Raw genomic sequence first — 207919 nt, 5'->3', positions numbered from 1 at the left:
GCGTGGGTCAAGACGTTGGAAGATGCTTCGGCTTTCTACCGAACAGTGTAATCCCACGAAATAACGAGCTATGGTGCGAGATTGGTATCATTGTGGGGCATGACTCCAATTTTAGGGGGCCTAGCCGTCTGTGCCGCGAAGCGCCGGATTCGGGCGGGATACACGGTAGAATCGTGTATCCTCGCCGCGCGGCACCGAATTCGGACGAGATGCACGGTAGAATCGTGTATCTGCGCCGCGCGAGGCCGGATTCGAACGAGATACACGGTAGAATCGTGTATCTGCGCTGCGCGGGGCCGGATTCGAGCGAGTTACACGGTAGAATCGAGTAACTGTGTTGCTCGGAGGCGGAGTCGAGCGAGATGCACGGTAGAATCGTGTATCTGCGACTCTCGGAGCCCGGAATCGCCCGAGTTACACGGTAGAATCGTGTATCTGCGCCGCGCGGGGCCGGATTCGGGCGAGATACACGGTAGAATCGTGTATCTGCGCGATGTAGGGCCGGATTCGGGCGAGTTACACGGTAGAATCGTGGATCTGGCCGCGCGGGGCCGGATTCGAGCGAGATGCACGGTAGTATCGTGAATCTGTGTTACTCGGAGGCGGAGTCTAGCGAGATGCACGGTAGAATCGTGGATCTGCGCGATGTGGGGCCGGATTCGAGCGAGATACACGGTAGAATCGTGTATCTGCACGATGTTGGGCCGGATTCGGGCGGGATACACGGTAGAATCGTGTATCTCCGCGATGTTGGGCCGGATTCGGGCGAGATACACGGTAGAATCGTGTATCTCCGCGATGTGGGGCCCGATTCGAGCGAGTTACACGGTAGAATCGTGTATCTGCGCCGCGCGAGGCTGGATTCGAACGAGATGCACGGTAGAATCGTGTATCTGCGCTGCGCGGGGCCGGATTCGGGAGAAATGCACGGCGGAATCGTGTATCTGCGCGATGTGGAGCCGGATTCGAGCGAGTTACTCGGTAGTATTGTGTACCTGCGACTCACGGGGCCGGATTCGGACGAGATGCACGGCGGAATCGTGTATCTGCGCGATGTGGAGCCGGATTCGAGCGAGTTACTCGGTAGTATTGTGTACCTGCGACTCACGGGGCCGGATTCGGGAGAAATGCACGGTAGAATTGTGCATCTGCGCAGCGCGGCGTCGCGTGGCCGAGTTATGCGGCAGTATCGCACAACTCGATCCCGCGCGGCCAAATCCGACCGCGTTACGCGGCAGTATCGCACAACTCGGCCCCACGCGGCCGAATCTGCCCGCGTTACGCGGCACCGCCGCACAACTCGGCCCCACGCGGCCGAATCTGCCCGCGTTACGCGGCAGTATCGCACAACTCGGCCCCACGCGGCCAAAACTGCCCGCGTTACGCGGCACCACCGCACAACTCGGCCCCACGCGGCCGAAACTGCCCGCGTTATGCGGCACCACCGCACAACTCGGCCCCACGCGGCCGAAACTGCCCGCGTTACGCGGCACCACCGCACAACTCGGCCCCACGCGGCCCGATCTGCCCGCGTTACGCGGCACCGCCGCACAACTCGGCCCCACGCGGCCACGCCGCCGCCAACCCATTCTGAGAAAGGAGGCATCGCCATGCCCGCCCCCTATCGCTCCGCCGCAGCAGGTCTGATCGCCGCGGCCGCGCTGGCGCTGACGCTCGCCGCGTGCTCCGAGCACGAGCCGCAGCCGACGTCGCAGGCGGAGCCGAAGCAGTCGCTGATCCGCTTCGTCGCGGCGGAGTACAGCACGGAGACGAAGGCGAATCTCGAGAAGCTCGTGCATGAGTTCGAGCTCAAAAACCCGGACATCATCGTCGAGCTGCAGGTCGCCAACTGGAACGTGCTCGACGGCATCTATACCGCGATGATCAGCCGCAATCAGCCGCCGGATCTGCTCAATACGAACGTATACGCCCACTTCGCCAAAGCCGGCATTCTGAACGACTTCAGCGAGATCGCCTCGCCCGAACTGCTGGCCAAGTTTTATCCGAATCTGTCCGGGATGGACAGCATCGAAGGCAAGCAGTACGCGATCCCGTACGTCGCCTCGATACGCAGCCTGTACTACAACAAAAAGCTGTTCGAGACCGCCGGCATCGCCAAGCCGCCCGCCACCTGGTCAGAGCTCGAGGCGAGCGCCCGCAAGATCGCCGCATCGGGCCGGGCGCGCGGATTCGGCGTCGACCTGACGGACGACGAGGTTCAGGCGTATCTGTCTTATTTTTTTTACGGCTCGGGCGGAGAATGGATCAAGGACGGCAAATGGAACATCAATTCGCCGGCCAACGTCGAGGCGCTGTCCTACCTCAAGCGGCTGTTCGACGAGGGCTTGACCGACGAGGAGCCGACCGTGACGACGCGGGATGAGAAGCAGCGAATCATGGGCGACGGCAAGCTCGGCATGATGATCTCCGGCAACTACTTCTCCTCCGTCGTGCCGCGCGAGTTCCCCGGGTTCGAATGGGGCAAGGGACCGATCCCGGTGAGGGACGGACAGCAGCCGATCTCGTTCGGCGTGCAGGACGTGCTCGTCTCGTTCAAGACGGCCCATACCGATCCGGTCGCGATCGGCAAGTTCCTGGACTTCCTGTACGACGACGCCAACTACGAGGATATGGTCAAGCGCGAAGGCTTCATCCCCGTCACCGAACCTGTCGGCCGCTCGCTGTCGGCCGCCGATCCGCAGATGACGGGCGCGATCGCCGCACTGTCGACGGCCAAGTTCTATCCGGTGCAGGAGCCCGCCTGGCAGGCGGTGCTGGACAAGACCCGCAAGATGGGCGATGCCGTTCTGTACGATCATCTCTCCCCGAAGGCGGCGCTGGACCAGCTGCAAGCGTTCGCGGTCACCCGCAGCGAAGCTTATGCATCCGAGCCATAACGATCATAAAATCCTCTAGATTTCCCGGAAGATATTCGATAGAGGCAAACGGCCCTCCCCGCTATGATGATGACAGGCGCTAAGCAAGCGACCGTATCATCTACATTCGGGGAGGGTTTTGCTTCATGGCTCTGAACAAAAAGATCGCCGCCGCCGGCCTGGCCGCCGCGATGGCCGTCCTGCCGCTGGCAGGCTGCGGCTCGAACGACAAAAACGCGAACGCGGGCAAATCGTCCGACGCATCTCCAAGCGCGAGCGCATCCGCCTCCGCAGCTCCCAGCGCATCTGCAAGCGCAAGCGGCGACGCCACCGGGGCAAAGCTTACCGGCGACTTCGAGATCCAATACTTCGTCGGCGGCTACGGCGACAAGTGGTGGAAAAAGGTGATCGCCGACTTCAAGGCGGCCAACCCGGACCTGAACGTCATCGAAGACGGCGGTCCCAAGATCAACGACCAGAACAAGCCCCGCTGGATCGGCGGCAATCCGCCCGACTTCGTCTACATCGACGGCGCGGGTCTCAACGACCGCCAGATGGTCGAGGACGGACAGCTCGAAGACCTGACCGAATGGTTCAAGACGGCCAAAAACGTCGACGGCACCCTCATCAGCGACATTCTGACGCAGCCGCCGCAGCAGTACGACGGCAAAGTTTACAACATCCCGCTCGTCCTGAACTCCTGGGGCATCTTCTGGGACAAGGCGCTGTTCAAGGAAAAAGGCTGGACCGAGCCGACCGACTACGCTTCGTTCATCGACACCGCCGACAAGATCAAGGCCGCCGGCGTCACGCCGTTCATCCACACCGGCAAATACGCCTATTACATCCAGGATGCCTTCCTCTACCCGGCGATCGTATCCGCGAACAACGACGACTACTCGATCCTCCAGGATATGGCGAACTCGAAGGTTGACGCATTCAAGAGCCCGGCCGTCATGGAAGCCTTGAACAAGATCGTCGAGATGCGCGACAAAGGCTTCATCGACAAAGCCTCCATCCAGATCAACCATACCGATTCGCAAATGCTGTTCCTGCAGCACAAGGACGCGTTCATCCCGAACGGCTTGTGGCTGCCCAACGAGATGGGCAAGGACGTACCGTCCGGCTTCGACTTCGGCTTCATCCCATCCGTCACGCAAAAGGCTGGCGGCAAAGTCGTCGCCAATACGTCCACCGCTACGGTCGCCATCGCCAAAAAGGCGAAGAACAAGGAAGCTGCGCAAGCGTTCATGTCCTTCATCTTCTCCGAAGCGCAGGCTTCCCAGTGGGCCGAGCTGAGCGGCGCTCCGTCCAACATCAAGGGCGATATCTCCAGCTCCAGCGCACCGAACTTCGTCAAGGACGCCGCCAAGTTCCTGAACGATCCGAATACGGTCGTCGTGCCGACGATCACGTTCAACGCCGACGTCGAGAAGGTGATGTGGGATTCGACCGACGCGCTCTCGATCGGCAAGATCACACCGGACGAGTGGGTCAAGCGGGTCACCGACGCCGCCGCCAAGGTCGGCAAATAAAAAATACTCCTCAGACTTGGGAGCCCCGGTTCGCCGGGGTCTCCCTCAGTCCATGGAGACGAAAGGACGGGGGCCATCTTGAAAACATCCGGAACGGCCAAATGGCAGCGCAGCATGTTCATCGCCAGCTTCACGCTACCCACGCTCATATTTTTCTGTACGTTCACCATCTATCCGGTTATCAAGGCATTGTATTATTCGTTCTTCGACTGGTCCGGCATGTCGGATCATATGGACTTCATCGGACTGCAGAACTTCAAGGACATGCTGCACGACCCGATCGTCTGGCAGGCGCTCGGCAACGACTACTTCCTCGTCGCGGGCAAGATCGTCGGCATCATGCTGCTCGCCACGTTTTTCGCGGTGGCGCTGACGCGCTTCGGCTTCAAGCTGTCCGGCTTCTTCCGCTCGATCTACTTCATTCCGAACGTAATCTCCGTGGTCGTCATCGGCGTCCTCTGGAACTTCATATACAATCCGCAGATCGGCTTCCTGAACGCCTTCCTGTCGCTGTTCACCAAGGAGCCCGTCACGATCACCTGGCTCGGCTTCACCTCGCATACGATCTGGATGCTGCTGCCCCCTTCGATCTGGGCGGGAATCGGATTCTACATGATCCTGCTCGTCGCGGCCATCCAGAACGTGCCGGACTCCCTGTACGAGGCGGCCGATCTCGAAGGCGCGAACCAGTGGCATCAGTTCTGTCATATCACGCTGCCGCTCGTCTGGGAGCAGATGAAAGTATCGATCATCAACATCATGATGACGACGCTCAACGGCTCGTTCGTCATCGTCTGGATCATGACCGAGGGCGGCCCCGACAATACGACGCAGGTGATGGGCTCCTATCTGTACCAGATGGCATTCCGCCAATACCACTTCGGCTTCGGCGCCGCGATCGGCATGCTGATTATGATCAGCTCGCTGATCACGACCGTCGTCATGCAGCGCCTGCTGCACCGCGAAACCGTAGAGATGAGCTAGGGGGGAACGACTATGAACTTCGGTTTGCGCAATCCGGTCGCCAAAACGATATTTTATGCGATTCTCGTCGTGTGGGGGCTGGCCGTGCTGTATCCGCTGGCCTGGACCGCGCTGGACGCCTTGAAGGACAACGCCCAATTCATGGGCAACGCCCCTTGGTCGCTGCCAAATCTGCCGCTGCTGTGGTCCAACTTCTCGTATGTATGGGACAGGTACAACTTCGATTCCTACTTCGTCAATTCGCTCGTCATCACCGCAGGCTCGACCGTCCTCGGACTGCTGCTGTCGGCGTCGACGGCGTACGTGCTCGCGCGGTATCCGTTCCGGGGGAGCGGCGCGCTCTACCTGTTCTATATCGCTTCCATGATGGTGCCGTTCGTGCTGGCGCTCATCCCGCTTTTTTTCCTGATGAATTCGCTGCACCTGATCAATACGACGCTGGGCATGATCCTCGTCTACGCCTCCAGCGTGCTCGCCTTCGGCGTATTCGTGCTCGTCGGCTTCTTCAAGTCGCTGCCCAAGGAGCTCGAGGAATCGGCCGTCATCGACGGCGCCTCGTATTACGGCACTTTTTTCCGAATCATGCTGCCGCTGTCCCAGCCGGGCCTTGTGACGGTCGCGATCATCAACGTGCTGAACATATGGAACGAATACGTCGTCGGCACGGTCTTGATCAACGATCCGAGGCACTACACCCTGCCCGTCGAGATCGGCGTCATGCAGGCCGAGATGCAGTACCGCACCGAGTGGGGACCGCTGTTCGCCGCCCTGCTCATCACGATCGTCCCCGTGCTCGTCGTGTACATTTTGTTCCAGCGCAAGATCGCGAGCGGCATCACCGCGGGCGCTGTCAAGTAGCCAGGCGGTCCCGCGGCGCATGATGCAGTCTCAGACAAGCAATTAAAATCTGCCTGAACGAATAATGGCGAATATGAGCCAGCCGAACATGAGGGCGGCGATGACGAACCCCGTCTCGATGATGGGAAAACGCCAGATCGTCGTCTCGGCATGTCCGAGCGCAGCGCCGATGATCAGTCCGGCCATCATGATGCTGAGCGCGAGCAGGACGATGCTGAACGACAGCCGGTTGCCAATGCGGTTCAGCCTGCGGGCCATCGATTCGGCCTGGCCGAGCTCGATCTCCGCGCGCAGCCGTCCCTTGTGCGCGATGCCGGACCAGTGCTTGAGATCGTCCGGAATGTCGCGCAGCAGGTCGAGCAGCTCGGGCGCCTCCTCCAGCCAGTTCCGGGCGACCCGCCTTGGGCTCCACTGCTCCAGCAGCAGCTTTTTGCCGAACGGCTCGGCGACATCCAGCACGCTGAACGACGGATCGAGCGCCGTGACGACGCCCTCCATCGTCAGCATCGCCTTGCCGAGCAGCGTGAGCTCGGTCGGCAGCTTGATCTGATGTCTCTGGGCGATGCCGAACAGCGCTTCGATCGACTCGCCGAGATGAATCTGCGCGAGCGGCACATTGTAGTACATCTCCCGCAGCTCGTCGACATCCGCGAACAGGCGATCCTCGTCGACCGTATCGGGGATGATACCCATATGGGAGATGGCCCGCAGCACGCCCTTCGTGCTCTGGTTGCGCAGCGCGATGACGAAGGACACGAAGTTTTTGCGGGCCGTCGGCGTCAGCCGGCCTACCATGCCGAAGTCCAGCAGCACCAGCTTGCCGTCCGGCAGCGCGAGCACATTGCCCGGATGCGGGTCCGCATGGAAAAAGCCTTCGGTCAGCACCTGCTCGAAAATCGTCGAGGCCAGCGTCTCGGCCAACAGCGCGCGGTCGAGGCCCGCCGCATCGAGGGCCGCATCGTCGGACAGACGAATCCCGTCTCTGAAATCCATCGTCAGCACCCGCCGCGAGCTGAGCGCGTCGTGCACGACCGGAATCTCGATCCGCGGCCATCCCGCCGCCAGCCTCGCGAAGCGGACGGCGTTGCGGGCCTCGGTACCGTAGTCGAGCTCGGCCCGCAGCGCCCTGGCCAGCTCCTCCACCATGTCGCCCAGCCGGTAGCGGCGCGCCCATTCGAGACGATGCTCTGCCACGCGCGCGAGGTCGGCCAGTATCTCGAGATCGGTGTCCATCATCGCCTGGATGTCCGGGCGCTGCACCTTGACAGCTACATCCGTCCCGTCCTGCAGCGTCGCGCGATGCACCTGGCCGATGGAGGCGGCGGCGATCGGCTCCTCCGAGAACGCGGCGAACAGATCGCCGACCGGCGCGCCCAGCTCCTCCTCCACGATCGCGGCGACCTCCTCGTAAGGGAACGGGGGCACCTGATCCTGCAGATGCCTCAGCTCCTCCAGAATCGATTGGGGAATGAGGTCGGCCCTCGTGCTGGCCAGCTGCCCCAGCTTGACGAAGGTCGGGCCAAGCTCTTCGAGCACGAGCCGGATACGCTTGCCGATGCCGCCCGCCTGACGGACCGCGCGCTCGCTTCTTCTGAACAGCCTGACCTTGTCGGTCAGGCCGATCGCGTCGGATATGTAACCGAATCCGTTGCGCGCCAGCGCTGCTCCGATACGCCGGTAGCGCCGCAGATGCCGGATTCTTTTGCGCGGATTCATGAGCGGCCGTCCCTAGGCGAGACCACCGGTGGACAGCCGTGCCTCCAGCGATGCGATGCGCTCCTCCAGCGAGGCGACACGGTCCTGAAGCGCTTCGATCTCGGCCTTCGCCGCATAGCGGTTCTCGCCGAGAATCGCGCTTGCCTTGTCATTGGCCAGCCGTTCGATCCGCTCCCTCGCCTCGGCGCCCTTGGCGATCAGCTCGCCTACGAGTGCCTTCGACTCCTCTTTGCCGACCTCGCCCTTCTTCACCAGCTCGTCGACCGTCTTCTCGATCTGCTCCTTGCTGGCGACGACGACGCCGAGTCCCAGCGACACCGCCTTGCGAATCGTGTCCATCATTATCCTTCATCTCCCTTCGATTCGATAGATCAGCCTTCACCCATAAATATGTGGCAGGCGCCCGCCGAATTCGGCCATGCGGAGCAGGGCGGGCGGCGTGTGCGGCCGACATCCCGCCCGACGGGCGCCGCTCCTTAACAGGGTGCGGTAAAAGCTGCTATTTCATCCATTTACCCTGTCCGCCCCGCCACGTAACCGCGCTTCTCCGCTCGGCTGCGGCACAATTCGCACACATCGTTTCGACGCCCGCGAATATATTAAATGCATACCTGCGTAAATGCCGAATCAGAAGGCCGAAGAGAGGTGCGTGGACCGTGAACAAGCCGTCGTTCATCCTGTCCAGAGAAGACTGGTCGCTTCACCGCAAGGGCTATCAGGATCAATCCCGTCACCAGAAGAAGGTCCGCGAAGCGCTGAAGCAGAATCTGCCGGACCTGCTGTCCGAAGAAAATATCATCATGTCGAACGGCAAGCAGATCATCAAGATTCCGATCCGCAGCATGGACGAATACCATATCGTTTACAACCACAATAAGAAAAAACACGTCGGCCAGGGCGACGGCGACAGCCAGGTCGGCGATGTGCTCGGGACCGATCCGGCGGCCAAAGGCGGCAAAGGCGAAGGCGCGGGCAGCGAGCCCGGCGAGGACGTCGTCGAAGCCGAGATCTCGATCGCCGAGCTGGAGAACATGCTGTTCGAGGAGCTTGAGCTGCCCTATCTCAAGCGCAAGGACAAGGAAATTATTGAGTCGACCGAGATCCGGTTCACCGACGTGCGGCGCAAGGGCATCATGTCCAACATCGACAAGAAGCGGACGATCCTCGAGAATCTGCGCCGCAACGCGCGCGACGGACGCGGTCAGATCGCCGGCATCTCGCCGGACGATCTGCGGTTCAAGACATGGGAGGAGATCGTCAAGCCGCAGAACAACGCCGTCATCATCGCGATGATGGATACGTCGGGTTCTATGGGCTCCTTCGAAAAGTACTGCGCGCGCTCCTTCTTCTTCTGGATGACCCGCTTCCTGCGCCGCCAATACGAGAAGGTGGAGATCGTGTTCATCGCGCATCATACCGAGGCCAAGGAAGTGTCGGAGGAGGAGTTTTTCACGCGCGGCGAGAGCGGCGGCACGATCTGCTCGTCCGCCTACATCAAAGCGCTGGAGATTATCGACAGCAGGTATCCGACGTCGAGCTACAACATCTATCCGTTCCACTTTTCCGACGGAGACAATCTGACGAGCGACAACGAGCGCTGCGTGCGGCTGATCAAGGAGCTGCTGAGCCGGGCCAACATCTTCGGCTACGGCGAGGTCAACCAGTACAACCGCTCGAGCACGCTCATGTCCGCCTACAAGCATCTCGACCACCAGCAGTTCCTCTACTACGTCATCCGCGAGAAGTCCGAGGTGTACAACGCGCTGAAGACGTTTTTCAAGAAGCGGGAGGCCGTCGTATAAACTTGAACAGGCGATCGTCCGCTAGTCTGGGCGATCGCTTCTTCGTCGTATGCCTGATTTGATATAAAAGGAGATGAGCCTCATCATCACGTGGAGCCGCATCATTCGGAGCTTGGTGGTCGGGATGGTCATCGCTGCGCTCGCAATCGGTCTGCTGCCCTTCCTGTTCGCCGATTCGATCGGCGACCTGAACGGATTTGCGGAGCCGGAGTCGAGCTCCTTTTACGCTCTGATCGACAAGTTCATCCGATTAGGGAAGTAGCGGGACGATGTCGTACGTATAGTTGTTGTATAAATGAAAAGCGACCATCCTCGCAAGGATGCGTCGCTTTTTGGGGCTATTGCCGGCATAGCTGGAAGGCGATGCGGTGCAAGCTTCGCCTTGCACCCGAGTGTCAGGAGAGTCGCCCCTTCGCCTCGACACTGTCGCAGAACGCATCCTCTGACGCGAGCCCCGACAAATACAGCATGACCTCCTGCAGAAACCAGCTCCACTCCCGCTCCCGCAAACCGAGCTCGCTGCCGAAGCGGAAGGTCGGGATGATCTCGCGGTACATATTGAACCTGGACGGCTTGCTCGCCGCGGCTCCTTCTTCCTCGGAAGCCGCTCTCAGGGCCGGCAGGCTCAGCGTATCCCGGCGAATGATCGCCTGCGCATGCGGCCCCGTCAGGAAGTCGGCGAGCAGACGGGCCTCCGTCATCCGTGGCGAATGCCGGTTCACGGCCAGGCCGATCCCGATGACCAGCGTGGCCGGATCGGCGAGTGTCGGGATCGGCGCGATATCGTACGCAATCCCCGTCTGCGCCAGCGCGTTCAAGCCATAATATGTCGTCAGCATCATCGACAGCTTGCCCTGTGCGAACAGCTCTTCGACGCGGAACCCGGCATCCTGCTCGGACAGGAGCGGCGTCATCCGTCCGGCGACGAGCTCCTTGTAGTGACGGATGCCCGCCATCATCGGCGTGCCGCGCATCCGCAGCCTGCCGGCGGCGTCCCGCTCGGCCTTCGCCCCTCGCTGGAGCAGGTAGACGGCCAACCGGTTGCGGTGCGTGGCGGAGAAGTAAAAGCCCGCTCTACGCTCCGGTATCGTCAGCCTGTCGGCTGCCGCGAGCAGATCGTCCCAGCCCCAGCCGCTGTCGGGCTCCCACAGCCCCGCTTCACGGAAGTGCTCCGGGTTGTAGCATAAAATCGTCGGACTGAACGTGAACGGACGCGCCAGCAGCTGTCCGCCGCTCACGAACGCTTCGGTCAAAAAAGGGTAGCTGTCCGCGTCCGCCTCCAGCGGCTGCAGCTGTGCCGCCTCTCCCGACTCCGCGATAGCCCGTAGCTCGGCGTCGTTCAGCGTCATCGCGTCGATCAGCCCATGCGCCAGATACGGCGTCAGCGCTTCGGGAGCGTGGCCCGGCAGCGTCAAGTCCTGCACGGCAATATGCGGATAACGCGCCTCGAACGCCGCGATCAGCGACCGAAGCGCCGTCTCCTGGAGCGTGGAGCCGTGGTGGCCCAGCTTCAGGACGATACGCCCGGTCCCGCTCCGGTCGGCTACAATGCTGCCGATCCGCGGCTTTTTCTCGATCAGCCCCTCGGCCGCCAGCTCGGCCAGCACATCGCGCACGATTTTGTTGCTGAGGCCGAACTGATCCGCCAGATCCTTCTCGGAGGGCAAGTACGATCCCGGCTTCCTGGCGCCTTCGATGATCTCCTGCCGCAGGCGGCTTTGCATCTCGTCCTGTCGGATTCGGAACGTCTTGCGGCTATGCTTCGTTTTCATGGCATCTCCCGTAGCTTCCAAGAAATAAAACGGATTCTCGTACCCGCGCGCGAGTCGGAATCCGCTTTGTTTCTTCTAATCTTAGTGGGGTGCGGCGCAGCCTGTCAATCGGGGCATCACGCCAGTCTGAACAGCTGGCTTACGTCGACTTCCCCTTTGAGCGCCCTTCCCGCAGCATACCGTTCGACTTCGTCCGCGATATAGTCGCCGATCCGTCGCAGCCCGTTGTTCTCGGCTCCGGCGATATGCGGCAGCAGCGTGACGTTGGGCAGCGAACGGAACGGGTGATCGGCTGCCGGCGGCTCGGACTCCGTGACGTCCAGGCAAGCCCACAGCCTGCCCTTGCGCAGCTCGGCAATCAGCGCATCCTCATCGATCAGCGAGCCTCTGGCCGTATTGATCAGGATCGCGTCGTCCTTCATCAGACCTAGCGTACGCGAATTCATCATGCGGTCCGTCTCCGGCACGGAGGGCGCGTGGATCGAGACGACATCCGACGCGCGGAGCAGATCGTCCAGCTCTGCCTTCACGCCGCCCATGGCGGCGATCTCGGACTCGGAGACGAACGGATCGTTTACGAGCACGCGTACCTCGAACGCCTGCAGCAGCTTGATCAAGTGTCTGCCGGACAGGCCGGCGCCGATGACGCCGACAGTCACCTCGTACAGCTCGCGGACGCGCTCGCGCTGTTTGTGCCACTCGCCTTCACGCGTGTTGCGGGCGAGCTGCCACATATTTTTGAGCGACACGATGACAAGACCGAGCGCCGTCTCCGCCACGCCGCGCGCCAGTGCCTCGTTCGCCGTGCCGACGCGGATGCCGCGCGCGGGAATGTCTGGACTCAGGATCGGCTTGACCGTGCCGGCTGCGTGCAGCGCGATTGCAAGCTGCGGGCAGCGGTCGAGGAGCGGCGCGTCGAGCGGCGGGCAGCCCCAGGACGTAATGACGACATCGGCTCCCTCCGCCAGCTCCGCCGCCAGCGACGGCGTCGGATTGGCTGCCTGCTCGTTGACGGTCAGCTCGCCGAAGCGCCGGATGCGCGCCAGATGCTCGTCCGTGAAGATGCGATCCGTAAACTGGCGGCTTTGCAGCATCACTATTTTAAGCGGCTTCATCCTCTAATTCGCCTCCATCTTCAGCCATCGATCCAGGAACCGGTACGCCAGCAGTCTGATCTCTTCCGGAAAATCGTGGATGCCTTCTCCAAGGTAAAACCTGAACCGGTCCTCCTTGCCAAGCCAGCCGTACAGCTTCGCCAGCTCTCCCATCCCTTCCGCGACCGAACGCCAGTGCGGGAAGATCGCATCCTGCTGCCCCGCGTAGTTAAAAAACGGCACGGGCGCACACAGCGCGGCAATCTCGTGAAAATCGAACGGAATCCGGTCCGCCTGCAAATCGGCGGTCACCTTCGGAATATGCGTGTAAGGATACGGCCTGTGCCCCCAATGCTCCGGATGCGGGTCGCCTGCAAAAGGGCTGAAGCCGCAGCTCGATACGACGGCCCGGACCCGATTATCCAGTCCCGCCAGGAAGAAGGCGTTGTAGCCGCCGAAGGAGTGCCCGATTGCGCCGATGGCCAGACTGTCGACCTCCTCGAGGGAGGTCAGGACGTCGACGCCCTGCATATGGTCCGTCGCATTTTTGGCGACGGTCGACCAATTCGGATGCAGCTCATAGAACGGCGTGCTGTCGAAGGCGGAGCGGCCCGGGTAGATCCGCTCTCCCGCCGTGAGCGCGTCAGGCGCGAGCACCACATATCCGCGGAGAACCAGCTCGACCGCATAGCCGCGATTCGGTCTGCCGGGCACGATCGCGATGTCGTCCTTCCCCAGCTCATGTGTCGGGTGCAGCGCCAGCACGGCAGGATATCCGTTCGCAGGAAGCGCGCGATCTGCCGAGGACGTCGGCACGAGCAGGTACGCCGGAATCGTATCTCCGTACGCCGTATCGTATTCAATGCGATGACGCATATATCCCGGCTCCTCGCTCGTCGACAGGCGGCGCAGATGGACGGGCGGCCTCTCCGGCAGCTCCCCGATATATTCCAGCCACGTCCGGCGGATGCGCGCGCGCTTGTCCATCCAATGCGAGTCATCACTGACGCCCTCCAGCAGCGGCGGTAGACCCGTGCGATTAACCTGCGATAGCGAATAGGCCATAATTCAGCCCCCTCCTGACTCATATCTGATTTATTATATTTGAATTATAAATGTGGAAGATTAATATTTCAACATAAATGAGTCAGATGTAAATCAAAATATCGAACATGAAAAATAAGAATGCCGCACATCGCTATTCTGAGCGTGGGACCGGTTTTCGAGAAAGTAAGAATGCCGCACATCGCTATTCTGAGCGTGGGGCCGGTTTTCGAGAAAATAAGGATGCCGCACATCGCTATTCTGAGCGCGGGACCGGTTTTCGAGAAAATAAGAATGCCGCATATCGCTATTCTGAGCGCGGGACCGGTTTTCGAGAAAATAAGGATGCCGCACATCGCTATTCTGAGCGTGGGACCGGTTTTCGAGCAAATAAGGATGCCGCACATCGCTATTCTGAGCGTGGGGCTGGTTTTCGAGCAAATAAGAATGTCGCACATCGCTATTCCTAGCGCGGGACCGGTTTTCGAGAAAATAATAATGTCGCACATCGCTACTCTGAGCACGGCATGACATATCGCAAATAAGCCCGAACCGCATAACAGCTGCGATTCGGGCTTGCTGCGGACACGGGCCGCTACTCGGAAACAAACAACCTGTCTATAAATGAAAAGCGCGCTCGATATCGCGAATGCTGGCATCGTCCATATGCACGATCGCGCCCAGCCCGGCCGCTTCGATAATCGACTTGGCGCTGTACTCCGCCACCTCGAGCCGATCGAATGCATTGAGCAGGCTGCTCCCCGTCGCGATCACGCAATTGTTGTCGACGAGCGCGAGCGGCACATCCGGCGTGAAGCGGGCCGCCGTCAGCTCGACCGCCTCGTAGACGGCCTCGAACGGCAGCTTCGGCATCCCGCGCAGCAGAATGTAGGCTTCGGGAATCGTCTTCGACTCGAACTGCATGTCCGTGAGCGCGAACGCCATCGTATACGGCGAGTGGGCGACCAGCACCGATCGCACATGCGGCTGCCGGGCGTAGATCGCCTGATGGAGCAGCACGGACCGGCTCGGCTGCTTGCCGGCTTCTGCGGCGCCGTCCCGGATCAGCACCAGATGCCGGGGCTCCAGGTATTTGCGGTCCAGCCCATGCGGCGTGATGAGGAAGGACGCATCGTCGAGCTTGACGGAGAAGGTGCCCTGCGTGCTCGTGAACAGGCGCTGGTCGTAGGCGCGATGGATAAATGCGCACATCTGGCGGCGGGCCTCCAGCTCGGCGGTCGGCATGGCGCGGGGCTCCTCCCCGAGCGCAGGCAGGCTGCCGGCGCCGCCGGACGCGAGCGCCTGCTGCGCTGCGGTCAGGCTGCGCGGGCTGCCGATCCGCGCCGCCTGAATCTCCATGCGGGCGCAAAACTCGAGCGTCTCGAACGCTTGGTATGCCGCGGCGAGCGAGGCGCCGCCCACGACGACGCCATGGTTCTCGAGCATGACGCAGTGCTTGCCCTCCGCGAAGACGGAGGCGATGTTGTCGCCGAGCAGCGCGCTCCCCGGCAGCGCATAGGGAGCGATCCCGACCTCGCCGCAAATCTCGCGCTCTCCGGGCAGCATGTCCACGTTCGGCGCTCTGCGCACGATGCTGAACGATACGAGCGCCGGCGGATGCGCGTGGACGACGGCGCGCAGGTCCGGCCTGGCCCTGTAGATCGCCTGATGAAAGGGCAGCTCGCTCGATGGCCTGTGCAGCCCGGCGATGCTGCCGTCCGCCTTGACGCATACGATATCCTCGCGGCGCAGCGAGCCTTTGTCCACGCCGGCCGGCGTGATCCAGACATCGCCGTTGTCGTCCCGAAAAGATAAATTGCCCCCCGATGTAGTCGTCATGCCGAAGCGATAGATGCGGCCGATCAATTCGATGATTTGATCCGCCGGCGGCGCATAATGGAGCTGCATCATGATTCCCCCTCGCTATGTAACGTTTGCTTCCCTCTAAGGGTGCCACATTCGCACGGGAGACACAATGATTTCCCTCACACTTTTCCGTCCCGAATCAAGACTCGGCCAGACTGCCAAAATCTTTAATATCCAGATCGATGCTGACCTTGATGTCCGCCCGCGGGAATTCTTCGCTCCAATTCAGGCGCTTCCACGATTGGTAGTCCATCTTGTTGCGCACACGCTGACCGAAGCCGATCGCATCCGAATGCGCCGCTTGCATCAATCGAATCAATCGTTCGCACCGGCCGCCGACATATTTCTCCATCGCCACCTCGAGAGAACGCTGGTTGGCGGCCACATTAAGCGATTCATGACCGTAGTATTCGAGCAGGGACCCTCTGATCTTCAGCTCGAGGACAGCTTCGGCGGGCTTCCCGGATCGCCGGTCCGGCACAGACTTGATCCGGATGCTCCTCTTGCTCACGACATTCGACAGCGAGGCGGGCACGGATTCCTTGGCCGTATCGACCTCTTCCATGACCAGGGTCCCATATTTCAAATTTGCACGAAGCATGGCAAAGTACATGGCGTCGTCGGACGGTACTTTGGCCACGTACCGGTCGCCGACGAACAGGGCGACGCCGTCGACCATCAAACCGTTTGCCGTCCCTTTAATGATGTTGGCCAGCGGTTCGATCCCGTCATCGTAGTAATCTCTGAGAAACGTATGTATGCTTGTGTCGTACACGCCACGGCTCGTCGGGTCGGTGCGGACCAGGTTGTCGAGATACTCGCCCATCGTCCCGCCTTGCGTGTATTTCCGGGTAGAGAGTTTATCGATATCGCCCTCCAGCAAGATCACATGCGTACGAATGCCGACGGAAGGGTCCCTGAATATCGATTCCAGATGCGGCCATACGCCTTTGCGCGCCAAGTTTCCTCCGAACAGTATCTGCCGCAGCTGCCCCAGCACCACCCGGCGGTCATTTTGCATATCGAAGTACACCTTCGCTTGCTTGAACGTGCGCGCCACGTTCGAATAGACGATCGACTCGCTCTGATTGGTTTTGGGGATGCTGATGGTGACGTTGATCTTGTCTTTGTCCCCATCGGCGGAATCGATGAAGATCGTCCTAGTAAATCCGATTTTCTCCAGCACCTTCTGGTCGGTGCATCCCCCAAGCATCGCTGCGATCAGCAATATCCCGATACCTTTTGCCGCACGCATCCGTCTACGCTCCTTTCGCTTTTTTGCCGAGCTTCAGCATGACGATCAGAATTAGCGGCATACCGAAGGCAACTCCCGTCTCGATCGTAAACACAAGCTTCAGCCAAGTCCCGGCCTCCCTGAAAATGCTCGGTATAAAGCCCAGCAAAAAGATGGCGCCGGTCACGGGCAGCGCCAGTCGCCGATCGGACACCTTCGGCAGCATGCGGCCGATGCTCTTCAATGCCGCGTACCCGAACATGACGGTCGAGATCAGGCTATAAAACGAAAAGAAAGGATATACGAGACTGTCCACGCGGTTCAGAAAGGACAGTTCGACGAACTCGTGCATGTATATGATCGGGAACTCCAGCCGCTTGATCTCTTCGAAGCTGAAAAAACCGAAGCACATCACCATGGCCAGCAAATTGACGGCCGTGAACAGGAAATGTCCAACGAAAACGCCCGTAAACAGCTTGCTCTTGGCATCGGTATGCGGAAAAAGAAACATACACAGCTCGTAGCCGATAAATGCGGCGAATACTTCAAGAAATCCGCCGAGATGGTGGCCTTCCACGGCGCCCTGAAAAAAAGAGGTCGTAAACCGCACCGCACTCCAGCTCTTAAAAAAATACGGCAGGAGCAGCACCAGCCACGACGCCATGAAAAAAAACACGGTGGACGCCTTGGCGATCGAATAAAGGCTTTTGGTGAGCAGCGTCAGCACCAGCACGCAGTACAGCACATAAATAAGCATGGGCTGACTATTCTGAAAGGATAGCATCTGGAAAATTAAAACATATGTCTTGCCGATAAATGCGCCCAGCCCCAGCCAAAGCAGGGCCAGGGCGGCATAAAAGGGATACAGCACAGCTCTGGGCGCGGCCGCTTCGGCAATATCGAAGACGGATCTGCCCCCGCCCATCCGGTATACGATCCGGTACATAAAAATATTAAATGCGGCCACAAGCGACAATGCGATAAAACCGAGCCAGCCGTTCGTCCCGAAATTGGCGGCCGTCAATCGTGGCAAAATAAATACCGCGACGTCCGACTCGATCATAAACAATAGGAGCGCAATGTGCAGCACATTCAGCTTCTCCCGCAATCGAACACACTTCCCTCACTGCTTGGGTCTCGTCCGTACCTGATTGGGCGAACGGCTGAGCGTCGGCCTCGTCTTGAGCGCCCAGAACGGCCCGCGAATCAGCGTATCCAATAAATCGGAGGGCCTCATGGGCGCGATCGGCGACAGATAGGAAGTACCCAGATTGGTAATGCCGGCCATATGAATGACCATCAGCCCGATGCCCATGAACAGTCCCAGATTGCCGAGCAAGCCGGCCAAAACAATCAGACCGAAGCGGATCAGCCGGATCGACGCGCTCATGATGTAGCTCGGTATGACGAACGAAGCGATGGCGGACGTCGCTACCGCAATGATCAAAATATTGCTGGTGAATCCTGCCTGAACGGCAGCCTGACCGATGACGATACCGCCGACGATGCCGATCGTCTGTCCGATCTTGGTCGGCAGACGGGCGCCGGCTTCGCGAAGCAGCTCGATCGTCGTCTCCATGAGCAGCGCCTCGATCAGCGGGGGAAACGGCACTTTGCTGCGCGACTCGGCGAGATTAAGCAGCATCGTGTGCGGGATCAGCTCATAATGAAACGTCGTAACCGACACATAAAATGCCGTAAAGCAAATCGTAATAATAAAACCGATAAGCCGGAGCACACGAAGGCCCGTCCCGATCGGCCAGCGCTGGTAGTAGTCGTCCGGCGACGCGAAAAACTCCAGAAACGAGGTCGGACTGATAAAAGCGCTGGGGCTGCCGTCCATAAGCACGGCAATGCGGCCGCCCAGAAGCTTCGAGACGACGGCGTCCGGCCGTTCGGTCGTCAAATATTGCGGGAACACGGAGTTGGGATTCTCGTCGATCAATTGGACGAGCATATTGGAGTCGGACACGCCGTCGATCTCGATGCTTCGGATCCGTTCGCTAAGCAAGGTCACGAACTCCATATTAACGATGCCTTCGATATAGAGCATGACAATCTGGGTTTTGGAGATCTCCCCCGCTTCGAAGCCGACCGACTTCAGCTTGGCACTGCGCAGCCGCCTGCGGATGACGCCCAGATTTTCGTCCAGGCTTTCTACGAAGCCGTCATGCGGGCCTGTGATGAGCGTCTCCGTCTCCGTCTGCTCGATCGTCCTGCCGATTTTTTTGGATAGATCCAGCAGGTAGGCGTCTTCGCCGGCAAAAATCGCTACGGCCCCGTTCGTAATGCCCGACAGACAGCTGTTCATGTCCTTGGTCAAGCGGTATGGAGCCGCGCCCAGCTTCGTACGTAGCTCGGAAGGCTCCGCGCCTGTCAGCGGACGGATCAAATCGCGCAGCAGCAGACTCGTATCGACGAGCGTCGCGATGTAGACGATCTCCCCGCCGTTGCCCTCCAAACACTGATGAACGGCATCCAGACAGTCGGTCAGCTCCTGAAGAACCAGTGAGGCCGTCGGCTTCGCATCGGCAGGCTGGTCTCCCGCTTGATTTGCGTTTATGCTCCCGCCCAATCGACTCACCTCTTTCGCCCTACTCTGGCACACCTATCCATTTTGCCCGATCGTCTGCAAGCCAATACTACGGAGATTACAAAACGAGGGGCCGGCGGCGATAGAACCAGTCATAAAACATTCGGCAGCCGATCAGCACGACAAACTCGCTAACCCAAGTCCAGCTCAAATGCCAATGGATATATTCGACCAATTCGGTGTACCGTTCGATCGGATATTCAATCGCCGTAAGCGCAGTCGGGAAGGCCGCCGCATAGGCCCAACGACGCCATGGCGCACTGCTCGTGGGAAAATTCACATTGTAGAGCGCGCCGACGATGGGTAATGCGCAAAACTCGAAGGTGAAGCTCGCGCTGTTCGCCATGGAAAAAAAACGGACAGGATAGCTTAGAAGGTTCATCTCGACGGCGAGGAGACCCAAAATCCAGGCGATAAATTGCATGAAAACGATGCTGAGCGCGGCTTCCCTTCGCTTGTCGGCAGGAACAAATACGATGAGCAGCAGGAGGGCAACTACCCACACGCCCGCTTCAACCAGACGATCCGGAATCATGCGCGTCTCCTTCCTGCCGGCGCGGAGCGGCCATGATCCAATTCACGAGCGCTCTGACAAGGGGCAGCAGGACCAGTATAGTGGCAAAGTCGGCCCAAGCGCTCCAATGAATATAACGCTGCAGGCTAGTGAATTCTGTCATCAGCAAGTTCCATGCCGCGAACAAACCGGCGATGCCGACAACAGAAGCAAGCTGGACGGGAAGCGGGCGCGCCGGCACGAGCATGATGTACAAGACGGCGATCGACGGGCAGATCGCGAACTCGGTCAGGAAGTCCAGCCGCGTCGCATGCGGGAACAAGCGCACCGGATAAGTCTCCAGCTGCAGCTCTGCCTTGACGACTCCGATCAGCCACTTGATGCCTTGCATGGTGAACAGCGTCGCATACATCTCCCGCAGCCTGTCGCCCGGAACGCAGCGGATCAGCAGCAGGAGGAGCAGCAGGAGGCTCCCACCCATCCAGAGCCAGTCGATCAGCAAAAAAAACACCCCCGATGGCTAGAATAGCCAACTGCGGGGGCGCTATGCGCTGATGTTAATAAATATTACCCGATTCGCGCGATTACTTCTTCATGGAATTGTTCGATCGCGTCGTCGGGATCGATCGTAAAGCCGCATTCGAGGCCGATGTAGCCGTCGAAGCCGGAATCCTTGATCGCCTTCAAAATGTTGACGTAGTTGAGCTCGCCTGTGCCGGGCTGGTTGCGGCCGGGATTGTCCGCGATATGATAATGATTGATGCGGTGGCGATATTCGAGCGCATTGCGGATGACGTTGCCCTCGGTAATCTGCTGGTGGTACACGTCGAACACGAGCTTCACATGGCTGCTCCCGACCTTGTCCACAATGTCCGCCGCCTCGTCCGACCGCTGCAAGTAGTGGCCTCTGTGATCGACCAGTCCGTTCAGCGGCTCCAGCTCGAGCACGATATCCGCCGCCTCGAGCAGCGGCGCCGCCCGCCTCAGCGTCTCGACCATCGTCCGCTGCTGCGTCTCCCGAGGCACGCCATCCAGCTCGTTGCCGGTCTGGGAGATGATGGAGCGGGTGCCGAGCTTGCTGCAGGCTTCGATCGTCCTGCGGATGCCGTCCAGATAGTCGTCCCGGAGAGATTCGTCTACGAGGCTGATGAACGGCGTGCAGGTCGCGACGATGCCGACGCCCAACCGCTCCTGCGCTCTGACCGTACGCTTGATATCCTCGAGCTGCCACCATGCGTAATACTCGAGGCCGTGAAAATCAAGCGTCTTTACCTTTTCCAAATGATATACCTCGTCCTCGCCCGGATAGGCGCCGATGCACAGCGAATACTTCATCGTCTCGATCCCCGCTCCCATACGTTTATGATTGTCGTATCAGCCTATCAGCCTGCAGCCTTGCGATAGCCCGCCGCCTTGGCCTCGGCCTCGCTGCAGAACCATGCCTCGGGCTTCGTACGCTCGTAGCTCGCGCCCCCGGGCACATGATAGAGCTTGTCGCCGCGGGAGTTGATATTGCCCTTGATTCGCGGCGTCTCGCAGGCGGCCGGCGCTTCGTCCGATTCGCCGCTCTCCCCCTGGCCATCTGCGGATGCCCCGGCCGAGGACGGCGAATCGGGCTCGGCGATCGAGGCCGTCAGCGGCTCGTAGCCGTCCCGGTCCTCCCACGCGCTGTCGAAGGCGTCCGCGAACGCCGAGGCGATACCTGAATCCCGGATCACGACCAGCATCTCGTCGTTCGTCGTGCTCGCCGCCTTGGAATAATTGAAGGAACCGGTCGTCGCGACCGACCGGTCGGCTACCGTCAGCTTCAGATGCATGAGTCCGCTGTGTCGGTTGATCTTGATCGGCACGCCCGCGCTGCCCAGCAGCTTGAGCGCTTCCTTCTGCGTCTTGCCGGCGGATTGGATGCGATCCGTGAGCAGCCGCACGACGACGCCGCGCTTGGCCGCATCGCGGATCGCACCCACAATCCCCGGGTATGTAAGGCTGTATATGGCGATGTCCAGCGTCCGCTCCGCGCCCCGAATGACTGAGATGAGGCGCTCCTCCGGATGCTGATCCGCCTGTGTGAACGCCCACTCGATACGGTCTGCCGCGACCTGTGCCGACGTATCCTTCACGGTCGCCGGACTGCATCCGACAGACGCCAGCATGAGGGCGGCGGCCAGCAGGCCGCTTGCCGTTTTTTTCAATGCTGTCCTTCCCTCGCTTCCCCTCTAGCTATCCCAATTGTAGTCGAGACGGACGGCTCGGGCAATACGATTGAGGACCGATTCGCGCTGCGGTCATGACTACTTTTTCTTTTTCCACGACGGATCGGATTTGTCGTGCAGATACCGATTCATGCGATAAGCCATGTAGGGAAAGACGACACAGAGAAGCAGGCCGATTATATTCGCAGCTGTCAGATTCATCCCCGCTTCCCTCCTTCCGTGCCGCTAGATTCGCTGCGACATATCGACGATACCGATCTGCCGGATGCTGACATTGGCATGGACATTGACGACGCACCGCGACATCAGCTCGTCTCCTTCATCCCAGTTGCCCGCGATCTTCCTCCATGTCCGGTAATGGTTTCTTTTCAGAAACTCGCCCAGCCCAAGCGCGTCCTTGCGGATATCGCGCCGGACCGCAGTTACAGTGTCGTCGATCATCGCTTCGATCTCGGCCTTCGCATCGGCCTGAAGCCGCGCGATCATGGCACTGTCGGACAGATCGAGCTGAGGTCCCGTGACCTCTCCCACGGAGACGGTGACGCTGACCGCCACATCGAATACGATGCGCTGCGGATCGCGCACGTCGGCGTGCAGGCGCCTGCGTATGTCATAAAAGCTGAACGATACGACCGAAGCGCCGGACTTGATGCCCAAGGTTCCGTGCACGGGGAAGCCGAGCATCAGATTGCGGCCGATCGTCTGCCTCGCATCCAGCGCCCCGACGTGGCGGTTGGTCCGGCCGTCGAAGATCGCACAGCCGGAGAAGCGGATGGATTCGCCCTCGGACGCCAGCGACTGGACGACGAAGCTCGTCTCGTTCATGAGACGCTCGTGGATGTAGCCGATCGTGGATGCCGGCGGCTTGTCCAGACTGCTCCCGGTACCGGAGATATTCTCCAGGTCGCTCGCCGGCAGGTCCTCGTTCGGAGATTTGGCATTCAGGCTGTTCGAGGCCTGGCCGCGGGCGACCAGAATCTTGATCGATCTGCGGACATTCGCGCTGCGGAGAAAAAAGTCCAGCGCATCGGAAAAGCTGTGCCCCTGCTTCGCCACCTTATCGGAGATGACCACGACTTTCAGATGATCGTAGAAGGGAGGCCGGCTGAGCTTGTCGGTCGCGTACTGATGGAAAGCCGACAGATTGGCCGCCTCGGCGCAAAGATTCGAATAACCGATGCTTCCTTTGGACGAATCCGAGCCGCCTGTCTGACCGCCCGGCACGACCAGCTGGTAGCATAGTCGAAAAGGCGGCGACGTCCCCTGCCCTTCTCCGTCTTCCTTCTGCGGCGCCTCGTCTACGGACACGCCCACGACGAAACCCCGATTGTTGATCTCGATCCGGTCCCAGCAGCCCGTGAGGCTCAAGGCTGCGAGCACGAGCGCTGCGAGCCCGCACAGCCATCGCCGCTCAGCCATCCTTGGCCACTCCCTTCATCCGGGCCAGCAGCAGCAGGCCGATCGGGATGAGTGCGGCCGTTCCGTAACCGATGTAGCTGACGATCGTCCCCAGTTGGTCGTACTGCGGCTCGTTTTTGGGCAGCAGGCTTAACAGATAGGCGGCAGGACAGAGAATCCAGATCCAGCCCCGCTTGCCGGGCTTAGGGAATACAGCCTTCAGGCAGGATACGCTGGCTTCCATCGCCATGCTGGACGTATTGAATATCGTCATGATCCAGACGGTAAAAAAAATCGATTCCAGCCGTTCGAAAAACTGGCCGGGCAGCCGTACCTCCTTTGCGATCTCTACGGTCGGATAAATGATCTGCTCGGTCCCTTTGCTGGTAAATATGCCGATCGCATATATATAGGTCGCCAAATACATCGCCACCGAAATCGCGATGCCGATCAGCATCGCCTTCTCCGTGCGCACGGCCGGCCTCAATAGCGGCGCATAGAACAACAGCACCTCGAAGCCCAGGAGCGCGAACGTCACATCCTTCGTGCCTACGGCAAGACGAGCCGGTCCGGTGATCAGCATCGGCTTCAGATTCTCGACGTCCACCAGTTGCATGCCGAACAGCAATACAATGATCGTAATGAGCAGCACGATCGGCAGAACATCGTATTCAGCCGAATAATCGCCGCCGTCGTGCCCGACACCGCGTACACGATCACAAACAAAAAGGCAACGGAAATAAACGCAATCGGCGTATTCTCGAACAAGTACATCTTGGAGATGCGGGCGATCGACCGGACCTCGAAGGAGAGGTACAGCAAAAAATACAATCCGTAAATCGAGGACAGCAACGACGCGATCGGTCTTGCCGTCAACCGCGTCGCAAACTGGTGGAACGAATCGCCCTGAAATCGGCTGACCAGTCTGCAGATGACGAGGCCGCACATAGCTGCGATGAAGCCGGCGGCCAGGATCGATATCCAGCCGTCCGAGGACCCGGTGTCCTTCGCCAGCAGTCTGGGCAGCGTGAGAATGCCGACCCCGATCATGATCGACGATATCGTCATCGCGACCTCGCGGGAGCCGATCTTGTCGTCGCCATACTCGAATGTATCCATGCCGAGGCCGCCTTTACTTGTTTTTCATGCGGTGCTTGTCCTTCGTCTTCATCATGTCAGGCCGCGAAGTGATCAGCCGGACGGGCGCGCGCAAGATCAGATCCTTCCAATCGGACAGGAACGTCGGCGCAAACGGCGTCGAATAAGGAATTCCGAAGCTCATCAGGTTGGCGATATGTATGTTCAAAATAATGTAGGACAGCACGATGCCGTACAGCCCGAACAGCGCTGCAGACAGCATGACTGCAAACCTGACCATCCGCAGCGATATCGCGAACGCATAGGACGGCAGCGAAAAGGACGATATCGCCGTAATCGCCACGATGATAACCATGATCGGACTCACGACGCCGGCTCGAACCGCCGCTTCCCCGATGACCAGCCCGCCGACGATGCCGATCGTCTGACCGATCGGCTTGGGCAGACGAATGCCCGCTTCGCGCAGCAGCTCAAGCGTCGCCTCCATGGCGAACGCCTCGACGACCGCAGGAAAAGGCACCCCTTCCCTGGAGCCGGCTATCGAGAATGCAAGCTCCGAAGGCAGCATGCCATGATGGTACTCCAGCAGCGCGATATAAAAGGCCGGCAAAAAGGTCGCCAGAAAGGCCGCACCGAAGCGCATGATGCGAATGACCGTCGTAATGAGCCAGTTCTGGTAGTAATCCTCGGGCGAGTGAAAAAAAGAAAAAAACGTCATCGGCAAAATCAGCTGAAACGGCGTATTGTCGATCACGATGCCGACTTTGCCTTGCAGGAGCGCGGCCGTCACTTTGTCCGGCCGTTCGGTGCTCATGATCTGAGGGAAGGGCGACAGGAAATGATCCGTCAACCATTGCTCTACAAACCCCGAGCCGGTGACATCGTCCACATCGATCGTCCTGATTCTGCGGCGAACCTCCTGCAGGATCTTATCGTTGACGATGCCCTCTACATACACGATGGCGATGTCCGTGCGCGAGCGTCTGCCGAGCTGCATCGTCTCGAAGCGCAGATTCGGGTCCCGCAGCCTCCGCCGGATGAGCGCCGTATTGGTTCGGAAATCCTCGGTGAACCCGGCCCGCGGCCCGCGTATCAAAGCCTCGGTCTGCGGCTCTTCGACCGCCCTGGTGCTCCAGCCCTTCGTGCCGACGACCCACGCAGCTGCGCAGCCTTCCCTGAGCACGGCCGAATCCCCTGACAGTATCCCGATGACCGCTTCGTCAAAGCTGCTGGTCATCCGCATCTCCTGCACGGGCAGCTGCAAGTCGGGCGCTTCCGAGTCAATCAGCGCCTCCAGCATATATTCCTGGATCAGCATGCGATTGGACAAGCCGTCGATACATACGACGGCATACTGTATGCCGCCGGCTGTGCGATGCTCGCTGATCAGCAAGTCGTTTGCATTTCCGAGCATCCGGCGCAGCTGCGCGGTGTTGTCCGTCAGACGCGGTGAAAAAGCGGGCGCCCGGTTCGCGGCATCGCCGGCAGCCGAATCCGCGGATTGATCCGGGGGCTGGTTCACGGATTGATCCGCGGGCTGGTTCGCGGGCCGATCGTCGCTCATATTAATGTCACCGCCTGCTTTTCGTTGTGGCCGTCCGATCTGTCAGCGGTCCGATATACATTACGGTGCCAAGTATAACCAATTTTTTTGCGCCGTACTCCGATTGTCAGATGTGAATAATTATTGTAAGAATTTGCAAACTAAGACCATGAAAAACAATTCGCTGCAAGCCCGCTACCCTTTCTATCGTCTCAGCCTGTTCGGAGTTACGTACGCTTCCGTACCCAGACCCGCGATGGTCGCCTGGTGGTCGGCGGCTTTTCCCGGCTTCGGACACTTCATCATCAATCAGTACGCACGGGGCATATTGCTCACGTTGACGGAGATCGCCATCAACAGGCTGTGCCGGCTCAACGATGCGATCGTGTTTACTTTTTGCGGCAGATTCGACGATGCACGGTACGTGCTGCAGGAGAAATGGGTATTCGGCTACATTGTCATCTATTTGTTCGCCATCTGGGACAGCAGCCGGTCGGCGCGTCTCCAGGGGAGTCTCAGATCGTTGTCCCGATTCGAGCGGCAGCCGCTGTCCCGGATGCTGATCCATCCGCTTGAGGTGCAGTATATCGAACGGAAAAATCCGCGTACGGGCCTCTTTTATTCGTTGCTGTTCCCGGGGCTCGGCCAGCTTTACAACCAACGCTTCTGCCTGGCCTTCTACATCATGTTCTGGTGGTGGACATATATCGGCATGTCGAATGTGTTCGGAGCGACGATCGAGCTGCTGTACGGTTCTGCAGCACGCTCGACAACGATGCTGTCGGCGCATTGGCTGATGTTTATGCCCTCCGCCCTCGGCGGGGCTGCTTATCATGCATATAGAGGAACGATCGAGCAGAACAAGCTGTTCCGGGAAGAGCAGCACATGCATCTGGAGAAAAAATACGGAAGGTCAGAGATCGAGATATTCGCAGAATCGGGGTAATCATTCATGCTGCTGATCGGGTGCTTCACGAATTCGATCGATCTGGAACAAGCCTTGGCATCCATCGAGCAGGCCGGCATCGAACGCCGGCATATTATGACCGTCGGCATGAAGCTGCTCGTGGAGCAAGCCGGCAGTACGAGAGAAAGCGACGCGATCGAGGTCGGCATGGCATGGGCGACAGCGTGCGCCGTCATCGGCGCGGCGGCCGGCTTCGGCCTTGCGTGGGGGCCGATCGTCTGGGGGCTTGCCGGCACCGTTGCCGGCTTCGGCCTGGGCTACGGCCTGAAGCGCATCAGACAGGCCGGCCGGCCGAGCCCGTTCGCGGCCACCGTCGCGCCGGAGGTGACCGTCATCGTGCAGTGTCCCGCACACAAGTCGGACACGGTGCGGTCGACGATGTATCGCTACGGCGCGCTGTCCGTCGGCGCGACCGGCCGCTGAAGCGCCGGCACTACGGCGCGTCTGACAACAAAGAAGCCGTCAGGGACAATCGCCCTGACGGCTCTTTTATGCACTCGCTGATGCAGATCCGCTCATGCTCCCGCGCATGCTCAGCGCTCGCCAAACGCCCGGATCGCCTCCGCGAACGCCTCGCCGTACTTGTCGAGCTTGGCGTCGCCGACGCCCTTCACCCGGCGCATCTCCTGCTCGCTCGTCGGCCGCAGCGTGCACATCTCGCGCAGCGTGGCATCGCCGAAGATGATGAACGGCGGCACGCCTTCGCGCGTCGCGAGCTGCTTGCGGACTTCGCGCAGCCGCTCGAACAGCTCCGCGTCCTCGCCGGACAGCGCGGCCGCGCCGCCCGCAGCGCGCGAAGACGATCGGCTCCCGCCGCCGGACCGTCCGCTCTGCTGCGGCTCGACCCGCTGATGCACCAGCTCGCCCTCGCTCATCACGCCGCGAACTTTGGCCGCCAGCTGCACGACCGGATACTGGCTGTCCGTCAGCTTGAGATACCCGTCCGCAACCAGTCCGTGGATGAGCTGGACGATTTCCTTTTCCGACATGCTCCCGAGCCTGCCGTACCAGGGCAAGCTGTCGAAGCCGAACTGCCGCACCTTGGCATCGCTCGCGCCGCGCAGCACCTTCGCCGTGAGCGTGATGCCGAACCGCTGCTTCATCGCCGACACGCAGGCGAATACCAGCTTCGCCTGCTCGGTGACGTCGCGCAGCTCGCGCTCGTCGTTGCAGCTGCTGCATCTGCCGCACGGCTCGCCGCCGTCCTCGCCGAAGTACCGCACGATCGCCCGCTGCAGGCAGTCCGACGTATGCGCGTATTCCACCATATCGTTCAGCAGCCGATAATCGTTGCGTTTGCGCTCGTCGTCCGCCTCGCTCCGCTCGATGAAAAACTTCTGCGTCACGACGTCCTGCGCGGAGAACAGCATGACGCACTCTCCGGGCTCGCCGTCCCGGCCCGCGCGGCCCGCCTCCTGGTAATACGCCTCCAGATTCTTAGGCATATTGAAGTGCACGACGTAGCGCACGTTGGACTTGTCGATGCCCATGCCAAACGCGTTGGTCGCCACGATCAGCTGCAGATCGTCGCGGATGAACGCCTCCTGCGTGCGTGCGCGCTCCTCCTCCGGCAGGCCCGCATGGTACATGCCGGCAGCGAGCCCCAGCGAGGACAAATATCCCGCCAGCCCCTCGACCTCCCGCCGCGTCGCCGCATAGATGATGCCGGACTGACCCGCGCGTTCGCGGATATAGCGGACGAGATAGTCGCGCTTGTCCGCGTTTTTGACGACCGACAGCGACAGGTTCTCGCGCGCGTAGCCCGTCGTGACGCGGGCCGGAGACGCCAGCTTCAGCCGATCGACGATGTCGTCCTTCACGACGTCGGTCGCCGTCGCGGTGAAGGCCGCCATCACCGGGCGCGGCTCGATGTCCTGCAGCATGCGCGAGATGCCCATGTAGCTCGGCCGGAAGTCGTGTCCCCACTGCGAGACGCAGTGCGCCTCGTCGACGGCGACGAGCGGCACCTGGATATGGCGCAGCATGCCGCGGAACCGCTCCGACTCGAGCCGCTCCGGCGCGACGTATACGAGCTTGTAGTGTCCGTAATAAATATCGCGCAGCCGGTCGTTCGTCTCCTTGGCCGACAGCGTGCTGTTGATGAGCGTCGCCTCGATGCCGGCCGCGCTCAAGGCGTCGACCTGGTCCTTCATGAGCGAGATGAGCGGCGATACGACGATCGTGACGCCCGGCATCAGGAGCGCAGGCACCTGGTAGCAGATCGACTTGCCCGCGCCGGTCGGCATGACGCCGAGGACGTCGCGGCCGCTCATGATCGCCTCGATCAGCTCCTCCTGCCCCCGGCGGAATTCGTCGTAGCCGAAAAACCGCTTCAGCACGCTGCGCGCCTCTCCCATCGTCCGGTCGATGTCCTTGTCTATCGTTTCCCGCATGTATGCTCCTCCTCATATTCCAGACCCGGCCGTGAACAGTCTAAGCTCACCGACTGCATCCCCGGGTCTTATCGCCCTTGCCCGCGCCCCTCACCGACCGCGCGCCGGGAGTCAGGCCAAGTAGGGCGACAGCTCGCCCGTATAATAAATGTGCAGCACGTGAAGCGCCCGCGTGCTCACCGTGTACAGCAGCTTGCGGTGCCGCTCCTGCCCGTACCGCTCCGCCGAAGCGTCCCATACGAGCACCGCATCGAACTCGATGCCCTTGGACAGGTACGAGGGCAGGACGGACACGCCTCTGGGCAGATTGGCCGAGCCGCCGCTGATGAGCGTGATCGGCACGTCCTCGGACAGCCGCTCCTTGAGCAGCGACGCCGCGTCGCCCGCTTCCTGCGCGGTCTTCGCGATGACGCCGATCGTGCCATGGCCCTCCGCCAGCAGCGCGGCTACGTCCGCGGCCGCCAGCTCGGCCAGCTGCGCGCCGTCGCGGCACGGGATCAGCCGCGGCGCCTCGCCGTCGCGGTTGAACGGCCGGATGCCCTCGGCATCCGCCGCCCGCAGGATGCGCATGGACAGCTCGACGATCGGCCGGGTCGACCGGTAGCTCGTCGTGAGCCGCCAGATCGCCGTGTCGGCCGGATCGGCCAGACGCGTCCAGCCGCCGAAGCCGCCGCTGTCCTCGGCCTGCGCGTAGATCGCCTGATTGAAGTCGCCGAGCACCGTCATCCGCGCGCGCGGGAACCGTCTGCGCAGATACGCCGCCTGGAACGGCGAATAGTCCTGCGCCTCGTCGACGAACAGATGGCGCACCTCGCCCTCCACCTTGCGGAAGCCCTCGAGCGCCTCCATCAGATACAGCAGCGGCGTCGCATCCTCGTGATCGAGCTCCTTGCGCCCGAACTTGTCCTCGAGCCGCTGGGCCATCCATTCCCAGCCTTCGGGCAGCCGTCCGTCCGGCGCGCAGGCGGTGAACAGCGTGCGGCTGACGAACAGCTGGGTGTACGTAGCGGCCGCGTCCATGAAGCGGAAGCCCTTGACCGCCCGCCGAAGCGGCGCGATCGCGTGCTCCGCGGCCTGCCGGAGCAGCAGCTCCGTCATCCGGTCCTCGTCGTCGAATGCGCCGTCGTGGAAACCGCCCCGGCGCCTCACCTGCACGTATGCCCGCTGGATGTCCTCCTCCTCCAGCAGCTCCGCGGCCTCTTCGACCCAAGGCTCCTCGAGCTGGCTGTCGACCCAAGCCGTCAGCCGCTCGCCGAGCCATCTGCGCAGCTTGGCCAGCCGGTCGCCGAAGCCGTCGTCCGCATATTCGCCGTAGAAGCGCTCGCTCATCTCCTCTGCGGATACGATCGTATCGCCTTTGTAGCGGAGCACGCGGAATACGACGCCGCCTTGCTTAAGGCGCGTCAGATATGCGGCCATCGTCTCGAAAAAATGCTGCGAGCCCTTGTAGCGGACCGCGCGCGCACGCGCCTCGCCCGCCGGCGTCCCCTCGGTCGCGGCCAGATCCTCGGTCTGCGCGAACAGATCCTCCGCCTCGAACCTGCGGCCGAGCCGGGCTTCGATCAGCTCCCGGAAGGTCATCTGCCGCATATTGGCTTCGCCCAGATCCGGCAGCACGCGGGAGATATATCCCTTGAACACCGGGTTCGGCGAGAAGAGTACGATCTGCTCCGCCGTCAGGCTGTCCCGATAGCGGTACAATAAATAAGCGATCCGCTGCAGCGCGGCGCTCGTCTTGCCGCTGCCCGCCGCGCCCTGCACGACGATCAGCCGGTGACGCTCGTCGCGGATGATGCGGTTCTGCTCCTTCTGGATCGTCGCGACGATGCTCTTCATCGACGTGTCGGACTTCTCCGACAGCACCGCCTGGAGAATGTCGTCGCCGATCGTCTCGTCCGTGTCGAACATATGCCTCAGCCGTCCGCCGCGGATGACGAACTGACGCTTGAGCGTCATCTCGCCCGCGATCTCGCCGCCCGGCGTATCGTAGGCTGCGGGGCCCGGCTCGTGATCGTAGAACAGGCTCGACACCGGCGCGCGCCAGTCATAAATGTAGAACGTCTCTCCGTCTTCGCCGACGAGAGACGCTCTGCCGATATAGATGACCTCGGGCACTGCGACCGCGCCCGCCTGCTCCTGCTCCCCGCCGGGACCCGCGTCAACCGCATGCTCGACGAAGTCGATGCGCGCGAAGTACGGATTGTCGTGCTGCCGCGCCAGCCGCTCGGCGGCTTCGGACGCCACCCGGTGGCTCCGCTCGCGCTCGGCCAGCAGCTCGGCCTGCTGCACGATGCTGCTCCACGTCTCCCCAAGCTCCGTCTCGTCGGAGAAGTTGATCGCCAGATCGTCCCAGAATTCCTGGCGGATGCCGACGACGTCTCCCCTTCGCTCCCCTTGGACGGACAGCTCCTTCAGCAGCTTCCGGTCAATGATCCTGATCACCTCGGCGAGGCGCTCGGCCTCGCCGATCCGTGCTTCGGTCTGTTCAGACACGTGTCTCTCCTCCGCATCGCATTCGTTTCGTTATCCACCTGTTGTAACATGACCATTTGACCCTTGCAAGTAAGCCTATTCGCAAAAAAAATGCAAATCGCACGAACGGCATGCCGTCGTGCGATTCAGGCTCGGGACCGCTCCGCCTCCTCCAGATTGCGGCGGCACAGCCCGAGCAGATCCAGCTTCACGCCGCGCCTCGGCACGGTAATTCGCACCGGGGGCTGGCCGCGCCTGCGAAGCGCCGCGCGCAGCAGCCGGGCGTCGCCGATCTCGCTGGCGATGATCTCGTCCGGCCGCGTCAGCGACCTGTACCGCTCGATCAGGAAGCGGTCGCAGTCCGCAGATCCCGTCTCGCCGCGCGTCCACGGTACGCAGTCGATACGGTGCAGCATCCCGTCGTGCAACTGTGCGATGCAGACGGCCGACTCGCCGAAGTATACGGCCTCCTGCGTACCCTCGGCCTCCCGGTCCACGATCTGCCGCTCCGGCGTCCGCTCCAGAATGCGGATATGGCGGAGCATATGCTCCGCCTTCTCGAAGGCGAGCCGCTCCGCATATTCCTCCATCTGGCGGTACATCGCGCCGACCAGCCGCTCCCCGCCGCTCGACAGCAGCCGGGCGGCCGCGCGCGCCGTCTCCCGGTATTCCTCGTGCGAGATATGGCCGGCGCAGACGCCGCTGCACTTGCCGAGGTGATACTCAAGGCAGGCGCGCTTGGGCAGGGTCGCGCACGTGCGGAGCTTGTAGTGCTCCGTCACGAAGGCGATGACCGCCTCGCGGAACCGGCTGCTCACGAACGGCCCGAACCGCTCCGCGGGACGCGCCTCGGCGGGAAGCGCCGGCGGCTGGCCCTTGCCCGCCGCTCGACGCGCATCGGCGGCCGCCGAAGACTCCGCGATCGCGCGCGCCAGCTCGCCGCGAGCGGCCGCCCCATCGCCCGAACCGCCGGTTCGAGCCGCGCCTGCGGCATCCTCGCGCACCGCCCGCCGGTCGCGGTAATGCGCGATCAGCCGCGGCAGCGGCTCCTCCGTCAGCTGCAGGTAGGCGTAGCCGCTGTTGTCCTTTTTCAGCGCCCGGTTGTACGGCGGCTTATGTATCTTAATGAGGTTGTTCTCGAGAATGAGACTCTCGTGCTCGTTGTTCACGACGATGAAGCCGATCTCGGCGATCTCGGCGGTCAGCGCGGGAATGCGCCTGCGCTTGTCCGCTCCGTTGAAGTACGCGCGCAGCCGGTCGCGGATGCACTTGGACTTGCCGACGTACAGAATCCGGCCTTCGTTATTCTTCATGATGTATACGCCCGGCTGCTCCGGGTACCTGGCTGGCTCGAATAAGAATGCGGACAATGTCAACGTCCTCCCGAACATACATTCTATCTAGTAGTCTAGCAAGTCGCGCCGATTAACGCAATTGCTCAGTTCAACCGATTATTTCCTAGACGAAGTGAACCCGGCGGGCGTCTCGCTTGTCTATATCCCGAGGTGATCAGTATTGGACAAAGAACACCTGGCGCTCCGGGTCAACCCGGACCCGGCCATGCTCGGGGAGCTGATGGACCGGTATGGGCAGGATGTATGGAATTACGCCTACTTTCTCGTCAAAAACCGCGCCATGGCCGACGATATCGCCCAGGATACGTTTATTCGGGCGTATCGGCATTTTTCCGGATTCCGCCAAGAATCGTCCGTGAAAACCTGGCTGCTGCGGATCGCGCGCAACGTCGCCTTCAACTATCGCAACGCCGCTTTTTTCCGCAAGGCGCTGCTGATGGACATCGTGGCGCCGAGGCATCCCGGCAGATCCGCCGAGCAGGATTACCTGGAACGCGAGGCGACGAGCGAGATCTGGCGGCGCGTCATGGACCTGCCGGTAAAGCTGAGGGAGACGCTGGTGCTGCATGCCAAGTACGAGCTGTCCGTCGCGGAGATTGCGGACCTGCAGCGGATTCCGGAGGGCACCGTCAAGTCGCGGCTGTTCGCCGCCAGACGGCGCATGGAGTCTCTATTAAAGGAGGAAAGCGAACATGAAGCCTATCAACCCTGATTGGTACGCCGAGTTGAAGGGCGAACCGCTGCGCGAGCGGCATTTTACCGAATCGCTCGCGGCGAGCGTCCGGGAGCGGGCGGCCCTGCCTCCGGCGAAAAGTCAGACGGGCCGACGGCTTGCGGTCGCGGGATTGACCGTTGCGGTTGCGGCGGCGAGCGCGATCTGCTACGACGGCCTCTCCTCCCGACCCGCGCAGCCGGGCCGGGAAGCCGATTCGGTCCATGCGGCAAGCCCGGCCGACGGCCTCTCCTCCGCCCCGCTTGTGTCCGACAACGCCCAGGTTGCCATTGGACACGGTCCGGCAGTCTCGATCAAGTTCGGTCCGAACATCGAATTCCCGCACAACAAGCTGCTGGAACGGCAGGCGGGCACGCGCGCCAGGTTCGAATTCTGGACGGTCCGGCACGAAGACGGCTCCTATCTGTTCGGCGCCGATTACTACGACAAGGAAGGCGAAGCGCAGGATTGGCAGCTGCGCGGCACGGCCTCGTTCACCGAGCAGGCGGACGAACCGGGGCTGTCGAAGGGCGGCTTGGTCTCCCATTCGTTCGGCTACGACAACTATTCCGTGTTCGCCGGCCAGATGCTGGACCCGGAAGCCGAGTCCGTGCAGCTCACGGACCCACGAGGCAGTCGCGTGGACGCGACCGTCGTACGCAATTCGGACGGCAGATTCTGGGTCGCCGTCGTCGAAGGCAGCCCGCGGGACTACACGATGCAGATGCTGGACCGGGACGGCGCGCCGCTCGGCGATCCTGTTCGCTAGACTGCCGCCGCCCCTCCTTGTCACCGTCGCATCTCCCGAAGTAGCCTTTTCCGATCGGACAGCCGCCATAACGAGTCAAGACGCGCCCCCTCCCCGCATATACATGGAGTATCCATGCCATGCCAATCCCGAGGGGGTACGTGCCCATGTCCCATATCGAATATCAGCGCCAGCTGGAGACGGCGATCGCGGAGATTACCGAGATCGCTTCCGGCTTCGGCCTCGACTTTTACCCGATGCGCTACGAGATCTGTCCGGCCGACATCATCTATACGTTCGGCGCATACGGCATGCCCACCCGGTTCAGTCACTGGAGCTTCGGCAAGACGTTTAACAAGATGAAGCTGCAGTACGACCTCGGCCTCAGCAAGATCTACGAGCTCGTCATCAACTCCAACCCCTGCTACGCGTTCCTGCTCGACGGCAACTCGCTGATCCAGAACAAGCTGATCGTGGCGCATGTGCTCGCGCACTGCGATTTTTTCAAGAACAACGCCCGCTTCTCCGCCTCCAACCGCGATATGGTCGAGAGCATGTCCGCGACGGCCGAACGCATCAACCAATATGAGCTGGAATACGGGAGCGAGGAGGTGGAGAAGTTCCTCGACGCGGTGCTCGCGATTCAGGAGCATGTCGAGCCGGGCGTCGTGCGTCCGCAAGGACTCGACAAGCGGCGGTACATGGAGCTGCAGCAGCGGGAGCAGAAAGAAAGGAACGGGCGTCGGGCCGGCTCTGCCTCGCCGTACGACGATATATGGCTGCTCGACGACGAGGAGCGCGCGGAGCGGCAGCGCATTCAGGATCACAAGCCGGAGCTGCGCAAGTTCCCGCCCGAGCCGGAGAAGGACATTCTCTGGTTCGTGCAGGAATATGCCCCCTTCCTCGAAGATTGGCAGCGCGATATTCTGTCCATGCTGCGCGACGAGATGCTGTACTTCTGGCCGCAGATCGAGACCAAGATTATGAACGAGGGCTGGGCCACGTTCTGGCATCAGCGCATCATTCGCGAGCTGCCCCTCACCTCGGAGGAGACGATCGAATACGCCAAGCTCAACGCGTCCGTCGTTCAGCCGTCCCGCAGCTCGCTCAACCCGTATTACCTGGGGCTCAAAATGTTCGAGGATATCGAGAAGCGCTTCGGCCGCGAGGCGATGTTCGAGGTGCGGGAGCTGGATTCGGACCCTTCCTTCATCCGCAATTACTTGACCAAGGAGCTGACCGAGGATCTGGATCTGTACGTGTTCGAGAAAAAAGGCGCGGATTGGACGATCACCGACAAGGAATGGGAAAACGTCCGGGATCAGCTCGTTTATTCGCGGGTGAACGGGGGGTTCCCGTATCTGGTCGTCACCGACGGAGATTACCATCGCAGCGGCGAGCTCTACATCAGCCACCGCTACGAGGATGTCGAGCTGGATGCCAAGTATACGGAGCGGACGCTGCCGTCTCTGGTTAAGCTCTGGGGCAAGCCTGTACATCTGGAGACGGTCGTCGACGGCAAACCCGTGCTGTATACGTGCGACGGCGGCAAGACGACCCGCAAAAATTTGTAGTCCGCTTCGTCTCCGCGGGAAGCTTAAAATCTGCTCAAAATCGCCTGTACATGCGTAGAAGGGCGTTATTTGGTTTAACTTACTCCTAGAACCCTACAAAAGGAGTGACGCATACCATGACGCCAACAAACCAGACGGCGAGCCCGACCGAGACGCCGAGCCGTCCTTCCCATCTGCCGCCGCAGCATCAGGATCAGCAGCCCGGCATCCAGAGCGATATGTATCCGGCGCCGGAGGTCGAATCCCCGACCTACAAGGCGGCAGGCAAGCTGCTCGGCAAGGTGGCGCTCATCACGGGCGGCGACAGCGGTATCGGACGCTCCGTCGCCATCACGTTTGCCAAGGAAGGGGCGGACGTCGCGATCGTCTACCTGAGCGAATACACGGACGCCCGCGAGACGCAAAAGCAAATTGAAGCCGAAGGCCGCAAATGCGTTATTCTGGACGGCGATATCGGAGATCCCGTCTTCTGCAAGCGGGCCGTAGATGAGACGATATCCCAGCTCGGCAAGCTCGATGTGCTCGTCAACAACGCCGCCGAACAGCATCCGCAGAAGACGATCGAGGATATCACGCCGGAGCAGCTGGAGAAGACGTTCCGCACGAACGTGTTCGGCATGTTCTATCTGACGCAGGCGGCCATGCCGCATCTGAAGAAGGGTGCGACGATCATCAACACGACGTCGATCACCGCCTACCGCGGCAGCCCCGAGCTGCTCGACTACAGCTCGACCAAAGGCGCGATCGTCGCCTTCACCCGCTCCCTCTCCGGCAATGTCGTGGACAAGGGCATCCGCGTGAACGCCGTCGCGCCCGGTCCGATCTGGACGCCGCTCATCCCGTCGACATTCGACGAGCAGAAGGTCGGCAAGTTCGGCTCCGACAGCCCGATGAAGCGGCCGGGACAGCCGGACGAGCTCGCGCCGGCCTACGTCTATCTGGCATGCGAGGACTCTTCGTACGTCACCGGCCAGGTGCTGCACGTCAACGGCGGCACGGTCATCAACGGATAACGAAAAAGCACCTTCCCGGGCGACGGATTCGCCAGGAAAGGTGCTTTTTTGTTGTGGCTCCGGTCCGCACTCCATCACCTGCCGACCTCTGGTGCTCTATTCGTCAGCCATGCGCTTCCTTCAGCCGCACCGAATGCCAGTCCGTGCGGTAATAGCGGATCGCGACCGTGATGCCGAGTGCTGTCAGGAACGTATACAGCGCGAGCCAGGCGCCCATGCTGCCCCAGTCCGCGACCTGGACGAACACGTACGTGAGCGGCACGAACAGCAGGAAGTTGAGCGCCAGCGAGGCGCGCATGAGGAAGGTCGTATCCCCGATCCCCCGCAGACCGCCCGCGTAAAAGTTGTACAGTCCGTCGAATATTTGCAGATAGGCCGACACTTGGATCAGCCGTGCCGCCGTGTCGTAGACGAGCGGATCGTCGCTGAACATACGCGCGATCGGCACCGCCCAGATCAGCTCCGCCGTCCCCAGCAGCAGCAGGAACAAGCTGCCCAGCACCGCCGTGTCCGTCCCCGCCCTGCGCGCCTCGCCGGGCCGGCCGCGCCCGATGAACTGCCCGACGAGGATGGTCGCCGTCGATCCGAAGGCGAACGCCGGCATGAAGCCGAACGACATGACGTTCAGCGCCACCTCGTTCGCAGCGAGCGCCGCATCGCCGATGCGGGCGACGAACATCGTGAAGATGTACATCGACACGCTCATCGAGAATTCCATGAGCCCGAGCTTGCCGCTCTCCTGCGCCACGAGCCGCAGCTCCCGCCAGTCCGGCGCCGGCAGCGAACGCGTGCCGAACTTGCGGTGCAACGGACCGTAAAAGACGATCAGGCACAGCAGCAGCTGAAGCGCTTCGCCGATCAGAATCGCCCAGCCGGCTCCCTTGACCCCGAGCTCGGGCAGGCCCATGGCCCCGTTGACGAAGCCGTAGGTCAGTCCGATCATGACCAGATTGGCGACGATCGCCACGAGCATGGAGATGCGCGTGTTGCCGACGCCGCGGAAGAAGCCGTGGAACACAAAGCTGATGATGCCGAACGCCATTGCGTAGAAGCGCAGCTCCAAATAGTCCGCACCGGCCGAGACGATGTTGGCCGAGCCCCCGGTCAGCCTCAGCACGGCTTCGCTTGCCAGCAGGCCCGCCAGCACGATTAGGATGCCGATGCCGAGACTTGCGATCAATGCCAGATACGTCCGGCCGATCCCCTTGCGCATCTCGCCGGCCCCGTAATTTTGCGCGACCAGATAGTTGACCGTATGCCCGATGCCCGAGAACAAGGCGAACACATTGTACATTATAATGTTGGATACGCCGACGACGGCGATGATGACGAAGCCCAGATGCCCGACCATAATGAGGTTCACGGTGCCCGTGACCGTCTGCGTGGCGAACGAAAATAAAGACGGCATTGCGAGCATCAGAATCGGCGCCCAGTTGCGGAAAAATTTCATGATGAATATAACCTCGTTTGTCAGATGTCCATCTAGTCTGCCCCAGGCGCTATCGGAAGTCAATGGCGCCAGAGCAACATCTCCGCTTGCCAACTTTCCCATCTTCCAGTATTTTATTATTAATCACTTTGGCGTGAAGCACATGCCGTTCGGCTAGGGTCTTTAGATCCTGGCCGGGCGGCTTTTTCATTGTAAATTTGGAGGGATAAATATGGGGAAAACGGCAGTTTCCGAACGCACTGCGTTGAACAATATGTTAAATCAGCTTCGTTTGTTTGCGGAGCCCCATCATTTTTCCGATGCGCACAACCAGCTTGCTTTTCAAAATGCGCTCAGCGCTTGGTGGAAACAAGTATGGCGTTCGTCCTCTCCTCGTCGTGACGCAAGGCTGGCCGCAGGCTTATCGCATGCATCTCTGTATTTTCTCCGCTTCATTTGGTGGCCTGCCTTCCACTCGTTCGCCGGCCTCGTCCCCGAGCATGAGACTATCGATTATAGAGATGGTTATCGTTATATTGACTTCGTGTATGTGACGAATGGCCTGCGCATCGCCATCGAATTGGACGGACGCGGTCCTCATCGCCTGCATATTTCCGCTGCAGATTTCGAAGACGAACTTATGCGCCAGAACTATCTCGTGCTGGATCGCTGGCTCGTGATGCGTTTTCCGTTTTTGATGATCCGGGACAAGCCGAGGCAGTGCCAGCAGTTGCTTCAACAGCTGCTGGGCACTGCCAGCGCCGACTTAACGGCCGAATTCGATGCGTTGTGCGCTACCGAGAAAAGGATCATTGTTCACGCTTCCCGTTCCACGACGCCAATCGTGCCTTCTCAGCTCTCAGTGGCTCTCGGCTTGCATCGCAACACGATATTAAAGTACCTTTCCCGCTTGAAATCTGGCGGGTTTATCTCGCCGCTTGATCAAAGTCACCGAGTTGTCCGGAGATATAAGCTGAACCGCGAGAAGATTCCCTATCATTTCTTTTAGCGACCGGGAGGGAACCGCACATGATTTGTGCGGTTCTGGAAGTCGCGGGCGCGGCGGTGGCGGGACGGGCGCGAGTACTCGCGGCGCAGCGGGCGAACGACCGGGAACCGCACATAATTTGTGCGGTTCTGGAGGTCGCGGGCGCGGCGGTGGCGGGACGGGCGCGAGTACTCGCGGCGCAGCGGGCGAACGACCGGGAACCGCACATGATTTGTGCGGTTCTGGAGGGCGCGGGCGCGGCGGTGGCGGGACGGGCGCGAGTACTCGCGGCGCAGCGGGCGAACGACCGGGAACCGCACATAATTTGTGCGGTTCTGGAGGGCGCGGGCGCGGCGGTGGCGGGACGGGCGCGAGTACTCGCGGCGCAGCGGGCGGCTGCCTAGCGGTTCAGCAGGCTGCCCACGTAGCGCAGCAGCTCGTTGGCGCTGGCGGTCGTGTAGCCGTGCTCCTCGACGAGGCGGTTGATGACCTCGTTGATGCGCTTGAGCTGGTTCTCGTCCGGCGTCTTGGTGGACGTCGTGATCTTGACGATATCCTTGAGATCGGCGAACAGCTTCTTCTCGATCGCTTCGCGCAGGCGCTCGTGCGTGCTGTAGTCGAACTTGCGTCCTTTGCGCGAATAGGCGGAGATGCGGATCAGTATCTCCTCGCGGAACGCCTTCTTGGCGTTCTCGGAGATGCCGATCTGCTCCTCGATCGAACGCATGAGCCGCTCGTCGGGGTCCATCGACTCGCCGGTCAGCGGGTCCTTGATCTTCTGCCAGTTGCAGTAGGCTTCGATATTGTCGAGGTAGTTCTCGAACAAGGTGCGCGCCGACTCCTCGAACGAATAGACGAACGCCTTCTGCACCTCCTTCTTCGCCAGCGCATCGTACTCCTTGCGCGCGACGGAGATGAAGCCTAAGTACCGCTCCCGCTCCTCCTTCGTGATCGAAGGATGCTGGTCGAGCCCGTCCTTGAGCGCGCGCAGCACGTCGAGGGCGTTGATGTACTCCTGGTCCTGCTTGATGAGCGCGCTGGATATCCGATTGATGACATAACGCGGATCGATGCCCGACATGCCTTCGTCGACGAATTCGTTCTGCATCTCCTTGAGATCCGCGTCCTTGAAGCCCTCGACTTCCTCGCCATCGTACAGACGCATTTTTTTAACCAGGTCCATGCCCTGCTTTTTGGACTCCTTGAGCCGCGTCAGAATGCTGAAGATCGCGGCTGCCCGCAGCGCGTGGGGCGCGATATGGATATGGCTCATGTCGGACTGGCCGATCAGCTTGGCGTAGATTTTCTCCTCGTCGGACACCCGCAGGTTGTACGGCACCGGCATGACGATCATCCGCGACTGGAGCGCCTCGTTTTTTTTGTTGGCGATAAACGTCTTGTACTCGGATTCGTTCGTATGCGCCACGATCAGCTCGTCGGCGCTGATGAGTGCGAACCGCCCCGCCTTGAAGTTGCCCTCCTGCGTGAGCGACAGCAGGTTCCACAGGAACTTCTCGTCGCACTTGAGCATCTCCTGGAACTCCATGAGACCGCGATTGGCCTTGTTCAGCTCGCCGTCGAAGCGGTAAGCGCGCGGATCGGACTCCGAGCCGTATTCGGTAATGGTCGAAAAGTCAATGCTGCCCGTCAGATCGGCGATATCCTGCGACTTGGGGTCGGACGGGCTGAACGTGCCGATGCCGGTGCGCGTATCTTCGGACAGGAACACGCGCTCGACGGGGAAGCGCTCGATGTCGCCGCCGTAGTCATTGCGCAGCCGCAGCGCGCACGACGGGCACAGATTGCCTTCGATGCGCACGTTCAATTCCTTCTCGACGTCGGGACGCAGCTCGTTCGGTACGAGATGCAGCGGCTCCTCGTGCATCGGGCAGCCCTGCAGCGCATATACCGCCCCCCTCGCCGTCCGCGAGTATTGCTCGAGCCCCCTTTTTAACAGCGTCACGATCGTGGATTTGCCCCCGCTGACCGGCCCCATGAGCAGGAGAATCCGCTTGCGCACATCGAGTCTTCGGGCCGCGGAGTGAAAATACTCCTCGACGAGCCGCTCGAGCGTTCGGTCGAGGCCGTAAATGTCATGTTCGAAAAATTTGTATTTCTTGACGCCATTCTGCTCCTCCACGCCGTGGGAGACGATCATGTCGTATACCCTGGAATGCGCGGTCATCGCAGGTACAGGGTCTTCTCTTAGCAGTTCGATGTAATCGCGAAATGTCCCCGCCCACGTCAACCTCTCGCTAGCAGTCCGGTACTCGGCGAGCCGCTTGAAGATGTCCATGCCGCTATCCTCCCTGTCCCTGTCTCTCGTCTATCGGAGTGGTCATTCATCGTCTTCGCAACGTACTCTATACCTATGCGGAGAGGTGGACGAATTTGCCCCGAAAATCAGGATGAAAATAAATGCCCGTGCTATAATGTGTGAATCTAGCGGAGGAACGGGGGATGCGTCGTGGCGGTTAAATATGAGACGGAGCTATACCCGGCGCTCAAGGCGTTCTGGACGGCGCGGGGTTATGAGGTCAAGGCGGAGGTGCGGGGCTGCGACCTCGTCGCGATCCGTCCGGACGATTCGCAGCCCGTCATCGTGGAAATGAAAAAAACGTTCACGCTTGCACTGCTGCTGCAGGGACTCGAGCGGCAGCGGACCGGTGCGGCGGTCTGGCTGGCGGTGGAGCGCAACCGCGTCAAGAAAGGCGCGCACAACCAGCGCTACGCGGAGATCGCGGACATGTGCCGCAGACTGTCGCTCGGCTTCGTGACCGTGACCTTCTATAAAACGAAGCCGCCCGTCACCGAGGTATGGTGCGATACGGATAGTCGAGCGGCATATCCGCAAGAAGCGGTTGAAGCGCGGGTCGAATACGGCTCGGCTGCAAGCGTGGGAGAGGCGGGGGGCCTCGTTCCGGCGATGACGCCGGCTCCCGCTGCCCGGGTGCCGTCTGCCATACCGGCCCCCCGCCCCGGCGGCCGCCGCAAGGGCACGGCCAAGCTGCTCAAGGAGTTCGCCGGGCGCAGCGGCGATTATAACGTCGGCGGCAGCACGCGGCGCAAGCTCGTCACGGCTTACCGCGAGCGCGCGCTCCAATGTGCGCTGGCGCTGAGCTGCAGCGACAGCCCTGCGCTGGCGCCGCGCCAGATCGGCGCGCTCACCGGCGTGCCCGACCCGGGACAGCTGCTGCGCAGCAATTATTACGGCTGGTTCCGGCGCGCAGCGCGCGGACTGTACGCCCTGTCGCCGGCTGGACGCGCGGCGCTGGCTGAGTACGGCGAAGCCGTCGCCTATTGGCGGACCCGGTATCCTTGGGCCGCAGCGTCCGATGCGGCGTCGCCTCACGGCCCGGATCAGACGTCCGCAGCCGCGCCGGAGCAGGCGGAGCTGTATCCCGAGCCGCAGGCGGTGCGCCGATGAGCGCCCGCGAACGGATCGGTCCCGCCGATATGTTCAAGGGCGACCCGCTCTCGCTGGAGCTCGCGGGCAAGCCGTACTGGCTGGTCCGCGGAGAGGACGGCGGTCTTGTGCTGCTGCTCGCCTTTTGTCCCCATGCCGGCGGAGAGGTGCTGCTCGCGGCCGGCGAGCTCTACTGCCCGCTCCACTTCTGGACCTTCGACTGCCACAGCGGCGAGTGCACAAGCCGGGACGACGAGCGCCTGATGCGCCGGGATGTCGTCGTTGAAGACGGAATGCTGTATGCGGCGGGCGACGATTATTAGTTCAGACCGAGCGGCCCACGAAGGCCAGAATCGTCTGAACCAGCCGCCGGACGCCTTCCTTGATCTCGCGTTCGTCCGAGTGGACGGGTGTCAATCGCAGCCGCGACCGATCGGCCTCGCCTGCGAAGTACCCGCTCCCCGGCTGGAACAGCACGCCCTCGAGCCAGGAAGCCTTGAGCAGCGGCTCGGCTTCCAGTCCGTCCGGCAGCTTAAGCCACATATGACTGCCCGCCTGCGGCATGCTGCAGCTCAGGCCGGGGATTTGAACGCGGTCGACCTGCTCCGCCAGCAGCGCATGCCGGGTCCGGTAGATGAACCGCAGCGTCGACAGCAGCGGAGCAGGCGACGTATCGCTCCAGTAGCGCAGGAGCGCCTCCCGATCCTCCAACGCGGCTTGCTCCCGGTCCGGCCTGCGGATCGGCAGCGCCGGTGCGAACGTCCGATCGCCGCCGGACCATCCCGTCCATTGCAGCCAGCCGAGACGGATGCCGGAGACGAGACTCGGCGGGAGTGCGCCGATCACCGCGGCCGGTCCGGGCGCCGCGCCCGCGGCCAGATTTCCCGCGAGCTCGCAGGTCAGACTCTGCCGCTCGTCTAGCAGCAGCGCCACGCCGGCCTCCCTGCAATGGCGGAACAGCGCCTGCCGCCGCTCCTCGCTCCAGCAGCTGCCCGCCGGGTCGGAGCAGGTCAGCGAGACGTAGACGGCGCGCGGCTTCGCGGACCCAAGCGCGGCAGCCAGCGCCGCCGGGTCCATCCCTTCGCCGTCTCCCCGCACCTCGTACGCAATCGCGCCGATACGGGCGAACAACTGCAGCGCGGTCCGGCTCGTCGGCCGCTCGACCAGCACCGCATCTCCAGGGCGCAGCAGCGCCTTCGCTGCAAGCCGGAGCGCTTCGTCCGCATCGTCCGCGAGCATGAGCTGCCCGATCTCCCCGTCCGGCGCCCAATAAGGGCCAAGCTGTCCGGACCCCAGCAGCGAAGCCAGCCGTTTTGCCGTGTCCGCCTGCCGCTCCGCACCCGCGAGCGCCGCCGCCGTGCCGGACGCTTCCTGCCGCTTTTCCTGCCATTCGGCCTCCGTCAGCAGGCCTTCCGCAGGCCAGCCGCCCATCCAATTGATCATGGCCCCCACTCCGATCTCCTTCGCGCGCCTCGCGCTCCGGGCGTAATGCGATCCATACATTGTATGCTGCACTTCTGCCGTATTTTGCGTTTTCTTTTTGGCCGGGCTTGGTTATAATAGAGGAAGTTTAGTGGAGGTGTCGAACATGTTTCTGGGAATGAGCGACAAGTTCTGGATCGTTATCCTTGTATTCGCGATGTTCATCACGGCGATGCTGACTGCCGCGTACAACGAAGACAAGACCAAGGGTCTGTGATTTTTCCGGCAACATCCGCGCGGGCTTCATGAAGCGGCAAGACCCCCGAGACGATGACCGCATGCGCGGCGCCGTCCTCGGGGGTCTTTTGTCGAATCGTCTATCGTCAGATCGCGTTCATTTCCTTCAGGCATGCGCCGCATACGTGGCGTTCCTTGTACTCGGTGACGTTCTCCATGGACGAACAGAATACGCACCGCGGACGATAACGCTCCAGAATAATATGATCGCCCTGTACGAGTATTTCTACAGGATCTCCCTCATTCATCTGATAACGCTTCCGCAGCGATTTCGGCAGAACGATCCGGCCGAGTTGGTCCACTTTTCTTACGACACCAGCAGGCTTCAAAGCAGTCCTCTCCATTCTTTCGTTATTCATATTTAGTGCAGATATGGCCCAAGTCTAACATTATTTTCGCTAACTTACTCGACATTCCCTGCAAAAAATAGATTTTGCTTAAAATAATGCAAGAATTATGCCGATTTATGTCGAAAAACATGAAATATTATCCCTCAAGCCCAGGGAATCCCGTCTGCCGCAGCGCCTCGTATACGACGATCGCGGCCGAATTCGCCAGATTCAGCGAGCGGACCTTGTCCGTCATCGGCATGCGGATGCTCTGTCCGGGATTCTCGTCGAGCAGCGACTGCGGCAGCCCCTTCGTTTCTTTTCCGAATACGAACAAATCTCCGTCACGGTACGACAGCTCGCTGTACCGCCGCGAGCTGCGCGTACTGGCATAAAAAAACCTGCCTTCCGGGAACGCGCGCCTCACTTCCTCAAAAGCATCGTAATACGTAATGTTGACTGCGTACCAATAATCGAGGCCTGCGCGCTTCAGCACCTTGTCGTCGGTCGAAAAGCCGAGCGGCCTGACGAGATGCAGATGCGTGCCTGTCGCCGCGCATGTCCTGGCAATATTGCCGGTGTTGGCGGGAATCTCGGGTTCGACGAGAACGATATGAAATGGCATTTGCCGTCCCTCCACAAAATAAAGTTCAATGCGGTCTTGACCATGCAAAAACCGCGGCGCGGGCCGCGGTTGCCGGAAGACTGCCAAGCTTATGCATAGGATGCCTGTGCGCAGACGATGTTAGCCGTTTGTCCGAGCGAACTCGCGCATGAATTCCGTCAGCGCCCTGACGCTCTCTGTCGGGACGGCGTTGTAGATCGAAGCGCGCAGTCCGCCGACATCGCGATGTCCCTTCAAGCCGACGAAGCCGGCCGCTTCGGAATCCTTCGCGAACTTCTTCTCGAGCTCCTCGCTGCCGAGGCGGAACGTGACGTTCATGATCGAACGGCTGTCCTGCGCGGCGAAGCCCTTGTAGAAGCCGCCGCTCGCATCGATCGCCGAATAGATCATCCCGGCCTTCTCCTTGTTGATGCGCTCGACGCCTGCGGCGCCGCCCTGCGCCTTCACCCAGTTCAGCACCAGATTCGCCATATAGATTGCGAACGAAGGAGGCGTATTATACAGCGATCCGCTCTTCGCATGCGTGTCGTAGCGGAGCATCGTCGGCACGGTCATCGCTGGCGCGCCGATCAGGTCCTCGCGCACGATGACGATCGTGACGCCGGACGGCCCGAGATTTTTCTGTGCGCCTGCGTAGATGAGGCCGAAGCGGGATACGTCGACAGGACGGCACAAAATATCGCTGGACATGTCGGCGACGAGCGGCACGCTGCCCGTATCCGGGTATTCAGCCCACTGCGTACCTTCGATCGTCTCGTTGGAGGTCAGATGCACATAAGCGGCGTTGGCCGGAATGTTCAATTCACTCGCAGCAGGAATTCGCTTGTAGGCGTCCGATTCGGAGGAAGCGGCGATCTTCACTTCGCCGAACAGCTTCGCCTCCTTGATCGCCTTGGTCGCCCAGCTGCCGGTCGCGACATAGGCGGCAACCTGATCCGGCTTCAGCAGATTCATCGGCACCATCGCGAACTGCGTGCTGGCCCCGCCTTGGACGAGCAGCACCTTGTAGCCTTCCGGTACGCCCATCAGTTCGCGGACGAGCCGCTCCGTTTCGTTATGTACGCGCTCGTAGATGGCGCCGCGATGGGACATCTCCATCAGCGACATGCCGCTGCCTTCGAAGTCGACGAATTGCTCCTGCGCTTGCTGCAGCACTTCCAAAGGCAGAGCGGCAGGGCCCGCGTTAAAATTATAGGCACGATTGGACATTTTATTTCCCACCTTGTATTCGTTCATAATAGAAACATCATATCAAAGCTATCCGGCACGTTCAACCGCTTTAAAGGACAAAAGCATGGCAAAACAAAGAATTTCCGAACGAATTAGGAGGCATTCATGGATAATCTTCGTCTTTTTTTCGGCATTTCTTTGCCGGACTCCATTGAGGTAATGCTTGGCGCACGCGCGCGGACGATGCGGCAAAAGCTCGCCTTCCGCAAATGGACGCATCCGTCGGATTATCACATTACGATTCATTACCTGGGCAATATTGCAGCGGACAGCGTCCCCGAAGTGCTGTCTGCGGCACGAGAAGCCGGACAAAGCGCAGCACCCGTCCGGCTGTCGCCGGGCGGCCCCGGTATTTTCGGCGTACAAGCCGCTCCGCGCGTGCTCTGGTGCGGCGTTCAGGAAGACTCCGCCGCCGTCGCGACATCCGGGTCGATCGCCTCACCGCCGTCACTCTCACCGCTGCACGCGCTTCATCGATTGCTCGGCGATCGCCTGCAGGAGCGGATCGGATACCGGCCGGAGGCCAGGCCCTATCATCCGCATATCACGCTGGCCCGCAGCTGGGAAGGCGGCTCTTGCAGCCTGGAGCTCGTCCGCGAGGCATGGGGCGCGCTGCCGGACGCCGAGCCGGGCCCGACTGCCTGGACGAGCGCGAGCATCACGCTGTACCGCTCCCATCCGGGAAGCACGCCCTCCTATGAGCGGCTCGAGCAAATTCCTCTTCTGGGTGAGCGGTCGACGGCCGGCCCGGCTTAAACAACAAGAGCTCCCCGAGGGGAGCTCTTGAATCGTCGTCTGCTTCGATTAGCAATCGAAGTACAGACCGTATTCGTGCGGGTGGATGCGAATCGCGACGGCCTTCGCTTCGGCACGCTTCACATCGACGTAGTTGTCGATGAATTCCTTCGTGAAGACGCCGCCTTCGGTCAGGAATTCGAAGTCCGCTTCGAGTGCGTCCAGCGCTTCGTCCAGGGTGCCCGGTACGCTGCGGATCTCGGCCTTCTCTTCGTCGGACAGTTCGTAGATGTTCTTGTCGAACGGACCGTAGCCGAGTGCGCGCGGATCGATCTTGCGCTTGATGCCGTCCAGACCGGCCATCAGCATCGCTGCGAACGCGAGGTACGGGTTGGCCGTGGAGTCCGGCGTACGGAACTCGATGCGGCAGCCCTTCGGCGTGACGGCTGCGACCGGGATACGGACGGCAGCGGAGCGGTTACCTGCGGAGTACACCAGGTTAACCGGCGCTTCGTAGCCTGGAACCAGACGCTTGAAGGAGTTCGTGGACGGGTTCGTGATGGCGATCAGTGCAGGCGCATGGTGCAGGATACCGCCGATGTAGTTCAGCGCCAGATCGCTCAGGTTCGCGTATGCGCCCTTCTCGTAGAACAGCGGCTCGCCTTCGTTGAAGATGGAGCTGTGCACGTGCATGCCGGAACCGTTGTCGCCGAAGAGCGGCTTCGGCATGAACGTCGCGACCTTGCCGTATTGGCGAGCCACGTTGTGCACGATATATTTGTACTTCATCAGATTGTCAGCCGTTTTCTTCAGCGTGTCGAACCGGAAGTTGATCTCGGCTTGGCCGGCCGTAGCCACCTCGTGGTGGTGACGCTCGACGCGCAGGCCGGAGTCCTGCATCAGGCGGACCATCTCACTGCGGATGTCTTGCTGGGAATCGACCGGAGCGACCGGTACATAACCGCCCTTGACGCCGATCTTGAAGCCGAGGTTGCCGCCTTCTTCCTTGCGGTTCGTGTTCCAGGCCGCTTCTTCGGAGTCGACGAAGAAGGAAGAGGAGTTCATCGTGCTCTCATAACGTACATCGTCGAAAATGAAGAATTCGGATTCGGGTGCGAAATAAGCAGCCGTGCCGACGCCGGATTGCTGCAGGAATTCTTCGGCCTTGCTGGCGATCGAACGCGGATCGCGGTCATAGCGCTCGCCGTCCGGCGTATAGATGTCTGACATCACGATCAGAGTCGCGTGAGCGGTGAACGGATCCACATAGACCGATTCGGTGTCGGGCATCATGACCATGTCGGATTGTTCGATTCCGCGGAAGCCCGTGATCGAGGAACCGTCGAAAGCAACGCCGTTAACGAAAGTATCTTCGTCGACCTCAGTAGCGGGCAGCGTGATGTGGTGGGCGCGGCCATTGAGATCCACAAAGCGGAAATCAACGAATTCAATATTCTTTTCCTTGATCAGATCCAGTACGTTTTGAGCAGACATTTCGAATTTCCTCCCCATATCCGAACATTCGGTCTAGTAAGACGATACAACGTTCAACTTTTCACCTGAACTATGTCGTTATTATAATTTTTTTGCTGGAGGAGCGTCAATACTTATGTAAGGTATTTTTTGTGGAAGTGTGAGGTATGTTAACACTTTCGTCAAACGGGAAAAAACTGCCCCAAGCGGCGTCCAAAACGCAGTGCGGACGCGTTTTTCGGCTGCTGCCGCGGGGCGGCGCATACGGGCTGCAGCCGAATTCCCTTGCGCCGCCCTGCCCCTGTTTCTTATCGCAATCCGCCAATTCCCCCGTTGCCGATCACGCCTCCCCGAGGCCGCGCGTCCCCATTCAAAAACAGCCGGGCGAGCAGCTTGTAGCAGCGGTCGCGGGAATCGGGATCGGCCGTCATGCAATTGACGATCACCTCATCCGCGCCGTAGCTCTGCGCGAAGGCCGGCAGCGCGCGCGACACGCGCGCCGTCCCTCCGACGACCATGCGGCTGCGATTGGCTGCGATCCGCGCCCGGTCCTGCGCGCTGTACGGATAGCGCAGCGCCTCTTCGCGGCCGGGGACGGGCTTGCCGTAGTCTCCCTTGTCGCCCTGCAGCAGCCGCAGATCGAGCGCGGCGGCCTCCCGCTCGGCGGCCGCGTCGGTATCCATACACACGACGAATACGCATACCGCCACGCGCGGCACGCCGCCGAGCGGACCCGGCCGGTAGCGCCGCCTGTATTCGCGGACGACCTCCTGGCCGCCCCGGCCGTTGATGAAGTGCGCGAAGGCGAACCCCGCCCCCATCTCCGAAGCGACCTGCGCGCTGTGCAGACTCGACCCGAGCAGCCACACCTCGGGCACGCCGCTCACCTCGGGCATGGCGGCCAGCCCGGCCAGCGGATGCCCGGCTTCGAGCGGCGGACCGCTGCCGATGTATGCGCCGAGCTCGCGCAGCGACTGCGCGAAGCCCTCCTCCTTGTCCTTGCCGCTCTCCCTGCCCATCGCCCGCGATACGATCGGCATGCCGCCGGGCGCTCTGCCGATTCCCAGATCCAGCCTGCCGGGATACAGAGCCTGCAGCACCTTGAAGTTCTCGGCGACCTTGTACGGACTGTAGTGCGGCAGCAGCACGCCGCCCGAACCGATGCGGATGCGCGACGTATGCGCGCCGATCGCGGCCAGCAGCACCTCGGGCGAAGAACCCGCGAGTCCCGCCGCGCTGTGATGCTCCGACACCCAGAAGCGCGAATAGCCGAGCCGCTCGGCAAGCCCCGCCAGTCCGATCGTGCTGCGCAAGGAGCGGGCCGCGTCGCCGCCGGTCCAGACGGGCGATTGATCCAGAATACCCAGCTTCAACATAGACGCTCACCTCTTTCTTCTATAAATGTACGCATACACTTCGGTTCGCAGAATTTACGCATTCCCGCCCCGTTCGACCGGATTATTCGATATAATGTTGAATATTGGCGAAAAACGCATGCTGAAGCGCCGCGAACACAGCTGCAAGGCGGGATAGCGATGAAGTGCATATTGATAGACGACGAGCCGCTGGCTCTGAACGATATGGAGCGTCAGCTCGGCAAGCTGGGCGGCGTCGATATTCTCGGCAAGTTCGGCAATGCCGGCGACGCGCTGGATGCGCTTGGCGCGCTGGAGCCGAATGTCATTTTCCTCGATATCGACATGCCTGTGATGAACGGGCTCGAAGCGGCCCTATATTTTCAGGAGAGACGCCCCGGCGTCCGGATCGTATTCGTCACCGCGTATCAGGAATACGCGATCAAGGCGTTTGAGCTCAATGCGCTGGACTATCTGCTCAAGCCCGTGGTGCCTTCGCGGCTCGCGCAGACGCTGCAGCGGCTGAGGCAGGCCGTGACTCCGCCGGGAGAGACTGCCGCCGGGGAGCCGGCCGGCCGGCCGGCCACCATTCGTTGCTTCCGGTCTCTGGCGATCGAATACGGCGATCCGCCGACCCAGCTGGCTTGGCGGACGAACAAGGCGCAGGAGCTGTTCGCTTATCTGCTGCACAGACGGGGCCAGCAGACGCGCAAGGATATACTGCTGGAGCTGCTCTGGCCCGACCTGGAGCCCGAGCGCGGGTATGCGCTGCTGTATACGACCGTCTATCAGCTGCGCAAATCGCTGGAGACCGCCGGTCTGCGGATCCGCATCCTCAACAACAAGGCAGGCTACGAGCTGCATACGGAAGATTGTACGATCGACGTCGACGAATGGGAGCGCCGCGTACCGGGCAGCGACGAGCTGCGTCCCGACCGGCAGGCGGATTACGAAGCTTGGCTCGATTCGTATGCCGGCGAATATCTGGAGGAACAGGATTACGAATGGGCCGACGCGGAGCGCAGGCGGCTGAGCTTGCTGTGGTATCGGTTCGCCGTGCGGCTCTCCGCATTGCTGGACGAGCACGGCATGTCGGAGCACGGATTGGACTGGCTCTATCGGGTTCAGCGCCGCTTTCCGTTTTCCGAAGAGATTTATTGGTTTATTATGAAGCATCACGCCCAGCTCGGAGAGAACAGCCTCGTAGAACAGCAATACATGCTGCTCGCCAGGATGTGCGAGGAGCAATACGGCCATGGGCCTTCGGCGGACATCGCCTCGTGGTATGCGAGCTGGAAGACCGCTCGCCCGGCACACCTGAGCTAAGCCGTCGCGCTGGCGGCATGACATGGCGTTCCTCTTCCTGTTAGCAACTCTCTCATAAGCGTTCGCTTGACGCAGCCTCGTCCGCAATTCGCGGACGGGGCTGTTTTGCTTTTTGCCGAATTTTGGGCTTTGTTCAGTTTTTGTAGAGTTTTGTAATATACACTTTTTGCTAGCTCTTGAACATTGTCCAATGCAAAAGGGGGAGGCGAATATTGAATGATGCCGCAGCGAGACGCAGCCGCCTGCGGCTGACGCTACTGGCTGTCGCCCTGCTGGTCGCCGGCTGCGCGCTCGTGCTGTATCCGCGGCTGGCGGAGCGCCGCGAAGACGGCCGGGAGCTGCGTCTGCTCGCCGCCTGGAGCGCACAAGCCGCCGCGGCGGCGCCCGTCGCGCCCGTACAGGCCGCGGCGCCAGTCCGCGCGCTGCCCGAATGGCGGGAGATCGACGGTGCCAAGGTGCTCGGCACGGTATACATCGACCGCATCGGGCTCAGCGAGCCGATCGTATACGGCGCGGACGCCGCTGCGCTGAAGCGCGGCGCCGGCACGGTCGTCGAGGGGAGAATGCCCGGCGAACCGGGCAATTTCGTGCTGGCCGGACATCGCAGTCTGACATACGGCAGACACTTCAACCGGCTGGGCGAAGTCAAGGAAGGAGACGAAATTGACGTGGAGACGTCGGCGGGACGAATCTCGTATCGCGTCACGGGCATCTCCATCGTAGCGCCGGACGATCTGTCCGTCCTGAACAATGCCGCCGACGGCAGCGCCGGGCTGACCCTGGTCACTTGCCATCCGCGCAAGCATCCGACGCACCGTCTCATCGTTCATGCCCGTCTTTTGAACAATACCGAAGGAACAGGGGAAATGTAAGCCATGAAAGTTTTGAAATCATTTTTGGTCATCACGCTCGTCTTCGGTCTGCTGTGGAGCCGTTCCTGGCTGCCCGAGCCCGATGCGAACGCAGACGGCGACGCCAGCAACGGCATCCTGATGACGCTCTCCACCGACGTGCCGTCCGTCAAGACCGGACGTTCCTTCACCTATTCGATCAAGTTCAGCTTCTCGGATCTGGTCGACAACGGTATCGATCCCGAGCAGCTGAAGCTCGTGCTCCCGGTGCCTGCGGGCGTCGTCTACGAGAACTTCGTGCCGCTGTCCATCATCGACGGCATGACGCAGACCGGAAGCGACCTGACGTTCACGTTCAAGGGTACGGCAAACGGAGGTCCGCAGGCGGGCACGACGTACGAGCTGCAGGTCAATGCGCACTATACGGCGCATACGACGCCTGACGGCACCGAGACGACGGCGGTCGCGAAGATTCTCAAGCCGGATGCGGACGGCATTACCTTGATCACGCTTGAGGAATCGAACCCGGCGACGGTCAAGGCCGAGGCCGCCGCGGACTGGGAGCTGCTCAAGACGCGCACCTCCCCGCTCCCGCTGCCGCTCGTGGACGCCGAAGTCCAATACGAGCTTACGTTCAACAATAAAAACTCCGGCACCGACATCGGCGTCATCGACATCGAGCAGGTCGAGCTGACGGACACGCTCCCTCCTGAAGCCGAGTTCGTCTCTGCGTCCCCCGCTCCGCTATCGGCGCCTGCGGCAGGCGCGACCGGCCAGATCGTCTGGCAGCCGTCCGGCACGCTCGCGGACGATGCCAGATACTACGTAACCGTCAGATATCCCGCCGACAAGGTCACGGCAGGCACGACGAACGTAGTGAACGCCGCCTCCGTCACCTTCAAGCCGCTCGGCAACCAGGCGACGGTCACGAAAACCGCGAATGTGGGCCATGGCTTCACGGCCGTGCCTACGGACAACGGTCCCGGCGGATTCTACAAAAATACGGATGCGCGCCAGCAGGAGATCTCGCCCGGCCAGGACGTCCGCTTCTATGTGGGCGGCTTTCGCAACCGGTCCAACAGCACCATCGAGGACGCCGTCATCACGGATATGACGCCGACGCAGGACATGTCCGGCGATCCGGTCGACTTCGACCTGAAGGAGATCCGTACGGCCACGTTCCATGACGCGAGCGTGAACTATGCGGTCTACTACACGACGACATCCAGCCCCGGCGCGGGCGACTGGCAGTATTGGCAGTCCGTCGGTACGGATACGGCGGACAATCTCGTCGTCTCCGCCTTGAACCTGACGGGCGGCGCGCGTGTGATGGGACTGCAGTTCCGCTTCGCGCAGCAGCTGCCCGTATCGTTCAGCCAGACGTCCGAATTCACACTGACGTATACGCTGCGCGGCGGGTCGGCGATCGCCAACGGCCATGTCATCCGGAACACGGCCGACGTCGACTATTCGTTCGACGGCCATCCGGTGCACGGCGGAGACAGCGCCGACGTGCAGGTTCACGACAGCCGGCCGCTCGTGCGCATCGACAAGACGCGGATCGGCAGCGGGCCGTACGTGCCCTCCAACGATTCGGCGGCAAGCTATGTCGAGTTCGATATCAAAGTATCGAATACCGAATATTCGAGCGCCCCTTTCCACGACCCTATCGTATTCGACCTGCTGCCGAAGCACTTGACATACGAGGACGCGTGGGTTACAAACCCGGTTAACTTCGCCGCCGCCTCGTCTCTGGCGCTCGATCCGGCCCTCCCGGTCGCGAAGAACGCCGCAGGCGAGACGCTGCTGCGCTGGAAGTTCCCGGGCAGCGTCGCCATGCCGGTCGACAGTTCGTTCACGATACGCGTCAAGGCGAAGATTGACAAGTACGCGCCGGCGACGACGTATATCAATCAGGCGGGTCTGACGACGAATACGGATACGTATATCAACGACTATTACTTCGATCCGCTCAAGACAGACACGCCCGATTACGACGGCGACGGCATCTCAAGCGATCTCTATATCGGCGATTCGGCCGACGTGACCGTCAATCGTGTCGCCGAGCTCGGCTCGTACAAGCGGGTTCGGGGCGAGCTGGACAGCGACTGGAAAAAAGGCACCTTCCCTGCGGGCTGCGTTTTTAATCAGCCCTGCGACGAGCTGGCGAATACGGTGGCCGGCGGCCGCGTGGACTACAAGCTGACCGTCAAAAACAACTCGAACTTCGACGTCGACCATATCGTCGTCGTCGATACGCTGCCGCGCGTCGGCGACGAAGGCGCATTGCTCGGGGCGCGCGGATCGACGTGGGGCACGGTGCTCACTGCGCCGCTGGCCGCGAATCCGGACTACACGGTTTATTACAATGCCGACCCGGGCCATGTGAAGATCGGGCAGACGACAGGCTGGAGCACGACAGCTCCCGCGGACCTGACGACCGTGACGGCGCTCAAGTTCGAGTTCGCCCCTGCCAGGACGCTGGCGCCGGGCGAGGAGATCCCGATCGTCTGGTCGATGAAGGCGCCGCTCGGCACGACTGTCGATACGATCGCCTGGAATTCCTTCGCCCACCAGGCGCAGGAGAAAGGCTCCGGCGAAGCGCTGCTGCCGGCCGAGCCGCCCAAGGTCGGCGTGCATATCAATCCGCCCGTCGGGCTGGCGCTCGGCGACTACGTATGGGCCGATCTTGACAAGGACGGCATCCAGGATGCCGGAGAGCCGGGCATCAACGGCGTGCAGGTCAAGCTGCTCAAGGCCGACGGTTCGGATTATGTCAAGACGTTCAACGACGACGGCACGCCCGTACAGATTCCGGTCACGACGGTGACGGGCCCCGATGCGGCAGGCAAGCCCGGCTACTATCTGTTCCCCGAGCTGCCCGCCGGCAGCTACAAGGTCCAATTCGCTCTGCCGACCGCGCTGCCGCAAGGCTACAGCTACGGCAGCGGCGCGAATGCCTATACGAATGCGGCCAACACGTTCACGACCTGGACGCTCAAAGGCAGCGGCGGCAATGCCGCAATTGACTCCAATGTCGGCGGGACGCCCGTCTTGCCGAATACGTCGGCGGTCGTGACGACCGATACGATCGTACTTTCCGCCGACGATATGACGATCGACGCCGGCCTGGAGCCGCCGCTCGGCGCGATCGGCGACTACGTCTGGTTCGACCAGGACGGCAAAGGCACACAAAACGAACCCCCTGCCGGTCACGGCATTGCAGACGTGCAAGTCGAGCTGTTCAAGCAGATCGGCTCCGTCTGGACGAGCCAGGGTATGCAGACGACCGATGCGAACGGCAAATACTTGTTCGACGGCCTGCTGCCCGGCAAGTACAAGGTGAAGTTCCCCACGCAGGCGCAGTACGATACGAACGGCGACAGCGTGAAGGAAGACTTGCTGCTTACATTCAGAAACCAGGGCAGCAAGCGCACCGAAGATTCCGACGTTTACGATCTGAGCAGCGCGACGAGCTTCGCCGCCTCCGCTCTGCCGTCGGCCGGCAAGCCGTTCGGCTTCACGGACGTCATCGATCTGCAGCTCGGCGAGATCAATCTGACCGTCGACGCTGGCTACCTGCTCCCGGTCAAGCTCGGCGATCAGGTGTGGATCGACAAGGATGCCGACGGCATGCAGAACGACACGACGGTCCCGGGCGATACGGCGATGGCAAACGTGACCGTCAGTCTGCTCAAGGACAACGGCTCCCCGGTCAAAGGTCCGTCGGGGAGCAACCTGACGGCAACGACTGACGCGAACGGCAACTATCAGTTCGATCATCTGCAGCCCGGCAGATACAAGGTGGAGTTCGCGCTGCCGGCCGGCTACGGCTTCACGCGCAAAAACAGCGCCGGCTTGCCGAACGACACGACAAAGGACTCTGACGTCATCCGTACGGCCAACCTGGCTCCGACGATGCAGACCAAGGGACAGACGGAAACGATCACGTCGGTCGAGAACCCGGGCGCGAGCGACATGACGATCGACGCGGGTCTCGTGAAGCTCGTCTCGCTCGGCGACTATGTGTGGAGCGATCGCGACGAGGACGGCATCCAGGATGCAGGCGAGCCGGGCGTATCCGGCGTAGCAGTCAATCTGTACTACGAAGACGATTCGGCGACCGCCGTCTACCGGACGGCCACTACGCCGGCGAGCGGCTTGTACAGCTTCGGCGACCTGTATCCCGGCAAGTACAAGGTCGAGTTCGTCCGAGGCCCCGGCTACCTGTTCACGGTCAAGGGCCAAGGCGCGCCGGACAAAGATTCCGACGCGAACGTGCCTGCCGCGCCGACGGAGGCCAAGGCCAAGACGGATACAATCGCGCTGCTGAACGTCGACAATATGGATATCGACGCCGGACTGATCGAGCTGGCTTCGGTCGGCGACAAGATCTGGCTCGATACGAACGGCGACAATATACAAAATGCCGGCGAGTCCGGCGTGAGCGGCGTCAAGGTCGAGTTGCTTGAGGGCGACGGCACGACGCCGGTCACGGACGGCTATGGCGCTGCGGCTGCGGCGATCACGACCGATGCGGACGGACTTTACAAATTCGACAATCTGCCCTCCGGCGATTATGTCGTCAAATTCACGCTGCCGACGGGCTACTGGTTCGTGCAGCCGAACAAGGGAGGAGACGACGCGCTCGACTCCGACGCGATCAAGCAGGGCGGCGGCGCCGTCGGGCTGGCCGCTGTGACGCTGTCCGCGGGCGAGCACGACATGACGATCGACGCGGGCGTGCATACGCTCGCCTCGCTGGGCGACAAGGTGTGGCATGACCTGAACGGCGACGGCGTCCAGGATGCCGGGGAGCCCGGGGTAAGCGGCATCAAGGTCGAGCTGTTCGAGAGCGACGGCACGACACCGGCGAACGACGCCTACGGTACGCCGGTCTCCTCGCAGATGACCGATGCGAACGGCAACTACAAGTTCGGCAATCTGTCGGACGGGGTATACAAGGTGAAGTTCGGCAATCTCGCTCCGGGCTTCAGCTTCACGGGCAAGGGCCAAGGCGATGCGGCCACCGACTCGGACGCCGATACCTCGGGAGCGACTGCTGGCTGGACCGACGCCGTCACGCTGTCGATCGGACAGCAGCGCACCGATATCGACGCCGGTATCGTCGATCGCGTATCGCTCGGCGATTATGTATGGAACGACCGGAACTTTAACGGCATTCAGGATGTCGGCGAGCTCGGCGTAGCGGGCGTCGTCGTCAAGCTGTACGACGCAGCCGATCTGACGGCGGCCATCGGCACGAGGACGACCGATGCGGACGGCAAGTACGTATTCGACGGTCTGTGGCCCGGAGACTACGTCGTCCAGTTCGTACTGCCGAGCGACGATTACACGTTCACGCTGCCCCTGACCGGCGCGGATCGTCTGATCGACTCCAACGCGGACAACGACGCTGCCGGCACGGCATTCGGGTTCAGCGATGCCGTCACGCTTGTCTCGGGCGCGGACGACTTGACGATCGACGCAGGCATCGTCGAGCTGGCTTCCATCGGCGATACGGTGTGGCACGATGCCGACGACGACGGCATCCAGGATCTCGGCGAGTCCGGCTTCGCCGGCGTCAAGGTTCATCTGCTGGACGGCAGCGGCAATCCGGTGCTGAAGAACGGCACGCCGGTCACGGCGACGACAGATCTGAACGGTCATTATCGCTTCGCCAAGCTCGTACCTGACGATTACATCGTGCAGTTCGACTTGCCGACCGACTATATTTTTGCGAAAAAGAATAGTCCCGGCAGCGCGGCAAACAACGACTCGGACGCCGATCCGGTCACCGGACGCACGGCCGCCGTCACGCTCAGCCCCGGAGAAAACGACCTCGATGTCGATGCCGGCCTCGTGAAGCTGACGGCGCTGGGCGACTACGTATGGATGGACCGCAACCTGAACGGCATCCAGGATGCCGGAGAGACAGGCGTAGCGGGCGTCACCGTTCGCCTGCTGGACGGATCGGGCGCCCCGGTGCTGGACGGTGCCGCGCAGGTCACGACGACGACCGATGCGGACGGACGCTATCTGTTCGAGCATCTGCTGCCGGGCACGTACCGTGTCGCATTCGACTTGCCCGCCGGCTATGTATTCACAGCGCTTGACTCGGGCCTCCTCGACTCGGCGGACTCCGATGCGGACCCGGCGGCCGGGGGCCGTACGGCTCCTGTCACACTCGCTTCCGGCGACGTCAACCTGACGCTGGACGCAGGGCTCGTCAGGCTCGTCAGCCTCGGCGACAAGCTGTGGGTCGACGGCGGCGACATCGGACGCCAGGACGGCGAAGCAGACGCGCCTGCCGCGGCGGGTGTCACGGTGCATCTCCTCCAAGGAGACGGCACGCCGGTTGTGCGCGGCGGGGCGCCGGTGACGACCGTCACGGATGCCGCGGGCAACTATAAGTTCGCCGATCTGTATCCCGGAGACTACAAAGTTCGCTTCGAGCTGCCTGACGGATACATGTTCACCCGCAGCGCAGCGACAGGCGCCGGCTATACGACGGACAACGACTCGAATGCGGACGCCTCCGGCGTGACCGGCATCGTCTCCTTGACCGCAGGCCAGGACGATATGAGCGTGGACGCAGGCATCGTCCTGCCCGCCGCGATCGGCGACTTCGTCTGGGAGGACATCAATGCCAACGGCATTCAGGAGCCTGACGAGAAGGGCCGCAACGGTCTCAAGGTCGAGCTGCTGGACGCGTTCGGACATGTGCTGAAGACGACGACAACGACTGATCTGTCGGGCAAGCCGGGCTACTACAAGTTCGACGGCTTGATGCCGGATACGTACCAGGTCCGGTTCAGCTATCCGGAAGGCCACATGTTTACGGCCAAGCACGCGACCGCGGACGCGGCGCTGGACTCCGATGCAGGCCTTGAGGGACTGTCCGACCTCGTGACGCTCACGCCGGGCGAATACCGCCAGGATGTGGACGCAGGCTTCCATGCCATCCCTGCCGTCATCCCGGCGAGCATCGGCGACTATGTGTGGAAGGATGTCAACGGCGACGGCCTGCAGGACGCGACTGAGGTCGGCGTGAACGGCGTGACGGTCGAGCTGTACAACCAGTACGGCGCGCTCATCTCCACGCGGGTCACCGCCAACGATTCGAACGGCCGAGCCGGATACTATACGTTCGACGGATTGAATCCCGAGAATTATACGGTGAGGTTCATCCTGCCTGACGGCTATCAATTTGCGAAGCCGGGACAAGGCTCGGACCGCAGCCTCGACTCCAACGCCGACCTGCTCGGCAAGACTGCGGTCATCGTCCTGCTGCCCGGACAGCGGGACCGGTCGATCGACGCGGGACTTGTCCCGCTGGCCGCTCTCGGCGACTACGTGTGGGTCGACGCGAATGCCAACGGCCGCCAGGACGCCGGCGAAGCCGGCATGAACGGCGTCGTCGTCTCCCTCCTCGATGCGGAGGGCAACGAGATCGCCATGCAGACGACCGGCAACGATGCCGGCGGCAAGGCGGGCTACTATGAATTCAAGGCGCTCGCGCCGGGCGCTTATCGCGTAGCGTTCAGGCTGCCGGAGGGCTATGCCTGGACCGCCGTCCATGCAGGCGGCGCCAAGGGCGACAGCGACTCCGACGCAGGTCCGGACGGACGGACAGGAGCGATCTCGCTCCTGCCGGGCATGCGCGACCTCACGGTAGACGCAGGCCTCGTGTTGAAGAAGGACGCGCCAGAGACGCCGGGCGGCGCGGAAGGCGGCAACGAGACGCCGGGCGGCGCGGGCCAGGGTCACGGCAACGGCAGCAACGGCAGCAACGGCGGCTCCTCGGGCGGCAATACGTCCGGCGGGGATAACGGCACCGGAGACGGCGATCGCGGCGAGGTCGGCGGTAATTCCGGCTCGAACGGCTCGTCTTCGGGTACTTCCGGCTCCTCCGGCTCAGGTTCCGGCTCGGCCGGCGCCGGCCAGCTGCCGAAGACAGGCGAGACAGCGCCGATCTATCCGTATATCGGATACGGACTGATCGCAGCCTCCATCGCGTTATTCGCGCTCAGGCTGCGCAAGCGCAAGCCGAACCGCACGCTTTAAGCACACATTTAGCGTACACGGACCGTCAGAGCGATCTCTGGCGGTCTTTCTCATGCACGAAAAACCTGCAAACATGCAGGCTTTATGTTCCTCCAGCAGCTTCCGATCTAAAAACCTGCAACGGTGCAGGTTTATTAGGCTGCATCAATACAAACCCTGCTCGCATGGTCGAAAAAGCTGTACGGTTGCAGGAATTGGCTCGGAAACCGGAACTATCGGCGGAAAAGGATGTACGGATGCAGGCTTTGCAGACATACTTGGCCGATGGGGCGCAGCAAACCCGTCTGACGGACAGCATTTCGCGTATGCAAAACAAAAAACCGCCCCGAATGCTGGCGGTTCTGCGTGCTTGAGATTATCGTTTATTTCTGCCAGGTTGCGAAGGCATCGGCCGGGTCCTTGGCGGTGTCGAAGCGCTTGCCCAGCAGCGGCGCGAGCTGTTCGAGCTCCTTGAGCAGCTTGGCGAACTGGTCCGGGAACAGCGACTGCACGCCGTCGCCCGTCGCCGAGTTGTCCGGGTCCGTATGCATCTCGATGATGAGGCCGTTCGCGCCTGCTGCGACGGAAGCCTTGGTCATCGTCTCCACCAGCTCGCGGCGGCCCGTCGCATGGCTCGGATCGGCGATGACAGGCAGATGCGACAGCTGCTGGATGACCGGAATTGCGGCCAGGTCGAACGTGTTGCGCGTGTACGTCTCGAAGGTCCGGATGCCGCGCTCGCACAGCATGACATTCGGATTACCACCCGCGAGGATGTATTCCGCCGCATTGAGCCACTCGTCGTACGTGGCGCTGAATCCGCGCTTCAGCAGCACCGGATTTTTGATCGTGCCGAGCTTGCGGAGCAGATCGAAGTTTTGCATGTTGCGCGTGCCGACCTGCATAATGTCCGCATACTCCGCGCAGATGTCGACGAATTCCGGCGCCATGACCTCCGTGATGGTGAGCAGGCCGTATTTCTCCCCCGCCTCCTTCATCCACTTCAGCCCGTCCACGCCGATGCCCTGGAAGCTGTACGGGCCGGTCCGCGGCTTGAACGCGCCGCCGCGCAGCACCTGACCGCCGGCCGCCTTGACCAGACGGGCGATCTCGTCGATCTGCTCCGGCGTCTCGACCGCGCACGGGCCGCCCATGACGACCAAGTTGTCGCCGCCAATCTTGACGCCCTTGATATCGATGATCGTATCGTCCGGATGGAAGTCGCGGCTCGCCAGCTTGTAGGACTTGGAGATCTTGATGACGTTCTCGACGCCGTGCATCGAGCGGATATGCTCCGCGAGCGTCGGCTCGGCCTTGCCGATGATGCCGATGACGGTGCGGTCCGTACCGCGCGAGATATGAGGCTGGACGCCGCTCTTCTGAATATATTCGGCAATCTCCAGAATGCGTTCTTCGGAGATATGCGGAGATGTAATGACGATCATAGGACACGCTCCCGGATTCGGATTTATAATTTCAGTTCATTCGCCCATCACTTTCGCGCGTATACGCTTCGACGCTTATACGCTTTTAAGCGCTAAAGTAAATATAGACGAAAACACCCCGGGTGTCAATGCCCCGGGGCTATTGTCGTCAGACGGTCATTCGATCGCAGGCTTGCTCGCCTCGATGACGATCTTGCGCGCACGCCGCTTCTCCTTGCGCTTGCGCTTGAACACCTGCACGCTGTACCAGATCGGAAAGAAAAACAAGATGCCGAGCAGCAAGCCGTCGATCATCCCTCCTACGATCATCTTGAGATTAAACAGCAGGAAGTGATTGATCTTCTCGGGCAAAAAAGAAAAACGAATCGAAAAATGCGCCGGCAACACGAGGTCGGCCATCATCTTGTTCAACATAAACATCAGCGGGTAGATCAGCTTGCCGAATACGAACCCCACCAGTGCCGAAGGCAGATTGCCCCGCAGCAGGTAAATTAACGGAAAGATGAGTACGAACGAAGTGCCGTAGGTCGGAAGATTGAACATCTCGACGAACAGCCCGATCGCGAACCCCATCGCGATGGAGTAGGCTCCGCCCTTGGCGCGGAGCAGCTTGACGTACTGCAGCTTCAAGTATCGGACGAACTTGCGAAGACGTTGTTGCATGGCGCTCCCTTCTTGCAACCAGCGGCGCCACTCCAGCCGGATAGGCTCAAATGGTCGATTTCTCTCTAACCGTCGGAAGCAGCTTGCTCATATTGACGGTCCGGCGGATCTCCCATGTATCCGGATCGTGATGATCGTATCGTTCCAAATATTGAATAACTTCCTTCGTCAGCGGCGTCGGCGTCGAAGCGCCCGATGTGACGGCCACGCGATCGATACCCTGGAGCCACTCCCGCTTGATCTCCGTGACGTCCGACACGCGATACGCCTTCACGCCGGAGATCTCCTCGGACACCTGTGCCAGACGATTGGAGTTGTTGCTGCGCGGATCGCCCACGACGATGCACAACTGCGCGTTCTTCGCCTGCTCGGCGACCGCTTCCTGCCGCACCTGCGTCGCCAGGCAGATCTCGTTGTGAACCTCCGCCCGGGGAAAAGTCTCGAGCAGCTTCGAGATGAGATGCCGGATATCCCACTGCGACATCGTCGTCTGATTCGTAATTATAATACGGTCGTTCGTGAGCCGAAGTTCCGCAATATCCGAATCGTTTTCGATCAGATGCACGTGCTCCGGCGCAATGCCGATGGCCCCCTCCGGCTCGGGGTGCCCTTTTTTGCCGATGTAGATGATGTCGTAGCTGTCCGCCACCTTCTCCCGAATCAAATCATGCGTTTTGGTGACATCCGGACAGGTGGCGTCCACGATGGTCAGCCCCTTTTCCCTGGCCCGCCGCCGAACCTCGGGAGATACGCCGTGCGCCGTAAAAATAACGGTGCCGGATTCGACGCTCTCGAGAATCTCAAGCCTATTCGCGCCGTCGAGCGTAATGATGCCCTCGTCCTTGAACGACTCGGTCACATGGCTGTTATGCACGATCATCCCTAAAATATAAATGGGGCGCGGCAGATCCAGGTTGCGTGCCGTCTGAAGGGCAAGCACCATGGCATCCACCACGCCGTAGCAATATCCGCGAGGGGAAATTTTAACGATCTCCATTTTTTGCAACCTGCTTTCTCGCCCGTACCTGTCAGCTTCGCTCCGCTCCGGGAACGGCCGGGCGCACCGATGCTTCCATTATACCGTAATCCGGCCGTTCAGAAAAGTCGGCGGGCAGCCAAACTGTAAAGCGGCTGCCGCCCTCGGGACTCGATTGAACGTCCAGCGCGGCGCGGTGCATATCGGCGATCCACTTGGCGATCGACAAGCCCAGCCCGGTGCCCGCCGTCTGGCCTCGGGATTCGTCGGCGCGGTAGAACCGGTCGAAGATGCGCGGCATATCCGCCTTGGCGATGCCGATGCCCGTATCGGCGACGGACAGGCCGACACGATCGCCCTGCCGGAGCGCCTCCAGCCGCACTTCGCCGGCCGGCGTGTACTTGAAGCCGTTCTCGATTAGGATGAACAACAGCTGCATCAAGTAGTCGCGATTCCCTACGACGCGAATCCCGGCGAGCTTGTCCAGAGAGCCTACGATCCACTGCGCGTTGCGCGGCAGGAATGCTGCCCGGCGCGCCGCCTCCTCGACGAGCGGGAGCAGCTCGATCGGCTCCTTGTCCACGACGTAGCCCGCATCCGCGCGGGCGAGCGACAGCAGATCGTTGACGAGCCGGCTCATGCGCCGCGCTTCGTCGGAGATATCGTGCAGCGCTTCGCGCGACAGCGCCTCGCGCTCCGCCAGCGACAGCCGCGGCTTCGCAACTGCTGTGCCGCGCTCGTCCGCCGCTTCTCCCGCAGTCGTTTCCGTCCATACTTTCTCCAACAAGTCCACATTGCCCCGAATCGTCGTCAGCGGCGTCCGAAGTTCATGGGAAGCGTCGGACACGAACCTCCGCTGCGCCGTATTCGACTCCTCGAGCACATTGTAGGCCCGCTCCACCCGCTCCAGCATATGGTTGAGCGTACGCGTGAGCCGGCCGATCTCGTCCTGGCTCTCGCCGGGAATCCGCAGCTTCAGATCCGATCCGCTCTGCACCAACTCGGCTGCCTCCGTCACCTTCTCGATCGGGCGCAGCGCCTTGCGCGCGAGGAATAGGCCGATGACAAAGGCGAGGGCGAGGCTCGCGAGACCGGCGATCCAGAGGACGAATCTGATCTGGGAGAGGAACCCGCTCTCCTTGTCCGTATATGCGCCTACCTGCAGCAGCCCTACAAGCTGTCCGTTAAGAATATAGGGCTTGTTGTAGATGATAAAAGGATTGCCGCCAATCGATACTTGCCGGTACCCTTCCGCCACTTTTTCGTATGCCGGGTAGGGGAACGTTATATTGGAAGCGGCCAGATTCCCCGATTTGCTGACGCTTCCCTCTTTGGTCTGGAGAAAACTGACGACCTGAATGCCTATCGTCGCATCGAAAGCGAACATCGAACGTGCGTTCAGATCATAATCTCCGGACCAATCGACAGTAGGCGTAATTCGGATTTTTTCCGCTTCGGTTATCAGACGGCTTTTGACCCCGCCAACCGTATTCTGGTAAACGATAATGTAAATTAAAATGCAAAAAATAGCGAGCACAGCGGCCAGCAGCCCGGAATACCACAGCGTCAGACGCAGCCTGATGGACATGGCCTAGCTGTCTCCCTTCAGGACGTAGCCCGCTCCCCGCACCGTCTGGATGAGGCGCTTGTCCCCGTACTCCTCCAGCTTCTGCCGCAGCATCGCCACGTACACCTCGAGCACATTGGACTCGCCGCTGTAGTCGTAGCCCCAGATCTTGTCCATAATCTGGTCGCGGGAGAGGACGCGCTTCGGATTTTGCATGAACAGGTGCAGCAGGTCGAACTCCTTGGCGGTCAGCTCGATGCGGTGATCGCCCCGGATCGCCTCGCGGCCGTCGACGTCGAGCACCAGATCATCGAAGCGCAGCCGGTTGTTCTCTCCCGCCGGCTCGGGACGGCGGCGCATGAGCGCGCGGACGCGGGCCATCAGCTCCTCGAGCGCGAACGGCTTCACCAGATAGTCGTCGGCTCCCAGGTCCAGCCCCTTCACCCGGTCCTGCACGTCGTCCTTGGCCGTCAGCATCAGCACAGGCACGTTCACGCCCGCCGTCCGCAGCCTCCGGCATACTTCCCAGCCGTCAATGCCGGGCATCATCACGTCGAGGATGACCAGGTCGGCGGATTTGTCCGCGACGATGCCGAGCCCCGCCGGTCCGCTCGAGGCGGTGGATACTTCATAACCTTCGAATGCCAGACTGCGTCTGAGCAGGGAAGTAATCTTGTCGTCGTCGTCGATAACGAGTATATGCGGTCTCATGGGCGGCCTCCGTCTATAAAGAATGGGGCAGCCGCAAGCGACTGCCCCCGATTGCTTTTATTGTAGCAGAAAAGCTTGCTTGCGTTATTGCTGCCTCCGTTGCTGTTGCTGCGACTGATCGTCGAAATCGCTCTTGTTGCCGATCGTCAGCGTCAGATCGATCTTCTTGCCGTCGCGGTAGACGTTCAGAATCGCCTTGTCGCCGACGGCTTTTTTCTGAATGGCTGCGATCAGCTCCTCCTTGGCCTTGTACGTCTTGCCATCCATGCCCAGGATGACGTCGTACTGGCGGAGGTCCGCCTTGTAGGCAGGAGAGTTGTAAAGGATGCTGTTGACCAGCGAGCCGTCGGTGCTGTCAAGGCCGAGCTGGCGGGCAGCCGAGCTGCTGATATCCTGCAGCGTCGCGCCGATGAACGGAGACGGCTTCGCCGGAATCTTGGTGTTGTTCTTCAGATTGTCCAGCACCTCGGTAATCGTGCTCGTCGGGATCGCGAAGCCGATGCCCTGCGCCTGCGAGCTGACGGCCGTATTGATGCCGATCACCTCTCCGTTCAGGTTGATGAGCGGACCGCCGGAGTTGCCGGGGTTAATCGAAGCGTCCGTCTGCAGCAGATGCTCGTAATTGCGCGTGCCGTCCGAATCCTGGATGCTGATCTCGCGTTCGTTGGAGCTCAGTACGCCGACGGTAACCGTATGGTCGAAGCCGTACGGATTGCCGATCGCCACAACCCAGTCGCCCATGTTCATCGCGCCGGAGTCGCCGAGCTTGAGCGTCGGGAAGCCGGTGCCTTCGATCTTCAGTACGGCCAGATCCAGATCGTGGCTGGAACCGAGCAGCTTCGCGATGTAGGGCTCCTGGTGGCCCGTGACGGTCACCTTGATCTGATCGGCGTCCGCGATGACGTGCTGGTTGGTCAGAATGTAGCCCGTGGAGTCGAAAATAAAGCCCGAACCCATGCCGGCCTCCTGAAGCGAGCCGCTGCCGTCCCCGCTGCCGCCGTTGCCGTTGTTGCCGTTGTTGCCGCCGTCGCTGCCGCCGCCGTATTCATCGCCGAAAAACTGGCGGAAAAGCGGGTTGTCGTCGAACCAGCTGTTACCGGAGCCGCCGCCGCTGCTGCGGGAAGCCTGCACGAAGGTTTCGATCTTCACGACAGCCGGGCTGGCCTGCTCGAAAATTTTGGCGATGTTGTTCGGCCGAACCGTATCCGTGATGTTGGCGACCGTCTTGGCGCCGCCATTGTCGCTGGCGGACGCAATCGAGGACGAAGCCGGTACGGCCGCCTTCGAGCTGAACCAGTCGCCGCGATCCGCCGCGAACATCAGACCGCCGACGACGACGACCCCCGCCATGAACGAAGCGAATATCGAGCGCACCGACGAGCGGCGCGGCGGCTTGGAGGCTTCCCAGTTCTTGCCGCCGCCGGAGACGGTGAACGGCCTGTATTCCCGATCCGACGGCTGGACCGCCGGCGCGGCGGGACGCTGCGCATCCGCACTGTCGTAGGCCGAGCCGTATCCGGCGCCCCGCTCGCTATCCGAGCCGAAGGGGCCGTAAGTAAAGCGCGTCTCTCCTCGCGGAGACACATAGCCTGCATCCGGAGATTCCGTTTCCCCGAACGAAGCATCCTCGCGATAGTCCGAGCCTTCCGAATAGCGGAATTCCGGTCCCTTTTCGGCTTTGGCTTCCTTGCCGGATTCGTTGTCGCTGCCATATCTGAACCCGAAGAGATTGTCTTCCGGCTTTTTGTTCTGATCGTCCATGTCCGATTCCTCCCATGTGACCGCTGCGCCCGCGCGCCGTGCGGTTGTTGTTCTTGATTACATATTCGCCTACTTACCTTAAAACAATCTTAAAGCGAACTGAATCAAAACTAAAAAGTCAAAAAATGAGAAACGCCGCTATCGCGAGCGGCGTCGTCGTCGATTACTGTATGAAGCGCTGCTCCGCCTCCGCCAAGACGCGCTCCGCCTCGCGGATCCAGGCGTCCTCGATCTCGGCGTCCGGGTCCGAAGGCGCCGCGAATTGGTCGAAAAAGCCGCCCAGCGTGCGGGGCTGCGCGTCCTGGTCCAGCCCTTCCTCGTATACATGCTTCAATACATAAGGCTGGCCGAAGCGAATGACGGCATCCGTCTTTTCCGCTTCGGCATCGAGCTCGCCGCGCTCGACCTCGAAAGGCAGCCTCAGCCATACTTTATGTTCCCGGTCGAGCGCGCGGTCGAGCGAGCCCGTCCTGTAGTCCCAGTTACCGCCCAGGTTGAAGCCCAATTCGTCCAGCCCTTCCTGCGCCTGAATATAAGCGACCTGCAGCGAAGCGAGGCCGGATGACAGCTTTTGCATGAGAATTCCGCCTTTTTAGCCATAGAATGCCCGTCCGGCCCGGCGTCTAAACGTTCCGCCTCTCCTCCGATACACCTGCCGCCCGCAGCCTAAGCCCGCGCCCTAAGCGTTGACCCAGCCTTTGCGATGCGCATAAATCGCCAGCTGCGTCCGATCCTCCAGCTCGCACTTCATGAGCAGATTGCTGACATGGGTTTTTACCGTCTTGATGCTGATATGCAGCTCGTCCCCGATTTCCTTGTTCGATCGGCCTTCGGCAATGAGCAGCAGCACCTCGCGCTCGCGCTCGGTCAGCCCTTCGTCCTCGTCCTGCGCCGTACGCCGTCTGAGCCCCCTGGTGAGCGCCTGGGAGACCTCGCCGCTCATGACCGGCATGCCCCTGAGCGCACCCTGCATCGCATACACCAGCTCGTCCGCCGACACTGTCTTCAGGACGTAGCTCACGGCGCCCGCCTCGATCGCCGCCACGATCTTGTCGTCCTCCAGAAAGCTGGTCAGGATGACGATCCGCATGTTGGGATACTTGGCCAGCATCGCCCTGGTGGACTCCACGCCGTCCATGCCGGGCATCATCAGATCCATCAGCACAAGCTGCGGCACCCGGCCGCCGAAGGCGTCCGCATCGAGCTTGTCGATCGCATCCTGCCCGCCGGAAGCCTCCCCGATGACCTCGAATCTGTCGTCCAGCATCAGATAGGTCCGAATGCCCGCCCTCACCATCTCGTGATCGTCCACGATCAATACGCCCCAGGCACTCCTCGTTGCATTCATATCGCTCATTGATTAGAACTCCTTCCGTCTCCATCGATAACTTGCGCCTGCACGAACTTGGGCAATCCGACCTTGATCCGCGTCCCCGCGCCCGGCTTGCTCGCGATCTCCACATCGCCGCCGAGCTGGATCGCGCGCTCGCGCATCGTCGACAGGCCGTATGAACCGGCCTTGACCTGCTCCGCGCTGAACCCCTCGCCGTCGTCGTCGATCGACAGCAGCACCTGAGTATCGGTCTCTCCCAGCACGAGCCTCACCTCGTCGGCGCCCGAATGCTTCATCACATTGGCCATCGCTTCCTGAATGATGAGGAACAGCTGGTGCTCCATCGCGGCGGGCAGCGAGGCCGACACGCGAACATCGAGCGTCCCCTGCATGCCGTTCTGGCGGCAATAATCCGGGAACCAGCGATCCAGCGCCTCCGGCAGCGTCCGGCCCTGGAGCTCGAGCGGCCGCAGCTGCGCGATCAGGCCGCGCATCTGTCGCTGCGCGGCCTTGGACATCTCGATGAGCTGCTGCATGACGCGCCCGGCATGCTCCGGATTTTTGTCCACCAGCGCCGGGAGCGCGGATGCGCTCATATGGATTGCGAACAGCTGCTGGCTCACCGTATCGTGCAGATCCCTGGCGAGCCTGCGGCGCTCCTCCAGCACCGCTTCCTCGACGGTGGCCGCCTTGCCCAGCACTTCCTTCTCGCCGAGCTGCTGGAGCAGGCGGAGCCGTTCTGCGAGCCCTTGCTGCAGTCGGTTGAACTCCCGGTACGCGCCCGCGAAGGCGTCGGACCGCTCCTCCGGGAGTCTGGCCTCCCAGTTGCCGGCTGCAGACTGCTTGAGCGCCTCCTGCAGCGCTTCGATCCGCCCCTGGTACTTGCGCCCGCGGAAATACGCGGTGACGACCCGCACGACGATCAGCAGCGGCACGAGCTTGTAGATGATCTCTCCGGAAGGCAGCGCTTCAATATGCGGTCTCCACCAGCCGTAGATGATCGCCAGTATAATGCCGCTCGACAGCGCCGCGTAGAACACCCATTCCCACTTTGTGTTGCGAAGCAGCTTGGGCATCGGTCAACCTACCTTCGTCACGCGCACGTCGCCGATGAAGCAGCTGACGATCAGCACGACCTGTTTGTCGGCATCGTGGAATCCCGGCGTCTCGGCGGACATCTGATTGAACAGCCCGCCGCGCTTCTGCTCGAGAATCTTGACGTCGCCGATCAGGCAGCTCGATACGACCCTGATGCCTACGCTGTGATCGCCCGGCACATAAGCCTTCACATCCCCGATAAACGCCGATACGTAGATGCGCGTCTCTCCGACCGGAATCTGTGCGCGCGTCAGGTCGATCGTCGTATCGCCGATAAAATGAGAGATGCTCATCGGCTGAAGCTCCCACATCTCCTGGCCGATGTGCACGTCGCCGATAAACCGGCTATGGTCCACCCGCGGCCCGCGCATCGTATGGCCCGGCGGCCTGTGATAGCTCTTCCACATGCGCTCGGCATCGCCGCCGGAATCGCGGCCGACGTCGTATCCCCGTCTTGCATGCCGCTCCGCATGCCGTTCTGCATGCCGCGCATGATGCCGTTCTGCATGCCGCGCGTGATGCCGCTCCATACGCTCCTGCATTCTCTCCTGCATCCGCTCCCAGCGCTCCTGACGGCGCTCCATGCGCCAATCGGCATTGCCGGCGGGATCCCAGCCGCGCTCAGGACCGTTCGCCCGATCCGCATGAGTCGCCTCGCCCGGGCGGGCTTCGCCGGATTGGTCCGCGGCCGTCGAAGCGGCATCATCCGCAAACGCGGTCGGGCTGTCGTACGGCTGCGGCGGGGGTGGAGGCGGAGGCGGCGTATCGTAATGTTCGGGCGCGGGCGGAGGCGTCACCGCATTCCAGCCGCTCTCGTTGTCTCTCCATCGCTTCTTGGGTCGGCCGCAGCCGCTGCCCCTGAACACCATGTTGAGCCCCGCCACGATCAAGATCGCCGGAACCGCGAACCGGATCAGATCGCCGAGTTCCCAGCCGACCCACCCCAGATTGCGCCCCAGGAAAAAAAGCCCCAGCATCACGACGATCGCATTCCAGCCGAAGCCTTGGCGACGCTGAAGCAGCATGCCCTGTATGCCGAACAGAATCATAAAGAGCGGCCAGAAAGTCGAGAAAAGATAACCGATGTCGACCTGAATGACACCGCTCTGATTCAATAGAAAGATGATGCCGCCGCCGACCAGGATAAATCCCCAGAATATACGATGAAGCACGGACTGCTGCATAGGAGTTCCTCCGTTTTATGAACGCTGATTGTTCTGCTGATTACATTATAAAAGAAAGCGCGCTTAGTTCCATAGCGGCGCGGGAATGAACTTGCCTCAGTCCCGAGACCGAGCGTCATTTGGGACGCTCGATGGAGATGTCATTTATAATAACATCGTACGTTGACATATGTAACTTAACACTATATAATTTGGGTCGTATTTTTATATTTTAGGTTGAAAACGACAAATCCGAACCGTTCTGGGGGAAAAAGCATGACGTTGGAGGCGCTGTCCAGCGGCGTCGATACGATCTGGGTCGTATTGACGGCCGCCATGATCTTGCTCATGGAGGGCGGATTCGCTTTGCTTGAAGCGGGCTTCGTCCGGCAAAAAAACGCAGTCAGCATTATTATGAAGGTATTTGTGGACATCTCCTTCGGCGCGCTGCTTTTTTACGCCGTCGGCTTTGCGCTGATGTACGGCAAGGACACTGGCGGCCTGATCGGCTCGTCCGGCTTCTGGATGAAGGGCGATCTCTCCCATCTGAAGCTGAACATATCCACCGATACGTTCTGGCTGTTCCAATGCGCGTTCGTCATCGCCGTCATCTCGATCGTATCGGGCGCCGTAGCCGAACGCATTCATTTCCGTGCTTATATCGTCTATACAATTGTCATGACCGGGCTGATCTACCCGATATCCGGGCACTGGATCTGGTCGGCGGGCGGCTGGCTTGCCAAGCTCGGCATGATCGACTTCGCCGGGTCGGCCGCCATCCATGCACTCGGCGGCTTCGCCGCGCTCGCCGCCGCCATGTTCCTCGGACCGCGAATCGGCAGGTTCGGCGAAGACGGCCGCACTCATATCGTCCCTCCCTCCAACTTGCCGCTGGCTTCCGTAGGCGCATTCATCCTATGGTTCGGCTGGTTCGGCTTCAACTCGGGCAGCACGCTCAGCGCGACGAATCCGAACATCGGCCACATCGCCGTGACGACGATGCTCGCGTCCGCCGCCGGCTGCGCCGCCTGCATCCTGTTCACGATGCTGCGCTATCAAAAAGCGGACCCGCCTACCGTCATTAACGGCGCGCTCGCGGGCCTCGTCGGCATCACCGCAGGCTGCGCCTTCGTCACCGACGTCGCAGCAATCTTCATCGGCGCGTTCTGCGGCGTCGCCATGGTAGTGGCGACCGAATGGCTGGAGCGCCGCCGCGTAGACGATCCCGTAGGCGCCTTCGCGGTGCACGGCATATGCGGCAGCCTCGGCACGCTGGCCGTCGGCCTGTTCGCCGCGCCCCACCTGTCCGCGAGCGCAGGCTTGTTCTACGGCGGCGGCTGGCGCCTGCTCGGCGTGCAGGCGCTTGGACTCGCCGTCGTCGCGGTCTGGGGCTTCGCACTGACCTGGGGCGCTCTGAAGCTGATCAACGCCTGGCGGCCCGTGCGCGTGTCCCGCGACGAGGAGCTCGTCGGACTCGACGTGGGCATCCACGGCGTCCCCGCCTACAGCCAGGAGCACGACTTCCTCGATATCGAACGCCTGAAGAGAGAGTAGCCGCCACTCACCGCGCGATACACAGCTAGTCCACGAGGCCACTCAGCGCCGCCTGCCACTGCCGACAACTAAAAACAACCTCGCAAAAAGCGCAGGGCAGCGCCGCGCCATGAAGCTGAAGCGAGATTTCCGGGAAGAAAAACTGCCATGTCAATGCCATGTCAAAAAGAAGCTTCGCTATCCTTAAGGGACAGCGAAGCTTCTGTTGCGCTAACGATCATCAAAGTTGCTCGCCGTTCAGCTTCATCGCCTCGTAGCTTGCGATTTCCTCCCGCAGCCGTCTGGCTTTTTCGAGGGGCTTCTTGACGTAGTGGATGTATTCGACGGCAGCGTGATGATCGGGCTTCTTTCCCGTCAGCATTTTGCGCAGCGGCGACATGGCGCGGTAGGCCTGCTCTTGCATCTGGATGCGGCGCTCATAGCGCGCAACCATCTGTTCGATCTCCGCCACTTCTTCCCGGCGCTTCTCAATAAGCGTATCCAGCAACGAATGCACCTCCGCCGCTTGCTTGGTCGGCACCGCAAGCGCCGGCACCTGTACGATCGGCTTTGCCATGAAATATCACCTGTCTATTCTTGTGAATATTCATCACACATATAAGCCGATTGTACTGAATTGTCGCTAATTTGAAAACACTTATGTCAGCTATTTTGTGAATTAATCGCAATGTCGATGCCAATCACTCCAATTCGCCGTCCATCCGACGTTTGCAATGGCATAGATACCGTCACGCACGGTTTTTTCGTAATCGCCGACAAATAAACCTCGGAGACGAAAATTTCGCCCTCCATCGCTTTTTTCCACCAGTCCCGGCTTCTTGCGTTGAGCAGTCCTGCGACCGGCTCGGAAAAAATGAACGAACCGTCGGCTCGATTGGACCAGATCGCCTCCAACCCCGCAGTCTGGGCCAGCCAGCTCGTCAGTACGCGGCGATGGATGCCCTCGTCCAGACTGACCAGCGCCGGATCGGACGCCAGGGCGGATAGAAATTGCGTCCAGCGCTCCGTCTCCGCAATCCCCGTCTCCGACCAGACCTGACCTCCCGCCTGCTGAACGGCGCCGATCAATTCGTCCGCGGCGCCCTTCAGGCCAAGCGACACCCGCCCCAGCTTCGCCGTCTCCTCCCGCTGCTTCAGGCTCTGCGCAAGCGTATCGTCGATGCTGTCCATCATCAGCCGGACGGATTCGACGACCTCCCGCAGCATATCGTTCGTCGAGGCCGTTCTGTCCGCTTGTTCGGCCGCTGCGGACAATGTCGCCTCGACCTGCCCGTCCACCTGCACCATATGATTGAAGATGACATCCATCCGCTCCCGGGTTACCTTCACCTCCGCAAGCCCCCGCACGACCGATCGCTTCTCCTCGGCAACCGAAGCGACGACCTGCCGAATGCCGGCTTCAATGTCCGAGACGATGCCCGCAGACTGCTTGACCGCCGCCCCGCTCTGCTCGGCGAGCTTGCGAATCTCCCGGGCGACGACGGTAAATCCGGTGCCGAATTCCCCGGCGTGCGCAGCTTCGATCGCCGCATTCAGCGCCAGCAGCGACGTCTGCGAGACGATCTCCTGAATCAGCTCGTTCATCTGTGTGATCCTGGAGGCTTGGGCGATCAGACCGCTCACTCTGGCCTCCATCGTACCGTGGTTCACGGCCAGCTCGTTCATCACATCGTCCGTCTGCTGCAACGATCTGCACACGTCGACGACGACAGCCTTCGCCTGTTTGCTCTGTCTGCCCATCTCCGCGGAGGTCGCATGTATTTGTTCGGATGCCGCCGCCACTTCCTGCAGGGCGGAGAACGACTCGTTCAGCTTGTCCGTCGCCGCTCTGCTATGCTGCCTCAGCCGCTTCTCCTGCACGGCGGATTGGTCCGCAACCGCCTCAAGCCGGCTTGCGCTCGCGTCCACCTCATCGACCGCCGCCTGCAGACGATCCGAGATGACGACCGCTTCGCCGACCATCGTACGCAGCCGCTCCCGCTCCCGAAGGCCCGCCGCCTCCTGCTCGTGCGATGCAACATCCGCCATTTGAGCGAATTCAGTGCGGCCATTACGCTTTTTCATCCATCGCCCCAGTGCAGCCACGTTCGCATCCCCCTCGTCGACATCGACTTCTTCTCCGTTCAATCGACAAAATGTAATATTTCCTAACATTATAATCGCCGTTCGGGAAAAATAAAAGAGGAACCTGACGGTTCCTCTCGCATGTATGCATAATCGCTATAAATCCAACGCGCCGTTACCGCCCGTCTCCGCCTTCAACCTTGCCTTGCCGCGATGAATCCGGGCCTTCACGGTTCCTACGGGGACGCGCAGCGCCGCAGCGATCTCGTCGTCCTTGAAGCCGTAATAAAACTTGTAAAGGAGCAGCGTCCGGGTCGCCGGCTCCAGTCTCCCCAATATGTCCGACAGCTCTGCGACGATCTCCGGCTCGTTCAGCCTGGCAGTCCCTTGCTCGGCCACCGATGCTTCGCATAGCTCGCATACCGGCTTGACACGTCTTGCCCTGTTCGCATTCAACGCCAGGTTGGCTGCGATCGTCTTCGCCCAAGGGATGATCTTGCCGTTCTCCCGAAGCGTGTCCCGCTTCTCCAAGATTCTCACCCAGGCTTCCTGGACTACATCGATAGCGTCGCTCTTGTGATGAAGCCTGTGGCGCGCCACCCGCAGCATCTCGCGGTACAGCTCGCTCAGCAGTTCATCCTCGATTGCGGGTCGCTCCTGATATCCGTCATATGCGCGGGAGTCGGTCATGCCTGAATGTCACTCCTTGGGCCTCATGATCCACATCCTCCCTATTTTAACACACGAAATTCGATCATAATATACTAAATATACTACGAGCCGAATTTTTTGTCGGACAAGTCCTGCCCCGCAACCACGACCTCATTCATGGCGTCCAGCATCGTTTCCGTCACCTTGCCGTCGCCGCGCCGGATCACTTTTACCGCGACCTGCTTCTTGCCCCACTCCTTGTACACTTGGCGCGTGGACGGGAAGTACAGGTCGATGCGCCGGCCCTTAATTCTAGAGCCCGTGTCGGCTACGCACCCATAGCCGTAGCCCGGGATGTACAACAATGTGCCGAGCGGAAAAACGCGCGTATCCGCCGCAATGGTCGATACGTTGCTGCGCCTGACCTTGACGCCCGAGAAGGTGACGCCGTATTGCGGATGCCCCGGGCGCTTGCCGGTCGACTCGACGCCGGCCGTATAGCCGGTCGCCAACACGGTGACAGTCGTCTGAGCGGGCGGCTCGGGCTCGGCGCCGGCCCCCGCTTCTGCCGGACTTGCTGCAGCCGGCAGACAGACGCTTGCGACGAGCAGCGCTGTCGCGAATCTCATAAAAAAGCTTGCAGGCATTGGATGATACCTCCTAGAGGGAGAATGTCCAAAGCCCGCAAGCTTTATGCAGCGGCGAGGCGCTATGCCGCCAGGGCGCGACCGGCGAAGCGCCAAAGGATCGAGGCAGCCCCGGCGAACCCGGGTTTAGCCCAGGCGATCCGGGCACAGCTTGGCGGCTGCGCATGCTGCGCGCGGAATCCGCCGCGCTGTCAGTCGGTGCGCTTGCTGTCGATGTCGCCCTTGATCCGAGCGATGAATGCGTCGATCGGCTCGGCGCCGATGTCGCCCTCGCCGCGGCGGCGGACGGATACCGTGCCGGCTGCGGCTTCATTCTCGCCGACGACGAGCATGTACGGCACCTTCTCCAGCTGCGCCTCGCGGATCTTGTAGCCGAGCTTCTCATTGCGCAGGTCGGCTACGACGCGCACGCCGGCTTCGCGGATCTTGTCCTCCAGCTCGCGCGCATAGCCTTCGAACGCCTGGCTGACCGGCAGAATCTTCGCCTGCACCGGGCACAGCCACACCGGCAGCGCGCCGGCGAAGTTCTCGAGCAGGAACGCGGTCATGCGTTCCATCGTGCTGATGATGCCGCGGTGAATGACGACAGGGCGATGCTTTTTGCCGTCGTCGCCCACATACTCGAGCTCGAAGCGGTCCGGCAGCAGCACGTCGATCTGCGCGGTCGACAGCGTCTCTTCCTTGCCGAGTGCCGTCTTCACCTGCACGTCGAGCTTAGGCCCGTAGAACGCCGCTTCGCCTTCGGCCTCGAAGTACGGCAGGCCCAGCTCGTCTACGACTTCGCGCAGCATGCGCTGGGTCGTCTCCCACATGTTGTCGTCCGGCCAGTACTTCTCCTTGTCCGCCGGATCGCGGTAGGACAGACGGAAGCGATACTCCTTGAGCCCGAAGTCCTCGTACACGCGCTGGATGAGCTGCACGACGCGCTTGAACTCGTCCTTGATCTGGTCCAGACGACAGAAAATATGCGAGTCGTTCAGCGTCATCGCGCGCACGCGGTGCAGGCCCGTCAGCGCGCCGGACATCTCGTAGCGGTGCATCGTGCCGAGCTCGGCGATCCGGATCGGCAGATCGCGGTAGCTGCGCATCTCGCTCTTGTACACCATCATATGATGCGGACAGTTCATCGGACGGAGGACGAGCTCCTCGTTGTCCATCTGCATCGGCGGGAACATGTCCTCCTGGTAATGCTCCCAGTGGCCCGAGATTTTGTACAGATCGACGTTGGCGAGCACCGGCGTATAGACATGCTGGTAGCCGAGCTTCTCCTCCAGATCGACGATGTAGCGCTCGAGCATCTGGCGCACCTTCGCGCCGTTGGGCAGCCACAGCGGCAGACCTTGACCTACCTCGCGGGAAAAGGTAAACATGCCGAGCTCCTTGCCGAGCTTGCGGTGGTCGCGCTTCTTCGCTTCCTCGAGGAAGTGAAGATGCTCGTCAAGCTGCGCCTTCTTCGCGAAGGCGGTGCCGTAAATGCGCTGCAGCATCTTGTTCTTGCTGTCGCCGCGCCAGTATGCGCCGGCCACGCTCAGCAGCTTGAACGACTTGATGCGCCCGGTCGACGGCAGATGAGGACCGCGGCACAGGTCAAAAAATTCGCCCTGATCGTAAATCGTAATCTCGGCGTCCTCCGGCAAGCCGTTGATGAGGTCCAGCTTGAGCGGATCGCCCAGCTCGGTGTAGATGCGGAGCGCTTCCTCGCGGCTCACGACGCGCCGGGAGATCGGCAGATCCTCCTTGACGATCTTCTCCATCTCCGCTTCGATCTTCGCCAGATCGTCCGGCGTGATGGACTGCTCCATATCGATATCGTAATAAAATCCGTCCTCGATGACCGGGCCGATGCCCAGCTTCACGGCCGTATCGCCGTAAATGCGCTTGATCGCCTGCGCCATCAAGTGCGCCGTGCTGTGGCGCATCACTTCGAGCCCGTCGGCGGATTCGAGCGTGACGATCTCAACCTTGGCATCCGGCGTCAGCTCGGCGTTCAGGTCGACCACTTTGCCGTTCAGCTTGCCGGCTACGGCATTTTTCTTGAGCCCCGGGCTGATGGAGCCCGCGACGTCGGCGATGTTCGCGCCGTCCTCGTATTCCCGGACCGCTCCGTCGGGCAGCTTGATCTGTACAGTCATTGCGTTGGCCTCCTTAGGCAGCATGGAATTGGCGTATGGGGACCAAGCAACGCAAAAAAGCGCCCGTCCCCGGTAAGGGACGAGCGCCTGTCTATGGCGTCCGTGGTTCCACCCTCGTTCAACCGCCACCGTCCGCAATGGGCGGGCTGCTGGCGATTCTCTAGGCATGAGTAACGGTCATGACCCGGCAGGACTTAATGGCGATGCGGCGTGTCCCCGGATGTCATGTTCGCGATGCGAATATGCGATGAAGGGAAATGCGCGAATCGTGTTCGGCCCTGCGGCTCGAAAGGGGTCGACGCTTGCCGTTGCCGGAAGGAACTTGCAGCCTCATGGTTCCTCTCTCTGGACCGTCCGTTGCAGCGCCGCTGTCTTTCTCGCAGCCGATACGTTAAATTATACGCGCTTGTACGCGAAGCCGTCAAGGTCGCGAACGCCGTCGACACAGAGCTGCCGCGATGCTAGCGGAGCACCGGATCGTCGCAGATGGCGGCCCGCTCGCCGAAAATGCCCATCAATGTGCGCACCACCTGCGCGTCGGGCTCGTTCGTATGAATGTACAGCCGGCGCGGACTGGCCGCCAGCAGGCGGGTCACGAGCAGGCTCTCGCGGTCCTGCTGGTCGGTGGCAGCCTGCAGCATCGGCTCCGCGGCCTGCTCGTCGTGAAGCGGGCGCAGCTTCTCGTCCAGCAGCGTCGGGCTCTGCCCACCGCCGTGCAGCACATGAATGGCCGGCAGGCCGGTCTCCTGGCCCTTGACCATCGTTTGCAGCAGCCGCATGAACTCCTGATATTGCCGGTCCATCAGCATCTCGCAGGCTGCCGATTCGGCGGCGTCCTTGAGCTCCTCAGCATATTCCCGCATTCTGAACCGGATGAAGCCGTCGAGATGCACGGAGCTCTTCTCCCACAAATATTCGCCCAGCTTCATCCCCATCCTGCCGAGTCTAAGCTTCCTGCCCGCGCCGGTCTCTCCTTCCGAGACGATGGTCTCCCCTTCGGGAAGATCCCCATTGAGCAGGATGATCGCTTCCTTCATGCCGGTCCGGATTTCTTTGACGTCGCGCGTCCCCAGCTTGCTCTGCATGAGCTTCTCGAGCATGTGCGGCTCCTTGACGGACAGCACGAATTCGGCCAGCACCATGCCGGTTTTGTCGCAGAATTCCCTTCGTCCGGCCGTGATATCAAGCCGGCACACGATGGCATCGCCGCGCTCAGCGAGCTGCCACGGTCCTTGCCCCGCACTGTCTGCCAGCCCCTCGAAGGCATCGTTCATCATCTTTTGCAGTTGGGTCCGCATCTCCAGGTTTCCATACAATCTGACGCACCATTGCTCCCTCTCCATCGGCTCACCCCCGGCATCCTGTTCTTAAGCTATATGGTGACCGGAATCGGGATATACGATCGCTTGCGGGGAGTGGTATATTTTATTAATTTGCGATTGGAAAAAAGCGGCTGCGGCGGGAGGGCCAGGATTTGGCGATCGCGCTCACTACGAGAGGCGATCCGGCGCTCGGACGCGTGGGTCAGGCAATCGCCTTCACTACGAGAGGCGATCCGGCGCTCGGACGCGTGAGTCCGGGCGATCGCCTTCACTACGAGAGGCGATCCGGCGCTTGGACACGTGAGTCGGGCGATCGCCTTCACTACGAGAGGCGATCCGGCGCACGGGCGCGTGAGTCGAGCGATCGCCTACATTACGAGAGGCGATCCGGCACTCGGGCGCACGGGTCCGGCGATCGCCTTCACTACGAGAGGCGATCCGGCGCTCGGACGCGTGGGTCGGGCGATCGCCTTCACTACGAGAGGCGATCCGGCGCTCGGACGCGTGGGTCGGGCGATCGCCTTCACTACGAGAGGCGATCCGGTGCTCGGACGCGTGAGTCCGGCGATCGCCTTCACTACGAGAGGCGATCCGGCGCTCGGGCGCACGGGTCGGGCGATCGCCTTCACTACGAGAGGCGATCCGGCGCTTGGACACGTGAGTCGGGCGATCGCCTTCACTACGAGAGGCGATCTGGCGCTCGGACACGTGAGTCCGGCGATCGCCTTCACTACGAGAGGCGATCCGGCGCTCGGACGCGTGGGTCCGGCGATCGCCTTCACTACGAGAGGCGATCCGTCGCTCGGGCGCGTGAGTCCGGCGATCGCCTTCACTACGAGAGGCGATCCGTCGCTCGGGCGCATGAGTCGGGCGATCGCCTTCACTACGAGAGGCGATCTGGCGCACGGGCGCGTGAGTCCGGCGATCGCCTTCACTACAAAAACGCCCATCCAGCCGCCCCGCGGGGCCATCTGAATGAGCGTTCCACAAATTATTAATTCTGCATAATAAAGTCGCGCGCCACGCTCTCGTCCTCGTTGTACACCTTCAATATCTCGTACCGCGTGTTGCGCTGCGCAGGAATCTTGCCCGCCTCGCGGATCAGCTTCAGGATGAGTTCGATGTTGACCTTGTGCGTCGTCCCGGCGGCGGAGACTACGTTCTCCTCCATCATCGTGCTGCCGAAGTCGTTGCAGCCGTAGGTGAGCGACAGCTTGCCGATCTCCGGCCCCATCGTCACCCACGACGATTGGAAGTTGTCGATGTTGTCGAGCGCGATGCGGCTGATCGCCAGCGTCTTGAGATACTCCTCAGGCGTTGCCTTCTCGCGCTTCATGTTCGTGTTGTCCGGCTGGAACGTCCACGGGATGAACGCCAGGAAGCCCTTGGACGGATACCCGTTGGTCAGGCATTCGTCCTGCGCTTCGCGCACGCGCAGCAAATGCAGCGCCCGCTCCTCCATCGATTCTCCGAAGCCGATGACCATCGTCGCCGTCGTGTTCATGCCGAGCTTGTGCGCGGTCGTCATGACGTCCATCCAATCGCGCCAGGAGCCCTTGAGCCGGCTGATCTTGCGCCGCGTGCGGTCGTCCAGAATCTCCGCGCCGCCGCCCGGCAGCGAGTCGAGTCCGGCTTCATGAATCTGGCGGATGACCTCTTCGAGCGACAGTCCGTCTGACACTTCCTTCATCTTGTGAATCTCCGCAGGGGAGAAGGAATGCATCGTGATGTCCGGGAACCTCGCCTTGATCTTGCGCAGCAGATCGAGATAATAGCCGAACTTCAGGTTCGGATTCGTGCCGCCCTGCATGAGAATCTCGGTGCCGCCGACGTCGACGGTCTCCTGAATCTTCTGCAGGATCAATTCGTCCGGCAGCACGTAGCCCTCGCTGGACCCCGGCTGGCGATAGAATGCGCAGAACCGGCAGTACACGTCGCAAATATTCGTATAATTCACGTTGCGTCCGACGACGAACGTCGTGATCGGCTCGGGATGGCGCCGCATCATCAGCTCGTTCGCGGCCGCTCCCATTTTCTCAATCTCGTCCGATTCGAACAGCCTGACGACATCTTCCAATTCCAAGCGCTGGCCCTGCAGCGCGCGCGTCAATATTCCATCCACCGCACTCATCGTTCAAGCCTCCTTCACTATGCTCTATTTTAACGAAGATCGACGGCAATGTCATGCATTTCTTTGTGAAATAAATCACGATTCATGGCGATAAAAAGAAGCTTCCTGCCATCAGGAAGCAACCAGGCGGCTGTGAAGCGATCGGACAATCACGGGGCAGTCAGAAATGACGACGCAATCCATTAGTCAGGAAGCAACCAGGCCGCGCCGAATCTGTATCCGTTCCTTCATCTCATCGAAAATGCCGCGCTCATGCTCGTGCATAAGCGGCTTGGGCCTTGCAAAATAGTAGCCCTGACCCATGCCCACATTCAGCCTGAACAGCACATCGGCCTCTTCTTCGCGCTCGACGCCTTCGGCTACGACCTCGCAGCTCATCTCCCCGGCCGCGGTCACGATCGCCCGCAGCAGACTCTCCTTGACCTTGAACCGGTCCACGAATTGAATGACGGAGCGGTCGATCTTGATCAGCTCGGGCATCAGCTCGCCGATCCACTGCAGACTCGAATAGCCGGAGCCCGCGTCGTCGATCGCGAATCTGAATCCCTTTTCCCGGAAACGTCCCAATATGCCGTGCATCTCGCCGAGATCGTGAATCTCGTGGCGCTCCGTAATCTCGAGCACGATCTGCTCGGGAGACAGGACGGGATGCCGCCCCAGACACTGCTCCAGGTGGGTCAGGAACAGCGGATGCGCGAGCGTCACGGGCGTGACGTTCAGAAATATCGGCTCGCGGATGCGCCGGGCCGCAATCTCGTCCAGCGCATGGCGCACGATGATGAATTCCAGCCTGCTGAGCTGCTTGCTCTGTCCCGCGAACCGGAACAGCTCGTCGGGCATATGGAACACGCTCGCGGCCGGCCCCCGGGTCAGAATCTCCCACCCGTAGATGTCGCCGCTCCTGAGATTCATGATCGGCTGGGCCAGCACGGAGATCCGGCCTTCGGCCAAAATCTCGTCCAGCTGCCTGCGCGCTTCGATCACCTGCGGAGTGACCGCCCTCGTCGCCAGCGCCAGCGCAAAATCGAACGTCTCCTTGAGCACTTCGGACGCGTCCGTGTGCCTGTCCCAGGAATTCTGCGATACCGGGACATACGTGCCCGTGAGCTGCCAGTGACCGGCGACGTCCGGCCAGGCCGACGCGACGCCGCCCTCCAGCGCATGCCTGAGCAGCTCCAGCCGGCGGAACAGCACGGCCGGTACGAACGATTCGTCGGGATCGGACGGCGCGCCGAGCAGGACGGCGAACTCCTGCGGGCCCAGCCGATCGACGCCGATCAGCTCCTCGGCGCCGAACTGTTCGCGGGCGAGTGTGGCCAGCTGCCGCCTGCTGGCGACGGACAGCCGCTCCTCTTCCTCGCGGCTGTGTCCGCGGTGCTCTTGGGGAGCCTTGCTCTCCCAGCGGTACAATGCCAAAAAGCAGGCTTCGCCCCGGTCGAGCCGCCGCCGCAGGAGAGACACGATCGGCCGCCGGATCGTAAAATCCGGCGGGAAGACGTTCAGCCGGCTGGCCGGAAGAAAAGCCTTGGCAATCGTCTTCAATCTCTCAAGCAGCCATGAAGCGGTCAACGGTCTTCGCCTGCCTTGTCTTGTCGAATGGTCTTATTCTACCACGTATTGGATATGCAGAAAAGTCGATTTATGACGAAGCTTGTATTTTCGTGAGGAATCGTCTCAGTCCGCGAGCGCCTGCTCCAAATCCCGGATGAGATCGTCGATATCCTCGAGGCCGACCGAGTAGCGGACGAGTCCGTCGGAAATGCCGCGAGCGGTCCGCACCTCGGGCGGCATCGCGGCATGCGACATCATCGCCGGGTAGGACAGGATGCTCTCCACCGCGCCCAGACTGACCGCGACGAGCGGGATTCGCACCTTGCCGAGCAGCCGCTTGGCCCGCTCCCCGCTGCCCGCATCGAACGAGACGACGGCGCCGTAGCCCTTGGACTGACGTTCGTGAATCTCCTTGCCCGGATGGCCTTCGAGCCCAGGATAGTAGACGCGGGCGACGCCCGGATGTCCGCTCAGCCACTGCGCCAGCTTGAGCGCGCTCCGCTCGCTGGCCTCCATGCGCACCTGCAGCGTCTTCATCCCGCGCATGAGCAGCCAGCACTCCTGCGTGCCCAGCACCGTGCCGAGCCCGTTCTGCAGCGCCTTGACCCGGCGGCCGAGCTCTTCGTCCGCAGTGACGACGAGGCCTGCCAGCACGTCGCTGTGGCCGCCCAGAAACTTGGTCGCGCTGTGTATGACCAGATCGACGCCAAGCTCGATCGGACGCTGATGGTACGGCGTCATGAACGTGTTGTCGAGCATCGAGATCAGCTCTTGTTCCCTGGCCCAGGCGGCGATCCGCCCGATGTCGGTAATCTTGAGCGTCGGGTTGGACGGCGTCTCCATGAACACCGCTCTGGTGTTCGGCCTGCGCGCCGCGACGACCTGCTCGAAGTCGGTCATGTCGACGAACGTGGACTCGATCGCCAGCCGGTTCAGCACCGTCGTGAGCAGGCGATACGTGCCGCCGTACACATCCTCGGTGACGATGACGTGATCGCCCGCCGACAGCAGCAGAAACGCGGTCGAGATCGCCGACATGCCGGAGGAGAAGGCGAAGCCGCGCGCCCCGCCCTCGAGCAGGGCGATATACGACTCCAGCGCCTCGCGCGTCGGATTGCCGGAGCGGCTGTAGTCGTGCTTGGGCGGCTGCTCCAGGTCGAAGTGGTGGAACGTCGACGCCTGATAGATCGGCACGCTCGAAGCGCCGGTCGCCGCGTCGATCTCGGTGCCGAAGTGAATCAGCTTGGTGGCGAATTCGCGGTCCGCCGCATGGCGGTCGTTCGGCTGTGTCATACGCCCGCGCCTCCGATCTCGGCGACGGCCGCATCGATCGCCTGGCCAAGATCCGCGATCAAGTCGTCGATATGCTCGATGCCGACGGAGAAGCGCAGCAGACGGTCGTCCACGCCTATTTTCCTGCGGATCTCCTCGGGGATGTCGGCATGCGTCTGCACGGCCGGATACGTGAGCAGCGACTCGACGCCGCCGAGGCTCTCCGCGAACGCGATCAGGCGCAGATGGCGCAGGATCGGCTCGACCGTGCGCGCGTCCTTCATGCGGAAGGAGAAAATGCCGGTGCTGCCCGAAGCCTGGCGCTTCTGGACATCGTGTCCCGGATGGTCCGGCAGCACGGGATGATACACGGATTCGACCGCCGGATGCGCCGCCAGCCACTCCGCCAGTTGGACCGAGTTGTACTCGTGCCGCTCCATCCGCAGCGCGAGCGTCTTCATGCCCCGCATCAGCAGCCAGGAATCCTGGGGTCCGAGCACGGCGCCGATGGAATTGTGGAGGAACGCGATCTCGTCGGACAAGGCTTGTCCCTTCGTGACGATCAGCCCGGCCAGCACGTCGTTGTGTCCGCCCAGATACTTGGTGGCGCTATGGGTGACGATGTCGGCGCCGAGCTCGATCGGGCGCTGGAGGAACGGCGTCATCAGCGTATTGTCGACGATCGTCAGCAGGCCGTGAACCTTCGCCCAGGCGGCGACCGCCGCGATATCGGTGATCATCATGAGCGGATTGGTCGGCGTCTCGATCAGCACGGCGCGGGTAGCCGGGGTGCGCAGCGACTCGAGCGCGTCGAGATCGTTCGTGTCGACATAGGAGGCGGTCACGCCGAAGCGGGACATAATGCGCTCCAGCAGGCGATACGTGCCGCCGTACAGATCGAGCGAGACGATCAGGTGATCGCCTTGCTTGAACAGCGCGAAGATCGTCTGGAGCGCGGCCATGCCGGAGCTGCATGCGAAGCCGCGATCGCCGCTCTCAAGCTGCGCGAACGCCTCCTCAAGCACCGCTCTGGTCGGACTTTTGGTACGGGAATAGTCGAAGCCCGTGCTCTGTCCGAGCCTTGGATGGCGGAAGGCGGTCGACTGGTAGATCGGGTAGCTGACGGCGCCGGTCGCGGGATCTTCCTGCGAGCCGATCTGGGCAAGGCGGCTTTCGATTTTCATGAGAAGCGATTCCTCCATCTTGGATTAGATTCCCGGGATTCCAGTTCGGTTCGAGCCCGTTGCTTCATATGCCTGCCCCCAGGTCATAGGGCGTCTCCTGATACACATAGTAGTTCAGCCAGTTGGAGTACAGCAGGTTCGCATGCGCGCGCCAGGTCGACACCGGCATTTTGGACGGATCGTCCTGCGGAAAATAATTTTTCGGCACGTCGATCCGCAGCCCTTTCGCTTTGTCGCGGTCGTATTCCCATTTGAGCGAATTCGGATCGTATTCGGAATGGCCCGTCACGAAAATCTGCTTGCCGCCCCGCGAAGCGACGATGTATACGCCCGCTTCCTCCGATTCGGCCAACACTTCAAGCTGCTGCACCTTGTCGATATCCTCGCGGCGAACCTCCGTATGGCGCGACTGCGGCACGTAGAACATCTCGTCGAACCCGCGCAGCAGCGGCACGTTGCGCTTGGCGAGCGTGTGCGGGAACACGCCGAACAGCTTGCTATCCAGCTCCACCTTCGGCACCCCGAAGTGGTGGTACAGACCGGCTTGGGCCGCCCAACAGATATGGAACGTCGAGGTGACGTACTTGGCGCTCCAGTCCATAATGTCCTTGAGTTCTTCCCAGTAGTTGACCTCCTCGAACGGCAGCGTCTCGACCGGCGCTCCCGTGATGATGAGACCGTCGTACCGCTGGTGGGAGATCTCGTCGAACGTCTTGTAAAAGCTCTCCAGATGCTCGGACGAGGTGTTTTTGGAGGTATGGGTTTTCGGATGAAGCAGCACGACCTCCACCTGGAGCGGCGTGTTGCCGACGAGCCGCAGCAGCTGGGTCTCGGTCGTCTCCTTGGTCGGCATCAGGTTCAGGATCGCAATTCGCAGCGGGCGAATATCCTGATGGTAGGCGACGCTCTCATCCATGACGAATATGTTCTCTCCGGCCAGCACCTCCTTGGCGGGGAGGCTGTCGGGAACCTTGATCGGCATACTGATCACTCCTGTTCAACAGATCTATAGGCAAAACAAAAGACCCGCTCTCGTCAGAAAGGGGTCGTCGTAAACAAACGGTACGCGATCGCCTCTCTCATCTCCCAGAAACGTCCTGAATCGAACGTCTTCGCAAGAATTAGCACCGTGCGTAGCTACGCCGGTTGCCGGGCTTCATCGGGCTAGTCCCTCCGCCTGCTCTTGATAAGATGGGCAAAACTATTCGGTTGTATCGGGTTAAACTAATCCTAATGTAACCGATCGGTCCGGCCTCCGTCAAGCGTCAGGAAAAACCGCGTTAAATTGTCCTTGAAAGGGTTGATGCAGAGGATTATACTTAACACGGATTGTGCCCGGACAGGGCATACCCGATGCCGATCGAACATCGGACACAGCGGGAAGGAAAGGGGGGAGCCGGTCATGGAAGGAGATCATCCTGGGCCAAGTTGCATCGTACGCCGGAATGCCGCAGGACGTGAGTCCGCCACCGAAGCTCCGCGCTTGCCCGGCTCTGCCGAGTAATCCCCTTCGCGCGCGGATGTCCGCCCTGCATAATACGACAGCGCCGTTCCATGCGCCCTCAACCAGGCGCGCCGGACGGCGCTTAAGCCGATTATGACAAGGAGCGATATCCATGAAGATCCGCCTGGTCCGTCAAGGCGTATTCACGCCTGTTGAAAATATTACCGATACTTTGTTGCCGCCTGAAGAAGGCTTCTACTGGATCGACGCCGACGTCGAAGACCTGATGGTGCTGCAGCCGCTTTTCGGCATTCACGACCTGGCCGTCGAGGACTGCCTGACCGAGGAAGAACAACGCCCGAAGCTCGAAGTGTACGAGAGCCATTATTTTCTGGTCATCAACAGCATCCGGTTCGACGACGAAGAGATTTTCCTCCGCGCGCTGAACCTTTTTCTCGGCCGCCACTATCTCATCACGGTCACCCGCCAGAAGATCAACGAGCTCCGCAGCATCAAGCCGGTCCTGTGGGAGCAGGAGGTCAATACGGCCGACAGACTGCTGTACCACCTCGTCGATATCGTCGTCGACAACTACTTTTCCGTAGGCGACCGGATCGAAGCCCGGATCGAGCAGCTCGAAGAAGACATCCTGATGCACACCAAGAAGTCCCATCTGACCGAGATCATCGGCCTGCGAAGCGAGATTTTATGGCTCAAAAAGGTGCTCGGCCCGCAGCGCGACGTGATCGCGACGCTGAACAAGCGCGACCTGCGGCTCATCGACCACCAGCTGCAAAAGTACTTCACCGACATTCACGAAAATGCCGTCAAAATTTATGAAACGTTCGAAACGTACCGCGATCTGATGGGCAACTTGCGCGAAGCGTATCAGTCGAGCGTCGCCAACCGCGCCAACGAGATCATGCGCGTGTTCACCGCGCTGACGACGATTTTCATGCCGCTCACATTCCTGACCGGCGTGTACGGGATGAACTTCGACTACATTCCCGGCATGCACGATGAGTACGGCTCCGTCGTGCTGCTGATCATTATGATCGGACTGGGCTTCGGCATGTTCTATATCTTCCGCAAGAAGGAATGGCTATGAACGACATATGCCCGATAATGAAGACAAGGCGCTCCTGACATTCTGCAGCCGCAGAGGTCATGGAGCGCCTTGTCGCATGTCAGGGGATCGAAAGTCAAGACCATCAGACCGTCAGGCCGCTCGCCGCAGCCGCAGGACCGCCCGCAGCACATTGTCCCCGCTCGGCGAACAATCCCCGCCTCCGGTGATGCCGCCAGCGGAGATACAGCACCGCCCCGCGGATGTACTCGTCGAGGATCATGCCGGCGTATACGCCGTACAGCCCCCAGCCGAGCTGAATGCCGAGCAGATAGGTGATGCCGACCGATACCAGCCATTGGCTCGGTATCGAGATCTTCATCATGTACCGGCTGTCGCCGACCGCCACGATTGATTGGCCGAGCGCCATGTTCAGCATCTTGCCGGGCTGGAGGACCAGATTCAGCCACAGGAGCGCGATCGCCATATCGACGATCCACGGGTCCGCGGTGAAGAAGGTAATGATCTGCTTGCGGAATACGAGCATCAATCCCGTGTTGACCATCACGAACGCCATGCCGAAGCCCATCGCGCGGTATGCGCTATAGTACGCTTCCTTGAGCCGGCCCTGCCCGAACAAATACGCGATCAGAATCTGCACGGCCATCGCATACGACCAGCCGATCGTAAATGCGAACGACTCCATCGTATTCATGTACGTCCTCGCCGCCAGCTCCTGCGCGCCCATCACGCCGATCAGGCCCGTGATCGCCAGCTGGGACAGCTGCCAGGAACCGCCGTTGATGCTGAGCGGCCAGCCGATGCGCAGTATCTCCTTCGCCTTGCTCCAATCCGGGCGCAAGAGCTCGCCGAAGCCGATCTTGCCGCCGAACGCCGAGCGGAATATATAGAACAGCAATACGACCGAAGTCGCGCGGACGAACAGCGTAGACAGCGCGACGCCGAACAGCCCCCACTTCGGCAGTCCGAACAGACCAAAAATAAACACTGCGTTCAGGAAGATGTGAACGATGTTCATCATGATCGCGATGTACATCGGGGACCGCGTGTTGCCCGTGTTGCGGATTGCGGTCGACAGCGCATTGCCGATTGCCGTGAAGATCATGCCGCCGCCCACGATTGACATATAGTCGCGCGCCAGCGGCCTGATATCGCTCGGCATGCCGAGCCATCCCGCAATCTGGCTGGCCCCGACGATCATCAGCAGGCTGACGGTCAATCCGATCGCCCCGGTCAGGACGACCGATACGATGGCCAGCTTGCGCGCCTCGTAGGCCTCGCCGGCTCCCAGCCGGTTCGCGATCAATATGCCCGCGCCGCTCGCCACCAGCATGAACACGACGATGACGGCGTTAAAAAACTGATTGGAAAACCCGACGACGGCAACGGCGTCGTCCGAAATTCTGCTGACCATCAGCGTATCGGACGTGCCGATCGCAAACGCCAGGAACATCTCGATCATAATAGGCCAAGTGAGACGGCCGAGCTTCATTTTTTTGCTTAATTCCATCTGTGCAAGCGCCCCTCGCCGAACCCGCATGATGAGCCGATTCAAAATATCCATGGCATCATAACACGTCCGGTTCGGCGGCAAAAGGGCGCTTTAACCCCGTGAACGCGCTCCTACGGCGATATTTGCCCTTAAATGGCGATCTGTCGACTTCTACGGAAGCTTATGCGAAGCATGCGCAGCTTCTCGTACTGTCTCTCCGCCTCCGCATATTCGGTAGCCGCAGCGCCTCCGTAGACACGCTGCTGCAGCGGCTTGAGGAAGCGGTCGCCAAGCTCGCCCATGGCGCTGAGGGCTTCCTCCCGCTCCTCGGCCGGCACTGCGGACAGCTCCCGGTCGATCAGCGGCGAGACGTCGTAGCCTTCTTCGTCAAGCTGCTCGATGCGCGCGATCAGCTCCCTGCGCGCGCACTTCATCCGCTCCGCCAGCTCCGCCAGCGAGCCGCCCTCGCGGATGCCGGTCAGCAGCTTGCGCTTGTCGCGGATCATCTCGAGGCTCTTGCCGTAGCGGTCTTCCCGCTGGGCGAACGTCCACGCCGCGAACTGCTGCGGCGACACTGCCGCCGACACCCAGTCCAGCGGGTAGGCATGGCTGCGCTCCGTCTGCGCCAGCAGCGCGACCAGCTCCCCGCCGTAGCGGTCGGCCTTGAGCTTGCCGAAGCCCGGCACCTGCTGCAGCTCGGCAGCGGTGTGCGGCAAAAATACGGCAAGCCCCTGCAGCTCGCGGTTGGTGGCGATCATATACGCCGGCCGCTTCTCCTCGGCCGCCTTCGTCCTGCGCCACAGGCGCAGCCGCTCCAGCACCTCCTCGGAGGCCGGGAGGCCGTCCGCATAGCATTGGAGCAGCGCCTGAAGCTGAGGCTTGCGCTCCCAGAACGGCGTATCGTCCAGCATGCCGTCCAGCATCGGACGATAGCCCTCCTTCATCCGGCCGGCCACGCCATGGCGGAACGTGGACAGCAGCTCCTCCCAGCTCGTGCCCTCGTACCATACTGTCTGTTCGGTCTCGCCCCCGTCGGACGATTCACGCCAGCCGGCGGTCCAATTGCCGTTTTCCTCGCCGATGAATACTTGTCCCTGCCGTCCCGCCGGATAGCCGCCGTCCATCTCCAGCCGATTCAAAAACACGATGTTCATACCCTTCTCCTCCTCGAATGTCCGGCGCGTTGCCGGTTGTTATCCAAGTCGGCCAAGGATGGGAGAGGGCAATAAAAAAAGGAAGCACCTCCGCCAGCGCTTGGCGTGTGAGGTGCTTCCTCGTCCGTTCGACTTGTATGCACTCAGATTATCAAATCGGGGACGGTTTGGCAAGTAGGCATTGCGTATTTACCGCGATCATGCTTCACAAATTCGACTTTTGCGGCAGGATGGACGGTATGATAATGTAAATTCAACGAAACGGCACAGCCGCGAAGAGAGAGGTGCGCATCCGATGAAAAGCATCCCTGCATGCGACGCCGGTACGGAAGCGGTCCGCTCCGAAGCCGCCAGCTTCCTGACCCGATACGCTGAAGAGACGAACCTGCAGGAGGCCGCTCTCTCGGCTCGCATGCAGGAGGCATTCGCAGAGATCGACGTCACCGGAACCTATAGGCATACGTACGAAGAGCTGCGGCACGGCGCACGGATGGCCTGGCGCAACGCCAACCGCTGCATCGGCAGACTGTTCTGGAATCGTATGCACGTATTTGACGAACGCGAAGCCGAGACGGAGGAGGACGTGTATCACGCGCTGCTCCGACATCTGGCCTTCGCCACCAACGCCGGCGAGATTCGCCCCGCAATCACCCTCCTGCCGCAGGAGGGCCGCGCCGGGCGCACCTTTCGGATCTGGAACCACCAGCTGCTCCGCTACGCCGGCTACGAGCGGCCGGAGGGCGTCGTCGGAGATCCGTCCTCGGTCCGGTTCACCCGGGTTTGCGAGCGGCTCGGCTGGCAAGGAAGCGGCTCGCCGTTCGATCTGCTGCCCCTGGTCATTCAACGCGGCGACGGCCGGCCCCGGCTGTTCGAGATTCCGTCATCTCATGCGCTCGAAGTTCCGCTGTCTCATCCGGACAACGATATATTCGGCAGCTTCCCGGCCAAATGGTACGCCGTGCCGGTCATCTCCGATATGGTCCTTGAGATCGGCGGCGTCCGCTATACCGCCGCTCCGTTCAACGGCTGGTACATGGGCACGGAGATCGGCGCCCGCAATTTGGCGGACGAAGGCCGCTACAATCTGCTCCCGCTCGTGGCCGCCAATCTGGGACTCGACACCTCGTCCAATATTACGCTGTGGAAGGACCGCGCCCTCGTCGAGCTCAACGCCGCGGTGCTGCACTCGTATCGGCGGGCCGGCGTCACAATCGTCGATCACCATACCGCCGCGCAGCAGTTCAGCGTCTTCGAACGCAATGAAGAAAAGGCGGGCCGGGACGTTACCGGGAGATGGTCCTGGCTTGTCCCGCCGCTGTCGCCCGCGACGACGCCTGTCTTTCACCGCAGCTATGAGGATCGGATTGTCAGCCCGCAATTTTTGCATCAGGAGACGCCTTATTAGAATTGACTTACACAACTCTCTCTCGAAAGGAGCAGGTGCATCATGGAGCTGAAGGACTTCGATTTTCTCTCGGACAGCACGGAGCAGACGTCGACCCGATTCGTGACATTCGTCTCGCCCGGACTGAACCGCTTCGATCTGGCCATCGTCACGACCAACCGCTTTTACGGCAAAAAGCTCGTCATCGACATGCAATCCGGCCGAAGCGGCGTGCTCGCCTACGACGATCTGGAGGAGGACGGCGTGATCGCGTCCGTATTCCGTATCGAAGAAGAGCAAGCGGCGGAGCTGTCCCAGTTTCTGAGCCTTGTGCTCGGAGAGGTCCACTTTACCGACTGATTCGCGCTTGGAAAATGCCGATCGATCAGGCTGCCGGATGTGCGGCCCATGCATGATTTGACCGGGGAAGGCAAATGATAAGCCCATCTGTTATTCATAAGGAGGGCTTATTTTGTCGCGCTTCCTCTCCGAAGACCGCCGTCCCGATACGGATGTGAGCACGGTCGAATCCCATCGCAACGACTTGTTTCTCGAGGAATTTCCCGAAGGCCCGTACGGCGCCAGCCTCGTCACCAACCTGAAGCTGGGCCGCGCGAAGCCGTGGCGCATCGACCAGGATACGCACGCGGGCTACGAGAACATCGAGCTTCACGAAGACCTGCCCCGGAATTACCCGGGAGAGGACCCGCTCGGCGATACGGACGACAGATAACTATCAGCTGACCGAGAAACGGATTACGTTCCACGACGCCTTGGCCAGTCTCGCCGCAGCCTTCGCTCCGTCGACCGCCGCATCGCCGCCGGCATGCGGCTTCACCCGCTCCGGATCGCGCTCCGTATTGACCGCCTTCAAATTTTCGTTTTCCAGCACCAGATGCTCGATCACACGGCATTCGCCGAAGCTGCGCAGATCGATCTCCAGCGGCAGCGCCTCCTCCAGATGCCGGTTGACGGCAAATACCGTCACCTGCCCGGCCGCTTCATCGTGGACGGCCACCGCCTCGAGATACGGAACGTCGGTGATCTCCTTCGTGTCGTACTTCGGCGACCGGACCAGCGGCACGAGCGCGCGGCCCCGGCCGAACGTGGACGCATGCTGGAAAGGATAAAAAATCGCCTGGCGCCATGCGCCGCCGCCCGTAGCGGTCATGATCGGGGCGATCACGTTCACGAGCTGGGCGAGACAAGCCATCTTGACGCGGTCGGCCCGCTTGATCAGGCTGATGAGCATGCAGCCGACGACAAGCGCGTCCTCGTGCGTGTATACGTCCTCCAGCTGCGGAGGCGCGATGCTCCACGGGTCGCGGGCTGCGTCCGCGGCGTGGGAGTGATACCAGACATTCCATTCGTCAAAGGACAGCAGCATCGTCTTCTTGCTGCGCTGCTTGGCCTTGGCATAATCGCAGACAGCGATCAGCGTATGGATGAACTGGTCCATCTGCAGCGAGCGGGCGAGGAACGTCGGCGTGTCGTCCTCCGCGTTGCCGTAGTACTGGTGCATCGACAAATATTCCACATGCTCGTACGTATGATCCAGCACCGTCGCTTCCCAGTCGGGAAACGTAGGCATCTGCAGCGTCGAGCTGCCGCAGGCCACGAGTTCGATCGAAGAGTCGACCCACTTCATCGCCTTGGCGGACTCGACGGCGAGGCGGCCGTACTCTGCCGCCGTCTTGTGCCCGATCTGCCACGGTCCGTCCATCTCGTTGCCCAGGCACCAGGTCTTGATCCGATGCGGACGCTCGTATCCGTGGCTGCGCCGCAGATCGCTCCAGTACGTGCCGCCGGGATGATTGCTGTATTCGACGACATTCCGGGCTTCATCGATGCCGCGCGTACCGAGATTGACCGCCATCATCACTTCCGCATTCGCCTTTTTTGTCCAATCGACGAACTCGTTTAATCCGAATTCATTCGTCTCGATCGTTCTCCATGCCAGCTCGAGCCTGCGCTTGCGCTCTGCTCGCGGACCTACCGTGTCCTCCCAATTGTAGCCGGAGACGAAGTTGCCTCCCGGGTACCGGACGATCGGCACCCGCAGCTCACGCACGAGCGCGAGGACGTCCTCGCGCAGACCGTCCTCGCCTGCCGACGGATGACCAGGCTCGTACAGGCCGTTGTACACGGCCCGGCCGAGATGCTCGACAAAGGAGCCGTAAATGCGTTCGTCGATCTCTCCGACAACGAAGTCCTTGTCGACAATCAAGCTAGCTTTTAATGTCATATAGAAGCACCCTCTATTCTGTGACGGATACTTATATAGTAAGCGGTTGCACATTTGCGGACAATCGACTATCCCGCCGATTTGCTGACCTATCGTGCTTATTTGTGATTTGCGTCTGCGCGTCCGGCACCCGCTAATAAAAAACGCCGGGGTACGCACCCCGGCGATCGTTCAAAAAAATGATTATGCAAGTCTGTCCCGGAATCCCGGGAGCTCAAGCTCCGTCTGCAACACAACATCCTCGCCGAACGGGTCCTCCTCCGGCGCGAGCAGCAGCGCCTCTGCCATCGCCGGCTCGACACCGAGCAGCTTCACGAGACCGCCGAATTCAAGTTCCTCGAACTTGCGGACCGCAGACTCCTGGCGAATCGCCCAGACGCATTCGTCCAGCGTGCAGGCGATCGGCGCATCCAGCCGAATCGTCGCGAGCCGGCGGGACAGATGCAGCAGCTCGAGATTGGACTCGATCTTAGCCCGCACGCCCTTGGCCAGCTTGTCGAGATTGTCCAGCACGCCTTCGACATCGCGGTATTCGAGCAGCAGCTTGAGCGCCGTTTTCTCGCCGATGCCCGGTACGCCGGGATAGTTGTCGCTCGTATCGCCCATGAACGCCTTCAGATCGATGATCTGCGCAGGCGTGAGCTGACGCTCGGACAGGAGCGTGTCCGGATCGTACACCGCGTAGTTCAGCTTGCCTTTTTTCATAATGACGACCTTCACATTGTCCGATACGAGCTGCAGCAGATCATGATCGCCGGTGAGCACGAATACCTCGACGTCGGCGCCGAACGCCGCGGCCAGCGTCCCGATGCAGTCGTCGGCCTCGTATCCGGGCATGCCTACGTTCAGGACGCCCATCTCGGCGACGACTTCCTTGACCAGGTCGAACTGCGGGATGAGCTCCAGCGGCGGTTCCGGCCGGTTGCCCTTGTATGCGCCGAACTGCTCGGTCCGGAAGGTGGAGCTGCCCATGTCCCAGCAGCAGACGACATGCGTCGGCCGGAACGTCTTGATCGCATCGAAAAAGTACTGGACGAAGCCGTGAACCGCATTCGTCGGCAGTCCCGCCTTCGTCTTGCGAATATATCCGGTATAAGAGGTGGCGAAGTAGGCTCTGAACAAAATCGCCATGCCGTCCACGAGCAGCACTCTTTTTTGGTATTGTTCCATGCTTGGCGTTCTCTCGCTTTCGTGCGCTAGTCTATCTCTCTATTATAGCACACCCCGCAGGAACCGTCCGATCCGCCCGGCCGCCTCGCGCAGGCGATCCTCCGGCTCGACGAGCGCGAAGCGGACATAGCCCTCGCCGCGCGCGCCGAACGCGCTGCCCGGAATGACCGCGACGCCGGTCCGCTCGAGCATCGACCGGGCCAGCTCCCGCGAAGACCGGCCGTCCGGCACGGGCGCCCAGGCGAACATCGAGCCGCGGGGCGGCGGGATCACCCAGCCCGCTTCGGCCATGGCCGCGATGAAGGCGTCGCGACGCCGCTCGTACTCGGCGGCTACCGGATCTGGGGCCGTCATATCGAGATCGAGCGCTGCGATCGCGGCCTCCTGGACGGCGAGGAACACGCCGAAGTCGATGTTGTTCTTGAGCGCGCGCAGACTGTCCAGCACGTCCGGGTTGCCTACGGCATAGCCGATGCGGGCGCCGGCGAGATGGAACGACTTGGACATCGAGTGGAACTCGATCGCCACGTCCTTCGCGCCCGGCACCTCGAGCACGCTCGGCGGCTTGAAGCCGTCATACGCCATCTCGCTGTAGGCGTTGTCGTGCACGAGCAGGACGCCTCTGCGCCTGGCAACCGCGACGGCTTCCTCGAAGAAGGACAAGTCCGCCACGGCCGCCGTCGGATTGCTCGGATAGCTGAGCAGCATGAACTTGACCTTGTCCCAGACGCGGTCGGGGACGGCGCCGAAGTCCGGCAGGTAGCCGCGCTCCGCCGTCAGCGGCATGGCGACCGTCTCTACCCCCGCCACGGCGAGGCCGGCCTGGTAGACGGGGTATCCGGGATCGGGCAGCAGCGCCGCGTCGCCCGGATTCGTCATGGCCAGCGCCAGATGCGCGAGGCCGTCCTGCGTGCCCATGAGCGAGAGCACCTCGCGCTCGGGGTCCAGCGCGACGCCGAAGCGATGCTCGAACCACGCCGCGACCTTGCCCCTGAAGGGCGGGCTGCCGTCCGTGCCGGGGTAACGATACAGCTCCGGCTGCAGGCTGGCCTGCGCGAGCCGCTCGCGGATCGCCAGCGCCGGCGGCCTGTCCGGACTGCCGATATCGAGCTGGATGACATCCAGCCCGCTGGCCCGCGCCTGCGCTTTCCAGCCGCCAACCTCCGAGAATATGGCCGATCCGAGACGACTCAGCCGATCCGATGTCCAGCAATTCCGTTCCATAGCCGCTTCTTCCTTCCCTTTCGATGCCTGCCTATTGTCCGCCGTACCCTGCACGGGCTCCGTCTACACAGGCTCCGTCCAGCCTGCTTGTTGAATGACCCACATCATATAGACGAGCAAAAAAATAAGGCCGCCGTACAAAATGCCGATCCGCCATCTGTCCCGGTTCGCCACGTCATAATAGTTATCCGGCTCGTACACATTGCCTTCGACCCGCACCTTGAGCGACAGATTCTGATCCTCGTCCGGCCCCTCGATCTGGTAGGCGTATACGCGACGGATCAGAATCGCCTGATCGATCGGCAGCTCGCCCTTGAAGGAGAGCGCTTCCCATTCGAATTCGACGACATGCTGGCCGTCCATGGTGCAATAAGCCGTATAGGGCAGGTCCCGCAGATGGCTGGAGCCCCGATAGTACCAATCGGGCAGCGAAGCATCCGCCTTCGCTTGGTATACGCCCTCCGCAATATGTTCCGGTCCACTCCCGCGGCCCTTCTTGAATTGACGGTAAGTGGACACCACGAACCAGCCTAAAATCAAGGCGAACAGCACACTTTTCGTATACCAGAGCACGAACGGCGCCGCGACAACGCCGCCCACCCAGATCCAGCGGTTCACCGCCGCTGAGATTCTGCCGCCGTCAAGCGGGCGCATCGGCAGCAGATTGAACAGATTAAGGAAAAAGCCGATATAAGCGAGCATATGCCAAACGCCGCTGTCCGTGTAAACGCCGATCCCGTAGCAGACGAAGGCCGCTGCCGTGCCGAGGTACGGCCCGCCGAGCGCGATGTCGGCCTCCGTGGCGGCGTCCTTCGGATTGCGCTTCATCATGACGGCGGCGCCGAGGAAGGGGACGAACAGAAGCGCGGTCACGGGCAGCCCTTTGCGCTTGGCCACCCAGACATGGCCCAGCTCATGGACGAGCAGCAGCGCCACGATGCCCACCGCAAACGCCCATGGATAAATAAGCGCATAAGCGCCAATCGATACGGCCATGGAGATAAGCGGCTTGCCGAACTTCAAGAGCAGCAGCAGTCCAGCCTTGCCCTTGCCGAGCAGAAACGCCAGCACCGCGCCGAATGCCCAGGAGCCCCCTTTGCCGCGGCGCCTGCCGCCTTCGTCGCTTGGGGAGCTATCCTCGCGAGATGGCGTTTCCGCTTGGAATGCCCCCTTTTCCCGTTCAAATCCGGCTTCGGGGTTCGGGTTCGGTTCCTGCTCCCGCTCTGCAGCTTCCGTCCGTTGTTGCGCAGCCGGCTTGCTCTCCTGACTAGACGTTACCTCCGGTTCCCGGCCGTCAGTCGGCATAGACACGCTTGTACTCCTCCTCCCGATAGCCGACGGTCGCCGTATTGCCATCCGTGACGACCGGCCGCTTGATCAGCATGCCGTTGCCGGCCAGCAGCTCCGTTTTTTGTTCATCCGTCAGCTGCGCCATGCGGTCCTTCAGTCCGAGAGACCGGTATACGTCGCCCGCCGTATTAAACCATTTTTGAATCGGCAGGCCGCTGGCCGCGATCAGTTTGTTCAGCTCCTGCACGGAGGGCGGAGACGTCTTGATATTAATTAATTCCAGCTCGTGGCCTTGCGCTTGCAGCGACTTGACCGCTTTGCGGCAAGTATCGCAGGATGGATATTGGTACACGGTCAACTTCTTGGACATGGAATAGCTCCTTCGGTTCATTCTCAAGAAAATGGGACTTGGCAGCGGCGTCAAGCTAACTTGAGCTCGCGCAGCGCGAGCTCGAGTGCGCGCAAGTCCTCGGGCAGCGGCGCCTCCAGCGTCGTCTCGGCACCCGTCACCGGGTGGCGGAAGGAGAGCAGCGCGGCGTGCAGCGCCTGCCTGCCGATCCGCCCCGAGAGCGCGGCAGCCAGCGGCGTCCGCTCCCATGCCGGATCCGCATAATAAGCGTCCCCGATGAGCGGGCAGCCGATCGCGCCCATATGCACGCGAATCTGATGCGTGCGCCCCGTTCCCAGCCGGACGCTCAGCGCGCTGGCGCCGCAAGGGAACGCCTCCGCCAGCGAATAATAGGTCAGCGACGGCTGTCCGTCCTCGCGCACCGCCCTGCGGTGCGGATCTTCCGGGACGCGTCCGATCGGCGCGTTCACTTCCCCGTCCTCCGCCGGCGGGCGGCCGTACACATAAGCGCGGTACTGCTTGACGACGGTGCCCGCCGACATCTGCGCGGACAGCTGCTGCTGCGCATACGGATGCTTGGCGACGATCACGAGCCCGGACGTATGCTCGTCCAGCCGGTTGACCGGACGGAACCGGCAGCGCTCGCCGCGTTCCCGCCAGTAGTGCACGACGCCGTTCGCCAGCGTATTGGCATAATGCCCCGTCGTCGGGTGCACGATGATGCCCGCCGGCTTGTTCAACACAAGCAGATGCTCGTCCTCGAAGACGATATTCAGCGGGATCGGCTGCGGCAGAATATCCTCTGACGATTCCTCCGCCATGCGCAGCGCCAACACGTCCCCGGCCGTCAGAATGAAGCTGGAGTAGACGGCGTTCCCGTTCACGGTCACGCCTTCCTCCGTCGTCTTCAGCTTGTTCCACAGCCTTCTGGAGATGCCCAGGCGGCCCCGCAGCACATCGCGCAGCATGCGGCCTTCATCCCGCTCGTCCGCGACATGGACGAGCGGCTTGTAGTATCCTTCAACATGTTCTGAATTCATCGATGCTATAGCTCCCTGCCACCGCGGCGGAACACCGCGGCGCCTCTCTCGTATTCGACGTCCGGCACGCCCTCGCTCGCATTGGCTGCTCTCGCGGCGGCAAAAAAATAATCGGACAGCCGGTTCAAATACTTCGCTACCTCGGGCGGACAGGATCCGCCGGTCGCAGCCAGCGTCACGACCGTCCGCTCCGCTCTGCGGCATACGGTCCGGCATACGTGCAACGCCGCCGCGACGGCTGTGCCGCCAGGCAGAATGAACCTCGCGATCGGCGGATTGCCCGCCTCATGCCGATCGATCCAAGCCTCGAGCCTGGCCGTCATCTCCGGCTGTACCTTCAGCTGCTCGGGCGTCGGCGCCGCGTAGGAGAGATCGGACCCGCAATCGAACAGTTCGTGCTGGATGACAGCCAGCTCGTCCGACAATGCCGCCGCGAACGGCGACGCTCCGATGCCGCCAGCCGCTGCTGCAGCGGCCTGACCTACAAATGCATTCAGCTCGTCGATCGTCCCGAACGCTTCCACGCGCTCGTCGTTTTTGCTTACTTTGCCGCCGATGACCGAGGTCATCCCTTTATCGCCGGTTCTTGTGTACAGCTTCATTCCGCTTCCCTCCGTTCACAGCCGCTCGCCCCGGATCGCCGTGGCGATGCCGAAGGACATGCGATAGATTGCATGAGACGCGTCCGCCAGCCGCCGGTTGGCCTCGGCCAGCAGCCGTATGTATAATCGTTCCCATGGATCTGAGGCGAGTCCCGCGACAGCTTCCTCGGTCACGACGATGACGATCCCTTCAAATTCAAGCAAGGCTCGCAGCAATTCCTCTGCCGCTGCCTTCGGGTTCGCTGCTTGCCGGCCGTCATGGCCGCCTTGCTCTTCACGATGCTCGCACAGCGTTTGGTCGTCCCGCTTCATATCCATCGAGGCAGCCGCCACCTGCTGGCGCAGCCAGCCCGACAGGCTGTCCAGCACCAGCGCCCGGCGCTCGGCCCGGTACGGATTCGAGTCCATATTGATGCGGTTCAGCGCCAACGCGCAATCGGCATTCGCTTCAATATGCGTCCACTCGAACCTGCGGCGTGCCGCGCGGTCTGGATTTGCAGCAGGCGTCCCGCGGGTGTCGGACAACAAGCCGGCGTCGCTGTCGTGTCTGCAATCCATATCAGGGATGCTGTCCGCATTGAGCGGCGGCCAAGTCGGGCATGCCAGTCTGATGGCTTCTCGCCCAAGCGATTGTGCGAGATGCCTAGCGTATGCCGATTTGCCTGATCCCGTACAGCCGGTTACAAGCAAGAGCATCCCGTCACCCCCAGGCGCAATTTCTAGCTTTACTATAGCATAATCCGCCATGGACAAGAAAAAAGCCCGGAGCAGATCCCGGGCTTAGCGCGCAATATAGCTCATTTTCATATATTCGTTGATCTTCAGATCCAGCATCCGACTGATCTCCATGACCGGCTCCGCAGTGAAGGAATCTTCCTGGAGAAAGGTCTCCGTCATTCGCCGCCTAAGCAGATCGATCTCTTCTTGCAGGCTCCTGTCATTGTACGAGGGAGGCGCGCCGACTTCATTGCAGACATTCGTGACCGGCATCCAAACCGTGCGCTGGGCCGGATCAACTAAATGATTGTTCGCTGTCGCCATCGTTTTCCCCCTCTCCGCAGTACGGTCAAGTCTGCAAAACAAGGGTAATTATAGCAGAATTTCAGAAAAAAAACACCCTCAGCTTAAACTGCTCAGATCTGCTTGACAAACTGCCCGATCCGCTCCAACGCTTCGGTAAGCTGAGATACCGAGGACGCGTACGAGCAGCGGAGGAAGCCTTCGCCGCCTTTGCCGAACACATGGCCGGGAACTGCCGCGACCTTCGCATCCTTCACGAGACGCATCGAGAATTCCTCCGAAGACAGGCCGGTCGATTGAATCGAAGGAAACACGTAAAATGCTCCCTTGGGCTCGTGGCACGACAGCCCGATGTCGCGGAATCCCTGGACGACGAGCCTGCGGCGCTGGTTGTACGACTCGATCATTCGATACATCTCGTCCATACCGTTCCTGAGCGCCTCAAGCGCGGCGACTTGGCCCATGATCGGGGCGCACATGACCGTGTACTGATGAATCTTCAGCATTGCCCCGATGAGGTCGGGATGACCGCAGGCGTAGCCCATGCGCCAGCCGGTCATGGCGAACGCCTTGGAAAAACCGCTGACCAGAATCGTGCGGTCCTTCATGCCGGGCAGCGAAGCGATGCTCACATGCTTGGCCCCATAGGTGAGCTCGGCATAAATCTCATCCGAAATGACGATCAAATCGTGCTCCACCGCTATCTTGGCGATCGGCAGCAGGTCCTCGTAGCTCATGATCGCGCCCGTCGGATTGCTCGGATAGGACAAGATGAGCACTTTGGAACGCGGTGTGACGGCAGCGCGCAGATTATCCGCCGTCAGCTTAAAGCCGTCCTCGGCGAACGTCTCGATCCCGACCGGTACGCCCCCGCCGAGCGCCGTGATCGGGTCGTACGGCACGTAGCAAGGCTCCGGGATAAGAACCTCGTCTCCCGGCTCGACGAGCGCCCGTATGGCGAGATCGATCGCCTCGCTACCGCCGACGGTCACGAGCACTTCGTCCGAAGGCTCGTATTGCAGCTGGAACTGCCGGCTCAAGTAAGCGGCGATCTCTTCGCGCAGCTCCAGGAGGCCGGCATTGGACGTGTACTGCGTCTTACCCTTTTCAAGCGAGTAGACGGCGGCATCGCGAATATGCCACGGCGTCACGAAGTCCGGCTCGCCGACGCCGAGCGAGATGATGCTGCTATCCTTGCTGGCGCTGACCAGGTCGAAGAACCGGCGAATGCCAGACGGCGGGATTGCGCGCGCGCCGGCGGATAAATACCGCTTCATCCCTTCTTCCGGTGTCGTGCCGCGCGTCTGTTGATTCGTAATCATGATTGGACAACCGTCCTTTGCAATATACTCGCTCTTTTACGGAGAGACGAGCAGGCGGTGATCGTCTTCGATTTCCTCGAATATGATGCCGTCCTGTTTATATTTTTTAAGAATAAAAAAGGTTTTGGTCGCGATAACGGATTCGATCGTCGAGAGCTTGTTGGAGACGAACGAAGCGACTTCCTTCAGCGTCTTGCCTTCAATCTCTACCTGCAAATCGTATGCGCCCGACATCAAATATACGGACTTGACCTCAGGATACAGGTAAATGCGCTCGGCAATGCTCTCGAAGCCGCGGCCGCGCTCGGGCGTGCACTCGACTTGGATCAGCGCCGTAACCTTCTCGTCATCCACCTTGCTCCAGTTAATCACACTCGCATACTTTACGATCACATGGTCCCGCTCCATCTCCGCGATGGCGGAAGACACATCTGCTTCGTCCGCCCCAAGCATCGTAGCGATGGTCGAAGCGGACAATCTCGCGTCTTCCTTGAGCAGATCCAAAATCTTAAACTTGAACTCGTTCATTGGGATCCCTCCTGAATAACTCTCATATTACATCAAATACGGGCCCTGTGGAAAGGATAATTCATCTTCGACCGCATTTAAAAAACCTCTCTCGGACGCTTCAGGTCCGGGAGAGGTTGAGTGATGCCGCTCGGCCAAACTTGGCATGAACAGGAGCATGCACCCGGCATTTCTGCCGAGCATGGACAGCGGTCTTAATGCTGCTGCATTTGCGGCTGGTTCATTTGCTGTGCCTGCTGCTGCCACGCTTGCGGCGCGTTTTGCTTGACCTGCTGCACGAATTGCTGGGTTTTCATTTGCGTATCCTGATAGTTCTTCAGGTTTTTGTCGATATCCTGCCGAAGCGTCGGCGAAGAAGCGTTGTACATATTGTTCGACTGCATGGCCGTGTACAGCTCTCCCTGCATCTGGAGCGTCATGTTCAGCAATTGCGTGAATTGCTGGCGAACCGCCGGACAGACCGATTCCATCGCCGCCGTGGCGTACTCCCGGGTCGTTCTTTTCAGATCGCAGAGCACGGTATAAGCCAAGTCCTCATCCGGCATAAACTGTTGATTAGCTGGCGCCATATGATAAAACCTCCTTGTTCTTGTTGGTAATAAGATTAAGCTTGCGGCTGCGTAGGAGCGAGCGGCTGATGCTGCTGCAGAAGCGACAAAAGCGTCTGATAATTCTGGGTATGCACCTGCGCCTGATGATCGAGCACCTGCTTGATTTGCGGATTCGAACACTCCGCCGCGCCAGCCGTACATTGCTTGATCATCAGATCCTCGTTGGACATGGAGTCGGCGATGTACTCCAGCTCCTTGCCGGTAATCGGTTGAAGCATTACAATCCCTCCTGTAGTTGGGCAATCCACCTTATTATGCGGTTGTCGCGCCTGCCCTATTCAGATTCTGCATCCTGGGTTCTTGTCCATGCTTCAAGCAGTACTTGCTTTATTGATTTACTTTTTCTACCATTTCATTGGGGCCTAATACTGCAAATTCCCCTTTTGAACGGTATCCCCTTCGGGCAGGAACGACGTGCGTTATCGCTGATCGATATCGCTTTATCTCCACATCCCAGATTGCCGTATTTCCGCCTCCCCAACTCCCCGTCTCCCATTTCTGCATCCTCCAGATCGCCAAGCCCCTAACGCTTCACATCCTCCAGATCGCCGTATCCCCTTTATGCAGGAGCAAGCATTCTCGCCTCTGAGGCCTCACTTTGAAGGTTGCATAATGTGGAATTTTGAGGTAAAATAAGAACATAAGTTCTCATATTTGAAAGCGAGGGCATGTCCATGTATATGCATTCGGAGATTCGCGAGTCATTGCTTCAATTCAATGAGGAAGCTTGCCGGACTGCGCTTTTCTCTGCCAAATGGCCTCATGGATTCCGCTGCCCCCGCTGCGACCATTCCGCTTATTACCTTCTTTGCTCCCGCAAAAAATACGAATGCCGTTCATGCGCGCATCAGACTTCGCTGATCTCCGGCACGATTATGGAGGGTACGCGTACGCCTTTGGCCAAGTGGTTCCAAGCCCTTCATCTCATGCGAATCGGCATCTCCGCCAAGCTGCTGTCCGAGCTTATTCAGGTGACCTACAAAACCGCATGGCTTATCAATCACAAACTGCGTCATGCGATCGGTATTTGGGACGAGGCACGGTTGCTTGAGGGTGACTTGGAGCTGTTCGGCGAATTTTATGCGCGGCCCTATTATAGTTACTTCGATTCGCGCATTCCACTGGAATGTCAGGAACAGCCCTGCGTCTTAGGCGCATCCGTTCAAGCAGATACGGGCGAAGTCGTTGAAATAAAGATCAAGCGTTTCCCACTGTCGGGATTTACCCGACGTACCTTTAGCGATGCATCTTTTCAGCCTTTTCTCACGGAGTATGCCGATACCCGGCCAAGCTCCCGAAGCACCAGAATTGTAGGACGGTCCGGCGCGCACGGCCGAACAGCTTTAGGAATCATCTGGGAAGGGGCGGTCCGCTGGCTCGCAAGAACATTCGGCGGGATCGGGTCCAAGCACTTGCAAGCCTACTTGGATGAATTCTGCTTTCGTTATTCGATCCGTACCGATCTCTTCGAATCGCTCGTGCGCCAATGCGGGATGACGCCCACCGTGACATACCGAGCATTGGTTGGAAAGGATCGTAGCGCAGCCGCCCTAGGGTGGAATTACGCAAACTTCAGCACGCAAAAGGCTTCCCCTCTCGTATCGTAAAAGCTGAATGAAGCGGGGCTCATCCGAGAACAAGCCTCAACCTGATCGAAAGGGATACTCCGTGGAGCGGGTGTGCCGGGGGGGATTGTAACATGTAGCAGGAGAAGCTGAGCCTAACATGCGGCATGTATGCGATATCTGAGGATTTCTGTCTGAGGATTTCTGTCTGAGGATTTCTGTCTCAGGTTTTCCTGCCCAAAGGGGATACCGTTCAAAAGGCATAAAAGGGGATAGGTTACAGCGAGGGCCGACCGGCTGCGCCGAGCCTACGACACAGCCTGGGGCGATCTAGAACAAATCCATCGACAAGTACCGCTCTCCGGTATCGGGCGCGATGCACAGCACCCGCTTGCCTTTGCCGAGCTGCTTGGCCAGTTGCAGCGCCGCCCATACGGAAGCGCCGGAGGAAGGTCCGGCTAAAATGCCCTCGCATCGAGCCAACAGCTTCATCGTCTCGATCGCATGTTCGTCCGACACTTGTACGATCTCGTCGTAAATAGCGGTATTCAGAATCGCCGGAACAAATCCGGGGCTCGTACCGACAAGCTTGTGGGGACCAGGGATACCGCCCGACAACACCGGCGATCCCGCAGGTTCGACAACTGCGATATGAATACCCGGCAACCGGGCCTTCAGCGCCTCGCCCGTGCCGGTCATTGTGCCGCCCGTGCCGGCTGTCGCCACGAACGCATCGAGCCGTCCGTCCGTCTGTTCCAAAATCTCCAGCGCGGTCGTTCTGCGGTGAATATCGGGGTTGGCCGTGTTCTCGAACTGATTAGGCATGAAGCTGCCCGGCGACGCTGCGGCGATTGCCTGCGCTTCGCGGATTGCGCCCGGCATGCGCTGGGAGGCGGGCGTCAGCACGACTTCCGCGCCGTAGGCCCGCAGCAGGGCGACTCTTTCTTGAGACATATTGTCCGGCATAACCAAGATTAACCGATAGCCTCTGGCCGCCGCGTTCATCGCGAGACCGATGCCCGTATTACCGCTCGTCGGCTCGACGATAAGCGAGCCGGGAGAGATCAGCCCCCGCGCTTCGGCATCCTCGATCATCGAGCCGGCCGCCCGGTCCTTCACGCTGCCGCTCGGATTGAAGCGTTCCAGCTTCACCAGCACCTCAGCGTCCTCAGGACCGGTCACTCGGTTCAGTCTAACGGCAGGCGTATCGCCGATCATCTCGGTGACGCTCTGATAGACTAGCTTCTTCATGGTCATGCTCCGTCCGCGTCGTTGTCCTGGCTTAATCTGTCGCCAATCCGGCTGCGGTCGTCTTCGGAGAGCGCATATGTCATGGTGAAGCAGGACGGACACATATACAGTATCATCGAAAAAGGAGCCTGGAGAACGGAGCGTCCCTGCAAACGCGCTGCCGATTTGGGCGTGAAGTCCTTGGCAGCGACGACTTGACGGCCGGTCTCGAGCATATATTCCCTGCACTGCGGACATTCGGGCACGAATTCCTGCTCGTCCAGTATCGCTTCTACGGTCGACTCATATCGCAGCAACGCCTCGTCCTTGGTCCGCAGCTCGTCGTCGTCCAGGTCAATCTCTTCCACATCTTCGGTTTGCCCTCTCAGCAGTGCCGCGCTCAGACCGGGGCGCTCAGCTTCGTCGTCTTCAAATTCCTGCTCCTCGTCGTCTCCGAGTCCGAATCGCAAGGTTCGGTAGCCGCTCAATTCGTTGTCGCACACCGGACAAAATTTGTCCGGCTCCTGACCCGGTTCTTGAATGATCTCGGATTGACACCAAGGGCAAATAATAATATCGGCAGCCATCTTAACCCTCCTTTACCATGTAGACAATTCCCAATATGAAAAACAGGGCCGCAAGGGCGAACAGCGTTCCCCATAAATACTTCATCACATACCTCCCGCGGCCGCCGGCCTCAGCCGAGCGTCACCGCCGCTCCGATAATATAGGACAACGACACGGACAGCAGCATCGAGATGAGACCGACAGCCCGGTTGTCCTTGCCGATCTCTTCGTCGATCCGGAATACCGGCGTCACGAATTCGAACAGCAAATAGGCGGCGAGCAGCAGCAGAAATCCCCCGCCGGCCCAGAGCATGCTCTCGTAAATGCTGTCGTTCGATTGAATGGAAAAGCGAAAGATGTTGCAGATGCCGAAGATCTTGCCTCCGGTAGCCATGGCGACGGCAATGTTCCCTTTGCGAATCTCGTTCCAGCATTCGTACTTGGTAACCCGCTCAAAGCAGTATAGACAGACGATCAGCATCAGAATGCCGACGGAGAAGTAAGCAGGAATCGCGATCGCCGGATGGGACAGCAGACGATCGATCGCACTCGGCTCGTTCATGCGCACCGCTCCTTCACGCTAGATTAGCTCCGCTACGGTAACGCCGGCGCCGCCTTCGCCGTAATTGCCCAGCCTGTAGCTCTTCACATGCTTGTGGCGGCGCAGAAACTCCTGGATTCCTGTCCGAAGGGCGCCCGTACCTTTGCCGTGAATGATGTACACCTGATGCAAATTCGACAGAAACGACTCGTCGAGAAAACGATCGGTCTCGATGATCGCTTCGTCGAGCGTGGCGCCGCGCAGATCAAGCTCGGTGCGGATCTGGTCGCCGGTCGTTCGCTTGACGGTCGGACCCGCTGCCGCAGGCTGGGCTTTTTTGCCGGAAGCCTGTGCCTTCGACGCTTGGGTCGGTTCAAGATCCGCGAGCGGCACCTTCATCTTCATGATGCCAAGCTGCACGAAGGCGTCGCTGCCGGCAATCTCCACGATATGCCCCTTCTGGCCGCCGAGGCTGTAGACCTTGACCTCGTCTCCCGCTCCCAGCTTGGCGGTCTTGGCTGCGGCAGGCCGCGGCCTCGCAACCGGATCCGGCACGGCATCATCCAGCTTCCTGCGCGCTTCGATGAGCTTGTGCTCCTTGACGCTCGCGGCCTCGTCGAGCGCCAGCTTGCGCAGGTCGGCGATGATCTCCTCCGCCTCGCGTCTCGCCTTGGCCACCTGCTGACGCGCTTCCTCGCGCGCATCCTCCAGCAGCTTGACGCGCTGTTCCTGAAACTTGAGCCGTTCTTCCTCCAGCTTGCGCCTCAATTCGTCGGCTTCGCGCTTCAACCGCTCCGCGAGCTGACGCTCGGATTCGGCCGTACGCCGATCCCGCTCGAGCGAGGCGATCATCGTGTCCACCTTCAGCTCGTCGTCGCTGACTTCGCCGCGCGCGCGATCGATGATCGAACGCGGCAGCCCGAGCCGCTCGGCGATTGCGAAGGCATTGCTTCGTCCAGGCACGCCGATCAGAAGCCGATAGGTAGGGCTTAGCGTGGCCACGTCGAACTCCATGCTCGCATTCATGATCCCTTCGCGATTGTAGGCGTACGCCTTCAGCTCGCTGTAGTGCGTAGTGGCGAGCAGACGGCAGCGCATGCGGTGCAGATGCTCCAGTATCGCGATGGCCAGCGCCGAGCCTTCTGCCGGATCGGTCCCCGCGCCGAGCTCGTCGAGCAGGACGAGGCTGCGGCTCGTCACCTGCCCGAGCATGCCGATCAGATTCGTCATATGGCTGGAGAACGTACTCAGGCTCTGCTCGATGCTCTGCTCGTCTCCGATATCGGCGTAGATGCCGTCGAATACGCACAGCATCGTCCCTTCGTCGGCCGGCACGAACAGACCGGACATCGCCATGAGGCTGAGCAAGCCGACTGTCTTGAGCGATACGGTCTTGCCGCCCGTATTCGGCCCCGTAACGATAATCGCCGAATGTTCGTCGTCCAGCTCGATGTCGGTCGGCACTACTTTTCTGGCATCGATCAACGGATGTCTCGCCCGCTTCAGCCGTATGCGGCCGTCATCGTTCATCTGCGGCTTGGTCGCGAGCATGGCATCGGCCAGTTTGGCGCGGGCGAATATCGAATCGATGTATCCGAGCGCCTCGGCATCTCCGATGAGCAGCTCTGCCTTGACGCCGACGCCATCGGACAGCTGGCGCAAGATCCGCTCGATCTCGCGCGTCTCCCGCAGCTTGAGCTCGCGCAGCTTGTTGTTGATCTGCAGGACGGCTTCAGGCTCGACGAACAGCGTCGCGCCGCTGCCGGATTGATCGTGGACGATGCCGCCGAAGTGGGAACGGTATTCTGCCTTGACGGGGATGACATACCGATCGCCGCGAATTGTGATGAGCGCATCCTGAAGCATCTTCTGCACCGATGTCGAGCGGATCATGCTCTCGAGCTTCTCGCGGGCCCGGCCTTCGTTTGTGCGGATCTCTCTGCGGATCGAGCCCAGCTCCGCGCTCGCTGCGTCCATCACTTCACCTTGATCGTCGATGCAGCGGCGGATCTCGTCTTCCTGCTGCTTGGCGTCGATCAACGGCTCGCACAGATCCTCGAGCAGCGGGACATCCGCTTCTTCGGACACGGCCGCCACATATTTGCGTATTCTCCTCGAGCCCATGATGAACTGGGCGATGTCAATCAGTTCCGTCGGCAGCAGCATGGCGCCGAGCTTGGCTCTGCCGAGCGCCGGCCGAACATCACTTATGCCGCCGAAAGGCGGCGATCCCTTGACTGCCATCGCGCGTACGGCTTCGGCTGTCGTATCCAATCTCCGGCTCACGTCGCGCAGGTCGGAAGAAGGCCGGAGCTTGCCCGCCTCCTCCTTGCCAAGTGACGTCTCCCCCAATTGCGTGAGCCGATTGATGATTTTGTCGTATTCCAATGTATATAGCGCCTTGTCGTTCACGGCGTCGCGCCAACTCCTCTCGCCTCCCATTATATCCGATGGCGGGTACGCTTGCATCACGCCCAGTAATAACGAATGCAAGTACGGGATACACTACCTTTAATGCCGGCGTTATTGCCGGACGATAGTTATGATGACGGGAGGAAGGCATATGCATTTTCTCGGACATGTCGTACGCTTCATCGTGTCTGCGATCATTCTGATGATTGTCGGATACTTGGTTCCCCAGTTCTCGGTTGGCGGATTCTGGAGCGCCCTCATGCTCGCGCTCGTGATCGCGGTACTCGGTTGGATCATCGAAGCGATCTTCGGCAAAAACGTAACGCCGTTCGGACGCGGCATCGTCGGATTTCTGTGCAGCGCGCTCGTCATCTGGCTCGCACAGTTCATCGTCGGCGGTATTAGCGTCTCGATACTCGGCGCGCTCCTCGCCGCACTCGTCATCGGGATCATCGACCTGTTTATCCCGATCGGCAACCCGTACAACGCCGGCAAGCGCCACAATTGACAAAAAGGCGGCTTTCTTCATCAGTGGGAAAGACGTCCGCGTCGCAAAAAACCTCGCCGCTCCATCAATGGAGCTGGCGAGGTTTTTTGAATATCGCTTGCAAATCGCGCAGTTGTCCCTCAAGAGACACCGGGTCCTCACGCAGCCACTCTTCGCCGAGCACGAACACCCGCTCGCGGCGAACGGCTTCGAGCCCCTGCCAGATCGGGCTCTGCGTCAGCCGTCCGAACTGCCTCCTTGACGATGCGTCGGGACTGACGACGACCAGCAGCGTATCGCCGACATACGCGGGCAGCTGGTCGATGGACACGTTCGATTTGAATGGATGGCCGACACGCCCCTGAATTTCCCGAACGACGGGAGGAGGCTGGCAGCCGAGGTCGCGGTAAAGCACGGTCAAATCGTTGTAAATCTGTACCGTATGCGGCAGTCCGAGCGTCCACATAAAGCTGACGGTCCCGCAGCCGATCAACGGTCCGGATAGCCGCTCGGCAGCCTCCTCGACTTTTTTGCGATAACGGCGAATCCAGCGGGCGGCCTCTTCCTCCCGATCGACAGCGGCGGCTACGGCGGACAGGCGCTCCTCGGGCGAGAGCGACCAGGACACGTCGAGCGTCGGCGATATTGCCGCATATCTGTCGTAATGACAGCCGTTAAAGGTGAGGATCAGCTCGGGCTCCAGCAATCTGACCCGCTCCAGATCCGGCTCGACGACCGAGCCACCCGCCTGCGCCATGCCCCGCACGCGATTGCCGAAGTAGCGGCATCCCATCAGCTGGCGAGAGGCGCCGAGCGGCTTGAGACCGAGCGTGAGCAGGTCTCCCAAATATTGAAAGGCAACCAGGCGCATGCCTTGCTTCCTGGAGCTGATATAAAAGCTGGGCGCCACGCCCTCATGCCGCTTGAAGGCGCGGCTGAAATGAAACGGATCGGCGTAGCCCAGCGAGCCGGCGATCTCTGCGAGCGAGGCCTCCTCGCGCAGCAGTCTGCGCCGCGCCTCCGCCATGCGCTGCTCGGCCACGTACTGCATCGGGCTCAAGCCCGTCAACGACTTGAATAATCTGCCGTATTGGCGCGGCGAGCAGCCGGCCTCGCGGGCGAGCCGCCCGATGCTCCAGTCCGCACCGGGATCGGCCGTCAGGCGGGAGATCGTTGCGGCGACCGTACGCCGCAGCTCAACGCCGTCGTCCCGCTCGCGGTGCAGCGATTCAAGCAAGGCAAGCACGATCTGCTGGGACAGCAGGTGAGCGCGGTACATATCCGGCTGCCGCGTCGTCTCCCGCAGCGCGTACAGCGCCCGCATGGCCGTTATGGCCTCGGGCGCCAGCGGCAGCGCTACGCCGCGGCCAAGTTCGGCGCGCAGCTCGGCTTCCCCCGCAAGAGCGGCAGCGCCGTCGGCGCCGCTCTCGCCGGCAGGGGGCGCAGCGACTTGCACATAGCGGAGCGCATAAAATGCGACATCCTGCCGAAATCGGCAGACGAGCGCGTCCTGGCCGCCCGTCGGCCAGAACGCACAGGCATCGGCGGCTGTCAGGCGCTCTCCGCCGTCGATGTCCAGACTGAGCGCGCCCTCCTCGGCGGCGAGCAGGAGGAGGCGATCGTCAGTCGGCCAGGTCAACACCTCGTCCCGCTTGACGGTCAGCCGCTCGATGCTCTCCCAGCGGTAAAATACGGTCAGGCCGGCGGCGGCAGGAGAAAATTCAGTCTGCAGCTGCATGGCGGCGCCTTACTTGTTCGACAGCAGGGCAACCGCATCGTCGAGCTGCGCGCTGAACGACATGACGTCGTACGAGAACCACAAGTTGTTGTCCACCTCGTACACTTTGCCGTTTTTAACGGCAGGAAGGCTTTTCCACAGCGCGCTGTTCAGCACCTGCTGGTCAAAGTCGGGATCATTGTCAAAACGGACGAGAAACAGGCGATCGGCCGAAGCGAACTCCGGAAGCTTCTCCAGCGAAAGCTGGATGCCCAGCTCGTGGCCCCCTTTGTCCCACTCCCGCTTGACGGTATCGGTCATCGAAAAGTGCAGCGCGTCATACAGGACGTAGCCGACATTGCCAGGCCCGTATACCCGCAGCTGACCTTTCTCGTAGCCGCCGATGACGACGACGCCGAACGTCTCTTCCGGCCCGACGGAAGACTTCAATTGCTCCGCAGCGACAGCGGCCTTTTCATTGAACTTGGCCGTCCAATCCGCCGCCTCCTTCGTCTTGCCGAGCACGGCCGCCACATCGTTCAGATGCTGAAACGCATCCCTGCCCTCCCAGCCGACGAACACGGTCGGTGCGATTTTCTCCAGCTTGTCCAGATTGTCCTTGTCCCAATCCGTGGCGATGATCAGATCGGGCTGCATGTCGAGCATCTTTTCCAGATTGGGATCGTTCGCGGGACCGATGTCTTCAATCCCCCCAATCTGATCCTTCACCGATACGAAGCCGGTCAACAGATGCGATACGACGCCGATCGGCTTGACGCCTACGGCCAGCATCTCCGGCAAATACTGTGTCGTCAAAATGCGCTGCGGATGCGCGGGAATCGTCACCTCGCGGTCCAGCGCATCCCGGTAAACGACCGTCGCACCGTCGTCAGCCTGCCCGGAAGCTGTGCTGGCGGCTTGCGAAGCCGGCGCCGAAGAAGACTGCGCGGCCGGCTCCGAATTGCCGCAAGCTGAGGCGAGCAAAGCTAACAATATGACGACGGCGGCCAGCGTCCCGCTCTGTCTCTTAAAGCTGTACAACATGTTAAAACGCCCCTTATCATGCAAATGATTATCGTTATCATTGATTCATTATAAAGAAACCGCCGTTCGTTGACCATGCCTTTATTGGCCAAGCTTCATGCCCGGAACGGCCATCCGTGTGTCGCCGTCGCGAAATTGTCTATCGTTTCCATTCTATCGGTCGAATATGCTATGATAGCAACAGTCCGGCAGAGATTCGCTCGTGTCCGGGATTTTAATTCGCAAGGGGGATTCATCTGATGCGTAAAAAGATAGCCGCTGCGCTGACCGCGCTGGCGCTGATGGGCACGCTCGCCGCGTGCGGGGGCAAAAACGATAACGCCGCTGGCGAGGATACGGCCACGGCTTCGAAAGAACTGGTCATTCACGCCAGCAACTGGCAGTTCGACAAGACCGAATACACGGTACCCAAGGATACGCCGATCCGGTACACGCTCGAAAACGAACAGGGCGCCCATGGCATCGAGATCGAAAAAGCGGGCGTCAAGCTAAGCAACGGCAAAAAATCAAAAGTCGCCACGCTTAAGGCCGGCACGTATACGATTAAATGCAACATCGTGTGCGGACAAGGCCATCTGTCGATGAAGGCCAAGCTGATCGTGGAGTAGCATCGCCGCCGCGCGGCAGCGTGACGGCAATCGTCATAGGACAGCCTTTGACCAGCGCAAAAACGAGCGCCTCCCCTCCGGATTGATGCCGGAGGGGAGGCGCTCGCTATTTTATTCAGGTCTGCTCCTCGAGCATGTCGATCCATTCGTTGTACTCGCTCTGAAGCTTCGCATATTCGATCTGAAGCGCCTCGTGCTCGCTCCTGATCCGGGAGAGCTCGTGTTCGAGGCGCTCTGCCTCGCGATCGCTCTCGGAGTTCTCCGAATGCAAGGACGATTCGACGCTCTGCAGCTTGAGCTCCAGGGCGTCGCGCTCGGCCTGAAGCCCAGCTGCGGCAGCCGCGGCCTGCGCTCTCGCCGCTTCGAGCTCCTGCTCCGCGCGAAGCAGCTCGTCGCGCTCCCGCTGCTGCTCGCTCGTCGCCTGCCGCACCTTGGCCTCAAGCGCCTCCGCCCGTTCGGCCGTCGCATCGCGCTCCCGCTCCGCATCCTCGGCTCTTCGCTGCAGCTGTCTCAGCGCGCCGGTCGACGTCTCGACCCGCTCGCCAAGCTCGTCCGCCAGCTCCCTGAGCCGGTTCGCCTCGCGCTCCGCAGCTTCGCGCGCCTCGGCTTCTTCACGCAGCCGCTCGGCCGCTTCCTTCTCCGCCGCCCGCAGCGCTTCCTCCCGTGCCGCCGCCGACCGCAGCTCCTGCGCAGCGGCCTCGCGAATCGCATTCGCTTCCGCAGACTGACGCTCGCAAACCTCGCTCAGCTCCCGCTCCCGAGCCTGCAAGCGCGCCAGCTCCGTTCGGGCAGCTTCGGCAGCCGCTGCCGCCGCTTCGCGTCCGTCCAACGCCTGCTTCAGCTCCGCTTCGTACAGCTCCTGCGTGACCTTCAGCTCTTCCTCCAGCGCCTCGCGTCCGGCGTCCGCGCTGGATTCGGCTTCGGCCTTCAGGCGGTGCAGCTCCGCTTCATGAACGGCGCGCATACGCTCGCGCTCTTCATCAAGCGCACTGCGCAGGCGCTCGCGCTCCTGATCGGCGGCGCTCCGCAGCTGCTCCAGCTCGTCCGCATGCGCGTCCCGGAGCTGCTCGAGCTGCTGCCGGGCTTCGACCGCCGTCCGGCGCTCGGTCTCCAGCTCGCCTTCGAGCGGCGCCGTCGCCTGTCGGACGGCCGCAGCCAGCTCGCCCTGAGCCGCTGCGCGCACTTCGTCCAGCGCGGCCGCCGCGGCTGCCCGCTCATCCTTCAGCTGCTGCGCCAGCCGCTGCTCGGCCGACTGCCGCTCGCGAGCCAGCTGCTCGTCCAATTGGCGAGCTGCCTCTTCGCGAAGCCGGGCGATCGCTTCCTCCGCTTGATTCGCCTCATCTTCGCGAGCGCGGGCGATCGCCTCTGCAATTCGCCGTTCGGCTTGCTCGCGCTCCTCGTCGATCGCTTCGTTAAGCAGCTGCGAGGCGTCCTCCCGCTCCTTCGCGAGCAGCGCTTCGAGCCGCTGGCGGTCCTCGGCGTACGACGCCTCGGCTGCGGCGACAGCTTGCCGCGCAGCCGACAGCTGCTCGGTCAGCTGTGTCTGCAGGCGCTCGACGGCAGCCTGCGAGGCGGTCAGCTCGGCTTCCAGCTCGGCCCTCGCCGCCGCGAGCGCCTCCGCGCCCTCGCGTCTGGCCGTCTCGAGCGTCTGGCTGTGCGCCGCCCGCAGGCGCTCCGCCTCGCCGCGGCTCTCCTTCAGCAAGCGGTCGAGCTCTCCCGCATGCTCGGAGCGAAGCTTCGCAAGCGCGGCCTCCCGCTCCGCCACAACCTGCCGCAGCGCCTCCTCAAGCTTGCTGGCAGCCGCAGCCTGCTCCGACTCGCGGGCTTCGCGCTCAAGCTCCAGCTCGAGCCGCAGCTCGTCCAGCTCTGCATTGTGACCGGCGCTGAGCCGCTCCAGGTCGGCCAGATGGCCTGTGCGCAGCGACGACAGCTCCGATCTCGCCGCATTCGCATCCGACCTTGCCGCCTCCAGCTCCGCTCTGGCTGCCTCGACCGCAGCTTCGCGCTCGGCCAGATAGTCAGCTTCCCGCCTGGCCAGCTCCGCGGCATGCGACTCGCGCAGCGTCTTCGCCCGCTCCTCGCTCTCCCGGAGCGCGGCGTCCAATGCGCCCTGCAGCCTCGCCTGCACTTCCTCCCGCGCTTGCAGCGCCTGACCGAGCTCTGCGACGAGGCGGTCCAGCTCTTGCTGCTTGTCGTCCATGAGCAGCGCCAGCTCGTCCTCGTAGCCTTGACGCATCTTGCGCAGCTCCGCATCCTGCGCCGCAGCGCGCTCGGCGAGCACTTCCTCCTGCCGGCTCCGAAGCTCGGCCACGGCGGCAGCATGCTGCGCGGCCGCAGCTTCGAGCTCGGTCCGATGCGCCTCCGACCTGCGCTGCAGCTCCGCCGCATGCGCTCGCGCCGTCCGCTCCAGCTCCTCAACATGCGCTGCCTGGAGCGAGGCGTTCTCTTCGCCGAGCAGCTCGATCTCGATCGCGTGATCGGTCGACAGGCGATCCAGCTCGGCTTGGTGGGCCGCTGCGACGGCGTTCAGCTCGCTCTCGTGATCCGCCAGCTTCCGCCCCAGCTCGGCGCGATGCCTCTCGGTCGCTTGTCCGAGCTCCGCCGCGTGCGCCTGCTCCGTCCGCTCCAGCTCCGCTGCGTGCGCAGCCTTAAGCGACGCATTCTCCTCGCCGAGCAGCTCCGTCTCGACTGCATGTTCGGCCTGAATCCGCTCCAGCTCGGCTCGATGAGCCGCAACGGCAGCGTTCAGCCCGCTCTCATGATCGGCCAGCTGGCGCTCCAGTTCGGCGCGATGTCTCTCGGCCGCTTGTCCGAGCTCCGCCGCATGCGCCCGCGCCGCACGCTCCAGCTCCGCGGCATGCGCAGCTTTGAGCGAGGCGTTCTCCTCGGCGAGCAGCTCCGTCTCGACCGCGTGATCGGCCAGAATCCGCTCCAGCTCGGCTTGGTGGTCCCCGCGCAGGCGCTCCCGCTCCTCGTCGGCCTTGGACAATGCAGCCGCCAGCGCGGCAGCGGCAGCCTCGCGCAGCTTCGCCTCCTGATCGGCATAGCGCCGCTCGGCCTCCTCGAGGGCTGCCGCGCTCTCCGCCTTGTGCCGGTCCCACTCGGCCAGCAGCGACTCGATCTCAGCCGACAGCCGCTTGCGCTCCACTTCCTCGTGCAGCAGCCGCTCGTTCTCGCGCCGAATGCGCATGAGCTCGTCGGCCATATTGACCGACGCCAGGACGCCGAGCCGGGCGAGATCCAGGCGGGGCGAGCCGCTCGCGATCTTGTGCATCTGATCGCTGACGAGCATCGCTACCCGCTTCATATAATCGGTGCTTGAATGTCCTGTCAATGTGTACTGTGAGCCGTATATGTCAACCGTTACGCGTGTCTTGTCGTCAGCATTCACGGTTATTCCCCCTACGTTCCATTTAAGCAAAATCGCAGCGAATGTCGCTCAGACCGCATTTCGCGTTCTGATGTATTCGCTGCGCTTTGCGCCGTTTCCTGCTTATTTTCGAAGCTCTGCGTTGAAAGATTGTTCCAGGTGCCGAACGACGGCCTCCTGCGCCCCCGCAACCTCTTCGTCGGTCAGTGTCCGGTCGGGGTGACGGTACACGAGAGCCAGCGCCACGCTCTTCTTGCCGGCGCCGAGCCGCTCTCCCGCATACACGTCGAACACGCGGACGGACTCGAGCCACTCGCCCGCAGCGGATCTCGCAGCTTCGACGAGCGAAGCCGCCGGCACCGTCTGTTCGACGACGACCGCGAGGTCGCGCTCGGCCGACGGGAAGCGGGGCAGCGTGCGGTACACTATGCTGGCGTCAGCCGCATCGTACAGTGGCTTCAGATCGAGCTCGGCGGCATAGACGTCGCCCAGATCGGAGTCGCGCTGCAGCTCGGGGTGCAGCTGGCCGACGTATCCGATCGTCGTCTCGCCCGATTCCGTCACGAGCTTGAGCGCGGCCGTGCGGCCGGGATGGAAGCCTGCGGGCTTCGCCTGCTCGAAGCGGACGGCGCCGGACAGTCCGAGCCGCGCCAGCGCGCGCTCCAGGACGCCTTTGGCATCGTAAAAGTCGTACGGCTGCACGGCCTGATTCCAGCCCGCGCCGACGCGATTACCGGTCAGCAGGAAGGCAAGACGCGGATGCTCGGTCGGCAGCGTCGTCAGCTTGGCCTCCGTCGAATGATAGACGCCCGCGATCTCGAATATCGCGGTGCTGCCGCTGCGGCGCGCCTTGTTGTACGCCGCGGCCTCGATGAGGCTCGGCAGCAGCGCGGTGCGGAGCGTGCTGCGCTCCTCGCTCATCGGCATCGCGAGTCCGATCGGACGCATGCCGTCCGCTGCGCCGGACAGGTCCGGGAACAGCCAGGCGCGGTCCGCCGAAGTGACGGAGTACGTCACGGCTTCGCTGAGGCCCGCTTCGGAGAGCAGTCCGCGCAGCGCGCGGCGGATCGACTGCGGCTTCGTGAGCGCGCCCGTCGTCGTCGGGCCCTCGATACGGGTCGTCGGGATCTTGTCGTAGCCGTTCAGCCGGGCGACCTCCTCGATCAGGTCGACGCCGCGCGCGATATCGCCTCTGCGCGTCGGCACGGTCAGGCGCCATGCGCCCTCGCCCGCAGGCTCCGCCGCGAACTGCAGACGCGACCAGATCGTCTTCACTTCGAGCGCGGAAAGCGAAGTGCCGAGCATCCGGTTGATGCGGCCCTGCGACAGCTCGATGACAGCCGGCTCCGGCGAGGCGAGGAGGACTTCGGCGACGCCTTCGGTCACGAGGCCGCCGGCGATCTGGCCAATCAGCGACGCCGCGCGGTCGAGCGCGCCGAGGACCCGCGCCGGATCGACGCCCTTCTCGAAGCGCGCCGACGCTTCGGAGCGCAGGCCGAGCTGGCGCGACGTCTTGCGCACCGTGGCGCCGGCGAACCGGGCCGACTCGAGCAGGATGTCGACGGTGTCCGGCGTCACCTCGGAGTCGAGGCCGCCCATGACGCCGGCCAGCGCGATCGCGCGCTCGGCATCGGCGATGACGAGCATATGCGGCTCGAGCGTCCGCGTCTGGCCGTCCAGCGTGACGAGCGTCTCGCCTTCGCGCGCGAAGCGGACGTTGATCGCGCCCTTGACCTTGGCCGCGTCGAACGCGTGCAGCGGCTGACCGTACTCCAGCATGACGAAGTTGGTGACGTCGACGACGTTGCTGATCGGACGGATGCCGGCGGCGATCAGGCGGTTCTGCAGCCAGAGCGGCGAAGGGCCGATCTTCACGCCCTTCACGACGCGCATCGCATAGTGGCTGCATGCCTCGGCCGCTTCGATGCCGACCTTGATCGCGTCCGCGGTCTTGTCTGCGGCCGGATACAGCGCCTTCTCCGGCTCCGGCAGCTTCAGCGGCCGGCCCGTCAGCGCGGCGGTCTCGTAGGCGACGCCGAGCAGGCTCAGGCAGTCGGAGCGGTTGGGCGTCAGATCGAGTTCCAGCACCGCGTCGTTCAGACCGAGAAGGTCGGTGATGTCCGTGCCGACGGCCGTGTCGGCGGGCAGCACGAGGATGCCCTCCTGCAGCTCCTTGGGCAGCAGCTTGTCGTTGATGCCGAGCTCGCGCGCGGAGCAGATCATGCCCTGGGACTCGACGCCGCGCAGCTTGGCGCGCTTGATCTGCAGGTCGCCCGGCAGCTTCGCGCCGACGAGTGCGACCGGCACCTTCTGCCCGGCCGCCACATTGGGCGCGCCGCAGACGATCTGCAGCGTCTCCCCGGTACCGGCATCGATTTTGCACACATTCAGCTTATCCGCGTCCGGATGCTTTTCCTTTTCCAATACATAGCCGACTACCGTCTTCGTGACGCCTGCGTTGCGGGACAATACGCCGTCGATCTCGATGCCGCCTCGCGTCAGCATGTCCGCCAGCTCCTGCGGCGCGATGCCGCCGAGGTCTATATATTCGCCAAGCCATTGATAGGATACATTCACAGGTTGACCGCTCCTTCCGTATACACCTTCGTTAATCGCCGGCCGGGGCCGTCATATGCGGGCGAATTGCCCGAGGAACCGCAGATCGTTGTTGTAAAAATGACGGATGTCGTCGATGTCGTACTTGAGCAGCGCGATCCGCTCGACGCCCATCCCGAAAGCGAAGCCGGACACTTGCTCGGGGTCGAAGCCGCCGTGCTCGAGCACCTTCGGATGCACCATGCCGCAGCCGAGAATCTCGATCCAGCCCGTATGCTTGCACATCCGGCAGCCTTCGCCGCCGCATTGGGTGCAGGTCACGTCGACCTCGGCGCTCGGCTCGGTGAACGGGAAGAAACTCGGACGCAGACGAATCTGCACCTGCTGGCCGTACATCGCCTGCACGAACTGGAGCAGCGTCCCCTTCAGATCGCTCATGCGGATGTTCGGGCCGACGACGAGGCCTTCGATCTGGTGGAACATGAACGAATGCGTCGCGTCGTCGTCGTCGCGGCGGTAGACGCGGCCCGGGCAGATGACCTTGAGCGGCGTCGCGCCGTCCGCGTTCTGCATCGAGCGGATCTGCACCGGCGACGTATGTGTGCGCAGCAGAATCTCGTCCGTGATGTAAAAGGAATCCTGCATGTCGCGCGCGGGGTGGTCCTTGGGCAGGTTGAGCGCTTCAAAGTTGAAGTAATCGGTCTCGACCTCGGGCCCTTCGGCGATCGTATAGCCCATGCCGAGGAAAATGTCCTCGATCTCCTGCGTCACCTTGGTGAGCGGATGGATGCTGCCTTGCGCGACGCCGCTGCCGGGCAGCGTGACGTCGATCGTCTCGGCGGCCAGCCTGCGCTCCGTCTCGGCGCGGTCGAAGGCGGCCTGCTTCTCCGCCAGCACGGACTCGATCGCCGCGCGCACGTCGTTGGCGACCTGGCCGATGACCGGACGCTCCTCGGCGCTAAGGCCGCCCATGCCGCGCAAAATCTCGGTCAGTTGACCCTTTTTGCCCAGGTAATGCACGCGCAGATCGTTCAGGCGGCCGGCATCGGCCACCTCCTGCAATTGCGCCAGCGCCTCCGCGCGCAGCGCCTCCAAACGGTCCTTCATGATGCCACTCTCCCTCTATCGCTTGGTATATCGGCCGGCCGACTGTCCGTACGCCGACAAAAAAGGCCTTTCCTCCCCGTAAAAGGGACGAAAGGACCGTGGTACCACCCTAATTGGAAACTGTGCCGCCGCATGCCGCCGGAAAAGCCAGCCGCGCTCGGTAATAGATTCCCGCTCAAGCGGCATAACGGGCCGCTGCCGGTTCGCTCTACTGGCCGACCGCGCCGGGCGCGATCTAGCGTTCAAGCGACTGCTCCGGAGTGAATTTGGGCAGCTCTCGTCCTCGGGCACGCTCTCAGTCTCGGCGTCCCCTCCCTGGTCAGGCAGGCGCTGCTTACTTGTCTCCATCGTCGCATTTGTGAATCTGGCGTTGAATTAAACACTATTATAGGGGAACGGCGCCCGCCAAGCAAGTCAGGGCGCGGGAATCGGGCGTATTAACGGCGCATGTCCGCAGCGGCCGCCTCGCCGTACCGCCATGCGGCATGCTTCAGGCTGCCGATGCCCGCCCCAAGCGGGAAGCTACCGGCAATGGCCGCGGCGACGAACGCCTTGGCAGAGCGGCAGGCTGCCGGCACGCCGTCGCCCTTGGCCAGCGCCGCGCATGCGGCGGACGCCAGCGCGCAGCCGGTGCCGTGCGTATGCTTCGCGTCCAGGCGCGGCCCCTCCAGCAGCAGCGGGGGCGACGGCGTGGCGTAGATGCCCGCGGCGTCGTCAGCATCGGCGGCTGCGCCGACTAGCACGTCGACGCAGCTCGCCGTACCGGCATGTCCGCCCTTGAGCAGCACGTAGCGCGGCCCCCAGGCGAGGAGCGCCCGCGCCGCTTCGATCCTGGCCTCGACCGTGCCGAGGCTTCGCTCGGTGACGCCGAGCAGGGCGGCCGCCTCCGGAATATTGGGCGTCACGAGCTCGGCGAGCGGGAACAGCCGTCTCGCCGTCGCTTCAAAAGCATGCCGCCCCGCCAGCGCATAGCCGCCCTTCGCCGTCCGCACCGGGTCCACGACCAGTCTGCGGACGCCGTATCGCGTCAGCGCGGCCGCGACGGCGTCGACTGCCTCCGGCGTCGGCAGCATCCCGGTTTTCGCCGCATCTGCGCCGATATCGCCGAGCACGCTGTCCAGCTGCGCCGCGACGAGCGCGGGGGCGACGGGCTCAGCCTGCTGGACGCCCAGGCTGTTCTGGGCGGTAATCGCCGTGATGACGCTCATGCCGTAGACGCCCAGCTCCTGGAATGTTTTCAGATCGCCCTGGATGCCGGCGCCGCCGCCCGAATCCGAGCCTGCGATCGTGAGCGCCCGATAGATGCGGCTGCCGCTTGATCCGGCTTCGCCGGTAGAGGTTGCCATCAGCGCTCCGCCTCCGCTCTCTCCCGTGCGCCGACGCCGCCGAAGCGCCCGGGCCTGAACGCATGTCGGGAGGCGCCGCTCTCCGGCCTGCCGCCCGCGGCCAGCCATTCGCCGAACGCCGCCGCCGTCGCGGGGCTGAGCAGGATGCCGTTGCGATAATGGCCGGCCGCCATGAATACGGCGCGATGCCCGGGCACCGGTCCGATGAGCGGCCGACCGTCCAAGGTCGCCGGCCGCAGACCTGCCCAGCTTCGGGCCGGCGCGACGCCCGACAATGCCGGCAGCAAGCGCCCGCCTGCGCGCACGAGCCGGCCGATGCCCGCGTCCGTAACGGTGCGGTCGAAGCCCGCTTCGTCCTCCGAAGCGCCGCAGATCAGGGAACCGTCCGGCTTGCCCACCCAATACGCCTGCGGGCCGAACACGATATGCCGCAAGGCGATGGGCGCAGGATCGTAAGCGCAGATCTGGCCCCGGATCGGATGGACCGGGATGCGCAGTCCCAGCCACGCGGCCAGCCGACCGCTCCACGCGCCCAGACAGCAGCAGACTGCGTCCGCGGAGATTCTCCCGTATTCCTCGAATTGGACGGATACGCCGCCGGACGCGTCGCTCTCGGCGTCCGTCAGCTCTCCCGCCAGCGGCAGCAGCTGCGCGCCGCGCCGCCGGCACGCCCGGATCAGCGCCTTGACGAGCAGCGGCGCCTGCACATGCGCCTCATCCGCGCAGTAGAGCGCTCCGGCGAACCCCGGGGGCAGGGCGGGCTCGGCGCGGGCGAGTCCCGCTTCGTCCAGCCATTCCATGCTGGCGCCGTTAGCCGACTGCCATGCCATTCGGCCGGCGAGCGACAGGCGGTCCGCGTCATGTCGGACGACGTGCAGGCTGCCAGAACGGACGAAGCCCGTCCGCAAGCCCGAATCCGCTTCGACCTCGGCTATCCATGACGGATATCTGTCGAAGCTGTCCATGCACAGTCCGAAAAATGCGTCGGGCGCCTCGCCGTTCTCGTAATAAGGGGCCAGCATGCCCGCCGCCGCGCCTGAAGCCTGGCCGCCCAGCGCGCCGCGCTCGGCGACCGTCACCCGCCAGCCCTGCTGAAGCGCCTCGTACGCGCAGGACAAGCCGACGATGCCGCCTCCGAGCACGAGCAAAGTACGCGTCATTCGGCATCGCCTCCGGCCGTTCCCGGCCGCGCCGCGAACAGGCCGCCCTCTTCCCCGCTGCTGGCCGACGCATGTCGGCGCCGCGGTATGCGTCCCGCCTGCCGCGACAGCCAGCCCGCCTCCACGCCGAGCTTCATGGCGGCGGCCATCGCGACCGGATCGCGCGCCTTGGCAACCGGCGTATTGACGAGAATGCCGGCCGCCCCCAGCTCCATCGCGGCCGCGGCGTCGGCCGCCGATCCGAGCCCGGCGTCGACGATGACGGGCACGCCGGCATTTTCGACGATCCACCCGAGATTGTACGGATTCAGAATGCCCAGCCCCGTGCCGATCGGCGACCCGCCCGGCATGACGGCGGCCGCGCCCGCCTCCTCCAGCCGGATCGCCTGCATCGGATCGTCGGACGTATAGGGCAGCACCGTGAACCCTTCGCGAACGAGCCGCTCCGTCGCCCGCAGCGTCTCTGCCGGATCGGGGAGCAGCAGCCGGGGATGCCCGCTGATCTCCACCTTGACCCAATTGCCGAGCCCCGCCTCTCTGGCGAGCCTCGCGATGCGCACCGCTTCGTCCGCCGTCGAGGAACCGGATGTATTGGGCAGATAGACGAGGTCTCTTCCCTCTGTCTGACTGAGCAGCGGATCGTCCTCCGCGACGTCCAGATCGACTCTGCGCACGGCAAAGGTGACGACGTGGGCGCCCGAGGCTTCGAGCGACTGCCGCATGACGGCCGGGCTCGGGTAGCGTCCTGTCCCGAGGAACAGTCTGGAGCGGAGCGATATGCCGCCGATCGTCAGCGGTGTCCGGTATGCATCCATCTCTCTCACCCCCCGCCCACGAACTGGACGAATTCGATGCGGTCGCCCGCTTGCAGCCGGGTCGTGTCCCAGTCCGCCCGCGGCACCGCCTCGCCGTCCCGCTCCGCCATGACCCGCCGTCCGGCCAGCCCCAATGAATGCGCGAGCTCGCCGAGCGTGGCGGTCCCGGTCGATATGCGCTTGCCGTTCAGCAGCAGCGTCAGCGCTGCTGTCGCAGGTGCGTCCGACTTGGCTTCGCCCGCTGCCGCTCCGTGCTCGCTCTCCGGGCGCATGCTGCCGCGGGCTTCCCAGCGCTCGATGTCCCGCTTCAACGCGATGCACACGCCTGTCGGATCGGGGGCGCCTACGACGGCAGACACCGCGCACAGCCGCCTCGCCCCCGCCGACAGCACGGCCTCGGCCGTAGCGGGCGAGATGCCGCCGATCGCAAAAAAAGGGATGTTGATCGCGGCCGCAGCCTCCGCGACATAGGCGGTCGTGACGGCCTGCCTGCCCGGCTTCGTCGGCGTGGGATAGACGGGGCCGACGCCGATATAGTCCGCCCCTCCGCGCTCGGCTGCCAGCGCCTGCTCGATATTGTGCGTGGAGATGCCGATGAGCAGCTGTCTGCCGGCTCTGTGGCGCGCCTGCGCGAGCGGCATATCGTCCTGTCCCAGATGCACGCCGTCCGCATCCGCCGCCAGCGCCAGCTCGACATCGTCGTTGACGACGAACAATGCCCCGTACCGCCGGGTCAACCGGCGCAGCTCCACGGCTTTTCCGAACAGCTCCGCCGCTGTCGCGTTCTTGTCCCGCAGCTGCACGATATCGGCGCCCCCCGCCAGCGCAGCCTCCATCACTTCAATCATCTTCCTGCCCGGATGATAGCTCTCGCCCGTGATGACGTACAGCCTGCAATCCATCAGGTTCCTCAAGCTCGATTCCTCCTCTTCGCTCACGGCGATTTGTCCATGAGATAGTAACGGCACAGCTCCAACGCTTCGGCAGGCGTCTCGACGCCGCGTACGAGGGCGCGCCCGTCGCCGAATACGGCGAGCGAGGCGCCGGACGGCGTGCGGGCGCGGACGAGATACGCATTGGATGCGACGATCTCGCACCCCAGCCCGGCGAGCCGGTCCGCGCAATGCGCAGGAGCGGTCTCCCTGCCCGTCGCCACCTGCACCGTCCCCCGGCCGCACAGCACGGTCGCCACCATATGATTCAGCTCACGATCCGGCTCGCTCAGGTGCGCCTGCAAACGCGCTCCGTCCATCCCGCCGGTCACTGTCTGGCTTGGCTCCGCCCAGCCTGCTCGCGCGCGGCTCTCTCGCCCGCTCGAGGCCGCCTCCTGCGCCCCGCCGGCGCCCCCGCAGTACGGACAGCCGCTGCGGCCCGGCGGCAGCTTCGTCTCCCGCAGCGCAAATTGCCAGACGTCCGCCGTAATCCAGGTGCGGCGCATCGCCTCGCGGTTCCCGCTCAGCCACTTCAGCGCCTCGGCCGCCTGCAGCGAAGCGGCGAGCTCGACCGCCGGCCCGATAATGCCCGCCGTATCGCAGGTGTCGCCCGGCTCGGTATCGCCCGGCTCGCCGATCAGACAGCGCAGGCAAGCGGTCTCGCCCGGCACGAGTGCGGCCGCCGAGGCGGACGAGCCCGTCGCGCCGCCGTACACAAAAGGGATGCCGCGGCTGAAGCAGGCGTCGCTCAGCAGCAGGCGAGTCTCGACGTTGTCCGTGCCGTCGAGCACAAGATCGGTCCCCGAGATCAACGCCGCTACGTTGGCGGCGTTGATCTCGGCCACATGCGGCTCGATGCGCGCTTCGCTGTTCAGCCTGCGCAATCTTGCCGCGGCGGCGACAGCCTTCGGCGCCGACGTCGCGGCGTCGTCCTCGTCGAACAGCGTCTGCCGGTGCAAATTGTCCGGTTCGACGAAGTCACGGTCCGCCAGCCGGATGAAGCCGACGCCCGCCCGCGCCATCTGCTGTGCGAGCGAGCAACCGAGCGCACCCACGCCCGCTACCAGCACGGCAGCATCGCCGAGCCGACGCTGTCCCTCGGTCCCGATCGGCGCGAACCGCATCTGCCGGTCGTATCTTGACCTGGACGTCGCATCTAAGCCCGCGGCCCGTTCAAACCGAGCTGCCGCATCCTGTGACGTCCGGACTTCCGCCCCTGCGCTAGACATAGAGGCGGCTGCCGGACGCCTTGAAGCTCTCGGCCTGCTCGCGCAGGCCCGTCTCGACCGCCTCGGCCGTATCCAGCCCGTGCTTGTCGGCGTATGCGCGAATATCTTGCGTGATCCGCATGCTGCAAAACTTCGGCCCGCACATCGAGCAGAAATGCGCCGTCTTCGCCGCATCCGCGGGCAGCGTCTCGTCGTGATAGGACATCGCCCGCTCCGGATCGAGCGCCAGGTGGAACTGATCCTGCCAGCGGAACTCGAATCGGGCCTTGGACAGCGCATCGTCCCGCAGCCTCGCTCTCGGATGGCCCTTGGCCAGGTCGGCGGCATGCGCCGCGATCTTGTAGGCGATGACGCCGTCCTTCACATCCTCCTTGTTCGGGAGGCCCAGATGCTCCTTGGGCGTCACATAGCAGAGCATCGCCGTGCCGAACCAGCCGATCATCGCCGCGCCGATCGCGGAGGTGATATGATCGTAGCCCGGGGCGATATCCGTCGTGAGCGGACCGAGCGTATAAAAGGGCGCTTCCTTGCACACTTCCATCTGCCGCTCCACATTTTCCTTGATCAGATGCATCGGCACATGGCCCGGCCCTTCGATCATCACCTGCACGTCGTGCTTCCAGGCGATGTCCGTCAGTTCGCCGAGCGTCGCCAGCTCGGCGAACTGCGCCTCGTCGTTGGCGTCTGCGATCGATCCGGGACGCAGCCCGTCGCCTAGAGAAAACGTAATGTCGTACGCCTTCATAATCTCGCAGATTTCCTCGAAATGCGTATACAGGAAGTTCTCCCGGTGATGCGCCAGGCACCAGGCCGCCATAATCGAGCCGCCCCGCGAGACGATGCCCGTCACGCGCTTCGCCGTCAGCGGGATGTAGCGGAGCAGCACGCCCGCGTGGATCGTGAAGTAATCGACGCCCTGCTCCGCCTGCTCGATAAGCGTATCCCGGTAGATCTCCCAGGTGAGCGCCTCCGCCCGGCCGTCTACCTTTTCGAGCGCCTGGTAGATCGGCACCGTGCCGACGGGCACAGGCGCGTTGCGGATGATCCATTCCCGGGTCGTATGGATGTTTTTGCCCGTCGACAGATCCATGATCGTATCCGCACCCCAGCGGGTCGCCCACGTCATCTTCTCGACCTCTTCCTCGATGGAGGAGGCTACGGCCGAATTGCCGATGTTTGCGTTGATCTTGACGTGAAAATGCCGGCCGATAATCATCGGTTCGCTCTCCGGATGGTTGATGTTGGCCGGGATGACGGCCCTTCCCGCCGCCACCTCGTCCCGCACGAACTCGGGCGTCATCCCTTCGCGCGCCGCAATGAACGCCATCTCCGGCGTCACGATGCCCTGCCGCGCATAGCGAAGCTGCGTCACGCAGCCGCCTTCGCGCGCCCGGCGCGGACTGCGCATGAGCCCGGGATAGGCCTCGGCCCCTTTGACGCGGGCGCGCTCCGCCGTGGCGTATCCGTCGTCCGACGGGAGCGCGGCCCGGCCGCCGTATTCGACCGTATCCGCTCTTGCCGATATCCACTCGCTCCGCAGCGGCGGCAAGCCTCGTCTGATGTCCGCCGTGTAGCCCTCGTCCGTATACGGTCCGCTCGCATCGTACACGAGCAGCGGCTCGTTCGGCAGGCGGGAGCCGTCCCTCGCCTCGCTGTCTCCGAGCCTGATCTCCCGCATCGGTACGCGGACGCCGCCTTCGCCTTGTACATACACCTTGCGGCTGCCCGGCAAAGGCTGTGTCAAGATCGCCATAACAAAAAACCTCCCTATGAATTCGTGCGAATTCCTCCGGGAGGCCGTACGGCGCATGAGACGCGCAAGCAAGCGGGAAACAATGGCATAAACTGCGGGCATGAACCGCCGCGCCCATACCGGGGCAAGCGCTTCAAGACATAATCCCCCCTCCGGGAACGCTCCTTGACGGTCGGCTCGCTGCAACATAAAAAGCCGCCCCGTCGGGAGCGGCCAAAGGGTGCAGCTTCGGCGCGGCAGCGGAAAAGGCCGCGGGACGGCATGCTGTACGGAAAAACTCCCGTACGGCGGCCTGCCCGGAAAAGGCCGGCATCGCCCGGCATTCGCCGTCGCGATCTCCGTTGCAGCATGCTACGCACATTGGTCCACTTTCCTACGCTGGCATGACCCAGATCAGGTTCAAAGGGACCAAGGCATAGCTGCCTTATCTCAGCCCTCGCGGGCGCCCCCAGTGGAATTCTTGACTTCAACTGTACATGCGCCGGTTCAATCTGTCAATCCATGGCATGTGCTTGCCGGCCCTCCGGTTCAGCTCGTCGCGTACAGGCGCTTGACTTCGGCCAGCGGCAGGTCGAGAATCTCGGCGATCGCTTCCGCTTCGAGCCCTTTGCTCGCCAGCTTGCGCACGACGGCACGCCTTTCTGCCTCGGCGCCCCGCTCCATGCCTTTTTCCATGCCTTGTACGATGCCTTTTTCAATCCCTTGTTCAATACCTTGTTCAATGCCCTTCTCCATGCCCTCTTCATAGCCCCATCGCTTCCAAGCCGGCATCAGTTCCATAATCAAAGCCTCCTCCTCGGGGATGGTCTCCCGCATTTCCTGCAAAATATCGTAATCTTCGTCCGGCTTCGGATCGAAGTAGAGGTCTGCGATCGCCATCACCAGCGACATCCGGGCCGGGTCCAGCTTATCTTTGATCCGAAGCAGCATACGCAAATACGCAAAGCGCAGCTCTCGTCTTTCTCTACGATTATAGCCCATTCTGGCCAGAAGCGCAGCGGCTACCGGGTTGTCCGATTGCGCAAACTCCCGCCAATTCCGCTTCTTCAGCTCGACTTTCAAATATCTGAACCGCAAAATCTCCTCTTCCGAGCCAGGCAGTCCCATGTCGATTCCGTCCGGCTCCGCAACGGGAGAATCTCCCGCAAATATCGCGACGGGAATGATTTGCTTGTGCGTGACCCGATACTTTTCAAACAGACGGCTGAAGTAAATGAACATGCGCTCCTTGAAGAGATTGTCCCTGTAAAATTGAGGCTCGTAATGCAGCAGGACAAAAACTTCCCGCGCTTCAAGCAGCTGCGCCTCAATCAGCAGATCGAGCGTCCGCGACTCCCGGCCGACGATATCCACGAGCTGCTCCTGCATGAGCAGCTTGGCCTTCGAATAATCGAGACGGCGGTGTACCTCCGGGAAAAACAAAGCCATAAACTCCGCAAAAAAAGTTTGCAGCAGCTTCTTGAACGCCTCGTCGTGCCGGGTCGGCTGCGCTTGCCGCCTGTTCCCCATTCGATCTCCTCCAATGTCCCCGCAAAAGCAAAAACGCCGCCCGCTCTCCCGGAGGAGAAGCGAACGGCGCATGCTTTGCGGCCGAATCATTTATGATAGCTCCAGATTACCAAATGAGGGCCGCAAGAGCAAGCGCAACTTGTCTGCGCGGCTGCCCACAGCTGTTAAACCGTCTATCAGCGCGTCCTGCGGCGCAGCAACGCAGCAGCCAGTGCGGCAAGGCCGGCGACCAGACCGGCAATGGCGAGGCCGAGGGTCAGCGGGTCCCGGTCTCCGTCCGGCTTGTCGGCCGCAGACCCTGCGCCGTGCCCGTGCCCGTCGCCGCCGGCCGCCGTCACGGCTGTCACGGATGCCGGCGTATCGGCGTCCGGCGCGCCCGTCCAGTCGACGACTGCGCCGTCGGAATAGGTCTGATGCGCTTTCCAGACGAGCTCCTTCGCGTCCTCCGCGACATGCCCCTGGAAGTTGAACTGTACGAATTCCGTCTCGCCGATGCCCTGGCCGTCGGACTTCCACGTGACGGCGGTAACTTTGCCGTCCGCATTTTTTTCGATCACGCTCGACCAGCCGGGGTAGGGCTCGAAGCGGGATACCTCCACGCCGTCGGGTACGTCCAGCTTCACCTCGGTCGTCTTGACGCCCTCATTCTCGCTCGGGACGCGGATCGTGAATACTTGATACGCGTTCTGCGCCACTTCATCGGGCGCGACGCGTACATGCGCGCTCGCCATGCCCGCATAACCGAACGCCAGCGTGGCGGCGAACAGCAGAGCACCAATCTTCTTCATCAATGACCAACCTTTCGTCTCTACGGATACGCCTATTATACAAGCTGTCCGTATCGACGCGCATGACCCCAAAGAGTCATGGTTCGAACGTGCTGACGCCGTTGAACGCACATTCCCGCGTTCAAGCCGCGACAGACTCATGCGCAAATTTGCACAGGATGCGCATTATTTCCCTTCATCCGCACTCCACAGCTTCACCCGGTCCTGTACATACCTGGTATAGCCCTTCTCCATCTTTTCGACGCCGGCCTTGATCAGGTCGTTCTGGTAATCGTCCCAGATCTTGTCGAAGTCTTCCGGCTTCGCGAGGATCGCCTGAGGGATGCGTTTCCAGGTGATGTCTTTCATCTTGTTGCCCAGGATGGACACCTCGTCTTCGCCTGGAATCTGGATATTCCATGCCGCGCCGTACGCCTTGACGTTGAACTCGTCTTCCTTCGGGAACAAGTCCTTCCAGGTCGTCGCCTTGTAGGCGGCGAGCGTTTCCTTTTCCACGTCGCTGTAGCCGTCAACGATCAGTTCCGGGCTGTTCTTGGTATAGTAGTTGCCGGTCGAATCCTTCACGCCGTCGCCGTAGTGGACCATGATGTTCCAATAAAATCCGATGCCGGACTCCTTGGTGAATGCGGTATTGTCGTTGTTGATGCGATCCTGCACTTCCTTCGGCACGACGCGCTTGCCATTTTCCACCACATAATGCTTGCCTTCAATGCCCCAGTTATTCATGATCTGGAACTCGTCCGATGCCAGATAGTCGAGAAATTTGATGATGCGGACCGGGTCCTTGGCCTTGCTCGAGATCGAGATGCCGTAGCCGCCCATGAAGCCCGTCGGCCAGAACGACGTTTCCTTGAACTGCTCGCTCATCGTGACCGGATAATGGCCGTAGGTTTGGTCGAACTTGCCCGCAGTCTTGAGCGCCTGCTGGCCGTCATTGTAATCCCAATCCTGGTCGATCAGCCCGAGCACGCGGCCGGAAGCGACCTTCGCCTTGTACTGGTCGTATTTTTGCACGAAGCTCTCCTTGTCGAGCAGACCCTCGGCGTTCATATGATTCAGCCAGCGGAAATACTCCTTTTCTTCCGGACGGCGGAAATGATAGGTCGCTTCGTGCGTTTCCTGGTTGACATAATACTCGCCGTCGTCGGATGCGCCCGTCACGAAGGCGGCCGGATTGGTGACGGAGATGTACATATGCCAATCGTCCGCATTCAGGGACAACCCGATGTTTTTATTGCCGTTCTCATCCGTAGGATGCTTGGCCAGATAGTCCTTGATGACCTTCTCGTAGTCATGCACGGTACGGATCGTCGGATAGCCCGCTTCCTTGACGACGCGATGCTGCAGCTCGAAGCCGCCTCCCGCGGTCGCCTTCACCTCGTCGACGCTCGACCAGGTCGGGATCGAGTAGATCGATTGATCCTCTGTCGTATATTTCGCCCGGCTCATATACGGACCGAGCACCTTTTTAATGTTGGGCGCGTACTTGTCGATCAGTTCTGTCAGATCGAGTACTGCGCCGGCGTCGACGAGCTTGCCGATGTCGCCTTTGGCGGCAATAATATCCGGATAAACGCCGCTGGCTGCCATCAGCGCGACCTTTTGCGCCGGATCGCCTACCGCGAATTCGGCATCCAGCGTGACGCCGGTCTTCTTCGTGAGCGCTTTGGAGACATCGTCCTGCATGTGGTTCCAGTTCGGATTGGGGTCCTCGGAAAAGTAGGTGAACGTTACGGGCGTAAGATCCTCGCCGCCTTCATCGCCTGACTTGGCCGCATTCGTGCTCGCAGCGGCGGAGCCGGACGGCGCGGCATCCGTACCGTCGCTGCTCTTGCTGCAGGCGGACACGAGGCCGAGCGTCATAGCGCCTGCGAGCAGCAGGGCGTTTACTTTAAACCATTTTCTCATTGCGCTGAACCCTCCGATTGATCCAAGTTTATTTATCGTATAAACAGGCTTGCGCCTGCCGATACCGTTCGCACGAGCCGCCGTGCGCCGCTTCTTCAGCTTTTTACGGCGCCAAGCGTCATGCCTTTGACGAAGTACTTCTGCAGGAACGGATACACGACGAGGATCGGCACGGTGACGACGATCGTGATCGCCATTTTCACCGATTCGGGCGAGATCTGGCGCATCACCTCGGTCATGTTCCGGCCGCGGAACTGGTCCGCGTTGGTCGTCGTGCTCTGCAGCACCTTCATAAGCTCGAATTGCAGCGTCGTCAGCTTCTCGCTCGAGCCGTTATACAGGTAGGTATCGAACCAGGCATTCCATTGTCCGACCGCCAGGAAGAGTGCGATCGTCGCCAGCGCCGGCTTCGTCAGCGGCAGAATGACCCGCCAGAAAATCGTCCAGTCGTTGGCGCCATCGAGCTTCGCGGATTCCTGGAGCGCGAACGGGATGCCGTCGATAAAGGAGCGGATGACGAAAACGTTAAAGGCGCTCACGAGTCCAGGCAGCACATATACTGCAAAGGTATTCATCATATTGAGATCGCGAATGAGAATATAGAAAGGAATGAGCCCGCCCGAGACGTACATCGTCAGCGCCAGAAACGTGGAAACGAAACGTCTGCCCTGAAAATCCGACCTGCTGATTGTAAAAGCCAGCATGGAGGCGCTGATGAGGCCGAGAATCGTACCGACAACCGTCCGCAGCACAGATATTTTGAGGCCGGTGATCAGGCCGCCGAATGCGAAGATCGTCTCGTAATTTTTGAACGTAGGCACCCTCGGATAGATCGTAATGCCGCCGCGTACGCTGTCCGTCGAATCGTTGAGCGAGATCGCGAGGACATTGAGGAACGGGTACAGCGTAACGACGGTCACCAGAATCAGGAGCAGATAGACGGCGACATCGAACCACCGGTCCGACCACGGACGGCCGGTACTTTTTTTAAGCGCATGCATATGGGCCGTCCCTCCTTCAGAAGATGCTTTCTTTCGTCGTGCGTTTAAAGATCCCGTTCGCGATCAGCAGCAGGAACACGCTGATGACGGAATTGAAGATGTTGATCGCCGTGCCGAAGGAAAAGCGGCCGAGACCGAGACCGTAATTCAACGCGTACAGGTCCAGCACCTGCGAATAATCGCTTACCAGCGGGTTGCCGAGCAGAAATTGCTTTTCGAAGCCGATACCGATCAAATGGCCGATTGATATGATGAGCAGCACGATGATCGTAGGCCGGATGCCCGGCAGTGTAATATGCCATACTTGCCGCACACGGCTCGCGCCGTCGACCCGGGAAGCCTCGTACAGCTCCGGTCCGATCCCGGCGATCGCGGCCAGATAGATGATTGTGTTCCAGCCCATCTCCTTCCACACGTCCGAAGCGGTCACGATGTACCAGAACAACCCGCCCTTGGCCATGAACTGAATCGGCTCGTCGATAATGTGCAGCGCTACGAGCAGGTCGTTAACGACCCCCCCCTCCGTCGAGAGCATCTTGGTCACGATGCCTGCGACGACGACCCATGAGACGAAGTGCGGGAGATACGAGACAGTCTGCACGAAGCGTTTGATCGACATCGCGCGCACTTCGTTCAGCACGACCGCGAAGACGATCGGGACGACGAAGCCAGCGACCAGCCCCATCGTGCTCATGGCCAGCGTATTGCGGAGCACGCGATAGAATTGCTCGTCCGCGAACAGCTCCTTGAAGTACTGCAGGCCGACCCACTTCTGATCCCGAAAGGCGATGCCGGGCTTGAACTTCTGGAACGCCATCGTCCAGCCCCAGAGCGGCAGGTAGCTGAACACGAACGCCCAGAGGACGAACGGTAGCGACATGAGATACAGGTACCTCTGGCGCACGAACGTTTTCCAAAATGCCGAGCGCTTTTTCGCCGCTGCTTGTACGACGGTGTCCTTGCGGCTTGCAGTCATGCTTTTCATGCGGCACCTCCTTGCTTTCACTTATTATAAGAGAACGTTTTCAGCGGTCCCACCCGCCAAATCGAACAACAAATCAGGCTAAAATCAGAACTTTTCGAAAGCGCTTTCTGCAAATGCCTAAAAAAAGACGGATAAAACAGCAAATTTGCCGTTCTATCCGTCGTCGCGCTTGCCGGCCCATGCCGGCTCAAGCTGGCTCCGGTAGGAAGTGGGCGATTGGCCCACGTACTTGCGGAACTTGCCGTGAAAGTAGTCCGGATTCGCATAGCCAACCTGCTCGGCAACTTCATAGACTTTGAGCCCCGCTCGCAGCAATCGCTTGGCCTGGTCGATTCTAACCTTGTCGAGGTAAGTGTTGAACGATTCGCCGGTCACGGTCTTGAACAGCTTGCCGAGATAAGCGGGATTGTAATTGAATGCCTCCGCCAGCTTCTCCAGCTTGAGATTGTCCCGGTAATGACTGTCGATCAGCTGCGTGATCTTGCGGATCTGACGCTCGCCGGTTCCGTCGTCCGCCTGCCGGGCGGCCTCGGTCAGCAATTGCGCGATTTGCGAGAGCATGGATGCGTAGCCGGCAGCGCCGTGTATCGCGGGCAGCCTGGCTGCGTGCATCTCGGATGCCAGACGAGCCGCCGGATGACGCGCGGACAGCTTCTCCAGCAAGCCTGCCAGCAGCTGGACGAACCGGGCCTTGAGTTCGATCTCTCCCGCGCCGGCGTCCAGCATCAGGCTGCCGAGTGCCTCCACGAGCGGGGCGACACGAGAGATATTACCCGTGCTGACAGCCAGATACAGCCGTTCCGTCACGGCCTGCAGCAGCTGCGGTTCGACCGGACCCGGCACGGGGGCCGGCAATCTGCCTGCCGTTTCTTCATCGATATATTCGGCGCCGTCGTAAAAAAAGCGCTGCTGCAGACGGCATCTGGCCGTGGCGTATGAATGGGGAATGTCGGCCGCGCGGCGGATGCGCTCGCCGGCGGCTACGGCTGTGCTGCAGCTCGACGATTCTGTCCAATCTCGAAGCGCCGTCAATAGCCTCCTGCGATTCGAATCCCGTAGACGGCTGGCGCCGAGCAGCAGACCGATATGCGCGCCCGCCTTGAACACGACGCCCGCTCCCGGCTGCTCGTAGAAGACTGCCAGCCGCTCGAGTATTTTTTGCTGCACGCAGGTCGCCTCGCCCGTCTCGCACGATACGTCCACCAGCATAATCTGATAGCTCTCTTCCTCCATTCCCCGTCCGCTCAGCTCCGCCTGCCATTGCGCTGCGCTTGCCTGTCCCGTCAACAGCTCGCCGAGCCAGGCGCCGCGGTCGGCCAACGCCGCCCGTCCCGCCTTCCCCCGTTTCTTCGCCTTGTCGTCGAGCAGCTGTGCGACGGTCTTGAGATTGTCCGACAGTTCGTCCTCGTCCACGGGCTTCAGCAGATAGTTGGTGACGCCCAGGCTGATTGCCCGGCGCGCATAATCAAAATCGGCATATCCGCTCAAGACGAGTACCTGGAGGTCATCCGCCCGCCGCTTAAGCTCCCGGATCAGTTCAAGACCGTCCATGCCGGGCATACGAATATCTACGATCATCAGATCGGGGCGTATATCCTCGTACTGACGCAGCGCTTCCTTGCCGCTCGCGGCCAAGCCAGCGATCTTGTAGCCCAGCGACGTCCAATCGAGCAGCTGCGCGAGACCTTCCCGAATCGATGGCTCATCGTCGACGATGACGATTTTATGCATGACCTTGCCCTCCCTTTCCGTCAGGAATCACAAACCATACGCAAGTCCCGTCCTGCGGAGCGCTCTCGATCGACAATCCCTGTCCGGCGCCGTAGGAGAGCTGCAGACGGGCATGCACGTTGCGAAGGCCGATATGCGTCGCCTCGTCCCGGTCCTCCGGATCCGCCAGATTATGGATGACTTCGGACAGACGCGACGCCGTCATGCCGGCACCGTCGTCGCACACCTCCACGTATACGCCGTCCTCGCAGCGCCTGACCGTCAGCTCTACGGTCACCGCTCCCTCCTTGTTCTCCATGCCGTGAATGACCGCATTTTCGACGATCGGCTGGATGACGAGCGAAGGAATGCGCGCATCCAGAGCATCCGGGTCGATATCCAGCCTGTATATCAGCCTGTCTTCATAGCGGAACTTCTGAATCTCCAGATAGCAGCCGACCATGTCGACTTCGGCCGAGATCGGGATGACGCCGCTTCCCGCCTCCAGGTTTTTGCGCATCATCTTGCCCAGCAGCTTGACCGTCCTGGCGATGTCCGCTTCCTTTCTCACAACCGCCTTCATGCGGATCGATTCCAGCGTATTGAACAAAAAATGCGGATTGATCTGGCTGGCCAGCATGCGCAGCTTGATCTCATTTTGCTTGGCCTCCAGCACGTTTCTCTGCCGATTGGATTCGTTCACCTCGCCCATCAGCTCCCGGATGCTGCCGAGCATCGCGTTGAATTGACGGGACAGCTGACCGATCTCGTCCTTGCCGTCGATCGCAAGCTGCAGGTCGAGCTTGCCTGTCGCGACCTTGGATATATGCTTGCTCAGCCGGAGCAGCCGGTCGCTGACCAGCTTGGACAACGCCAGAATCAGGATCAAGGCGACGGTCAAGCCGAGTCCGATCGCCGCCAGCGCCGACCTGATGATCCGATTCGGTTCGTTGACGATGCCGTCTACCGAGAAAATCGACAAAATACGAAGATTGATCAGCGGGTTGTCCGGGTATAAATCCGCGATCTGAATGCGTACGCGCTGGCTGCCGAATTTGGTCATGAACGCGCCGTTCCGCTGCTCGGCGACGAATGGATCAAGCGGCAGATCCTTTAACGACTTTCCGATAATATCGGGCCGGTTCGCGGCGACGACATCCTTGTCGGCAACGATCATCGTGTCGAAGCTCTCTTGACTGAGAATGCCGTTCAGCATGGATGAATTGGCATTGATAACCAGGACGCCGTTCGTGGAGTGCTTATAAAAATCAATGCGCCGAATCAAGCTTAAATAGCGGATGCCGTCTCTGGAATCTTTGATGTAGCTCCAGCGGATCAAGCCGTCCGATTTTTTGGCCCACTGGTACCAGGGCGCCTGCTCCGTCTCCCGATCGATCGGGATGATCTCCCAATTGTTCAGCAGCGTAGCATTTTCGACGTACAGCCGTACGCTCGTGATCTCCCGATACAGATTGACGTACTCCTTGAAATCCGGATAATCCTGATATGCGTTCACTACGCTGTAGGTCGTATCGTATGAGCCGTTGGCCAGCTGTCCTAGCCGCGTATCGTTAGAGAGGCGATAAGAGATATCGTAGGAAACGTTGAGCAGATCCAGCGTCCGTTTTTTGATTCTTTCCATATTGACATTGATCTGCTCTATCGCCCCGCTTAATGCCATTTTCCGCAGTTCGACGGTCAGATAGAGGCCCACGATCAACGTCGGTACGAGCACGACCACAATGAATGACAGGATCAGCTTATTCCTGATTTTCATATGGTTTGTGAAAAGGCGGAAATAAGACCGCATACTGCGCCCCTTTCCGAATGGAGTCTCAAACTTCGGTAAGCGCTAACAATTCCATCAACCTTCATCATATCCGGATGGCGGTGCGGCGTTAACCTCCGCAAGTACACTATTTTCCATATTAAAATTAGCGTTTTTCATAAACTTTCATAAAGTCGCGAGCAATGGAGAGGGGGCCGCGCGCCGGCGCGGCGCGATAAGGAGATCGTCTACGGTTCGACGATCCCCTGCTCATAGGCATACCTGGTCAACTGGACACGATTGCCGAGCTGGAGCTTTTGCAAAATGCTTTTTAAATGGTTTTTGACCGTATGCTCGGACAGGCCCAGCGCCAAGGCGACGTCGCGGTTGGTCAATCCCCGGGCCACTTCCTGCAAAATCTCCGTCTCCCGGGGCGTCAGACCTTCGCGCAGCGGCTCGTCGCGGCCCGCCGCCATGCCGGTGCGCCTGGCAGCGCCAGGCAAGCCTGCGGCGGTGCCGTCCTTCGTCTTGCGTCCTGCGAACTCTCTTAATATCGACAACGCAATATCCGGGCTGAGCGGCGCGTCGTCGACGACGATGGCCCGCAAATACTCCCGCCAAGCGGCGGGATTCAGGTTTTTGAGCAGATAGCCCTGCGCGCCTTTTTTGAGCGCCTCGAACAGATGCGCGGGCTCGTCCGACACCGTCACGATGACAATCTTGACGGCCGGATACGTTTCCTTGATCGCCTTGGCGGCGGCCAGGCCGCCGATGCCCGGCATCTGGATATCCATCAGCACCAGATCGGGCCGGACGGACGGCATCAGGTCCAGCGCTTCCTCGCCGCTCGCAGCCTCGCCGACGACGGCGAAGCCGGGACAGCTCTCCACGATCTCGCGCATGCCTTGCCGGGCATGGCGATGATCGTCAACGAGCAGCACCTTCCATTGGCTGTCGATGGATATTCGCCCCTTTCTTGATCAGCTCGATCACTGTCATACCCTCCCGCCGCTCTGCCGCGAACGTCCAGCCCATGCGCAGTGCGCGCTCCCGCACCATCCGCAGGCCGAATCTGCCCGGCGCCTCCAGCGGATTGCCGGCGAAGCCGATGCCGTCGTCCATGACCGCACAGCGGAATCCTCCGTCCGGGGAGCACTCGCCGAGCACGTAGACGTTGCCGGCTCTGGCATGCTTGCGCACGTTGACGAGCGCCTCGCGCAGGCAGGCATGCAGCTCGATCTTTTCCTTGATCCCGAGCAGTTCCTCAGGGATGTCCCAGCGGAACTCCGCCTCGGCCTCGGTCAAGGCCGCGGTCTCGCCGAGACATTCGCGCAGCGGCTCCGCCCAGTCATGCTGCGATGCTTCGGGAGGCAAGCGCAGTCTGGCGATCGCCTGGCGCACATCCTCGTGCACGTCGCGTACCGTCTCGCGCAGTTGCCCGGCGAGCTCGCGCCGGGCCGGCTCGTCCGCAGCCGCGTCGAGCCTGTCCAGCTTGACGGCCAGCAGGAAGAGCGACTGCGCGATGCCGTCGTGCAGCTCGGCCGCAAGCCGCTCCCGCTCCTCGAGCGCCGCGCCGCGGGAGCGCTGCCGCTGCAGCGCCCGCTGGGACGATTCCAGGCGGACGAACAAGCCGCGCACGAGCGTCAGCGTCACGGCCAGCACGATGAACGGCGCGAGCAGGTTGCCCAGATCCATCGTCATGTACGGCAGCAAAAAAGCATGCCGGATATATTCCCACAATCCGATCGTCAGCGTCGGTATAAGGAGGATCATCCATTTGATCCGGCGGTCGTTCATCCGTATGCCCTCCCGTCGCGCGGGCGAGGCGGCATCCCCGCCGCCCGTCAATAGATGCGGAATGTCGTGGACCTGACGAGCTCGTCGTCATCCCCGTTCGTCACCCGGATCTGCGCCTCCCACCGTCCCCGGAACGCCAGATACGGCCCCTGCGATCGGTAGGTCGCCTTGATGAAGTCCGGGAAGTCGTCCAGTTCGGTGTCCTCGTACGATTCGAGCGGCACCTCGATGAATCCGACATCCCCGCCGCCGAGCGGCCGAAGCCGCAGCGCGACCTTCTTCGGCGTCCCGGAGCTGTCCGGCAGCCAGACCTTCAAGGTAAACGCATTGTCCCCGGGCACGCCGGGCGTGATCCGCAGCGTCACATGCATGTCGGTGCCCATCTCATGATAGGAGATCGGCTGGTTCGCAGGCAGCGGATTCTGGTAGGTCAGGACGCCGACGCTGAGCGCGATCGCTCCGAGCAGCCCAAGGTCGGTCCGCAGCAATCCTGCGCGGGGCAGCTCGCCCTTGCGCAGCCGCAGGCGGATGAGGAAGGCCGTGACGACGACCATGAGCGACAGCGCGATCTTGATGAGCATCCACGTCCCCCAGGCGGTCTCGAACAGATAGGAGAGCGTAGGCAAGTAGCGCAGCGTACTGAGTGTGCCGGTCAGCGCGAGCAGCAGGAACGATACGAGCGCCCATCGGGAAAATTGAATGGCGAACCTGCCGGCCTCGGGACGCTCCCGGTGCCAGATCGCCGCCAGCAGCACGAGCCCGCCCGCCCATACGGCCGCGCCCAGCAGGTGAACGTAGTCCAGGGCGAGCGTATAGGCCGCCGGGGTGAATGCCGCCGCGTGGCCGTTCCAGGCTTCGGCGGCCAGCGCGAGCAGCGTCCAGACCAGCCGGGCATAGACGTTCATGCCGCGGAGCAGCAGGGCGGCGAACGCGAGCAGCAGCTGTGCCGCGTACAGGCGGCCGACCGTCGTGTCCGTCAAGATGCGCGCCCATTCGGAGAGCGGCTCGCCCTCGGTCAGATTCGCCATCTGAAGCACGACGTAGGCAAGCGTCGCGAGCGCCCCGAACTGGGCGGTCCAACCGATCCATGTCTCCCGCGACTGCCGCTCGGCCGCGGACGGACTTCGCCGCATGGACCAGATCAGCAGCCCTGACAGGACAAGCAAGGAAGCGTAGAACAGCACTCTGCTGGCATAAAAAAGGAAGCGGGTCGTCGTAAGATCCTGTCCGCCGCCATGATTGTGCGAATTATGTCCCAACTGGCTATGCGGATCGAGCTCGGACGCATCCTGGAGCGGAGGCGGATTGCCGACCGTGAATACGTAGGCTCCCTCTACGGGGTGCCCGTCCGCGGAGATGACCGAATAAGACACGGTATAGTGCCCCTCGCCAAGCCGGGGAAGCGCGAGCCGCAGCCCTTTGCCCTGGCTCGTCCGCTCGGGCTTGCCCTGCGCTGCGACCTTGGAGTCGCCGTTCAGCACGGTCAGCCGGGCCGACGAGCCGCCGTCGAGCCGCTCGTTGAACAATAGCTCGACCGCCGGCGGACTGTCGGCGAGCTGCTCGTTCTGCGCGGGCGTCGCCCGCTCCAGAACCGCATGCGCGGATGCGGACGGCGCCCAGATGGCCGCCCAGACCGCAATCAGGACAAGCCAGAACGCCAGCATACCCGCCGCGGATACGGCGCGGGCGCCCCCTCCCTGCGAGGCGCCGGTGGACGCCCCGGCAAGCTTTATTTTCCTCATCCCCGAATTCCCGCCTTCCCATCGTCCATCGAATCATGCCAACCAGTATAATAGAAGCCGCCGGCCGGCGCATGACGCGAAGGAGCCATATCCGAAAAAACCTTCCGCGGCGTTCTCGTCTCCCCATCGTATCGCAACGGGCAGGCGCGTTCAACCCGCCGCGCCGGGACGAAGCGCGTCCGTACGCTGCGCCTTGCCCGTACCGCTCAAGGCGAAGGTCTGCCGATCTTAAACCCGGCCGCCTCCAGGCCCCGGCGCAGCGTGCTGGCGAAGGCGACCGCGCCGGGCGTATCCGAGTGAAGGCAAATCGTCTGTACGGATAGCGCGATCGGCTGACCGTCCACCGTATCCACCCGCCCCTCGCCGAGCAGCGCCAGCGTCTGCCGCAGCGCCCGCCCGGGATCGTCCAGCACCGAGCCGGGCATGCTTCGCGGCGCCAGTCCGCCGCCGCTCATATAAGCGCGATCCGCGAAGCCCTCCGCGACACTGCGGAGGCCCGCCGCCTCCGCCGCCCGCAGCAGGCAGCTGTCCGGCGGACCGTACACCGCCATGCGGTCGTCCGCGCTGCGCACGGCCCGGACGACCGCGGCCGCCAGCTCATCGCTTGCGGCCGCCATATGATACAGCGCGCCGTGCGGCTTGACATGCTCGACGCGGGCGCCGCCCGCGGCAGCAAATGCCTGCAGCGCGCCGATCTGGTACAGGACGAGGTCGTGAACCTCGTCCGGGGCGATCTCCATCGTCCTGCGTCCGAAGCCGAGCAGGTCGGGCAGTCCGGGATGCGCGCCGATCGCCGCGCCGCGCGACAGACACAGCTCCACCGTCCTGCGCATCGTGCGCGGATCGCCGGCATGGAAGCCGCAGGCGACGTTGGCCGAGCTGGCCAGCTCCAGCAGCTCCTCGTCGCAGCCGGCGCGGTATGCGCCGAAGCCTTCGCCGACGTCGACGTTCAAGTCTACGGTCCGGTTGTGCATCCACTCGTCACTCCTCTAAAATAATCGGGTCTTGGCGCCGCAAGGCAGCTGCACCGCCCCGGCATACCAGGCCAGCCGGATGCCGGCTTCGGCGATCCGCGCGTCGCGCGCGAGCCTGGCCTGCTCCGCGAGCGCTTCCGGCAGGCCGCACGGTCTGAACGCGACCCGGTCGCCGGGCCGAAGCTGTCCGAGCAGATCGAGGTCGGCCGCGATCACATGACCTGCCACCGGGTAGCCGCCTGTCGGCTGGCAGCCTGCGGCCAGCACGATCGGCTCACCGCCCGGGGGAAGCTGGATCGTGCCGGGCACGACGCCGTGGGACACCGTCATGCCCGCTCCGTCCGGCGCATCCGGCAACCGCCTGCCGCCCAGCCGGATGCCCATGCGGTCCGAAGCGGCCTTCGTCTCGAACGGGCCGCCGAGCAGGGCCGCATAGCCGGGGTGCTGCCGCTCGCCGTCCTCCTGCTCCGCGGCGGGCGGCAGCACCCGCAGCGCGACGGTGCGCGCGCCGTCGCCCCCGGGCGTCAGCGCCGAGGCAGCCCGCGCGCGCGCAGGCCCGGCATGCCACAGCCTGCCCCGCTCCGCCGCCTGCCGCCCGTAATCCGCCAGCAGGCACTCGGCCGCCGCGCTCGGCGGCAGTCCGCGCAGCACGGCGCCCGGCGCGAGCGCGCGGCCGTTCACGCCCCCGATGCCGGCGCGCGTATCCGTGCTCCTGCTGCCGAGCACCTCCGGCACGTCGATGCCGCCCGCGATCGCCAGATAAGCGCGGCAGCCCGTGCGGGCGCCGGCCAGCGCGAGCTCCGCGCCGGCCGCCAGCAGGAACGGCTGGCCGCGAGGCACCGCGGCGCCTGCCGATCGAGCCTGCATGTCGGCGCCGGTGAGCGCGACCAGGCAATCGCGAAGCGCGCGGAACCGGCCGCCGGCGATCGTGAGCTCCAGCAGCGGCTCCTCGCCGCGACCGCCGACGAGTTGGTTCGCTTCCGTCGCTGCGCGCCGGTCCATCGGGCCGCCGGCGGACACGCCGTACGCCTGCCACCCGGTCCGCGGACCGGCCTGCACCGTCGTATAGTAGCCCAGCTCGATCACCTCCAGGACAGACGCGCCGGCGCAGCCTCCGGAATCCGGCGCAGCTCCCGCCGCCCCCCGCTCCGGCCGGCCGTCTCGCCGTGTGCCGCCTCCGGCGTCGTCCGCGCCGTCCTCCGCGCGCGCCTCCGCTGCGGACAACCGCGCATACTCCCGCTCCGAGATGCTCGTGAAGCGGATCGCGTCCCCCGGCCGGATCGGGAACGGCGTGGCGGATTCCGGCCGGAACAGCCGCATCGGCGTCCGGCCGATGATCCGCCAGCCGCCGGGAGAATCGACCGGGTAGACGCCGGTCTGCGCACCGGCGATGCCGACCGACCCGGCCGGCACCGCTCTGCGGGGCGACGGCAGCCTTGGCAGCGCCAGCTCGTCCGGCAGCCCGGTCAGATACGGGAACCCCGGCGCGAAGCCGATCATGGCTACCCGGTACTGCGCCCCGGCGTGCGCACTGACGAATGCCCGCTCCGTCAAGCCGCTGTGCGAAGCCGCGAACGGCAGGTCCGGTCCCGCAGAGCCGCCGTAGAGCACCGGCACGACGATCTCTCGGCCATACGCCAAGCTGCCGTCAGCGCCTCCCCGATCCGCCCCATCCGCATTCGTCCCGGCAGACGGATCTTCACAATCGCCCGCCTCTGCAGGCGCATGGGCTGCCCCCGTGCGGGGACCAATCCCGTTCAGCGCATCGTAGAGCGCCTGCCGATTCCATCCCCGGTCCGGGTCCGTCAGCCGGCGGGGCACGCGCAAAGCCTCAATATGAATGAGCAGCGTGTCGTAGCCGGGCACCGTCTCGACGATCCACGGGATACGCCTTTGCGCGATCGCGCGCGCCCATGCGACAGGTCCTCCCTGCTCGCCAACGTCCTGTTCCCACTTCATCAGCCAGGCGCGGTCGCCGAATGGTCCGATATGCCACGCTGCCATGCCTGTACGCTCCTTTGCGCGTTGCGCGGCGGACCCGCGAACGGCTACAATATAGAGATCGGCTTTGCGCCGCTTGCGCTTGTACGATCTATCATAGCTTGCGACGCCCGTCGCGCCAACCCGAATTGTATTACTACGGACAGGAGCTTACTCGCAGATGGACACTTTTGAATTGGCATCGCTGCAAGTTCGGCAAGGCAACAACGAATGGCCGATCTCCTTCGCGCGCGCGCGGCTGTTCGTCATTCAGAATTACGGCACTTTCTCATGGTATATCGAGCTGGACGGGATGACGCAGGAGGAGCTGCTCCAGCACTTCGCCGGCTCGCTCGACATCGATATCTCCGTCGAAGCCGTGACGGTCGGCGGACGCGAGCTGGGGGGCGACGCCTTCTTCCACCCCAATCCCCAGATGCGCGCCGCCGCTCTCCGCGGGCAAGGCGAACTCAAGGGCTATCAATGAGCGATTCATCGCTGTTACGCAAAACGGGACGAAGCAGTCTGTCTGCTTCGTCCCGTTTTGCGGCTGGACCGGCGTGCTCACTTGCCCGTAAAGATCTCCGGCGTCGTCATCTTGTCGTAGAAATCCGTGAAGCGATCGCGCTCCGGCGAGGCGCGCCAGCCCATTGCCGAGCGCGGGTGCTCGTCGAGAGTGCCCGTAATCATGTCCGGAATGAGGTAGCCCCATTCTTCCTTTTCCCGCAGCTTGAGCATATGGCGCTCGATCATGCCGAGCACGGGACGCAGGCTGTAATTCGGATTGGTCAGCTTGGCGAGCAGCAGCTCGGTCGGCGTATTGCCGGCGGCGCGTCCCATCCCGTAGACCGAGGCGTCCAGCAGTTCGACGCCGAGGTCTGCCGCAGCCAGCGTATTGGCAAAAGCAAGCTGCATATTGTTGTGCGTGTGCACGCCGAGGCGCTTGTGCTTCAGGCTGCGTCTGAACTTCTCGACGAGGAAGCGCATATCGTCCGGGTCGAGACTGCCGTAGGAGTCGACGATGTAGACGACGTCGATCGGGCTGTCGCCGATCATGGCGAGCGCTTCGTTCAGCTCGTTGTCCATCACGTTGGACAGTGCCATAATATTGATCGTCGTCTCATAGCCGCGTTCGTGGAACAGCGTGCCCAGCTCGATCGCCTTCTCCGTGTCGCGCGCGTATGTAGCGACGCGGATCAGATCGAGCAGCGACTCGCTGCGCGGGAGGACGTCGTTCTCGTCCACGCGGCCGACGTCGACCAGGGCGGACAGCTTCGTATTGAGCTTGTCCGGGATGACCTTGCGCAGGAAGTCGTCGTCCAGAAACCGCCAAGGTCCGGCTTGATCCGCGCCCTTGAGCAGCCGCGGCGAATTTTTGTAGCCGACCTCCATATATTCTACGCCGGCTTCGTTCAGGCTCTTGTACAGATCCTGTACGAATTCGACGCTGAAGTCCCAATTGTTGACGAGCCCGCCGTCGCGTACCGTGCAATCGACTATTTTGCAATGGCTCGTTTTGCTGTGAATGGTCATCATAACTACCTTCTCCTTTTTCGCTGCCTCGTCGCTTCGGCGCATCGTCTTCCTACAGCCGCATTTCCTATATGACACAACATGACATCAATTTTATAACGAAACGATGCGTGACTACAAGCGGTTTGCTTAATATATTCCAAAAGACGGGCCGCATGCGGCCGCAGCAGTTGCTTGCGGAGCATGCGGCCGGATCGGTCGCTTTTATCGATGACGCTCGTTATCGGCCGAGCCGGACCGGTTCGAACCTTGCCGACAGCCGTCAGGCGCAGATCAGCCGATCCAGGCGTCGACCTTATCTTTGTTCTGGTCCACCCAAGCCTTGGCGGCTTCCTCGGGCGACTTCCCTTCCTGGATATCGACCATAACCTTGGCCATATCGTCGGCCGTCCATTCGAAGCGGTCCAGGAATGCATAGGCGTCCGCCTTGTCTGCCTTCAGCCCCTTGCGCGCGATCGTATGGATCTGCTCGTCGCCGCCGAACACATTTTGCGGATCGTCGAGATACTTCAGATCCATCTTGGCGAACATCCAGTGCGGCGTCCACCCCGTCACGACGATCGGCTGCTGCTTGTCGTAGGCGCTCTGAAGCTGCTGCGCCATCGCCGCGGACGAGCTCTCGAGCAGCGTCAGATCGCCCAGCCCGTAGGCGCCCATCGCTTTTTCCGTTGCCATCATGATGCCTGCGCCCGGCTCGATGCCGATGATCTGCTTGCCGATCGAAGACGCGACCTCCGGCTTTTTCAGATCCTCGATGGAGGAGATGTCCATATAGGCAGGCACGGCCAGCCCGATCTTCGTACCGTCCAGATTGACGCCCAGATCGTCCACATCGCTTGCGTACTTCTCCATATAGGAAGCATGCGTGCCGGGGAGCCAGGCGGCGACCATCGCGTCCGCGCTGCCGTCGGCAATGCCTGCCCACATCGGTCCCGCATCGACCTGCAGCATCTCGACCTTATAGCCCAGCTTCGATTCCAGCACCGTCTTGACGACGTTCGTGCTGGCGATCTCGGAGTCCCAGGCCACATACGCCAGCTTGATGGATTTCTTGCCGCTCTGTTCCGTACATCCGGCGAGCAATGCTACCGTCATTATCAACGTCAACCATACGATCCACTTTTTGTTCAATCGATTACGCTCCTTATACGTTACGTTTTTTGAAAGCATTTTGCGTCAGTCTGTCGAGCAGGATCGCCAGAACGACGATCGCGATGCCGGCTTCGAACCCGATGCCGGTCTTGGCTTGCGTCACTGCGCGGTAGACGTAGGCGCCCACGCCCTGCGCGCCGATCATCGAGGAGATGACGACCATCGACAGCGACAGCATGATGGTCTGGTTGATACCCGCCATAATCGTCGGCATCGCGATCGGGAGCTGCAGCTTGACGAGCTTCTGCATCGGCGTGGAGCCGAACGCGTCCGCCGCCTCCACCATCTCGGCCGGCACCTGCCGGATGCCGAGCTCGGTCAGCCGGATCGTCGGCGGTATGGCGAATATAATGGAAGCGATCACGCCCGGCACGACACCCAGCGAGAAAAACGAAACGGCCGGCAGCAGGTATACGAATGCCGGCATCGTCTGCATAAAGTCGAGGACGGGCGTCACGATATGCCGGAAAGCGCGGGAACGCGAGCAAAAAATCCCGATCGGGACGCCGATTATGACCGATAGGATCGATGCGCTCAGCACGAGCGCCAGCGACTGCATCGAAGGCTCCCACAGCTGCAGGTCGTAGATCAGCAGCAGTCCGATCAAGGCGAATGCCGCGATTTTCCATTTGCCGATCCAATATGAGAGCGCCGCGATAATCACGATCAGCAGGAGCGGATGCAGGGACGTCAGCGCGAATTCGATCCCGCTTACCATGCCGCCGATCAAGCTGCGGATCAGATCGAACAACGGTCCAAGATGCTCTGTAAGCCAGTCCTCCAGCCGTTCGATCCATGCTCCTATTTGCAACTTCGGCATCGTCATCCTGCAGCACCCGCTTCCGGAAGCGCATTGCCGGCCAGTGCGGACAGGATCGCGCCCTTAATCACGATGCCGAGCAGCCGGTTGTCTGCGTCTACGACTGCAACCGGCAGCTTCGACTCCGCCATCTTCTCGAACAGCTCGTTCAGCAGCGTATCCGGACCGGCCCATGGGATGTCCCGCTGCATGACGGCTTCCAGGGGCAAGCCGTCCCGGAGCGCTCGCGATGCATCCTCGGCCGTGACGGCGCCAAGCAGCTTCTTCTCTTGATTCGTAATATAGAGACTCGAGACGCCGCTGTCCCGCATGAATTGAAGCGCGACGCGCGGTCCGCGCTCCAGCTTGATCGTCTCCGGCTTGCGCATGACATGCGATGCGGTGAGCACCTTCGACAGATCGACGTCCTCGACGAAGCGTTCCACGTATTTGTTGGCCGGCTGCGTCAGTATGTCTTCGGGTGTGCCGATCTGGACGATCGCGCCGTCTCTCATCAGAGCGATGCGATCCCCGATACGGAGCGCTTCGTCCAGATCGTGCGTGATGAAGACGATCGTCTTTTTGACGCGCGTCTGGAGCTCCAGCAGCTCATGTTGCATATCTTTGCGAATGAGCGGATCGAGCGCGCTGAACGCTTCGTCCATCAGCAGAATGTCGGGATCGTTGGCGAGGCCTCTGGCCAGACCGACTCGCTGCTGCATGCCTCCGCTTAATTGGTCCGGTCGGCTGTTTTCCCAGCCGTTAAGTCCGACCAGCGCCAGCGCCGCCCGTGCCGTCTCCTGCCGTTCGCGTTTGCCGACACCTTGAATTTCGAGGCCGAACTCGGCATTTTCGAGGACTGTCTTATGGGGAAACAGTGCAAACTTCTGAAAAACCATACCGATATTTTGGCGTCTGAACCGCCTCAGCTCTTCGGCGTTCATCCTCGTCACATCCGTTCCTTTGAACAGGATGCGTCCGGCCGTCGGCTCGATCAACCGGTTCAGCAGCCGTACCAGCGTCGACTTTCCGCTGCCGGACAGTCCCATGATCACGAAGATCTCGCCTTCCTCGATGCTGAATTCCGCCTGGTTTACGCCGACCGTCATTTTCGTTTCTTTCAAAATTTTTTCTTTTGACCACTTCTGCGCCAGCAGTGCTGCGGCTTTATCCGGGTCGTGCCCGAATACTTTTGTAAGCCCCTTTACTTCTAATATTGGCATGAATACCTCCTTGGCCCCCACGAGTGAACAGGCTTGCTAACATATTTAAAGTTTAGAGGTATAACGTTCGGACGGTCAAAGCGGATAATAGTTAATTAAGTTCGTACAGTTTAAACTTTACGTACAATACGTACGAAATACTCCGGCTAACTCCATTTTCCTAAAGATTCGTTTCTTTACTTGCGGGAGCGGCTAAGCATACAATACAAAGTGAAGCAATGCGCGCGAAGGTATACGCCTCAGGAGGGACATATGAGCGAATGGGATGGACTGACGGCTGAGCAGGTCCAGCTGGTTAAAAAAGTCCGCGAGCGTGTAATCGATACGATCGGCAAAAACATGGATCTATACGGCATTACGTCCTCGATCGGACATCTATATGGATATATGTACTTCAGCAACAACCCCATGACGCTGGACGACTTGAGCGATGCCATGGGCATGAGCAAGACGTCGATGAGCACGGGTGTCCGCACGCTGCTCGATTTGAAAATGATCGATAAAGTATGGGGCAAGGGGTCGCGCAAAGATTTGTACGAGGTGACCCCCGATTGGCATCAGAACTTCAGCGATTACTTCTCGATCAAATGGAGAAAAGCGGTGGAAGCCAACATGAACGCGCTGGCCAAATCCATGAAGGAAATCGCCGATATCCGCCTGCGCGAGCCGAACCACGAAAGTTTGCTGAAGCTGCTGGACATCGACGAAGGCAAGATCGAGGAGGCGGTCAAGTATTACAGATGGCTGCTCCGACTGATCGACGCCCTGGAAAGCGGCAAAATCTACGAGCTCATCCCCAAAGACGAGTAAGCGAAAAAGGGACGGCAAAAGGCGATCGTTCCGCCTTCTGTCGTCCCTTTTGGCAAGCCGTCGCATCGGCCCGGCATATGTCCATTACTCGCTGCGAGCTCTCGATGTCTGCCACTTCGCTTCTTCGACGAGCAGCGACACGGCCGCATCAATCCGGCCGGCGATATCCTCGTCGATGTTCGCCCGGCCGTCTTCGCCCCACTTGACCTGGGTGTCCAGCACGAATACGCCGGTCAAAATGTTGCGGGCGCCCATCACGGACAGGACCGGCTTGAAGGCGTAGTCGATGGCGAGCAGATGCGCGATCGTCCCGCCTACGACCAGCGGCAGCACGATTTTGTTCTCGAGTCCCTTCTGCGGCAGAAGATCGAGATAAGCCTTGAGAATGCCTGTGAAGGAAGCCTTGTAGACGGGGGACGCGATGATGACGGCATCCGCCTCCGCGACGAGACGGTTCGCGTCCGCGATCGCCTGGCTGTCGAACCGGGCATGCAGCAGATCCTCCGCCGGCAGGTCGCGCACTTGAATGACCGACACCTCGGCGCCGCTGTCCTCGATCTGCAGACGTACGCGGTCGAGCACGCCGTGAAGCCTGGATTTTTCCGTCGGACTGCCTTGCAGAATCACGATCTTGGACATGTCGCTCACACCTTTTCCGATATTCCGATTTTATCCATCGGATTTTATTACGAATTATACGTGTACGTCTCCCGCAGCGTCAAGGGAGGATATGCCGAAGAGCGGGAACGAAGACGCCTCCCCGGCAAAAATCCCCGCCCGCAAGCCGGACGAGGATTCTGTCTCCGCTATCTAAGACTCCGCCGTCACCTTGGACACCTCGCCTTGGTGCTTGCCGAGCACTGCGCTCTGGCCGAACACGATGAGACCGTCCCGATTGGGCAGCCGGAGCTCCAGCTCCCCGGACTCGGGCACAAGGCGCAGATCGAAGGAAAAATCGCGCCCGATCTCCTCCGAGCGGGCCTGCAGTGCGCCGTATACGAGCGTGCCGTCTTGGCCGAGCTGCTTCTCCAGCAGTACGGAAGTCTCGGGCATCGCAAATTTCGTCGAGCGCTGCCCGTTCCACAGCACGCCTTCTCCGCCGGCGGTCAGGTATTCGCCTTTGCGCGACAGCTTGATATCCGCCGTCAACGCGCCCTCCAGATCCGTACCGGATATATAGAGCGGGTCCTTTTTGGTCATCTCGATCGTTCCTGCCCAGGCGGGCAGCGGCTCGACCTTCGTCGACTTCAGGTCGAAGTGATAGGTCTTCGCCTCGCCGTCCGCAGGCAGCGCGGCCGCAGGCGAACCGGATTGCGCCGCGGAGGCCGTAGCCGACTGCGATACGCCTGCACTGCCGCCCGCCTCGCTCCCGCCGCTCCCGCATCCCGATAGCAGCGCGGCCGCGAGCAGTGCCGCGGCCGCCGCCTTCCATCCATGTCTGTATATATCGTCCATCCCCCTTCGTCCGGCTGCGCCGCGCCGGTATGCTGCATGGATAGTAGTATAGGCAATCGGCTGCGGCGCCGCAATGGTTGTCACGGGATCGACATCGAATCAGCGCCGGAGCAGACCCCGGCCTTGCAAAAATTCCATCAATTGCAGACGATTGGGACGTGTCAGCCATTCGGCCATGATCTTGGACCAGGGCGTGCTCTTGCGTCCTTCGGTGCGCGAACGCAAGTAGCGCACCATCGTATCGTCGTACGCGCCGATCGTCGCGAACGTCCTGCCTGGCTCGTAAACGTCGCGGTGCAGCACCGCATCCACAGGCAGCCGCGGCCGTTGACCGCTTGAAGCGGACGGGATGCCGATACACATCCCGAATACGGGATAGACGAGTCTCGGGATGCGAAGCAGGGAGGTCACCTCCCCGATGCGGTTGCGGATGCCTCCGATATAGCAGATGCCGTACCCCATCGACTCGGCGGCGATCGCGGCGTTCTGCGCGGCCAGCGCGGCATCGACCGTCGCGACGACGAAGCTCTCGGCCGAATCCGCATAAGTCTGCTCGCCGTCGAGCAGGTGGCTCGAAGCCGCCTGCGCCAGTCGGTTCAAGTCCGCGCACCAGACCAGGAATACCGGACAGCTCTCGACATACGCCTGGCGGCCGGTCAACACGGACAATTCATGCTTAAGCGCCGTGTCGGTGACTGCGATGACGCTGTAGGCCTGCACGTTGCTTGACGTCGAAGCCATCTGTCCGGCAGCGACGATCTCCCGAAGCTGTTCCTCGGGCACCGGGGTTTGCTCGAAGGCGCGCACGGAACGATGCTTCATGAGCTGCATGACAACCTCGTTCATAGCGTTTCTCACTCCTCTTTCCTTATACCTTTCATCCCATTTTCCCCAATCCGACTATGCATGAAGCGGTTCCCGGCACCCAAAAACAGGAAACGGGCCGTGAAGACTACGCTTCCGGCCCTGCATGGTCCCTATGCAATTATAAGTTCGCGGACGCGTCGTCAGCTCAGCGTCTTCTGTCCGGGCTTCCAATTGACCGGGCACAGCCCGCCGGATTGGAGCGCCTGCAAAATGCGCAGCGTCTCGTCCACGCTCCGTCCCACGTTCATGTCGGTGACGACCTGATAGCGCAGTATGCCCTCTGGATCGACGATGAACAAGCCGCGGTGGGCGGCGCCGGACGCGTCGTCCAGAATACCGTAGGCATGCGCGGTCTCCTTGGTGAAGTCGGATACGATCGGGAACTTGATGGCGCCGATGCCGTTCTGTTCGACCGGCGTCTCGATCCAGGCCTTGTGCGTATAGATGCTGTCGACCGAAGCGCCGAGCACCTCGCAGTTGAGCGCCTTGAATTCTTCATAGCTGTCGCTGAAGCCGCGAATCTCGGTCGGGCAGACGAAGGTGAAGTCGAACGGCCAGAAGAAGAACACGAGCCATTTGCCGCGATAGTCCTCGAGCGACAGCTTTACCTCGAGCGAATCCAGATTTTTGGTGGAGACCAGGTTGAAGGAAGGAGCGGGCAGGCCGACCTTGGCGAACGGATAGGGGTTGGAGAGAGTTGTCATGGGTAAATGTTGCCTCCTAAAATGGGAATTTGAGTGTGAATGGGAATGTAAATGCGAGTGTAAATGCGAGTGTAAATGCGAGTGTAAATGTGAGTTTAAATGCGTACTCAGAGCGCGACGGCAGCGGCGGCAGGCGACTCGTTGGATTCCAGGAACCGTTCGCAATCCAGCGCCGCCATGCAGCCCGTGCCGGCTGCGCTGATCGCCTGGCGGTACTTGTTGTCCTGCACGTCGCCGCAGGCGAACACGCCGGGAATATTCGTCTCGGTCGTGCCCGGCGTGACGAGCAGATAACCCGTCTCGTCCGTCTTGAGCTGGCCGTCCAGGAACTTCGTGTTGGGCGTGTGGCCGATCGCCACGAATACGCCGGCCGTCTCGATCAGCTCTTCCTCGCCGGTCTCATTGTTCAGCACTTTGAGGCCGGTCACGCCGAGCGGTCCCGCAACTACCTCGAGCGGCGTCCGATTCAGACGCCAGCTGATCTTGCCGTTGGCGCGGGCGCGCTCCTGCATGATCTTCGAAGCCCGCAGCTCGGTGCGGCGATTGACCAGGACGACCTCCGACGCGAAGCGGGTCAGGAAGTTCGCTTCCTCCATCGCCGAGTCGCCGCCGCCGATGACGATAATCTTTTTGCCTCTGAAAAAGAAGCCGTCGCAGGTCGCGCAGGTGCTGACCCCGCGCCCCACATTTTCCTTCTCGCCGGGAATGCCCAAATACTTGGCCGATGCGCCGGTCGAGACGATGACCGTCTGCGCCTGCAGCTCCTCCTTGCCGTCGACCGTCAGCGTGAACGGACGCTGCGACAGATCGGCCTTGGTGACCCACCCGCTGCGGAATTCGGCGCCGAAGCGCTGCGCTTGCTTGCGCATATTATCCATCAACTCGGGACCCATAATACCTTCGGGGAATCCCGGGAAGTTCTCAACCTCCGTCGTCGTCGTCAGCTGGCCGCCCGGCTCGGGCCCTTCGATGACGAGCGGCGCGAGCCCGGCGCGCGCCAGATAGATGGCGGCCGTCAATCCTGCGGGACCGGTGCCTACGATAATCGTATGTCTCATTGATTTCTCTTCCTCTCTGTACAGGCTTGCTCTCGATAAATAGATCATACCACCGTGCCCGCGCGAGGGCATGAAGGTATGATGAAGGGATCATGAACGTATCGTGAAGTCCCGATGAAGGGCTGGTGAAGACAGTTCGTCCGGTGCCACGCCACAGACAGCAAAAAGGCCGATCGCCCGTCCCGCTCCGAGGAACGAACAATCGGCCTGCTTTCCGCGAATGCGGTCAATCCGCCAGCCGATAACCGACGCCGCGTACGGTGACGATATACCGCGGGAACTTGGGATCGTCGCCGAGCTTCTTGCGCAAGCTCTTGATATGCACGTCGATGGAATTGCTGCCGCCGAAGTAGCCCTCGCCCCACAGCTTCTCCATCAGGTCCTGCCGCGACAGCACGGCGCCGCCCGCGGTCATCAGCGCGCGCAGAATATCGAACTCCGTCTTCGTCAGCTCGATGCGGCGGCCTTCCTGCTGCACGGTCACCCGGCGCAGGTCCATGCGGATGTCCTTGAAAACGGCCTCGTCGGGCCCCGCTTGCGGTGCGCTCTTGCCGGCCATATCCTCGATGCGCGCCAGCAGCGCGCCGATGTCTCCCGGCCAGACAGCATGCGCGGAGGCGTCAGCAGGGTCCGGGTGGGCCGGCTGCTGCTCGGCGCTCACCAGGTACAGGGCCGGCGTCTTGAGCTCGGCGACGCCCGCGAGCGGGTCCAGCCCGGCGATCGAGCGATCCGCGATGAGCAGGTCGATCGCCAGGCTCGCGAGCGTCGCCTCCTGCCCATGGCGGAACACAAGCACATCGTAGCAGCGCGTCGTCAATTCAGCCAGCAGAGGCTGCAGCCGCGCCGGATAGGCGCTGACGACGACGATCCGCCTCGTCGTATCGCAGTAGGCGCCGATCAGTTCTTCTGCTTGGATGTCCGGCATGCGGGGCACACTCCTTTGAAAATGAATTGTTCCTCAGTGAGCTCGTACCCGCTCTCCTCGACGACGCGTGCCAGCCATTCGGCTGGCGGAGGCACCATCACTTCGTCGACCCGTCCGCAGGATGTGCATACGATATGCGCATGATCTTCGCCGCGCCCGTCGTAACGGCTCGTCTTGCCCTCCAGCTTGAGCTCGTGAATGAGCCCTTCCTCCGTCAGATAGCGAAGCGAATTGTATACGGTCGCATAGGCGACGGACTGTCCCTGCGACTTGAGGCGGTCGATGATATCCGCTGCCGTCGGATGATCGTCCGCCTGCATGACGATATCGTAGACGAGCTTGCGGGGGGCGGTCAGATTGCGCTTGGTCACGGATATCCCCCTTTTTATTTTCGAATGATTGTAGTTCGAATGATTGTAGTTCGAATGATTGTAGTTCGAATGATTGTAGTTCTGATGATTGTAGTTCGTAATCGTTTTAAATTTAGATTCAGTTTAAATTTAAAAATATGAATTGTCAAGCAAGTTCCCGCCACGCTCACCGCAATCGACGCTCGTAGTGCCGGCGATCCACCGAATTAATCCTAGCTGAGAACAATCGACGCTCGTATTGCTGGAGATCCACCGAATTAATCCTAGCTGAGAACAATCGACGCTTGTAGTGCTGGCGATCCACCGAATTAATCCTAGCTGAGAACAATCGACGCTCGTAGTGCTGGCGATCCACCAAATTAATCCTAGCTGGGAACAATCGACGCTCGTAGTGCTGGCGATCCACCGAATTAATCCTAGCTGGGAACAATCGACGCTCGTAGTGCTGGCGATCCACCGAATTAATCCTAGCTGAGAACAATCGACGCTCGTAGTGCCGGCGATCCACCGAATTAATCCTAGCTGGGAACAATCGACGCTCGTAGTGCTGGCGATCAACCGAATTAATCCTAGCTGAGAACAATCGACGCTCGTAGTGCCGGCGATCGGCCGAATTAATCCTAGCTGAGAACAATCGACGCTCGTAGTGCAGGCGATCGACCGAATTAATCCTAGCTGAGAACAATCGACGCTCGTAGTGCAGGCGATGTGCAGCTCCCAGCCCTGCAAATTAAAAAAACGAAGCCAGGGACCGCTCCCCCAGCTTCGTCTCGTATCTCTTATCCGGGCATGCCGACCGCCTGCACCGCCTCAATCGCCTTCTCCATCGCCACGCGGCCGGAGAAAAATACCGCGCCGCCGCCCATGTCGGACAGCCGGTCCGGCGTGAGCGCGTTGACTGCGGCGCTGCGTCCTCCGGCCTTGTCGGACCACAAGCCCTGGCTGACGACGACGCCCGGCAGCACATCCTCGCCGACCGCGGCCATGAGCCAGGCTTCGCCGCGCGCATTCCATACCCGCACCGTACAGCCGTCCTCGATGCCGAGCGCCGACGCGTCTGCTGCGTTCATATGCAGCTTGGGCGTCTTTTCCATGCGGATATGCTTATCGTTGTTGGAAAACGTCGAGTTCAGGAAGTTGTGATTCGGCGCCGGGATGAAGGCGAACGGATATGTCCTGTCCCCCTCCTCCAGCAGCGGCGAATACGTCGGCAGCGGCGGCAGGCCGTGCCGCTCCATCGTTTTCGAATACAGCTCGATTTTGCCGCTCGGCGTCGGCAGTCTTCCGGGGAACAGCGGCTTTACGTCCGCGCGCACAAATTGCTTTTCGACCAATGTCTCATAGGTAATCGGTCCGTAGGCGGAATTGCCCGGGAAATCGACAGCCTGTCGAATCATCGCCGCATCGTCGTCCACAAACGCCTCATCCTCATAGCCCATGCCCGCCGCGAGCAGACGGAACACGTCATTGTTGGATTTGCTCTCCCCGTACGGCGGCACGACCGGCTGCTGAATCTGCACATAGTGGTGCCAGTAGGAATGGTACAGGTCCGTATTCTCGAACGACGATGTCGCAGGCAGGACAATATCCGCGTACTTCGCCGTCTCCGTCAGGAACAGATCGTGAACGACGGTGAACAGATCCTCGCGCGCCAGCCCCTGCCGAACCTTGTTCGTCTCGGGCGCCACGATGGCGGGATTGCTGTTGTACACGTACAAAGACGAGATCGGCGGCGTCAGCTCCAGCAAGGCGTCGCCGATCCGGTTCATGTTGATCAGACGCGACGGCCGCCCGCCGCGCAGGTCGGGGCGCTCGAGCGCCTTGGCATTGTGGGCGACGTAGCCGCCGTTGCCCTTGATCGCGCCGCCGCCGGGTACGAGCCACTGTCCCGTCAGCGCCGGCAAGCAGGCGATCGCGCGGACGTTCATACCGCCGTTGTCGTGATGCTGGATGCCGTTGCCGATGCGGATGAAGGACGGCGAAGTCCGTCCGTACATCCGGGCCAGCTCGACGATATCGGCCTCCGGCACGCCGGTGATCCCCGAGACGGTCGCCGGATCATAGGCCGCCGCATGCGCGCGCAGCTCCTCATGGCCCACCGTATACTCGCGCAAAAACGTCTCGTCCGTCATGCCTTCCGCGAACAATACATGCATGATGCCGAGCGCCAGCGCCGTATCGGTGCCGGGCCGAATCGGGATGAACCAGTCCGCCCATTTGCCGGTCCGGTTGCGGTGGACGTCGATCGCCACGATCTTCGCCCCCGCCTTGCGCGCTTGCTCCGCGATCGTCACCTGATGCATGTTCGTGCTCACCGCATTGATGCCCCAGAAGACGAACAACTTGGCCTCCGCCGTCCGCTCGGGATCGGTGCCGTAGCTGCCACCCATCGTATACCGGTAGCCAGCCGTCCCAGCGGCTTCGCAGATCGTCTGGTCGAGCTCGGAGGCGTTCATCCGGTTGAAAAACCGCGTGCCCATCCCCTCCGTCCCGATCCGGCCCATATTGCCGTAAAAGCTGTAGGGCAATATGCTCTCGGAGCCCCGCTCGGCGATAAGCGTCCGCCAGCGGTCCGTAATCTCCGCAATCGCCTCGTCCCAGGTGATCGGCTCGAACGCCCCCTCGCCCTTCGGGCCGATCCGCCGCAGCGGCGTCGTCAGGCGCTTGTCGTCATAGATGCGGGCAGCCATATTGCGCACCTTGTTGCAGATCGCGCCGCGGGTGACCGGATGGCTCGAGTCCCCCTCGATCTTGACGATGACGCCGTCTTGCTTGTGCACGAGCAGGCCGCATTGGTCCGGGCAATCAAGCGAGCAGACAGAGGGGAACACGCCGTCCCGCTGCAGCGTATATTCGTTCATATGGCAAGTCAACTCCTTTAATCCGTGACCCCATTTTAGCACAAAGAAGACGAATCCGCCGTCTTCCGCCGGCAATCCGTCTCCCGCTCATTCGCGTATATTATAGCTTGCCGGCAAGCCCCGCCTTCCGGTTGACCGTCAGCTTGTAGCCGACGCCCCGGATCGACTCGATCTGCACCGATTGCTGGTTCAGCTCGAGCTTCTTGCGCAGCGAGCTGACATGCACGTCCACCGTACGCTGCCCGCCGATGTAGTCGAAGCCCCATACGACGTTCATCAGATCGTCGCGCGTAATGACGATGCCGGGGCGCTCGGCCAGATAGAGCAGCACCTCGAATTCTTTTGGTCGAAGGCTGATCCATTCGCCGCCGGCCTGGACCTCGTACTTGTCCGGATAAATCTGCAGCGCACCGAGCGAGATCACCTTTTCTCCCGACGGATCTCCCTTGGGCCTGGCCTCTTCGTTGCGCGAGCGCCGCAGTACCGCGGACGTGCGGGCGAGCAGCTCCGCCACGCCGAACGGCTTGGTGATATAGTCGTCCGCGCCGAGCTTCAGTCCCTGCACGACCTCCTCCTCCGCATTGCGCGCGGTCAGAATGATGACCGGCGTCTTCACGCCGTGCTGGCGCAGCTTCTGCAGCACCTCGAAGCCGTTCATGCCCGGCAGCATCAGATCGAGGAATATAATGGCGTAATCTTCGTGAATCGCCTTGTGCAGTCCTTCCGCGCCGTTGCCGATCACCTCGGTCTCGTACCCGTCCTGCGACAAGTTATAGGTGACCAGACGCGCGATCGTAGGTTCATCCTCAATAATCAGCACCTTGTCCGACATATGCCCCTCCAGTCCGATCGGTCCGCTTGACGTCCCGGCTCTTCAGTCAATTTATCATGCCGATGTAAATTCAGTATCAACCTATCGTTAACGCCGTGTAAAATGGCAATTCCTCGCATTAATCCTGGATCAGCGGCAGCTCGATAATAAACGTCGAGCCTGTCCCTACCGTGCTCTCGACCCGGATCGCGCCATGATGCAGCTCGACCAGATGCTTGACGATCGACAGGCCGAGACCCGTGCCGCCGGAGCTGCGCGAGCGGGCTTTGTCCACCCGGTAGAACCGTTCGAAAATGCGGGGCAGGTCCTTCTTCGGAATGCCGATGCCCGTATCGGATACCGCGATGCGGACGCGCTCTTCGCTGTCTTCGCCTTCGCCCGGCTCGACGATGGCCGCCTGCACCTTCACCCTGCCGCCTTCCGGCGTGTAGCTGATCCCATTTTGCAGCAGATTCAGTACAATCTGGCCGAGTCGGTCTTCGTCCGCTTCGATGAACAGCTCCTCCGGCACCGCGAGCTCCAGCGCGATCTCCTTCTTGGCGGCTTCGGGCCCCAAAAATTCAAGATGGCGCTCCAGAAACGACTTCAGGTCGATCGGCGAAAATTGCAGCGGCGAGCGTCTGGACTCGATCTTGGACAGCTCCAAAATATCGCCGATGAGCCGGTTCAGCCTGTCGCTCTCGTCATGGATGATCTTGAGGAACGAGCGCGCCGTCTCCGGATCGTCCACCGCGCCGGCCAGCAGCGTCTCGGCGAAGCCCTTGACGGCGGCGACCGGCGTCTTGAGCTCATGCGATACGTTGGCGACGAACTCGCTGCGCATCCGCTCGAGGCGTCTGATCGCGCTGACGTCCTGAAGCACCAGCAGCAGGCCCGGCGCGATATCGTCGTCCATCGGGATCGGCACCAGATGGAGCTCCAGCAGCCGCTCCTCCGGGTAGTAGACCGTCAGTTCCTCATGGATCGGCTCTCCCGTCTCGAAGCCGGCGCGGATGAGCTGCAGCAGCTCGTACTGCTGCTTGGCCTCCGTGTAGCTGCGGCCTACCCGCTCCCGCGCCAGGCTCCCGAGCAGCAGCTCCGCGCTCCGGTTGTAGACGCGGATCCGTCCGTCGGGGCCGATCATGACGACGCCGCTGATCATATGGTCGAGCACCGATTGCAGATGGAGTTCGTTCCTGCGGATCTCGCTCATATGATCCTGCAGGTTGGCCGCCATCGCCCCCAGCGCCCTGCCCAGCTCCCCGATCTCGTCCCGCCCAGCATCCGGGACGCGGATCGTGTAGTCCATCGCCGCCATCCGCTTGGCAGCGGACGTCATCCGTTCGAGCGGCCGCGTGATGCTGTGCGCCACCCTGTAGCTGACGAGCGCCGCCAGCGCGAATACCGCGAGCAGTCCGAGCGCGAGCGCCATCCACATGCGATCGAGATTGCGCTCGACGGCGGAGAGCGACATCGCCAGGCGGATGATGCCGACAGTCTGGCCCGACTGCTCGCTGCGGACCGCATAGGCGACATACAGCATATTCTCATTGAGCGTACCGCTATGGCGGATGCTCTTGCCGAGTCCCGAGGCCAGCGCCTCGCGGACCTCTTCGCGGCCCGCATGATTGTCCATCGTGGCGGGCTCGTGATCGGAATCTCCGAGCACCTGGCCGTCCGGCGCGATATACGTCACGCGCATATCGGCGAGCGCCTTGAAGCGGCGCGCCTGGGCTTGCAGGTATTCGGACTGTGCCGAGGCGGACTCTCCTTCGGGCCAGGGCGCCGCCGCGGAGAGCACATGCAGCTGCGTCTCCATATGGCTGCCGAGCGCTTCGAGATGATTGTGCTTGTAAAATTGTCCGGTGAAAATGCCCGCCGCCAGCACGGATAGACCGATGAGCAGCATAAACAATGCGGTCAGCTTGATACGAAACTTGCTCATGCGCCCTCCCGTTCGGCTAGCCATTCCTGATGCCGCTCCCCCTGCTGCATACGATTTCCTTCATCTTAACATAAGAGTATTAGCGCAGTGTAAAATCGGCGGCGCATTCGCTCGTCCGGATGCATCCTTGCTATCGCTTAAGGTATAGTAGGAATACGGCGCTATTTGAGGAGGTTTCGCATGCAGCAGCATTTTCTCGCTTATTTGTACCGGCTGAGATATATCGAGCGCTGGAGTCTGATGCGCAATTCCATGAAAGAAAACGTGGCCGAGCATTCCTATCATACGGCGCTGCTCGCCCATCTGCTGTGTACGATCGGTCGGGACCTGTACGGCCGCGAGCTCGACCCGGACAAGGCCGCCGCGCGCGCGCTGTTCCACGATGCGACCGAGGTGTTCACCGGCGACATCCCGACACCCGTCAAGCATCACAATCCCGCGATTCTGTCGAACTTCAGAGACCTGGAGCGGCTGGCCGCCGAGCGCCTGCTCGGGACCGTGCCGCCCGAGCTCGCTGGAACTTACGGGCCGCTGCTCATGCGGCAGGCACAGGACGACGAGCTCGGACGCTACGTCAAGGCGGCGGACATCCTCGACGGCTATCTCAAGTGCGTCTCCGAGTTGTCGGCGGGCAACCGGGAATTCGCCACGGCCCGCAGACAGTTCGAGGAGCGGCTCGCCGCGCTCGGCATGCCGGAGGTGGACTGGTTCCTGAGCCGGCTCGCTCCGAGCTTCGAGATGACGATCGACGAGCTGGCCGAACCGGAGCAAGGCAGGACTTAGCGCCGGCGGCGCAGACGATGTACGAGGCGGTCTCGGCCGCTCTGACGCGAATCGCCTCCCCGCGCTGTGCCGCGGCAAAAGACAAAGGCTCCGTCAAGCGCCTGCTGGCGCCCGACAGAGCCTTAGTTTGCTTGCTTTTCGGCATTAAGTTGCATTAAGCGAGCCAAGGATTCTTCATCAGCCACACGACGACCAGGAACGCGATCAATATCACGAAGCTGAGCGTCTGAACGCGCGAGATGCTGCCGGAAGCGTCCTGGCTGCCCGAGGCGGCGGTGACGATGCGCTTGAGCGGCGCCTGTACGATGCCGGACAACGCGCCGAGCGCGACGAACAAAATGATGATCGTTACCATCCACGATACCGCATACTCATTTTGAGAAATCAGATAACCGCCCGTCAGCAGCTGCAGCACCAACGAATATTGCCCGATGCGGCCCGCCGTCACGAGCCCGCTGGCCAGACCCTCCTGAGCCGGCGTGGACAGCTGTCTGAAGCGCTTGGCCAGAAACGGCAGAATGGCATAAATCCCCATCCCGATCGCTCCGACGATGTGCAAAAAGATCATAACGTCATACATCTCGTATGTACCCTCCCATGCCATAATAAGACAAGTTACTGTAAGTATACACAATTCAAGAGGCCAAGTAAAAAGCCCCTCTCCTCGCGGAGAGAGGCAAAATTGCGATAGGGTCCAGTCAGAACGCCCAGGCGCCCTTGTTAAATACTTGCTCCTCCGTGCCATCTGCGGTCACACCGAAAATATCCAGCTCCCCGGAGCCCACCATGAAGTCCGTATGCACGGTGCTGACATTCAAGCCGCGCGCCAGCAGCGCCTCCTGGCCGAGATCCGCTCCTCCCGCGACGCACGAAGAATAGGCGCCGCCTACGGCCAGGTGGCAGGAGGCGTTCTCGTCGAACAGCGTTTTGAAAAACAGCAGGCCGCTGTCCGAGATCGGCGAACGGTGCGGCACAAGCGCGACCTCGCCCAGGTAAGCGGCGCCCTCGTCCATCTTGACCAGGTTGGCGAGCGTATCGGCGCCGCGGTCCGCCGATGTCCGGACAGCCCGGCCGCCCTCGAACTCCAGCCTGAAGCCGTCGATAATCTGGCCGGCGTAGCTCAGCGGCTTCGTACTGGTCACGACGCCGCTGACGCCGTCCCGCTTGGGCGCGGTATATACCTCTTCGGTCGGCAGGTTCGGCACGAACCAGACGCCGTCCGCGTTCTCCTTGCGTCCGCCGAGCCAGATATGGTCCTGCGGCAGCTCGATCCGAAGGTCCGTGCCGGGAGCCGCATACCGGAGCGCCCGGTACTGCTTGGCATTCAGAATGTCGGCCCGCCGCTTCAGGTTCGCCAGATGCGCCTCCCACGCAGCCAGCGCGTCCTCGCGGTCGGCCCGCACGAGCTTGAAGATCGCGTCCCACAGCAGATTGATTCGTTCTTCGGACGGCGCATCCGGGAATACTTTGTCCGCCCAGCCCTGCGAAGGCGTCGTCGCGATCGTCCAGCTGAACTTGAAGCCGCGGGACAGCGCCCGGTACTCCTGCATAGCCCGGCCGGCGGCCAGCTGCGCATCCGCGATTCGGCCGCCCGGCACGCCGCTCAGCAGATCCGGACTGTCCGACATGATGTTGATCGTCGCCGCGCCCGCGCGGGCCAGCTCCAGCTTCTCGGCAGCCGACCACTTCGGCTCCTCCTTGAACACATCGTCCGGCGCCAGCTCATACTTCAGCCGCGTCACGGTCTCGTCGGTCCAGAATACTTTGACGTTGCGGGCGCCCGCTTCGTAGCAATGCCTGACGACGAGCCGCGTCAACGCCGCGCCGTCCAGCGACGCATTGACGACGACTGTCTGCCCCGGCTGCACGTTCGCGCCGATCTTTACGATCAGCTCCGCATACCGCTCCAGCTTGTGTGCGAATTCGTTCATGAATACCTCCTGTGTCAGGCTTCCGCCGCAATGACGGTCAGCCGCTTCGGATAGCGCGTCAGCACGCCCGCCGAGCCGTCTTCCTTAATGTATACGTCGTCCTCGATCCGTACGCCGCCGACGATATGATCGTACACGCCCGGCTCGACGGTAAAAACCATGCCGGGCGTCAGCGGCGCGTCGTTCACGCCGGACATGGACGGCTGCTCGTGCACATCCATGCCGAAGCCGTGGCCGACACGATGGGTGAACAGCGGTCCGTAGCCCGCCCGCTCGATCTCCCCGCGCGCCGCCGCATCGACCGCCGACACGGGCACGCCCGCAGCCGCAGCCGCGATGCCCGCTTCGTTGGCGGCCAGCACCGCTTCATAAATCGCGCGCTGCGCGTCCGACGCCTCGCCCACGACGAATGTCCGAGTGATGTCGGAGCAATAACCGTTCGCCTGCACCCCGATGTCGATGAGCAGGAAATCGCCGCGCTGAATCCGATGCTGGCCGGGTACGCCATGCGGCAGCGCGGAGCGCGCACCGGTGAGCACAATCGTCTCGAAGGCCGGCCGGTCCGCGCCCAGCTCCCGCATCTTGCGCTCGATCTCGGCTGCCAGCTCGAGCTCGGTCATGCCGACGCGAGCCTGCGATACGGCATGCGCCATGACGGACTCGATGATATCGACCGCATGCTGTATGCGCGCGATCTCGTCTGCGCTCTTGGCCAGACGCATATCCAGGATCGGCTGCTCCACATCCGCGAACGCCGCTCCCGGATACACCGTCTGCAGCCGCTCGGCTTTGGCCAGCGACACGGCTCCCTTTTCCACCCCGATCGACGCGGAGCCTTCGCCGGGCGAATGTAGGCGCAGCAGCTCGTATGCATCGTCGCTGTCCGAGATCGGCACGATCGCAAGGCCGGGAGCCGCCTCCTCGGCTGCAGTCGCATCCAGCAGCGGCACGTACAGCTTGACTTCACGGGCTGCGCTGTCCAGCACGAGGGCAAGGAACCGTTCATGCGGATTGCAGCTGAAGCCTGTCAGATAGGCGACATTCGTCGGTGACGTCACCAGGGCGATCCGGATGTCGGCTTGCGCCAGCTGCGTCAGCAGACGTTCTCTCCGTGCTGTATATATTTCGTTTGCCATTCGTTCCTCTCCTTCCGCGGACCTGCCTCTTTCGTTCAGAGCGTAGAGCGTAGAACAACTCCAAGATCGTTAGACCTTGGAGTTGCAGCGATACGCTGTCGGTTCGGTTCGGACCGGCGCGAATCGGCCGGTCAGACGTTCTCGACGATCTTGATGACGCTTCGGACCGATTCGGCGGATTTCTCCAGCGCGGCCTTCTCCTCGGCGGTCAGATCGAGCTCGAATACCTTCTCGATGCCGTCGCCGCCCAGTACGGCGAGCACACCCATGAACAGATTGTCGTAGCCGTATTCGCCCTGCAGCAGCGCGATAACCGGCAGGATGCGCTTCTTGTCCTTCAGGATCGCTTCGGTCATCTGCACGAGCGAGGCGGCAGGCGCGTAGTAGGCGCTGCCGCTGCCCAGCAGACTGACGATCTCTCCGCCGCCTACGCGCGTGCGGGCGACGATCGCATCGATCTGCTCCTTGGGCAGCAGCTTCTCGACCGGGATGCCCCCGATCGTCGTATAGCGGACGAGCGGCACCATGTCGTCGCCGTGGCCGCCGAGCACGACGCCGCGCACGTCCTCGACCGAGACGCCCAGCGCTTCGGCGAGGAACGTATTGTAGCGAGCCGTGTCGAGCACGCCAGATTGGCCGATGACGCGGTTTTTCGGAAAGCCGAGCGCCTTGTTGGCGACATACGTCATCGCATCGACCGGATTGGAGAGAATGATGACGTATGCGTTCGGGCTGGTCGTCTTCACGCTCTCGCAGACCGACTTCACGATGCCTGCGTTCGTGCTCACCAGATCGTCGCGGCTCATGCCCGGCTTGCGCGCGATGCCGGCCGTGATGATGACGACGTCCGAGCCCGCGGAGTCCGCATAGTCCGAAGTGCCGACGATCTTGGCGTCGATGCCCTGCACCGGCGCGGACTCGGCCATGTCGAGCGCCTTGCCCTTCGTCGGGTTCTCAAGCTGCGGGATATCGAGCAGCACCACATCCCCGAGTTCCTTCTGCGCCAGCATAAGCGCCGTCGTCGCACCGGTGAACCCTGCGCCCACCACCGTAATTTTCGCACGTTTGATCGCCATTCACATTCCCTCCTCCAAATTCCTCGCTACTAGCTTACCCAAATCCCCCGCCAGCCTACTGTCCCGCGTTAGCTATTGCACTCTCGCTTCCAGCCGCCAACGCCAGTCGCAATCTGTAAACAAATAATCCCCTTCGCCGCCACCATAAGCACCGACGAAGAGGACTATTATTTTCAAAGCTCTCCCCACCTGCTAGCCCATATCTGCGCGCCTCTGTCCCCCGACCGTTATTCAGCAGGGTGTCCAGAGGGCAGCGCCCTCGGAGTCCCCCTTTGAAGGGGGATCTAGGGGGTTGGACTTCGGTGTCCAGAGGGCAGCGCCCTTTGGAATCTCCCTTCCAGGGGGACTTAGGGGGTCGCAACCTATTACATGTTCTTGATGATCTCGTCCGCGAACTCGGAGCACTTCACTTCGGTCGCGCCTTCCATCAGGCGGGCAAAGTCGTACGTGACGGTCTTGCTGTTGATGGACTTCTCCAGACCCTTGTAGATCAGGTCCGCAGCTTCCAGCCAGCCCAGGTGCTCGAACATCATGACGCCGGACAGGATGACGGAGCCCGGGTTGACGACGTCCTTGTCGGCGTACTTCGGCGCAGTGCCGTGAGTCGCCTCGAAGATCGCGTGGCCGGTCATATAGTTGATGTTGGCGCCCGGCGCGATGCCGATGCCGCCGACTTGGGCAGCCAGCGCGTCGGACAGGTAGTCGCCGTTCAGGTTCAGCGTCGCGATGACGTCGAAGTCCGTCGGACGCGTCAGCACTTGCTGCAGCGCGATGTCGGCGATTGCGTCCTTCACGAGGATCTTGCCTTCGGCCAGCGCGGACTTCTGCGCTGCGTTAGCCGCTTCTTCGCCTTGCTCAGCCTTGATGGCGTCGTATTGGTTCCAAGTGAACACCTGGTCGCCGAATTCGCGCTCTGCCAGCTCGTAGCCCCAGTTCTTGAACGCGCCCTCGGTGAACTTCATGATGTTGCCCTTGTGCACCAGGGTGACGGACTTGCGCTTGTGCTTGATCGCATATTCGATCGCGGCGCGGATCAGGCGCTCGGAGCCGTCCTTCGATACCGGCTTGATGCCGATGCCGGAAGTCTCGGGGAAGCGGATCTTCTTGACGCCCATCTGCTGCTGCAGGAACTCGATGACCTTCTTCGCATCGGCCGTCTCGGCTTGATACTCGATGCCGGCGTAGATGTCCTCGGTGTTCTCGCGGAAGATGACCATGTCGACCAGTTCAGGACGCTTGACCGGCGAAGGCACGCCGTCGAAGTAACGAACCGGACGCAGGCACACGTACAGGTCGAGCTCCTGGCGCAGCGCGACGTTCAGGGAGCGGATGCCGCCGCCGATCGGCGTCGTCAGCGGGCCCTTGATCGCGATGATGTACTCGCGGATCGCAGTCAGCGTGTCGGCAGGCAGCCACTCGCCGTAAGCGTTGAACGCCTTCTCGCCGGCGAACACTTCGTACCAGGCGATTTGCTTTTCGCCGCCGTACGCCTTCTCTACAGCAGCGTCCAGGACGCGCTTGGCGGCGCGCCAGATGTCGCGGCCCGTGCCGTCGCCTTCGATGAAGGGAATGATCGGATTGTTAGGAACGTTCAGGACGCCGTTTTCGTTGACCTTGATCGGTTCGCCGGATTGCGGCAGTTCGAATTTTTCGAGTTGCATGTGGGAATAACCTCCTGGTAATTGAAGTGCAAGCATGGAAAAGCGGTTGCGGACGCAGTGAACCGACGCATCGCCCTCCGCGCGGGACGCGCGGCCGGGGACCCGTCAGAACACGAGCTTCATTTAAGCGCGTGCGCCGATCGCCACGTAGTGTTGATCGACAGGACCGACATATTCTGCACGCGGACGGATCAAGCGGTTGTCGGCGAGCTGCTCGAGGATGTGCGCGGTCCAGCCCGACACGCGGCTGATCGCGAAGATCGGCGTGAACAGATCGCGCGGAATGCCGAGCAGCGTATAGCAGGAAGCCGAGTAGAAGTCGACGTTCGGCTTCAAGCCCTTCTGACCGGTCACGAGCTCCTCGATGCGGACGGACATATCGTACAGACGGCTGTCGCCCTTCAGCTCGCTGAGGTTTTTGGACATTTGCTGCAGATGCTTGGCGCGCGGATCGCCCGTGCGATAGACGCGGTGGCCGAAGCCCATGATCTTCTCTTTGTTGTTCAGCTTGTTCTGGATATACGGCTCTACGTTGTCCAGCGTGCCGATCTCGTCGAGCATGACCATGACGGCTTCGTTGGCGCCGCCGTGCAGCGGTCCCTTGAGCGCGCCGATCGCGGAGGTGACGCCGGAGTAAATGTCCGACAGCGTAGCCACGGTGACGCGCGCGGCGAACGTCGACGCATTCAGCTCATGGTCGGCATGCAGTACAAGCGCCTTGTCCAGCGCGGTGACGGCGACTTCGGCCGGCTCTTCGCCGGTCAGCATATACAGGAAGTTGTGCGCGATGCCGACGCCCGTCTTCGGCGCGATCGGCTCTTGTCCCTGGCGCAGACGCGCAAAAGCTGCGATCACGGTGCCCATCTGGGCCTGCAGCTTGATCGCCTTGCGATAGTTCGCTTCCTTGCTCGGGTCGTTCGCTTCGGGATCGTAGAGCGCGAGGCTCGAGATCGCCGTGCGGAGCGCAGCCATCGAATTCGCGCCCTTCGGATAAAGGCGCAGGCCGTCGATGACCTCGGACGGCACCTTGGCGGCTTCTCCGAGCTGCGCGTTCAGTTCGTTCAGCTCGCTCTGGGTCGGCAGCTTACCGTTCCAGAGCAAATATGCGACTTCTTCGAAGCTTGCCTTCTCGGCCAGCTCGTCGATGTTGTAGCCCCGGTACGTCAGCACGCCGTCGATGATGGAGCTGATCGACGAGGACGCGGCGACGATGCCTTCAAGGCCTTTGGTAGCTGTCATGGTTTTCTCTCCTTCAATTCCAAGATAACGAATCCAACAAGCGCTGGCCGCGCATCGGATCGTCCGGGCACGCAGATGAGCCGAACGGAAGAGAGTCTGTCCGTACGGGCCGCGTGAAGCCCTATTAGTTTCGGTTTTTGACGCCTTTTTTAATGATAAACGATTTCAATTGCGAATGGAACTAAACGAAGCATAAAAATGCTTTATCGCATATATAGACGATTACTCTCACATTCGCGCACTGACGCGGAACCGCGGCAATTGTAACGGGCCGGCAAGCGACATGCATCGGCCGCCGGTCCGCACCCGATTTTCACATGGATTCGACGTTCATCGTCGCAATATGCCGCTTCGTGTCCTCCGTCCCCCAATCGCTGAGCCGACGATAGATTTCCTTCAGATAATAATCGTAGCCGTCGTTTTCCGGATCGTTGTGATATTCCAAAAAAGGCTGATGCGCCCGCCAATATCCGGCTTGATCGAATTCGTCCATCGCGTCGAACAATTCCTGCAGCTGCACAAGCTCCTCTTCGCCCGCCTCGATCTCGAATTCGTAGGAAGCGTCGCCTCGATTCGTGTTGATCGTTCTGGCCTGCACCGATACGTAGTAGGTTGATTTGCCCATATGGTCCTCCCTGAGCTGGCTGATGTTAGACGTATTGTGTCCACGCGGACCGCGAATTTATGCCGATCGCCGGCCCTCGGATACGAAGCGCTTTTGCACACCGGGACATGATGATAGAATAGCGATAAAGCTTCAGAGCGGACGGGCGCGGGATCGCGTGCCGCCAGAGGAGGATTCTATGTCATTTGCAGCACAAACGACGGGCATGATCGATATCGGCTCCAATACGGTTCGTCTCTCCATCTACCGGGTGACCGAGGCCGGCGCGTACCGCGTCATCGATCAGGGGCGTTGGCCCGCCAGACTCAGCCAGCGGCTGACAGCGGACGGGCGGCTGCCCGCAGATGTCGTCGCCGAGCTGGGCGAGGTGCTGCGCCATTACAAGCGCATCTGCCGCATTCACGGCACGGACCGCATCCGCGCGGTGGCGACGGCCGCCCTCCGCCAGGCCGTCAACCGGGATCAAGTACTCGCGGCGCTGTACGAGGAGACGGGACTGCGCATCGAACTGCTGCCCGGGGAGGAGGAAGCTCGCCTTGGCAGCCTCGCAATGCTCCGCACGATGAACGTCAAGGACGGATTCGTCGTCGACATCGGCGGCGGCAGTACGGAGATCACGCTGCTGAGAGATCGCCGGACGATCGCATCCGCCTCATTGCCTATCGGCTGCGTCAATACGTCCGCGCGGTTTGGGCTCGGAGAGTCCCCCGTCGCCCAAGCGACGCTCGAGGCGATGGAGAAGGACATTCAAGGCAAGCTGGCGGCGCTGGACTGGATAGCGGACTATCCGGGGCTGCCGGTCATAGGCTTGGGCGGTACCGTGCGCGCGCTCGGCAAGCTGCGGCAGCGGCTGGACGAGTACCCTTATGCAAGTCTGCACGGCTACGAGATTCCCGCCGACAGACTGACGTCGGCGATCGAGCTGCTGTCGCCGCTGACGGTGGACAAGCGCCGCAAGCTGCCCGGCCTGTCCAAGGACAGGGCGGACGTGATCGTCCCTGGACTCGTCATCCTGCAGGCGCTGATGCGCATATGCGGCTCCTCGCGCATCATCGTCAGCGGCGCGGGCCTTAGGGACGGCTTGTTCTTCGACACCTGCCTGCCCGAGCTGCCGATGGACGGCGAAGACGCAGTCGCCGAGGAGAGCATCCGCAACCTGCGCGCCCTCTATCCCGGCGCGCCGGACAGCCATCTCGACCAGGTGAACAGGCTCTCGCTGGCGCTGTACGACCAGCTCGCTCCCGGCCTCGAGCTGCCGGCAGAATCCCGGCGGGTGCTGAGCGCGGCCGCCAGGCTGTTCCGGATCGGCGCCGTCATCGATTACAACGACTGCGCCCAGCACACGTTCTATATGCTGATGCATGCGCACTGGAACGGCATGACCCATCGCGAGACGCTGCTGACGGCGGCGGTCGCCTCCTACCGCAACGCGAATGCGCTGAGGCGCGCCCTCGCAGGCTACCGCTCGCTGCTCCTGGCCGGCGACGAGGAGCTTGCCGCCAGGCTGGGCATGCTGCTGCAGCTCGCGGCCGCGCTCGACCGCAGCGAATCCCAGGCGATCACCTCGCTCGAAGTGTCGGTGGCCCATCACGGCCGCCTGCTGCTCGACGCGGCTGCCAGCCATGCGCTGCCCGTCGAGACGACGGAGGTCCAGACGCTGGCCAAGGAATTCAAGAAATGCTGGGGACTGTCTCCCGTCCTGCATCTCGTGTAAAGCCGCATCATATTCGCACATAAAAAAAGGACGCCATCGGCTTCCTTTTTTTATTAATATAAAATTCTGCGCATGACCCTGACTTCATAGCCGTACTTGCTGCGCATCAGCCGCATCTGCGCGTTGATGAAGTCGTGAATTTCCTTGAGCCTTGACGTGTTCGGCCGCAGCGTCTCCTTGACTTCGCCGCCGACGATAATGTCGAATACGATCATATCGTCCCTCCTCTCCATTGCATCCCGCTATATGTATGTTAAGCGGAGAATGTTAATGGCAGATTAGGCGAATTAAATATTCATGTGAAATCTTGCGCGTCTGCGATCGTTTTCCACAGCGCGATATCGCAGGAAGCGAATTGGCTGCGAAGCGGAGCAAGCTCGTTCTCGACACGGACATAGCCGCCGGACGGCAGCAGCCTTCTGGCCTTGACATTGTCCTTCAAGTTCAGCTCCAGCATATTCTGCAGCGCGAGCCGGAGGCCGCGATCGTACACGGGGCACAGCAGCTCCACTCTGCGGCTGAGATTGCGGGACATCCAGTCCGCGCTCGAAATGTACACCTCGTCCTCCCCGCCCGCAGATACGTAGAGGATGCGCGCATGCTCCAAAAATCTGTCGACGACGCTGATGACGCTGACGTTGTCGCTAAGTCCCGGCACGCCCGGCCTCAGACAGCATACGCCGCGCACGATCAGATCCACCTTGACGCCCGCTTGCGACGCCTCGTACAGCTTGTCGACCATCGGCTGGCTGGACAACGAGTTGATTTTCGCGACGATCCGAGCCGGCTTGCCTCCCTTCGCGAGCGCAATCTCCCGGTCGATGAGCTCGTACAATCTGGGCCTGAGTCCCGCAGGCGCGACCGCGAACGCCCGCCAATCATGCGGCGAGGAATAGCCGGTCATCTCGTTGAACAGGGCGGAGGCATCCGCGCCGATCCAGGGATGACAGGTGAAGAGACCGGCATCGGTGTACAGCTTGGCCGTATTCTCATTATAATTGCCCGTCCCTACGTGCACGTAGCGGCGCAGCGCGCCCGCCTCCCGCCGCACGACAAGCGTGATCTTCGCATGCGTCTTCAAGCCGACCAGCCCGTAGACGACGTGACAGCCTGCGCGCTCGAGCTGCTTGGCCCAGGCGATGTTGCGCGCCTCGTCGAACCTGGCCTTGATCTCGACCACGACCGTCACCTGCTTGCCAGATTCGGCCGCTCTCGCCAGCGCCTGGACGAGCACCGAGTTGACGCTGACCCGGTACAGCGTCATCTTGATTGCGAGGACGTCCGGGTCCTCGGCCGCTTCGCTGATAAAATCGTTGACGACCTCGAACGATTCGTACGGGTGGTATACGAGCGCGTCTCCCCGCTCGCGGAGAACATTAAGAATATTGTCTTCGACGTCAAAGGCGGCGGGGTATACGGGCTCGATCGGCGGATAGCGGAGATGCTCCATATTGTGCAGAGATGCTGCGAACTTGGATAGAAACGTCAGGTCGAGCGGTCCTTCGATCTCGAAGATCTCTTCGTCGCCGATGTCCAGCTCCTCCTTGAGCAGCTCTCTGGCATGGACCGACATGCCCTTCTCGATCTCCAGCCGCACGGGAAACCCCCTTCTGCGGCGCCGCAGCTCCTTCTCCATCTCCTTGATCAGATCCTCTGCGCCCTCCTCGTTCAGCGCCAGATCCGAGTTGCGAGTCACGCGAAAAGCATGCACCGATTCGGTCGCATATCCGCTGAAAAGCTGTCCGATCTGCACTCGAATCAGCTCCTCGAGGAGCAAATACGAGCTTTTGCGGCTGCCCTTGCGGCGCCCGACCTCCAGCGTCCGCGACAAAATGGAGGGCACCTGTACGATCGCAAAATAAATCCCGCTCTCCTGAACGGGATCGCCTGCATTCTCTGCCCTGAGCACGACCGCCAGATACAGCTCCTTGTTGTGCAGCAGCGGGAACGGCCTGCTCGTGTCGACAGCCATCGGGGTCAACACCGGGTATACGATCTCCTGAAAATAAGCCGCCATCGCTTCCTGCTGCTCGGCGCCGAGCTCGTCCCACGATGCCAGCGATACATTTTCCTTGGAAAGCAGGCGCAGCAGTTCTCTGTACGTTTTGTACTGCTGTCTGACCATGCGCGAGATTCGTTTTGACAGCCGCTTGAGCAGCCCGCTCTGAGTGTAGCCTGTGAAGTCCACTTTGTTGAAGCCGGCCTTGAGCTGTTCGCGCAGCCCCGCGACGCGCACGCTCATGAACTCGTCCAGATTGCTCGCTACAATCGAGAGAAATTGCAGCCGTTCGAGCAGCGGCGTGCCGGCATCCTCGGCCTCCTCCAGCACACGGCGGTTGAACTCCATCCAGCTCAGATCCCTGTTGATGTATTGTTGGGCTCCGTGCATTCGTCTCGCTCTCCCCTTCTCCAGATCCGTCGCACAGCACGCTATTATTCGACAGTAATAAGTCCACTATGTCAAAGAAACGTTATCGCAGCATCAAGGCAATGTGAAGGGAATGTCAAATCGGACCTTCATTAATCAAAACCTTCCGAATCTGCCGCCCCCAATCCGAAGAGATCCGGATTGCGCCTTCCGAGCGAGCCAGCCGTACAGTCCGAGCCGGAATATCGGACGCGTCCACGGGAACAGCAGCGCCAGACCGATCACATCCGACAAAAAGCCGGGTACGATCAGCAGCACGCCGCCGGCAAGGACGCATACCCCGTCCAATAGCGCATGGCCGGGCATCTGCCCCGACTCCAGCTGCCGCTTCGCTTCTCCCCATACTTTGCGACCCTCGGACCGCATTAACAGACTACCGGCCGCGGCGCCAGCGAGCAGCAGCAGGAAGGTCGGCCATCCGCCGATCCAGCGGCTCATCATATAGATACCGACCGCCTCGGCCAGGACTGCGGCGAGAGCGGCCCACATGAAGCGTTTGACCATCATAAACTCCTCCTTCATGCTACTGATACGGGCAACCGCATATGCTCGTTGCGGCAAGAAATGAAGCGCCGGCGATCCTGCCCCCGGACTCACGCTGCTGCGGAACAGATGCCGTTTTATCCCTTTTGAACGGTATCCCCTTTAGTCAGGAAGATAGCGCTTAAGGGACGCACCGCCGGAACAGCAGCAGCTTCTCCACTGCGCCGTTATGTCTTTCTCCCGCCAATCTCCTCCTGTCCGAAGGGGATATCGTTCAAACGGCGCGAAAAGCCTTCTCCTGTCCAAAGGGGATACCGTTCAAACGGCGCGAAAAACCTCCTCCTGTCCGAAGGGGATACCGTTCAAACGGCGCGAAAATCCTCCCCCTGTCCGAAGGGGATACCGTTCAAACGGCGCGAAAAACCTCCTCCTGTCCGAAGGGGATACCGTTCAAACGGCGCGAAAAACCTCCTCCTGTCCAAAGGGGATACCGTTCAAACGGCCACAACTCTGCCCCGTCAAGCCTGGTCGCAAAGTGTTTGCAAGGCGGTCCATATATCTGGCGCTTCCCGGTCCATGCGAATCGGCTTCCAGCTTCGGTTCACCCACACATGCTGCGTAGTACCCGATACGAGCAGCTCGCCCTCCGGCTCGGCGCCGCCAGCACTGCCATGTCCGCCGGTCAGATCGCCCTTGTATACGCGCGACTCGAAGCTGACCCGCAGCGCCGTCTTCTCCGCCACCCGCGTACAGACAGTGACCCATTCGTCGTATCTCGCTGGCTGCGCGAAGGCGATATCGAGCTTGATGAGCGGCAGCAGCAAGCCTCTGGCCTCGATGTCCCGGTAGTCGTAGCCCGACCTTCGGATCCATTCGGTCCTCCCGATCTCGAACCAATTCACATAATTCGCATGGTAGACGACCCCCATCTGGTCGCATTCCTGATAGCGTACCCTGAGCGGGTGCAGCATCCACGCGCTTGCCATTCTGCAGTTCCCCCTCTTAATCAAAAAAACGGGACGAAGCGGAGAGTTCTCCTGCTTGCGTCCCGCCGTTTGGAAAAAATTACAGCACTTTGGCTTGTCCCGTGTAGATGACGCCGTGCTCGGCGTACAACGTAATCTCCATGCCGTCATGCAGGAGCTGCGTCGCATTGTCCACGCCGATAATGACGGGAATGCCGAGGTTGAGGCCCACAACCGCCGTATGCGACGTGATGCCGCCCGTCTCGGTGATGACGGCCGCAGCCTGCTGGATCGCCGGCATATACTCTCTGTCGGTCGCAGGCGTGACGAGGATCGCGCCCTCGGTCATCTTGCGCGTCGCTTCCTCCGGGGAAGTCGCGACGACGACGCGGCCAGTCGCGCTCTGCGAGCCGATGCCCTGTCCCTTGGCGATCAGCTCGCCGATGTTGTGGATCTTGATCAGGTTCGTCGTGCCGGAGCGGCCGACAGGCACGCCGGCCGTGATGACGACCGTGTCGCCAAGCCGCACGATGCCGGAGCGGATCGCGCCTTGAACGGCGATGTCGACCATCTCATCGATCGTAGAGGCGGACTTGCCGTCCACGGTGACGACGCCCCAGACCAGCTGCAGGCGGCGGCGAACCTGATCGACCGGCGTCACGGCGATGATCGGGGACTTCGGACGATACTTGGACACCATGCGCGCCGTATAGCCGCTCTCCGTCGAGGTGACGATCGCCTTGGCGTTCAGGTCGAGCGAGGAGTTGGCGACGGCCTGGCTGATCGCCTCGGTCACGGTCGTCTGCTGCGCCTCGGCCTGCTTGGTGAAAATCTCGCGGTAGCGCAGCGCGGACTCGGCGCGCTCGGCGATGCGGGACATCGTCTGCACCGATTCGACCGGGTACTTGCCTGCGGCCGTCTCGCCGGACAGCATGATCGCGTCGGTGCCGTCGAAGATCGCGTTCGCGACGTCGGACGCTTCGGCGCGCGTCGGGCGCGGGTTGCGCTGCATCGAGTCAAGCATCTGCGTCGCCGTGATGACCGGCTTGCCGACGCGGTTGCACTTCTCGATCATTTGCTTTTGCACGAGCGGGACTTCTTCGGCCGGAATCTCGACGCCGAGATCGCCGCGCGCGACCATCAGGCCGTCGGACACTTCGAGGATCTCGTCGAGGTTGTCCACGCCCTGCTGGTTCTCAATCTTGGAGATGATCTGGATATAACGCGCGTCGTGCTTCTCGAGCAGCTCGCGGATCTCCAGCACGTCGCTGGCGCGGCGGACGAACGAGGCGGCGATGAAGTCTACGCCCTGCTCGATACCGAAGCGGATGTCGCTCGCGTCCTTCTCCGTGATGCCCGGCATGGAGATCGCGACGCCGGGTACGTTGACACCCTTCTTGCTCTTGATCGGACCGCTGTTGACGATCTGGCACTTGATCTCGGTGCCGTCGATCGCCGTGACGGTCAGACCGATCAGACCGTCGTCGATCAGGATGGTGGAGCCGACATGCACGTCGCCCGGCAGGTCCTTGTAGGTGACCGGAATCCGGTCGCGGTCGCCGAGAATCTCCTCGGTCGTGAGGGTGATCGAATCGCCTGCCACCAGCTCGATCGGCTCTTCCTTCAGCTTGCCGAGACGAATCTCGGGGCCCTTCGTATCCAGCAGGATGGCGACCGTCTTGCCGAGCTCCTCGCACGCCTGACGGATATTTTTGATGCGGTTGCCGTGCTCTTCATAATCGCCGTGGGAAAAATTCAGACGGGCGACGTTCATGCCGGCGTTGATCAGTTTTTTGGTGTTTTCCAGCGACTCGCTGGATGGACCGATCGTACAGACGATTTTTGTTTTGCGCATGATTAATGTGACCTCCATTGGTGTCGGGCAGACGCCTTCGAACCGTATATCACCAGTTGTGCCCGCCGGGACAGCGGTTCAGACGCCTGTCTCGTAAATGCCCAGGTTAAAATTCATGCCGAACGCCCGTCCGGTAGACCGGAAGGGCGCACAGCCTTGCCTCATACTAGCTCGGGCGCGGCGAACTTGCCTACGCTGCGGAACTTGCGGTAACGGTCTTCGATCAGCGCCTCTGGCGACATCGCGGACAGATCCTCCAGATGGCGCCAGATCGCCGTCTTGACGGCTTCGGCCTGCCAGGACGGGTCCATATGAGCGCCGCCCTTGGGCTCCGGGATGATCTCCTCGATGATGCCGAACGACTTCAGGTCCTTGGCCGTGATCTTCATCGCCTCGGCCGCTTGGTCCGCCTTCGAGGCGTCCTTCCAGAGGATCGAAGCCGCGCCGTTGGGCGAGATGACGGAGTAGATCGCGTTCTCAAGCATGAGGACGCGGTTGCCGACGCCGATCGCCAGCGCGCCTCCGCTGCCGCCCTCTCCGACAACGACGCAGATAACGGGTACCCGGAGCATCGCCATCTCCTTGAGATTGCGGGCGATCGCGTCGGATTGACCTCTCGCCTCGGCCGAATCGCCAGGGTAGGCGCCCTTCGTGTCGATGAAGGTGACGATCGGACGGCCGAACTTGTTCGCCTGCTGCATGAAACGCAGCGCCTTGCGGAAGCCCTCGGGATGCGGAGAACCGAAAAACCGCTGAATGTTGTCCTTCGTGTCTTTACCCCGTTGGTGGCCGAGTACCGTCACCGGCACGCCGTTCAGCTTGGCGATGCCGCCGACGATCGCCAGATCGTCCCCGTACAGCCGGTCGCCGTGCAGCTCGACGAAGTCTTCGAAAATCTCGTTGATGTAATCGAGCGTGGTCGGCCTGGAATGCACGCGGGCCAGATGCATGATCTGGGCGCCGGACAGATTGCTGTAAATCTCGTCTTCGAGCTTTTTGTAGGCTTCCTCAAGACGCGCGATCTCTTCGCTAAAGTCGATCTTTTGCTCCTCGCCGACTTTTTTCAGATGATCGATCTTGCGGCGCTGCTCGGAGAGCGGACCTTCGAAGGGCAGCTTATTTTCCATCTGCAGGACCTCCTACGCTATGCATGTCCAGCAGCTTGGTCAGGAAAGCCTTCATATCCTTGCGGTGCACGACCTTGTCGAGCTGGCCGTGCTTGAGATTGAACTCCGCCGTCTGGAAGTTGTCAGGCAGCTTCTGCCGGATCGTCTGCTCGATGACGATGCGCCCCGCAAAGCCGACGATCGCACCGGGCTCTGCCAGGATGTAGTCGCCGAGGCTCGCGAAGCTCGCGGACACGCCGCCGAGCGTCGGATCGGTGAAGACGGAGATGAACAGGCCGCCGTCCTCCTGGAACTTCGCGAGCGCGGCGCTCGTCTTCGCCATCTGCATGAGGCTCAGAATGCCCTCCTGCATCCGGGCGCCGCCCGACGTGGAGAAGATCAGGAGCGGCAACTTCTTCGCGGCGGCCAGCTCGATCGCGCGCGTCACCTTTTCCCCGACTACGGAGCCCATGCTGCCGCTGAAAAAGTCGAAGCTCATGACGCCGACGACAACGGGGAAGCCACCAATCTCGCCTTCGCCGGTCACGACGGCATCCTTGAGTCCCGAGTTTGCCTTCTGCTGCTCGAGCTTGGCCTTGTAGCCCGGGAACTCCAGCGGGTCCTCGGAGGTGAGGTCGGCGTCGGTCTCAAAAAAACGCCCGTCGTCGAGCGTCATCGCGATGCGCTCCAGGGCGTTGAGACGCGAATGATGCCCGCAGGTGGAGCACACCTTCAGGTTTTTCTCCCATTCCTTGCTGAACTGAATGTTGCCGCACTTGGGACAGCGGTTCATCAGTCCTTCGGGAATCTCGCGTTTGGGCCGTTCTCCGGCCGCGGGGGTCTGGGAGACGGATGGTACGGTTGCATATTTCTTCTTCTGGAATAAATCCTTAAACACAGCGACACCTCACAAGGCGCAAAAATGGCGGTCCCGCCGGCAGCGGGCGGCTCTCCTCCGGCAACAGCTCCCGAAATGGAGTTATACGGCCCGCACGGACGAAATCCGCAACTATCAGGCGCGACATGCATAGGACGATCCGACCCGCGAAGGACGGCAATCTGCCGCATGAGTCACATATGCAATATACTGCCGAGCACTTCTTGAACTTCCTGCACTTCACCGGAAGGCACCAATATCTCGTATTGCGGCTTGGTCAGATTGATCGCCCGGATCCGAACGAGGAAGCCCTCGCCCTCCAGCCGCTTCTGAATTCGCTCCGCAATCTTGGCGGTCGGCGCAATATAAATGACCGTCCACATGACGCGGTACCTCCATAGGCATTCGATTCTGCGATAACAATAAAGAAATGATAGCATACAAGGCTCGGGACTAGCAACCTAACGTCGAGCTGCCGCTTCACCCATAGCGGCGCGCGGCAGTGTCCGGTTCGCATGCGGACGCCGAAGCGCCGGGCGCCTGCATGCTACTTGATCCGCGCGCTGCCGCTGCCGAGCAGCCGCTCGATCGCCGCCGTCAGCGCGGGCGCGGGCGCGATGCGATAGGCTTCGTTCAAGGCGAGCGTCTTGCGCTCGCGCTCATAGTACAGCACGGTCGTCAGCGGACCCGGATATGCCGCGAGGATCGTCTGCAGATCCTTCAGCACGCCGGTAGACTCGTGCGCTTCGTCGATCCGCACGTACAATCTCGGAGCACCTTCTCCCGGGCCTGCTGCGCCTGGCCGCCGCTGCTGGCTCGCCGGGGAACGCACGACGGACGTCGCCCGCTTCGCGCCCTCGGGCGATGCCGCGGCAGGCGGCGGGGCGGACGGGCGGACGCCCCGTCCCGCCTCTGCGGCGCGCCCCTGGCCGCCGCGGTAGCCGCCCGATCCGCCGCGCCGCATACGGGCGGCCTCCCGCTGCAGCGTATCCGCCGCCAGCGGCACGATCTCGTCGGCCAGCAGCTTGAAGTCCTCGTCCCCAAGCTGGAGCTTGGCCCGCACGAGCACGAGCGCCCCCTTGCCCGCGAATGCGGACGCCGTCTTCCAGACGGAAGGGAATACGACCAGCTCGGCGCCCATGATCCGGTCCTCCAGCTCCAGGAAAGCCATCGCCTGTCCGCTCTTGGCGATGATCGGCTTGACCGAGACGACCATGCCGGCCGTCACGACCTGGGAGCCGTCCTCCGCCTCCGCGAGATCGGCGAGCCGATCCAGCCTCGCCTCCTCCCAGGCGCCGTCGAAGGCATCGAGCGGATGCCCCGACAAATACAGGCCGAGCAGCTCGCGCTCGAGCTCCAGCGTCTGGGTAGGGGTGTGCCGGGCCACGTCGGGCAGATCGACCTCCCAGTTCGGCGCATCGCCGAGGTCGAACAGCTCGAGCTGCAGCTCCTCCTTTTCCTTGCGCCAGACGGCGGCCGCCTCGACGGATTCGTCCAGGGCGGCGAGCAGCTGCGCGCGGTGCCCCGGCAGCGTATCGAGCGCGCCGCACAGCAGCAGCGACTCGAGCACGCGCTTGTTGCAGGTCCGCGGGTCCACGCGCCTGCACAGATCGGACAGACTGTCGAACGGACGCTCCGTCCGCTCCTTCAGGATGCTCTCGATCGCCTGCGTGCCGACGTTCTTGACGGCGGCGAGCCCGAACCGGATGGCGTTGAACGCCGGCTCCGCAGCGCCCGCTGCCGGGGCCGTCCCCGCGGCTGCCGCGCCCGCTGCCGCTGCCGGGCCGGCGGCTCCCGACCGGACCGGCGTGAACAGCACGCCGCTCTCGTTGACGTCCGGCGGGAGGACGGGAATGCCCATGCGGCGGCATTCGTCGACATATTCGGCCGTCTTGCGCTGGTTGCCGATGATCGAGGTGAGCATCGACGCCATGAACGGCACGGGATAATGCGCCTTGAGATAGGCCGTCTGAAAGGCGAGTACGCCGTATGCGGCCGCATGCGCGCGCGGAAAGCCGTAGTCCGCGAAGCGCAAAATCATATCGTAGACGCGGTTCGCTTCCTCCTCCGTATACCCTTGGCCCAGGCTTCCCTTCACGAAATGCGCGCGCTGCTCGTCGAGAATCTCGCGTTTCTTTTTGCCGACGGCGCGGCGCAGCAAATCCGCCTCTCCGAGCGAGAACCCCGCCATCCGCGAAGCGATCTGCATGATCTGCTCCTGATAGACGATGATGCCGTGCGTATCCCGCAGGATCGGCTCCAGGTCCGGATGCGGATATTCGGCCGCGATCTCGCCGTGCATCGTCTTGATGAACTGCGGGATGAACTCCATCGGACCCGGCCGGTACAGCGCCACGACGGAGATGATGTCTTCGAACGTCCTGGGCTTCATGTCCCGCAGCACGCGCCGGATGCCCGTAGATTCCATCTGGAACACGCCCGTCGTGTCGCCGCGTCCGAGCAGCGCGTAGGTGGCGGGATCGTCGTACGGAATCTCCTCCCAGCGCAGCGCCTTGCCGGTCGACTCCCGGACGCTCCGCATCGCGCGCTCGATGATGGACAGGTAGCGCAAGCCCAGGAAGTCCATCTTGAGCAGGCCGACGGCCTCGAGATGCTCCATCGAGTACTGCGTCAGCGGCACACCGTCCGTGCCTTCCTGGAGCGGCACGTAGTCGGTGAGCGGCTCGGAGGAGATGACGACGCCCGCCGCATGGGTGGACGCATGCCGGGGCATGCCCTCGGCTCTGCGCGCCATGGCGATCAGCTCCGAGATCGGGCCGCCCTTGTCCATGAGCGCACGGAAGTCCGGATTGTCCTTCGCGGCGCGGGCGATGGACATGCCGGGCATGCCGGGGATCAGCTTGGCGGCGCGGTCCACATCGCCGTAGGGCAGGTTCAGGACGCGCCCGACATCGCGCACGGCGGCCCGGGCCGCCAGCGTGCCGAACGTGATGATCTGCGCGACGTGGCCGCTGCCGTACTTGTCCGCCACGTAACGGATAACCTCGTCGCGGCGCTCGTCGCTGAAGTCGACGTCGATATCGGGCATGCTGACGCGCTCGGGATTGAGGAAGCGCTCGAACAGCAGCTTGTGCGCGAGCGGATCGACGTCGGTGATGCGCAGACTGTAGGCGACGATGCTGCCGGCCGAGGAGCCGCGGCCCGGTCCTACGGCGATGCCGTGCTCGCGCGCGAAGCGGATGAAGTCCCACACGATCAGAAAGTAGTCGCTGAAGCCCATCCGCGCGATGACGTCCAGCTCGTAGCGGAGGCGCGGCTCGGCCTCGGCCATGCGCGAGCCGCGGACGTCTGCGCCGGCCGCGGCGGAATCCCCGCCGGCCGGACTGTCCGCAGCCTCCGCCCCCGTCCGGCCGTATCTCTCCTGCAGCCCCGCCAGGCACAGCTCGGCCAGATACGTCTGCGCGGTCAGCCCCTCGGGAATCGGCGAGAAGCGCGGCAAAATATGCGCGCCCAGCTCAAGCTCCAGCTCGCACCGGTCGGCGATGAGCGCCGTATTCGTCACCGCTTCCGGCCGGTGGCGGAACAGCGACGCCATTTCCTCCTCGCTTTTCAGATACAGCTGGGAGGTGCCGATCCTGAACCGGTCCTGATCGTCCACGGTCTTGCCCGTGCCGATGCAGATGAGCACGTCCTGCAGCACATGGTCCTCCTCCGCCACGTAGTGCGAATCGTTGGTGGCCGCGAGAGGAATGCCGAGCTCCTCGGCGAGCCGGAGCACGCCGGCCGTGATTCGCTTCTGATCGGACAGGCCGTGGTCCTGAATCTCGAGGAAGTAGTCTTCGCCGAACAGCTGTCGGTAGCGGACCGCCGTCTCCCGCGCCTCGGCGTCGCGGCCGTGCAGCAGATGCTGGGACAGCTCGCTGCTCATGCAGCCGCTCAGGCAGATCAGCCCCTCCGCATGCCGGGACAGCGCCTCGAAGTCGATGCGCGGGCGATAATGAAAGCCCTCCAGATGGCCGATCGTGCTGAGCTTCATCAGGTTGCGGTAGCCCGCCGCGTTTTTGGCGAGCAGGGTCAGATGATAGATCGGCTGGTCCTTGCGCGAGGCCTTCTCGAGCCGCGAACCGGACGCCACGTACGCCTCCATCCCGATGATCGGCTTGATCCCTTTTTCCCGGCAAGCCTTGTAGAAGGGGATCGCGCCGTACATGACGCCGTGGTCGGTCAGGGCCAGCGCCTTCATGCCGAGCTCTGCCGCCCGCGCGGTCATGTCCTTGATGCGCGAGGCCCCGTCCAGCAGGCTGTACTCGCTATGGTTATGAAGATGGACGAATCCGCACATTGCCGTGTCCTCCCCTTGTTCCCGTTTTTGTTCCCATTAATCGAATTGTATCATAACGGCGCGGGCGCGTCCCATACATATAAACAATGGGAGGGATGGACATGAACCGCGTCTATGCGCATGCGATACTCGACTTCTTCATTGCCTTCGGCGTGGTGCTCGGGGGCGCGATGCTGGCCGGCATGGCCGCGCTGTTCCTGTGGCGCCCGCCGGCGGAGACGGTGCTCGAGATCGCAGGCAGAATCAAGATCTGGGCGGTCGTTGTAGCCGTGGGCGGATCGATCGACCCGATCCGCGTCATCGAGGCCAACGTGCTCGAAGGGTATCTGTCGCCCGCCGTCCAGCAGATCGGCTACATCGTCTGCGCGTTTCTCGGGGCGCATCTCGCCTGCGAGCTCGTGCAGTGGATGTGCAGAAGTCCGGGGTGAGGACATGCGGGTCCCTATGTTCGCCAAGTACGGACGAGGCATGCAGGCGGCGGCCTTTTTCCTGTGCGGGATCATCGTCGGCGCTGCCATATACAGCGCGATCGTCCTCGATCAGACGAACCGGATCGTGCTGAACAACTACGAGCTCAAGGAGCAGGCGGAGCTGGCCGAGCAGCAGGCGCGGCAGCGCGAGAAGCCGGACGCGGGCGAGACGGTCATCTCGAGCATCGTGCTCTATGTCAATGAAGCGCCCGGCCAGGAACCGCTCGACGCCGTCACGGAGAGCGCGCTCAAGGAGAAGCTGCTGAGGAGTCTGAAGCGAAGCTTCCTGGGGAGAAAAATATACGAGATCGGCTCGGACGCGGCGCTCGCCCGCAGTCTGCTGGACGGCGCCGTCTATCCGGATATCGAGAAGAAGGATTACACCGTCCATATCCGGACGATGCTGGCGGCGGACGGGCGGCTGACGATATGGGCGGAAGCGGCGCCGCTGCTCCGAAGATGAGCGCGGGCCGGCCCCCCGCGCGGCATTCAATCGACGTAGGGAATATGGTACAATGAGGGACAATTCGCCTCCAAAGGAGCTGCCCCACTTGTCTAATCTCGAAGCGATCCTGTCCTGGATCTTCGGCATTGCGATTCTCGCCACGCTGGTTCTGTCCGTCAACTTCAGCTTCCGCTCCCGGCGCAGCGCCGATCCGACGCAGCGGGGCTTGCTCGCCGCGCGCATGAACATCTGCCTCGGCCTGATGCTGATCGCCCTCGCGCTGCTCCAGATGTTCATCTACAGCGGCTCGACGCTCCGGGTCATCGTCGGCTCCGTGTTTCTCGTGCTCGGCATTTTCAACCTGTTCGCGGGACTCCGCAACCATGCCTTCTTCATGAAGCGTCGATCGTCTGCGCGGTGAGCATCGCCTTGGCCATCGCTTCTCCGTCCTGCAGAACGGCCGCGACCTCGAGCTTCAGATGACGGCGGCTCGCCTCGATCAGATGCGTCCGGATCGTGAGCTGGGCGTCGATCGGGATCGTATGCAAATAATAGACCGTCATATTCTCCACGATATGCTCGTGCCTGCCCAGCTCCGCCGCCGTCCTGGCGGCGGCCTGCTGCATGAGCATCGTCAGCACGCCCTCGGACAGCGTGCCGAGCGCGCCGGACATCTGGGGCGTGACCAGTCCGGTGAACGACAGCCGTCCGTCCGCCTCCCGCACCTCGGCGAAGCCGGCCCAGACGAGCGCGTCGAACGTCTCGCCGAGCTGCTCGGGCCGATTGGCGAACTGCATGGCCCGCAGCAGCTCCGCCCGGCTGACGACGCCGGCGAGCTTGCGCTGGCGGTCCACGACGGGCAGCAGCTCGATGCCTTCGGATACCATCCGGTGCGCGGCCGACGCGATCGGCGTGTTCATCGTGACGGTCATCGGCCTGCGCGTCATGAGCTTGTCCACCGACTGGTCCGGCGAACAGCCGACGACGTCCTTGGACGTAATCATGCCGACGACGCGATTCCATTCGTCCACAACAGGGAATCTCGTATAGCCCGTCTCCTCGCTCGTCCGCACGAAGTCGGCGGCGGTCGCGGATTGCTTCAGCGCGCCGACCTTGGCCGCAGGCTCGACGAGATCCGCGATCATCATGATCTTGCGCTTGATGAGCCGGTCGTACATCGCGCGGTTGATCATCGACGCCACCGTGAACGTGTCGTGCTTGCACGTCAGGATCGGCAGCTCGCGCTCGTCCGCCAGCTCCTTGACGTCCTCGCTCGTGCCGAAGCCGCCGGTGACGAGCACGCCCGCGCCATGCGCGAGCGCGATGCGGTGCGCGCCTTCGCGGTTGCCGACGATGAGCAGGCTGCCGGCGTCGATATAGCCGGTCATCTCGTCGAGCTCCATCGCCCCGATGACGAGCTTGTGCAGCGTCTTGTCGAGCCCCTCTCCGCCGCCGAGCAGGCTCCCCTGCACGATCTCCAGCACCTCGGCGAACGTCAGCTGCTCCGGATGGCTGCGCCGCTTCCTGCCTACCCGAACCGTACCGATCCGCTCCTTGGTGCTGACATAGCCGGCCAGCCCGGCTTCCTTGAGCGCGCGGTAGGCCGTCCCTTCGGACACGTCGCGGTCCTTCGCCATCTGTCTGACGGAGATGCGCGTGCCGATCGGCAGATCCCGTATATAATTGAGCAGCTGCTCGTGCTTTGTCAGCTCTTCCCCGCCCTTGTCCATAACCGACATTGTTACGCCTCATTTCGTGGACCCGCTCTAAAACGCTGTGGGCAAATTAAGAAAAACAAGTTAAAGTATGAGATGTACGTCCTTCATTTCCATCAATGTAGCACAGCCGTCACAGCCGAGTCGAGAGATTCAGAAGGAGCGCCGCCGTACATGCAAGATTGGATATCGTTCATCAAGCTTGATCTGTTGTTCTCCATCCCGCAGAGCTTGACGATTACTTGGCTCACCTTCGCGCTGCTCGGACTAAGGCCGTCCCGCCGCTGGAAGCGCATCGGCGTCCTGGCCGTCGTCAACTCCGTATATACGGACCTGCTCATCCGAATTCTGCCAGCACCCGTCCACATATTGAATTCCATCGCCATCACGACTGTGCTGCTGCTCTTGCTCTTCAAGGATATCACGCTGAAAAAAAGGCTGCTTGCCTTGCTGTTGTCGTACGTCGTCGGCACCGTAAGCGATCTCTCGATGCTGAAGCTGTACGCGTGGATGCATGGCAGCGGCAGCCGGGAACATATACTGGATAATGCAGCCGCCTATGTCTCCGCTTTGTATCCGACGCTGCTGATCCTGTGGCTTGTGTCGGCTGCCGTCGAATCCCGATCCGCGCGCTGGTTCGACAGCCTGCGACAAGCCGGCGGATTTATCCGCAGCAACGGGCTGGTCGAGGTGCTGGTATGCCTTCTGATCCAGCTTATGGCGGGCTCCACCGTGCTGACAGCTCGTTTGCTTCAAGGCGAATACGAACGATACAAAGTGTTTGACTATATCTTTTTCGGAACGGTCCTGATGACGGTGCCGACACTGTACTTCGTCGTACGGCTCATCGACCGTACGCGCCGGCAAGCGGTACTCGCCACGCAGGAGCATTATATCGAGCAGATCAGCAGCATGTTCACGCTGATTCGGGGGCAGCGTCACGACTACCTTAACCATATTCAGGTCATGTATACAATGCTGCAGCTGGGCAAGCACGCCGAGCTGAAGGCTTATATGGCGGAGGTGGTGCGGGAGACGCATGAGGTAGGCGACGTCGTGCAGCATGAAGTTCCCGCAGTGGCGGCGCTTCTGAAGACCAAGACTGCGGCCGCATTGAGTCGAGGCATCGAATTTTCCAGCGAATTCTCAGGCTCCTGGAATTCGGAGTCTCCCGTCAAAGTCATCGATATCGTCAAAATTGCGGGCAATCTGATCGACAACGCGTTCGACGAGGTGATGAAGCTGCCGGCCGGCGAGCGCCATGTGCGCGCGGCCTTCTGTTCCGGCGACGGCTATCTCGAGCTGATGGTGTCCAACCCGGGTCCGCCGATCGACGAAGTGACGCAGGCACGTCTATTTGAGCCGGGCTATACGACCAAACAAGGAAAAGACCGCGGTCTCGGGCTGCCGATCGTTCAGGAACGGGTGGCCTACTACAACGGCACGCTGACGGTCCGATCGGACGAGCACTCGGGAACCGTGTTCCATATCCGCCTGCCGCTAAGAGCCGCACAGATGCCCTGAGCGGCTTTTTTGTTGCCTTTGCGATGACCGGTAGCGGGTGCTTCCCGGCACCGGCTGTCAGAACAGCAGCACCCAGAATGCAGAGAAGAGGATGACGTACAGGACAACGGACAACGCGATGTAAACAAAATAACGCCCCCGCTCCACCTCATGCAGCTCGAGCGCCTGAACCGCCAGCAGCAGCAGGCTAAGGATCAGCAGGCCGCCGGTCAGGGCGAACGACAGCTTGACGGACAGAAATGCCACGGCAGCCGATACGAGATATCCCGCGCCGAACATCAGCTGGGAACCGCCTTGGCAGGTGACGATCTCGATCCACGATCGCTTGCGCGCCCCCAAGCGATTGCCGACGGCGGACAAGGCTGCCGTCAAGCCGATGAGCGACAGCAGCGCGAGCAGGAGCAGCTTGAATGCCAGACTCCCGCTGAACAAGCTGACTACGAAGAGCTTGGAGAAAAACGACAATGCGTGCTCGATCCGGTTCTGGGCTGCCAGCACCCAGATGTAGAAGCCGAGGACGGACGCCGCGGCTCCCAGCAGGCCGAGCGGCAGATCCTGTGCGCCGCGAAGCGCGAGCGCGGCCGATGGATTGCGCAGCAGCGCCAGCATCGACCGTGGATTTAGCGACATGCGATTAGGGCTCATGAAGCGACCGCCTCCCTTTTCCGATTGCAGCGATCATTCCGGCACAGCTTTTGACGGAATGCTTTCGATCGACGGAATACTTTCGACGAAATGCGGCGATTTCCTCCCCGCGTCTCGGTCCTTGGGAGCTGGTGCGGAGCGCTGGCGACTGAGAGTCCTCTCGGGCAGAGACGAGACGGCGGGGGCGCGCGGATGCAACGGGAGGCGTGATTCCCACGCTCACAGGCACAGATACTCGCGCCGGCACGCCGCTAAATCGGCAGAACCGCACAAATCTGTGCGGTTCCTGTCTTGGGGTGCGGCTCGTACATCAGTCCTCGCACCGGCTCACGCCTGGAGCTGCTTCAGCTGGTAGAACTCGCCGCCCTTGGCCATGAGCTCGTCGTAGGTACCGATCTCGGCGACCTGGCCGCGCTTCATGACGACGATGCGGTCGGCATCGCGGATCGTCGACAGCCTGTGAGCCACGATGAATGTCGTGCGGTTCTGGACCAGCTTGTGCATCGCCTGCTGCACGAAGTATTCGGACTCGTTGTCGAGCGCGGACGTCGCCTCGTCGAGCAGGATGATCCTCGGATCGCGGACGAGCGCCCGCGCGATGGCGATCCGCTGCCGCTGGCCGCCGGACAGCTTGCCGCCGTGTTCGCCGACCGCCGTGTCGAGCCCCTGCGGCAGCTGACGGACGACATCCTCGAGGTAGGTCATGCGTATGACCTCCGCCAGCCGCTCCTCGCTCACCGAGGGCAGGCCGTAGGTGATATTCTCGCGAATCGTCCCCGAGAACAGCACCGTGCTCTGATGCACGACGGCGATCTGCGACCGGTAGGCCGTCATATCCAGTTCATCCATCGGGATGCCGTCGATCGCGACCTGGCCTGAAGTCGGCCTGCTGAAGCCGATCGCCAGATTGAGCACGGTCGACTTGCCCGCGCCCGACGCACCGACAAGGGCGATGCACTCGCCCGCCCTGACCCGCAGGTCGAAGCCGCTCAGCACATGGCGGTCCGAGTTCGGATAGCCGAAGCTCACGTCGCGGAATTCGAATTCGCCGCGAATATCGTCCAGCTTGCGCTTGCCCTGGTACTCCTCCGTATCCTGCGAGAGCAGGATTTCCGTCACCGAGTAGATCGACTCGAAGCCTTTGGCGATGTTCGGATATATGTTGATCAGCTGCGTGATCGCGCCGAGAATCATCGCGAAGTACGATTGATAGAGCACGATATCGCCGACCGGAATCTCCCCGCGGAAGGCGAGCAGCACGGTAAATGCGAGGCATAACACCTGGAATGTCTGGAATGTGACCCAGGCGGCCGAGCCGAAGTAAGCCTCCACGATATCGAGCCGGTATCCTTTGGAGCGAAGCTTGCTCAAGGTGCTGTCGATCTTGCTGATCTCCGTCTCCTGCAGCCCGTGCGCGCGGGTGACCGGCATCATGCCGACCATCTCGGATACTTGACCGGACATCGATTCGATCTGCTTGCGGAAGTCCTTGTTCGTGCGCTGTATTTTTTTGCGAAAAAAAGTGACCATCGCGACGCCCGCAGGTATCGTCAGCAGGAAAAACAGCATGACGGTCCAGCTCTTGCCCGCCGTGATGAAGATGGCGACGACGACGCTGATGATCGCCGGCAGCACGGACAGCATCATCTGGCGGGACAGAAATTCGATCGCCTCGACGTCGCGCAGCACCTTGGATTGCAGCCGGCCTGCGGCGAGCTCTCCATGCGCGGACATCGACAGCCGCTGCAGCTTGCGGACGAGCGTGCTGCGCAGGCTGGCTTCGACATAACGGATCGCCTTGCTCATATAGCTGATATGCAGCACCTGGGTCGGTATATTCTGCACGATGACGACGAACAAGATCGCGATATTCCACCAGAGCGTGCTCGTGCTGTACTTTTCCGGCTTGGTCGCCATGTTGATCAGGTTCGCGGTGACGATCGGCAGCACATAGACCGGGGAATGCTTGATCAGGAAAAAGAAGGCCGACCAAAACAGCTTGATCCAATGGTCTTTATATAGAAGATACAAAATCCGCGCGGGACGCCGATCCGTCAAAGCTTCATTTTCGAATAAATGCTCAAGTCCGTACGAAGGCGCATCCGGCTTCGGGACGGTGGCAGTACTCACCTTTGCCCACTCCTCATCTAACAAGCTTAACGCGTGTTCACCAGTTGATAACTTACTCATTGTCGAGCATTATGTCTCATATGTAAACCTCGTCACGCCGAGAAAAAGCGGTGCATACACGGTTGGCTGGCAGTATTCGAGCGTTACGCGGCTTTAATAGAATGTTTGCGGCCAATTCTATCCCTTTAAAGCGATTTCACTGCGTTTTGGCATCCGGTCACGCCGCGTAAACGCTTTAAAAGCGAACACGCACAAGCGCTCAGCGAATGCCGAGCGCCTGCAACATATGCATCATATTGGCGACATAACGCGCCGGCGCGAACCGCTCGAGCACGTAGTGTCTGCCGACCGTCCGGATTCGCTCTCTGAAGCCGCCGTCCTTGAGCAGCGCTTCGCCGAGATCGGCCGCGACGACCAGCCCTTGCTGCGGATACAGCAAGCCTGTGAGGCTGTGTTCGATAAACGCCCGCACGCCGTCCGAATCCGCGGCGACGACCGGACAGCGGCACAGCATCGCCTCCCCGACCGCATAGCCGAACCCTTCGGTAATCGAGGTCGAAGCGAGGAAGCCTCCCGAGTCTCCGATAATGGACAAATAATCGGACATGACCAGATTCGGGACATTGAACTTGCGGACGATGCGCGGCCCGAGTCCGAGCCGCGCGACTTCCCTGCCGAAGGCCGCCTCCTCGTCCGGATGGTTAAGCGTAGGGTCCTCGAACATCCACAGATGCACGTCATGTCTGCGCCTCACCAATTCGGCGCCGATCTGCAGGTATGCCCGCCAGTTTTTGTTGGGCTCGATGCGGCCGATCCAGCCGATGATCGGGTGCGGATGAATCGGCACCGGATGATAGCCGAAGCGTTCGACATCAAGCAGGTTGTCAAAGGAAAACTGGGCGATATCGCTGTACATGCCGCTGAACAGCTCATAAAGATGAGACGTCCGCGGATACACAATCGCGTTGGCGAAGCTGCGCAGACAGGGAGCGGCTCTGAGCAGCGTTTCCTTGGCCTGGGCACTCGTGCCAAGCCCCTGCGACTCGTAAATGAGCGGCTTGACGAAGCCGAGTCTGCGGAATCGTTCGAGCGTCTGGACATCGTTGGATACGATAATGGCATCGTAAGCGCCGGCGAGCAGCAGGCCGCGAATCTCTTCGTCATTGTTCGTGATGAAGGTCGGGATGCCGGACGTATTGTTCTTGGCCCCTTCTCCCTGCCAGAAATAAAGAAGATGGCAATCGACGCCGATGCGCCGCAGCGCCTCGGATCTCAGCCGATTCAAAGTCTCCATGCCGCCGCTCGGCAAATAATAGGCGAATAGAAGCCTCATGCTGATCCGGCCTCCTATGCTCGTCTTCGCGAATTGACCATTACTCCATCGTATGCGGCGTTTGTCAGAACGTATGGACCCTTGCGGTGATCATGGCGGAAACAGTCCGAATCCCGGTTCTATTTTTGTGCGATTTTTCCAGTTACTTTGTCTATACATGTCCGGCGCGCCATTCATAAGCTGTCCTATGCCGGTTCGAAAGGGGGTGCTTGAAAATGGCATTTTTAATCGATGCAAGGACATCGCAGAACGCCAGCTATGCCAACTCCATCGCGGTGCCGATAACGGTCCTGGACACGCCGCAGCTGTTCGGTCAGATCGGTCTCATCACAGAGGGCGTCGGCGCCAACCCGCGCGTTCAATTGACGGGTACGATCTCCCTTCAGATCCCGCTGGCGGTTCTCGTCGGTACGACGATCTCGATCGTCAGAGGCACTGAACCTACCGATCCGCTCGTCTACTCTGCAACCGAGACGCTGGAGCTCAGCATCCTGGCTCCTGCCGTGCTCACCTTCTCGGCAGCGGACTTCAACCCGCCGATCACGCCACAGTTGACCTACACTGTATTCGTATCCGTCGGCGTGCTTGGGACGGTTCGTGTCGGTCCCGAGAACTTCAACGGCACGCTTTATTCCGATTGATTGCAGCAAGCTTCATAGAAGCCAGCGGCGCATGCCGCTGGCTTTTTGCATGATTGGCACACCTCATTCGGCGCACACCAAAAGCCTTCTTTCCCCCGCTCATCGAGCGATGAAAAAGAAGGCCGGCCCGCGTCCGGATTCCCCGGATCAGATTTTCAATTCCCCGAGCTTAATCAGCTCTACGACCGCTTGCGAACGACCCTTGACGTTCAACTTCTGCATGACGTTAGAAATGTGATTTCTAACGGTCTTCTCGCTTATGAACAGCTGCTGGGCAATGTCTCGGGTCGTCTTGTCCTGCACGAGCAGTTCGAAGACTTCGCGCTCCCGATTGGTAAGAAGGAATTTGTTCTTGTGGTCGCTGCTTCTCAACGTATGTCACCCCTCCTTGCCCGGGATTCAGATGCTTGCAGGGTGAAGGGTACAGTCGCTTTATCATATGAGGGGTGCCGCTGGCTGGTGCGGTGAACGGGGAATTTGGGCGCATCAAAGAAAATGCCGGGTCGGCGCACCCAAAAACGCCCCGCCCGGCAAGCGCCGGCGGGGCATGCTGAACAGCTTAGCGGCTGTTCTGCGCGGGATGGGAGCGGTTGGTTGTCAGCGGGTGATTTGAAGCGGATGAATGGCTGTCGTGGGCGCTGGCGGACATGCGCGGCTTGCCCGTAGCCGCATGACCGTGCATCGCGCCATGCCCTTGTCCGTCGATGCCGGTTGCCGTCAGCCCGTTGCCGGTGCCCGCTGCGCGATTGCCGTCCTCGGCGGTCGGGAAGATCCGGTTGACGACTGCATTAAACTCGGTCAGCAAGCCCTGAATCGGATGTCCTTGGCGGACCTGCTCAGCGTACCCCCGCATACGATCGCCCCATTCCGGATTCGAAGAGACGTATACATGATCGGTGGCGGGAGATTGCGCCTTGACGACATCGGCGATCTCGCCCTTCAGTTGGTCCGTCAGCTTGTCGTCGCCGGCGCCTTCGGTCTGAACGGCGACATAGGCATTGCGGTCGGAACGGACGACATAGGCCGCATGGATATCGGATCTGGCGGCCAGCCGATCGGCGATCTTTTGATCCATCTCCAGATGGCTGTTGCCGTGGAGGCCGACGACATTGTTGTTCATCCGCTGTGTGCCGTGAAGCCGGTTCATCTCGTTCCTGCCGTCGTCGGCGAAGCGGTCGTTCAGGCTCTGGGACCTGATGTTGGAATTGCCGACGTCTCCCTGCTTGCTCGAGCAGCCCGCCATCGTCACCGACGCCGTCAATACGAGCGCAGCTGCCGCAGCCTTGTACCACATGAGGCTGACTCCCCCTTTGTTGTGTTAACGAATGATCGTTATTGCGTCGCATCAATCGTTAGCATGACCCGTCCGAGGAGCCGGTATGCGTCGTATTCAGCTATCGGCGGCAGCGCAGGGTACGTCTACTGAGCGGCGCCGTCAGGACTTCTTCTCGTGATGGCGCCGCAGCAGCATGAACTGCTTGGCCATATATACGGGCGTGTACGGCATGTCGTGGCGCAGCCAGGAGATGATCGTGCCGATCAGGGCCGAGGAGCCGTACCAGACGGCGATGTCCCGCTGGACGCCCGTGGCGGCGAGCGCGGCCTCCCCCTCCGGGCGCTCGATTCGCTCCACGACCATATCCGTCAGCAGCCGCAGGAACCGCTCTGTGAATATCGGCGTCCGCCGCGTGGCGAGTATGACCTTGTAGAATCGGCAATGCTCGGCGATATGCTGCAGCAGGTTCACCATGAGCGGCCACTCCGATTCCTGGACCGACAGCTGCCGGGATGCCGGCGATTGCAGGATCGCACGGATATCCTCAATCATATCGTCCGCCATTTTCTCCATCATGTCGGGTATGTCGCGGTAATGCAAATAGAACGTCACGCGGTTGATCGTGGCGCGCTCGGCAAGGCGATTCACCGAAATTTTCTCGACGTCCAGCTCCTCCAGCAATTCGACGAAGGCGTCCCGCAGCAGCCTCCGCGTGCGAACAATGCGGGGATCGGTGCGCGGCGCAGCGTGATCCATACCATCTTGTCCTTTCCGTCACGGCCTAATCGACACTCGGACTCTATACTGTCTATCTTCTCGAAGATAGGCGACGGTGCCGAGGCGGAATGCAACTTAATTTACACATCGCGCATGACTGTCGATTGCAAATGCCGGCGATCCGGCTAAAATCTAATTTATGCCGTGTTAATTATATTACACAGTGTAAATTTAGTCTATCGCAGACTTGAAAGGGATGGAGCAAGTTGAGTAAAAGCTTGACCGTAGAGAGCGGCGCGATCAAAAAAGGGCCGATCTTGTTCATTATGATTTTGGGGGCGTTCCTGGCGACGCTGAACCAGACGATCATGAGCGTGGCCACGCCGGAATTGATGACCGACTTCGATATCACGGCGACGACGGCCCAATGGCTGACGACCGGCTACATGCTGGTAAACGGCGTACTCATCCCGATCACCGCCTTCCTCATGCAGCGGTTCACGACGCGGGAGCTGTTCCAGGCTTCGATGATCATCTTCCTGGCAGGCACCCTGACGTCCGCAGTCGCGGCCGGCTTCCCCGTACTGCTGGCCGGACGGCTGATTCAGGCGGCCGGCGCCGGCATTATTATGCCGCTGCTGATGAACGTCATTCTGACGCTGTTCCCGCCGAACAAGCGGGGCGCCGCGATGGGCATGGTCGGCTTCGCCATCATCTTCGCCCCAGCGATCGGCCCGACGCTGGCCGGATACGTGCTGGAGAACTTCCCGTGGGAGACGATGTTTTACGGCATGCTGCCGTTCGTCGCGCTCGTCATCGTACTGGCATTCATCTATCTTCGCAACGTGTCCGAACGATCTTTTCCGAGAATCGATATCACAAGCGTCGCCCTGTCCACAATCGGCTTCGGCGCCGTGCTGTTCGGCTTCAGCCGCGCCGGCACCCTCGGCTGGGCGAGCACCGAGGTGCTCGCGTATCTCGCCTGCGGCATCGTCGCTCTCATCCTGTTCACGTGGCGGCAGCTCGCGTCCGGCAATCCGCTGCTCGACCTGCGTGCCTTCAAGTACGACATGTTCACCCTGACGACGATCATCAATATCGCCGTCACGATGATGATGTACGCGGATATGATGCTGCTGCCGCTGTATCTGCAGAATGCGCGCGGCTACACCGCGCTCGAGTCCGGCCTGCTCATGCTGCCGGGTTCGCTGCTCATGGGATTCATGATGCCGATCACCGGCAAGCTGTTCGACCGGTTCGGCGCGAAGTGGCTGTCGGTCATCGGGATGGCGATCACGATCGGCACGACGATCGGCTTCATCAACCTGACGGACTCGACGAGCTATACGTACCTGGTGCTGATGTCGACCGGACGCCGTATCGGCATGGCGATGTTCCTGATGCCGATCACGACGGCGGGCCTCAACCAGCTGCCGCCGAAGCTGAATGCGCACGGCACCGCGATCTCCAATACGATCAAGCAGGTCGCAGGCGCGATCGGCACCTCCCTGCTCGTCACCATCATGACGGACCGGAGCAAGACGCACTACATGGAGATGGCGGCCGCAGGCGGAACCGACCAGCAGCATATGACGATGGAAGCGATGATCCAGGGCATCAACGACGCGTATCTCGTCATCATCGCGATCGGGCTCGTCGGATTGCTGCTCTCCTTCTTCATCAAGCGCAAGGAGCATCCGCACGAGGTCAGGGATCTGTCCTCCCGCACGGAGACCAAGGTGCAGGAAGCTTGACTAGGGCTTGACGCAAACGCAAAGAAGCCGGCTCCTGCGACAGCAGGACCGGCTTCTTTGGCGTTCAACCTACGATCTGCCGGGTGCCGCTCCACTTGTCGTGGAACGGCACGCGGCGGCGATTGAACAGGCAGCGGATCAGATGTATCGCCAGCCACAGGTTCAGCGCGAACAGCCCGACGGCATACGGGATGAGCGCGAGCGGCGGGAAGTCCCGGACGGCGACGATCGGATACGTGAGGTTGGCTCCGCCGGCAATCAGGTAGAGCAGGCCGTAACGTGCAGCCAGCGCCGCCAGCGGCACGCGTTCCTTGTCTCCGCGGCCGCGGATGCGGATGCGGACGACCCACTTGCCCGCCGTGCGGCCGTTCGTCGCATACGGCACCGCCACGAAATAGACGATCACGACGGACGCATAGGCGTACAGGAGAGGAACGTGCATGACGGCGAGCACGGCGCAGACCGGCAGCAGAATGCACCAGTCGATCGCCGCCGCGAGCAGCCTGCGCGTATAGCTCACCCGCTTGGCGGACAGATCGACGCCTTCGTCCAGCCGGTCGATGCGGGGCAGACGGTTCGCGAGCCACTCGGCCGCGAGGTAGCCGATCATGCCGCCCAGCGTGTTCGTCATCAGGTCGTCGACGTCGAACAGCCGGTACGGATAATCGTAAATGCCGAAAATCCCCGTCACCTGCGTCGTCTCGAACAGGAGGGACAGCCCGAAGGAGAGCAGCAGGCAGCGAACCCAGCGTGCGCGGAAGTAATACCTCAGGAACAGTCCGAAAGGAATCGTCAGCAGCACGTTAAACGCCACCTGGAGCACCGCCCGCTCGCCGAACAGAAGCGGGTAAGTCGAAGGCCGGTCGAACGAAACGCGGGTCTCCCGCGCGATGTCGGCCAAAAAGTGAAACGGCGTCCATTGAAAGTACGAGTCCGCCGCAGGCGGCGCGTTGTGCAACGAGTCCGGCAGCGGCAGCAGAATCAGGTAGACGGCGTTGAGCAGATACAGCAGCAGCAAGTACAAAATCAAGGCCCTCAGCTTGTGGATATAGCCGTGCCTGCGGTACTGCACAATGAGAAACGGAACGGTGAAAACGGCCGCCGCAACCGGAAAGCTTAAGAAGGCGTAGGAAATCGGGAACAGATAAAACGCTATCACGCGGAACACCTGCCTGCATCATGCTTTGTCAGGCTTTACTATACAGGATGATCAGGTGTCCGCGCGACTTCAATTTTCGAATGCCTCGCCTATCCCGGGTTGCCTAATAAGCGATCGTCGGATTCCAGTATGTCGAATCGCTGGCGTTGTCGCCCTTCTTGTCCACGACGAAGTAGATCATGTCGTTCTGGGCGACGGTCGTGTTCACGCTCGGCGAGTAGCCCGTGCCGTCGTTGTAGGCGATCGACTGCCAGCCGCTGGACGGCCAGATCTGCGTGCCGTTCTTCATGATCTTGACGTTGACGCCGTCGCCGCCGCCCATGTCCTGCTTCCGGACGCTGCCGCTGATGTTGATGTTGCCCGCCTGCGGCGCCCGCCAGGCGAGCGCGGCGGCATTGGTGTCCGGGTGCAGCACATTCGGCACGATCTGGCACCACGTCTGCGCGCCCTTCCATGCGCTGCCGTTCCAGGACATGTCGGCGTAGGCCGAGCCGTTCCACTGCTTGTAGAACCATTGATTGGCCCCCTGAGAGGCAGTAAATCCGTTCGAGAACGTGTACGAGAGCGGATAAGCGATCGTCGGATTCCAGTACGTCGAGTCGCTGGCGTTGTCGCCCTTCTTGTCCACGACGAAGTAGATCATGTCGTTCTGGGCGACGGACACGTTCACATTCGGGTTGAATCCCGTGCCGTCGTTGAAGGCGATCGACTGCCAGCCGCTGGACGGCCAGACTTGCGTGCCGTTCTTCATGATCCTGACGTTGACGCCGTCGCCGCCGCCCATGTCCTGCTTGCGCACGTTGCCGCTAATATTCACGGTGCCCGCCTTCGGCGCCTTCCAGGCGAGTGCGGCGGCGTTCGTATCCGGGTGCAGCACGTTCTGGCCGATCTGGCTCCACGCCTGTGCGCCCTTCCATCTGCTGCCGTTCCAGGTCATATCGGAGTAGGCCGAACCGTTCCACTGCTTGTAATACCATTGATTGCCGCCCTGCGCAGACGAGTACCCGGTGCCAAACACGTACGTGCCCGATCCCGTGGCCGCCGACGAAGCCGGAATCTCGATCACGATCGGATGATCGGTCATCGCCAGACTGATGGCGCTTGCGCCAAAGTACGTCCCGGTCGGCGCCGTCCCGACCGTCGGATCGTACGTTCTCGCGATCGTCGCCGCAGCATCCAGATTAACCGTAATGTTGTTCGTGCCGCTGTAGCGATCGTTCCAGATGACAAGCTCGAACGTGCCGTCGTGCTTCTGCAGCAGCAGATCGTGCAAGGTCGACGGCGCGCCCGAAATCGAGTAGCCGAGCTGGCCGGGCGTCATGGAGCCGTAGTCGCTTAGAATCGTCGTCAGATTGTGGAGATAGTCGGCCGCGGGCTTGTAATTGTTGTTCACGTCGATGAAGCCGAAGTTCGCTTCGCTGTCGTCCTTAATCTGATAAATAAAAGTATTCTTGATGCCTCGCTTGAACTGGCTGAGATACAGGTTCATGAACAGCTTGCCCTGCTGCTGCGGCGTAATGACGTTGCCCGGGCCGCCGGTCGACGGCCAGCCGGTCTCGGTCGTCACTCTTGGCAGCGCTTGCAATTGTGTGTTCGTATAGCCGTTGAATTTCTTGTTCCAGGTTACGCCGAAATCCTGACGCAGCGAATTGTAGATTTCGACCGTCGGGTCGGCGGCGTTCCAGGTTACGTTGTCGCTGAGCGATTGGCCGAACAGCTGACCGTTTTTGCCCGATACATAGTTATGGGAGTTCGCGTAGTCGGCATAGGTCGTGCCGTCCGGCATCAGCGTCCCCGCTCCGCTCGGGATCTTGATATACTGCAAGCCGACATTGTCCGGCTCGGCGCCGAGGTTGGACGCGCTGTATACGGGATAGTTCAGGAGCAACGAGTCCGCCTTGACCTGGCTGTACAGCGACTGCTGGTACTTGGCGACAGGCATGAAGGTGCCGGAGAGAGAGGAAGTCTGACCCTGGAACGTCACGGGAAAATTGCCCGGCTCGTTCGGCCCTTCGATCGCCATAAGCGCGCCGGCACTGGCCAGCGTCCGGGCTTTGTTCAGCTGATCCGTCAGATTGGCGTCGTTGGGACCATTGACGCCCGCATCGGTGCGGATGCCGTACGTATTGTACAGGTACAGCAGGCCGTTCACGTCGCTTAGTTCGTTCATCATATCGCGGGCGTTGCGAAGCCCCGCATAGGACATGGCCGCGCCGACGGTCGCGGCGCTCTGCCCCTGGCCCAGATGGATCGCGACGCCGAGCGAATCGAGGAAGTCCGTAGCCCTGACGGCGGTGACGCTGGCCGCGTGTGCGGATTGAAGCGGCACGCTCAGCGAGGCTGCCAAAATGGCGGTAACCGTCAGCGATGCTTGAATTCTGAAGCCGATCGTTTTTTTCATCGGGATGCCCTCCGTCAATGAAATCGAATCGAATGCTCAGATATAGCACAATCCTGCGGTGTAAGGAAAAGGAACCGGAAATAAATGCTTGAAGGCTTCGACGCCTCCCGGAGCCGGCTCGTCACGCGCGCCGGCGCAATCGAAAATGAGCCGGATCAGCTGCTGCGAAGTATAAACGGAAGGTGGCGGGCCTCCTCTGCTCCCGAGCAGCCAACGGCCGTCTTCCTGCTGCCGAAGATCAAGATCGCTAATATCCCCCCTCTCGGCAAACCATGGGCGAAGCTGCTCGATCAGCGCCGCCCCGTCGGCGATTCGCATCGTGCCCGGGTGATTCTCCGTCTCGGCAGGAATGCCGCCGAGCTGCGCCTGAAGCTCCCGCTCATGCCACGGCACCGGAATATCCAGCGCCGCGAGCCCGAACCGGCGCATCGCTTCGCCGAACAGCGCCGCGACCGCGGGCGGGTCGCCGGTATGCTCCAGCATGGTCCCGAATCCGTCGGACTTCCTCGATACGCCGATCACGACGGCGCCCGTCATCCTTCCCTCCGCCTCGTGCACGAGCACGCGCTGCGACAGCTTCAATATACTCGCGAACGCCTCGGCCCTGAGCAGCGCCCCCAGCTCGTTCACGCCGAGCCGGTACCGCACCGGCCGGGAAGCCAGCGCGGCCTGCAGCGCGAACAGATCGTCCGGCTGCGCCTCGCGGACGCTTCCCGGCCCGATGCGTGCGCCGTCAAGCAGCCCCGCCTGCGCCGGGCTCACGCGATACCGGAGCACGCGTCCGAAGGACGCGCATCCGGACCGCGTGTACAGAGAGCGGTCGCCCGATACGAGCAGCAGAGAAGCGCCTGCATCGCGGGCGAACGCATACACCTGCTGCAAGATTTGGCTGGCATAGCCTCTGCCTCGCGCCGACGGCGCCGTGCACACCGAGCCGAGCGAGAGTACGCTCAGCTCGGCTGCGCCGATCCGCATCGTCCAGGGCACGAGGCCCATGAACGATACGAGCGTGCCGTCCGCCTCGAAGGCGCCATACGACAGATGCGCCGCCGCGTCCGAGAAGATGAAAGGAAACGCGGTCCCCATCGACGTCTGCTCCGCATCGCGGAACGTATCATCCGACAAGCGGACGGCCAATTTCATTTCCTCGTTTGTCAGCCTTCGCACGACTGCCATGCTTGCGCCTCCTCAGCCTGCTATTCCACTTTGATTTTCGAGAGCACTTCGGTGTCGAACTTCTTGGCCGCCTTGTCGAGCTCGGTCTTGGGATCGGCGTTCTTGTCGGACAGAATCGCCTGCATGGCGGTTGTGATCGCGGCATAATAATCTTGCGCGTTGTACGTCGCCTCGGGTTGTCCCGACATGGTGGACACTGTCTGCTCGTCCACGGAGAAGACCGTATCCGGATACTGCGAGATGATGTCCTTCATTTGATTGCCATAATCGGAATCGATATTGAAGTACACGCTCGTCGGATCCCAGAAGTAAACCTGGTTGTTCGATTTCCGTTCGTCCAGTATGCGCTTCAGCTCGTCAAGTCCGCTCTGGTTGAAGTAGTCCAGCGTCAGGTAATCGAATGCAGCCTGCTGCACTTCAGGAGACTCCTGCGGGTTGATGACGCGATAGTTGCCGCCCATGACGCCGACATGTGCGCCGCCCTTTTCCATAGACGGCATCGGCAGCACCAGCAGGTCGTCCTTCTTCATACCGGCCTGATTGACCGAATCTTCGATCTTCTGGCCGATGACCATGGCTGCGCGTCCCTGCTTGAAAACGTTATACGTTTCGTTGTAATTCAGCGCCCAGTTTTGCGGCAGCGCATTCGCTTCCCATCTCAGCTTCTTCAAGAACTCCATCGCCTTGACGCCTGCGTCGGAGTTAAACGCGGAGCTGACTTTGCCATCCGCCACAGCCTCCGCTTGGCCTCCGGCTTGATACAGGAAGTTGGTCCAGTTCCAGCCGCCCTCGTTGCCCTTGGCCATGATCGCGAAGCCCGCGATGCCCTTGGCCGGGTCGGCGGTCGCTTTGGCCGCGTTATAGAAGTCGTCCCACGTCCAATCCGAGGTCGGCAGCGGCACATTTTTGCTCTCGAACAGCTTCTTGTTGATCATGACGTTCATAATATAGCCGTCGTTCGGCAGCGCAAACAATTTGCCGTCGATCGTCATCGGCTCCAGCAGCTTCTGGTTGAAGTCGTTCGCGTGCTCGTAATTCGCCATCAAGGTCGTCAGATCGGCCGCCCACTGATGCTCCGACAGCGTCTTCCCCTCGGTGGCGAACGTATTGAACCAGGATTGCGCCTGGTGAGCCGCCATTTTGATGCCGATCTCGCTCGGCGCATACTGCCAATCGTTTTTCTTGATCGTGACGTTCGGATACTTTTCCTGGAACCGCTTGATCTTGCTGTCCTCCAGCGCGATCGATTCCGTATTGTCCGGCTTCGGATACTGGATCGTCATCGTCACCTTCGGAGCTTCGGTTGGCGCAGCGGATTCGGAGGCGGGTGCGGAGCCGGATGCGCTCGCAGTTGCGCCGGTCGAGGCCGACGGCGATGCCGAGCCGTTTGCGTTGCCGTTGTTGCCTCCGCACGCGGTGGCGACCAGCATCAGGGTGATCAAGGAAAAAGCGAGACCTTTCTTTTTGTTGCTCATTTTTAGTACCCCTTCCTAATATCTGATTAATTTGACAAGTTCATCATAACGGGGCCGGCCCGTGTATTCGATGACGGATCCACAGCATTGTGATGACGGATTCACCGCCGATTCGATTATCCTTTGACGCCGGACAGGTCCAGACCGTGCATAATATTTTTCTGGAAAATGATAAAGAAGATGAGCGGCGGAATCATGATGGCCGTGAGCACGCTGAACTTGACATTCCAGGTCATCATCGTGGCCGTGACGATATCATAATACACGAGCGACGAGATCGGATACTTTTCCTTGACGGACAGCACGAGAGACGGCCAGTACCAATCGTTCCACGTCGCCGTAAATGCGAATATGAGCAGCGTCGAATAGACGGGAAGCGAGAGGGGCACGGCCATTTTGAAAAAGCAGCGCAGCTCCGAGGCGCCGTCCATGCGCGCCGCTTCGAACAGCTCCTTGTTGATGCCGTCCATGAAGCTTTTGAGCAGAAGAATGTTGAAGGCATTCGCGCCGGCCGGCAGCCAGAACGCCCAATAGGAATTGAGCATGCCCAGACTCTTCAGATTCAGGAAGTTCGGAATCAGATAGGTCGCGCTCGGAATCATGAGCGTGCTCATGAAAAACAGCGTCGCGGTCTTCCGATAGGGCACCTTCATCTGAGACAGGCTGAATGCGGCGAGTCCGGGGATCAGCAGCGCGAAAAAGGCGTTCCCGGCGTAAAGCAGAAGCGTATTCATAAACGCTCTGGTCAAATTGACATATTTAAAGCCCAGGGCATAGTTGCCCCATTCAAAATGATGGGGAAAATAGCTCGGCGGGAAGACGAAAATCTCTTCCTTCGTCTTGAATGAGCCGAACAGGGTCATGCCGAACGGATACAGCAGCGTCACGGTGAGCGCCAGCAGCGCCAGCAGCATGATGCCGTAGGCGAACATGACCGACTTTTTGTTCATGTCGAACGAGGACATGATGCTTCGTTCGCGGACGACTTTGCTCATGCTTGAGGGCTCCTTCCTTGCAGGCGGTAGAGGACGGCGGACAGCAGCGTCAGCGCGACGAACATCATCACGCCCAGAGCCGAGGCCCTGCCATAATTCAAGAACGTAAACGCCTGATTGATGATCTGATACATGTAAGTCAGCGTCGCGTTGTTCGGGCCCCCGCCGGTCAGCGCCACCTGCGTCTGGAAGCCTTGGGAGGTGGCGATCAGCTGCATGATGAACAGGAGCAGGTACAGATGCCGGATGCCGGGCAGCGTAATATGCCGAATGCGCCTGAACACCCCGGCGCCGTCGATCTCGGCCGCTTCGTACAGATCCTTCGGAATGCCGACGATCCCGGCGAGATAGATAAGTGCGGTCGCGCCGAAGCCCTGCCAAGTCTCCGCCAGCACGATCGAGAACGTCGCCCAGCGCTTGTCCGTCAGCCAGTTGACGCCGTCGATGCCGAACCAGGATAAAAACTGGTTGAGCGGGCCGAGCGGATCGTACAGCCATATCCACATGGCGTACAGGGCGACCGCCGGCACGATGTTGGGCAAATAGACGACCAGCCGCATGACGCCCTGGAATCGCCGCAGCTCCGAGATCGCGATCGCGACGACACTCGGCACCCAGAAGCCCATGAGGACGCCGAGGAACATATAAAGGAGCGTGTTGCGAACCGCGATGCCCATGTCGCTGCTCGCCAGCGCCTCGGCGTAGTTGGTCCAGCCGACGAAGCGGTTGCCGTTGACGAAGTCGATATTGTAAAAGCTGTAAACGACGCCCTTCACGATCGGCGTCCATAGGAACAGGCCGAACACGGCGAGCGCCGGGACCAGGAACGCGACGCCCCAGAAGTAATCCTTGAACGCCTTCGATAGACGGCCGCCGGCTTCTTCTCTGCGCGCAAGCGTTGATTGCGATGCCAACCGAGCCACCATCCTTTCTATTCTTTGAGTTGTGTCTCCTATTGTAATTGGCGGGCATCGCCAATCCCATGACCGAACCTCCGCATCGCGTGACGGATCCTCACGGGAACGTCGCATAGGCATATCGCTCGCGCCTGCACGCGCGCCCGAATGCAAAAGAACCGCACAGAATCGTGCGGTTCTCAATCGAACTTGGCTGCCGGGGCAACTAGCTCATTCGCGTATTCGCCGCGATCTCGCTCTCCGAACGGATGGCGGGCAGCCGGATCAACGCCCTCGCCCCGCCCTCCTCGCGCGCTTCGAAGGACAGTCCGTACGCGTCGCCGAACCGCAGCTGGATGCGCTTGTGCACGTTGCGAATGCCGAATCCCTTGTCCGGGTCAGCCGTCCCCGACAGAATCGCCTCGATCTTCTCAAGGTCGACGGGACGAAAACCGTTGTCCTCGACGGCGATCAGCAGCAGCCCCTGCGACACCCGGATGTCGATCGCCACCTCGCCTTCCCCGTCCATCTTGCCTACCCCGTGCAAAATGCTGTTTTCCACGAGCGGCTGGATGACGACCTTCGGCAGCAAATATTCGTCCGCGCCCTCCTCTACGTCGATACGGTACATGAAGGAATTCTGATACCGCTTCTCCTGCAGGTTCAAATAGGCTTCCACGTGATTGAGCTCTTCGCGGATCGTGATGATTTCCTTGCCTCTGCTAAGACCGATCCGCAGCATCGTAGACAGATCGCGCACCATATGCGCCACCTCGGGGACACCGCCCCGTATGCCGTACCAATACACTGAGTCCAGCGTGTTGTAGAGCAGATGCGGTGTGATCTGCGAATGCATGAGCATGAGCTCGGATTCCTTCTGCTTGATTTCCATCATGTACTTCTCGCGCACCAGCTGGTTGAGCCTTTGCGTCATTTTGTAGAAGGAACGGTAGATGAACCCGATCTCGTCCTTGCGTTCCGCCTCTGCGAACTTGTCCAGTTCCTTGCCGGGCTCGTACGATCGCGAGAAAGTGACGAGCCGGGCCATCGGCCGGAAGAACGATTTGCCGAGATAGAAAAAGAAAAACATGATAACGATAAAATAGCAGATTGCGGACAGCTGCAAAATCTCCTGCACCTTCTGGTGGGCGCCGACGAGCGAAGCGACCGGAATCTCGTAAAACAGGCGGTTGTCGTATGCGGGGCTGTAATGGCTGATATGCATGATGCCCCCCGACAGCCGAATGCCGGAATACAGATCGTCGCCTTGCTTGGGGCTGGCGAACCGGGAGCCGGACGTCGCGGTGCCGGCCAGCACCTCGTTGTCGGCGTCGACGAGATAGACGTCCGTTCCTTCGGGCAGCGCGAACGCGTTCATATCCGTCTCGAGCTTGTTCTCGATCTCCGTGGCGACCAGTACGCTTGTCGTCTTGCGCCCCTGGGAGATATCCGTCACCGCTCTCGTGTAGGCCATCGTTTTTTGCGACTTCATATTGAAGCCGAAGTGGTCGATCAGCACCACCGAGCCCAACCCGCCCGCCTGGATCGCTTTTTGCAGCCAAGGCACGTCCTTGAAGTCGCGTATGAAAAAAACGCCGGCATCCGACACGTCCGCATTCGGCGCGAATTCAAAATCGGACAGGCGGTCCGTCATGACGAACAGCGAGTATTTGACCTGCGAGGAAGAATCTGCGAGCAACTTCTCCGTGGCCACGTATCGCCGCACGCGCTCTTCACCGGCAATCTGGTCCACGTCGTTCCATTTTTGCACCGCGTCCGAAGCGATCAACGCGACCGTCATCTGGTCGATCGAATCCAGCACCCGGTCCATCGTGGCATGGCTTTGTCTGTTCAACTCAAAAAAAGCTTTGCCCGTCTGCTCCTTGATCGATGTGGACGCCTGATCGGAGGCGACCCAGAAAATCAGCAGCATCGGGACGAGGATCAGCAGGACGACGAACAGCAGCGCTTTTTTCATTAACCCGTACGATTTGCCCAGTCTGAACAATGGTAGTCACCCTCATCGGCGAACGGTATTGGGACTTTCCCCGTAAAAGCGCTTAAAAATCCGGCTGAAATGCTCCGGCGATTCGTAGCCGACCTCGTCTGCGATTTCGTAGCGTTTTTTGGACGTGCTGAGCAGCAAATGCCGCGACTCCTCCATCCGCAAGCCCGTGACGAAGTCCCATACGGTATCGCCTGCGATTCGCTTGAACAGATAGCTTAAATAGTTCGGACTCAGGTGGACATGGTCCGCAATATCTTGAATTTTCAAGCCTTTGTTGCGGTATGTACGGCGAATATAATCGATCGCCTGCTGCACGATCACATGATCGCGATCGTCCATCGACGTGCGGATGAGCGTAGCGGCCTCGGTCAGATACGCTTCCAGCCGGTGCTGAATCTCGATCGACGCCGACGGCAGCCGAAAATAGACGATCGGCTCCAGCGCCTGATGCCGCTCGCCTACCGTCTCCTTCATGTCGAGCAGCATGGCATATACGCGGTAAGCGATGCTGAGCGCGATCCCGGCGGTCGCTTCGGCCGTGTCGAACACGGGCGCGATATCCGAGATGAAGCGGCGGACCGCGTCATGAACTTCCTCGCCCTTGCTCCCCGTCTTCATCCAATCGACGAGCCGGTCGGCCTTCTCCTGCCAGTGAATCCGGATCGACGCTTCGCTCCTCACGAAGTCTTCGGCATAGAACACATTGTGCGTCTCGTACAATCCGCGCCATCTCACGGCCTCGGCCGCTTGACGATAGCACTCGGGCAGCTCCGCCAGCCCGCGCCGCAGTGGGCTGATGCCGATCACGGCCTCCATCCGCAGACAGCTGCGGATGTTGTTCACGACGCCGGCCGCCACAAGATTCAGCTGCGTCACCTGCTCCGTCCGGTCCTGGGACTCTCCGAAGTCGCCGAACTGCAGGATCGTGACGAGGCGGTTGCCCTGCCCGAAAAAGGACACCGCTTCCCAATCCGATACCGTCTCTTCGACGATGTTGAGCGAAGCGTACTTGAGCAGATTCTGATCGCGGAAGGAACGGATCGCTTCGCCCTCCCATCCCGCGCGCTCCCAGAGCAGCTCGATGACCAGCACCGCAAAATACGGCCCTACCAGCCGGACCTCGATCTGTTCGAAAATAAAAGGATCGTCGTCGGACGGCATCAGCGAGCCCGCGATCGCTTCATTAAGAATATACGTTCTGAGCGAAGTCATGCCGGTCAGCGAAAATTTCTGCCTCAGCGAGTCCTCCGCGATCCGCTTGTACTTCTCATGACGGTCCGAGAGCGCCTTCTCGACGACCTGGATCAGCTGGGAGAGAAGCACCGGCTTGATCAGATAGTCGCGGGCACCCAGGCGAATGCAATGCTGCGCGTACTGGAATTCGTCGTGCGCGGAGATGACCACGACCGGAATATCCGGCTTCTCCGACAGGATCGACTCCATCAGCTCGATGCCGTTCATGCCGTCCATCTGAATGTCGGTCAGGACGAGATCGACGGATTCCATGCGCACGTAATCCAGTGCCTCATAGCCATTCCAGGCCGTCAGCACTTGGGAAATATTCAAATCGGACGCTTCCAGGGAGTCTTTGATGCCCCGGCATACGATGGCTTCGTCGTCTACGACCAATACGGTATACAAGAGCACCGCCCCCTCCTCTGCCTAGTGCAAGAAACTTCAAATAAGTAATCGATTAGCATTTTAAGACCTTGCCTGCATATGTCCATTTAAAAGGCTTGGCCATCGTTTTGTTAAAGTAATCAATGAAATCAAGAATCTGTTGCCGTAG

174 protein-coding genes, 1 pseudogene and 2 riboswitches are annotated in these 207919 nt (G+C 61.4%); of the genes and pseudogenes, 38 read left to right on the top strand and 137 right to left on the bottom strand.

The window, feature by feature from the left end; all coding sequences use genetic code 11:
* Positions 1 to 1610: 1610 nt before the first annotated feature.
* The 4 genes from VQ071_RS21595 (at position 1611) to VQ071_RS21580 (ending at position 6253) form a co-directional block, all read left to right on the top strand.
* Complete coding sequence (locus tag VQ071_RS21595) at positions 1611 to 2897, top strand: extracellular solute-binding protein (RefSeq protein ID WP_340516312.1); 1287 nt, start codon at positions 1611 to 1613, stop codon at positions 2895 to 2897.
* 125 nt (positions 2898 to 3022) lie between these two features.
* The gene (locus tag VQ071_RS21590; protein WP_340516311.1) at positions 3023 to 4411 is read left to right on the top strand and encodes an ABC transporter substrate-binding protein; all 1389 of its coding nucleotides are present in this window, start codon (positions 3023 to 3025) and stop codon (positions 4409 to 4411) included.
* Between the two features lie 114 nt (positions 4412 to 4525).
* On the top strand, positions 4526 to 5395 hold the full coding sequence (locus tag VQ071_RS21585) for a carbohydrate ABC transporter permease (protein WP_340516319.1): 870 nt from the start codon (positions 4526 to 4528) through the stop codon (positions 5393 to 5395).
* Positions 5396 to 5407: 12 nt separating this feature from the next.
* Positions 5408 to 6253 (top strand): carbohydrate ABC transporter permease, encoded by an 846-nt coding sequence (locus tag VQ071_RS21580; RefSeq protein WP_340516310.1) that lies wholly within the window; start codon positions 5408 to 5410, stop codon positions 6251 to 6253.
* 42 nt (positions 6254 to 6295) lie between these two features.
* Here the strand turns inward: VQ071_RS21580 and VQ071_RS21575 are convergent, their stop codons facing one another.
* Together VQ071_RS21575 and VQ071_RS21570 are read right to left on the bottom strand one after the other, a co-directional pair.
* Positions 6296 to 7969 (bottom strand): ABC1 kinase family protein, encoded by a 1674-nt coding sequence (locus tag VQ071_RS21575; protein ID WP_340516309.1) that lies wholly within the window; start codon positions 7967 to 7969, stop codon positions 6296 to 6298.
* Between the two features lie 12 nt (positions 7970 to 7981).
* On the bottom strand, positions 7982 to 8311 hold the full coding sequence (locus VQ071_RS21570) for a phasin family protein (protein WP_340516308.1): 330 nt from the start codon (positions 8309 to 8311) through the stop codon (positions 7982 to 7984).
* Positions 8312 to 8625: 314 nt separating this feature from the next.
* On the opposite strand from VQ071_RS21570, the gene yhbH reads away from it, so the two are divergent.
* Together yhbH and VQ071_RS21560 are read left to right on the top strand one after the other, a co-directional pair.
* A complete protein-coding gene (yhbH, locus tag VQ071_RS21565) occupies positions 8626 to 9771 on the top strand; it encodes a sporulation protein YhbH (RefSeq protein ID WP_340516307.1) in 1146 nt (381 codons plus the stop codon).
* Between the two features lie 73 nt (positions 9772 to 9844).
* A complete protein-coding gene (locus tag VQ071_RS21560) occupies positions 9845 to 10033 on the top strand; it encodes a hypothetical protein (protein WP_340516306.1) in 189 nt (62 codons plus the stop codon).
* 133 nt (positions 10034 to 10166) lie between these two features.
* On the opposite strand, the gene VQ071_RS21555 is transcribed toward VQ071_RS21560, so the two are convergent.
* The 3 genes from VQ071_RS21555 to VQ071_RS21545 all read right to left on the bottom strand — a co-directional run bounded on the left by VQ071_RS21555 (position 10167) and on the right by VQ071_RS21545 (position 13702).
* Positions 10167 to 11543 (bottom strand): extracellular solute-binding protein, encoded by a 1377-nt coding sequence (locus VQ071_RS21555; RefSeq protein ID WP_340516305.1) that lies wholly within the window; start codon positions 11541 to 11543, stop codon positions 10167 to 10169.
* Positions 11544 to 11659: 116 nt separating this feature from the next.
* Positions 11660 to 12658, bottom strand: coding sequence for a hydroxyacid dehydrogenase (locus VQ071_RS21550; RefSeq protein ID WP_340516304.1), 999 nt, complete (start codon positions 12656 to 12658; stop codon positions 11660 to 11662).
* A 3-nt stretch (positions 12659 to 12661) separates the two neighbouring features.
* Positions 12662 to 13702, bottom strand: a complete 1041-nt coding sequence (locus VQ071_RS21545; protein WP_340516303.1) for a dienelactone hydrolase family protein — start codon at positions 13700 to 13702, stop codon at positions 12662 to 12664.
* Positions 13703 to 13822: 120 nt separating this feature from the next.
* On the opposite strand from VQ071_RS21545, the gene VQ071_RS21540 reads away from it, so the two are divergent.
* On the top strand, positions 13823 to 14212 hold the full coding sequence (locus VQ071_RS21540; RefSeq protein WP_340516302.1) for a hypothetical protein: 390 nt from the start codon (positions 13823 to 13825) through the stop codon (positions 14210 to 14212).
* Positions 14213 to 14299: 87 nt separating this feature from the next.
* Here VQ071_RS21540 and VQ071_RS21535 read toward each other — a convergent pair whose 3' ends face one another.
* From VQ071_RS21535 to VQ071_RS21480, 12 genes and pseudogenes are all read right to left on the bottom strand, one after another.
* Positions 14300 to 15589, bottom strand: a complete 1290-nt coding sequence (locus VQ071_RS21535; protein ID WP_340516301.1) for a class II aldolase/adducin family protein — start codon at positions 15587 to 15589, stop codon at positions 14300 to 14302.
* A gap of 97 nt (positions 15590 to 15686) precedes the next feature.
* Positions 15687 to 16802: a Ger(x)C family spore germination protein gene (locus tag VQ071_RS21530; protein WP_340516300.1), complete on the bottom strand. Its 1116-nt coding sequence runs from the start codon at positions 16800 to 16802 to the stop codon at positions 15687 to 15689.
* Positions 16803 to 16806: 4 nt separating this feature from the next.
* Positions 16807 to 17889: a GerAB/ArcD/ProY family transporter gene (locus VQ071_RS21525; RefSeq protein WP_340516299.1), complete on the bottom strand. Its 1083-nt coding sequence runs from the start codon at positions 17887 to 17889 to the stop codon at positions 16807 to 16809.
* 15 nt (positions 17890 to 17904) lie between these two features.
* On the bottom strand, positions 17905 to 19365 hold the full coding sequence (locus tag VQ071_RS21520) for a spore germination protein (protein WP_445293324.1): 1461 nt from the start codon (positions 19363 to 19365) through the stop codon (positions 17905 to 17907).
* A gap of 67 nt (positions 19366 to 19432) precedes the next feature.
* On the bottom strand, positions 19433 to 19909 hold the full coding sequence (locus tag VQ071_RS21515) for a CBO0543 family protein (protein ID WP_340516297.1): 477 nt from the start codon (positions 19907 to 19909) through the stop codon (positions 19433 to 19435).
* Positions 19887 to 20390, bottom strand: a complete 504-nt coding sequence (locus VQ071_RS21510) for a CBO0543 family protein (RefSeq protein ID WP_340516296.1) — start codon at positions 20388 to 20390, stop codon at positions 19887 to 19889. The genes VQ071_RS21515 and VQ071_RS21510 overlap by 23 nt, the downstream gene beginning before the upstream one ends.
* Positions 20391 to 20455: 65 nt before the next feature.
* Positions 20456 to 21223 (bottom strand): TIM barrel protein, encoded by a 768-nt coding sequence (locus tag VQ071_RS21505; protein WP_340516295.1) that lies wholly within the window; start codon positions 21221 to 21223, stop codon positions 20456 to 20458.
* Between the two features lie 47 nt (positions 21224 to 21270).
* Complete coding sequence (locus tag VQ071_RS21500) at positions 21271 to 22080, bottom strand: phospholipase D-like domain-containing protein (RefSeq protein WP_340516294.1); 810 nt, start codon at positions 22078 to 22080, stop codon at positions 21271 to 21273.
* Between the two features lie 99 nt (positions 22081 to 22179).
* The gene (locus VQ071_RS21495; RefSeq protein ID WP_340516293.1) at positions 22180 to 22302 is read right to left on the bottom strand and encodes a hypothetical protein; all 123 of its coding nucleotides are present in this window, start codon (positions 22300 to 22302) and stop codon (positions 22180 to 22182) included.
* Positions 22303 to 22326: 24 nt separating this feature from the next.
* Complete coding sequence (locus VQ071_RS21490; protein WP_340516292.1) at positions 22327 to 23520, bottom strand: Ger(x)C family spore germination protein; 1194 nt, start codon at positions 23518 to 23520, stop codon at positions 22327 to 22329.
* Positions 23513 to 24549, bottom strand: a pseudogene (locus VQ071_RS21485) (GerAB/ArcD/ProY family transporter). Before VQ071_RS21485 ends, VQ071_RS21490 begins: the two are co-directional and overlap by 8 nt.
* Positions 24550 to 24631: 82 nt before the next feature.
* Entirely contained in the window at positions 24632 to 26161 is a 1530-nt protein-coding gene (locus tag VQ071_RS21480) for a spore germination protein (RefSeq protein ID WP_340516291.1), read from the bottom strand.
* A gap of 148 nt (positions 26162 to 26309) precedes the next feature.
* On the opposite strand from VQ071_RS21480, the gene VQ071_RS21475 reads away from it, so the two are divergent.
* Both VQ071_RS21475 and VQ071_RS21470 read left to right on the top strand, forming a co-directional pair.
* Positions 26310 to 27086: a hypothetical protein gene (locus tag VQ071_RS21475; protein ID WP_340516290.1), complete on the top strand. Its 777-nt coding sequence runs from the start codon at positions 26310 to 26312 to the stop codon at positions 27084 to 27086.
* A gap of 6 nt (positions 27087 to 27092) precedes the next feature.
* Complete coding sequence (locus VQ071_RS21470) at positions 27093 to 27530, top strand: hypothetical protein (RefSeq protein ID WP_340516289.1); 438 nt, start codon at positions 27093 to 27095, stop codon at positions 27528 to 27530.
* Positions 27531 to 27640: 110 nt separating this feature from the next.
* Here VQ071_RS21470 and recQ read toward each other — a convergent pair whose 3' ends face one another.
* The 3 genes from recQ to VQ071_RS21455 all read right to left on the bottom strand — a co-directional run bounded on the left by recQ (position 27641) and on the right by VQ071_RS21455 (position 33342).
* Positions 27641 to 29500, bottom strand: coding sequence for a DNA helicase RecQ (recQ, locus tag VQ071_RS21465; protein WP_340516288.1), 1860 nt, complete (start codon positions 29498 to 29500; stop codon positions 27641 to 27643).
* A 111-nt stretch (positions 29501 to 29611) separates the two neighbouring features.
* Positions 29612 to 31993 (bottom strand): RNA polymerase recycling motor HelD, encoded by a 2382-nt coding sequence (gene helD, locus VQ071_RS21460; RefSeq protein ID WP_340516287.1) that lies wholly within the window; start codon positions 31991 to 31993, stop codon positions 29612 to 29614.
* 125 nt (positions 31994 to 32118) lie between these two features.
* Positions 32119 to 33342 (bottom strand): GIY-YIG nuclease family protein, encoded by a 1224-nt coding sequence (locus tag VQ071_RS21455; RefSeq protein ID WP_340516286.1) that lies wholly within the window; start codon positions 33340 to 33342, stop codon positions 32119 to 32121.
* 145 nt (positions 33343 to 33487) lie between these two features.
* On the opposite strand from VQ071_RS21455, the gene VQ071_RS21450 reads away from it, so the two are divergent.
* The 4 genes from VQ071_RS21450 (at position 33488) to VQ071_RS21435 (ending at position 37374) form a co-directional block, all read left to right on the top strand.
* Positions 33488 to 34039, top strand: a complete 552-nt coding sequence (locus tag VQ071_RS21450) for a sigma-70 family RNA polymerase sigma factor (RefSeq protein ID WP_340516285.1) — start codon at positions 33488 to 33490, stop codon at positions 34037 to 34039.
* Complete coding sequence (locus tag VQ071_RS21445; protein ID WP_340516284.1) at positions 34020 to 34808, top strand: hypothetical protein; 789 nt, start codon at positions 34020 to 34022, stop codon at positions 34806 to 34808. Before VQ071_RS21450 ends, VQ071_RS21445 begins: the two co-directional genes overlap by 20 nt.
* Before the next feature lie 146 nt (positions 34809 to 34954).
* The gene (locus VQ071_RS21440; RefSeq protein WP_340516283.1) at positions 34955 to 36361 is read left to right on the top strand and encodes a SpoVR family protein; all 1407 of its coding nucleotides are present in this window, start codon (positions 34955 to 34957) and stop codon (positions 36359 to 36361) included.
* Between the two features lie 116 nt (positions 36362 to 36477).
* Positions 36478 to 37374, top strand: a complete 897-nt coding sequence (locus VQ071_RS21435) for an SDR family oxidoreductase (protein WP_340516282.1) — start codon at positions 36478 to 36480, stop codon at positions 37372 to 37374.
* Between the two features lie 103 nt (positions 37375 to 37477).
* Here VQ071_RS21435 and VQ071_RS21430 read toward each other — a convergent pair whose 3' ends face one another.
* Positions 37478 to 38824: an MATE family efflux transporter gene (locus VQ071_RS21430; protein WP_340516281.1), complete on the bottom strand. Its 1347-nt coding sequence runs from the start codon at positions 38822 to 38824 to the stop codon at positions 37478 to 37480.
* Between the two features lie 211 nt (positions 38825 to 39035).
* On the opposite strand from VQ071_RS21430, the gene VQ071_RS21425 reads away from it, so the two are divergent.
* On the top strand, positions 39036 to 39812 hold the full coding sequence (locus VQ071_RS21425) for a DNA-binding response regulator (protein ID WP_340516280.1): 777 nt from the start codon (positions 39036 to 39038) through the stop codon (positions 39810 to 39812).
* A gap of 379 nt (positions 39813 to 40191) precedes the next feature.
* On the opposite strand, the gene VQ071_RS21420 is transcribed toward VQ071_RS21425, so the two are convergent.
* A complete protein-coding gene (locus VQ071_RS21420) occupies positions 40192 to 42087 on the bottom strand; it encodes a PrkA family serine protein kinase (RefSeq protein WP_340516279.1) in 1896 nt (631 codons plus the stop codon).
* A gap of 171 nt (positions 42088 to 42258) precedes the next feature.
* Between VQ071_RS21420 and VQ071_RS21415 the strand changes: the two genes are divergently transcribed.
* Together VQ071_RS21415 and VQ071_RS21410 are read left to right on the top strand one after the other, a co-directional pair.
* Positions 42259 to 43218 (top strand): DUF2161 family putative PD-(D/E)XK-type phosphodiesterase, encoded by a 960-nt coding sequence (locus VQ071_RS21415; protein WP_340516278.1) that lies wholly within the window; start codon positions 42259 to 42261, stop codon positions 43216 to 43218.
* Positions 43215 to 43520 carry a Rieske (2Fe-2S) protein gene (locus VQ071_RS21410; RefSeq protein ID WP_340516277.1) on the top strand — a complete coding sequence of 102 codons (306 nt, stop codon included), beginning with the start codon at positions 43215 to 43217 and terminating at the stop codon, positions 43518 to 43520. The genes VQ071_RS21415 and VQ071_RS21410 overlap by 4 nt, the downstream gene beginning before the upstream one ends.
* Before the next feature lies 1 nt (position 43521).
* On the opposite strand, the gene VQ071_RS21405 is transcribed toward VQ071_RS21410, so the two are convergent.
* From VQ071_RS21405 to serC, 4 genes are all read right to left on the bottom strand, one after another.
* The gene (locus VQ071_RS21405) at positions 43522 to 44640 is read right to left on the bottom strand and encodes an aminotransferase class I/II-fold pyridoxal phosphate-dependent enzyme (RefSeq protein ID WP_340516276.1); all 1119 of its coding nucleotides are present in this window, start codon (positions 44638 to 44640) and stop codon (positions 43522 to 43524) included.
* A 362-nt stretch (positions 44641 to 45002) separates the two neighbouring features.
* The gene (locus VQ071_RS21400; RefSeq protein WP_340516275.1) at positions 45003 to 45245 is read right to left on the bottom strand and encodes an AbrB/MazE/SpoVT family DNA-binding domain-containing protein; all 243 of its coding nucleotides are present in this window, start codon (positions 45243 to 45245) and stop codon (positions 45003 to 45005) included.
* A gap of 157 nt (positions 45246 to 45402) precedes the next feature.
* Complete coding sequence (gene trmL, locus VQ071_RS21395) at positions 45403 to 45870, bottom strand: tRNA (uridine(34)/cytosine(34)/5-carboxymethylaminomethyluridine(34)-2'-O)-methyltransferase TrmL (protein ID WP_340516274.1); 468 nt, start codon at positions 45868 to 45870, stop codon at positions 45403 to 45405.
* Positions 45871 to 45990: 120 nt separating this feature from the next.
* Positions 45991 to 47079 (bottom strand): 3-phosphoserine/phosphohydroxythreonine transaminase, encoded by a 1089-nt coding sequence (gene serC, locus VQ071_RS21390; protein WP_340516273.1) that lies wholly within the window; start codon positions 47077 to 47079, stop codon positions 45991 to 45993.
* A gap of 126 nt (positions 47080 to 47205) precedes the next feature.
* Between serC and VQ071_RS21385 the strand changes: the two genes are divergently transcribed.
* Positions 47206 to 47856: a 2'-5' RNA ligase family protein gene (locus tag VQ071_RS21385; protein WP_340516272.1), complete on the top strand. Its 651-nt coding sequence runs from the start codon at positions 47206 to 47208 to the stop codon at positions 47854 to 47856.
* Positions 47857 to 47904: 48 nt separating this feature from the next.
* Here VQ071_RS21385 and glnA read toward each other — a convergent pair whose 3' ends face one another.
* Both glnA and VQ071_RS21375 read right to left on the bottom strand, forming a co-directional pair.
* Positions 47905 to 49329 carry a type I glutamate--ammonia ligase gene (glnA, locus tag VQ071_RS21380; RefSeq protein ID WP_340516271.1) on the bottom strand — a complete coding sequence of 475 codons (1425 nt, stop codon included), beginning with the start codon at positions 49327 to 49329 and terminating at the stop codon, positions 47905 to 47907.
* 287 nt (positions 49330 to 49616) lie between these two features.
* Positions 49617 to 50684 (bottom strand): LLM class flavin-dependent oxidoreductase, encoded by a 1068-nt coding sequence (locus VQ071_RS21375; protein WP_340516270.1) that lies wholly within the window; start codon positions 50682 to 50684, stop codon positions 49617 to 49619.
* A 159-nt stretch (positions 50685 to 50843) separates the two neighbouring features.
* On the opposite strand from VQ071_RS21375, the gene VQ071_RS21370 reads away from it, so the two are divergent.
* The 3 genes from VQ071_RS21370 to VQ071_RS21360 all read left to right on the top strand — a co-directional run bounded on the left by VQ071_RS21370 (position 50844) and on the right by VQ071_RS21360 (position 60907).
* Entirely contained in the window at positions 50844 to 51989 is a 1146-nt protein-coding gene (locus VQ071_RS21370) for a response regulator (protein ID WP_340516269.1), read from the top strand.
* A gap of 212 nt (positions 51990 to 52201) precedes the next feature.
* A complete protein-coding gene (locus VQ071_RS21365) occupies positions 52202 to 52861 on the top strand; it encodes a class D sortase (protein ID WP_340516268.1) in 660 nt (219 codons plus the stop codon).
* A 3-nt stretch (positions 52862 to 52864) separates the two neighbouring features.
* Entirely contained in the window at positions 52865 to 60907 is an 8043-nt protein-coding gene (locus tag VQ071_RS21360; RefSeq protein WP_340516267.1) for an SdrD B-like domain-containing protein, read from the top strand.
* Between the two features lie 362 nt (positions 60908 to 61269).
* Here the strand turns inward: VQ071_RS21360 and aroF are convergent, their stop codons facing one another.
* The 10 genes from aroF to liaF all read right to left on the bottom strand — a co-directional run bounded on the left by aroF (position 61270) and on the right by liaF (position 71624).
* Positions 61270 to 62331, bottom strand: a complete 1062-nt coding sequence (gene aroF / locus VQ071_RS21355; protein WP_340516266.1) for a 3-deoxy-7-phosphoheptulonate synthase — start codon at positions 62329 to 62331, stop codon at positions 61270 to 61272.
* Between the two features lie 156 nt (positions 62332 to 62487).
* Positions 62488 to 62994: a DUF2062 domain-containing protein gene (locus tag VQ071_RS21350; RefSeq protein WP_340516265.1), complete on the bottom strand. Its 507-nt coding sequence runs from the start codon at positions 62992 to 62994 to the stop codon at positions 62488 to 62490.
* A gap of 46 nt (positions 62995 to 63040) precedes the next feature.
* Positions 63041 to 63991, bottom strand: a complete 951-nt coding sequence (locus VQ071_RS21345) for a 4-hydroxy-3-methylbut-2-enyl diphosphate reductase (RefSeq protein WP_340516264.1) — start codon at positions 63989 to 63991, stop codon at positions 63041 to 63043.
* A gap of 31 nt (positions 63992 to 64022) precedes the next feature.
* Positions 64023 to 65558 (bottom strand): sensor histidine kinase, encoded by a 1536-nt coding sequence (locus VQ071_RS21340; protein WP_340516263.1) that lies wholly within the window; start codon positions 65556 to 65558, stop codon positions 64023 to 64025.
* Between the two features lie 3 nt (positions 65559 to 65561).
* Complete coding sequence (locus VQ071_RS21335; protein WP_340516262.1) at positions 65562 to 66248, bottom strand: response regulator transcription factor; 687 nt, start codon at positions 66246 to 66248, stop codon at positions 65562 to 65564.
* 84 nt (positions 66249 to 66332) lie between these two features.
* The gene (locus VQ071_RS21330; RefSeq protein ID WP_340516261.1) at positions 66333 to 68009 is read right to left on the bottom strand and encodes a S1C family serine protease; all 1677 of its coding nucleotides are present in this window, start codon (positions 68007 to 68009) and stop codon (positions 66333 to 66335) included.
* Positions 68010 to 68172: 163 nt separating this feature from the next.
* Positions 68173 to 68586 (bottom strand): YugN family protein, encoded by a 414-nt coding sequence (locus VQ071_RS21325; protein ID WP_340516260.1) that lies wholly within the window; start codon positions 68584 to 68586, stop codon positions 68173 to 68175.
* Positions 68587 to 68688: 102 nt separating this feature from the next.
* Complete coding sequence (locus VQ071_RS21320; RefSeq protein WP_445293323.1) at positions 68689 to 69366, bottom strand: response regulator; 678 nt, start codon at positions 69364 to 69366, stop codon at positions 68689 to 68691.
* Positions 69363 to 70418, bottom strand: a complete 1056-nt coding sequence (locus tag VQ071_RS21315; RefSeq protein WP_340516259.1) for a sensor histidine kinase — start codon at positions 70416 to 70418, stop codon at positions 69363 to 69365. The genes VQ071_RS21320 and VQ071_RS21315 overlap by 4 nt, the downstream gene beginning before the upstream one ends.
* Before the next feature lie 3 nt (positions 70419 to 70421).
* Entirely contained in the window at positions 70422 to 71624 is a 1203-nt protein-coding gene (liaF, locus tag VQ071_RS21310) for a cell wall-active antibiotics response protein LiaF (protein WP_340516258.1), read from the bottom strand.
* Between the two features lie 255 nt (positions 71625 to 71879).
* Between liaF and VQ071_RS21305 the strand changes: the two genes are divergently transcribed.
* Complete coding sequence (locus tag VQ071_RS21305; protein ID WP_340516257.1) at positions 71880 to 73157, top strand: ammonium transporter; 1278 nt, start codon at positions 71880 to 71882, stop codon at positions 73155 to 73157.
* 220 nt (positions 73158 to 73377) lie between these two features.
* Here VQ071_RS21305 and VQ071_RS21300 read toward each other — a convergent pair whose 3' ends face one another.
* From VQ071_RS21300 to metA, 12 genes are all read right to left on the bottom strand, one after another.
* Positions 73378 to 73713: a hypothetical protein gene (locus VQ071_RS21300; protein ID WP_340516256.1), complete on the bottom strand. Its 336-nt coding sequence runs from the start codon at positions 73711 to 73713 to the stop codon at positions 73378 to 73380.
* Between the two features lie 86 nt (positions 73714 to 73799).
* Positions 73800 to 75221: a methyl-accepting chemotaxis protein gene (locus VQ071_RS21295; RefSeq protein WP_340516255.1), complete on the bottom strand. Its 1422-nt coding sequence runs from the start codon at positions 75219 to 75221 to the stop codon at positions 73800 to 73802.
* 156 nt (positions 75222 to 75377) lie between these two features.
* A complete protein-coding gene (locus VQ071_RS21290) occupies positions 75378 to 75911 on the bottom strand; it encodes an RNA polymerase sigma factor (protein ID WP_340516254.1) in 534 nt (177 codons plus the stop codon).
* Positions 75912 to 75994: 83 nt separating this feature from the next.
* On the bottom strand, positions 75995 to 76519 hold the full coding sequence (locus VQ071_RS21285) for a 3D domain-containing protein (protein WP_340516253.1): 525 nt from the start codon (positions 76517 to 76519) through the stop codon (positions 75995 to 75997).
* 191 nt (positions 76520 to 76710) lie between these two features.
* A complete protein-coding gene (thrS, locus tag VQ071_RS21280; protein ID WP_340516251.1) occupies positions 76711 to 78651 on the bottom strand; it encodes a threonine--tRNA ligase in 1941 nt (646 codons plus the stop codon).
* Between the two features lie 461 nt (positions 78652 to 79112).
* Positions 79113 to 79994: a putative sporulation protein YtxC gene (locus VQ071_RS21275; protein ID WP_340516250.1), complete on the bottom strand. Its 882-nt coding sequence runs from the start codon at positions 79992 to 79994 to the stop codon at positions 79113 to 79115.
* A gap of 198 nt (positions 79995 to 80192) precedes the next feature.
* A complete protein-coding gene (locus VQ071_RS21270; protein ID WP_340516249.1) occupies positions 80193 to 80963 on the bottom strand; it encodes a hypothetical protein in 771 nt (256 codons plus the stop codon).
* A gap of 4 nt (positions 80964 to 80967) precedes the next feature.
* Positions 80968 to 82104 (bottom strand): cyclic dehypoxanthinyl futalosine synthase, encoded by a 1137-nt coding sequence (gene mqnC / locus VQ071_RS21265; RefSeq protein ID WP_340516248.1) that lies wholly within the window; start codon positions 82102 to 82104, stop codon positions 80968 to 80970.
* A 186-nt stretch (positions 82105 to 82290) separates the two neighbouring features.
* Positions 82291 to 83673, bottom strand: coding sequence for an EAL domain-containing protein (locus VQ071_RS21260; protein WP_340516247.1), 1383 nt, complete (start codon positions 83671 to 83673; stop codon positions 82291 to 82293).
* 105 nt (positions 83674 to 83778) lie between these two features.
* The gene (locus tag VQ071_RS21255) at positions 83779 to 84948 is read right to left on the bottom strand and encodes a trans-sulfuration enzyme family protein (RefSeq protein WP_340516246.1); all 1170 of its coding nucleotides are present in this window, start codon (positions 84946 to 84948) and stop codon (positions 83779 to 83781) included.
* The gene (locus VQ071_RS21250; RefSeq protein ID WP_340516245.1) at positions 84945 to 86111 is read right to left on the bottom strand and encodes a PLP-dependent transferase; all 1167 of its coding nucleotides are present in this window, start codon (positions 86109 to 86111) and stop codon (positions 84945 to 84947) included. The genes VQ071_RS21255 and VQ071_RS21250 overlap by 4 nt, the downstream gene beginning before the upstream one ends.
* Positions 86112 to 86175: 64 nt before the next feature.
* Positions 86176 to 87093 (bottom strand): homoserine O-acetyltransferase MetA, encoded by a 918-nt coding sequence (metA, locus tag VQ071_RS21245; RefSeq protein WP_340516244.1) that lies wholly within the window; start codon positions 87091 to 87093, stop codon positions 86176 to 86178.
* 94 nt (positions 87094 to 87187) lie between these two features.
* A riboswitch (SAM riboswitch) is annotated at positions 87188 to 87304 on the bottom strand.
* 423 nt (positions 87305 to 87727) lie between these two features.
* On the opposite strand from metA, the gene corA reads away from it, so the two are divergent.
* The gene (gene corA, locus VQ071_RS21240; protein WP_340516243.1) at positions 87728 to 88663 is read left to right on the top strand and encodes a magnesium/cobalt transporter CorA; all 936 of its coding nucleotides are present in this window, start codon (positions 87728 to 87730) and stop codon (positions 88661 to 88663) included.
* A gap of 103 nt (positions 88664 to 88766) precedes the next feature.
* Here the strand turns inward: corA and VQ071_RS21235 are convergent, their stop codons facing one another.
* Together VQ071_RS21235 and VQ071_RS21230 are read right to left on the bottom strand one after the other, a co-directional pair.
* The gene (locus VQ071_RS21235) at positions 88767 to 90152 is read right to left on the bottom strand and encodes an MATE family efflux transporter (protein WP_340516242.1); all 1386 of its coding nucleotides are present in this window, start codon (positions 90150 to 90152) and stop codon (positions 88767 to 88769) included.
* A gap of 131 nt (positions 90153 to 90283) precedes the next feature.
* Positions 90284 to 91288, bottom strand: coding sequence for an HRDC domain-containing protein (locus tag VQ071_RS21230; protein WP_340516241.1), 1005 nt, complete (start codon positions 91286 to 91288; stop codon positions 90284 to 90286).
* A gap of 295 nt (positions 91289 to 91583) precedes the next feature.
* On the opposite strand from VQ071_RS21230, the gene VQ071_RS21225 reads away from it, so the two are divergent.
* The 3 genes from VQ071_RS21225 (at position 91584) to VQ071_RS21215 (ending at position 93405) form a co-directional block, all read left to right on the top strand.
* On the top strand, positions 91584 to 92693 hold the full coding sequence (locus VQ071_RS21225) for a nitric oxide synthase oxygenase (RefSeq protein ID WP_340516240.1): 1110 nt from the start codon (positions 91584 to 91586) through the stop codon (positions 92691 to 92693).
* A 42-nt stretch (positions 92694 to 92735) separates the two neighbouring features.
* A complete protein-coding gene (locus VQ071_RS21220) occupies positions 92736 to 93032 on the top strand; it encodes a DUF3055 domain-containing protein (protein WP_340516239.1) in 297 nt (98 codons plus the stop codon).
* Positions 93033 to 93144: 112 nt separating this feature from the next.
* Positions 93145 to 93405: a hypothetical protein gene (locus tag VQ071_RS21215; RefSeq protein ID WP_340516238.1), complete on the top strand. Its 261-nt coding sequence runs from the start codon at positions 93145 to 93147 to the stop codon at positions 93403 to 93405.
* Positions 93406 to 93408: 3 nt separating this feature from the next.
* Here the strand turns inward: VQ071_RS21215 and arfA are convergent, their stop codons facing one another.
* The 13 genes from arfA to VQ071_RS21150 all read right to left on the bottom strand — a co-directional run bounded on the left by arfA (position 93409) and on the right by VQ071_RS21150 (position 104291).
* Positions 93409 to 94917: an arabinosylfuranosidase ArfA gene (arfA, locus tag VQ071_RS21210; RefSeq protein ID WP_340516237.1), complete on the bottom strand. Its 1509-nt coding sequence runs from the start codon at positions 94915 to 94917 to the stop codon at positions 93409 to 93411.
* A gap of 183 nt (positions 94918 to 95100) precedes the next feature.
* The gene (locus tag VQ071_RS21205; RefSeq protein ID WP_340516236.1) at positions 95101 to 96087 is read right to left on the bottom strand and encodes a 5'-3' exonuclease; all 987 of its coding nucleotides are present in this window, start codon (positions 96085 to 96087) and stop codon (positions 95101 to 95103) included.
* Positions 96088 to 96129: 42 nt separating this feature from the next.
* On the bottom strand, positions 96130 to 97311 hold the full coding sequence (locus tag VQ071_RS21200; protein ID WP_340516235.1) for an aminotransferase class I/II-fold pyridoxal phosphate-dependent enzyme: 1182 nt from the start codon (positions 97309 to 97311) through the stop codon (positions 96130 to 96132).
* A gap of 63 nt (positions 97312 to 97374) precedes the next feature.
* Positions 97375 to 98616, bottom strand: coding sequence for a site-2 protease family protein (locus tag VQ071_RS21195; RefSeq protein WP_340516317.1), 1242 nt, complete (start codon positions 98614 to 98616; stop codon positions 97375 to 97377).
* Positions 98606 to 98971 (bottom strand): arsenate reductase family protein, encoded by a 366-nt coding sequence (locus VQ071_RS21190; RefSeq protein WP_340516234.1) that lies wholly within the window; start codon positions 98969 to 98971, stop codon positions 98606 to 98608. The genes VQ071_RS21195 and VQ071_RS21190 overlap by 11 nt, the downstream gene beginning before the upstream one ends.
* Positions 98972 to 99021: 50 nt before the next feature.
* Entirely contained in the window at positions 99022 to 99990 is a 969-nt protein-coding gene (locus tag VQ071_RS21185; protein ID WP_340516233.1) for an RluA family pseudouridine synthase, read from the bottom strand.
* A 5-nt stretch (positions 99991 to 99995) separates the two neighbouring features.
* Positions 99996 to 100592 (bottom strand): cob(I)yrinic acid a,c-diamide adenosyltransferase, encoded by a 597-nt coding sequence (locus VQ071_RS21180; protein WP_340516232.1) that lies wholly within the window; start codon positions 100590 to 100592, stop codon positions 99996 to 99998.
* Positions 100593 to 100607: 15 nt separating this feature from the next.
* Entirely contained in the window at positions 100608 to 101150 is a 543-nt protein-coding gene (locus VQ071_RS21175) for a bifunctional adenosylcobinamide kinase/adenosylcobinamide-phosphate guanylyltransferase (protein ID WP_340516231.1), read from the bottom strand.
* A gap of 222 nt (positions 101151 to 101372) precedes the next feature.
* Complete coding sequence (locus tag VQ071_RS21170) at positions 101373 to 101633, bottom strand: Spo0E family sporulation regulatory protein-aspartic acid phosphatase (RefSeq protein ID WP_445293322.1); 261 nt, start codon at positions 101631 to 101633, stop codon at positions 101373 to 101375.
* Positions 101634 to 101725: 92 nt separating this feature from the next.
* Complete coding sequence (locus VQ071_RS21165) at positions 101726 to 102934, bottom strand: aminotransferase class I/II-fold pyridoxal phosphate-dependent enzyme (RefSeq protein WP_340516230.1); 1209 nt, start codon at positions 102932 to 102934, stop codon at positions 101726 to 101728.
* Between the two features lie 36 nt (positions 102935 to 102970).
* The gene (locus tag VQ071_RS21160; protein ID WP_340516229.1) at positions 102971 to 103462 is read right to left on the bottom strand and encodes an Lrp/AsnC family transcriptional regulator; all 492 of its coding nucleotides are present in this window, start codon (positions 103460 to 103462) and stop codon (positions 102971 to 102973) included.
* 194 nt (positions 103463 to 103656) lie between these two features.
* Complete coding sequence (locus VQ071_RS21155; protein ID WP_340516228.1) at positions 103657 to 104031, bottom strand: spore coat protein; 375 nt, start codon at positions 104029 to 104031, stop codon at positions 103657 to 103659.
* Positions 104032 to 104066: 35 nt separating this feature from the next.
* Positions 104067 to 104291 carry a spore coat protein gene (locus VQ071_RS21150; RefSeq protein WP_340516227.1) on the bottom strand — a complete coding sequence of 75 codons (225 nt, stop codon included), beginning with the start codon at positions 104289 to 104291 and terminating at the stop codon, positions 104067 to 104069.
* A gap of 456 nt (positions 104292 to 104747) precedes the next feature.
* Between VQ071_RS21150 and VQ071_RS21145 the strand changes: the two genes are divergently transcribed.
* Complete coding sequence (locus VQ071_RS21145) at positions 104748 to 105680, top strand: IS1595 family transposase (RefSeq protein WP_340516226.1); 933 nt, start codon at positions 104748 to 104750, stop codon at positions 105678 to 105680.
* A gap of 288 nt (positions 105681 to 105968) precedes the next feature.
* Here the strand turns inward: VQ071_RS21145 and cysK are convergent, their stop codons facing one another.
* From cysK to VQ071_RS21125, 4 genes are all read right to left on the bottom strand, one after another.
* Positions 105969 to 106889: a cysteine synthase A gene (gene cysK / locus VQ071_RS21140; protein ID WP_340516225.1), complete on the bottom strand. Its 921-nt coding sequence runs from the start codon at positions 106887 to 106889 to the stop codon at positions 105969 to 105971.
* Between the two features lie 2 nt (positions 106890 to 106891).
* A complete protein-coding gene (locus VQ071_RS21135; RefSeq protein WP_340516224.1) occupies positions 106892 to 107455 on the bottom strand; it encodes a hypothetical protein in 564 nt (187 codons plus the stop codon).
* Positions 107456 to 107565: 110 nt separating this feature from the next.
* Positions 107566 to 107997 carry a DUF350 domain-containing protein gene (locus VQ071_RS21130; RefSeq protein WP_340516223.1) on the bottom strand — a complete coding sequence of 144 codons (432 nt, stop codon included), beginning with the start codon at positions 107995 to 107997 and terminating at the stop codon, positions 107566 to 107568.
* A gap of 18 nt (positions 107998 to 108015) precedes the next feature.
* Positions 108016 to 110388, bottom strand: coding sequence for an endonuclease MutS2 (locus tag VQ071_RS21125; protein WP_340516222.1), 2373 nt, complete (start codon positions 110386 to 110388; stop codon positions 108016 to 108018).
* 151 nt (positions 110389 to 110539) lie between these two features.
* Between VQ071_RS21125 and VQ071_RS21120 the strand changes: the two genes are divergently transcribed.
* Positions 110540 to 110896, top strand: coding sequence for a phage holin family protein (locus tag VQ071_RS21120; protein WP_340516221.1), 357 nt, complete (start codon positions 110540 to 110542; stop codon positions 110894 to 110896).
* Positions 110897 to 110960: 64 nt separating this feature from the next.
* Here the strand turns inward: VQ071_RS21120 and VQ071_RS21115 are convergent, their stop codons facing one another.
* On the bottom strand, positions 110961 to 112613 hold the full coding sequence (locus VQ071_RS21115; RefSeq protein WP_340516220.1) for an AraC family transcriptional regulator: 1653 nt from the start codon (positions 112611 to 112613) through the stop codon (positions 110961 to 110963).
* A 9-nt stretch (positions 112614 to 112622) separates the two neighbouring features.
* Positions 112623 to 113636 (bottom strand): ABC transporter substrate-binding protein, encoded by a 1014-nt coding sequence (locus tag VQ071_RS21110; RefSeq protein WP_340516219.1) that lies wholly within the window; start codon positions 113634 to 113636, stop codon positions 112623 to 112625.
* 239 nt (positions 113637 to 113875) lie between these two features.
* On the opposite strand from VQ071_RS21110, the gene VQ071_RS21105 reads away from it, so the two are divergent.
* Positions 113876 to 114244 carry a cupredoxin domain-containing protein gene (locus VQ071_RS21105; RefSeq protein WP_340516218.1) on the top strand — a complete coding sequence of 123 codons (369 nt, stop codon included), beginning with the start codon at positions 113876 to 113878 and terminating at the stop codon, positions 114242 to 114244.
* Between the two features lie 115 nt (positions 114245 to 114359).
* Here the strand turns inward: VQ071_RS21105 and zapA are convergent, their stop codons facing one another.
* The 21 genes from zapA to pxpB form a co-directional block, all read right to left on the bottom strand.
* A complete protein-coding gene (gene zapA, locus VQ071_RS21100; protein ID WP_340516217.1) occupies positions 114360 to 117635 on the bottom strand; it encodes a cell division protein ZapA in 3276 nt (1091 codons plus the stop codon).
* A 102-nt stretch (positions 117636 to 117737) separates the two neighbouring features.
* A complete protein-coding gene (gene pheT, locus VQ071_RS21095) occupies positions 117738 to 120191 on the bottom strand; it encodes a phenylalanine--tRNA ligase subunit beta (RefSeq protein ID WP_340516216.1) in 2454 nt (817 codons plus the stop codon).
* Positions 120192 to 120242: 51 nt separating this feature from the next.
* Positions 120243 to 121277, bottom strand: a complete 1035-nt coding sequence (gene pheS / locus VQ071_RS21090) for a phenylalanine--tRNA ligase subunit alpha (RefSeq protein ID WP_340516215.1) — start codon at positions 121275 to 121277, stop codon at positions 120243 to 120245.
* A gap of 437 nt (positions 121278 to 121714) precedes the next feature.
* Entirely contained in the window at positions 121715 to 122623 is a 909-nt protein-coding gene (gene thiD / locus VQ071_RS21085) for a bifunctional hydroxymethylpyrimidine kinase/phosphomethylpyrimidine kinase (protein ID WP_340516214.1), read from the bottom strand.
* Positions 122623 to 123783, bottom strand: coding sequence for a glycine oxidase ThiO (thiO, locus tag VQ071_RS21080; RefSeq protein WP_340516213.1), 1161 nt, complete (start codon positions 123781 to 123783; stop codon positions 122623 to 122625). Before thiO ends, thiD begins: the two co-directional genes overlap by 1 nt.
* Positions 123780 to 124598 (bottom strand): thiazole synthase, encoded by an 819-nt coding sequence (locus VQ071_RS21075; protein WP_340516212.1) that lies wholly within the window; start codon positions 124596 to 124598, stop codon positions 123780 to 123782. The genes thiO and VQ071_RS21075 overlap by 4 nt, the downstream gene beginning before the upstream one ends.
* 5 nt (positions 124599 to 124603) lie before the next feature.
* On the bottom strand, positions 124604 to 125512 hold the full coding sequence (thiE, locus tag VQ071_RS21070; protein WP_340516211.1) for a thiamine phosphate synthase: 909 nt from the start codon (positions 125510 to 125512) through the stop codon (positions 124604 to 124606).
* A 20-nt stretch (positions 125513 to 125532) separates the two neighbouring features.
* On the bottom strand, positions 125533 to 126759 hold the full coding sequence (locus VQ071_RS21065; protein ID WP_340516210.1) for a ThiF family adenylyltransferase: 1227 nt from the start codon (positions 126757 to 126759) through the stop codon (positions 125533 to 125535).
* Complete coding sequence (thiC, locus tag VQ071_RS21060) at positions 126752 to 128512, bottom strand: phosphomethylpyrimidine synthase ThiC (protein ID WP_340516209.1); 1761 nt, start codon at positions 128510 to 128512, stop codon at positions 126752 to 126754. The genes VQ071_RS21065 and thiC overlap by 8 nt, the downstream gene beginning before the upstream one ends.
* A gap of 353 nt (positions 128513 to 128865) precedes the next feature.
* A riboswitch (TPP riboswitch) is annotated at positions 128866 to 128972 on the bottom strand.
* A gap of 68 nt (positions 128973 to 129040) precedes the next feature.
* A complete protein-coding gene (locus tag VQ071_RS21055) occupies positions 129041 to 130021 on the bottom strand; it encodes an Rpn family recombination-promoting nuclease/putative transposase (protein WP_340516208.1) in 981 nt (326 codons plus the stop codon).
* A 176-nt stretch (positions 130022 to 130197) separates the two neighbouring features.
* Positions 130198 to 130809, bottom strand: a complete 612-nt coding sequence (locus VQ071_RS21050) for a YcnI family copper-binding membrane protein (RefSeq protein ID WP_340516207.1) — start codon at positions 130807 to 130809, stop codon at positions 130198 to 130200.
* A 165-nt stretch (positions 130810 to 130974) separates the two neighbouring features.
* Positions 130975 to 132717 carry an ABC transporter substrate-binding protein gene (locus VQ071_RS21045; RefSeq protein ID WP_445293321.1) on the bottom strand — a complete coding sequence of 581 codons (1743 nt, stop codon included), beginning with the start codon at positions 132715 to 132717 and terminating at the stop codon, positions 130975 to 130977.
* A 95-nt stretch (positions 132718 to 132812) separates the two neighbouring features.
* Positions 132813 to 133718: a carbohydrate ABC transporter permease gene (locus VQ071_RS21040; RefSeq protein ID WP_340516206.1), complete on the bottom strand. Its 906-nt coding sequence runs from the start codon at positions 133716 to 133718 to the stop codon at positions 132813 to 132815.
* Positions 133719 to 133734: 16 nt separating this feature from the next.
* The gene (locus tag VQ071_RS21035; protein ID WP_340516205.1) at positions 133735 to 134703 is read right to left on the bottom strand and encodes an ABC transporter permease; all 969 of its coding nucleotides are present in this window, start codon (positions 134701 to 134703) and stop codon (positions 133735 to 133737) included.
* A gap of 153 nt (positions 134704 to 134856) precedes the next feature.
* Entirely contained in the window at positions 134857 to 136434 is a 1578-nt protein-coding gene (locus VQ071_RS21030) for a response regulator transcription factor (protein WP_340516204.1), read from the bottom strand.
* Positions 136427 to 138190: a histidine kinase gene (locus VQ071_RS21025; protein ID WP_340516203.1), complete on the bottom strand. Its 1764-nt coding sequence runs from the start codon at positions 138188 to 138190 to the stop codon at positions 136427 to 136429. The genes VQ071_RS21030 and VQ071_RS21025 overlap by 8 nt, the downstream gene beginning before the upstream one ends.
* A gap of 239 nt (positions 138191 to 138429) precedes the next feature.
* Positions 138430 to 139083, bottom strand: a complete 654-nt coding sequence (locus VQ071_RS21020) for a response regulator (protein WP_445293328.1) — start codon at positions 139081 to 139083, stop codon at positions 138430 to 138432.
* A 25-nt stretch (positions 139084 to 139108) separates the two neighbouring features.
* Entirely contained in the window at positions 139109 to 139978 is an 870-nt protein-coding gene (locus tag VQ071_RS21015; protein WP_340516202.1) for a sensor histidine kinase, read from the bottom strand.
* Between the two features lie 47 nt (positions 139979 to 140025).
* Positions 140026 to 141720, bottom strand: a complete 1695-nt coding sequence (locus tag VQ071_RS21010; protein WP_340516201.1) for a copper resistance CopC/CopD family protein — start codon at positions 141718 to 141720, stop codon at positions 140026 to 140028.
* 206 nt (positions 141721 to 141926) lie between these two features.
* Positions 141927 to 142694 carry a LamB/YcsF family protein gene (locus VQ071_RS21005; protein WP_340516200.1) on the bottom strand — a complete coding sequence of 256 codons (768 nt, stop codon included), beginning with the start codon at positions 142692 to 142694 and terminating at the stop codon, positions 141927 to 141929.
* Positions 142695 to 142709: 15 nt separating this feature from the next.
* Complete coding sequence (pxpB, locus tag VQ071_RS21000; RefSeq protein WP_340516199.1) at positions 142710 to 144698, bottom strand: 5-oxoprolinase subunit PxpB; 1989 nt, start codon at positions 144696 to 144698, stop codon at positions 142710 to 142712.
* Between the two features lie 157 nt (positions 144699 to 144855).
* Between pxpB and VQ071_RS20995 the strand changes: the two genes are divergently transcribed.
* The gene (locus VQ071_RS20995) at positions 144856 to 145161 is read left to right on the top strand and encodes a hypothetical protein (protein WP_340516198.1); all 306 of its coding nucleotides are present in this window, start codon (positions 144856 to 144858) and stop codon (positions 145159 to 145161) included.
* Positions 145162 to 145238: 77 nt separating this feature from the next.
* Here VQ071_RS20995 and VQ071_RS20990 read toward each other — a convergent pair whose 3' ends face one another.
* The 4 genes from VQ071_RS20990 to VQ071_RS20975 form a co-directional block, all read right to left on the bottom strand.
* Positions 145239 to 146207, bottom strand: coding sequence for an aldolase catalytic domain-containing protein (locus VQ071_RS20990; RefSeq protein ID WP_340516313.1), 969 nt, complete (start codon positions 146205 to 146207; stop codon positions 145239 to 145241).
* 273 nt (positions 146208 to 146480) lie between these two features.
* A complete protein-coding gene (locus tag VQ071_RS20985) occupies positions 146481 to 147302 on the bottom strand; it encodes a glycine betaine ABC transporter substrate-binding protein (protein WP_445293327.1) in 822 nt (273 codons plus the stop codon).
* A 49-nt stretch (positions 147303 to 147351) separates the two neighbouring features.
* A complete protein-coding gene (locus tag VQ071_RS20980) occupies positions 147352 to 148185 on the bottom strand; it encodes an ABC transporter permease (RefSeq protein ID WP_340516196.1) in 834 nt (277 codons plus the stop codon).
* A complete protein-coding gene (locus VQ071_RS20975; protein ID WP_340516195.1) occupies positions 148182 to 149381 on the bottom strand; it encodes a quaternary amine ABC transporter ATP-binding protein in 1200 nt (399 codons plus the stop codon). The genes VQ071_RS20980 and VQ071_RS20975 overlap by 4 nt, the downstream gene beginning before the upstream one ends.
* Positions 149382 to 149633: 252 nt before the next feature.
* On the opposite strand from VQ071_RS20975, the gene VQ071_RS20970 reads away from it, so the two are divergent.
* Positions 149634 to 150191 carry a GbsR/MarR family transcriptional regulator gene (locus VQ071_RS20970; protein WP_340516194.1) on the top strand — a complete coding sequence of 186 codons (558 nt, stop codon included), beginning with the start codon at positions 149634 to 149636 and terminating at the stop codon, positions 150189 to 150191.
* Positions 150192 to 150275: 84 nt separating this feature from the next.
* On the opposite strand, the gene ssuE is transcribed toward VQ071_RS20970, so the two are convergent.
* From ssuE to pnpS, 10 genes are all read right to left on the bottom strand, one after another.
* Positions 150276 to 150830, bottom strand: coding sequence for an NADPH-dependent FMN reductase (ssuE, locus tag VQ071_RS20965; protein WP_340516192.1), 555 nt, complete (start codon positions 150828 to 150830; stop codon positions 150276 to 150278).
* Between the two features lie 171 nt (positions 150831 to 151001).
* The gene (locus VQ071_RS20960; RefSeq protein WP_340516190.1) at positions 151002 to 151646 is read right to left on the bottom strand and encodes a hypothetical protein; all 645 of its coding nucleotides are present in this window, start codon (positions 151644 to 151646) and stop codon (positions 151002 to 151004) included.
* A gap of 99 nt (positions 151647 to 151745) precedes the next feature.
* Positions 151746 to 152492 (bottom strand): oxygen-insensitive NADPH nitroreductase, encoded by a 747-nt coding sequence (gene nfsA, locus VQ071_RS20955; RefSeq protein ID WP_340516189.1) that lies wholly within the window; start codon positions 152490 to 152492, stop codon positions 151746 to 151748.
* A gap of 161 nt (positions 152493 to 152653) precedes the next feature.
* On the bottom strand, positions 152654 to 153217 hold the full coding sequence (locus tag VQ071_RS20950) for a peroxiredoxin (RefSeq protein ID WP_340516187.1): 564 nt from the start codon (positions 153215 to 153217) through the stop codon (positions 152654 to 152656).
* Positions 153218 to 153324: 107 nt separating this feature from the next.
* A complete protein-coding gene (gene trxB / locus VQ071_RS20945; RefSeq protein WP_340516186.1) occupies positions 153325 to 154275 on the bottom strand; it encodes a thioredoxin-disulfide reductase in 951 nt (316 codons plus the stop codon).
* 226 nt (positions 154276 to 154501) lie between these two features.
* On the bottom strand, positions 154502 to 155200 hold the full coding sequence (locus VQ071_RS20940) for a winged helix-turn-helix transcriptional regulator (RefSeq protein ID WP_340516185.1): 699 nt from the start codon (positions 155198 to 155200) through the stop codon (positions 154502 to 154504).
* A complete protein-coding gene (locus VQ071_RS20935; protein WP_340516184.1) occupies positions 155173 to 155571 on the bottom strand; it encodes a Fur family transcriptional regulator in 399 nt (132 codons plus the stop codon). The genes VQ071_RS20940 and VQ071_RS20935 overlap by 28 nt, the downstream gene beginning before the upstream one ends.
* A gap of 779 nt (positions 155572 to 156350) precedes the next feature.
* On the bottom strand, positions 156351 to 158432 hold the full coding sequence (locus tag VQ071_RS20930; RefSeq protein WP_340516182.1) for a molybdopterin-containing oxidoreductase family protein: 2082 nt from the start codon (positions 158430 to 158432) through the stop codon (positions 156351 to 156353).
* A gap of 100 nt (positions 158433 to 158532) precedes the next feature.
* Positions 158533 to 159264 carry a response regulator transcription factor gene (locus VQ071_RS20925; protein WP_340516181.1) on the bottom strand — a complete coding sequence of 244 codons (732 nt, stop codon included), beginning with the start codon at positions 159262 to 159264 and terminating at the stop codon, positions 158533 to 158535.
* 118 nt (positions 159265 to 159382) lie between these two features.
* Positions 159383 to 161188, bottom strand: coding sequence for a two-component system histidine kinase PnpS (pnpS, locus tag VQ071_RS20920; RefSeq protein ID WP_340516179.1), 1806 nt, complete (start codon positions 161186 to 161188; stop codon positions 159383 to 159385).
* A 180-nt stretch (positions 161189 to 161368) separates the two neighbouring features.
* Here pnpS and yfbR point away from each other — a divergent pair, with 180 nt between their 5' ends.
* The gene (gene yfbR, locus VQ071_RS20915) at positions 161369 to 161971 is read left to right on the top strand and encodes a 5'-deoxynucleotidase (RefSeq protein WP_340516177.1); all 603 of its coding nucleotides are present in this window, start codon (positions 161369 to 161371) and stop codon (positions 161969 to 161971) included.
* Between the two features lie 154 nt (positions 161972 to 162125).
* Here the strand turns inward: yfbR and VQ071_RS20910 are convergent, their stop codons facing one another.
* The 7 genes from VQ071_RS20910 to VQ071_RS20880 all read right to left on the bottom strand — a co-directional run bounded on the left by VQ071_RS20910 (position 162126) and on the right by VQ071_RS20880 (position 169639).
* Positions 162126 to 162551, bottom strand: a complete 426-nt coding sequence (locus VQ071_RS20910; protein ID WP_340516175.1) for a DUF2269 family protein — start codon at positions 162549 to 162551, stop codon at positions 162126 to 162128.
* A 118-nt stretch (positions 162552 to 162669) separates the two neighbouring features.
* On the bottom strand, positions 162670 to 163902 hold the full coding sequence (locus tag VQ071_RS20905) for an aminopeptidase (RefSeq protein WP_340516173.1): 1233 nt from the start codon (positions 163900 to 163902) through the stop codon (positions 162670 to 162672).
* A 14-nt stretch (positions 163903 to 163916) separates the two neighbouring features.
* Positions 163917 to 165038, bottom strand: a complete 1122-nt coding sequence (locus VQ071_RS20900) for a M24 family metallopeptidase (protein ID WP_340516171.1) — start codon at positions 165036 to 165038, stop codon at positions 163917 to 163919.
* A 131-nt stretch (positions 165039 to 165169) separates the two neighbouring features.
* Positions 165170 to 166114 carry a malate dehydrogenase gene (gene mdh / locus VQ071_RS20895; RefSeq protein ID WP_340516170.1) on the bottom strand — a complete coding sequence of 315 codons (945 nt, stop codon included), beginning with the start codon at positions 166112 to 166114 and terminating at the stop codon, positions 165170 to 165172.
* 365 nt (positions 166115 to 166479) lie between these two features.
* Positions 166480 to 167775: an NADP-dependent isocitrate dehydrogenase gene (gene icd / locus VQ071_RS20890; protein WP_340516169.1), complete on the bottom strand. Its 1296-nt coding sequence runs from the start codon at positions 167773 to 167775 to the stop codon at positions 166480 to 166482.
* A 123-nt stretch (positions 167776 to 167898) separates the two neighbouring features.
* A complete protein-coding gene (citZ, locus tag VQ071_RS20885; protein WP_340516168.1) occupies positions 167899 to 169014 on the bottom strand; it encodes a citrate synthase in 1116 nt (371 codons plus the stop codon).
* A gap of 313 nt (positions 169015 to 169327) precedes the next feature.
* Positions 169328 to 169639 carry a hypothetical protein gene (locus VQ071_RS20880; protein ID WP_340516167.1) on the bottom strand — a complete coding sequence of 104 codons (312 nt, stop codon included), beginning with the start codon at positions 169637 to 169639 and terminating at the stop codon, positions 169328 to 169330.
* 178 nt (positions 169640 to 169817) lie between these two features.
* Between VQ071_RS20880 and VQ071_RS20875 the strand changes: the two genes are divergently transcribed.
* Complete coding sequence (locus VQ071_RS20875; protein ID WP_340516165.1) at positions 169818 to 171353, top strand: Ppx/GppA phosphatase family protein; 1536 nt, start codon at positions 169818 to 169820, stop codon at positions 171351 to 171353.
* Between the two features lie 53 nt (positions 171354 to 171406).
* Here VQ071_RS20875 and VQ071_RS20870 read toward each other — a convergent pair whose 3' ends face one another.
* The 9 genes from VQ071_RS20870 to VQ071_RS20830 form a co-directional block, all read right to left on the bottom strand.
* Positions 171407 to 171568 carry a mechanosensitive ion channel protein MscL gene (locus VQ071_RS20870; protein WP_340516164.1) on the bottom strand — a complete coding sequence of 54 codons (162 nt, stop codon included), beginning with the start codon at positions 171566 to 171568 and terminating at the stop codon, positions 171407 to 171409.
* An 80-nt stretch (positions 171569 to 171648) separates the two neighbouring features.
* Positions 171649 to 173742, bottom strand: a complete 2094-nt coding sequence (ppk1, locus tag VQ071_RS20865) for a polyphosphate kinase 1 (RefSeq protein ID WP_340516163.1) — start codon at positions 173740 to 173742, stop codon at positions 171649 to 171651.
* A gap of 135 nt (positions 173743 to 173877) precedes the next feature.
* Positions 173878 to 174285, bottom strand: coding sequence for an FxsA family protein (locus VQ071_RS20860; protein ID WP_340516162.1), 408 nt, complete (start codon positions 174283 to 174285; stop codon positions 173878 to 173880).
* Between the two features lie 497 nt (positions 174286 to 174782).
* A complete protein-coding gene (locus VQ071_RS20855) occupies positions 174783 to 175250 on the bottom strand; it encodes an acyl-CoA thioesterase (protein WP_340516161.1) in 468 nt (155 codons plus the stop codon).
* Positions 175251 to 175329: 79 nt separating this feature from the next.
* Complete coding sequence (pyk, locus tag VQ071_RS20850) at positions 175330 to 177084, bottom strand: pyruvate kinase (RefSeq protein ID WP_340516160.1); 1755 nt, start codon at positions 177082 to 177084, stop codon at positions 175330 to 175332.
* Between the two features lie 161 nt (positions 177085 to 177245).
* Positions 177246 to 178211, bottom strand: a complete 966-nt coding sequence (locus tag VQ071_RS20845) for an acetyl-CoA carboxylase carboxyltransferase subunit alpha (protein ID WP_340516159.1) — start codon at positions 178209 to 178211, stop codon at positions 177246 to 177248.
* On the bottom strand, positions 178201 to 179088 hold the full coding sequence (accD, locus tag VQ071_RS20840) for an acetyl-CoA carboxylase, carboxyltransferase subunit beta (RefSeq protein WP_340516157.1): 888 nt from the start codon (positions 179086 to 179088) through the stop codon (positions 178201 to 178203). The genes VQ071_RS20845 and accD overlap by 11 nt, the downstream gene beginning before the upstream one ends.
* A gap of 173 nt (positions 179089 to 179261) precedes the next feature.
* Positions 179262 to 179450, bottom strand: a complete 189-nt coding sequence (locus tag VQ071_RS20835) for a glutamate decarboxylase (RefSeq protein ID WP_340516156.1) — start codon at positions 179448 to 179450, stop codon at positions 179262 to 179264.
* 164 nt (positions 179451 to 179614) lie between these two features.
* Positions 179615 to 183370, bottom strand: a complete 3756-nt coding sequence (locus VQ071_RS20830) for a DNA polymerase III subunit alpha (protein ID WP_340516155.1) — start codon at positions 183368 to 183370, stop codon at positions 179615 to 179617.
* 101 nt (positions 183371 to 183471) lie between these two features.
* Between VQ071_RS20830 and VQ071_RS20825 the strand changes: the two genes are divergently transcribed.
* The 3 genes from VQ071_RS20825 (at position 183472) to VQ071_RS20815 (ending at position 184706) form a co-directional block, all read left to right on the top strand.
* The gene (locus tag VQ071_RS20825) at positions 183472 to 183798 is read left to right on the top strand and encodes a YtrH family sporulation protein (protein ID WP_340516154.1); all 327 of its coding nucleotides are present in this window, start codon (positions 183472 to 183474) and stop codon (positions 183796 to 183798) included.
* A gap of 4 nt (positions 183799 to 183802) precedes the next feature.
* Entirely contained in the window at positions 183803 to 184303 is a 501-nt protein-coding gene (locus VQ071_RS20820; protein WP_340516153.1) for a hypothetical protein, read from the top strand.
* A gap of 88 nt (positions 184304 to 184391) precedes the next feature.
* Positions 184392 to 184706, top strand: a complete 315-nt coding sequence (locus tag VQ071_RS20815) for a YtpI family protein (protein WP_340516152.1) — start codon at positions 184392 to 184394, stop codon at positions 184704 to 184706.
* Here the strand turns inward: VQ071_RS20815 and VQ071_RS20810 are convergent.
* On the bottom strand, positions 184678 to 186015 hold the full coding sequence (locus VQ071_RS20810) for a DRTGG domain-containing protein (RefSeq protein WP_445293326.1): 1338 nt from the start codon (positions 186013 to 186015) through the stop codon (positions 184678 to 184680). The two genes, VQ071_RS20815 and VQ071_RS20810, sit on opposite strands and share 29 nt — an antisense overlap.
* A 159-nt stretch (positions 186016 to 186174) precedes the next feature.
* Between VQ071_RS20810 and VQ071_RS20805 the strand changes: the two genes are divergently transcribed.
* On the top strand, positions 186175 to 187524 hold the full coding sequence (locus tag VQ071_RS20805) for a sensor histidine kinase (RefSeq protein ID WP_340516149.1): 1350 nt from the start codon (positions 186175 to 186177) through the stop codon (positions 187522 to 187524).
* Positions 187525 to 187581: 57 nt separating this feature from the next.
* On the opposite strand, the gene VQ071_RS20800 is transcribed toward VQ071_RS20805, so the two are convergent.
* From VQ071_RS20800 to VQ071_RS20790, 3 genes are all read right to left on the bottom strand, one after another.
* Positions 187582 to 188169 carry a hypothetical protein gene (locus VQ071_RS20800; RefSeq protein WP_340516148.1) on the bottom strand — a complete coding sequence of 196 codons (588 nt, stop codon included), beginning with the start codon at positions 188167 to 188169 and terminating at the stop codon, positions 187582 to 187584.
* 327 nt (positions 188170 to 188496) lie between these two features.
* Positions 188497 to 190299 (bottom strand): ABC transporter ATP-binding protein, encoded by a 1803-nt coding sequence (locus tag VQ071_RS20795; RefSeq protein WP_340516146.1) that lies wholly within the window; start codon positions 190297 to 190299, stop codon positions 188497 to 188499.
* Positions 190300 to 190558: 259 nt separating this feature from the next.
* Positions 190559 to 191632 carry a glycosyltransferase family 4 protein gene (locus tag VQ071_RS20790; protein WP_340516145.1) on the bottom strand — a complete coding sequence of 358 codons (1074 nt, stop codon included), beginning with the start codon at positions 191630 to 191632 and terminating at the stop codon, positions 190559 to 190561.
* Between the two features lie 215 nt (positions 191633 to 191847).
* Here VQ071_RS20790 and VQ071_RS20785 point away from each other — a divergent pair, with 215 nt between their 5' ends.
* A complete protein-coding gene (locus VQ071_RS20785; RefSeq protein ID WP_340516143.1) occupies positions 191848 to 192273 on the top strand; it encodes a hypothetical protein in 426 nt (141 codons plus the stop codon).
* 147 nt (positions 192274 to 192420) lie between these two features.
* Here the strand turns inward: VQ071_RS20785 and VQ071_RS20780 are convergent, their stop codons facing one another.
* The 3 genes from VQ071_RS20780 to VQ071_RS20770 all read right to left on the bottom strand — a co-directional run bounded on the left by VQ071_RS20780 (position 192421) and on the right by VQ071_RS20770 (position 194305).
* Positions 192421 to 192645 carry a helix-turn-helix domain-containing protein gene (locus tag VQ071_RS20780; protein WP_271750335.1) on the bottom strand — a complete coding sequence of 75 codons (225 nt, stop codon included), beginning with the start codon at positions 192643 to 192645 and terminating at the stop codon, positions 192421 to 192423.
* 187 nt (positions 192646 to 192832) lie between these two features.
* Positions 192833 to 193567: a YhcN/YlaJ family sporulation lipoprotein gene (locus VQ071_RS20775; RefSeq protein ID WP_340516142.1), complete on the bottom strand. Its 735-nt coding sequence runs from the start codon at positions 193565 to 193567 to the stop codon at positions 192833 to 192835.
* A 141-nt stretch (positions 193568 to 193708) separates the two neighbouring features.
* Positions 193709 to 194305, bottom strand: coding sequence for a TetR/AcrR family transcriptional regulator (locus VQ071_RS20770; RefSeq protein WP_340516140.1), 597 nt, complete (start codon positions 194303 to 194305; stop codon positions 193709 to 193711).
* A 287-nt stretch (positions 194306 to 194592) separates the two neighbouring features.
* On the opposite strand from VQ071_RS20770, the gene VQ071_RS20765 reads away from it, so the two are divergent.
* On the top strand, positions 194593 to 196020 hold the full coding sequence (locus VQ071_RS20765; protein ID WP_445293325.1) for a DHA2 family efflux MFS transporter permease subunit: 1428 nt from the start codon (positions 194593 to 194595) through the stop codon (positions 196018 to 196020).
* Between the two features lie 64 nt (positions 196021 to 196084).
* Here the strand turns inward: VQ071_RS20765 and VQ071_RS20760 are convergent, their stop codons facing one another.
* The 8 genes from VQ071_RS20760 to VQ071_RS20725 form a co-directional block, all read right to left on the bottom strand.
* A complete protein-coding gene (locus VQ071_RS20760) occupies positions 196085 to 197179 on the bottom strand; it encodes a VanZ family protein (protein WP_340516136.1) in 1095 nt (364 codons plus the stop codon).
* Between the two features lie 103 nt (positions 197180 to 197282).
* Positions 197283 to 199580, bottom strand: a complete 2298-nt coding sequence (locus VQ071_RS20755; protein WP_340516135.1) for a hypothetical protein — start codon at positions 199578 to 199580, stop codon at positions 197283 to 197285.
* 36 nt (positions 199581 to 199616) lie between these two features.
* Positions 199617 to 200756 carry a GNAT family N-acetyltransferase gene (locus VQ071_RS20750; protein WP_340516133.1) on the bottom strand — a complete coding sequence of 380 codons (1140 nt, stop codon included), beginning with the start codon at positions 200754 to 200756 and terminating at the stop codon, positions 199617 to 199619.
* A 20-nt stretch (positions 200757 to 200776) separates the two neighbouring features.
* Positions 200777 to 202231 (bottom strand): ABC transporter substrate-binding protein, encoded by a 1455-nt coding sequence (locus VQ071_RS20745; protein ID WP_340516131.1) that lies wholly within the window; start codon positions 202229 to 202231, stop codon positions 200777 to 200779.
* 116 nt (positions 202232 to 202347) lie between these two features.
* Complete coding sequence (locus tag VQ071_RS20740) at positions 202348 to 203226, bottom strand: carbohydrate ABC transporter permease (protein ID WP_340516130.1); 879 nt, start codon at positions 203224 to 203226, stop codon at positions 202348 to 202350.
* Positions 203223 to 204140 carry a carbohydrate ABC transporter permease gene (locus VQ071_RS20735; RefSeq protein ID WP_340516129.1) on the bottom strand — a complete coding sequence of 306 codons (918 nt, stop codon included), beginning with the start codon at positions 204138 to 204140 and terminating at the stop codon, positions 203223 to 203225. The genes VQ071_RS20740 and VQ071_RS20735 overlap by 4 nt, the downstream gene beginning before the upstream one ends.
* Positions 204141 to 204348: 208 nt before the next feature.
* Positions 204349 to 206130: a cache domain-containing sensor histidine kinase gene (locus VQ071_RS20730; RefSeq protein WP_340516128.1), complete on the bottom strand. Its 1782-nt coding sequence runs from the start codon at positions 206128 to 206130 to the stop codon at positions 204349 to 204351.
* 12 nt (positions 206131 to 206142) lie between these two features.
* Positions 206143 to 207771, bottom strand: a complete 1629-nt coding sequence (locus VQ071_RS20725; protein ID WP_340516127.1) for a response regulator — start codon at positions 207769 to 207771, stop codon at positions 206143 to 206145.
* Positions 207772 to 207919: the final 148 nt, after the last annotated feature.

Origin of the sequence: Cohnella sp. 56, assembly GCF_037963805.1 — a bacterium.
GTDB lineage: Bacteria > Bacillota > Bacilli > Paenibacillales > Paenibacillaceae > Cohnella.
The sequence above is the reverse complement of the archived record's forward strand: the minus strand, read 5'-3'. Positions and strand labels throughout refer to the sequence as shown.

What these genes read in the sequence shown, in the direction of transcription:
- VQ071_RS21595 (WP_340516312.1), top strand. Translation starts at nt 1,611, where the DNA reads ATGCCCGCCCCCTATCGCTCCGCCGCAGCAGGTCTGATCGCCGCGGCC.
- VQ071_RS21590 (WP_340516311.1), top strand. Translation starts at nt 3,023, where the DNA reads ATGGCTCTGAACAAAAAGATCGCCGCCGCCGGCCTGGCCGCCGCGATG.
- VQ071_RS21585 (WP_340516319.1), top strand. Translation starts at nt 4,526, where the DNA reads ATGTTCATCGCCAGCTTCACGCTACCCACGCTCATATTTTTCTGTACG.
- VQ071_RS21580 (WP_340516310.1), top strand. Translation starts at nt 5,408, where the DNA reads ATGAACTTCGGTTTGCGCAATCCGGTCGCCAAAACGATATTTTATGCG.
- VQ071_RS21575 (WP_340516309.1), bottom strand. Translation starts at nt 7,969, where the DNA reads ATGAATCCGCGCAAAAGAATCCGGCATCTGCGGCGCTACCGGCGTATC.
- VQ071_RS21570 (WP_340516308.1), bottom strand. Translation starts at nt 8,311, where the DNA reads ATGATGGACACGATTCGCAAGGCGGTGTCGCTGGGACTCGGCGTCGTC.
- VQ071_RS21560 (WP_340516306.1), top strand. Translation starts at nt 9,845, where the DNA reads ATGAGCCTCATCATCACGTGGAGCCGCATCATTCGGAGCTTGGTGGTC.
- VQ071_RS21555 (WP_340516305.1), bottom strand. Translation starts at nt 11,543, where the DNA reads ATGAAAACGAAGCATAGCCGCAAGACGTTCCGAATCCGACAGGACGAG.
- VQ071_RS21550 (WP_340516304.1), bottom strand. Translation starts at nt 12,658, where the DNA reads ATGAAGCCGCTTAAAATAGTGATGCTGCAAAGCCGCCAGTTTACGGAT.
- VQ071_RS21545 (WP_340516303.1), bottom strand. Translation starts at nt 13,702, where the DNA reads ATGGCCTATTCGCTATCGCAGGTTAATCGCACGGGTCTACCGCCGCTG.
- VQ071_RS21540 (WP_340516302.1), top strand. Translation starts at nt 13,823, where the DNA reads ATGCCGCACATCGCTATTCTGAGCGTGGGACCGGTTTTCGAGAAAGTA.
- VQ071_RS21535 (WP_340516301.1), bottom strand. Translation starts at nt 15,589, where the DNA reads ATGCAGCTCCATTATGCGCCGCCGGCGGATCAAATCATCGAATTGATC.
- VQ071_RS21530 (WP_340516300.1), bottom strand. Translation starts at nt 16,802, where the DNA reads ATGCGTGCGGCAAAAGGTATCGGGATATTGCTGATCGCAGCGATGCTT.
- VQ071_RS21515 (WP_340516297.1), bottom strand. Translation starts at nt 19,909, where the DNA reads ATGATTCCGGATCGTCTGGTTGAAGCGGGCGTGTGGGTAGTTGCCCTC.
- VQ071_RS21505 (WP_340516295.1), bottom strand. Translation starts at nt 21,223, where the DNA reads ATGAAGTATTCGCTGTGCATCGGCGCCTATCCGGGCGAGGACGAGGTA.
- VQ071_RS21495 (WP_340516293.1), bottom strand. Translation starts at nt 22,302, where the DNA reads ATGAATCTGACAGCTGCGAATATAATCGGCCTGCTTCTCTGTGTCGTC.
- VQ071_RS21490 (WP_340516292.1), bottom strand. Translation starts at nt 23,520, where the DNA reads ATGGCTGAGCGGCGATGGCTGTGCGGGCTCGCAGCGCTCGTGCTCGCA.
- VQ071_RS21480 (WP_340516291.1), bottom strand. Translation starts at nt 26,161, where the DNA reads ATGAGCGACGATCGGCCCGCGAACCAGCCCGCGGATCAATCCGTGAAC.
- VQ071_RS21475 (WP_340516290.1), top strand. Translation starts at nt 26,310, where the DNA reads ATGAAAAACAATTCGCTGCAAGCCCGCTACCCTTTCTATCGTCTCAGC.
- VQ071_RS21470 (WP_340516289.1), top strand. Translation starts at nt 27,093, where the DNA reads ATGCTGCTGATCGGGTGCTTCACGAATTCGATCGATCTGGAACAAGCC.
- recQ (WP_340516288.1), bottom strand. Translation starts at nt 29,500, where the DNA reads ATGCGGGAAACGATAGACAAGGACATCGACCGGACGATGGGAGAGGCG.
- VQ071_RS21445 (WP_340516284.1), top strand. Translation starts at nt 34,020, where the DNA reads ATGAAGCCTATCAACCCTGATTGGTACGCCGAGTTGAAGGGCGAACCG.
- VQ071_RS21440 (WP_340516283.1), top strand. Translation starts at nt 34,955, where the DNA reads ATGTCCCATATCGAATATCAGCGCCAGCTGGAGACGGCGATCGCGGAG.
- VQ071_RS21435 (WP_340516282.1), top strand. Translation starts at nt 36,478, where the DNA reads ATGACGCCAACAAACCAGACGGCGAGCCCGACCGAGACGCCGAGCCGT.
- VQ071_RS21430 (WP_340516281.1), bottom strand. Translation starts at nt 38,824, where the DNA reads ATGAAATTTTTCCGCAACTGGGCGCCGATTCTGATGCTCGCAATGCCG.
- VQ071_RS21425 (WP_340516280.1), top strand. Translation starts at nt 39,036, where the DNA reads ATGGGGAAAACGGCAGTTTCCGAACGCACTGCGTTGAACAATATGTTA.
- VQ071_RS21420 (WP_340516279.1), bottom strand. Translation starts at nt 42,087, where the DNA reads ATGGACATCTTCAAGCGGCTCGCCGAGTACCGGACTGCTAGCGAGAGG.
- VQ071_RS21410 (WP_340516277.1), top strand. Translation starts at nt 43,215, where the DNA reads ATGAGCGCCCGCGAACGGATCGGTCCCGCCGATATGTTCAAGGGCGAC.
- VQ071_RS21405 (WP_340516276.1), bottom strand. Translation starts at nt 44,640, where the DNA reads ATGATCAATTGGATGGGCGGCTGGCCTGCGGAAGGCCTGCTGACGGAG.
- trmL (WP_340516274.1), bottom strand. Translation starts at nt 45,870, where the DNA reads ATGCCATTTCATATCGTTCTCGTCGAACCCGAGATTCCCGCCAACACC.
- serC (WP_340516273.1), bottom strand. Translation starts at nt 47,079, where the DNA reads ATGTCCAATCGTGCCTATAATTTTAACGCGGGCCCTGCCGCTCTGCCT.
- VQ071_RS21385 (WP_340516272.1), top strand. Translation starts at nt 47,206, where the DNA reads ATGGATAATCTTCGTCTTTTTTTCGGCATTTCTTTGCCGGACTCCATT.
- glnA (WP_340516271.1), bottom strand. Translation starts at nt 49,329, where the DNA reads ATGTCTGCTCAAAACGTACTGGATCTGATCAAGGAAAAGAATATTGAA.
- VQ071_RS21375 (WP_340516270.1), bottom strand. Translation starts at nt 50,684, where the DNA reads ATGTTGAAGCTGGGTATTCTGGATCAATCGCCCGTCTGGACCGGCGGC.
- VQ071_RS21370 (WP_340516269.1), top strand. Translation starts at nt 50,844, where the DNA reads ATGAAGTGCATATTGATAGACGACGAGCCGCTGGCTCTGAACGATATG.
- VQ071_RS21360 (WP_340516267.1), top strand. Translation starts at nt 52,865, where the DNA reads ATGAAAGTTTTGAAATCATTTTTGGTCATCACGCTCGTCTTCGGTCTG.
- aroF (WP_340516266.1), bottom strand. Translation starts at nt 62,331, where the DNA reads ATGATCGTCATTACATCTCCGCATATCTCCGAAGAACGCATTCTGGAG.
- VQ071_RS21350 (WP_340516265.1), bottom strand. Translation starts at nt 62,994, where the DNA reads ATGCAACAACGTCTTCGCAAGTTCGTCCGATACTTGAAGCTGCAGTAC.
- VQ071_RS21345 (WP_340516264.1), bottom strand. Translation starts at nt 63,991, where the DNA reads ATGGAGATCGTTAAAATTTCCCCTCGCGGATATTGCTACGGCGTGGTG.
- VQ071_RS21340 (WP_340516263.1), bottom strand. Translation starts at nt 65,558, where the DNA reads ATGTCCATCAGGCTGCGTCTGACGCTGTGGTATTCCGGGCTGCTGGCC.
- VQ071_RS21335 (WP_340516262.1), bottom strand. Translation starts at nt 66,248, where the DNA reads ATGAGACCGCATATACTCGTTATCGACGACGACGACAAGATTACTTCC.
- VQ071_RS21330 (WP_340516261.1), bottom strand. Translation starts at nt 68,009, where the DNA reads ATGGACGATCAGAACAAAAAGCCGGAAGACAATCTCTTCGGGTTCAGA.
- VQ071_RS21325 (WP_340516260.1), bottom strand. Translation starts at nt 68,586, where the DNA reads ATGCAAAAGCTGTCATCCGGCCTCGCTTCGCTGCAGGTCGCTTATATT.
- VQ071_RS21320 (WP_445293323.1), bottom strand. Translation starts at nt 69,366, where the DNA reads ATGAGCGATATGAATGCAACGAGGAGTGCCTGGGGCGTATTGATCGTG.
- VQ071_RS21315 (WP_340516259.1), bottom strand. Translation starts at nt 70,418, where the DNA reads ATGCCCAAGCTGCTTCGCAACACAAAGTGGGAATGGGTGTTCTACGCG.
- liaF (WP_340516258.1), bottom strand. Translation starts at nt 71,624, where the DNA reads ATGCAGCAGTCCGTGCTTCATCGTATATTCTGGGGATTTATCCTGGTC.
- VQ071_RS21305 (WP_340516257.1), top strand. Translation starts at nt 71,880, where the DNA reads ATGACGTTGGAGGCGCTGTCCAGCGGCGTCGATACGATCTGGGTCGTA.
- VQ071_RS21300 (WP_340516256.1), bottom strand. Translation starts at nt 73,713, where the DNA reads ATGGCAAAGCCGATCGTACAGGTGCCGGCGCTTGCGGTGCCGACCAAG.
- VQ071_RS21295 (WP_340516255.1), bottom strand. Translation starts at nt 75,221, where the DNA reads ATGAAAAAGCGTAATGGCCGCACTGAATTCGCTCAAATGGCGGATGTT.
- VQ071_RS21290 (WP_340516254.1), bottom strand. Translation starts at nt 75,911, where the DNA reads ATGACCGACTCCCGCGCATATGACGGATATCAGGAGCGACCCGCAATC.
- VQ071_RS21285 (WP_340516253.1), bottom strand. Translation starts at nt 76,519, where the DNA reads ATGCCTGCAAGCTTTTTTATGAGATTCGCGACAGCGCTGCTCGTCGCA.
- thrS (WP_340516251.1), bottom strand. Translation starts at nt 78,651, where the DNA reads ATGACTGTACAGATCAAGCTGCCCGACGGAGCGGTCCGGGAATACGAG.
- VQ071_RS21275 (WP_340516250.1), bottom strand. Translation starts at nt 79,994, where the DNA reads ATGGAGAGGGAGCAATGGTGCGTCAGATTGTATGGAAACCTGGAGATG.
- mqnC (WP_340516248.1), bottom strand. Translation starts at nt 82,104, where the DNA reads ATGAGTGCGGTGGATGGAATATTGACGCGCGCGCTGCAGGGCCAGCGC.
- VQ071_RS21255 (WP_340516246.1), bottom strand. Translation starts at nt 84,948, where the DNA reads ATGACACAGCCGAACGACCGCCATGCGGCGGACCGCGAATTCGCCACC.
- VQ071_RS21250 (WP_340516245.1), bottom strand. Translation starts at nt 86,111, where the DNA reads ATGAAAATCGAAAGCCGCCTTGCCCAGATCGGCTCGCAGGAAGATCCC.
- metA (WP_340516244.1), bottom strand. Translation starts at nt 87,093, where the DNA reads ATGCCGATCAAGGTTCCCGACAGCCTCCCCGCCAAGGAGGTGCTGGCC.
- corA (WP_340516243.1), top strand. Translation starts at nt 87,728, where the DNA reads ATGAAGATCCGCCTGGTCCGTCAAGGCGTATTCACGCCTGTTGAAAAT.
- VQ071_RS21235 (WP_340516242.1), bottom strand. Translation starts at nt 90,152, where the DNA reads ATGGAATTAAGCAAAAAAATGAAGCTCGGCCGTCTCACTTGGCCTATT.
- VQ071_RS21230 (WP_340516241.1), bottom strand. Translation starts at nt 91,288, where the DNA reads ATGAACATCGTGTTTTTGAATCGGCTGGAGATGGACGGCGGCTATCCG.
- VQ071_RS21225 (WP_340516240.1), top strand. Translation starts at nt 91,584, where the DNA reads ATGAAAAGCATCCCTGCATGCGACGCCGGTACGGAAGCGGTCCGCTCC.
- VQ071_RS21220 (WP_340516239.1), top strand. Translation starts at nt 92,736, where the DNA reads ATGGAGCTGAAGGACTTCGATTTTCTCTCGGACAGCACGGAGCAGACG.
- arfA (WP_340516237.1), bottom strand. Translation starts at nt 94,917, where the DNA reads ATGACATTAAAAGCTAGCTTGATTGTCGACAAGGACTTCGTTGTCGGA.
- VQ071_RS21205 (WP_340516236.1), bottom strand. Translation starts at nt 96,087, where the DNA reads ATGGAACAATACCAAAAAAGAGTGCTGCTCGTGGACGGCATGGCGATT.
- VQ071_RS21200 (WP_340516235.1), bottom strand. Translation starts at nt 97,311, where the DNA reads ATGGAACGGAATTGCTGGACATCGGATCGGCTGAGTCGTCTCGGATCG.
- VQ071_RS21195 (WP_340516317.1), bottom strand. Translation starts at nt 98,616, where the DNA reads ATGCCGACTGACGGCCGGGAACCGGAGGTAACGTCTAGTCAGGAGAGC.
- VQ071_RS21190 (WP_340516234.1), bottom strand. Translation starts at nt 98,971, where the DNA reads ATGTCCAAGAAGTTGACCGTGTACCAATATCCATCCTGCGATACTTGC.
- VQ071_RS21185 (WP_340516233.1), bottom strand. Translation starts at nt 99,990, where the DNA reads ATGAATTCAGAACATGTTGAAGGATACTACAAGCCGCTCGTCCATGTC.
- VQ071_RS21180 (WP_340516232.1), bottom strand. Translation starts at nt 100,592, where the DNA reads ATGAAGCTGTACACAAGAACCGGCGATAAAGGGATGACCTCGGTCATC.
- VQ071_RS21175 (WP_340516231.1), bottom strand. Translation starts at nt 101,150, where the DNA reads ATGGATTGCAGACACGACAGCGACGCCGGCTTGTTGTCCGACACCCGC.
- VQ071_RS21170 (WP_445293322.1), bottom strand. Translation starts at nt 101,633, where the DNA reads ATGGCGACAGCGAACAATCATTTAGTTGATCCGGCCCAGCGCACGGTT.
- VQ071_RS21165 (WP_340516230.1), bottom strand. Translation starts at nt 102,934, where the DNA reads ATGATTACGAATCAACAGACGCGCGGCACGACACCGGAAGAAGGGATG.
- VQ071_RS21160 (WP_340516229.1), bottom strand. Translation starts at nt 103,462, where the DNA reads ATGAACGAGTTCAAGTTTAAGATTTTGGATCTGCTCAAGGAAGACGCG.
- VQ071_RS21155 (WP_340516228.1), bottom strand. Translation starts at nt 104,031, where the DNA reads ATGGCGCCAGCTAATCAACAGTTTATGCCGGATGAGGACTTGGCTTAT.
- VQ071_RS21150 (WP_340516227.1), bottom strand. Translation starts at nt 104,291, where the DNA reads ATGCTTCAACCGATTACCGGCAAGGAGCTGGAGTACATCGCCGACTCC.
- VQ071_RS21145 (WP_340516226.1), top strand. Translation starts at nt 104,748, where the DNA reads ATGTATATGCATTCGGAGATTCGCGAGTCATTGCTTCAATTCAATGAG.
- cysK (WP_340516225.1), bottom strand. Translation starts at nt 106,889, where the DNA reads ATGAAGAAGCTAGTCTATCAGAGCGTCACCGAGATGATCGGCGATACG.
- VQ071_RS21135 (WP_340516224.1), bottom strand. Translation starts at nt 107,455, where the DNA reads ATGGCTGCCGATATTATTATTTGCCCTTGGTGTCAATCCGAGATCATT.
- VQ071_RS21130 (WP_340516223.1), bottom strand. Translation starts at nt 107,997, where the DNA reads ATGAACGAGCCGAGTGCGATCGATCGTCTGCTGTCCCATCCGGCGATC.
- VQ071_RS21120 (WP_340516221.1), top strand. Translation starts at nt 110,540, where the DNA reads ATGCATTTTCTCGGACATGTCGTACGCTTCATCGTGTCTGCGATCATT.
- VQ071_RS21115 (WP_340516220.1), bottom strand. Translation starts at nt 112,613, where the DNA reads ATGCAGCTGCAGACTGAATTTTCTCCTGCCGCCGCCGGCCTGACCGTA.
- VQ071_RS21110 (WP_340516219.1), bottom strand. Translation starts at nt 113,636, where the DNA reads ATGTTGTACAGCTTTAAGAGACAGAGCGGGACGCTGGCCGCCGTCGTC.
- VQ071_RS21105 (WP_340516218.1), top strand. Translation starts at nt 113,876, where the DNA reads ATGCGTAAAAAGATAGCCGCTGCGCTGACCGCGCTGGCGCTGATGGGC.
- pheS (WP_340516215.1), bottom strand. Translation starts at nt 121,277, where the DNA reads ATGAAGGACCGTTTGGAGGCGCTGCGCGCGGAGGCGCTGGCGCAATTG.
- thiD (WP_340516214.1), bottom strand. Translation starts at nt 122,623, where the DNA reads ATGGCAACCTCTACCGGCGAAGCCGGATCAAGCGGCAGCCGCATCTAT.
- thiO (WP_340516213.1), bottom strand. Translation starts at nt 123,783, where the DNA reads ATGACGCGTACTTTGCTCGTGCTCGGAGGCGGCATCGTCGGCTTGTCC.
- VQ071_RS21075 (WP_340516212.1), bottom strand. Translation starts at nt 124,598, where the DNA reads ATGGATGCATACCGGACACCGCTGACGATCGGCGGCATATCGCTCCGC.
- VQ071_RS21065 (WP_340516210.1), bottom strand. Translation starts at nt 126,759, where the DNA reads ATGTCTAGCGCAGGGGCGGAAGTCCGGACGTCACAGGATGCGGCAGCT.
- thiC (WP_340516209.1), bottom strand. Translation starts at nt 128,512, where the DNA reads ATGGCGATCTTGACACAGCCTTTGCCGGGCAGCCGCAAGGTGTATGTA.
- VQ071_RS21055 (WP_340516208.1), bottom strand. Translation starts at nt 130,021, where the DNA reads ATGGGGAACAGGCGGCAAGCGCAGCCGACCCGGCACGACGAGGCGTTC.
- VQ071_RS21050 (WP_340516207.1), bottom strand. Translation starts at nt 130,809, where the DNA reads ATGAAGAAGATTGGTGCTCTGCTGTTCGCCGCCACGCTGGCGTTCGGT.
- VQ071_RS21045 (WP_445293321.1), bottom strand. Translation starts at nt 132,717, where the DNA reads ATGAGAAAATGGTTTAAAGTAAACGCCCTGCTGCTCGCAGGCGCTATG.
- VQ071_RS21040 (WP_340516206.1), bottom strand. Translation starts at nt 133,718, where the DNA reads ATGCATGCGCTTAAAAAAAGTACCGGCCGTCCGTGGTCGGACCGGTGG.
- VQ071_RS21035 (WP_340516205.1), bottom strand. Translation starts at nt 134,703, where the DNA reads ATGAAAAGCATGACTGCAAGCCGCAAGGACACCGTCGTACAAGCAGCG.
- VQ071_RS21030 (WP_340516204.1), bottom strand. Translation starts at nt 136,434, where the DNA reads ATGCATAAAATCGTCATCGTCGACGATGAGCCATCGATTCGGGAAGGT.
- VQ071_RS21025 (WP_340516203.1), bottom strand. Translation starts at nt 138,190, where the DNA reads ATGAAAATCAGGAATAAGCTGATCCTGTCATTCATTGTGGTCGTGCTC.
- VQ071_RS21020 (WP_445293328.1), bottom strand. Translation starts at nt 139,083, where the DNA reads ATGCGCGAGATCGTGGAGAGCTGTCCCGGCTTCGCCGTCGTCGGCGAG.
- VQ071_RS21015 (WP_340516202.1), bottom strand. Translation starts at nt 139,978, where the DNA reads ATGAACGACCGCCGGATCAAATGGATGATCCTCCTTATACCGACGCTG.
- VQ071_RS21010 (WP_340516201.1), bottom strand. Translation starts at nt 141,720, where the DNA reads ATGAGGAAAATAAAGCTTGCCGGGGCGTCCACCGGCGCCTCGCAGGGA.
- VQ071_RS21005 (WP_340516200.1), bottom strand. Translation starts at nt 142,694, where the DNA reads ATGCACAACCGGACCGTAGACTTGAACGTCGACGTCGGCGAAGGCTTC.
- pxpB (WP_340516199.1), bottom strand. Translation starts at nt 144,698, where the DNA reads ATGGCAGCGTGGCATATCGGACCATTCGGCGACCGCGCCTGGCTGATG.
- VQ071_RS20995 (WP_340516198.1), top strand. Translation starts at nt 144,856, where the DNA reads ATGGACACTTTTGAATTGGCATCGCTGCAAGTTCGGCAAGGCAACAAC.
- VQ071_RS20990 (WP_340516313.1), bottom strand. Translation starts at nt 146,207, where the DNA reads ATGACCATTCACAGCAAAACGAGCCATTGCAAAATAGTCGATTGCACG.
- VQ071_RS20985 (WP_445293327.1), bottom strand. Translation starts at nt 147,302, where the DNA reads ATGACGGTAGCATTGCTCGCCGGATGTACGGAACAGAGCGGCAAGAAA.
- VQ071_RS20980 (WP_340516196.1), bottom strand. Translation starts at nt 148,185, where the DNA reads ATGACGATGCCGAAGTTGCAAATAGGAGCATGGATCGAACGGCTGGAG.
- VQ071_RS20975 (WP_340516195.1), bottom strand. Translation starts at nt 149,381, where the DNA reads ATGCCAATATTAGAAGTAAAGGGGCTTACAAAAGTATTCGGGCACGAC.
- VQ071_RS20970 (WP_340516194.1), top strand. Translation starts at nt 149,634, where the DNA reads ATGAGCGAATGGGATGGACTGACGGCTGAGCAGGTCCAGCTGGTTAAA.
- ssuE (WP_340516192.1), bottom strand. Translation starts at nt 150,830, where the DNA reads ATGTCCAAGATCGTGATTCTGCAAGGCAGTCCGACGGAAAAATCCAGG.
- VQ071_RS20960 (WP_340516190.1), bottom strand. Translation starts at nt 151,646, where the DNA reads ATGGACGATATATACAGACATGGATGGAAGGCGGCGGCCGCGGCACTG.
- nfsA (WP_340516189.1), bottom strand. Translation starts at nt 152,492, where the DNA reads ATGAACGAGGTTGTCATGCAGCTCATGAAGCATCGTTCCGTGCGCGCC.
- VQ071_RS20950 (WP_340516187.1), bottom strand. Translation starts at nt 153,217, where the DNA reads ATGACAACTCTCTCCAACCCCTATCCGTTCGCCAAGGTCGGCCTGCCC.
- trxB (WP_340516186.1), bottom strand. Translation starts at nt 154,275, where the DNA reads ATGAGACATACGATTATCGTAGGCACCGGTCCCGCAGGATTGACGGCC.
- VQ071_RS20940 (WP_340516185.1), bottom strand. Translation starts at nt 155,200, where the DNA reads ATGCCGGACATCCAAGCAGAAGAACTGATCGGCGCCTACTGCGATACG.
- VQ071_RS20930 (WP_340516182.1), bottom strand. Translation starts at nt 158,432, where the DNA reads ATGAACGAATATACGCTGCAGCGGGACGGCGTGTTCCCCTCTGTCTGC.
- VQ071_RS20925 (WP_340516181.1), bottom strand. Translation starts at nt 159,264, where the DNA reads ATGTCGGACAAGGTGCTGATTATTGAGGATGAACCTACGATCGCGCGT.
- pnpS (WP_340516179.1), bottom strand. Translation starts at nt 161,188, where the DNA reads ATGAGCAAGTTTCGTATCAAGCTGACCGCATTGTTTATGCTGCTCATC.
- yfbR (WP_340516177.1), top strand. Translation starts at nt 161,369, where the DNA reads ATGCAGCAGCATTTTCTCGCTTATTTGTACCGGCTGAGATATATCGAG.
- VQ071_RS20910 (WP_340516175.1), bottom strand. Translation starts at nt 162,551, where the DNA reads ATGTATGACGTTATGATCTTTTTGCACATCGTCGGAGCGATCGGGATG.
- VQ071_RS20905 (WP_340516173.1), bottom strand. Translation starts at nt 163,902, where the DNA reads ATGAACGAATTCGCACACAAGCTGGAGCGGTATGCGGAGCTGATCGTA.
- VQ071_RS20900 (WP_340516171.1), bottom strand. Translation starts at nt 165,038, where the DNA reads ATGGCAAACGAAATATATACAGCACGGAGAGAACGTCTGCTGACGCAG.
- mdh (WP_340516170.1), bottom strand. Translation starts at nt 166,114, where the DNA reads ATGGCGATCAAACGTGCGAAAATTACGGTGGTGGGCGCAGGGTTCACC.
- icd (WP_340516169.1), bottom strand. Translation starts at nt 167,775, where the DNA reads ATGCAACTCGAAAAATTCGAACTGCCGCAATCCGGCGAACCGATCAAG.
- citZ (WP_340516168.1), bottom strand. Translation starts at nt 169,014, where the DNA reads ATGACAGCTACCAAAGGCCTTGAAGGCATCGTCGCCGCGTCCTCGTCG.
- VQ071_RS20880 (WP_340516167.1), bottom strand. Translation starts at nt 169,639, where the DNA reads ATGGGCAAATCAACCTACTACGTATCGGTGCAGGCCAGAACGATCAAC.
- VQ071_RS20875 (WP_340516165.1), top strand. Translation starts at nt 169,818, where the DNA reads ATGTCATTTGCAGCACAAACGACGGGCATGATCGATATCGGCTCCAAT.
- VQ071_RS20870 (WP_340516164.1), bottom strand. Translation starts at nt 171,568, where the DNA reads ATGATCGTATTCGACATTATCGTCGGCGGCGAAGTCAAGGAGACGCTG.
- ppk1 (WP_340516163.1), bottom strand. Translation starts at nt 173,742, where the DNA reads ATGCACGGAGCCCAACAATACATCAACAGGGATCTGAGCTGGATGGAG.
- VQ071_RS20860 (WP_340516162.1), bottom strand. Translation starts at nt 174,285, where the DNA reads ATGGTCAAACGCTTCATGTGGGCCGCTCTCGCCGCAGTCCTGGCCGAG.
- VQ071_RS20855 (WP_340516161.1), bottom strand. Translation starts at nt 175,250, where the DNA reads ATGGCAAGCGCGTGGATGCTGCACCCGCTCAGGGTACGCTATCAGGAA.
- pyk (WP_340516160.1), bottom strand. Translation starts at nt 177,084, where the DNA reads ATGCGCAAAACAAAAATCGTCTGTACGATCGGTCCATCCAGCGAGTCG.
- VQ071_RS20845 (WP_340516159.1), bottom strand. Translation starts at nt 178,211, where the DNA reads ATGGAAAATAAGCTGCCCTTCGAAGGTCCGCTCTCCGAGCAGCGCCGC.
- VQ071_RS20835 (WP_340516156.1), bottom strand. Translation starts at nt 179,450, where the DNA reads ATGTGGACGGTCATTTATATTGCGCCGACCGCCAAGATTGCGGAGCGA.
- VQ071_RS20830 (WP_340516155.1), bottom strand. Translation starts at nt 183,370, where the DNA reads ATGTGCGGATTCGTCCATCTTCATAACCATAGCGAGTACAGCCTGCTG.
- VQ071_RS20825 (WP_340516154.1), top strand. Translation starts at nt 183,472, where the DNA reads ATGAACCGCGTCTATGCGCATGCGATACTCGACTTCTTCATTGCCTTC.
- VQ071_RS20820 (WP_340516153.1), top strand. Translation starts at nt 183,803, where the DNA reads ATGCGGGTCCCTATGTTCGCCAAGTACGGACGAGGCATGCAGGCGGCG.
- VQ071_RS20810 (WP_445293326.1), bottom strand. Translation starts at nt 186,015, where the DNA reads ATGGACAAGGGCGGGGAAGAGCTGACAAAGCACGAGCAGCTGCTCAAT.
- VQ071_RS20805 (WP_340516149.1), top strand. Translation starts at nt 186,175, where the DNA reads ATGCAAGATTGGATATCGTTCATCAAGCTTGATCTGTTGTTCTCCATC.
- VQ071_RS20800 (WP_340516148.1), bottom strand. Translation starts at nt 188,169, where the DNA reads ATGAGCCCTAATCGCATGTCGCTAAATCCACGGTCGATGCTGGCGCTG.
- VQ071_RS20790 (WP_340516145.1), bottom strand. Translation starts at nt 191,632, where the DNA reads ATGAGGCTTCTATTCGCCTATTATTTGCCGAGCGGCGGCATGGAGACT.
- VQ071_RS20785 (WP_340516143.1), top strand. Translation starts at nt 191,848, where the DNA reads ATGGCATTTTTAATCGATGCAAGGACATCGCAGAACGCCAGCTATGCC.
- VQ071_RS20775 (WP_340516142.1), bottom strand. Translation starts at nt 193,567, where the DNA reads ATGTGGTACAAGGCTGCGGCAGCTGCGCTCGTATTGACGGCGTCGGTG.
- VQ071_RS20770 (WP_340516140.1), bottom strand. Translation starts at nt 194,305, where the DNA reads ATGGATCACGCTGCGCCGCGCACCGATCCCCGCATTGTTCGCACGCGG.
- VQ071_RS20765 (WP_445293325.1), top strand. Translation starts at nt 194,593, where the DNA reads ATGATTTTGGGGGCGTTCCTGGCGACGCTGAACCAGACGATCATGAGC.
- VQ071_RS20755 (WP_340516135.1), bottom strand. Translation starts at nt 199,580, where the DNA reads ATGAAAAAAACGATCGGCTTCAGAATTCAAGCATCGCTGACGGTTACC.
- VQ071_RS20750 (WP_340516133.1), bottom strand. Translation starts at nt 200,756, where the DNA reads ATGGCAGTCGTGCGAAGGCTGACAAACGAGGAAATGAAATTGGCCGTC.
- VQ071_RS20745 (WP_340516131.1), bottom strand. Translation starts at nt 202,231, where the DNA reads ATGAGCAACAAAAAGAAAGGTCTCGCTTTTTCCTTGATCACCCTGATG.
- VQ071_RS20740 (WP_340516130.1), bottom strand. Translation starts at nt 203,226, where the DNA reads ATGAGCAAAGTCGTCCGCGAACGAAGCATCATGTCCTCGTTCGACATG.